The sequence below is a fragment of the Bacillus sp. FSL M8-0350 genome (assembly GCF_038593345.1).
GTDB lineage: Bacteria > Bacillota > Bacilli > Bacillales > Bacillaceae > Bacillus > Bacillus safensis.
On record NZ_CP151985.1, the window covers coordinates 3,276,005 to 3,506,690 of the forward strand.

At 41.3% G+C, this 230,686-nt stretch carries 221 protein-coding genes, 1 pseudogene and 1 other annotated feature (2 of these 223 cut by a window edge); of the genes and pseudogenes, 66 read left to right on the top strand and 156 right to left on the bottom strand.

Annotation, left to right across the window (positions count from 1 at the left end; translation table 11 throughout):
* The 3 genes from uvrA to NSS80_RS17170 all read right to left on the bottom strand — a co-directional run.
* On the bottom strand, positions 1-1,166 hold the 5' end (the start) of the coding sequence (gene uvrA, locus NSS80_RS17160) for an excinuclease ABC subunit UvrA (protein ID WP_025093988.1). The gene continues 1,711 nt to the left of window position 1, outside the view; only the first 1,166 of its 2,877 coding nucleotides appear in the window; its start codon is at positions 1,164-1,166; its stop codon lies off the left edge, out of view.
* Positions 1,167-1,173: 7 nt separating this feature from the next.
* On the bottom strand, positions 1,174-3,159 hold the full coding sequence (uvrB, locus tag NSS80_RS17165; RefSeq protein ID WP_024423583.1) for an excinuclease ABC subunit UvrB: 1,986 nt from the start codon (positions 3,157-3,159) through the stop codon (positions 1,174-1,176).
* Between the two features lie 293 nt (positions 3,160-3,452).
* On the bottom strand, positions 3,453-3,698 hold the full coding sequence (locus NSS80_RS17170) for a CsbA family protein (RefSeq protein ID WP_034281059.1): 246 nt from the start codon (positions 3,696-3,698) through the stop codon (positions 3,453-3,455).
* Positions 3,699-3,979: 281 nt separating this feature from the next.
* Between NSS80_RS17170 and NSS80_RS17175 the strand changes: the two genes are divergently transcribed.
* The 8 genes from NSS80_RS17175 (at position 3,980) to NSS80_RS17210 (ending at position 15,247) form a co-directional block, all read left to right on the top strand.
* The gene (locus NSS80_RS17175; protein WP_041115589.1) at positions 3,980-6,511 is read left to right on the top strand and encodes a PEP/pyruvate-binding domain-containing protein; all 2,532 of its coding nucleotides are present in this window, start codon (positions 3,980-3,982) and stop codon (positions 6,509-6,511) included.
* Positions 6,512-6,601: 90 nt separating this feature from the next.
* The gene (locus tag NSS80_RS17180; protein WP_034281062.1) at positions 6,602-7,174 is read left to right on the top strand and encodes a TetR/AcrR family transcriptional regulator; all 573 of its coding nucleotides are present in this window, start codon (positions 6,602-6,604) and stop codon (positions 7,172-7,174) included.
* A 40-nt stretch (positions 7,175-7,214) separates the two neighbouring features.
* Complete coding sequence (locus tag NSS80_RS17185) at positions 7,215-8,549, top strand: MFS transporter (RefSeq protein WP_041115588.1); 1,335 nt, start codon at positions 7,215-7,217, stop codon at positions 8,547-8,549.
* Between the two features lie 273 nt (positions 8,550-8,822).
* Entirely contained in the window at positions 8,823-9,806 is a 984-nt protein-coding gene (locus NSS80_RS17190; RefSeq protein ID WP_041115587.1) for a surface antigen, read from the top strand.
* Positions 9,803-10,489 carry a response regulator transcription factor gene (locus NSS80_RS17195; RefSeq protein WP_024426235.1) on the top strand — a complete coding sequence of 229 codons (687 nt, stop codon included), beginning with the start codon at positions 9,803-9,805 and terminating at the stop codon, positions 10,487-10,489. Before NSS80_RS17190 ends, NSS80_RS17195 begins: the two co-directional genes overlap by 4 nt.
* Positions 10,486-11,901: a HAMP domain-containing sensor histidine kinase gene (locus NSS80_RS17200; protein WP_041115586.1), complete on the top strand. Its 1,416-nt coding sequence runs from the start codon at positions 10,486-10,488 to the stop codon at positions 11,899-11,901. The genes NSS80_RS17195 and NSS80_RS17200 overlap by 4 nt, the downstream gene beginning before the upstream one ends.
* 207 nt (positions 11,902-12,108) lie before the next feature.
* On the top strand, positions 12,109-14,223 hold the full coding sequence (locus NSS80_RS17205) for a glycosyltransferase family 39 protein (RefSeq protein ID WP_317221812.1): 2,115 nt from the start codon (positions 12,109-12,111) through the stop codon (positions 14,221-14,223).
* 31 nt (positions 14,224-14,254) lie between these two features.
* Entirely contained in the window at positions 14,255-15,247 is a 993-nt protein-coding gene (locus NSS80_RS17210; RefSeq protein WP_041115584.1) for a glycosyltransferase family 2 protein, read from the top strand.
* Between the two features lie 44 nt (positions 15,248-15,291).
* Here the strand turns inward: NSS80_RS17210 and NSS80_RS17215 are convergent, their stop codons facing one another.
* A complete protein-coding gene (locus NSS80_RS17215) occupies positions 15,292-16,641 on the bottom strand; it encodes an amino acid permease (protein ID WP_024426239.1) in 1,350 nt (449 codons plus the stop codon).
* Positions 16,642-16,716: 75 nt separating this feature from the next.
* Positions 16,717-16,942 (bottom strand) — a binding site (T-box leader).
* 89 nt (positions 16,943-17,031) lie between these two features.
* Entirely contained in the window at positions 17,032-17,706 is a 675-nt protein-coding gene (locus NSS80_RS17220) for an NAD(P)H-dependent oxidoreductase (protein WP_024423594.1), read from the bottom strand.
* A gap of 307 nt (positions 17,707-18,013) precedes the next feature.
* On the opposite strand from NSS80_RS17220, the gene NSS80_RS17225 reads away from it, so the two are divergent.
* Positions 18,014-18,298 (top strand): winged helix-turn-helix transcriptional regulator, encoded by a 285-nt coding sequence (locus tag NSS80_RS17225; RefSeq protein WP_342498355.1) that lies wholly within the window; start codon positions 18,014-18,016, stop codon positions 18,296-18,298.
* A 10-nt stretch (positions 18,299-18,308) separates the two neighbouring features.
* Here NSS80_RS17225 and NSS80_RS17230 read toward each other — a convergent pair whose 3' ends face one another.
* The 3 genes from NSS80_RS17230 to NSS80_RS17240 form a co-directional block, all read right to left on the bottom strand.
* A complete protein-coding gene (locus tag NSS80_RS17230; protein WP_024426241.1) occupies positions 18,309-19,496 on the bottom strand; it encodes a PDZ domain-containing protein in 1,188 nt (395 codons plus the stop codon).
* A gap of 68 nt (positions 19,497-19,564) precedes the next feature.
* Entirely contained in the window at positions 19,565-19,918 is a 354-nt protein-coding gene (locus NSS80_RS17235; protein ID WP_007500014.1) for a swarming motility protein SwrAA, read from the bottom strand.
* A gap of 344 nt (positions 19,919-20,262) precedes the next feature.
* Positions 20,263-21,711 (bottom strand): S41 family peptidase, encoded by a 1,449-nt coding sequence (locus NSS80_RS17240; protein WP_034623765.1) that lies wholly within the window; start codon positions 21,709-21,711, stop codon positions 20,263-20,265.
* A 153-nt stretch (positions 21,712-21,864) separates the two neighbouring features.
* Here NSS80_RS17240 and NSS80_RS17245 point away from each other — a divergent pair, with 153 nt between their 5' ends.
* Positions 21,865-22,605, top strand: a complete 741-nt coding sequence (locus tag NSS80_RS17245) for a sulfite exporter TauE/SafE family protein (protein ID WP_024423598.1) — start codon at positions 21,865-21,867, stop codon at positions 22,603-22,605.
* 49 nt (positions 22,606-22,654) lie between these two features.
* On the opposite strand, the gene NSS80_RS17250 is transcribed toward NSS80_RS17245, so the two are convergent.
* The 5 genes from NSS80_RS17250 to NSS80_RS17270 form a co-directional block, all read right to left on the bottom strand.
* Positions 22,655-23,917, bottom strand: a complete 1,263-nt coding sequence (locus tag NSS80_RS17250; protein WP_034623763.1) for a M23 family metallopeptidase — start codon at positions 23,915-23,917, stop codon at positions 22,655-22,657.
* A gap of 110 nt (positions 23,918-24,027) precedes the next feature.
* Positions 24,028-24,918, bottom strand: a complete 891-nt coding sequence (gene ftsX / locus NSS80_RS17255) for a permease-like cell division protein FtsX (protein WP_024423600.1) — start codon at positions 24,916-24,918, stop codon at positions 24,028-24,030.
* Entirely contained in the window at positions 24,911-25,597 is a 687-nt protein-coding gene (ftsE, locus tag NSS80_RS17260; protein WP_024423601.1) for a cell division ATP-binding protein FtsE, read from the bottom strand. Before ftsE ends, ftsX begins: the two co-directional genes overlap by 8 nt.
* Positions 25,598-25,989: 392 nt before the next feature.
* On the bottom strand, positions 25,990-26,319 hold the full coding sequence (gene cccB, locus NSS80_RS17265; protein ID WP_024423602.1) for a cytochrome c551: 330 nt from the start codon (positions 26,317-26,319) through the stop codon (positions 25,990-25,992).
* Positions 26,320-26,367: 48 nt separating this feature from the next.
* Positions 26,368-27,216, bottom strand: coding sequence for a YitT family protein (locus NSS80_RS17270; protein WP_317221811.1), 849 nt, complete (start codon positions 27,214-27,216; stop codon positions 26,368-26,370).
* A gap of 189 nt (positions 27,217-27,405) precedes the next feature.
* Between NSS80_RS17270 and NSS80_RS17275 the strand changes: the two genes are divergently transcribed.
* Complete coding sequence (locus tag NSS80_RS17275) at positions 27,406-28,140, top strand: alpha/beta family hydrolase (protein WP_206534285.1); 735 nt, start codon at positions 27,406-27,408, stop codon at positions 28,138-28,140.
* A gap of 17 nt (positions 28,141-28,157) precedes the next feature.
* Here NSS80_RS17275 and NSS80_RS17280 read toward each other — a convergent pair whose 3' ends face one another.
* The 24 genes from NSS80_RS17280 to NSS80_RS17395 form a co-directional block, all read right to left on the bottom strand.
* Positions 28,158-29,951, bottom strand: a complete 1,794-nt coding sequence (locus NSS80_RS17280) for a M3 family oligoendopeptidase (protein ID WP_317221810.1) — start codon at positions 29,949-29,951, stop codon at positions 28,158-28,160.
* Positions 29,952-30,075: 124 nt separating this feature from the next.
* A protein-coding gene (gene prfB / locus NSS80_RS17285) for a peptide chain release factor 2 (protein ID WP_098677688.1) occupies positions 30,076-31,177 on the bottom strand; the annotation gives its coding sequence in 2 pieces (ribosomal slippage) (positions 30,076-31,104 and positions 31,106-31,177; 1,101 coding nt in all).
* Positions 31,178-31,244: 67 nt separating this feature from the next.
* Complete coding sequence (gene secA / locus NSS80_RS17290; RefSeq protein ID WP_024423607.1) at positions 31,245-33,770, bottom strand: preprotein translocase subunit SecA; 2,526 nt, start codon at positions 33,768-33,770, stop codon at positions 31,245-31,247.
* Between the two features lie 198 nt (positions 33,771-33,968).
* On the bottom strand, positions 33,969-34,532 hold the full coding sequence (raiA, locus tag NSS80_RS17295) for a ribosome-associated translation inhibitor RaiA (RefSeq protein ID WP_024423608.1): 564 nt from the start codon (positions 34,530-34,532) through the stop codon (positions 33,969-33,971).
* 188 nt (positions 34,533-34,720) lie between these two features.
* On the bottom strand, positions 34,721-36,406 hold the full coding sequence (locus tag NSS80_RS17300) for a methyl-accepting chemotaxis protein (protein ID WP_041115577.1): 1,686 nt from the start codon (positions 36,404-36,406) through the stop codon (positions 34,721-34,723).
* Positions 36,407-36,439: 33 nt separating this feature from the next.
* Positions 36,440-36,820, bottom strand: a complete 381-nt coding sequence (locus NSS80_RS17305; protein WP_041115576.1) for a hypothetical protein — start codon at positions 36,818-36,820, stop codon at positions 36,440-36,442.
* Between the two features lie 13 nt (positions 36,821-36,833).
* On the bottom strand, positions 36,834-37,175 hold the full coding sequence (fliT, locus tag NSS80_RS17310; RefSeq protein WP_041115575.1) for a flagella biosynthesis regulatory protein FliT: 342 nt from the start codon (positions 37,173-37,175) through the stop codon (positions 36,834-36,836).
* The gene (gene fliS, locus NSS80_RS17315) at positions 37,172-37,576 is read right to left on the bottom strand and encodes a flagellar export chaperone FliS (RefSeq protein ID WP_041115574.1); all 405 of its coding nucleotides are present in this window, start codon (positions 37,574-37,576) and stop codon (positions 37,172-37,174) included. Before fliS ends, fliT begins: the two co-directional genes overlap by 4 nt.
* A 17-nt stretch (positions 37,577-37,593) precedes the next feature.
* Positions 37,594-39,123: a flagellar hook-associated protein 2 gene (locus tag NSS80_RS17320; RefSeq protein WP_034281091.1), complete on the bottom strand. Its 1,530-nt coding sequence runs from the start codon at positions 39,121-39,123 to the stop codon at positions 37,594-37,596.
* Positions 39,124-39,143: 20 nt separating this feature from the next.
* Positions 39,144-39,485 carry a flagellar protein FlaG gene (flaG, locus tag NSS80_RS17325; RefSeq protein ID WP_034281093.1) on the bottom strand — a complete coding sequence of 114 codons (342 nt, stop codon included), beginning with the start codon at positions 39,483-39,485 and terminating at the stop codon, positions 39,144-39,146.
* Positions 39,486-39,646: 161 nt separating this feature from the next.
* Entirely contained in the window at positions 39,647-39,871 is a 225-nt protein-coding gene (gene csrA, locus NSS80_RS17330; protein WP_008360181.1) for a carbon storage regulator CsrA, read from the bottom strand.
* Positions 39,865-40,299, bottom strand: a complete 435-nt coding sequence (gene fliW, locus NSS80_RS17335) for a flagellar assembly protein FliW (RefSeq protein ID WP_024423615.1) — start codon at positions 40,297-40,299, stop codon at positions 39,865-39,867. The genes csrA and fliW overlap by 7 nt, the downstream gene beginning before the upstream one ends.
* Before the next feature lie 28 nt (positions 40,300-40,327).
* Positions 40,328-40,906 (bottom strand): DUF6470 family protein, encoded by a 579-nt coding sequence (locus NSS80_RS17340; RefSeq protein ID WP_317221809.1) that lies wholly within the window; start codon positions 40,904-40,906, stop codon positions 40,328-40,330.
* Positions 40,907-40,952: 46 nt separating this feature from the next.
* Positions 40,953-41,861: a flagellar hook-associated protein FlgL gene (gene flgL, locus NSS80_RS17345; protein ID WP_034281095.1), complete on the bottom strand. Its 909-nt coding sequence runs from the start codon at positions 41,859-41,861 to the stop codon at positions 40,953-40,955.
* Positions 41,862-41,870: 9 nt separating this feature from the next.
* Entirely contained in the window at positions 41,871-43,391 is a 1,521-nt protein-coding gene (flgK, locus tag NSS80_RS17350; RefSeq protein WP_024423618.1) for a flagellar hook-associated protein FlgK, read from the bottom strand.
* A 15-nt stretch (positions 43,392-43,406) separates the two neighbouring features.
* Positions 43,407-43,889 (bottom strand): flagellar protein FlgN, encoded by a 483-nt coding sequence (locus tag NSS80_RS17355; protein WP_024423619.1) that lies wholly within the window; start codon positions 43,887-43,889, stop codon positions 43,407-43,409.
* Positions 43,890-43,907: 18 nt separating this feature from the next.
* Positions 43,908-44,171, bottom strand: coding sequence for a flagellar biosynthesis anti-sigma factor FlgM (flgM, locus tag NSS80_RS17360; protein WP_024423620.1), 264 nt, complete (start codon positions 44,169-44,171; stop codon positions 43,908-43,910).
* 79 nt (positions 44,172-44,250) lie between these two features.
* Entirely contained in the window at positions 44,251-44,670 is a 420-nt protein-coding gene (locus NSS80_RS17365; protein WP_034281098.1) for a TIGR03826 family flagellar region protein, read from the bottom strand.
* Between the two features lie 56 nt (positions 44,671-44,726).
* A complete protein-coding gene (locus tag NSS80_RS17370) occupies positions 44,727-45,383 on the bottom strand; it encodes a ComF family protein (RefSeq protein WP_260983460.1) in 657 nt (218 codons plus the stop codon).
* 26 nt (positions 45,384-45,409) lie between these two features.
* Positions 45,410-45,703: a competence protein ComFB gene (locus NSS80_RS17375; protein WP_041088040.1), complete on the bottom strand. Its 294-nt coding sequence runs from the start codon at positions 45,701-45,703 to the stop codon at positions 45,410-45,412.
* A 49-nt stretch (positions 45,704-45,752) separates the two neighbouring features.
* Complete coding sequence (locus tag NSS80_RS17380) at positions 45,753-47,150, bottom strand: DEAD/DEAH box helicase (protein ID WP_342498356.1); 1,398 nt, start codon at positions 47,148-47,150, stop codon at positions 45,753-45,755.
* A gap of 120 nt (positions 47,151-47,270) precedes the next feature.
* Complete coding sequence (locus NSS80_RS17385) at positions 47,271-48,113, bottom strand: DegV family protein (protein ID WP_024423625.1); 843 nt, start codon at positions 48,111-48,113, stop codon at positions 47,271-47,273.
* Positions 48,114-48,328: 215 nt separating this feature from the next.
* Positions 48,329-49,018: a two-component system response regulator DegU gene (gene degU, locus NSS80_RS17390; RefSeq protein ID WP_008348273.1), complete on the bottom strand. Its 690-nt coding sequence runs from the start codon at positions 49,016-49,018 to the stop codon at positions 48,329-48,331.
* Between the two features lie 64 nt (positions 49,019-49,082).
* Entirely contained in the window at positions 49,083-50,258 is a 1,176-nt protein-coding gene (locus tag NSS80_RS17395) for a sensor histidine kinase (protein WP_003213166.1), read from the bottom strand.
* 220 nt (positions 50,259-50,478) lie between these two features.
* On the opposite strand from NSS80_RS17395, the gene NSS80_RS17400 reads away from it, so the two are divergent.
* Together NSS80_RS17400 and NSS80_RS17405 are read left to right on the top strand one after the other, a co-directional pair.
* Positions 50,479-51,147 (top strand): YigZ family protein, encoded by a 669-nt coding sequence (locus NSS80_RS17400; protein ID WP_012011434.1) that lies wholly within the window; start codon positions 50,479-50,481, stop codon positions 51,145-51,147.
* Positions 51,132-52,223, top strand: a complete 1,092-nt coding sequence (locus NSS80_RS17405; RefSeq protein ID WP_034281103.1) for an LCP family protein — start codon at positions 51,132-51,134, stop codon at positions 52,221-52,223. Before NSS80_RS17400 ends, NSS80_RS17405 begins: the two co-directional genes overlap by 16 nt.
* A gap of 35 nt (positions 52,224-52,258) precedes the next feature.
* Here NSS80_RS17405 and NSS80_RS17410 read toward each other — a convergent pair whose 3' ends face one another.
* The 15 genes from NSS80_RS17410 to NSS80_RS17480 form a co-directional block, all read right to left on the bottom strand.
* A complete protein-coding gene (locus NSS80_RS17410; protein WP_024423627.1) occupies positions 52,259-53,326 on the bottom strand; it encodes an MraY family glycosyltransferase in 1,068 nt (355 codons plus the stop codon).
* Between the two features lie 134 nt (positions 53,327-53,460).
* Entirely contained in the window at positions 53,461-54,657 is a 1,197-nt protein-coding gene (locus NSS80_RS17415) for a glycosyltransferase (protein ID WP_025093964.1), read from the bottom strand.
* A 19-nt stretch (positions 54,658-54,676) separates the two neighbouring features.
* Positions 54,677-55,432 (bottom strand): glycosyltransferase family 2 protein, encoded by a 756-nt coding sequence (locus NSS80_RS17420; RefSeq protein WP_034281105.1) that lies wholly within the window; start codon positions 55,430-55,432, stop codon positions 54,677-54,679.
* A 24-nt stretch (positions 55,433-55,456) separates the two neighbouring features.
* The gene (locus NSS80_RS17425) at positions 55,457-56,134 is read right to left on the bottom strand and encodes a hypothetical protein (RefSeq protein ID WP_317221806.1); all 678 of its coding nucleotides are present in this window, start codon (positions 56,132-56,134) and stop codon (positions 55,457-55,459) included.
* Between the two features lie 61 nt (positions 56,135-56,195).
* Positions 56,196-57,656, bottom strand: coding sequence for an O-antigen ligase family protein (locus NSS80_RS17430; protein WP_317221805.1), 1,461 nt, complete (start codon positions 57,654-57,656; stop codon positions 56,196-56,198).
* 39 nt (positions 57,657-57,695) lie between these two features.
* The gene (locus tag NSS80_RS17435; RefSeq protein WP_111926818.1) at positions 57,696-58,625 is read right to left on the bottom strand and encodes an NAD-dependent epimerase/dehydratase family protein; all 930 of its coding nucleotides are present in this window, start codon (positions 58,623-58,625) and stop codon (positions 57,696-57,698) included.
* 14 nt (positions 58,626-58,639) lie between these two features.
* Positions 58,640-59,977, bottom strand: coding sequence for a UDP-glucose/GDP-mannose dehydrogenase family protein (locus NSS80_RS17440; RefSeq protein ID WP_034281112.1), 1,338 nt, complete (start codon positions 59,975-59,977; stop codon positions 58,640-58,642).
* Positions 59,978-60,031: 54 nt separating this feature from the next.
* Positions 60,032-61,237: a glycosyltransferase gene (locus NSS80_RS17445; RefSeq protein ID WP_317221804.1), complete on the bottom strand. Its 1,206-nt coding sequence runs from the start codon at positions 61,235-61,237 to the stop codon at positions 60,032-60,034.
* The gene (locus NSS80_RS17450; protein WP_317221803.1) at positions 61,234-62,685 is read right to left on the bottom strand and encodes an MOP flippase family protein; all 1,452 of its coding nucleotides are present in this window, start codon (positions 62,683-62,685) and stop codon (positions 61,234-61,236) included. Before NSS80_RS17450 ends, NSS80_RS17445 begins: the two co-directional genes overlap by 4 nt.
* 18 nt (positions 62,686-62,703) lie before the next feature.
* Positions 62,704-63,363, bottom strand: a complete 660-nt coding sequence (locus tag NSS80_RS17455) for an exopolysaccharide biosynthesis polyprenyl glycosylphosphotransferase (protein WP_034281119.1) — start codon at positions 63,361-63,363, stop codon at positions 62,704-62,706.
* 199 nt (positions 63,364-63,562) lie between these two features.
* Entirely contained in the window at positions 63,563-64,156 is a 594-nt protein-coding gene (locus NSS80_RS17460; RefSeq protein WP_235362363.1) for a hypothetical protein, read from the bottom strand.
* Positions 64,157-64,284: 128 nt separating this feature from the next.
* Positions 64,285-65,781, bottom strand: coding sequence for a cell wall-binding repeat-containing protein (locus NSS80_RS17465; RefSeq protein ID WP_041115565.1), 1,497 nt, complete (start codon positions 65,779-65,781; stop codon positions 64,285-64,287).
* A 127-nt stretch (positions 65,782-65,908) separates the two neighbouring features.
* A complete protein-coding gene (locus NSS80_RS17470; RefSeq protein ID WP_034281124.1) occupies positions 65,909-67,399 on the bottom strand; it encodes an N-acetylmuramoyl-L-alanine amidase in 1,491 nt (496 codons plus the stop codon).
* A 23-nt stretch (positions 67,400-67,422) separates the two neighbouring features.
* Complete coding sequence (locus tag NSS80_RS17475) at positions 67,423-69,531, bottom strand: SpoIID/LytB domain-containing protein (protein WP_046313062.1); 2,109 nt, start codon at positions 69,529-69,531, stop codon at positions 67,423-67,425.
* 24 nt (positions 69,532-69,555) lie between these two features.
* A complete protein-coding gene (locus tag NSS80_RS17480; RefSeq protein WP_024423640.1) occupies positions 69,556-69,879 on the bottom strand; it encodes a hypothetical protein in 324 nt (107 codons plus the stop codon).
* A 182-nt stretch (positions 69,880-70,061) separates the two neighbouring features.
* Between NSS80_RS17480 and NSS80_RS17485 the strand changes: the two genes are divergently transcribed.
* Entirely contained in the window at positions 70,062-70,982 is a 921-nt protein-coding gene (locus NSS80_RS17485) for a LytR family transcriptional regulator (RefSeq protein WP_046313060.1), read from the top strand.
* A 33-nt stretch (positions 70,983-71,015) separates the two neighbouring features.
* Here NSS80_RS17485 and wecB read toward each other — a convergent pair whose 3' ends face one another.
* Positions 71,016-72,155: a UDP-N-acetylglucosamine 2-epimerase (non-hydrolyzing) gene (wecB, locus tag NSS80_RS17490; protein ID WP_039181859.1), complete on the bottom strand. Its 1,140-nt coding sequence runs from the start codon at positions 72,153-72,155 to the stop codon at positions 71,016-71,018.
* 269 nt (positions 72,156-72,424) lie between these two features.
* On the opposite strand from wecB, the gene galU reads away from it, so the two are divergent.
* Complete coding sequence (galU, locus tag NSS80_RS17495; RefSeq protein ID WP_008343198.1) at positions 72,425-73,306, top strand: UTP--glucose-1-phosphate uridylyltransferase GalU; 882 nt, start codon at positions 72,425-72,427, stop codon at positions 73,304-73,306.
* 27 nt (positions 73,307-73,333) lie between these two features.
* Here galU and tagH read toward each other — a convergent pair whose 3' ends face one another.
* The 6 genes from tagH to tagD form a co-directional block, all read right to left on the bottom strand.
* On the bottom strand, positions 73,334-74,935 hold the full coding sequence (gene tagH, locus NSS80_RS17500) for a teichoic acids export ABC transporter ATP-binding subunit TagH (RefSeq protein ID WP_046313058.1): 1,602 nt from the start codon (positions 74,933-74,935) through the stop codon (positions 73,334-73,336).
* A gap of 19 nt (positions 74,936-74,954) precedes the next feature.
* On the bottom strand, positions 74,955-75,782 hold the full coding sequence (locus NSS80_RS17505; RefSeq protein ID WP_046313057.1) for an ABC transporter permease: 828 nt from the start codon (positions 75,780-75,782) through the stop codon (positions 74,955-74,957).
* Between the two features lie 171 nt (positions 75,783-75,953).
* Positions 75,954-78,320 carry a CDP-glycerol glycerophosphotransferase family protein gene (locus tag NSS80_RS17510; RefSeq protein WP_046313055.1) on the bottom strand — a complete coding sequence of 789 codons (2,367 nt, stop codon included), beginning with the start codon at positions 78,318-78,320 and terminating at the stop codon, positions 75,954-75,956.
* Positions 78,321-78,503: 183 nt separating this feature from the next.
* Positions 78,504-80,774, bottom strand: coding sequence for a CDP-glycerol glycerophosphotransferase family protein (locus NSS80_RS17515; protein ID WP_046313053.1), 2,271 nt, complete (start codon positions 80,772-80,774; stop codon positions 78,504-78,506).
* 48 nt (positions 80,775-80,822) lie between these two features.
* Positions 80,823-82,289, bottom strand: coding sequence for an alpha-glucosyltransferase N-terminal domain-containing protein (locus NSS80_RS17520; protein ID WP_046313051.1), 1,467 nt, complete (start codon positions 82,287-82,289; stop codon positions 80,823-80,825).
* Between the two features lie 97 nt (positions 82,290-82,386).
* Positions 82,387-82,776, bottom strand: a complete 390-nt coding sequence (tagD, locus tag NSS80_RS17525; RefSeq protein ID WP_008343212.1) for a glycerol-3-phosphate cytidylyltransferase — start codon at positions 82,774-82,776, stop codon at positions 82,387-82,389.
* A 359-nt stretch (positions 82,777-83,135) separates the two neighbouring features.
* Between tagD and NSS80_RS17530 the strand changes: the two genes are divergently transcribed.
* On the top strand, positions 83,136-83,906 hold the full coding sequence (locus tag NSS80_RS17530) for a WecB/TagA/CpsF family glycosyltransferase (RefSeq protein ID WP_046313049.1): 771 nt from the start codon (positions 83,136-83,138) through the stop codon (positions 83,904-83,906).
* An 11-nt stretch (positions 83,907-83,917) separates the two neighbouring features.
* On the top strand, positions 83,918-85,108 hold the full coding sequence (locus NSS80_RS17535; RefSeq protein WP_080943485.1) for a CDP-glycerol glycerophosphotransferase family protein: 1,191 nt from the start codon (positions 83,918-83,920) through the stop codon (positions 85,106-85,108).
* Between the two features lie 17 nt (positions 85,109-85,125).
* On the opposite strand, the gene NSS80_RS17540 is transcribed toward NSS80_RS17535, so the two are convergent.
* The 12 genes from NSS80_RS17540 to NSS80_RS17595 form a co-directional block, all read right to left on the bottom strand.
* Positions 85,126-87,756, bottom strand: coding sequence for an N-acetylglucosaminidase (locus tag NSS80_RS17540; RefSeq protein WP_046313047.1), 2,631 nt, complete (start codon positions 87,754-87,756; stop codon positions 85,126-85,128).
* 124 nt (positions 87,757-87,880) lie between these two features.
* Entirely contained in the window at positions 87,881-88,831 is a 951-nt protein-coding gene (gene manA / locus NSS80_RS17545; RefSeq protein ID WP_024426280.1) for a mannose-6-phosphate isomerase, class I, read from the bottom strand.
* 147 nt (positions 88,832-88,978) lie between these two features.
* Entirely contained in the window at positions 88,979-89,800 is an 822-nt protein-coding gene (locus NSS80_RS17550) for a carbohydrate ABC transporter permease (protein ID WP_046313044.1), read from the bottom strand.
* The gene (locus NSS80_RS17555; protein ID WP_046313043.1) at positions 89,797-90,768 is read right to left on the bottom strand and encodes a sugar ABC transporter permease; all 972 of its coding nucleotides are present in this window, start codon (positions 90,766-90,768) and stop codon (positions 89,797-89,799) included. Before NSS80_RS17555 ends, NSS80_RS17550 begins: the two co-directional genes overlap by 4 nt.
* 56 nt (positions 90,769-90,824) lie before the next feature.
* A complete protein-coding gene (locus NSS80_RS17560) occupies positions 90,825-92,090 on the bottom strand; it encodes an ABC transporter substrate-binding protein (protein ID WP_342498357.1) in 1,266 nt (421 codons plus the stop codon).
* Between the two features lie 103 nt (positions 92,091-92,193).
* A complete protein-coding gene (locus tag NSS80_RS17565; RefSeq protein WP_041115557.1) occupies positions 92,194-93,612 on the bottom strand; it encodes a response regulator in 1,419 nt (472 codons plus the stop codon).
* Positions 93,606-95,048 carry a sensor histidine kinase gene (locus NSS80_RS17570; protein ID WP_111926838.1) on the bottom strand — a complete coding sequence of 481 codons (1,443 nt, stop codon included), beginning with the start codon at positions 95,046-95,048 and terminating at the stop codon, positions 93,606-93,608. The genes NSS80_RS17565 and NSS80_RS17570 overlap by 7 nt, the downstream gene beginning before the upstream one ends.
* On the bottom strand, positions 95,045-96,046 hold the full coding sequence (locus NSS80_RS17575; protein ID WP_111926840.1) for a sugar-binding protein: 1,002 nt from the start codon (positions 96,044-96,046) through the stop codon (positions 95,045-95,047). The genes NSS80_RS17570 and NSS80_RS17575 overlap by 4 nt, the downstream gene beginning before the upstream one ends.
* A 69-nt stretch (positions 96,047-96,115) precedes the next feature.
* Entirely contained in the window at positions 96,116-96,571 is a 456-nt protein-coding gene (locus NSS80_RS17580) for a GNAT family N-acetyltransferase (protein ID WP_024423655.1), read from the bottom strand.
* Positions 96,572-96,692: 121 nt separating this feature from the next.
* Positions 96,693-97,292 (bottom strand): bifunctional 4-hydroxy-2-oxoglutarate aldolase/2-dehydro-3-deoxy-phosphogluconate aldolase, encoded by a 600-nt coding sequence (locus NSS80_RS17585; protein WP_034624593.1) that lies wholly within the window; start codon positions 97,290-97,292, stop codon positions 96,693-96,695.
* Complete coding sequence (locus NSS80_RS17590) at positions 97,264-98,280, bottom strand: sugar kinase (protein WP_342498358.1); 1,017 nt, start codon at positions 98,278-98,280, stop codon at positions 97,264-97,266. The genes NSS80_RS17585 and NSS80_RS17590 overlap by 29 nt, the downstream gene beginning before the upstream one ends.
* Before the next feature lie 86 nt (positions 98,281-98,366).
* Complete coding sequence (locus tag NSS80_RS17595) at positions 98,367-99,377, bottom strand: LacI family DNA-binding transcriptional regulator (RefSeq protein WP_046313034.1); 1,011 nt, start codon at positions 99,375-99,377, stop codon at positions 98,367-98,369.
* 259 nt (positions 99,378-99,636) lie between these two features.
* Here NSS80_RS17595 and kduI point away from each other — a divergent pair, with 259 nt between their 5' ends.
* From kduI to NSS80_RS17620, 5 genes are all read left to right on the top strand, one after another.
* Complete coding sequence (gene kduI, locus NSS80_RS17600; protein WP_046313033.1) at positions 99,637-100,464, top strand: 5-dehydro-4-deoxy-D-glucuronate isomerase; 828 nt, start codon at positions 99,637-99,639, stop codon at positions 100,462-100,464.
* An 8-nt stretch (positions 100,465-100,472) separates the two neighbouring features.
* On the top strand, positions 100,473-101,243 hold the full coding sequence (gene kduD / locus NSS80_RS17605) for a 2-dehydro-3-deoxy-D-gluconate 5-dehydrogenase KduD (protein ID WP_046313029.1): 771 nt from the start codon (positions 100,473-100,475) through the stop codon (positions 101,241-101,243).
* A 103-nt stretch (positions 101,244-101,346) separates the two neighbouring features.
* Positions 101,347-102,813 carry a spore germination protein gene (locus tag NSS80_RS17610; protein ID WP_034281156.1) on the top strand — a complete coding sequence of 489 codons (1,467 nt, stop codon included), beginning with the start codon at positions 101,347-101,349 and terminating at the stop codon, positions 102,811-102,813.
* Positions 102,814-102,816: 3 nt separating this feature from the next.
* Positions 102,817-103,917 (top strand): GerAB/ArcD/ProY family transporter, encoded by a 1,101-nt coding sequence (locus tag NSS80_RS17615; RefSeq protein ID WP_326135251.1) that lies wholly within the window; start codon positions 102,817-102,819, stop codon positions 103,915-103,917.
* A complete protein-coding gene (locus NSS80_RS17620; protein ID WP_326135250.1) occupies positions 103,914-105,059 on the top strand; it encodes a Ger(x)C family spore germination protein in 1,146 nt (381 codons plus the stop codon). Before NSS80_RS17615 ends, NSS80_RS17620 begins: the two co-directional genes overlap by 4 nt.
* A gap of 13 nt (positions 105,060-105,072) precedes the next feature.
* On the opposite strand, the gene NSS80_RS17625 is transcribed toward NSS80_RS17620, so the two are convergent.
* Both NSS80_RS17625 and NSS80_RS17630 read right to left on the bottom strand, forming a co-directional pair.
* Positions 105,073-106,470 carry a bifunctional glycosyltransferase family 2 protein/class I SAM-dependent methyltransferase gene (locus NSS80_RS17625; RefSeq protein ID WP_342498359.1) on the bottom strand — a complete coding sequence of 466 codons (1,398 nt, stop codon included), beginning with the start codon at positions 106,468-106,470 and terminating at the stop codon, positions 105,073-105,075.
* A 136-nt stretch (positions 106,471-106,606) separates the two neighbouring features.
* The gene (locus tag NSS80_RS17630) at positions 106,607-107,971 is read right to left on the bottom strand and encodes a sugar porter family MFS transporter (RefSeq protein ID WP_117603441.1); all 1,365 of its coding nucleotides are present in this window, start codon (positions 107,969-107,971) and stop codon (positions 106,607-106,609) included.
* Between the two features lie 257 nt (positions 107,972-108,228).
* On the opposite strand from NSS80_RS17630, the gene NSS80_RS17635 reads away from it, so the two are divergent.
* A complete protein-coding gene (locus NSS80_RS17635) occupies positions 108,229-109,194 on the top strand; it encodes an LCP family protein (protein WP_025093927.1) in 966 nt (321 codons plus the stop codon).
* A 163-nt stretch (positions 109,195-109,357) separates the two neighbouring features.
* Positions 109,358-110,239, top strand: coding sequence for a Cof-type HAD-IIB family hydrolase (locus tag NSS80_RS17640; RefSeq protein WP_024426298.1), 882 nt, complete (start codon positions 109,358-109,360; stop codon positions 110,237-110,239).
* 56 nt (positions 110,240-110,295) lie between these two features.
* Here NSS80_RS17640 and NSS80_RS17645 read toward each other — a convergent pair whose 3' ends face one another.
* The 5 genes from NSS80_RS17645 to pgsB all read right to left on the bottom strand — a co-directional run bounded on the left by NSS80_RS17645 (position 110,296) and on the right by pgsB (position 114,626).
* Complete coding sequence (locus NSS80_RS17645) at positions 110,296-111,519, bottom strand: C40 family peptidase (RefSeq protein ID WP_025093925.1); 1,224 nt, start codon at positions 111,517-111,519, stop codon at positions 110,296-110,298.
* A 108-nt stretch (positions 111,520-111,627) separates the two neighbouring features.
* Positions 111,628-111,798, bottom strand: coding sequence for a hypothetical protein (locus NSS80_RS17650; protein ID WP_087976066.1), 171 nt, complete (start codon positions 111,796-111,798; stop codon positions 111,628-111,630).
* The gene (locus NSS80_RS17655; RefSeq protein ID WP_024426300.1) at positions 111,795-112,961 is read right to left on the bottom strand and encodes a CapA family protein; all 1,167 of its coding nucleotides are present in this window, start codon (positions 112,959-112,961) and stop codon (positions 111,795-111,797) included. The genes NSS80_RS17650 and NSS80_RS17655 overlap by 4 nt, the downstream gene beginning before the upstream one ends.
* Before the next feature lie 18 nt (positions 112,962-112,979).
* Positions 112,980-113,429 (bottom strand): poly-gamma-glutamate biosynthesis protein PgsC, encoded by a 450-nt coding sequence (gene pgsC / locus NSS80_RS17660; RefSeq protein ID WP_024426301.1) that lies wholly within the window; start codon positions 113,427-113,429, stop codon positions 112,980-112,982.
* A 15-nt stretch (positions 113,430-113,444) separates the two neighbouring features.
* Positions 113,445-114,626: a poly-gamma-glutamate synthase PgsB gene (pgsB, locus tag NSS80_RS17665; protein WP_024423670.1), complete on the bottom strand. Its 1,182-nt coding sequence runs from the start codon at positions 114,624-114,626 to the stop codon at positions 113,445-113,447.
* Positions 114,627-115,373: 747 nt separating this feature from the next.
* Here pgsB and NSS80_RS17670 point away from each other — a divergent pair.
* The 9 genes from NSS80_RS17670 (at position 115,374) to rbsB (ending at position 124,826) form a co-directional block, all read left to right on the top strand.
* Positions 115,374-116,855, top strand: coding sequence for a spore germination protein (locus NSS80_RS17670; RefSeq protein WP_024426302.1), 1,482 nt, complete (start codon positions 115,374-115,376; stop codon positions 116,853-116,855).
* Complete coding sequence (locus tag NSS80_RS17675) at positions 116,845-117,942, top strand: endospore germination permease (RefSeq protein WP_342498360.1); 1,098 nt, start codon at positions 116,845-116,847, stop codon at positions 117,940-117,942. The genes NSS80_RS17670 and NSS80_RS17675 overlap by 11 nt, the downstream gene beginning before the upstream one ends.
* The gene (locus NSS80_RS17680; RefSeq protein ID WP_041115542.1) at positions 117,932-119,074 is read left to right on the top strand and encodes a Ger(x)C family spore germination protein; all 1,143 of its coding nucleotides are present in this window, start codon (positions 117,932-117,934) and stop codon (positions 119,072-119,074) included. The genes NSS80_RS17675 and NSS80_RS17680 overlap by 11 nt, the downstream gene beginning before the upstream one ends.
* Positions 119,075-119,192: 118 nt before the next feature.
* The gene (locus NSS80_RS17685) at positions 119,193-120,179 is read left to right on the top strand and encodes a LacI family DNA-binding transcriptional regulator (RefSeq protein ID WP_342498361.1); all 987 of its coding nucleotides are present in this window, start codon (positions 119,193-119,195) and stop codon (positions 120,177-120,179) included.
* On the top strand, positions 120,176-121,054 hold the full coding sequence (gene rbsK / locus NSS80_RS17690) for a ribokinase (protein ID WP_342498362.1): 879 nt from the start codon (positions 120,176-120,178) through the stop codon (positions 121,052-121,054). Before NSS80_RS17685 ends, rbsK begins: the two co-directional genes overlap by 4 nt.
* The gene (gene rbsD, locus NSS80_RS17695) at positions 121,051-121,443 is read left to right on the top strand and encodes a D-ribose pyranase (protein WP_025093920.1); all 393 of its coding nucleotides are present in this window, start codon (positions 121,051-121,053) and stop codon (positions 121,441-121,443) included. Before rbsK ends, rbsD begins: the two co-directional genes overlap by 4 nt.
* Positions 121,444-121,458: 15 nt before the next feature.
* A complete protein-coding gene (locus NSS80_RS17700) occupies positions 121,459-122,940 on the top strand; it encodes a sugar ABC transporter ATP-binding protein (RefSeq protein WP_342498363.1) in 1,482 nt (493 codons plus the stop codon).
* Between the two features lies 1 nt (position 122,941).
* Positions 122,942-123,895, top strand: a complete 954-nt coding sequence (gene rbsC, locus NSS80_RS17705; protein ID WP_024423678.1) for a ribose ABC transporter permease RbsC — start codon at positions 122,942-122,944, stop codon at positions 123,893-123,895.
* A gap of 13 nt (positions 123,896-123,908) precedes the next feature.
* Positions 123,909-124,826, top strand: coding sequence for a ribose ABC transporter substrate-binding protein RbsB (rbsB, locus tag NSS80_RS17710; protein WP_070326102.1), 918 nt, complete (start codon positions 123,909-123,911; stop codon positions 124,824-124,826).
* Positions 124,827-124,864: 38 nt separating this feature from the next.
* Here rbsB and NSS80_RS17715 read toward each other — a convergent pair whose 3' ends face one another.
* Both NSS80_RS17715 and alsR read right to left on the bottom strand, forming a co-directional pair.
* Positions 124,865-125,482 (bottom strand): flavin reductase family protein, encoded by a 618-nt coding sequence (locus NSS80_RS17715; protein WP_342498364.1) that lies wholly within the window; start codon positions 125,480-125,482, stop codon positions 124,865-124,867.
* A 59-nt stretch (positions 125,483-125,541) separates the two neighbouring features.
* A complete protein-coding gene (gene alsR, locus NSS80_RS17720; protein WP_342498365.1) occupies positions 125,542-126,429 on the bottom strand; it encodes an acetoin biosynthesis transcriptional regulator AlsR in 888 nt (295 codons plus the stop codon).
* Between the two features lie 150 nt (positions 126,430-126,579).
* On the opposite strand from alsR, the gene alsS reads away from it, so the two are divergent.
* The 5 genes from alsS (at position 126,580) to NSS80_RS17745 (ending at position 130,849) form a co-directional block, all read left to right on the top strand.
* Positions 126,580-128,280: an acetolactate synthase AlsS gene (gene alsS / locus NSS80_RS17725; protein ID WP_024426310.1), complete on the top strand. Its 1,701-nt coding sequence runs from the start codon at positions 126,580-126,582 to the stop codon at positions 128,278-128,280.
* 35 nt (positions 128,281-128,315) lie between these two features.
* Complete coding sequence (budA, locus tag NSS80_RS17730; RefSeq protein WP_041115536.1) at positions 128,316-129,086, top strand: acetolactate decarboxylase; 771 nt, start codon at positions 128,316-128,318, stop codon at positions 129,084-129,086.
* 152 nt (positions 129,087-129,238) lie between these two features.
* Positions 129,239-129,715, top strand: coding sequence for an Lrp/AsnC family transcriptional regulator (locus tag NSS80_RS17735; RefSeq protein ID WP_024423684.1), 477 nt, complete (start codon positions 129,239-129,241; stop codon positions 129,713-129,715).
* A gap of 16 nt (positions 129,716-129,731) precedes the next feature.
* On the top strand, positions 129,732-130,313 hold the full coding sequence (locus tag NSS80_RS17740) for a chromate transporter (protein WP_034624477.1): 582 nt from the start codon (positions 129,732-129,734) through the stop codon (positions 130,311-130,313).
* Complete coding sequence (locus tag NSS80_RS17745; protein ID WP_034624488.1) at positions 130,313-130,849, top strand: chromate transporter; 537 nt, start codon at positions 130,313-130,315, stop codon at positions 130,847-130,849. Before NSS80_RS17740 ends, NSS80_RS17745 begins: the two co-directional genes overlap by 1 nt.
* Before the next feature lie 33 nt (positions 130,850-130,882).
* Here the strand turns inward: NSS80_RS17745 and NSS80_RS17750 are convergent, their stop codons facing one another.
* Together NSS80_RS17750 and NSS80_RS17755 are read right to left on the bottom strand one after the other, a co-directional pair.
* Positions 130,883-132,202 (bottom strand): UDP-glucose/GDP-mannose dehydrogenase family protein, encoded by a 1,320-nt coding sequence (locus NSS80_RS17750; protein WP_034624474.1) that lies wholly within the window; start codon positions 132,200-132,202, stop codon positions 130,883-130,885.
* A 116-nt stretch (positions 132,203-132,318) separates the two neighbouring features.
* A complete protein-coding gene (locus NSS80_RS17755; protein ID WP_003214884.1) occupies positions 132,319-132,462 on the bottom strand; it encodes a hypothetical protein in 144 nt (47 codons plus the stop codon).
* A 186-nt stretch (positions 132,463-132,648) separates the two neighbouring features.
* Here NSS80_RS17755 and NSS80_RS17760 point away from each other — a divergent pair, with 186 nt between their 5' ends.
* Both NSS80_RS17760 and NSS80_RS17765 read left to right on the top strand, forming a co-directional pair.
* Positions 132,649-134,256 carry an SWIM zinc finger family protein gene (locus NSS80_RS17760; RefSeq protein WP_041115535.1) on the top strand — a complete coding sequence of 536 codons (1,608 nt, stop codon included), beginning with the start codon at positions 132,649-132,651 and terminating at the stop codon, positions 134,254-134,256.
* Positions 134,243-137,020 carry a DEAD/DEAH box helicase gene (locus NSS80_RS17765; RefSeq protein WP_342498366.1) on the top strand — a complete coding sequence of 926 codons (2,778 nt, stop codon included), beginning with the start codon at positions 134,243-134,245 and terminating at the stop codon, positions 137,018-137,020. The genes NSS80_RS17760 and NSS80_RS17765 overlap by 14 nt, the downstream gene beginning before the upstream one ends.
* 68 nt (positions 137,021-137,088) lie before the next feature.
* On the opposite strand, the gene NSS80_RS17770 is transcribed toward NSS80_RS17765, so the two are convergent.
* The 3 genes from NSS80_RS17770 to NSS80_RS17780 all read right to left on the bottom strand — a co-directional run bounded on the left by NSS80_RS17770 (position 137,089) and on the right by NSS80_RS17780 (position 139,654).
* Entirely contained in the window at positions 137,089-137,877 is a 789-nt protein-coding gene (locus NSS80_RS17770; RefSeq protein WP_029706346.1) for an STAS domain-containing protein, read from the bottom strand.
* A 153-nt stretch (positions 137,878-138,030) separates the two neighbouring features.
* A complete protein-coding gene (locus NSS80_RS17775) occupies positions 138,031-138,891 on the bottom strand; it encodes a Cof-type HAD-IIB family hydrolase (protein WP_024426316.1) in 861 nt (286 codons plus the stop codon).
* A 406-nt stretch (positions 138,892-139,297) separates the two neighbouring features.
* Positions 139,298-139,654 carry a hypothetical protein gene (locus tag NSS80_RS17780; RefSeq protein ID WP_041115533.1) on the bottom strand — a complete coding sequence of 119 codons (357 nt, stop codon included), beginning with the start codon at positions 139,652-139,654 and terminating at the stop codon, positions 139,298-139,300.
* Between the two features lie 117 nt (positions 139,655-139,771).
* On the opposite strand from NSS80_RS17780, the gene NSS80_RS17785 reads away from it, so the two are divergent.
* A complete protein-coding gene (locus tag NSS80_RS17785; protein WP_024423692.1) occupies positions 139,772-140,182 on the top strand; it encodes a YwpF-like family protein in 411 nt (136 codons plus the stop codon).
* A 27-nt stretch (positions 140,183-140,209) separates the two neighbouring features.
* Here NSS80_RS17785 and mscL read toward each other — a convergent pair whose 3' ends face one another.
* Together mscL and fabZ are read right to left on the bottom strand one after the other, a co-directional pair.
* Positions 140,210-140,605, bottom strand: a complete 396-nt coding sequence (mscL, locus tag NSS80_RS17790; RefSeq protein WP_041115532.1) for a large conductance mechanosensitive channel protein MscL — start codon at positions 140,603-140,605, stop codon at positions 140,210-140,212.
* 127 nt (positions 140,606-140,732) lie between these two features.
* Entirely contained in the window at positions 140,733-141,167 is a 435-nt protein-coding gene (gene fabZ / locus NSS80_RS17795) for a 3-hydroxyacyl-ACP dehydratase FabZ (RefSeq protein WP_012011512.1), read from the bottom strand.
* Between the two features lie 219 nt (positions 141,168-141,386).
* Between fabZ and NSS80_RS17800 the strand changes: the two genes are divergently transcribed.
* Positions 141,387-142,442, top strand: a complete 1,056-nt coding sequence (locus NSS80_RS17800) for a tetratricopeptide repeat protein (protein WP_024423694.1) — start codon at positions 141,387-141,389, stop codon at positions 142,440-142,442.
* Positions 142,443-142,456: 14 nt separating this feature from the next.
* Here NSS80_RS17800 and NSS80_RS17805 read toward each other — a convergent pair whose 3' ends face one another.
* The 4 genes from NSS80_RS17805 to spoIIID all read right to left on the bottom strand — a co-directional run bounded on the left by NSS80_RS17805 (position 142,457) and on the right by spoIIID (position 145,734).
* On the bottom strand, positions 142,457-143,275 hold the full coding sequence (locus tag NSS80_RS17805; RefSeq protein WP_024426319.1) for a flagellar hook-basal body protein: 819 nt from the start codon (positions 143,273-143,275) through the stop codon (positions 142,457-142,459).
* A 30-nt stretch (positions 143,276-143,305) separates the two neighbouring features.
* The gene (locus tag NSS80_RS17810; RefSeq protein WP_024426320.1) at positions 143,306-144,145 is read right to left on the bottom strand and encodes a flagellar hook-basal body protein; all 840 of its coding nucleotides are present in this window, start codon (positions 144,143-144,145) and stop codon (positions 143,306-143,308) included.
* A gap of 124 nt (positions 144,146-144,269) precedes the next feature.
* Positions 144,270-145,271 carry a cell shape-determining protein Mbl gene (gene mbl, locus NSS80_RS17815; protein ID WP_007497573.1) on the bottom strand — a complete coding sequence of 334 codons (1,002 nt, stop codon included), beginning with the start codon at positions 145,269-145,271 and terminating at the stop codon, positions 144,270-144,272.
* Between the two features lie 184 nt (positions 145,272-145,455).
* Positions 145,456-145,734 carry a sporulation transcriptional regulator SpoIIID gene (spoIIID, locus tag NSS80_RS17820; protein ID WP_008343327.1) on the bottom strand — a complete coding sequence of 93 codons (279 nt, stop codon included), beginning with the start codon at positions 145,732-145,734 and terminating at the stop codon, positions 145,456-145,458.
* Positions 145,735-146,081: 347 nt separating this feature from the next.
* Between spoIIID and NSS80_RS17825 the strand changes: the two genes are divergently transcribed.
* The 3 genes from NSS80_RS17825 (at position 146,082) to NSS80_RS17835 (ending at position 148,412) form a co-directional block, all read left to right on the top strand.
* Positions 146,082-146,495: a MarR family transcriptional regulator gene (locus NSS80_RS17825; RefSeq protein ID WP_024423697.1), complete on the top strand. Its 414-nt coding sequence runs from the start codon at positions 146,082-146,084 to the stop codon at positions 146,493-146,495.
* 15 nt (positions 146,496-146,510) lie between these two features.
* The gene (locus NSS80_RS17830) at positions 146,511-147,698 is read left to right on the top strand and encodes an MFS transporter (RefSeq protein ID WP_041115530.1); all 1,188 of its coding nucleotides are present in this window, start codon (positions 146,511-146,513) and stop codon (positions 147,696-147,698) included.
* A gap of 114 nt (positions 147,699-147,812) precedes the next feature.
* The gene (locus NSS80_RS17835) at positions 147,813-148,412 is read left to right on the top strand and encodes an undecaprenyl-diphosphatase (protein ID WP_041115529.1); all 600 of its coding nucleotides are present in this window, start codon (positions 147,813-147,815) and stop codon (positions 148,410-148,412) included.
* A 38-nt stretch (positions 148,413-148,450) separates the two neighbouring features.
* Here the strand turns inward: NSS80_RS17835 and NSS80_RS17840 are convergent, their stop codons facing one another.
* A complete protein-coding gene (locus NSS80_RS17840; RefSeq protein WP_046313000.1) occupies positions 148,451-149,839 on the bottom strand; it encodes an MFS transporter in 1,389 nt (462 codons plus the stop codon).
* Between the two features lie 157 nt (positions 149,840-149,996).
* Between NSS80_RS17840 and NSS80_RS17845 the strand changes: the two genes are divergently transcribed.
* From NSS80_RS17845 to NSS80_RS17865, 5 genes are all read left to right on the top strand, one after another.
* Entirely contained in the window at positions 149,997-150,884 is an 888-nt protein-coding gene (locus NSS80_RS17845; RefSeq protein WP_046312998.1) for a transporter substrate-binding domain-containing protein, read from the top strand.
* A 42-nt stretch (positions 150,885-150,926) separates the two neighbouring features.
* Positions 150,927-151,604, top strand: a complete 678-nt coding sequence (locus NSS80_RS17850) for an amino acid ABC transporter permease (protein ID WP_080943481.1) — start codon at positions 150,927-150,929, stop codon at positions 151,602-151,604.
* A gap of 10 nt (positions 151,605-151,614) precedes the next feature.
* Positions 151,615-152,355, top strand: a complete 741-nt coding sequence (locus NSS80_RS17855) for an amino acid ABC transporter ATP-binding protein (protein WP_046312994.1) — start codon at positions 151,615-151,617, stop codon at positions 152,353-152,355.
* 191 nt (positions 152,356-152,546) lie between these two features.
* Positions 152,547-153,755: an ammonium transporter gene (locus tag NSS80_RS17860; RefSeq protein ID WP_342498367.1), complete on the top strand. Its 1,209-nt coding sequence runs from the start codon at positions 152,547-152,549 to the stop codon at positions 153,753-153,755.
* Positions 153,756-153,773: 18 nt separating this feature from the next.
* Entirely contained in the window at positions 153,774-154,121 is a 348-nt protein-coding gene (locus tag NSS80_RS17865) for a P-II family nitrogen regulator (RefSeq protein ID WP_024423704.1), read from the top strand.
* An 84-nt stretch (positions 154,122-154,205) separates the two neighbouring features.
* On the opposite strand, the gene NSS80_RS17870 is transcribed toward NSS80_RS17865, so the two are convergent.
* Positions 154,206-155,102: a peptidoglycan DD-metalloendopeptidase family protein gene (locus NSS80_RS17870; RefSeq protein WP_034281210.1), complete on the bottom strand. Its 897-nt coding sequence runs from the start codon at positions 155,100-155,102 to the stop codon at positions 154,206-154,208.
* Positions 155,103-155,218: 116 nt separating this feature from the next.
* Here NSS80_RS17870 and NSS80_RS17875 point away from each other — a divergent pair, with 116 nt between their 5' ends.
* From NSS80_RS17875 to rpsN, 5 genes are all read left to right on the top strand, one after another.
* Positions 155,219-155,728 (top strand): GNAT family N-acetyltransferase, encoded by a 510-nt coding sequence (locus NSS80_RS17875; RefSeq protein WP_029706351.1) that lies wholly within the window; start codon positions 155,219-155,221, stop codon positions 155,726-155,728.
* Positions 155,729-155,893: 165 nt separating this feature from the next.
* A complete protein-coding gene (locus NSS80_RS17880) occupies positions 155,894-156,316 on the top strand; it encodes a DUF5362 family protein (protein WP_070326111.1) in 423 nt (140 codons plus the stop codon).
* A 144-nt stretch (positions 156,317-156,460) separates the two neighbouring features.
* Positions 156,461-156,610, top strand: a complete 150-nt coding sequence (gene rpmG / locus NSS80_RS17885; RefSeq protein WP_024423713.1) for a 50S ribosomal protein L33 — start codon at positions 156,461-156,463, stop codon at positions 156,608-156,610.
* Positions 156,611-156,692: 82 nt separating this feature from the next.
* Positions 156,693-157,889 carry a GTP-binding protein gene (locus NSS80_RS17890; protein ID WP_342498368.1) on the top strand — a complete coding sequence of 399 codons (1,197 nt, stop codon included), beginning with the start codon at positions 156,693-156,695 and terminating at the stop codon, positions 157,887-157,889.
* A 16-nt stretch (positions 157,890-157,905) separates the two neighbouring features.
* Positions 157,906-158,175 carry a 30S ribosomal protein S14 gene (rpsN, locus tag NSS80_RS17895; RefSeq protein WP_025093900.1) on the top strand — a complete coding sequence of 90 codons (270 nt, stop codon included), beginning with the start codon at positions 157,906-157,908 and terminating at the stop codon, positions 158,173-158,175.
* Between the two features lie 254 nt (positions 158,176-158,429).
* On the opposite strand, the gene moaA is transcribed toward rpsN, so the two are convergent.
* Complete coding sequence (gene moaA, locus NSS80_RS17900; protein ID WP_046312984.1) at positions 158,430-159,437, bottom strand: GTP 3',8-cyclase MoaA; 1,008 nt, start codon at positions 159,435-159,437, stop codon at positions 158,430-158,432.
* Positions 159,438-159,447: 10 nt separating this feature from the next.
* Entirely contained in the window at positions 159,448-160,236 is a 789-nt protein-coding gene (fdhD, locus tag NSS80_RS17905; RefSeq protein ID WP_034281213.1) for a formate dehydrogenase accessory sulfurtransferase FdhD, read from the bottom strand.
* Positions 160,237-160,370: 134 nt separating this feature from the next.
* Between fdhD and NSS80_RS17910 the strand changes: the two genes are divergently transcribed.
* Entirely contained in the window at positions 160,371-161,636 is a 1,266-nt protein-coding gene (locus tag NSS80_RS17910) for an OFA family MFS transporter (protein ID WP_317221789.1), read from the top strand.
* An 82-nt stretch (positions 161,637-161,718) separates the two neighbouring features.
* On the top strand, positions 161,719-164,067 hold the full coding sequence (locus NSS80_RS17915) for an FdhF/YdeP family oxidoreductase (RefSeq protein WP_317221788.1): 2,349 nt from the start codon (positions 161,719-161,721) through the stop codon (positions 164,065-164,067).
* Positions 164,068-164,118: 51 nt separating this feature from the next.
* On the opposite strand, the gene NSS80_RS17920 is transcribed toward NSS80_RS17915, so the two are convergent.
* From NSS80_RS17920 to NSS80_RS17945, 6 genes are all read right to left on the bottom strand, one after another.
* Positions 164,119-164,796 (bottom strand): VWA domain-containing protein, encoded by a 678-nt coding sequence (locus tag NSS80_RS17920; RefSeq protein ID WP_034281216.1) that lies wholly within the window; start codon positions 164,794-164,796, stop codon positions 164,119-164,121.
* A gap of 83 nt (positions 164,797-164,879) precedes the next feature.
* Positions 164,880-165,578 carry a VWA domain-containing protein gene (locus NSS80_RS17925; protein WP_046312978.1) on the bottom strand — a complete coding sequence of 233 codons (699 nt, stop codon included), beginning with the start codon at positions 165,576-165,578 and terminating at the stop codon, positions 164,880-164,882.
* 322 nt (positions 165,579-165,900) lie between these two features.
* Entirely contained in the window at positions 165,901-166,926 is a 1,026-nt protein-coding gene (gene spoIID / locus NSS80_RS17930) for a stage II sporulation protein D (protein ID WP_317221787.1), read from the bottom strand.
* Between the two features lie 257 nt (positions 166,927-167,183).
* Positions 167,184-168,491, bottom strand: coding sequence for a UDP-N-acetylglucosamine 1-carboxyvinyltransferase (murA, locus tag NSS80_RS17935; RefSeq protein WP_024423722.1), 1,308 nt, complete (start codon positions 168,489-168,491; stop codon positions 167,184-167,186).
* A gap of 32 nt (positions 168,492-168,523) precedes the next feature.
* The gene (locus tag NSS80_RS17940; RefSeq protein WP_317221786.1) at positions 168,524-169,258 is read right to left on the bottom strand and encodes a YwmB family TATA-box binding protein; all 735 of its coding nucleotides are present in this window, start codon (positions 169,256-169,258) and stop codon (positions 168,524-168,526) included.
* Positions 169,259-169,387: 129 nt separating this feature from the next.
* Positions 169,388-169,618, bottom strand: coding sequence for a DUF1146 family protein (locus NSS80_RS17945; RefSeq protein ID WP_024423724.1), 231 nt, complete (start codon positions 169,616-169,618; stop codon positions 169,388-169,390).
* 170 nt (positions 169,619-169,788) lie between these two features.
* Between NSS80_RS17945 and NSS80_RS17950 the strand changes: the two genes are divergently transcribed.
* The gene (locus tag NSS80_RS17950; protein ID WP_024426339.1) at positions 169,789-170,265 is read left to right on the top strand and encodes a hypothetical protein; all 477 of its coding nucleotides are present in this window, start codon (positions 169,789-169,791) and stop codon (positions 170,263-170,265) included.
* Positions 170,266-170,307: 42 nt separating this feature from the next.
* Here the strand turns inward: NSS80_RS17950 and NSS80_RS17955 are convergent, their stop codons facing one another.
* From NSS80_RS17955 to prfA, 21 genes are all read right to left on the bottom strand, one after another.
* On the bottom strand, positions 170,308-170,703 hold the full coding sequence (locus tag NSS80_RS17955) for a F0F1 ATP synthase subunit epsilon (protein WP_003214592.1): 396 nt from the start codon (positions 170,701-170,703) through the stop codon (positions 170,308-170,310).
* 24 nt (positions 170,704-170,727) lie between these two features.
* Entirely contained in the window at positions 170,728-172,149 is a 1,422-nt protein-coding gene (gene atpD, locus NSS80_RS17960; protein ID WP_024423726.1) for a F0F1 ATP synthase subunit beta, read from the bottom strand.
* Positions 172,150-172,173: 24 nt separating this feature from the next.
* A complete protein-coding gene (locus NSS80_RS17965) occupies positions 172,174-173,040 on the bottom strand; it encodes a F0F1 ATP synthase subunit gamma (RefSeq protein ID WP_024423727.1) in 867 nt (288 codons plus the stop codon).
* An 88-nt stretch (positions 173,041-173,128) separates the two neighbouring features.
* Complete coding sequence (gene atpA / locus NSS80_RS17970; protein ID WP_034281219.1) at positions 173,129-174,637, bottom strand: F0F1 ATP synthase subunit alpha; 1,509 nt, start codon at positions 174,635-174,637, stop codon at positions 173,129-173,131.
* 16 nt (positions 174,638-174,653) lie between these two features.
* Positions 174,654-175,199, bottom strand: coding sequence for a F0F1 ATP synthase subunit delta (locus tag NSS80_RS17975; protein WP_024426340.1), 546 nt, complete (start codon positions 175,197-175,199; stop codon positions 174,654-174,656).
* Complete coding sequence (gene atpF / locus NSS80_RS17980) at positions 175,196-175,717, bottom strand: F0F1 ATP synthase subunit B (protein ID WP_034281220.1); 522 nt, start codon at positions 175,715-175,717, stop codon at positions 175,196-175,198. Before atpF ends, NSS80_RS17975 begins: the two co-directional genes overlap by 4 nt.
* A 120-nt stretch (positions 175,718-175,837) precedes the next feature.
* Complete coding sequence (gene atpE, locus NSS80_RS17985; protein WP_003214968.1) at positions 175,838-176,050, bottom strand: F0F1 ATP synthase subunit C; 213 nt, start codon at positions 176,048-176,050, stop codon at positions 175,838-175,840.
* Between the two features lie 48 nt (positions 176,051-176,098).
* On the bottom strand, positions 176,099-176,833 hold the full coding sequence (gene atpB / locus NSS80_RS17990; RefSeq protein WP_024423730.1) for a F0F1 ATP synthase subunit A: 735 nt from the start codon (positions 176,831-176,833) through the stop codon (positions 176,099-176,101).
* Positions 176,834-176,840: 7 nt separating this feature from the next.
* A complete protein-coding gene (locus NSS80_RS17995) occupies positions 176,841-177,224 on the bottom strand; it encodes an ATP synthase subunit I (RefSeq protein WP_024423731.1) in 384 nt (127 codons plus the stop codon).
* A gap of 497 nt (positions 177,225-177,721) precedes the next feature.
* Entirely contained in the window at positions 177,722-178,351 is a 630-nt protein-coding gene (gene upp, locus NSS80_RS18000) for a uracil phosphoribosyltransferase (protein ID WP_003214553.1), read from the bottom strand.
* 146 nt (positions 178,352-178,497) lie between these two features.
* Entirely contained in the window at positions 178,498-179,745 is a 1,248-nt protein-coding gene (gene glyA / locus NSS80_RS18005; RefSeq protein ID WP_034281450.1) for a serine hydroxymethyltransferase, read from the bottom strand.
* A gap of 177 nt (positions 179,746-179,922) precedes the next feature.
* On the bottom strand, positions 179,923-180,462 hold the full coding sequence (locus NSS80_RS18010; protein WP_041115516.1) for a TIGR01440 family protein: 540 nt from the start codon (positions 180,460-180,462) through the stop codon (positions 179,923-179,925).
* Positions 180,463-180,474: 12 nt separating this feature from the next.
* Positions 180,475-180,924, bottom strand: a complete 450-nt coding sequence (rpiB, locus tag NSS80_RS18015) for a ribose 5-phosphate isomerase B (protein ID WP_003214714.1) — start codon at positions 180,922-180,924, stop codon at positions 180,475-180,477.
* A 133-nt stretch (positions 180,925-181,057) separates the two neighbouring features.
* Complete coding sequence (locus NSS80_RS18020; RefSeq protein WP_041115515.1) at positions 181,058-181,516, bottom strand: low molecular weight protein arginine phosphatase; 459 nt, start codon at positions 181,514-181,516, stop codon at positions 181,058-181,060.
* A 63-nt stretch (positions 181,517-181,579) separates the two neighbouring features.
* Positions 181,580-182,134 carry a manganese efflux pump MntP family protein gene (locus NSS80_RS18025; protein WP_041115514.1) on the bottom strand — a complete coding sequence of 185 codons (555 nt, stop codon included), beginning with the start codon at positions 182,132-182,134 and terminating at the stop codon, positions 181,580-181,582.
* A gap of 60 nt (positions 182,135-182,194) precedes the next feature.
* Positions 182,195-183,247 (bottom strand): L-threonylcarbamoyladenylate synthase, encoded by a 1,053-nt coding sequence (locus NSS80_RS18030; protein ID WP_080769779.1) that lies wholly within the window; start codon positions 183,245-183,247, stop codon positions 182,195-182,197.
* 161 nt (positions 183,248-183,408) lie between these two features.
* Positions 183,409-183,852 carry a general stress acyl- n-acyltransferase gene (locus NSS80_RS18035; protein ID WP_252049873.1) on the bottom strand — a complete coding sequence of 148 codons (444 nt, stop codon included), beginning with the start codon at positions 183,850-183,852 and terminating at the stop codon, positions 183,409-183,411.
* 63 nt (positions 183,853-183,915) lie between these two features.
* Positions 183,916-184,569, bottom strand: a complete 654-nt coding sequence (gene spoIIR / locus NSS80_RS18040; RefSeq protein ID WP_227001750.1) for a stage II sporulation protein R — start codon at positions 184,567-184,569, stop codon at positions 183,916-183,918.
* A gap of 123 nt (positions 184,570-184,692) precedes the next feature.
* A complete protein-coding gene (locus NSS80_RS18045; RefSeq protein WP_034281451.1) occupies positions 184,693-185,172 on the bottom strand; it encodes a hypothetical protein in 480 nt (159 codons plus the stop codon).
* A 141-nt stretch (positions 185,173-185,313) separates the two neighbouring features.
* The gene (gene prmC / locus NSS80_RS18050) at positions 185,314-186,198 is read right to left on the bottom strand and encodes a peptide chain release factor N(5)-glutamine methyltransferase (RefSeq protein ID WP_041115511.1); all 885 of its coding nucleotides are present in this window, start codon (positions 186,196-186,198) and stop codon (positions 185,314-185,316) included.
* Complete coding sequence (gene prfA, locus NSS80_RS18055) at positions 186,188-187,255, bottom strand: peptide chain release factor 1 (protein WP_024423741.1); 1,068 nt, start codon at positions 187,253-187,255, stop codon at positions 186,188-186,190. The genes prmC and prfA overlap by 11 nt, the downstream gene beginning before the upstream one ends.
* Positions 187,256-187,465: 210 nt before the next feature.
* On the opposite strand from prfA, the gene racA reads away from it, so the two are divergent.
* The gene (racA, locus tag NSS80_RS18060) at positions 187,466-188,014 is read left to right on the top strand and encodes a chromosome-anchoring protein RacA (protein WP_024426348.1); all 549 of its coding nucleotides are present in this window, start codon (positions 187,466-187,468) and stop codon (positions 188,012-188,014) included.
* A gap of 35 nt (positions 188,015-188,049) precedes the next feature.
* On the opposite strand, the gene NSS80_RS18065 is transcribed toward racA, so the two are convergent.
* From NSS80_RS18065 to NSS80_RS18110, 10 genes are all read right to left on the bottom strand, one after another.
* The gene (locus NSS80_RS18065) at positions 188,050-189,006 is read right to left on the bottom strand and encodes an AEC family transporter (RefSeq protein WP_342498369.1); all 957 of its coding nucleotides are present in this window, start codon (positions 189,004-189,006) and stop codon (positions 188,050-188,052) included.
* A 90-nt stretch (positions 189,007-189,096) separates the two neighbouring features.
* Complete coding sequence (gene malS / locus NSS80_RS18070) at positions 189,097-190,797, bottom strand: oxaloacetate-decarboxylating malate dehydrogenase (RefSeq protein WP_024426349.1); 1,701 nt, start codon at positions 190,795-190,797, stop codon at positions 189,097-189,099.
* A 279-nt stretch (positions 190,798-191,076) separates the two neighbouring features.
* The gene (locus NSS80_RS18075; RefSeq protein WP_024426350.1) at positions 191,077-191,679 is read right to left on the bottom strand and encodes a thymidine kinase; all 603 of its coding nucleotides are present in this window, start codon (positions 191,677-191,679) and stop codon (positions 191,077-191,079) included.
* Positions 191,680-191,766: 87 nt separating this feature from the next.
* Complete coding sequence (rpmE, locus tag NSS80_RS18080; protein ID WP_003215407.1) at positions 191,767-191,967, bottom strand: 50S ribosomal protein L31; 201 nt, start codon at positions 191,965-191,967, stop codon at positions 191,767-191,769.
* Between the two features lie 132 nt (positions 191,968-192,099).
* The gene (gene rho / locus NSS80_RS18085) at positions 192,100-193,383 is read right to left on the bottom strand and encodes a transcription termination factor Rho (protein WP_008354975.1); all 1,284 of its coding nucleotides are present in this window, start codon (positions 193,381-193,383) and stop codon (positions 192,100-192,102) included.
* 365 nt (positions 193,384-193,748) lie between these two features.
* Positions 193,749-194,714: a class II fructose-bisphosphatase gene (glpX, locus tag NSS80_RS18090; protein WP_012011567.1), complete on the bottom strand. Its 966-nt coding sequence runs from the start codon at positions 194,712-194,714 to the stop codon at positions 193,749-193,751.
* A gap of 32 nt (positions 194,715-194,746) precedes the next feature.
* Positions 194,747-196,036: a UDP-N-acetylglucosamine 1-carboxyvinyltransferase gene (locus NSS80_RS18095; RefSeq protein WP_024423746.1), complete on the bottom strand. Its 1,290-nt coding sequence runs from the start codon at positions 196,034-196,036 to the stop codon at positions 194,747-194,749.
* A gap of 247 nt (positions 196,037-196,283) precedes the next feature.
* Positions 196,284-196,922, bottom strand: a complete 639-nt coding sequence (gene fsa, locus NSS80_RS18100) for a fructose-6-phosphate aldolase (protein WP_024426351.1) — start codon at positions 196,920-196,922, stop codon at positions 196,284-196,286.
* Between the two features lie 111 nt (positions 196,923-197,033).
* Entirely contained in the window at positions 197,034-197,891 is an 858-nt protein-coding gene (locus NSS80_RS18105) for a class II fructose-bisphosphate aldolase (protein WP_024423748.1), read from the bottom strand.
* A gap of 178 nt (positions 197,892-198,069) precedes the next feature.
* Positions 198,070-198,444, bottom strand: a complete 375-nt coding sequence (locus tag NSS80_RS18110) for a response regulator (RefSeq protein WP_003214681.1) — start codon at positions 198,442-198,444, stop codon at positions 198,070-198,072.
* A gap of 180 nt (positions 198,445-198,624) precedes the next feature.
* Here NSS80_RS18110 and NSS80_RS18115 point away from each other — a divergent pair, with 180 nt between their 5' ends.
* Positions 198,625-199,155: a DUF2529 domain-containing protein gene (locus NSS80_RS18115; protein WP_342498370.1), complete on the top strand. Its 531-nt coding sequence runs from the start codon at positions 198,625-198,627 to the stop codon at positions 199,153-199,155.
* 40 nt (positions 199,156-199,195) lie between these two features.
* On the opposite strand, the gene pyrG is transcribed toward NSS80_RS18115, so the two are convergent.
* The 8 genes from pyrG to NSS80_RS18155 all read right to left on the bottom strand — a co-directional run bounded on the left by pyrG (position 199,196) and on the right by NSS80_RS18155 (position 208,694).
* A complete protein-coding gene (gene pyrG / locus NSS80_RS18120; RefSeq protein WP_034281230.1) occupies positions 199,196-200,803 on the bottom strand; it encodes a CTP synthase (glutamine hydrolyzing) in 1,608 nt (535 codons plus the stop codon).
* A 239-nt stretch (positions 200,804-201,042) separates the two neighbouring features.
* Complete coding sequence (gene rpoE / locus NSS80_RS18125; protein ID WP_034281231.1) at positions 201,043-201,582, bottom strand: DNA-directed RNA polymerase subunit delta; 540 nt, start codon at positions 201,580-201,582, stop codon at positions 201,043-201,045.
* Positions 201,583-201,798: 216 nt separating this feature from the next.
* Positions 201,799-201,996 (bottom strand): hypothetical protein, encoded by a 198-nt coding sequence (locus NSS80_RS18130; protein WP_034281233.1) that lies wholly within the window; start codon positions 201,994-201,996, stop codon positions 201,799-201,801.
* A 143-nt stretch (positions 201,997-202,139) separates the two neighbouring features.
* Positions 202,140-203,282 carry an acyl-CoA dehydrogenase gene (locus tag NSS80_RS18135; RefSeq protein WP_342498371.1) on the bottom strand — a complete coding sequence of 381 codons (1,143 nt, stop codon included), beginning with the start codon at positions 203,280-203,282 and terminating at the stop codon, positions 202,140-202,142.
* Between the two features lie 16 nt (positions 203,283-203,298).
* Positions 203,299-204,411, bottom strand: coding sequence for an acyl-CoA dehydrogenase family protein (locus NSS80_RS18140; protein ID WP_111926866.1), 1,113 nt, complete (start codon positions 204,409-204,411; stop codon positions 203,299-203,301).
* Positions 204,412-204,422: 11 nt separating this feature from the next.
* Positions 204,423-205,286: a 3-hydroxybutyryl-CoA dehydrogenase gene (locus NSS80_RS18145; protein WP_111926868.1), complete on the bottom strand. Its 864-nt coding sequence runs from the start codon at positions 205,284-205,286 to the stop codon at positions 204,423-204,425.
* Positions 205,286-206,479, bottom strand: a complete 1,194-nt coding sequence (locus tag NSS80_RS18150; protein ID WP_317221783.1) for an acetyl-CoA C-acetyltransferase — start codon at positions 206,477-206,479, stop codon at positions 205,286-205,288. The genes NSS80_RS18145 and NSS80_RS18150 overlap by 1 nt, the downstream gene beginning before the upstream one ends.
* A gap of 103 nt (positions 206,480-206,582) precedes the next feature.
* Positions 206,583-208,694 (bottom strand): heterodisulfide reductase-related iron-sulfur binding cluster, encoded by a 2,112-nt coding sequence (locus NSS80_RS18155; RefSeq protein ID WP_024426357.1) that lies wholly within the window; start codon positions 208,692-208,694, stop codon positions 206,583-206,585.
* Positions 208,695-208,837: 143 nt separating this feature from the next.
* Here NSS80_RS18155 and cls (NSS80_RS18160) point away from each other — a divergent pair, with 143 nt between their 5' ends.
* From cls (NSS80_RS18160) to NSS80_RS18170, 3 genes are all read left to right on the top strand, one after another.
* A complete protein-coding gene (cls, locus tag NSS80_RS18160) occupies positions 208,838-210,034 on the top strand; it encodes a cardiolipin synthase (protein WP_317221782.1) in 1,197 nt (398 codons plus the stop codon).
* A gap of 12 nt (positions 210,035-210,046) precedes the next feature.
* Positions 210,047-211,009 (top strand): UV DNA damage repair endonuclease UvsE, encoded by a 963-nt coding sequence (gene uvsE, locus NSS80_RS18165; RefSeq protein WP_041115505.1) that lies wholly within the window; start codon positions 210,047-210,049, stop codon positions 211,007-211,009.
* Between the two features lie 73 nt (positions 211,010-211,082).
* Positions 211,083-211,337 (top strand): general stress protein, encoded by a 255-nt coding sequence (locus NSS80_RS18170; protein WP_073207741.1) that lies wholly within the window; start codon positions 211,083-211,085, stop codon positions 211,335-211,337.
* A gap of 230 nt (positions 211,338-211,567) precedes the next feature.
* On the opposite strand, the gene NSS80_RS18175 is transcribed toward NSS80_RS18170, so the two are convergent.
* From NSS80_RS18175 to cls (NSS80_RS18185), 3 genes are all read right to left on the bottom strand, one after another.
* Entirely contained in the window at positions 211,568-212,566 is a 999-nt protein-coding gene (locus NSS80_RS18175; protein ID WP_211043635.1) for a S66 peptidase family protein, read from the bottom strand.
* 72 nt (positions 212,567-212,638) lie between these two features.
* Complete coding sequence (locus tag NSS80_RS18180) at positions 212,639-214,354, bottom strand: ABC transporter ATP-binding protein (RefSeq protein ID WP_041088614.1); 1,716 nt, start codon at positions 214,352-214,354, stop codon at positions 212,639-212,641.
* A gap of 105 nt (positions 214,355-214,459) precedes the next feature.
* Positions 214,460-215,962, bottom strand: a complete 1,503-nt coding sequence (cls, locus tag NSS80_RS18185) for a cardiolipin synthase (RefSeq protein WP_024423762.1) — start codon at positions 215,960-215,962, stop codon at positions 214,460-214,462.
* Positions 215,963-216,114: 152 nt separating this feature from the next.
* On the opposite strand from cls (NSS80_RS18185), the pseudogene NSS80_RS18190 reads away from it, so the two are divergent.
* Positions 216,115-216,246: pseudogene (locus NSS80_RS18190) on the top strand (LD-carboxypeptidase); the annotation flags it as partial.
* A gap of 471 nt (positions 216,247-216,717) precedes the next feature.
* Here NSS80_RS18190 and NSS80_RS18195 read toward each other — a convergent pair.
* The 10 genes from NSS80_RS18195 to speE form a co-directional block, all read right to left on the bottom strand.
* A complete protein-coding gene (locus NSS80_RS18195; RefSeq protein WP_342498372.1) occupies positions 216,718-217,884 on the bottom strand; it encodes a hypothetical protein in 1,167 nt (388 codons plus the stop codon).
* A gap of 32 nt (positions 217,885-217,916) precedes the next feature.
* A complete protein-coding gene (locus tag NSS80_RS18200) occupies positions 217,917-218,663 on the bottom strand; it encodes an AAA family ATPase (protein ID WP_342498373.1) in 747 nt (248 codons plus the stop codon).
* The gene (locus NSS80_RS18205; protein ID WP_052470320.1) at positions 218,660-219,145 is read right to left on the bottom strand and encodes an ABC-three component system middle component 2; all 486 of its coding nucleotides are present in this window, start codon (positions 219,143-219,145) and stop codon (positions 218,660-218,662) included. Before NSS80_RS18205 ends, NSS80_RS18200 begins: the two co-directional genes overlap by 4 nt.
* Positions 219,138-220,229, bottom strand: a complete 1,092-nt coding sequence (locus tag NSS80_RS18210; RefSeq protein WP_052470319.1) for a hypothetical protein — start codon at positions 220,227-220,229, stop codon at positions 219,138-219,140. Before NSS80_RS18210 ends, NSS80_RS18205 begins: the two co-directional genes overlap by 8 nt.
* Before the next feature lie 13 nt (positions 220,230-220,242).
* The gene (gene avs1a / locus NSS80_RS18215) at positions 220,243-221,472 is read right to left on the bottom strand and encodes an AVAST type 1 anti-phage system MBL fold metallo-hydrolase Avs1a (protein WP_041115502.1); all 1,230 of its coding nucleotides are present in this window, start codon (positions 221,470-221,472) and stop codon (positions 220,243-220,245) included.
* Positions 221,473-221,925: 453 nt separating this feature from the next.
* Positions 221,926-223,599, bottom strand: coding sequence for an arginine--tRNA ligase (argS, locus tag NSS80_RS18220; protein ID WP_041115501.1), 1,674 nt, complete (start codon positions 223,597-223,599; stop codon positions 221,926-221,928).
* A complete protein-coding gene (locus tag NSS80_RS18225; protein ID WP_003215400.1) occupies positions 223,596-224,018 on the bottom strand; it encodes a DUF1934 family protein in 423 nt (140 codons plus the stop codon). The genes argS and NSS80_RS18225 overlap by 4 nt, the downstream gene beginning before the upstream one ends.
* Positions 224,019-224,213: 195 nt before the next feature.
* Entirely contained in the window at positions 224,214-224,489 is a 276-nt protein-coding gene (locus NSS80_RS18230) for a hypothetical protein (RefSeq protein WP_342498374.1), read from the bottom strand.
* A gap of 79 nt (positions 224,490-224,568) precedes the next feature.
* Positions 224,569-225,441: an agmatinase gene (gene speB / locus NSS80_RS18235; RefSeq protein ID WP_211043638.1), complete on the bottom strand. Its 873-nt coding sequence runs from the start codon at positions 225,439-225,441 to the stop codon at positions 224,569-224,571.
* Between the two features lie 69 nt (positions 225,442-225,510).
* Positions 225,511-226,341 carry a spermidine synthase gene (gene speE / locus NSS80_RS18240; RefSeq protein WP_025093862.1) on the bottom strand — a complete coding sequence of 277 codons (831 nt, stop codon included), beginning with the start codon at positions 226,339-226,341 and terminating at the stop codon, positions 225,511-225,513.
* 224 nt (positions 226,342-226,565) lie between these two features.
* On the opposite strand from speE, the gene NSS80_RS18245 reads away from it, so the two are divergent.
* On the top strand, positions 226,566-228,635 hold the full coding sequence (locus tag NSS80_RS18245; RefSeq protein WP_046312913.1) for a transglycosylase domain-containing protein: 2,070 nt from the start codon (positions 226,566-226,568) through the stop codon (positions 228,633-228,635).
* Between the two features lie 124 nt (positions 228,636-228,759).
* Here NSS80_RS18245 and NSS80_RS18250 read toward each other — a convergent pair whose 3' ends face one another.
* Both NSS80_RS18250 and NSS80_RS18255 read right to left on the bottom strand, forming a co-directional pair.
* Complete coding sequence (locus NSS80_RS18250) at positions 228,760-229,278, bottom strand: YwhD family protein (RefSeq protein WP_024423769.1); 519 nt, start codon at positions 229,276-229,278, stop codon at positions 228,760-228,762.
* 12 nt (positions 229,279-229,290) lie between these two features.
* The gene (locus tag NSS80_RS18255; RefSeq protein WP_024423770.1) at positions 229,291-229,947 is read right to left on the bottom strand and encodes a site-2 protease family protein; all 657 of its coding nucleotides are present in this window, start codon (positions 229,945-229,947) and stop codon (positions 229,291-229,293) included.
* 113 nt (positions 229,948-230,060) lie between these two features.
* On the opposite strand from NSS80_RS18255, the gene NSS80_RS18260 reads away from it, so the two are divergent.
* A complete protein-coding gene (locus NSS80_RS18260) occupies positions 230,061-230,246 on the top strand; it encodes a 2-hydroxymuconate tautomerase (RefSeq protein WP_003214939.1) in 186 nt (61 codons plus the stop codon).
* 50 nt (positions 230,247-230,296) lie between these two features.
* Here NSS80_RS18260 and NSS80_RS18265 read toward each other — a convergent pair whose 3' ends face one another.
* Positions 230,297-230,686 carry the end of a zinc-dependent metalloprotease gene (locus NSS80_RS18265; protein ID WP_025093861.1) on the bottom strand. It continues 423 nt past the right edge of the window, so only the last 390 of its 813 coding nucleotides appear in the window; the start codon falls outside the window, past its right edge; its stop codon occupies positions 230,297-230,299.

Genomic DNA, 230,686 nt, shown 5'->3' on the forward strand with positions numbered 1-230,686 from the left:
CTGGTTTCCTTATAACGCCGTTCAATATTACGAAGAACGCCTTCAAACTCAATTTCATTTTCACGTACCTGACCAAAATCATTTTCATATTTAAAATAAATCCGTTCAGATCCGCTTCCATATAAAATTTTATCAAATAAATGCGATGGGATATCTTTCACTGGAATGTCCATGTCGATGCCATAATGTGTACAAACAGCCTCAAGAAGCTGCGGATAGTATTGCGAGCTTTGCGGCTCCCATGGTGCAATGGCATGCTGCCGTAAAGTCAGATCCTTATTAGGAATGACAAGCTCAGGGTCGACTTCCAGTTTTGAACCGAGCCCATCACAGCTCGGGCAGGCACCAAAAGGACTATTAAATGAAAACATTCTCGGCTCAAGCTCACCAATAGAGAACCCGCAATGCGGACAAGCATGATGTTCGCTGAATAACAGCTCTTCTTGTCCAATCACATCAATCATCACTCGGCCTTCGCCCAGCCGCAGAGCCGTTTCAAGGGAGTCAGACAGCCGAGCAGCAACGCCTTCCTTCACGACAATTCGATCAATGACTACTTCAATGGAATGCTTTTTGTTCTTTTCAAGCTCGATATCTTCTGAAAGGTCTTCCATCTCTCCATCGACTCTCACTCGTACATAGCCCTGCTTCCGAATTTGATCAAGCACTTTCACATGTGTTCCTTTGCGGCCGGATACAACTGGCGCAAGCACTTGTAATTTCGTTCTTTCAGGATACTCTAAAATACGATCTGTCATCTGCTCAATCGTTTGTGACGTAATTTCAATCCCATGTATAGGACAAATAGGTTTTCCGACTCGAGCATACAAAAGACGCAAGTAATCATAAATTTCAGTAACAGTACCAACTGTTGATCTAGGGTTTCGGCTCGTCGTTTTCTGGTCAATACTAATCGCCGGAGAAAGACCTTCAATGGCATCTACATCCGGTTTATCCATCTGCCCAAGAAATTGGCGTGCATACGCTGAAAGAGATTCAACGTACCTGCGCTGACCTTCTGCATAAATCGTATCAAAGGCAAGCGACGATTTTCCTGAACCAGATAATCCCGTAATGACCACTAGCTGGTCACGCGGGATATTGACATCAATATTTTTAAGGTTGTGGGCTCTAGCACCTTTCACCTCTATTCGTTCCATAGCCATCAGGCAATCATCCTTCCGCTTTTAGCTCTAGCAGTAGATCTCTTAATTCTGCTGCTTTTTCAAAATCAAGCGCTTTTGCTGCATCTTTCATTTCCATCTCGACTTTTTCGATCACTTTTTCTCGTTCTTTTTTGCTCATTTTCGAAAGTTTTGGTGCTGCTTTTGTTTCATATTCTTCTGAATCCTCATGTATCTTTGTCGCCTTAATGACATCTCGAATTTTCTTATGGATCGTTTGCGGTGTAATCCCGAATTTCTCGTTATATGCTTCTTGCTGTTCTCGTCTTCGCTTCGTTTCTTGAATCGCAATGTCCATCGATTTCGTCATATTGTCTGCATACATAATGACCCGGCCTTCAGCATTTCTCGCTGCACGGCCAATCGTCTGGATGAGGGATCTTTCAGAGCGTAAAAAGCCTTCTTTATCCGCATCTAAAATGGCCACGAGCGACACTTCTGGAATATCCAGTCCTTCACGAAGAAGGTTGATTCCAACAAGCACATCATATTTACCGAGACGCAGATCACGGATAATCTCAATCCGCTCAAGGGTCTTAATCTCTGAATGCAGGTAATTCACCTTGATTCCGATTTCTTTTAAGTAATCTGTGAGATCCTCAGACATTTTCTTCGTCAGTGTTGTCACGAGCACACGCTCATTTTTCTCAACTCGTGCATGAATTTCTCCAATTAAGTCATCAATTTGTCCTTCAATCGGACGAACTTCAATAATTGGATCAAGTAATCCTGTTGGACGGATAATTTGTTCCACAACCTCTGGTGTTTTCTCAAGCTCGTATGGACCAGGCGTTGCTGATACATGCACAATATGATTGATATGCTTTTCAAACTCATCAAAGGTGAGCGGTCTGTTATCAAGTGCTGATGGCAGGCGGAATCCGTGATCAACCAACACTTGCTTTCTAGCTTGGTCCCCGTTGTACATGGCGCGGATTTGCGGAATCGTCACATGCGACTCATCGACAACAATCATAAAATCATCTGGGAAATAATCAAGCAGTGTGTAAGGTGTTGAACCAGGAGGACGCAAGGTCAGATGTCTTGAATAGTTCTCAATTCCTGAACAAAAGCCCATCTCTCTCATCATCTCAAGGTCATATCTTGTCCGCTGCTCAAGGCGCTGCGCTTCAAGCAATTTTCCATTTTCACGAAGCTTTTCAAGCTGTTCTTCTAGCTCTTGTTCAATATTGATAATTGCTTTTTCCATTTTTTCTTCTCTTGTGACGAAGTGAGATGCTGGGAAAATCGCCACATGATCACGATCACCAAGTATTTCTCCAGTCAGCGCATCCACTTCACGAATACGTTCAATTTCATCACCGAAAAACTCCACTCTGATACAATGCTCATCTCGTGAAGCAGGAAAAATCTCAACGACGTCTCCTCGGACTCGGAAGGTTCCGCGCTGAAAATCTATATCATTACGAGAATACTGAATATCCACCAGCTTACGAAGAAGCTGATTGCGTTCAATCTCCATTTCAGTACGCAAAGACAGCACAAGCTCTCTGTATTCCTCTGGCGAACCTAAGCCATAAATACAGGACACACTGGCAATGATGATGACATCTCTTCTCTCAAATAACGAGGACGTAGCCGAGTGTCTCAGCTTATCAATCTCATCATTGATGCTGGCATCCTTCTCAATAAATGTATCGGTCTGAGGCACATATGCCTCTGGCTGATAATAATCATAGTAACTCACAAAATATTCAACAGCGTTATTAGGGAAAAATTCCTTGAATTCGCTGTATAACTGACCGGCAAGTGTCTTATTATGCGCAATGACAAGTGTCGGTTTGTTCACTTCTTTGATCAGGTTGGAGACAGTAAAGGTCTTTCCCGTACCTGTAGCACCTAACAGCGTTTGATGCTGTTTCCCCTGATGGATCCCCTCAACAAGCTTTTCAATCGCCTTTGGCTGATCTCCTTGGGGCTGATAGTTAGAAACTAATTCAAAGCGGTCACTCACATCAAAGCCTCCGTTTCGTTTACGAAATCTATCTAATGAATATATTATCATAAAAGAACACAAAAATACGAACTAAAGTTCGGCTCTTACTTGATTTTTATTTCCAATACAGTCATACCCTCTCTCCCATGGCAAATAACCCTCTTAAGAAAACCTTCCTTTCAGTATGGAACATTTTGGAGTGAGATATTCGATGAGCAGAAAAAGAAAGCTGCGCTTACTAGAAATCGTAAGCACAGCTCTTGTTTAAAACATGTCATTTTTCAGCCATCATGCTCTTGATGGCGATGACATCATTGATTTTTTTCAGCTTTCTCTCTTTTTTCGATTTCTTTCTTAGCCATAAACAAAGCCCCAGCTACTAAAGAAATAATATCTAATCCCACAATAAAGTAGGTTTCTGTATATCCCTTCATGTACGAAGCAAATAAAAGCGCTGCTGTTAACGCAATGCCCACGTAATGATTGTAAGTAACCTTTGAAAATAAAATAACGAGCAGGAAAGGAAAAACTAGTGCAAATATGGCTTTTGTAATCACAAAAACCCTCCCTCTTCATGGTCTACTTCCTTGATTATAGTAAAGATTGGCATATTGAACAATTCACAGTTTTCAATTTCGCCTTTTTTCTTCATGTTCGGAGACTTTTGTTGTAGAAGAAGAAGTAAATTAGTGAGATTGTCCCCTTTGTAAAGATAGGTCTTTCCGTCTTTGACAATAACATCCAATCAATTCTATGATTAAAATGATAGTGCGCACTATCATTTTGGAAAATAGAGAGACATACAAACCATTGGCTATTTGGATAAGGGGGCATTCCCATGTATTCAGTTTTATTTCATGCGGCTGAAGAATCCGCATCACTCGCAGGGGCAAAAGGCCTGAATTTAATCAAATTAAACAATCACGGCCTGCCAGTCCCAGATGGATTTATTATCAAAACCAACAGCTTTGCAAGCTTTCTTTCATATCACAATCTGCAGCCAGCAGAACAAAACCTTTCTCAAAAAATCAAAGAAGCATCGTTTCCTTTACAAATGGAAGCAGAGCTGCTTTCGTCCTTTCAATCCTTGCGGAAGACTTACCCCTCAGTTGCAGTCAGATCCTCTTCTGTTGCTGAAGATCTCGAAGGCGCCTCATTTGCAGGACAGTACGAGACCTATTTAAATATCAAAACAAATGAAGAGTTTTTACAGGCAGTCAAAGAATGCTGGTCTTCTTATTTTGCAGCGAGGGTCACAGAATATAAGGAAGAGATGAATGAAAACGAGGAAGAGATGCCGCTCATGGCCGTTGTCGTTCAAGGATTGATCCATTCTGACGTCTCCGGTGTCATCTTTAGTGAGAATCCCGTATCGGGGAAAACAAATGAAATGATGCTGACCGCAAGCTACGGATTGGGAGAAGCAATTGTCTCCGGTCTTGTGACACCAGACACGTTTATTGTAGATAAAGAGAACTTTTCGATTGAAAAAACACTTGGGGCGAAAGAGCTGCAAATTGTTCCTTTCCAAGAGGGTGTCATCGAGGAGTCGGTATCGGAGGAAATGGCTGGCCAGTTTTGCCTGAACGATGATCAATTGAAAGAAATCACACAAATCACGAAACAAGTAGAAGAACTTTACGGACATGGAGTCGATATCGAATTCGGAATTGCAGGTGGGTCGTTTTATTTACTTCAAGCAAGGCCGATTACTACAGCTCTTCCAAAAGCAGTAAATGAAACAGCAGGTGCTTCTTTTCAAATGAAACCAGAAGAGCTTCAGGATTTCTGGATTTCAATGGATGATCATATGCCTGGTCCAACGAGCCCTCTTTTCTCAAGTCTGATCATACCAGCCTTAAAAAGCGGGATGAAGAAAAATGGAGAAAAGTATCAAGTACCTGATATGAACATCAAAGATATTAAGCTTTACAGAGGCCACCTATACTCAGCACCGGATCTGCCACAAGCGGAAGAGGGAGCTGCACCCGTTTTTAATGAAAGTATATTTGAGTTATTTCCACATTTAAGTGAACGGATGTATGAGATTCTAGAGAAAAATTTCTTTCCATTTTACGAAAAACTCGATCGCCAAATGAATGAACCTATGACCATTGAAAAAGCCATCATTGGCTTTGAAGAATTAAAGGATTTTTATATCCAAGCATATGATGATCATTTTGATATCGTCATACCACAAGTCATTCTATCAGCCATCATTGAAGACATGCTTGTCACGTATACTGGTGACCAAACCCAAGTCGTCTTGCTTCATGAAATGATGATAGGTGTGATGAACAAATCTCTTGAAACAGACAAGGTGCTATCTGATATCGCAAAGGATGTCCTTCAAGATCCAGAACTTCACCAAGCATTTATTCATCATGAAAAGAACTCGGAGCTGTTACATGCGCTCAATCACTCGGAAAAAGGAAGGCATTTCATTTCGAAATTGGAGGGTTTTCTCCAAGTTTACGGCTGGCGATCTATTAAAAGTCATGACCTTACAGATGAGACTTGGGCAGAAAACCCAGAGTTTATATTAGATATCATCAGAAATAATATCCATTGCCATTGTGATTTTGATGAAGAATTTGCAAAAGCAGTTATCAAAAGACAAGAGACGTATAAACATTTTATCAATCAAGTGAAGGATGAATCGTTTAAAACAAAATTTGAGACGCTGTATCAGTTTGCCCTTCAAGCAGCGAATATCCGAGATGACCACCACTTCTACATTGATGCCATGTTAGATGCAAAGGCCCGGGTATATCTATTAAAAATTGGTGAACTTCTTGTACAAAAAGGAGCCATTCCTCATCAAGAAGATCTTTGGTATCTCTACGATGAAGAGGTACAAAAAGCGCTCACAACGTCTATCTCATTTAATTCGGTTATCCAGCAAAGAAAGATAGAAATGAAGGAAAATGAAGACATTCAACCACCGGCTTACATTGGCACACCAACTGAAGCTGAACTGCAGCAGGTAGAAAGAATGCTTGGTTCATTAAGAGAAAATGAAAACAACACACACGATGTGATCCATGGAATTGGCGCATCCAGCGGTATTGTTTCTGGAAGAGTAAAAGTCATTACATGTGCTGACGAATTCTCACAATTTCAAAAGGATGATATTTTAGTTTGTAAAACGACCACACCTTTATGGACGAGCTTATTTAGAGATGCAAAAGCAGTCATCACCGATGCTGGAGGCATTTTATCTCATTCAGCTATTATCGCAAGAGAGTATATGATGCCAGCTGTCTTAGGTACTAGAATAGCAACTGAAACACTTCAATCCGGTGACCTTGTGACAGTAGATGGCAGCAATGGACGCATTCAGATTTTAAAGCAGCATTCGCGTGTATAAACTTATCATTTTGGATGATATTGGCGGTCATAGGTTTTATCGGTATACTTACTTTGTTGCAAACACATTCATAACCTGAGGTGAGTATGCTTGTTAAAATCTACAAATCAACGAATCATTCGCGCAACAATGGATTTATTAACTGAAAAGGGCTATCAAAAAACAACAACCAAAGAAATAGCGACAAAAGCGAATGTGAGTGAAGCAACTATTTTTCGCAACTTTAAAAACAAACGCGGCGTCATTGCTGCCATTATGAAAATGAAATCAACACCGACAAAAATCCTAGAAGCAGAATTCAAAGGCGATTTATACACCGATTTGAAGTTTCTCGGTACCTATTTCCTTGAAGATTTGACTTCCAAAAAAGAATTTATTTATATCAGCATGCGAGAACCGGCTATGTTTAAGGATTTAACCAGTCATGAAAAGATTTACCCTCAAGAACTGAGAGAAATGCTCATACAATATTTCAAAAAGATGGGTGCCGAGCATCATGTATTAAAAGGAAATGAAGACATTTATGCAGACATCTTCATTAGTACGTATTTCGGATTTTTCATTCAGCAGCTAGAGCAAGATTTTCAACTCGTTCTCACACAAAAAGAAGATTTTATTGAAATATGCACACACATTTTCATGAGAGGAATTTCTCCCGCTTAAAGGGTGGAATTCTTCTTTTTTACAAAAGGTGGTATACACATTGAGGTTAAAAAAAGAGAGTTTCGTCATCTTTTCTTTGTTGCTTGGAGCTATACTAGTTCCCGTCAATTCAACGATGATCGCTGTCGCTCTATCATCCATATCAACTTATTATGATCAATCTCTTGCAAACATCACTTGGGTTGTCACAATTTATCTTATTGTCATGGCAGTCACTCAACCTATCGCTGGTAAGTTGGGAGATATATACGGACACAGGCGAATGTATTTAATTGGGGTCATGCTCTTTTTAATTGGCTCAATTGGATGTGCTTTAGCTCCTAATCTAGCTTTTCTCATCACTTTTCGTTCCATTCAAGCAGCTGGCGGTGCTATTTTAACACCGAATAGCATTGCATTGATTCGTGCAACAGTATCCCCCGAAAAACTGTCTAAAACAATGGGGTATTTTGGATTTGGAGCCGGTATTGGTGCCGCACTTGGACCTTTTATTGGTTCGATTCTTATTCAGAGTTTTGATTGGCACTCTATATTCTTTGTCAATATCCCATTCTTGTTCCTTACACTTGTTACCGGCGTATTACTCATTCCGAAAACAAAGCATACACGCTTACAAGCAAATGTAGACATCACTGGTTCAATATACTTAACCATCGGGATTGCCACACTCATTCTATGCACTAAAAGCCAATTGCTAAATGAATACTTGATCTATGGAATTCTAGCGTTGATCGTCATTCCTTTATTCTTTAAACATGTACGAAAAGTAAAGAATCCGATCATCGATTTGTCGCTTTTTAAAAACAGTTCATTTACAAATGCAAACCTGTCGATCATGCTGAGTAATTTTGTGATGTATGCCATTCTTCTAATCATGCCGCTGTTTATGGAACAACAACTTGCACTTTCTCATACACAAAGCGGTATTATTCTATCAGTATTTTCTCTTTGCATGTCTATTAGCGGCTTGTTAGGGGCAAGACTCCATCCGAAAAAAGGCGCGAAAAAAATGATTGGCTTTTCATTTCTCTGTCTCACTTTATCAGGCATCATGTTAATCACACTCAGTCAGTTCCCTACCTTACCACTGCTTATCGTGACACTTGTCGCAGGTGGAATTTCATCAGGTATTGGGATGACCAGTATGCAGATGGCTTCTTTAACGTCTGTTGATCAAAGCTTATCTGGTTCAGCATCTGGCATTTTCTCTACCTTTCGATATTTTGGCAGTATCATTTCGTCTACATTGATTGGGATCATGAGTGGTTTTCAATCTTTATTTATTGTATTAATGGGTGCAGGCATTCTTGGTTTCTTTTTATCTCAACGTGTAAGAACCAAATCCACCTCCCCATCATCCGAACATTCCGCCTAATGACTCCCTTGCTCTATGTTTCTTTAGAGCGGGGAGTTTTCGTCATTTGTATCACTGTAAACTATAGCGAGTGCATCCATCAAATCCTGAAAATCATCTTTTAAGAAAGAAAAAATGGCATATGATCCAGACAAAAAAGGAACTTCAGGTACAAATGGTCTCCCTCACTTACCTAAAAGCTTTTTTTCATTCTTTCAGCATAGATAACTTCAATTTTTTTTCACAATTTTTGTGGTATGATTTTGAAAATAGAGAACGCAAAGGAGCGGAAGAATGGTACGTGTGAAATATGTTTTGATCTGTTTATCAGCTCTACTTTTATTCGTTACAGGCTGTGGAAAAGAACAGCAATTTACGCCGCCAGGCAGCTCTCAATCCATCGCTGTCATCTCTCAATTAAAAAAAGCCTCCTTTTCAATAGTTGATATACAAAAAAATAAAATGCTCTCTTCTGTGGATTTAAAACACCCACTCACTGATCTTATTCAAATCAATAAAGACGTCATCATCGCTACTAGTAAAGAGGGAGAATCCCTTATCGAAATTAATCTAAAACACGGGACAGCAACAGATTATATGAATGTGGATAAAGGACTGACTTCCCTTACATATGATGCAGCTTCTCATACATTAATCGCTGCCAACTCACAGAAAAATGTCGTTTATTTTATTGATACGGAGCGCAAAAAAATAAAATCAACTGTAAAAACTGGAAAATTACCTTCTTCTATGACTCTTTCTTCGTCAGGTATTTTATTTGTTTTAAATGCAGAAAGTCATACTGTCTCCGTCATAGATATTGAAAAGGAAAAAAATATACGTACGTTTTCTGTACTTGAACGGCCTTCTGGGATTCATTTTGATGGACAGTCCATTTGGATCGGCGGTCATGGTAAACAAGGCACCTTAAATAAGAGTATTTTTGCTTATGACCCTAAAACAGGCAAGAAACAGCGAGAAATAAAGCTAGGCGTTATGCCTGTTGCATTTTTTCCAGAGAAAAATTCTTCTACTTTATATGTACTATGTCATGGAGATCATACGCTATACAAAGTAGATACCAAAACAAATAAACAGCTTGCTTCTGTTGAAACTGGTCAAAATCCGAATTATATCACTGCTGATACGACATCAATTTATGTGAGTAACTTGGATGACAACTCAGTATCCATCATCGATAAACACTCACTTATCATGAAAAATCAACTGAATGTCCCATCAGGACCTTATGCTATCGTGTTGGAGGAAAAGAAATGAAGGAACAAATGCGTATTTTAATCGTAGATGATGAGCTTGATATGCTTGAGTTAATCGGGTCTTTTTTAAAGAGACATGGCTTTCACATTATCACTGCGAATAATGGAAAAGATGCCCTGCATCAGCTTGAAAAGGAAGCTGTTGATCTTGTTGTATTAGATATCATGATGCCTGACATGGATGGATTTGAAGTCTGTCAGCGTATTCGACAAACATCTCAAATACCGATTTTATTTTTAACAGCGAGGAGTTATGAAGAGGACCGAATTAGAGGACTTGAAATTGGAGCGGATGACTACATCATGAAGCCTTTCAGTCTGCGTGAGCTTGCAGCAAGAATCGAAACCACTCTGAGACGAATTAGAGGTCTTTCGCTAAAGCGCAGCCGAATACAGATTGGTGACATGGAGATTGATCAAGATGGAAGACAAGTTTACCTCCATCAACAGCCCGTTAATTTAACAAGAAGAGAATTTGATTTACTCATGTTTCTTTTGCTCAACCAAGGACAAGTGTTTTCACGAGAACACCTTTATCAAAAATTGTGGGAATCACATTCAACGAGCGGCTCTTTAAGAACTGTCGATACACATATCAAAACGCTGCGACTGAAATTAAAGGAAGCAGAACGATATATTAAAACCGTTTGGGGTGTCGGCTATAAGTTTGAGGAAGAAGAATGAAGCCATTATCGATTAAAAAGAAAGTACTCTTCTTAATCCTTGCAGTGATCGGAATCGTTGCAGCCTCAGCGCTTGCCCTTACCTTTTACTTATACCAGCACTTATATATTGATAAACAGATCGATTCCTTAAGTTTGCAAGGTAAGAAGCTGGCAGAAATCTATCACACACACGGGAAAGACAAGTATTTTACCGACAGAATGAAATGGGCAAATGACTCAAGTCAGGCGAACGTTATTTTTACAGATGATCCAATGGAGCTTTCAAGTGGTCTTCCTTTTGATACGGACACAAATGATAATCTCATTACGTTCAAGGAACGCCAAAAGCTCCTTCAAGGTGAAACCGTCGTGTTAATTCGAGAACACCCAAAGTTTCACCAAGATATTCTTGGCATCGCCATCCCTGTTTTCTCAAGCAATGATGATCTATCGGGAACTATTTTCCTCTCCATGCCCTTATCAGATGTATATGAACCCTTTGTCCAAATTAGATTGACGCTTGGCATATCCATCTTAATGATTCTGCTCCTGATATTCGTGATCGGGTATAAGAGCTCCAATAAAGTAGTGCAGACAATTAATAAAATGAAAGAAATTGCAATGGAAATGGAATCTGGTGATTTCTCAAAACGAATGGCCGTAACCAAAAAAGGAGATGAGTTAAACCAGCTCAGCCGCTCCTTTAATAAACTGTCTTCAACCCTCGAAAAAGTTGAACAGCACCGCAGGGAATTTCTTGCGAATGTCTCTCACGAACTTAGAACGCCTTTAAGTTATATGAAAGGCTATGCAGAAGGAATTGAAGAAGGGATCATTGATCAAAAAAAGGGAATGCAAATCATCCAAGATGAGGCCACACGTTTAAGCCGGCTTGTGCACGACCTTTTAGATCTTGCACAGTTAGAAGGTGACTCTTATCCACTTACGATGGAGCCAATCGTCTTTGCACAGCTCATCCACGATGTTCTTGATCAAATGGCATTCATCGCTGACAAAAAAAGCATTACTTTCAAACGAACGCTTGAAGAGGATTGTATTGTTTATGGTGATAGCGACCGTCTCCAACAAGTAATACGTAATTTACTCGATAATGCCATTCATTACACGCCATCTGGAAAATCAATATCGATTGAATTACAAGTTCACCAAGGTGTTGCTGAATTGAAAGTGACTGACGAAGGCAGCGGTATTCCAAAAGAAGATCTCCCACATGTTTCCGAGCGATTTTATCGTGTAAATAAAGCACGAACAAGAAAGGATGGCGGTTCTGGCCTTGGACTAGCCATTGTCTATCAAATCATTAAAAAACATCATGGAACATTCGACATTCAATCTGAACCTGGCTTTGGTACGACAGCCATCATTCAACTTCCCAATGCTCCATTCAATGAGAGCTCACCTACTCTATAGCTACTCACATATTTTAAAATATCATTTGGAATTACTACTTTATCAATAAATTCAGTATCCATAGGATTTTCTACAACTTGAACAGCTCTTTTCATCAAGAGCTGTTTTTATTTCTAAAAGATAAAAAAATGGTCTTTTTTTATTAACATTTTATTCATATTTGCTTGTTACACTTTTTTCAAGTGAAGAAAAAGGAGTGACATGCTTTTGATCAGACGTTTTCAGAAATTTGATATTTATTTATTTTTCATATTGATCTTATCTGCCATCTTAAACATTTATAACATTTGGGAAGATGATACGGTGAATGCGTATTATACTGCGGCTGTCACTAGTATGATGCAAAGCTGGCATCATTTCTTCTTTGCTTCATTTGATCCAGCAGGGTATGTCACGGTGGATAAACCCCCGCTCACCTTCTGGCTGCAAACGATCAGTGCCAAAATTTTTGGTCTGCATGGATGGAGCGTCATCTTGCCTCAAGCTTTAGCAGGCATTGGATCTGTTTATCTAATCTATCGTCTTGTCAAACCAACTTTTGGTCAAGCAGCGGCAAGATTAGCGGCACTTATCATGGCGTGTACACCTATTGCGGTGGCTGTATCCCGCACAAATAATATTGACAGCTTACTTGTCTTTATACTTTTACTAGCAACAGGAATGATGTTCAAGGCTGTAAAACAGCAAAAGGTGCTTTGGGCGATTGCTTCATTTGCAATGATTGGCGTCGGCTTTAATACAAAAATGCTGCAAGCCTATATGATCGTACCAGCACTCATTCTTTTTTACATCATTGCCTACCGAACGACATGGAAGAAAAAGTTGTTATCACTAATGATTTCAATGATTGTTCTTTTAGGTGTATCTGCTTCTTGGTCTATAGCGGTTGATCTCACTTCCAAAGACAATCGTCCTTATATGGGATCTAGTCAATCGAACTCAGCACTAGAATTAGCCTTTGGTTACAACGGTCTTCAGCGGCTGACTGGTCAACAGTCTGGCGGAGGAGGCGGCACAAATCAGGGTAAGGGACAGCCGCCTTCACAGCAGGGTGATCTGCAAAATGACAATGATTCATCCACCATGCCTCAGCCGCCATCTCATGGAAATCAAAACAACTCAGACAATTCAAACCAATCATCCAGTCAGGAACAGCCTTCAATGCAAGGACCACCAAGCAGTGCAAACGGCACAACACCACCTGATATGCCATTTGGCGGTAATGGTGATGGACCGCCAAATGGCATGGGCGGAAAAATGGGAAATGGCTCCGGCATGTTTGGTACAGGAACCAAGGGACCGTTACGTCTGTTCCAATCTGAACTGTCCGATCAAATCAGCTGGCTGCTTCCATTTGCAATCTTCGGTGCGATTGGTATCTTCTTCTCGACTGCCTTTGAAAGAAGACGTCTCAATACAAAACAAAAAGAAACACTATTTTGGTTAGCATGGCTTATTCCTGTTGCTGCATTTTTCAGTGTAGCAGGATTTTTCCATCATTATTATTTGATCATGCTGGCACCGCCAATTGCTGTATTAGCAGGAGCCGGATGGGTTTCTATGACACAATTGTTCCAAACAGGAACTGGGTTTAAAAAATGGCTGCTTCCAATTGCGATATTCGTCACAACAGCATTTGAAATCTTTATCCTATCAACTTTTACAAGCACGATCGGTCTTGGACTAAGCATTGCAGTCGGTATCATTGGTGTTGGAACAATCCTTTCTCTGCTTTTGATAAAAGGAAAAGAAAAACTAAAACAATTCGTGTCTCTCATCGCCATCCTTGGCATGCTGATTGCACCACTTTACTGGGCAAGCACACCTCTTCTTTATGGGGGAAACAGTATGCTTCCAGAGGCTGGTCCTCAGCTTGCAACTTCAAGTGGCAGCATGAGTTCACAAGTCAATGAAAAGTTGATCAGCTATCTTGAGAAAAACAATACGGGAGAAGAATTCCTATTCGGAACAACAGATGCAACCACTGCTTCACCTTACATTATTAAAACAGGAAAAGCTGTTATGGCATTAGGTGGATTTAGTGGATCTGATAACATTCTCACGCTTAGTGAATTCAAACGGCTCGTCAAAGACGGCAAAATCAAGTACTTCTATCTTTCTGGTATGAGAGGCGGCAGCTCTGACATTCTCACTTGGATTCAAAAAAATGGCAAAGAAGTATCTGTTTCTAAATGGCAGAACAGCTCTACATCCAAAACGAACCAGCAAACAGACAGCCAACAATCAGAACAAAATGATCGGTCAAATGGAAGAATGAGCGGAATGGAGAGCGGCATTCTTTATGAACTATCCATTGATTAATTCATCTATTAAAAGGGAGGAAGGATGACTGATGGAAAAGAACATACGATATTCTATTGTAGTCCCAGTCTATAATGAAGAACTTGTGATCCATGAATCCTATCAGCGACTGAAAACAGTCATGGATTCGACGGGAGAAGCATACGAGCTTCTCTTCGTCAATGACGGTAGTATGGATCGAACAGCTGAACTAATTAAAGGGTATTCCCAAAACGATCCGAATGTAAGACTCATTGATTTCTCACGTAACTTCGGACACCAAATTGCCATTACAGCTGGGATGGATTATGCAAAGGGAGAAGCGGTCATCGTGATAGATGCAGACCTGCAAGATCCGCCTGAATTGATATTAGAGATGATCGCAAAATGGAAAGAAGGCTATGAAGTCGTATACGCCGTGCGCACCAAACGAAAAGGCGAAACTTTTTTCAAAAAGCAAACCGCTTCCCTTTTCTATCGCGTTTTACGTCAAATCACCGAAGTAGATATCCCAATCGACACCGGTGACTTCAGGTTAATGGATCGTAGAGTGTGCCATGAAATGAGAAAAATACGAGAAAAAAATCCATTTGTTCGCGGCCTAGTCAGCTGGGTAGGTTTCAAACAAATTGCAGTAGAGTACGTTCGAGATGAACGTCTAGCAGGAGAAACAAAATACCCACTCAAAAAGATGCTCAAGCTCTCGATGGATGGAATCACTTCCTTTTCCTATAAACCTTTGAAGCTAGCGAGTATAGCAGGAATTGCCCTTTCCGCTATCGGATTCATTTCAATGTTTCTTGTACTTTACTTAAAGCTTTTTACAAACAGCACCATTACAGGATGGAGTTCATTAATTGTCATACAGCTGTTCTTTAGCGGCATCATCCTCTTTATGCTGGGAATGATTGGGGAATACATCGGCCGAATCTACGACGAGGCAAAAGATCGACCACTTTACATCGTAAGAGAGAGTTACGGGCTTCAGTCAAAGCCACATCCTGTTCAACCCCCTGTTCATTTCAAGCAATACAAACAGCATTAAAAAAGCGTGTGAGACCTCTTTAAAGGTCCCGCACGCTTTTTGTATTAAGCGGCTGTTTCAAACCGCTTTCTGTTGATGAAGAAAGAAAGAGTAATCATCAGATAAATGCCCATTGTGACCATCGTTTGGACAATTGGAGTTGTTGACACAACGCCGATGAAAATGGCCATGATCGCAATCACAGAAAACCATGTTGTGAAAGGATACAGCTTCACGCGATATCCTCCTGGTTCTGCTACACTTCGAGATTTTAAATGACCGACAGCAATAATAAACCAGATGAATAAGACCGTATAGCTTAAAGATCCCATTAAATAATTAAAGGTTTGACTTCCTACAAATAGAGAAATCAATACAGCGGCATACAATGTAGATGTACACACTAGGATCGCTCTGACAGGCACCTGCTGTTTTGATAGCTTTGAGAAGCCCTTCCATACACGCCCATCCATCGCTTGCGTATAAAGTACCCTTGAGGATGCGTACAGCCCAGAGTTCATAGAAGACAAGATCGCTAGTAAAATGATACCGTTCATGATGTCACTTGCATATGGCACGCCTATCGTTGCAAACACGGTGACGAATGGACTCACTTGCTCATTGTTTACTTGATTCCAAGGAATCAAGCTGACGATGATGAAGAACGGCAGTACATAGAAGCCGATGATTCGTACAAATGTACTTTGAATGGCCTTTGGGATGACTTTTTCAGGGTTTTTTGTTTCTGCTAATGTGACCCCGATCATTTCAGTCCCGCCATATGAATACACCACAACAAGCATGGCCGCAATTAAGCCGCCTGTTCCATTCGGGAAAAATCCTCCGTGGTCGGTTAAGTTGGATAATCCCGGTGCTGCATGCTGACCAAATGAGACAAACAACATGGTTAACCCAATGATAATAAATAAAAGAATGACAGCAATTTTAATAGAAGCTAACCAGTACTCTGTCTCAGCAAACATTTTAACAGAACAAACATTGATCAATGTCACAACAAGTGAAATGATTAACACAAGTATCCAAATCGGCACTTGTGGGAACCAGTACTGAATAAAGATCGCAGATACGATTGCTTCTGCTGCAATGTTCAGCACCCACATTTTCCAGTATATCCAGTCTAAGAAATAAGCCGGATATTTGCCTAACACCGGTTCAATTAAATCACGGAATGTTCTTGCGCCAGGGCGTGCAACCGTCATTTCGGCAAGTCCTTGCATAATAAATAATAAAATAAGACCACCAATCATATATGCCAAAATGACAGCAGGACCTGCGATATCAATTGCAGAGCTGCTTCCTTTAAACAGACCAGCACCAATTGCTCCGCCAAGTGCGAGCATCATAATATGCCTTGACGTCATTGTTCGTTTTAACTGCACATGTTCCTTTTCCATTTTCTATAGCTCCTTTAAATTTGAATCTTCAGACAAATATAGGATAAAAGCATATAAAAAGGCCAGTCATCTCCTTGAAGAGACGACTGACCTTGCAACCGCGTTACCACTCTAATTGATTCAGCCATAGCTAAATCCAACTTAAAACCCGTTAACGGAGGTCACACGTAAAGACTTACTATTCATTCAGTCTTACCGCTCTTTGAGCGAGTTCAATGATTCGTTTTACTGCGTTGCACCAACCCGCAGCTCTCTTAAAAAAACGGATGTTCATCTACTATTCTCAAGTCAAAGCGTTTATAGTCAATTTGTATATTCATCAAAGATTTTATTTTTTAAATATACTGACTAACCACGCAATTGTCAACATCCTTTTTCAGACATTCTCTTTTAACGAATCCAAACAGCGACTTCATCCATCGGACGGCGCGTTTTGCCGCGCTTCGGCTCAGTCACACGATAACCAAAGGCTGCCATGACAGAAATATCATACTGACCATCCTCAAGCAGCCCTTCTTCATCTAGAATGCGATGAATCTCATCGTAGCTGAATCCTTCAACTGGGCATGAATCAATGCCAATTTGTGCAGCGGCTGTCATCATGTTTCCAAGGGCAATATACGTTTGTTTTGAAGCCCAATCAAAGAGCGTGCGTTCATTTTCTAACAAATGAAGATCATTCTCTTGGAATTCTTGGTAGCGTCCCTTCACCATCTCGAACGTTTCGTCTGACATTCCTTTGATTTGCTTGTTGATATATTCTGCATATGCTGAATCATAACGGGCGTCTGTTCTTGCCAAGATGATCACAAAATGGCTGGCAGTAGGAAGCTGCTTTTGCGCTCCCCATGTATACTCTTTTAATTTTTCTCTAAATGCTTCATTTTGAACAACGAGGAACTTCCAAGGCTCAAACCCTACAGAGCTTGGGGAAAGTCTTCCTGTTTCTAAAATAAATGCAAAATCATCCTCTGGTATTTTTTTCGTTGGATCAAACTCTTTTGTCGCATGGCGGAACTCATACGCCTCAATGATTTCTTTTTTTAATTGCTCTTTGTCTCGCATTGTCTTCATCCTTTCTATTAACCAATTAGGGTGTGTGTTTCATCAATCCAATTTCTTTCCATTCCCATATAGAAATTGTTATGATAAAAAAACAACAGCCCGAATGTGTGATGTGATATCTCTATGGTATAAGAAAAGCTTCGAGTGATTCAAGTACGCACATTTTTGTTCGTTAGTTACCATCTTGTTCGTGTATCACCAAATTTATCTTAGAAAGGCGTGTTAAGATGAGTGCACCATCCAACCCAGTCAGTATTGTCAATCATGGCTGTCCCGTTTCAGTGACGACAAGTGTCATCGGAGGGAAATGGAAAGGAGTGATCCTTTATCATTTGACTTGCGGACCAAAACGCTACATGAATTGCGCCGGCTGCTGCCAAGAATTTCTCAGCGTGTCCTCACACTGCAATTGCGTGAGCTTGAACAAGACGGCGTTGTCCATAGAGAAGTCTATGAGGAGGTCCCCCCTCGTGTCGAATATTCCCTCACTTCTCTCGGAAATACATTAAAGCCTATCATCTTCGCCATGCGTGATTGGGGCGAATCCTACGGGAAAGAAGCGCGCCCAAAAGAAAAAAGCTGCCATCTCTAGCAGCTTTTTTTTAAGATGAAATTGCCGTTGGTTCTTGCTGTGGATCATCCTTCACAAACAGGATGCCAAGCTGATGATGCTCCCCTTCGTAAGAAGCACGTTTCTCAAATCTTGTCTGACCATTTAAGCCAATAATCTCGAGCTTTGTTAGAGCACGATTGGTTTGAAGGGCTTCATAAAATTCCGAAACGGTTTTGACTTCAATTCCATTCACTTTTGTGATGACTTCTCCGATCTCAAGCTTTAAATCAGCCGCTGGTGTATTCGGAATAATCCCCAGCACCATCAGCCCTTGATTACGCTTAGAGAAGTAGAACGGGGCAGCATTGTCATTGACCCTCTGCTTCCATGAGAGAAAGGCTCTTCCTATCACCGCAATCAATACAGCTCCCCAAGCAATCGGTTCAAACCAAATACTTGCAGCACCTAATAAGGCGACAGCGAGTCCTAGCATAAGAATACGCCGCGCTGTAATTTGAATACTAACAATTGGCAGTGAGCCTTGAATTCTCTGACCGAATCCGATGATATATGGAATCAAAATAAATGAAAAGCTTTGATCATGCACTTGAAGCACCGGCCACCATGGCAGAGAAGAAGTGAATTCACCTGCCGGCATCAGCAAAACAAGCGGTAAAAGCCACAGACGGTTTGCCCGCTGCTGACCAATTAAAAGTCCTCTCGCACTCATCACCATAGCAGGCGATGTACGTAAATGCGCCGTTCGATAGGCTAGAATCCCCTCGGTCATTAATAGAAGTCCTAACAGAATGACAACGGCTGATGCATTCATCATTGAGAGCTGCGGCAGCCAAGAATGACTCACTTGGAAATGCATCAGTCCAAGTGCCGCAATAAAACTGAAACCGAGTGTGTATGCAGACGAAAGCGCACTCGCCTTAAAGAATAAAGAGAAAACGATGGTCATCGCTGCAATCAGCACGATGAATCCAGGGGGGAGGGCAATCCCTAAGCCTACTGAAATAACGGATAGGCAAATCCCTAGAATCCATCCCTTTGAATATGTAAATTTAAGTTCATCGTATACATCTTCTATTCTTGTTTGAAACGCTTTTCTCTCCCGCTTTACGCGGATGTAGCCATGCAATAGGCTGATTAATATCATGAAATAAAAAAGAGGATGGATTAAAAACAGACCGACCGCTTTTAATCCGGCTCCCATCCACTCCGAGCTCATTATCGTTCACCGCCCAAGTCAAGCATTTTCTCTTATTCTATCAAATAAATCGATGCTTGACATCAGGTTTATTTCTCCTGATTCATCCAAAGTGTGACATTCGACAGTGAAAAATCTTTTAAGTAGTGATTGACATCTACATCTAGTATGCCGCCGAGCAGCTGCATCGACCTCTTGATGTCGGTTAAGTTTATACCAAGTCTCTTATGATTATCCATTAAATAATTGAAGTATATCTCAGCACAGTCTTCATCGATTTCGTCGACTGATTCTACCGTTGTGTAATTGACCAAGTACCTGCTTAACAGCATGAGCAGACTTAATGCCTTTGTAGCGGAAAACGTCACATCTTTCGTACGACTCTTAAGTTCCTCTACCAACTCGTAATATTTTTTCTCTCTCACAATACTTGCCCTTTTCAATTGTGTACCCCCATTTACTAGTTCTTTTAAGAAAAGCGCAAACCTCGGTACAGCTTAATGCTCAAGCTGAATATCCGCAAAAAATAAAATATTTAAAATGAGTGCTACTTTTTATTGTAAGAATTATTTATGTAACATACAACTTTCAAAAGTTTCATTTTCATGACATGTTTAAATCAACAGAAAGTCTCTTATATACATATGTTATCGGGTAAAATTGAAGGAATGTTATGTTTTTTGTAAAATAAATGAATATATTTCTCGATATAATTTATTTTTAATCATAAATTATTACATGTTCATGACACTTATGAACCAAAAAAAAGAGGCTATTATTCGCCTCTTTATTTTTTAAGATATAGTGCTTTTAGTGCAGTCTGTAATTGAAGGTCATTTTTTTCGTAAGATTTCACTTCATCCACCATTTTGTTCATCATTTCTGCTGTTTTTAAATCAATGACACCTGATTTATCGAGATTGTATGTGCTTTGGAAGGCAAGTACGGCCTTTTTCGTTTCTTCATCAAAGTATCCATCTACTCTGCCAGGGTCAAATGACAATCCCTTTAACAGCGTCTGCGCTTGTCTCACTTCTTCATTGTTCATATCAAGCTGAAGCGGTTCTTTCAACTGAAGCGGACCTGCGGTAAAGTAATCCGGTTGATGAATCGCAATTGTCGGTACGACGCCTTTTTTGTGAATCCAATTGCCTTTTGGCGTGAGCCATTTATACAGCGTTAATTTAATATTACTTCCATCTCCCATCGGAACCGCCTGCTGCACAGTTCCTTTTCCAAAGGAAACATCACCGACAACTTCATACTTTCCAGCTTCTTTCATGGCTCCAGCAAGTATTTCCGAAGCGGAAGCACTGCCTTTATCAATTAAGACGTTGACTGGGTAAGGCTTTTGTTCTTTCAGTTTTGAAAAATATCGTTTCCGGTCGCCATTCCGTTCTGCGATTTGAATATAGGGCTGATCCTTCGTAATAAAATGTTTCAAAATATCTTCCACACTTTGCAGATAGCCGCCAGGGTTTCCTCTCACATCCAGTACAAGACCTTCTATGCCCTTTTTCTCGAGCTGTTTCAGACTTGATGTGAAATCCTTCGCCGTATCTTCAGAGAAGCTGGAGATCGCAATATAGCCTGTTTTATGACCATTGACCTCTTTTACAGAGGAAGTCACTGTTTCAAGCGGGATTTCTTCTCGTTTGATATGGAACGTCAGCTCTTTTTCAATCCCGTTTCGTTTGATTGTTAAGGCGACAGACGTTCCTTTTTTTCCTCTTATTTTCAGTACAGCATCGTTTAAGCTTTTTTCTTTCATCGGCTCACCGTCAATGCTGATGACCTCATCTTTTGGCTTTAGACCTGCTTTTGCCGCAGGGGATTTTTTAAAGGCGGAGACGATAATGATCTTTCCTTCATCCATCCCCACTTCTGCCCCAATTCCCTCAAAGGAAGAATCAAGCGAATCAGAAAATTGCTTTGCGGTCTGCTTGTCCATGTATACTGAATACGGATCGTTTAACGTCGAAAGCATTCCTTGGATCGCGCCTTCAAGCAGCTTTTGCCGATCCACTTCCTCTACATATTCATTTGAAATAAGGTCATAGGCTTTCTCGATCTTTTCCATCCCATTCTCTTTCGCCTTATCACTTGATTGAGCTTGTCCAGCCATTGCAGCGGCTGCTTGCGTTGACTCCGCATGAGTTCCCTCTTTATGCGTCATCACACCTGCACTTATTAAGAGAACGACACTTGCCATAATAGATGCGATTTGTTTTTTCATATTTGGCCTCCTTCTTCAACTCTTCCTGATGACCTGAGTTATTATATGCCAGAAGAAGGGATTTCATGTAAAGACATTCTCCCGTGAAGGCTTGACGAATCATTTTATTAGGTGTAATTTTTATTTTGTTATGATTGAGAAGGAGTCTTCGCTATGTATATTATCTTGACGATGCTTTTATTAGGAATTTTATTAGGTTTTGTAGGAGCAGGCGGGGCGGGATTTGTCATCGCATTGCTTACATTAATTTTTGATATCCCTATCCATACTGCACTCGGGACGTCATTAGCCGCTATGGCATTTACGACACTATCAGGTGCATACAGCCACTACCGGGAAGGGAACATTCAGCTGAAATCTGGTTTGATTGTCGGGGCTCTGGCTTGTATTGCTTCCTTTGCTGGGGCTAAGGTTGCTCCTTTTATTCCAGAAGAGAGTCTGCACTATTTAACAGCCGGGATGCTCTTTTTATCCGCTGTTTTTATGATGATCAAACTATTTGTTCTTAATGAAGAGGCTGAACAGCAGCCGCTTTCTTCACGTCAGCTGATGACAAGAGGCATTATTTTAGGTCTTGTGTCAGGGATGCTGTCAGGCATGTTTGGTATCGGGTCTGCACCATTCATTCAAGTAGGGCTTTTGATTTTACTGAAGCTGTCGATTCGGCAAGCCGTTGGCACGACCATGCTTGTCATTATTCCGATTTCCATCGGCGGTGGAATTGGATATATTTCAGAGGGTTATGTTGATTTTATCTTGCTGATTCAAATATTAATTGGAACCGTATTAGGCGCATTTATCGGCGCGAAATTTACACGCCTTGCACCGAAGCTCTTATTGAAATCAGCTGTTCTGTTAACACCTATTATTGCCGGATTACTGCTGCTGTTTTAATTCTATCTAGACCAAAAAAGCCGATAACATGATGTTATCGGCTTTTTGATTAGCGGATATATTGCGCTGGATTGACTGCATTTGATTTTGCGCCATTCCATAATCCTTTATGAATTTCAAAGTGAAGATGCTGACCATGCGATTGGCCGGTATTTCCCATATAGCCAAGGAATTGTCCTTGTTCGACTCTCTGTCCTGTTGACACACTTCTTGTAGACAGATGGGCATATACAGTTTGATACGTCTGTCCATTGATATTGTGCGTAATGAACACAACATTTCCATAGCTCGATGAGTAGCTTGAGTTTGTGACGGTTCCAGATGCTGCTGCATAGACAGGAACTGTGCCCTTTGCTGCAATATCTAATCCGAAGTGGTTTCCGCCAGAACGTCCGCCAAAACCAGATGAGAAACGCCCTGCAGCTGGTTTAATAAAGCCTGAGCTGCTTGCTGGTGTATCAGATACTTGATCTGAGCCGCCGCTGTGAGGTGCAGGTGCATTTTTTTCAGCTGCTTGTTTGGCTTTCTCCGCTTCTTCCTTTTGTCGGTGTGCTTCCTCAGATTTCACTGCCGCTTTTTGATTCGCAAGGATTTCTTGTTCATTCTCAAGCTTGCCTAGTTCATCATGTGCATGATTTTTTTTATCTGTCACATCACCTAAAATGTGTTCTTTTTCTTTGTGCTTCTTAGATAAATCTTTTTTCAGTGCTTCTAGCTCTTTCAGAGATGTTTCAAGTCCGCTTAGCTGATTATTTAGCTCTGCTTCTTTTTGCTCCACCAGCTTTAAATCATTTTCATGTTCTGTAATCATGTCTTTGTCTGCTTCGACAATCGTTGTGACAGCCCCAACACGACCGACAAAATCACTAAAGCTGCGAGCACCTAGCAGCACATCTAAATAGTTGATCGTACCGCCGCTTTTTTGCATTGAACGAATTCGGTCTTTGAAAATGGCTTTTCTTTTTTCAATTCGCTCATTGATGACTTGAATGTCTTTTTTTAGCTTCTTGATCTCTTGCTTCGTTTTTTTAACTTCTTTCTCTTTTTCAGCGACTTTTTCAGTTGCAGTACTTACCTTTTGGTCAATTTGTTCAATTTCTTTCTTGAGCTTTGATTCTTTCTTTTCAAGCTTTGCCAGCTCTGACTTCTTCTTCTTCAAGCTTGATTCAGTCTTCGATGTTTTCTCTTCGATTTGTTGACGTTTTTGATCTAGGTCTTCGTATGCGAATGCACGATTCTCGTTCCCTGGAATGTATAGCCACGTTGTTCCAATAAACGCTGCCATTCCAGCCATCATCAGCTTTCTTTTCAAAACGATATTCCCCTCCCATGACAACTTGTCGACATGAAGAGCCGACCGGATGATCAGATCAACCGGTCACATCTTCTATAGAATCCTCGAATGCTGCCATCAAAATATATTTATACTTTTAAGAATTTACGGATAGACGTTAAGCTTCCCCATACACCAATGATTGCACCGATCACTAGCAGGATCAGTGATACTTGATAGACAAACGGGTTGTATGGAAGCATTGAAATAAATGAGCCTTGTACTCTCGGTGCGACCCAGCCTACTGCATATTGATACGTGCCAAGCAATAGGGCAATTGGTATAATGGAACCAAATACACCAAGCAATAATCCTTCAATGAAGAATGGCCAGCGGATAAACCAGTTCGTTGCACCTACCAGCTTCATAATCTCAATTTCTTTACGTCTAGCAAAAATCGTAATTTTGATCGTATTGGAGATTAAGAACATAGCTGTAAATAACAGCCCGATAATGAGCACAATACCGACATTACGCGCTACTCCAACTACATTAAAGAGTCGGCTGACCTCTTCTTTTCCATAGGTTACTTTATATGTACCCTTTAGTTTTTCTAATTTCTTCGCTACTTTTGGTGTATCGTGGGGATCTGTTGTTTTCACAATAAACGCATCGTTTAATGGATTTTCTTGATCAACAAGCCCCATGGATTGTCCATTTTCTCCAAAGCTTTTAATCAGTGCTTTCAGTTCGTCATCCTTAGATGAGTACTTCACATCACTGATTTCAGGAATCTTTTCAATTTCTGCTTTTAATTCATCCTGCTGCTTTTGATTCGCCGTTAATTCGATTAATACTTTTACTTCTACTTCTTTTTCAGCGTTCGATGCCATGTTATTCAAGTTGAGCATAATCACAAGGAAAACCCCAACTAAAATCAATGTGACAGTAACCGCACTAATTGATGCAAATGTCATCCACGTGTTTCTTCCAAGTGAACGGAAGCTCTCACGTAAATGCCGCGAGAGAGTTTTAATCATAAATTCCGTACTCCCCTCTTGCTTCGTCACGTACAATCATTCCATCTTCGATTGCAATGACGCGTTTCTTCATGGTGTTTACAATTTCTTTGTTGTGTGTCGCCATAACCACTGTTGTCCCGCGGTTATTAATCTCTTCGAGCGTCTTCATGATTTCCCAAGAAGTGTCTGGATCAAGGTTTCCTGTCGGCTCATCTGCAATGACGACCTCAGGGCTATTGACAATCGAGCGGGCAATAGACACACGCTGCTGTTCACCGCCGGACAGCTGGTCAGGAAATTGACGCGCTCTGTGCTTTAGCTGAACCAGATCGAGAACATCAAGCACTTTTTTCTTAATGATATGAGGCTGTTCACCAATCACTTCAAGAGCAAATGCTACGTTCTCAAACACAGTAAGAGTTGGAAGCAGCTTGAAATCTTGGAATACTACGCCAATTTCTCTTCTTACGTAAGGAATTTCTTTTTCCTTCATTGATCCTAAATCTTTGTTATTAATTAAGATTTGCCCTTTGGTTGGCTTCTCTTCACGATACATCATTTTGATGAAAGTGGATTTACCAGCACCACTGGGACCAACAACATACACAAACTCTCCTGGATGGATAGAGACATTGATTCCATTGATCGCCTTTACGCCATTAGGATAGATCTTGTAGACTTCCTTCATTTGAATCATGTAATCACCTAATCTTTTCTTATTCGCTGACTAACAGCTTATCATGATGTTTTGACACTTCTCGTCAAAAAACGTTATGTATGGTCACGCACATACCCTTCGATACTTACTAACAATTTATGTCCTTTTCATCCAAAAAGATGAAAAAATTGAATCGTCTAAATTTCAACAACTCCAATTATACGTCATGAATCGACGCAATGGTATTACATTTATATTTCAAAACTTATAAATAAAAGGTAAATAGAACAATCAAAACCGAAAAACGTGCCTTTATACCCTTATTTTTTAAATAAAATTTAATATAATGCGTTTTCATACTATCTAAAAGTCTTTTTCTACATATAAAAAAACAAAAAAACCTTGTCGATTAGACAAAGGTTTCAAAGGTTTTATTTTTTCTCTGCAAGCCATTTTGCTACTTCTTTTGCTTGCTTCTCATCTACCATACCGCTTGGCATAGAGCCTTTACCGTTTTGCGCAATATCTGCGATTTGGCTTTCATTATATTTCTTCCCTACTTCTTTCAGGCTTGGTCCGCCTCCGCCAGATAGGTCTTTCCCATGACAGCCAATACAGTTTTGCTGATAGATCTCCTCACCACTGCTCACAGATGAAGCACTTTTGCTGCCTTCTTTGTCACTGCTGCTTGAATTTCCTCCACAAGCCGCGAGAACAAGAAGCATCGCTGCAAATAGCATCGTTAATCCGCTTTTTTTCATCTATTTCCCTCCCTTACAATCATTTGGTCAACGCTATTATATCCTTGTTTAAGCCCTTTTAAAACCCTCACCAAGCACCTCTTTTGCATCCATCACGATGACAAATGCTGATGCATCGATTGCTTTCACCACTTGTTTCAACTTTGTGAATTGTGACTGCCCAACGACACACATCAAAATCGGGCGGTCATGATCGGTATATCCTCCGACTGCTGAGATCTTTGTCACACCGCGGTCAATTTGATCAAAAACCGCCTGTCTGACCTCATCTTCATGCCCTGTAATGATCATTGCCATTTTTGAATGACTGAAGCCAGCCTGTACCACATCGATCGTTTTACTAGAAATAAACACACCAATGACCGCGTACAGCCCCTCTTCAATTCCAAAGACCGTCATCGCAGCCAGAACAATCAAGCCATCCATCATCGCTAAACAGGTGCCTAGCGTGAGTCCTGTGTACTTATTGATGATTTTAGCAGCGAGTGCCGTTCCACCCGTTGATCCATTCCCAAGGAACACGAGCCCTATTCCGATCCCAATGACCACACCGCCAAAAATAGCCGCCAGCAGTGCTTCGTGTGTGACAGGTGCAATATGTCTTGTGACAAACACCATGAAAGGTAAAAAAATCGAGCCAACGAGTGTTTTCACTCCAAATGTACCGCCTAATAAATAACAGCCAGCGATAAACAATGGAATATTGAGCCCCCATTGCACATAAGCCGCTTCAAAGCCGAATGACTGCATGATGGTACTAATGCCGCTCACACCGCCTGCTGCAATCTGATTCGGCAATAATAACGTATTAAATCCAATCGCCACGATGGCTGATCCGATTAAAATGAACAAATAATTTTTCACTTCGATCCAAAATTGTGAATGTCTCTGCTTCATGTCTTTCTTCCTCCGTTACTTCTGAATGCACACCTATTTTAAGCCCTCTTAAAACGATTGTAAATAACAGCCAAATGCAGTGCTAATGGATTAATACTTTATCACACAGACGGATCAGCGCACTTGCCGGTTGGCATAGGAGTAAATGATGGTATATTTAATATGTACATGAGAAAGAAGGGGCATGCGATGAAGAAAATACTGAAGATAACAGGTATGACATTACTTGCACTGATCATCTTAGCTTTTGGTGCTTTCTATACATGGAGCCGCTTTACATATGGACCATCAGAAGCATTAAAAAAACAGGTCAACATTGAGCAAGTGGAACATAAAAACAATGTTTATACATTTGAAGCACCAAAAAGTGATACTGGCATCATTCTCTATCCTGGGGCAAAGGTGGAACCACTTGCGTATGCCTATATCGGGGATACGCTGATGAAAAAAGGCTACTCTGTCTTTATCCCTGACATGCCATTTTCCTTTGCGATTTTCAATCCAAACAAAGCGCAGGACATCATCAAAGATCACCAAACGATCAAACACTGGTATATTGGCGGACATTCACTTGGCGGGGCAGCTGCCGCTATGTTTGCAGAAAAAAATCAGAGCAAGCTCGATGGACTCTTTTTCCTAGCATCTTATCCAGCATCAGATGACCTGAAACAATCTTCATTGAAAGTCCTTTCTATTTCAGGTGAAAAGGATGGGCTGGCTACACAAGAGAAAATCAAGAAATCGAAAGCAAATCTGCCGTCTCAAACTGTTTATCATGAAATAAAAGGCGGGAATCATGCGCAGTTTGGCATGTATGGCAAACAAAAAGGGGATCAGCCAGCGGACATTCCAGCCCTGTCGCAGCAAAATGATCTCATCCAGACAATGCTTGACTGGCTGAAGCCAGCAAAAAAGCTCCCATAATAGGAGCTTTTCATTTTTTATTTTTTTGTCACCTCTAAAAATTCTTCAGCATCTGCTACAGCCAAACGAATGGCTTCTTCCCAATATGCTTTTTGGGTAAGGTCAACGCCTAGATGCTTTTTGGCTAAATCTTCTACTGTCATTGAAGCAGTATCCTTTAATAATGCAATGTATTTCTCTTCAAACGATGTACCAGCCTGCAATGCTTTTGCGTAAATTCCTAACGAGAACATGTATCCAAAGGTGTATGGAAAATTATAAAATGGAACATTCGTGATATGGAAATGCAGCTTAGAAGCCCAGAAATGCGGATGGTATTCATCTAATGAGTCACCGAACGCTTCCTTCTGCGCTTCGACCATCAATTCATTCAATCTGTCAGCCGGCACTTCTCCTTGTTTACGCTCTTCATAAAAGCGCTGTTCAAATAAGAAACGAGATTGAATGTTCATGAAGAAAGCTACACTGCGCTGCAGCTTATCCTCTAACAGGCTGAGCCGCTCCTCTTCATTTGCGGCTTCTTTTAATGAGGCATCAGCTACAATCATTTCTGCGAATGTCGACGCTGTTTCAGCTACATTCATTGCGTATTTGCGATTCAGTATGCGAACATCCTGCATCACTTCCTGATGAAACGAATGACCAAGCTCATGCGCTAGTGTCGCCACATTGGATGGACTTCCTGAGAAAGTCATAAAAATACGTGATTCTCCGCTGTCAGGGAAATTTGTACAAAAGCCGCCTACCCGTTTGTTTGGACGGTCCTCAGCTTCTACCCAGCGTTCATTAAAGGCTTTTTCTGTAAAAGCAGCGAGCTCTTCTCCAAATCCTGCGAAATGTTTCACAATAAAAGCAGCTGCTTCTTGATAAGGATAGATTTTGGTCTCACTGCCGATAGGAGCCCCAACATCGAACCAGCTCAGCTTATCCACTCCAAGCATGTCAGCTTTTCGGTGTAAATAATCAATGAATGGCTGCTTATGTTCATCAATCACAGACCACATCGCATCAAGGGTTTCTTGTTTCATCCGGCAAATATCAAGCGGTTCTTTTAAAATGTGATCCCAGCCTCTTGCTTCATACACTTGCAAACGAAAACCAGCAAGGTGATTGAGCGTACTAGCAAATAAATGTTCATCCTGCTTCCATGCATGCTCTAGGTTGTGATAAACGGCCTTTCTGACTTCACGATCTGAATCATCCATAGCATTTTCTGCTTGGCCTACAGAGATCATCTGCGTTTCTCCATGCTGTTCAAACGGAATGGTAATTTTATTCACTAAGCTGGAATAAAGCTCATCCCACGCATGGTACCCATCTACAGCCAGCTTTTGAATCAGCGTTTCTTGTTCAACAGGTAATTGATCCTTCACACGGTCTCTTCGCTCATTTAATATGTAGCGGACATCTGAAAAGGCTGCTGAATTCATCAATTCCTCCCACTTGTTTGCAGGGATAGCAGCTAGCGCTTGATCAAACAGTGCAAGGATGGTTCCTAAATCAGCTTCTAGGTTGGCAATCGTACCTCGAAGGCTGCCTGCCTTCATATCCTTCGTATTTTGAGCTTGTAGACAGGATACAAATGAACCTGCTTGAGACAATTTTTTATATGTAGTTTCATATGCGTCAAGGACAGACGTTAATTGGCTTTCAATGTGTGTATCTTCTTTTGAAAAGGCATCCACCTTTTGTCGTAATTCATCTAGTAGCTGCTGAATGTTTTGCAGGTATGTCTTAAATTCTGGTGAAGAACTGCCTCCTTTAAAAAAGGCATCTAAATCCCACGTTTCTTGCAATGGTGTTAATCCCAAAATATTTCCCCCTTTATTTGCTAATTTCATCATACAAAGGATATAGAATCAGTATGTCGTATGTATACCTTTATATTCATTATATTTTCTCACAATTAAAAAAACCCGGCAAGAAGCCGAGTTTTTATGATAATTTCGAACGTAAGTACGCATCGATAAATGAATCTAAATCTCCATCCATCACCGCTTGAACATTTCCCATCTCCGTATTGGTTCGATGGTCTTTCACAAGAGAATAAGGGTGGAATACATAAGAGCGGATTTGGCTTCCCCAGCCAATTTCTTTCTGCTCTCCTCTGATTTCATCCAATTCTGCCTGCTGTTCTTCGATCCGTTTTTGATAAAGTTTCGATTTCAGCATTTTCATCGCACGTTCTCTGTTTTTAATTTGTGATCTTTCTGTTTGGCATGTCACGACGACATTCGTTGGAATATGTGTGATACGAACGGCAGAGTCCGTCGTATTCACGTGCTGGCCACCTGCTCCGCTTGCACGATACGTATCTACCTTGATATCCTCTGTCCGAATATCAATATCAATTTCTTCATTGAATTCCGGCATGACATCACAGGAAACGAAGGATGTATGTCTGCGGCCAGAAGAATCAAAAGGAGAAATACGAACCAAACGATGGACACCTTTTTCAGCTTTTAAGTAACCGTACGCGTTATGCCCTTTGATGAGCAAAGTCACAGACTTAATTCCTGCCTCATCACCTGGAAGGTAATCAAGCGTTTCGACCTTAAAGCCTCTGCGCTCTGCCCAGCGAGTGTACATTCGCAGAAGCATAGAACCCCAGTCCTGTGATTCAGTACCGCCTGCACCTGGGTGAAGCTCCAGAATGGCATTGTTTTTATCATAAGGTTCGCTTAAGAGAAGCTGCAGCTCAAATTCGTTAAACTGCTTCGTTAAGTTCTTCAGCTCTTTTTCAAGCTCTGCATGAAGCTCCTCGTCATAATCTTCCTTTAATAAGTCATGCGTCATTTGCAGCTCTTCATGCGATTCACTGAGCTCATGGTAGGAATTCACAGAATCCTTCAGTGCATTGGCTTCATTAATAACGCCTTGAGCCTTTTGCTGATCATTCCAAAAATCAGCCTCTGACATCGTCGCTTCAAGCTCTGCGATTTTGGCCTCTTTTGTTTCTAAGTCAAAGAGACCCCCTAAAATCAGCTAGCCTGCTAGCCATATTTTCAAGCTCTTGTCTAATTTCTACTAATTCCATATCCTTCACCTCATAGATGTATGGGGGCTGACATGAATAGAAAGAGGTTTTCACCTCTTTCCATTACTTATTCTGTCTTCCCATGACAATTTTTATATTTCTTGCCGCTTCCGCAGTGACATGGGGAGTTTCGTCCAATGTCTACGACTTTACGTACCGGCTTCTTCTTCACTGTCTTCTCCTCATCGCCCTCTTGCGGCTGATGAGCCGTTGTTTGACCTTGAACCACTTCTTCACGTTCTAGGTTGTTTTGGATTTCTGATTTCAAGACATACTTGGCCACGTCATCTTCAATTGAAGCAACCATATGCTCAAACATCGCAAATCCTTCCATTTGGTATTCACGAAGCGGATTCGTTTGTGCGTACGCACGTAAATGAATCCCTTGGCGCAGCTGATCCATTGCATCGATATGGTCCATCCACTTCGAATCCACCGCTCGAAGAACGATGACTTTTTCAAATTCACGCATTTGTTCTTCGCCAAATGTTTCTTCTTTTGCATCGTATTTTTCTTTAATACGATCCATGATGAAGCTTGTGATTTCATCTGCTTCTTTACCGAAGATATCTTTGACCGTAATGGCACCTTCGTCTAAATAGTTCGTGTTAATTAATTCAACAAGACCATCTAGTTTCCATTCTTCAGGCAGCTCTTCTTTTGGCGTATAAGATCCCACAGCACGCTCAATTGAAGATTGGATCATATTGATGACAATTGATTTTAAGTTGTCAGAATCGATGACTTCAAAACGCTGTTTGTAGATTACTTCACGCTGTTGACGAAGCACATCGTCGTATTGCAGAAGCTGCTTACGGGAATCAAAGTTGTTCCCCTCTACACGTTTTTGAGATGATTCAACGGCTTTAGACACCATTTTACTTTGGATTGGTGTAGAGTCATCCATGCCAAAGCGGTCAAGCATCGCCATCGTCCGCTCTGCACCAAATCGGCGCATCAATTCATCTTCCATGGAGAGATAGAATTGGGTAATCCCTGGGTCTCCTTGACGTCCAGAACGTCCGCGAAGCTGGTTATCAATACGACGGGATTCATGACGCTCTGTCCCGATAACAGCCAGACCTCCAAGTTCTTTTACACCTTCTCCAAGCTTGATGTCTGTACCACGTCCTGCCATGTTTGTTGCAATGGTCACAGCACCTTTTTGACCAGCCTCTTCAATAATTTGTGCTTCACGCTCATGGTTTTTTGCGTTTAACACTTGATGAGGAATGCCTTTATTTTTAAGCAGCTTAGAAATAAGCTCAGATGTCTCAACTGCTACTGTTCCGACAAGAACTGGCTGCCCTGTCATATAGCGCTGCGCAACATCCTCAGCCACTGCTTTAAATTTACCATCCATTGTGCGGTAAATTAAATCAGGTCTGTCATCACGAACCACTGGTTGGTTGGTCGGGATTGACACAACCTGCATGTTGTATATGTTACGGAATTCTTCTTCTTCCGTTTTTGCTGTACCAGTCATACCAGATAATTTTTCATACATACGGAAGTAGTTCTGGAACGTAATTGTTGCTAGTGTCATGCTTTCGTTCTGCACTTCAAGACCTTCTTTTGCCTCGATGGCTTGATGCAGACCTTCACTATAACGGCGTCCTTTCATTAAACGTCCTGTGAAGGAGTCAACGATGACTACTTGGCCTTCTTCTACCACATAATCCACGTCTTTTTGCATCGCAACATGTGCCTTCAGCGCCTGAGCGATGTGATGGTTCAGCGCGACATGTTTGACATCAAACAGGTTCTCAATGCCGAATGCTTTTTCCGCCTTCGTCATTCCGCTTTCAGTCAGCTGCACACTTTTTGTTTTAATATCATACGTGAAATCATCTTCGATTTTTAATGTGCGGACAAATGCATTGGCTTGTACATAAAGCTTTGTTGATTTCGCAGCTTGTCCTGAAATAATAAGAGGTGTTCTCGCTTCATCAATTAAAATGGAGTCAACCTCATCGATCACGGCATAATGAAGCGGTCTCTGAACCATTTGCTCTTTGTAAAGCACCATGTTATCTCGTAAATAGTCAAAGCCGAGTTCATTGTTTGTTGAATACGTGATATCAGCGGCGTACGCTTCTCTTTTTTCATCTTTGTCTAAGCTGTTTAAGTTTAAGCCGACTGTTAAACCAAGAAACTCAAAAATTTTGCCCATTTCCTGCGCATCACGGCTTGCCAAGTATTCGTTGACTGTCACGATGTGGACGCCTTTTCCAGAAAGAGCATTTAAATAAACAGGCATTGTTGATGTCAATGTTTTACCTTCACCTGTTTTCATTTCAGCGATGTTACCTTCGTGAAGCGCGATGCCCCCCATGAGCTGCACCTTAAACGGGAACATTCCTGTTACGCGGCGGGATGCTTCGCGAACCGTTGCAAATGCTTCAACCAGCAGGTCATCCACGGATTGTCCTTTTTCAAGTTTTTCTTTAAATTCAATCGTTTTATTTCGTAAAGCCTCGTCAGATAATTTTTCAAAATCTTGAGCGAGAGCTTCGATTTCATTTGCCTTTTTTTCATATCGGCTGATCGTACGTTTCGTAGGATCAAACACTTTGTTTAAGATTCCAAGCATATAATAACGCTCCTCTATTTCATGCAATTTTTCGGCATGTCCAAAAGTTTGACAGGTCCATATTTACCTGCATTTATCATACCATACCTTCTTTCATTTCCAAAGAATTTGCCATAATTTCGCACAAAAAACCCGCCCCTAATGAAGGGAACGGGTTTACTTTATTTAGGTTGTTTTTAAATCAGCATCAACTGATATTTAAGCGTTTGGCTCAATGAGTCCATATTTACCGTCATTTCGGCGATAAACCACATTGGTCAAATTTGTCTCAGCATTTGTGAAAACGAAGAAACTATGACCTAACATGTTCATTTGGAGAATGGCCTCTTCACTATCCATCGGCTTTAAGTTGAAACGTTTTTGTCTGACGATTTCTGTTTCATCAATCTCTTCGTCATCTTGAACTGCTACTTCAGCCGTACCATTTCCTCCAGCAAATAAGTGCTTTTTGGCACCTTGCTCGCGGAATTTACGGTTTACTTTTGTTTTGTGCTTTCTAATTTGACGTTCTAATTTACTGGCTGCTAGGTCTACTGCATTGTACATATCCTCATTATGCACCTCAGCTCGAAGTGCTAGATCAGTCATTGGAATGGTAACCTCAACTTTAGATTCTTGATCGTTGTAAAACTTCAAGTTCACGTTGACTGAAGCATCTACATCTGTCTCAAAATAACGCTCCAGCTTTCCAATTTTTTTCTCGACATGATCTCTTAGTGCAGGTGTTACGTCGATGTTTTCTCCTCTGACATTGTAATTCATGTAAAGAACGCCTCCTTTAAAATTAAGGATATGTAAACCTATTTCTACTTTTCCCTCCTTTTCTCCTGCTCAAACGTAAAAAAAATGTGAATATTTATTGAAATTTGTCGAATTTTGCGGTGCTTCAACTGTTGCTTGATAGGTGATGAATATATATTCGGCTGATTCTTGAAAAAGACCAGCGCACATTAAATGGTAAAAGATGAAATCGATGTTTTCAGCGATTGAGATAAGGATTTTAAATCCTCCGCAGCGGCTTTCATCTCTTCATTGGCCGCCAATGATTCTTCAACAGCAGCTGACATGTACTCTGTTTCTTCTGAGTTTCGTTTCGCACCTTCTTCAATGACACCAACTGTTTGAGAAATTTCCTCTGTACTAGCAGAAATTTGTTCTGCAGTGGCTGACAGCTCTTCTGCTTTCATTGAAATATCACGAATAGATTCCAAGATTTCATGGAAGCTCTGTTCAGATAATTGTGATACCTTTACACCCTCTGCTACATCCCGCTCGACCTTCGTCATCGATTGTGATGACTTTTCTGTATCTTTGTTCACGTTTTCGAGTAATTGACTAATTTGATCTGTCAGCTGACTAGATTCTTCTGCCAGTTTTCTCACTTCATCTGCTACAACTGCAAAGCCTCTTCCATGCTCTCCTGCCCTTGCTGCTTCTATAGCTGCGTTTAAAGCAAGCAAATTCGTCTGGTCAGCAATGGCATGGATATGACCTAACAGATCTTGAATGCCTGTAAACTGCGCTTGCACATGGGTCATTGTAGAATGGTGTTCATTCACAGACTCTTTTATAGAACTCATTTGTTTCACAAACTGTTGAATAAGGGCCGCGCCCTCTTCAGCCTTTTCAGTCACTGAAATTGAGTGACCCGAAACATCGGATGTGTGTACAGCTGCATTTTGCATGCCAGTCGACACTTCCTGAATGGCGGATGCTACTTTTCCGACCGCATCTGATTGTTCACGTGAAGCTTCACTGACCTGTTCAATCGAGCTGGATGTCTGCTCACTAGCAGATATCGTTTGACTGATGGTTTCCTCAAATTGAGCAGCAGAATCAGCAAGCTGTCTTGATCCGCTTTGCACCTGCAAAATAAGCTGACGCAAATGAGCCGTCATTTGATTAAAGGCTGTGCCGAGTTGACCAATCTCATTTTTAGAGGTCACTTCAATCTCTTCAAGGGTAAGATCACCATCTGCCATCCTTTTTGCGGCATTGGTGACAGAAACAATTGGTTTTGTCATGCGATGAACAAATCTGATCCCAATCACCAAAAGGCCAACAATAATCGCTGCACTGACCAAAATGAGTGTAAGCAATAATTGATTACTATCTTGATTGAGCTGATTGATTTTTTGATCACGTTGTTTTAGCTGATTTTGAGCGAATTCTTTTGTAAAGGTATGTATTTCTTGTTCGATAGGTTGTAATTCTTGACTGAGGCGGGTGTTGAATTCTTTTTGATTTTGCATATTTAATGAATTAAATAATCGATTTGTTGAGGTGTAGTAGAGATAATTTTTTTCTGAGATTTGATCTAATAGATTTTTTGCTTGTTTGACCGTACTCATTTTAGAAGCTTCTGCTGTTTTCTTATTAATATCTTCATATGCTTGCTCAATTTTCTGCAAATTTTCAGCATCTTGCACGACGACATATGTTTTAATCTGTGCTTCCTGCTTTTGCAGAAGAGTTTCTAATTCCAGCGATGTCTGATAAAGCTTCACTTCCTTGCTTAATAGCGCTTTATAGGATTGATCTGTTTTGTAATAGAGAAAGCTTGAGAATCCTAACATACTGACAAACAATACACATATGACAATAAGCCCAAATAAAAATTGATTTTTTAGTCTCATAATTTCCTCCGAATGGTCTGAATTGGACAAAAATTAATGAATGACATACGGCCTCATACAGGCATGTATTTCATCCATCCACTTTCTATATTCAGGTATAAAGTATGTTTTCAGGAATGATTGGAAGTGATTTGAAGGGAATGTATAGAAAGCTAGTACATCAAAACTTAAAAATATTTGATCAAACGAACGAATCGTTTTGGCAAAGTGTTCATTTTCAATAATTGAAAGCAGAAGAGGATGTGTTGTGTCTAAATGAAAGAAGGCATGGATCAGATCATTAAAGATCCGATCCCCTTCTGTTTTGTCAAAATCCTTCTCAATTTCATCTAAATAGTTTAGACTCTCTTCTATCGTGTATAGAAGTTCATAATATGTGGTTAATAAAATATAGTCATTTGAACGATACGCCACAGGTCTCACCTATTTATTTCCGTTTATCGTAGTATACGCCGTCACTTGTTATGGGCTGGTATGGATTTTGATAATTCAGCTGTTTTGTTTTCTTTTTTTGTATGGCTTGAATATCTGCCTTTATTCCATTTTGGATAACCGTTAATTGCTTCGCCATCTGTTGATCTGTTTGGATGATTTCGCGGATTTTCTCTTTTTCTTGATCCGTCAATTCATGCTGTATATCTCTCATTAATTCGTCTCTCTCAATTAAAAAGGCATCAAAGTCTTCAACAAGTGTCTCACTTTGCGGATTTTCCGCTATTTCGGCTGCCATTTTTAATGTTTGATCATGCAGCTGGTCCACAATACTCATAGAGAGCCCCCGATAGAGTGGTGACGGCCTTTTCGATCGGTTTGAATGACTTCCTTCCACGCATCACGAAAATCAGTTACGTACTCTTCTACTTCATTCAATATCTCTTCGTCATTTTGAAGATTGGCTTCTATCAGTCTGCGATAAATGTAATCATACATACTTGCCATACTCTTTGATACGTCATAGGAACGATTTAAGGTGACATTTAATTCTTGAATGATGTTTTGAGCCTTTTTCAGGTTCACATTTCTCGTTTCTGCATCCTCTTTTTGAATGGCATGCTTCGCTATTCTGATGAACTTTAAGCAGCCTTCATAAAGCATAAGCGTCAACTCGGCAGGTGTTGCGGTCTCAATAGAATTTTTCTGATAGGCGGCATAAGGGTTCTGTATTGCCATATGTTATAAACCTCCAATTATTGTCCAAGCAGTTGAGAAAGGTAGCCAGATTGGTTGTTTAGCTTTTGAATTGCACTATCCATGGCGTTAAACTTTTTGTAGTAACGGGCTTCAACCATTTTTAAACGATCTTGGAATGTACTCATTCGTTTTGTCAAAGAATCAAGGTCCTTACCAAGTCCGTATTCCTTTGATTCCATTGTTATGCTGCCAGCCTTTTTTTGAATGCTCTTCGAAAAGTCTGATAAGGAATTTTTGATACGATAGATGATTCCTTGTTCTTGATATTGCTGCTGCGCTTTGTCTTTATCCTTTGAATCCACATTTAAACTACCCGAGATGAACATTTGTCTGACCTTCTCCGGGTCTTCTTCAATGGCTTTTTTTAATTTCTCTACTCCATCACTATCCTTAATAAATTCAAGCTTCCCACCATCTTTATAGCTGGATGATGTCGAAATACCGATTTGTGTGAGTTGGATTTTATTCGCATCACTTGTCGTAATATTAGCATACAAATCACTTCTTATTTTAGAGGCACCAGATCGTAAAATGGAATCACTTCTCAGCAAGCCAGACTTCGCGGTCGTTTCCCATAGCTCTATTTCTTTTTCAGACATCGCTTTTTTCTCTTCAGCCGTTAATGGATGATAGTCTCTGTTTTTCTTTTCATTGACTTTTCCATTAATCTGCTCAACGAGTTCATTATATTTATCAACAAATTGTTTAATTTTATCATATATTGCATCCACATCTGTTGAAACGTTTAAGCTGACGGGCTTATCTGTGGTTGCTTTAAGCTCGTACGTAATATCAGCCTGCGTGAATGTATTGTTGTTATTTTCCATTTTCAGACCATTAATCTCGTATTGCGCCTTCTGTCCTTGAGTGGTCGCAACTAATTTGTTATCTCCATCTACTTGGAAGCCTAATTGCGTTAAAAATGAAGCCGAATTGCCATCAGCTGCTTTAATACTGACGCCTTCACCCGTTGTTCGAGAAGTAAGAGCGATGGTATCCACGTAGTTAGTGCCATCAGAGATTTGGCCTTTGTAAGCCGTCACACCTAATTGCGCGCTGTTCAGCTTTTTCACGATGTCATCAATTGTATCGGTATCAGAAGTATTGATTGTCACCGTTTTTGGTTTTGTCGAATCTGGTGTCGTCACTTCAAACGTAAACGTTCCGTTTGTTGGTGTAAATCCAGATGTACCAGAGGATTTGAAGACGGAAGCTGTCGCTAGCTGAGTGACATGAATAGAGCCAGAGGTCGCATTTGTTGATCCAGTTGCTGTGACAGCAGATTCATTAGAGCTTGTCACCTTTTTGGCGCCATATGTACTTGGACGCGTTAAGTTTAAACTGTTAATCAAATCATCTAATTCTTTAATTTTCGAGTTAACCTCGCGATAGCTGTCTCTTTGCCATTCAAGCGTTTGTTTCTGACGCGTCATTGTATCAAGTGGTGCTTGCTCCGTTTTCATCAGCTTTGATACGATTTCATCAATATCGAACACATTTGAAAATCCAGTAATACGATTGACCATTATTTATGTTCTCCCTTCATTTACATTCTTTTATCTACAAATAAACCGACAATTTCTGTCATTGCTGCATAGAAATCAAGCCATTCCTTGGAAGGAATTTCTCTAATGACTTCATCTGTTTGGTTATCTACGACTTTGACATAATATTCGTTGAGTTTTTCATGTAATTCAAATTGAAGATGAAATTGAGTAGGTTCAATCAGCTTGTTTGCCCCTTGAAGCGTTTTTTCAATTTCTTCTTTTGAAACAGCCCTGCCATTTGCTTGTGAGTCAGAGTTTACATTGTCATTCTGGTTATTAGAAACACGGGTTTGAAATGCATCGATAATTGGCTCTAGCGATGTCAACTTACCAACAGACATAGTTATTCAGCTCCTGTGCTTTAATCTATCTTTTATATCGGCTTTGAATTTGCAAATTAAATATAGATGGACCGATTTGTTAAAGTTTCCTATAGATCATGAACATCTGTATCGAAACGCTTTCACACGGAGAAGGACAGCTGAATGCGATAAAAAAATCCTCACTTTTTTTGTGAGGATAATTGAGAGAGGAGATCTAAGGATAAACTCGCAGCACGATTGTTCTCTTCTTGAATTGACAGGTACACTTCTTTCCTGTGAATATCGATGTGCTTAGGAGCCTCAATCCCGACTTTCACTTGATCGCCTTCGATTGAAATAATCTTGACTTCAATATCATCGCCTATTTGAATCGACTGGTTTAATTTACGAGACAGCACTAACATGAGGATGCCACCTCTAACAAATGTTTTGTATGATAGGCTGAATCATGCAAAATCACCTGCTTGGCTTTCATGTTTTTCCGGTTCACAATAATAGGCGCTCTTAAATTGGCTGTTGTTTTTTCAATAGATGATTCCATTGTTAAAATAACCATTACTTCCACATCATTAGCATCTTCTACTTCCAGAATGTCTACAACCGTTTCGTCTAAATCAAATTCGTATTGATTGAAGAATAAAAACGGGCTGCTGACGATAAAACCTAATGCCGAGTTATTTAATGATTGAAGAACTAAAAATGGAGACTCTTCTGATAAAGGCAAAATGACAAACTGTTTTTGATCCAGAAATCCTGGTATCCCGTTAGAGAAGTGAATGATTTGCTCCTCTTTGATTGTCACTTCACCATGGTATTTTGTTTGAATGATCATAATTCACGACCTTTTTCATTTTTCTTAATTATACCTTATCACCATTTTGGCCCGTTTCGTCAACTTCTATTTTTAATTCTGGGTATTGTAACATATCAATATTGACCTTACCTGGCTGGTAGTTAACGATTGGTTTATGAGGTGTGGCCTCTATGATAGCTTTTTGCGGCTCCACATCAATTTGAAGCTCAGAAGGCTGATAGTGAATTTTCACACTAAAGAATGAAGGTATCACACCAATGGTGAATTGTTTTGCTGGGGGACTGCCATTGATTTTGGCAAACTCAGCAATCGCATTCCCACCATTCTCGATCTTGATGAGTTCACTTCCTTCTTCCGCTCTTCGACCCATTCCTTCTCCAACAACACGCTTCCCCTCAGCTGCCCATTCCTCAGAACGTCTAAAAATTGACTTGATGTCCATATCGGCAAACGCCTCGGTTTGATCAATGGTTAATTTCGATGGTGTCCTTTTGATATTCATGACAGCTCGTGGTTGCTGAATCTCAAGATCAGCTTGTGGCTGCTCTACTTCTTGCCGGGAAGGAGTTGTCGACATTTGAAGTTTTGCATAGGTTTGCTGCATTAACAATCTAGGGATTTGCATATGTTCACCTCCATGATGCAAAAAAGCACCCATCGGATGCTTTTTATTATCTTAAGAAATCTACAAGGGATGGCTGAATGACTTTCGCTGTTGTCGCTAAAGCAGCTCTATTCACCGTCTCTTGTTGAAGAAGATCAAGAATTGCCTTTTCACTTTCAACATCTTCATTATCTGATTTAGCATTTTTCAGTACTTGAAATTGTGAAGTCAAACGACTTCCTACTAAGTCAACACGATTCGAACGCGCTCCTAGGTCAGATCGCTCAGCACTCATTACTTCTTTAAACTGATCGATACTTCCTAATGCATCATCAGAATTCGCAAACGTTCCATTTTTCAATGAGTTTTCTAAATCAGTCAGCATTTCAATGACATTTTGACCGTTAGCCTGTCCGCCAAACGCTGAGATTGGATTTGAGTTTACATTTAAAGTGATACCATCAGAAATATTCGCTTGAACAGCATTCGCATCTGTATAATTTTCGAAGTTAAATGTATACGTTCCGTCTGCATTCTCAACAACTGGTTTAACATTTGTATTTGTCCCATTAAATACGAACTTACCTAGCATTTGAGTGTTCATTGCATCAATGATTTGATTCTTCATCTGGCCAATTTCCACTCCGATAGCTGCTAAATCTTCGGGCTGCTTTGTTCCATTTGCCGCATCAAGCACTTTATCTCGTATATTTGACATAATATCAATGATTTCAGTGACACTTGTTTCAGATGTATCAATCCAGTTTTGTGCTTCATTTAAGTTATTTTTATATTGTTCATTTCGGAACAAGGCAGTACTATATTGAAGGCTTTTTACTGCTGCAACAGGATCATCAGACGTTTTTGTAAAACGTTTGCCTGTTTGTGCCTGCTCATTAATTTTAGAAAGTTTTTCATAACTTTTACTAATATTTCGAAGTGAGTTTTGAGAAATCATACCTTGTGTGACTCGCATCCGTTATCCCTACCTTCCTACGACACCCATGCCGTTTATGACCTTATCCAATACTTCATCTTGTAATGTCATAATTCTCGCAGCCGCATTATATGCATGCTGAAATTGGATCATATTCGTCATTTCTTCATCAATGGAGACAGCGCTAGTCGACATTCTACGTTCATTGGCTGAATTGACAAGAGCAGCTGAACTGCTTTCAAGCGTCATGTTCTTTTTCCCTTGTACCCCCATCTCAGCAATCACATTTTGGTAATAATCCTGAATTGTCGTTGTATTTCCGCCGATTGGTAACTTTAAGTCTTGTATATTAGCTAATTTCGTAGCATTCGAACCGTCACCTTGTGTTTGATTGAGAGATGCAGCAATATTATCTGTTGATGCTAAAATGACATCGCTCACTTTAATACGAGCTGCCAAACCTTTATTCAACTCATTGTTATTTTCGATATCAAAAAAGTCTTGTCCACTTGCACCATTTAACGTGTACCCCTGCTTATGTACATCGTTAAATGTATCCATGAATACTTTTGCTACTTCATCCAGCTCTGCAAGCATATCTGGATACATGCCTTTTTCAGCACCGTTTGACATGTAGCCATAAGCTTCAACAAGTGCTTTTACTTTACCGTTCACTTGTAATTGATCCGCTGCAATTGTTGTTGTTCCGAATTGAAGTGAGTTAACAAGTCCCGTTGTATTATCGTAAGAGATTTGCAGTTCAGACTTTTCGTTCGTAATACCATTCAAAATGTTTCCAGCAGATTGTCCATTTGCACCGATAATGTCGATGTTGACAGTTCCTTCAGCAATTTTGAGTGCATTACCGCCAGGTGGATTGTAGCTGACCTTAATATCAACAAGTGAGGATAATTGATCGACCAAAGTATCACGTGTATCATAAAGATCATTTGGAAGATATCCATTTGGCTCAACTGCTGCAATCTGTTTGTTCACTTCATCTATTTGAGATAAAAGAGTGTTTACATCTTTGGCTGTTGAATCGAGTTCCGTTTTTAAATTCTTTTGTATCGTTGTTAAAGAAGAATTGAGCAGACGGAATTGGTCAACTAAAGCCTGTGCACTTGTTTTAACAACTGTACGTGCAGAAGCCGTATCAGCATTTTTTGATTCCGATAAGACCTGTAATGATTTCCATAGATTATCAAAAGCTCTGTTCAAGCCCTCATCCGTCAAATCATTCATAACCCCTTCCATCTGTGAAAGGGCATCTGACTTCGTTGAGTAGTAAGATAAGTTATTATTATGATCTCTGTATTGTAGATCTAAAAAGCTGTCTCGAATTCTTTCAACGGTTCCAACTTGTACACCTGTCCCCATTTGGCCATACGTTTTGCCGTCATAAACAGAAATGACTGGATAAGGATTTTCTGCTTTAAAGGTCACTCTTTGTCTTGAGTAGCCCTCCGTATTTGCATTGGAGACGTTGTTTGATGTGACATAAAGCCCTGCACGCTGGGCTGTGATGCCTCTTTTTGCCGTTTCTAGTCCCATGAATGTAGAACCCATTGGTATCCTCCTTGTTTACGCCTTTGAATCAAACAAAGCCCTTTGCTGTTTAGGCTTTGAACTCTCAAGACCATTTTGTCCGTAATTCATATTTTCTTTATTAGGGTTAACGAGATCGAATGTCAGTGAAATAAATTGAAGTGACTGCTGAATAAGCTGCTTGTTCAGTTCATTTACATCTTTTAGTTCCACCATGATGTCATTTAGTTTCTCATATAATGAAATGAGCTCTTCTTGATCTGTACCTTCAGCCTTTTCGATACATGCAGTGATGGTTGGTGATTGATCACTTTGTAAAAATTGAACGGTCGCTTCAATTCGTTTTTCTTCTAATTGAGAAATGGCCTGAATATACTTTTGCTCTAAATTCAGGACCTCTGAAAGAGCATCAATCTCATTGCTTTTCAGCATTTCTGTTTTATCCTTAGACAACTTTAAAAGCTGTTCATGCAATCCATAGAGACGATGCAGTTCTTCAATAATTATTTTAACTGACATTCACGCTGCTCCCTTTTGTTATTGTTGTTTATAAAAATTCAGCATTTTATCTGCAATGCCTTTTGTATCTACTTGATATGTTCCGGCTTCAATGCTTTTTTTAATTTGGTCAATTTTATCTTGACGTTCTCTCATAATATTCGGCACCTTTTGCATTTCGATTGCCTTTTTAGAAATTTCGACTTTATCAGTTGATTTAGCTTGATTCGATTGCAACGTTTGTTTCTCATATGTTTTCTTGTAAGGATTTACTGGTTGTGTTCCATATCGATTAATTTTCACGGGATTCCTCTCGCTTTCCGTTACAGTCTGTCTTGATTCTATCCATTTTATCGACCAAACTGCAACTTAGTTTAGGGAATCAGTCGTTTTTAGGATTAATGGCATAATAGGTGTCTTTTTTCCTAGATTCAATCTCCCTTTTACGCTCCTCTTCTTGGTTCATTTGGCTGATTTGCGAATGAATATCCTGTTCACATTGGCTGCATAGCTTGTTTTTCCTGATCGCTTTGCCACATCTTTCACAAGGATAATTAATATTTGGAAATTGACTAATTTGCAGTCTTTTCAAACGAATAAATTTCAAGATTAATTCTTCATCAACGTCTGTTGCTTCTACTATTTCAGCGATCGTTGATTGTCTATTACTTTGTTTTCTCAAGAATTTATATACGATATCAAAAGAACGTTCTTCTTCTTCAAAGCATTTGTTACAAACCGTTTGGATGGTGGTTTTTAAAAATAGCTGATTACATTGTGGACAGTTTGCCAATTGATTCATAACCAAAACCCCTTACGTTATTTTCTTTTCTTATTATCGGTTAATTATCATGATTTTTAACTACGTATCAACGTAAAAGAAGAAACACTTTTAGCACCTGCGTCTTTCAAAATTCTTGCCGCATCATAGATGGTTGCTCCCGTTGTATAGATATCATCAACTAATATAATATCCCTTTGAACAATCGCATCTGTTTGCTTTATTTGAAACAATCCTTTTTGATCTAGGCGTTCATTTTTCTTTTTTTTAGACTGCTTACTTTGATGTATTTTCACGAGTGGCTGCAATATTGGCTTATCTAGCAAAGAAGCGATTATCACGGACTGATTAAATCCTCTTTCTTTTAGTCTTTCATGACTTAAAGGGATCGGTATCAGCAATGGGTCTTTTATGCAGAAGGAATGTTTAAATGCTGCTTGTACATCTTTTTTAAACAGCTCAGCTAAAGCCGTATCACCCCGAAATTTAAAGCGGGCAAGGACATCTTTCATCAAATCATTGTAAGTATAAACTGACCTATTTTTTACAAGGACTTTAGTAGAATCAGAGCGTTCATTCCAACTATTACAGTCCTGGCATAATTGGTCATTTGACTGCGCCCTTCCGCATGTTGGACAAATAGGACGATCAATCTTTACTAAGTGATTCTTACATGCTACACAAAGACGATCATCATTTAATAGTAGGAATGATTTCCATGTAAAAGCAGGCACAAAATGTCCCTCGCAAATTTGACAAATCAATTGGTTTCCTTGTTCAGCAGCAGACGATTTTCACACCTTGGAAATGCGGAAACCTTGGAAGCTGCTTCTGTCAGAATGACCAGCATCGCAGTATTCTTCTGTTTATCCACCATCTCAGATTTACTGTAAGATATTTTATCGATATCTGTTATATATTGTGGTTTCACTTGATTCAGTGAAATCGCTAATACATCTTCCATACACTTTTCACAATGACAAATCATGTTTAATTGGTTGAGATATTGATAGAGAATTTCCTTGAGTAGTATTTCTTTTGCATTGAGTAGCATATTTTGTCTCTCCTGCCATTTGTGTATTGTGAATATAATGTACCATGATTTATTTGAAGCCACACTGTTTTTCAGAAAACTCTTTTGCAGCCGTATCATTCATTTTTACGATATGCTTCTTTGCTTGTTTCATACTTCTCGTTAAACCAAAATGAAAAAAGAAAACATCTCCTGTACAATAATCGGGATGTCTGCCCACTCTGCCAGAAATCTGAACAAGTGCACTCTCTGTAAAAATAGTAGATTCCGAACCTAGTACCCCTACTTGAACATTTGGTATGGTTACGCCTCTTTCTAAAATAGTGGTTGTAACTAGTACATCGTATGCGTTATCTCTAAAGTGCTGAACCTTTTGTTTCCTATCTGGATCATCGGCAGATACTCCCTCTACGTTTAAAGAGTGTTCTCGAAGAATCTTCGTTGCCTTCTTCATGACAGCAATTGAAGGAACGAAAAGTAATACTCTTCTCTTATTTGCAATATGTCTCTGCATCCAATTCATCACTTTAGAAGGAAGCTGCTTCTTTTTTAATTTCTTTTTCCAATGTCCGATCCATTGAAAGGTCGGGACGGGTAATGGTTGCTGGTGAAAACGCAGAGGGATTTTTATCGCTTCCAGTTTTCCTCGAGAAACATCTCTCGTCATTTTTTTAGATGGTGTCGCACTTAAATATATCCTAACCCCTCCGTTCTTTCTCATCGCCTTTAGAACAGCAAATTGGAGACGTTCATCCATTGAATAAGGGAAGGCATCGACTTCATCTACAATAAGCAAATCAAATGCATTTTTGTATCTCATCAGCTGATGGGTTGTGGCGATCACAAGCGGTGCTATTTGAAACCTTTGCGAACTGCCTCCATAAAGTACGGCTATTGTTATCCCTTGAAATGCTTTTCTAAGCCGTGGTTCAAGTTCAAGCACAACATCTGTTCTAGGTGTCGCAATACAGACACTCATTCCTTGATTTAACGCATATTCAATTCCATGAAAAAGCACTTCCGTTTTCCCTGCCCCGCAAACCGCCCAGACGAGTAGATCAAATTTGTTTTTAATAGCTTCGATCATTCTTTCTGATGCTCTTTTTTGTCCTTTAGACAGCTCTCCCTGCCATGTTAATTCGGCTCGATATGCTTCTACCATTTGTGGACCCGTCCATTCATAAAGAAATCCACATTCAGTTGCTTTTCCCATCATGATGCATGATCTACAGTACACACAATCCTTTTGACACTCTTCACATGGAGAGTGGGCAAAGTAGCGCTTATGTGAAACACCACACCGGCAGCATGTAAAACCATCTGCTTTCCTCTCAATGGCAGGTGTTCGATTGACTAAGCCTTTCTCCTCCAGCCAATCTAAATTTGACTGTGAGCACCTTGTTTCAACAGTGAGCAGATGGCGTGAATGCAGCTGCCGCTTTAGTTCCATTGCTTTGTCCATGTTCAACTTCACCAAACACCTTTCAATTGATGTTTGCCTATTATGCGCAAAGACATGACCTTTCGTCCAACAGTTAAAATCAAAAAACAAAACCTCTTTTCCATACGAAAAGAGGTTTTTTAGGAATTATCTAATCACCCAGCCAAGGGCTAAAGAGCCTTCACCTAGATGGGTGCCGATTACGGCACCAAAGTAGCTTTTATAAAATTCAACATGAGGATATTTTTCTGATAAGTGCGCAATTAATTCTTCTGCTTCTTCTTCTCTATTACCATGTATCAGTGTTGCTCTCATCGGAACACCACGTGATGCATCTTCATCAAATAATTCAAAAATACGTGAAATGGCTTTTTTACGTGTGCGAATCTTCTCAAAAGGAACAATTAGCTTGTTGTCAAAATGCAAAATAGGCTTTACCTTTAAGAGGCTTCCAATAAAAGCCTGAGCACCATTTAATCTGCCGCCTCTTTGCAAATGAGTTAAATCGTCTACCATAAAATACGCCCGCTGACTTTCTTTCAGGTAATTTAGATGTGCTAACACTTCTTCTAAAGAAGCACCTTCTTGGATTTTTTCAGCAGCTTCTAACACATAAAAACCTTGTGCCATACAGCTTGTTTCTGTATCAAACGGGTAAATATCAATCCCGTCAACTAGATCATTCGCTGAGACCGCACTATTATACGTTCCACTAATTCCACTTGAAAGGTGGATACTAATCACGGCGTCGTATGTTTCACTTAGTTTTTCATATAAGGCTATTAATTCACCGAAAGCAGGCTGAGAGGTTGTTGGAAGATCTTTGTGTTTTTTGATTTCTTCATAATATGTCTTCCAGTCCATTTCTATTTCTTCACGGTATGATTCACTGCCGAAGATGACGTTAAGGGGGATCATATGAATATTATGTTTATCACGCAGCTCTTGTGGTAGATAAGCAGTACTGTCTGTTACAACGGCTATTTTCATTCTTAAATACCTTCCTTATTCGTTAAGTTACTCTTTTTTATTTTAAAAGAATGATCATTTTTTCATTAGATTTATAATAGTAATCAAAAAAGCCTGCCTAATCAATAGGCAAGCCCTCTATATCCGAAAAAGAATCCTTACCCTGTCTATCATTTCCCTTCACCTAAAATGTGAGAGAATAAAAACAGGCGAAAAAGGAGTACTTGTCCGGAACACTATCTCATTTCTACCCAGCCGTTTTTAATAGCTACAACAACAGCTTGTGTACGGTCGTTTACATTCATTTTTTGCAAAATGTTACTCACGTGGTTTTTAACTGTTTTCTCACTAATAAAGAGCGATTCACCGATTCCTCTGTTGCTCTTTCCGTCAGCTAACATTTGAAGAACTTCACATTCACGTCTAGTTAAGATATGAAGTGGTCTGCGAATTTCAGGATATACCTCATGCTGTGGATGTGCTGAAACGCCGCTAGTCGCTAGGCGTCGGAATTCATTTACTAAGTTATGAGTGACTTTCGGGTGTAAATAAGAGCCTCCGTCAGCTACAACTTTCACTGCTTCGATGAGTGTGTCTGCATCCATTTCTTTTAACAGGTAGCCTCTCGCCCCTGTTTTCAATGCATGTGTTACATAGTTTTCATCGTCATGAATAGATAGAATAATGACTTTTGATTCGGGATAAAGCTCAACAAGCTGCTTTGTAGCCTCAACACCATTTACATTCGGCATATTAATGTCCATAATGACAACATCCGGATGATAGTGTTCCACGATACGTGCAGCTTCGTCACCGTCGTCTCCTTCTGCAACTACTTCAAAAGTAGGTTCAAAATCTAAAATCCGTTTGACACCTTCACGGAATAATTGGTGGTCATCAATAATTACAATATTTACTTTAGTCACAAGCTACGCCTCCCCATGTTTATTGTTCTACACCTGAACTTTATGGTCAATATGTCTTTTGACTCTATTTTACAATTTTATTTTGCAATGTTAATGGCACGCGAATCATGATGAATGTCCCTAGACCTATTTTTGAGTCTATGGTCATTTTACCTTCCAGTAAGTCTACGCGTTCTTTCATGCCAAGTAAACCGAAGGATTTGTTTTTGTTTGTTTTTACATCTTTCATATCAAAGCCTTTTCCATCGTCTTTAATAATTAAGGTCACAAAGTCTTTCGTTACTTCTACTTTGACAGAGATTTCTTCAGCTTCAGAATGCTTTAATGAATTTGTGACAGCTTCTTGGGCTAGTCTAAACAGTGCTACTTCAAATTGAGAAGCAATTCTTTCGCTTTCTGTATCACCTAGGCATTGGAACGTAATTTTGGTTTTCCCATCATATTCTTCAATTGTGTTTAAGTATTTTCTCAGTGTCGGAATCAGACCCAAATCATCTAAAGCCATTGGTCTTAAATCATAAATGATTCTTCTCACTTCGTACAGTGCATTTCGAACATTCTGTCTGAGACTTCTAATTTCTTTAAAACCTTCTTCTGTACCGCGGTCTCTAAAAATCCGTTCAATTAATTCGGAACGCATCATCACGTTTGCCAGCATTTGAGCAGGGCCGTCATGAATTTCCCGAGACACTCTTTTGCGTTCTTCTTCTTGGGCTTCAATAATTCTGAGACCAAAATCTTGTTTTGCCTGAGCATCTTCAAGTAAAACGCCGACCTGGCGTAAATCCTGGTTGAGATAGTTGAGAACCACTGTAATCTGACTCACAAGCGTTTCAGAGCGTTCAATGACGTCTTGTAAACTTAATAACCGTCTTTCCAGATCGTCTCTTCTTTCTCTCAGTTGCTTCTCGCGCTGCTGAATCATGGTGAGTTCCACTTGCAAGTTATGTGCTTTTTCGTAGGCCTCACGTATTTCTTCTTCGCTGAATTTGTTGAAGTTTCTGCTGACCTCAGATAAGCGGTTTCTAGCATGTCTTGTATGGACTTCCAGCTTATCCCCAAAATCAATTACTTCGTTTACTTGCTGTTTGATTTGCTTCAGCTCTTCTACTAGGCTTTCATATTGTTGACGGGACTGTTCGCCTATTCTAAATACTTCGTCCTTGCTGCCATCAACTGTACTTAGCATTTTCATGATGATTGAATCCAATAATTTCGGATCCATTTTGGGTGTTGTCATGGCTTTTCCCTCCCGTAACAGTGATGTCATCTTTTTTTATTATAAATGTCATTGATCTGCATTTTATGTCGAATTATAATGAAAGAATGCGTATAATCATGAAGTTTTTATGACGACCCTTTTTCCGCTCCTATCATCATAACAAAATACGCTGTAAAATTCTAAAACCAATGCAAATTTTCACTAGTCTTACAATTTGCTTGTCAGGAGGGTATGTCTTTTGCTGAATCGCTATCTTACAGTAAAAAGTCGTGGCGAGCATGAGATCGTCATTGAAAAATCACGTTTTATTTGTCATATACAGCGTGCTGTCTCAGAAGAAGAAGCACAAGCATTTATACAATCCATTAAAAAACAACATTGGAATGCCACACATAATTGTTCAGCCTATCTCATTGGTGAACATGACCTGATTCAAAAGGCGAATGATGATGGTGAACCAAGCGGTACAGCAGGTGTGCCAATGCTTGAAGTGCTAAAAAAACGGAAGCTGAAAGATACAGTCGTTGTGGTCACTCGTTATTTCGGCGGTATCAAGCTTGGTGCCGGTGGATTGATTCGTGCCTACGGAAAATCTGTATCAGAAGCTATCAACCATGTTGGAATGGTAGAGCGCTGTTTAATGCGTACAATGCACACAACAATAGATTATACATGGCTTGGAAAGGTAGAGAATGAGCTTAGAGCCTCATCTTTTCAGCTAAAAGAAATCCATTATGCAGAAGATGTTATTTTTGAGACATATGTCGAAGAAACACAAACAGAGCAGTTCATTGAGTGGATGACTGAGCTGACAAATGGAAAGAGTGTTACAAAAGAAGGCGAACTTATTTATTTAGAAAAGGACATTGGTCCGATAAAGGAGACAGATGAATGGCACAACGAGTAAAAGTGCGTGTACGAAAGAAAAAGAGTAAGAAGAAGAGAATTATCAAACGTATTCTGGTCTTATTTTTGCTTCTTATCATCTGCATGGGCGGATTTGCAGTATATAAAATCGTCAATACTCTTCAAGCTGCTGACAAAACATATGATGAACTAAACCGTGGTGAGAAATCGAATCTTCGTGATGCTGTCATTGATATTAAGAAAAAACCTTTCTCTGTACTATTTGTCGGAATTGAGGATTATGCCACAAAGGGTGATCATGGCCGTTCAGATTCACTCATTGTTGCAACGATTAACCCCCAAGACAAAACGATGAAAATGGTTAGTATCCCTCGTGACACACGCGTACAGCTTGCAAGTGATACAACAGGAAGTAAAGAAAAGATCAATGCAGCATTTGCTAAAGGTGGTAAAGACGAAACGATCGAAACTGTCGAACAATTCTTGCATATTCCGATTGATAAGTATGCAACCGTTGATTTTGACGGATTCAAGGATGTCATTGATGAAGTCGGCGGAATTGATATCGATGTTCCATTTGACTTCAATGAAAAAAGTGATGTTAAAAAATCGAAAAAGATTTACTTCAAAAAAGGCAATATGCATTTAAACGGGGAAGAAGCACTTGCTTACGCACGGATGAGAAAACAAGATCCACGCGGTGATTTCGGACGTAACGATCGTCAGAAACAAATTTTACGTGCAATGATTGATCAAATGGCGAAGCCAAATAACATTGCGAACGTCGATAACATTGCGAAAGAAGTCAGTGATCACATTACGACCAATTTCCGTATCACAGAAGGTCTTGCGCTTCAGCAAATCTACAGCGGATTTAAAGGAGATGACACAGAAACTCTTTCTATTAAGGGATCAGACCTTTATTTAGGGCCAAATCGCACGTATTACTTTGAGCCAGATCCGACCAATTTAGCTAACGTACAAAATGAATTACGCACGCATTTAAAGCTGCCTGCTGAATCTTCAACTGAAACAGATTCACAAACCAATCCGTCCTCTGGTGAAACGGGGACAAGTGATACACCTAACTCTTCGACCAGCACACCCGGACAATAATAAAAACAGCCCAGTTCCTAGGAACGGGCTGTTTTTTACTGTCTTTTGACCATTCGTTTATAAAATTTCGTAAATGGTTTAAACTCTTCATTCACCAAGCCTGTGACTTCCGCAATCACTTGCATGAACATGACCAGTAAAAAGATAATAATCAGTGATAACCATATGGTGGCGCTCGTCAGCAAAATGGCACTTAAGCTAAAGACTAAGCCAATCATATAAATCACGATGACAGCCATGCGATGGGACAAGCCAAAGGCCATCAGTCTATGATGAATATGAGATTTGTCAGGTGCTGAAATCGGCTGTTTGTTTAATATTCGTCTAATGATGGCAAAAGTGGTATCGAAAATAGGGACACCTAAGATGATCACTGGGACAACAACACTAAACAAAGTGACACTTTTGTACAGACCTAATAGTGACAGTACCGAAATCATATAGCCTAAAAAAAGCGAACCGGTGTCACCCATAAAAATCTTCGCTGGATGAAAGTTGTAAAAGAGAAAGCCAATGGTACTGCCAATGACAACAAGTGATAATGAAAGAATCAAAATTTTATCAGCTGAAAATGCCATCACGGCAATGGTTGATAAACCGATGACAGAAATACCGGCAGCCAGTCCATCAAGGCCGTCAATTAAATTAATGGCATTTGTGATTCCGACAATCCATAACACGGTTAGGGGATATGCCATCCAGCCTAACTCAATTCGATCTGTTAAGAAAGGAACAGAGAAAAAGTCCATTTTTAAGCCTGTGCTTACAATCAGACAAGCAACAAGAACTTGTACGAGAAATTTAAATCTTGCACTTAAATTATATTTATCATCAAATATACCTAGAATGACGATAAGTACGGCACCAACTGAAATTGCTGTAATTTTATTATGTAGAAACAGCCCGCCTGCTAATGCTCCAGCCGCTACCCCAATAAAAATTGCCAAACCGCCCATTCGAGGCATTACTTTATCATGAACTTTTCGTTTATTCGGCTGGTCCACTGCACCAATCTTAATTGCAAACTTTTTGACGATTGGTGTCACAATTAAAACTGTAGCCAGAGAGACAAAAAACGCTAATAAGGCGCGTTCGTAATCCATAGGTCAGTCTCCTTCTAAATTGAAATCTGTATTTTGTATATTGGCCGCTCTTTCCATTATACAATTGAATAGAGGATGATCACAAGCTCCCCCTGTGAAGAAGAAACAAATAAAAACGCACAATCCCTGATGAATTATGCGTTTTCTTTAATATTCGTTAGTTCCACCATGTTTGTGAACAGCGCGTGCCAATCTTTTTTCTTCGCACGGCTTTGTCTTAGATGTCTATAGGTCATGTCGTCTTTTTTGCTGATCACTTTTTGGCAGGCTTCTACGAAGAGCGCAGGATCCTCGCCTTCTAAATATTCATACACATCATTCTCTTTTAGCCTTTCCGTTGACGGAAGATTTAAACCAACAACCGGTATTCCTGCGGCTAAAAATTCATATAGCTTGAGCGGAAACACAGCTTGATTGTAAGGAGATTGTTTGTATGGCATCATGCCTACATCAATCAGCTTCATATACGCAGGCACTTCTTCTGGTGCAACAGCACCTGTCCAAATCACATTCGGCAGTTTAAGTGCATGCTGAAAAGATGGATCACCATTTGTTCCATCCGGACCGACAAATAAAAATGTCCAATCAGGCTGCATGCGGGCAGCTTCTGCTATCATGTCAAAATCGAGCTTCGGCTTGATGCCTCCAATAAAACCAAGAACAGTTCCTTCTCTACCTTGCAGCACATCCTCCTTACATGGAAGATTGCTTTTAGCAAACACATCGTACTCGACGCCATTTTCAACTGTAAAGACATCTTTCGGTTCACCCATGAGACGCTTTTTGATTTGATCGTGTAAGTATTGAGAAGAACATGTAATGCTGTGTGCGTATTTGATGATTCGATTTTCTGCTTTCACAATGACACGCTGTCTCATATAAGAAAGCAAATTATTTTTGCCGCTTATCGGCTCTCCCCACAGGTCACTGCAATCATAGACAATATGTTTCCATTCAAATAAAGAAGATAAGAGCGGAAAACCCGGAAACGTATACCATAAGCAAACAGCGATTCCCTTCTTTTCTTCCTGCCGCAAATGCTCAAGAAGAGGGGACAATTTATGAATATAGAACATGTCTTGATATCGGCCAAAGCGGAAAAATTTGCTCTTGAGCACATCAGGAATGGTCAATTGCTTCATTCGATCGGTTATGGGCTGAAAGGGAGCTGTATGACCAGATGCAGATGGGCATACCCAGATGACCTCTTTCGTTTCTGGATCAGATGCTAGAAATTCCGCCAGTCGATGCCGTCTGTACCTCAGGCCGTCCTGTCCCCATTCTCCCGTCGCTACGATAACATGTATGATCGAGTCTGCTTTCACCTTTATCACCTTTTTTCCCTTCTGTTTATAAGCGCTTCTTCACAGCATTTGTCGCATAGTGCATAAAACACCAAGATGCTTTGACAAAATGAAGCTGCTCAATTTCTCTGTAGACGAACCACGTTTTTTTCGCTGCTTTCCACTTGTTACTAGAGATCGAGTTTCCAACGATGCGGTATTCACTGAGCGGTTCACTCATTCCATAGGCTGTAAATCCTCTTTTTAATATGGACAGCCATGTAGCTAAATCCTGTCTTGTGCGGATGTTCGGCATTTCTACATGTCCTATCTTCTGTACATCAAGCATCACCGTTAAACAGCCGATAATGGTATTTTTCAAAGCTTCATCATAAGTTAATCTTGCTGGTGCAGTGACGGTTTTTTCTAACGGTTCTCCATTTTCTGCAATGATGTCATATGCCGTGAATGTAAAGGCATAATCGTTTGTCAGCATGAAGTCTACCTGCTTTTCGAGTTTCGTCTCTTTCCACTTATCATCACTGTCTAAAAAAGCGATAAAGCGGCCTTTTGCCTGTTTGATGGCTGCGTTTCTGGCGATGGCAGCTCCCCCATTTTGCTCTAAATAAATGACGTTGATTCTGTCGTCTGCTTCACTTAAGTCCCCAAGCAGCTTCCTTGTTCCATCTGTTGAACAATCATCTGCGATGATTAGTTCCCAATTAGAATAGGTTTGGGCAAGGACGGAATGAACTGTATCCGTTAAATAACGTTCCGCATTATAGGCCGGTGTAATGATTGATACTAACGGTTGATTGTTCACCTAAGACTCATCTCCAGTTCATCATTAAGATTCTTTGAACACTTCGGGTAAGACCACAAACATGAGCGAGATGCTAAAGCCAATGACAAGTCCAAGCAGTGCCCGCTTTTTCGCTGACATGCCTTTATTGCCTTCATCAAGAACTTGGGCAGGATCAACAATCTTCGCCTGCTTCATTCCAAGCTTTGTAGACTCCAATTCATATAAAAATCGTTCTTTATCTACTTTGGAATCGTTGCTGACAGATTCGTCTTCTAGAGCAGATAATCTACTTTCAATCACCTGCTGCCTTTTTGTAAATAATGCTTTGTCTTGCTTCAGAAATGTATCCGACACCTGCTTCACGACAGCTAAAGCATGATCCTTATCAGCATCTGTGAAAGACAGCTGTAATTGTGTATCTGATTGATTGGTGAGGATGAGGCGGCTTTTCACATCCTGCCTTTCTTCTTCTTTAACATCACTGAGTGCTTCATTCAAAAATGCATCGCTTTTTAATAGAGATGTCACTTCTGCGATATTGTTATACACTCCGTCATCATATTTACCAAGTGTGAGGGTAACGGCAGCTGTGTAACTAGACTGCTGCGCTGTTCCTTTGGCAAAAAAGAATCCAAAAGCGCCTAATACGACAGGCAGCAGCACGAGCCATACGATATACTTTTTGATTCGATTCCCTATTCTAGATATGAAACCAGACATGTTCATTCTCCCAACATTGACGTATTTGCTTTTTCATTAGTGTAGCCATACCAGCGCAGCATCACACACGGTTTACCAAGAGCTGTTTGTTTTTCAACATATTCACCGCTGCGATTACGAGTCCTAAAAAGACCCAGTGGAAATATAAATTCGAGACCGAACTAGGACTGATACTTGAAACGAGAAAGCTCAGCATGGCAGCAAACAAACCTTCAATGATCATTTTTGCTGATCTTGTGTCCGCCCATTGGTATTGTTTATACAGCGTGAACATGAGATAAGCGTAGACGGAGATATAGCCCAGCATGACCGCAAATCCAAAGTTCGTCATCACTTCCAGCAGCCAATTGTGCACTTCAACGACTTGATCTGTATCAAAGATCGAAAAATGGGCTAAGTAGTAAGACACATTCCCCGCTCCGACACCAAACCCGTATGAATCCGTAAAGAAATGCCATGCATTTTTGATCAAATTCGCTCTCGCAATGTTGGATGGGAGTGGTTCACTAAAAGAATGCGCGACCTGAGAAGCGAGAAACAAGTCATAAAAGACTGAATAAATCTTGGCTGAAAAAACAGCGATACAGATGACACCAAGTCCGCCTGCTGCGATGAGTGACCACTTTTTGAGAAAGCGCGGCATGAGCAGCCACACATAGATGGCCGCTCCTGCAAATATGCCAAGCAGGCTCGCGCGGGATTCTGTTAACAAAATGAGATACAGTGCTGCGATGGCGCCAAATAATCCAAATGCTTTGATATAACCATTTTTCATTTGCCACATACACGCTAAATACAAGAAAAAGCTAATCGATAAAAACGTCGCAAAGTCATTTTGATTAAAAAAGACAGCTGTAGGATAGTGCTGTTTATACGCCGGCCCAAGATACAGTGAAGTATTCGGTAAATGGTTCAAAGTAAAGTGATTATAAAACCCTATCCCCATGACAAATACAGTCATGACGAGCCAAATGCTATAAAAGGTGACCACTTGATCCATTCGCTGAATGTACATGACCACAAGAAAGACAAATCCCATCCCCATAGCAAGCAGGGACATATATTTGAGACCGTCTGTCACCGAGTGAGCCCACAGCAGTGAGATAAGCCCGTAAAGAAACCATGCAGCGAAAAAACCAAGAATGCCTTTTACACGAATCTGCTGCCACTGCGATATGTACGTTCCCTTATCTCTCATCCGCCATATAAATAAAGCAAAGGCGGCAATGAGCATGATACGGTAGAGAAAAAGACTAAAGAACCCGGCACTAATTGAAAAGAAAGCGTTGTTGAGAAAGGTCAATGCAATTAAAAGATATATGGCTGACATGAACACTTGCTCACCGTTCATGTATAGCTTCATCAACACGAGAAAAGCTGTCAGAACCAAAAGCAGGACCGGAATGGCGACGATCTTTTTTAACCCGGCGGGCTGCGCAGACGCCATTTGTACAAGTCCTAGCCCTGCTGCAAATAATATACAACCGATCATGATTTGCCATGCTGTTTGTTTCACACTCATACCCATTTTCCTCCTAAGCAACCCATCCGATTTGAGGGATTAAGCCTTGACTTCCTGTTTATAGTAGGAAATGGTACGAGCCAAACCTTCCTGTAAACTCACAACAGGCTCCCATGCTAAGACTTGTTTCGTTTCCTCATTTGCCAATGTACTATGCACGATATCTCCTGCACGCTGCGGCTTGTAAATCGGTTCAAGCTGTGATCTCGTTACCCGTTTCATCGTTTGAAACAGTTCATTTACAGTGATGGAATCACCACACGAGATATTTAAACAAACGTTTGATTGGGCTGTTAAAGCCGCAACATTCGCTGCCGCTAGATCACCCACATAGATGAAGTCTCTTGTTTGTTCCCCATCTCCAAAGATAAAAGGGGCCTCATCCTTTGCAAACTTATCAGAGAAAATAGAGACAACACCGCCTTCTCCAAGTGCGTCTTGGCGCGGACCATATACATTGCTGTATCTGAGAATACAATAGTCCACATCATAGAGTGATTTTGCCATTTCTAAATAGCGCTCTACTGTCAGTTTTGCTAAGCCATATGGTGAACCAGGCTTCAGCCGGTGAGCGGTGTCCACTGGCAGATACACCGGGTCTCCATAGACAGCTGCTGATGAGGCAAAGATCACTTTCTCCACTCCCGCTTCAGCCGCGGCTTTTATGACGTGCAGAGATCCTTTTATATTAACTTCTTCGTCATATACGAAATCCTGAACGGAAACGGCTACACTTACTTGTGCTGCAAGGTGAATGATATAATCCGGTGCGATTTGTTTGATCAAATCAATCGTCGCTGGCTTTGTAACATCTGCCTCCATGCATTGCACGGAAAGATGGGCAATATTTTCTCGAGATCCAGTTGAAAAGTTATCAAGAACGATGGGCTCATAGCCTTTTTCTAGTAAAGCCTCAACCGTATGTGATCCAATAAATCCGCTTCCCCCAGTAACCAATACTTTCTTCATCCAAGCTCCCCCTGTTATTGTGCCTTCGATACCAATTCTGCTTCCCATACACTCGGGCGGCCGATAGACTGGTAAATAAATCCTCTCTCTTTCATTTCTGCTGGATCAAACAAATTCCTTCCATCAATTACAATCGGTGAACGAAGCAGCTGCTTGATCTGGTCTTTATCCATCTTCTGTACGTCATCCCATTCTGTTAGGATGAGACAGGCATCCGTATCTTTTACTGTTTCATACAGATCATTGCTGAAGATCGCCTGCGGGCCAAGCTCACGTTCAGCTTCTACATAAGCAATCGGATCATAGGCTTTCACAAAAGCCCCCAGCTCTCTCAGCATTGGGATAATATCTAGTGCAGGCGCTGAACGCATATCATTCGTATTCGGTTTAAAGGCGAGGCCTAAGACAGAAATGGTTTTTCCTTTAATATCACCGAACACACTCATCAATTTGCTGACAAGGTGGGCTCTTTGGTTGTTGTTCGTTTCAATGACAGATTCGATCAGCTTAAAACGATACCCGGATGTTTCGGCAATTTTGAGTAGAGCCATCGTGTCTTTCGGGAAACAAGAACCCCCAAATCCAATGCCTGCTTTTAAAAATTTATGCCCGATGCGGCTGTCTAATCCAACTCCTTCACTGACTTTTTCAACGTCAGCGCCTACCCTTTCGCAAATATTTGCAATGTCATTAATAAATGAGATTTTTGTGGCAAGCATGGCATTTGCAGCATACTTAATCATTTCAGCACTTTCTAAGTTGGTCTCTACAACCTCTGTTTGAAACGGATCATGCAGTCTTTTGATGATGGTAGAGGCATGAGTGCTGGTCGAACCAATGACCGCCCGCTCCATATTCATCGTGTCTTGAATCGCTGAGCCTTCTCGGAGAAACTCTGGATTGGATACGACGTCAAAAGGATATTTGCTGCGCGATGCCTTTTCCACAATGGCTTGAACGAGACGGCCTGTTCCAACGGGAACTGTGCTTTTATTGACGATGATTTTATAGCCATTCATGTGTTCACCGATCGTTTGAGCGACAGCCTTCACATACGTTAAATCTGCTTCCCCCTGTGGTGTCATCGGTGTCCCTACGGCAATATAGATAATCTCTGATTCCCTAATAGCTGCAGGAATATTCGTTGTAAAAAACAGTCTTCCTTCTTCTGTATTCTTTTCAATCAATTCCTTTAAACCTGGTTCATAAATGGGAACGACACCACTTTTTAAGCTGTTGATTTTTGATTCATCAATGTCACAGCAGATGACACGATTTCCGATATCAGCAAAACAAGTACCCGATACTAACCCGACATAACCTGTTCCAATCACAGCAATTTTCTTCAACATTTTTCATCCTCTCAGTAAAAGCATATTGTCCGTTCCAAGCTGTTTATCTATCTATCATTCTTTGCACATTTCATCTTGTTTAAACGATGGATGTTGATTGAGCACCTTCTCATATTGCTGGATGAGATGCTTCGCATTATGTTCTGATGAATATTCTGTATGAACTATTTCATGAAGAACGTTCTTCACTTCTTCATTCCAGCTGTTTTCATAAAGGCAGGCGTGAATCGCCTCTTTCAGCTGACGCGTCGAACGCGGTTCAACGAGCAGGTGTTGATAGGTTGAAAATAAGGATGGGAGACCACCAACCCTTGTTGCAATGACAGGTACCTTTAAAGCGAGCGCTTCTAGAACGACGGTTGGCATTCCTTCACTGTAGGAAGGGAGTGCAAACAGATCAGCTGCCATTAAGTAGTCTCTCACCTGCTCATTCGGCACCTGGCCTGGGAGTATAATAGATGCTCCCGCCCGTTCTGTGAGCTCCATTGCAAGGGGGCCTTTTCCAACAAAGACTGCTTTCACTCCATCCATGCTGCTGACAGCATCAGCTAATTCAAGCAAGCCCTTCTCTTTCACTAAACGCCCGACGAAAACAACGAGCTTATCTTGAAGCGGTAAACCTAAGTGCTTTCTGATGCCTTCTTGACCTTCTTCCGTTCTGGAAAATGATCGGAGCGGAATACCAAGCGGAAGACATTTTGCTTCTACCTTCGTCATCTCATTTGTCTTTTTAGCCAGCTCCTCACTCACTGTCAGAACAGCAGATGCCTGCCTCACCGCCGTTTCAAAGGCTGCCTTCGCCCCTTTGCTATAGCTCGGATATACGTTCACATCACTGCCGTGCAAGGTCAGAAGATAAGGGATTTTCGTTTCTTTCTGAATAACAGCCGCCGCTCCGCCAGACGGCATGGCAAAGTGCGCATGGATAAAATCTGGTGACAGCTGATGACGCTGCATTGCTCTGAGAACGGAAGCCGCTATTCGTTTACTCGGCTGCGCCCATTTCAGCTGTCCTGGGAGCGCTGGATAAGGCGGTCTGTAAACCGTCACTCCGCTTCTCACTTCCTGTTCAGGCAGATCCCTTTTCTGCCGATAGGATGCCTTCAGCATCCGTAAAACCGGCGGATTCACTGGATTTGGGCAAATGACAGTCACTTCTATTCCTTGTTTGAGCAGCTCCTGCACTTGCGTTTCATGAAACACGCCCTCACTCGGATGTTTTTCACTAGGATATACACTTGTCAGCCATAGCACCTTCATGACGAACGACCTCTTCTCAATAATTTGCCTGCAGCCTGCGGATACATTTTGATGAGCAGCAAGCCATACAATGCAGCACTGACACAAACAGTCAGTAGTAATTGAAGTGAAATATCTGCTGTCGTCAGCTTCATCCCTTGATGTAAAGCTACCGCACAGACAGCCATGAGCAGCGTCATGACAGCAGGTTTTCCAAGTGATTTTAAATACACCTTCATATCAAGCTGAATGACATATGCCATGAGCCATCTGCCGACAATAAAGTTGAGCAGGCTGACACCTGAGTAGATCCAAGCTACTGTGAGCAGACTGCCTGTAGTGACACCTGCATATAATGCGCAGCCATACACGATAAGCATCCCCGTATCCCAATAAAAGGCTAAGTCCGCTCTCCCTTTTGCAAGAAGTATTGAACCGTTTGGATTCATCAGCACACGCAGCAGGCCGACAATGCACAATATATTTAGAACCGGAACCGCTACTAGCCATTTCTCTCCAAACACGACTTCAATAAAGCTGTCTGATACGGCAGCAAGGCCGATTAATAATGGAAAACTAACCAATGCGAGCATATTCGTCATACTTAGGAAGCCCTCTCGCAGCATGGAGTGATCCCGCTGACTTTTTGCGAAAACTGGGAAAGCCACTCTCGTCACAATCGGATTTATCTTCAGCACGGGTATTGTCACAATTTGATACGCCAAGCTGTAAATACCTAACGCTTCCGCTCCAAGAAACCGGCCGATTAAAATCATGTCGATGTTTGATCCTGCTCGGTTGACCAGTCTGGATGCGATCTGGAATGCACCGAATGAGAAAAATTCCTTCACCTCTCCTAATGCAAAAACAGGTGCTGGACGCCACTTCTTCCAATAAGCCGCTGCATACATGAGACCTTTTCCTGATTGCAGCAGCACTTGAGAAATGACATAGGCGATAATCGGATTCATGAAGAAGGCGAAAACGAGTAAAACGAGCAGCGATATGATGGTTGCAATGGTTTCAATGGTGCTTAATGTTTTAAAGGCTAAGTCTTTTTGCATCATATACTGGTACTGCTGGCCAATCGGTGCAATTAGAAACATGATCGATAATAGCTTGAGCAGACCTTCTAGCTCTGGCCGGTTATAAAAAGCGGCTATCATTGGGCTTAGCAGAATGAGCAGACAAAACAAGATAATCCCTGTGAGCAGGTTAATCCAATATAATGTAGATAATTGACGTTCTGTCGTTTGTTCCTTTTGAATGATTGCTGCCCCAATTCCTAGATCTAGTAAAATCTGCGTAAATATTGTGACAGTTGTGATCATGCCAACAAGTCCAAACTCCTTGAGTGTCATCACGTTCCCTAAAAAGGCGAACTGTGCGATTTGGATAATGGTGATGATCAATGCGGACAAGCTTGTCCATTTTGCCCCGCCTAGCATGCGTTTTTTCATACTTGCCATTTCTCTTCCCTACTTTACTTATCTGGCTCCGTCACCAGTCATGATGACTTTTAACGTTTTTACCATAATCTTCGTGTCGAGAGAAAATGTCAAGTTTTGAATATACTGTAAGTCATGTGTTAATTTTTCACTTGGACTCATTTCATATCCGCCATTTACTTGAGCAAGACCTGTCAGCCCCGGCTTTACCGCCAACCTTTTTGTGAAGCCTGGAATCGTCCGATTAAATTCTGCGGTAAACATCGGTCTTTCTGGACGAGGGCCTACGATACTCATTTCTCCTTTTAACACGTTGATAAATTGCGGAAGTTCATCAATTCTTGTTTTACGGATGAATGCCCCCACTTTGGTAATTCGAGGGTCATTTTTTTGAGCCCATTTCGCTCCTCCGCTTTCTGCGTCAGTTCTCATCGATCTGAGCTTCCATAATTTAAAGTAAACACCGTCTTTCCCAACCCTTTCCTGCATATAAAAGGCTGGCCCTGGTGTTTCCAGCTTAATCAAAAGAGCAAACAGCAAAATGATTGGCGTACTCAACATCAATCCGATGAACGAGAACATTAAATCTATGAAACGTTTTGCAAATAAATAACGAACCATATGTTCTGTTAAGGCAAAAGAGTGATTTCGTCTCACTTCATATTCTCTGTAAAGATTCATCGCTTTCTCTGCACTCACTGACCTGCACCTCACCATTCAAAGTAGTTGTTGTGTAAAGAGATGTTCTATGAAAGTCAGTTTAGCAGAGCAACATTAAGCAAATGTAAATGCGCTGTTAAGTCTTGTAAAACTGTGTTAAGAATGTGCACTTATATCAAATTATGCCCTTTTGAACGTAAAAAAGACCCGCAATTCTGCGGGTCTCCGGGTCTTTTCTTTATTTTGCTTTTACAGTTTCGATCGTTTTCAATCGAAGTGTTCCGTTTGCATCTTTTGTATAGGTTACTTTCACTTTTGATTCTTCTTTTAAGCTGTTCACTTGTTTAGAAAATGTATTTCCGAATTGAATAGCTACTTCTTTTCCATCAATGTTGACAGCAATTGTATGTCCATCAGCCAAACCGACATATGTGCCTTCTTTGGTGATTTCATTTTTCTTACTAGTCGTTGATTCTTTCTTTGTTTTAGAGTCACCTTTTGAGTCAGCTTTTGATTGGTCTTTAGCAGGTTCTCCTTTTGTAATTTCTTTGCTTGAGCTGTCTTTTGCCTCTTCATCAGATTGACTTGCCGGCTCTTCTTTTTGAGCAGCTGTTTCTTTACTTTGATCATCTGCTTTTTCATTTGATGATTGATCTTCTGATTTTTCGTCCGCAGCCTTATCTTTGTTTTGATCGGCTGCTTCAGTTGTTTCTTTTTTGCTGTCATCCTTTTTGTTATCGCTTGATTGATTTGTTGTGCCGCACGCTGTGAGCAATACTCCTAGAAGCAATACTAGAAACGGCATTGTGATTAATTTTTTCAAGATCGTCACCTCTTCATGATTTGTCGGTTTGCTGTCGTTTGAAGATTTATGTGTAAACCATTCACCTTCTATGTTTCAATTATAACAAACATAACCAAAAATGAAATGTATTTTTAACTTGACACATCATTCATGATTCATTTTACGTCAAAGTAGTTGGACACACCCGTTGCAATTCCAGAAGCCAACCGATCCTTTGCAGCAGTAGATTTTAAAATACTCGCATCGATTGGACTTGTTACAAAGCCGGTTTCTAGCAAAACACTCGGCATTCTAGAATATTTGATGACGTAGAACCCTGCTGTTTTCACTCCGCGATCTTTTGTTCCAAGGGCACTGACCATTCGGGGCTGCACCTGTTGTGCCAGCTTGACACTATGAGCAGCCGCATTTGTTGTATCATAATACGTCTCTGTTCCATTCGCACCGCTGTTATCATTTGCGTTGGCGTGGATACTGATGAATATATCAGCACTTGCCTGGGCTCCTTTACTGACACGTGTCTGCAAGGAGTCAAATGTATCAGAAGTTCTCGACATGACAATAAGGGCACCCGCCTGGTGAAGCCTTGACCGCAGCTTTAATGCTACTTCTAAATTGATGTTCTTTTCAAGCAGCCCATTCCCTACCGCTCCAGCATCTTGCGCACCATGACCTGGATCAATAAAAATTGTTTCGCCTAACACCGCATTTTTCAACTGTGTGATGACATTTGATTGAATGGTTGATGTTCCGCCTACCACAGAAAATGCTGACATCTGTTTGGCCCCAATGACTTTTCTGATAGCATCCGGCACCGTTTGAGCATCTGTGAGAAGAAGGGTTTGTCCCTGTTTCGCTGCTATACTTGCCGCAGCGGCTGCATCTGCATAGGCATACCCATGACTCATAAATATTTGGCTTGTCTTCATTGGATACGTTTTAGCAATTTGGGCAGCCACCTCATACCGATTGGCTCCGCTTATTCTGACTGGTGAGGGAAGCTTTTGAAAAGCAGTTTTATTGACACTTGCTTCTCCGCCGATCACAATAGTCCGCTTGACTGCTTTGTTTTTTAATAGATTGGCTGTTTCCTCGCGCAGTCCTTTCGCATCTGTTAATAAAATGGGATAGCCTTGTTTGGCAGCGTACGGAGCAATCGCGACAGCATCAGCATAAGCAGAACCATTCACGACGACAGCCGCACTAGCACTCTTCATGTGCTTAGCCACATTTGCCGCCAATTCATAGCGGTTCTTTCCTTGAATACGGGAAACGGATAGATTCATCGCTTTTAGCTGCTTCACGATGTTTTCAGAAATACTTGCAGTCCCGCCAAGAATCGTTACACGCTTCGTCTTCAGCTGCTGCAACCCTGTCTTTACAGCACCTGAAAGACTGCCAGCATTCGTTAACAGGACTGGGGCCCCTTGCTGGTAAGCATAAGGCACAGCACTCAGGGCATCTGCATAAGCATCACCGCCCACAAGAACAACGGCAGGCGCTTCCTGCCAGCCCCTTTTCGCGGTATTTACCGCTACCTCATACCGATTGCTTCCTTCTATCCTCGATACAGTGTGCTGAGCAAAAACGGATGGTGTATATAAACATAGTGAAATAGCAATCAGTAACATACATTTGATATCAAAACGCATGAAGTCAACCTCCTTGGTTTGAACCCTTCACCCAGGATGCTTCATGGACTTTGGAAAAAAGGCTGCCGAGGACGTTCTCGAGCAGCCTAAGAGGAGTATCTGAGGCACCCCTCAGGTTTGTGTTTTCTTATCTAAAATAACCTGACACACCGCTTGAAATGCCTGACGCTAATCGATCTTTATACGTAGCAGATTTCAAGATGTTTGAATCAACTGGACTGGAAACAAAACCAGTTTCTAAAAGAACGCTCGGCATCTTAGAATATTTAATGACGTAGAAGCCAGCTGTTTTCACACCACGGTCTCTTGTACCTAGTGCGCTGACCATTTTAGGCTGGATGTTTTGCGCCAGCTTCAGGCTGTTTGCAGCCGCATAGGTTTTGTCATAATACGTTTCTGTTCCATTTGCACTGCTGTTATCATTTGAGTTCGCATGGACACTGATAAAGATATCTGCATTTGCTGACGCACCTTTGCTCACTCGTGTTTGAAGACTATCAAATGTGTCTGATGTTCTTGACATGGTCACAAGTGCACCAGCGTTGTTTAATTTCGTATTTAAACGCTTTGCTACATCTAAATTCAAATTCTTTTCATATAATCCGTATCCTACAGCTCCTGAATCATGCGCACCATGACCTGGATCAATGAATACTTTTTTCCCAACAGCCGGATTTTTCAGCTGGTTCACAACAGTTGGTGTCACTGTATTTGTACTGCCTACGACAGTAAATTTGGTGATTTTCTTACTGCTCACTGTTGCTCTCGTTACTTTTGGCAGCGTCTTTTCATTCGTTAGAAGCAATGCTTTGTTTTGCTTCGCTGCAATGCCTGCAGCAGAAGATGAAGTGGCGTAACCAAATCCTCTTCCTACATAGGTATTATTGACACTCATATTGTACTTTTTCACAATATTTGCCGCGACATCATAACGAGTCGAGCCTTTGATCCGCGTTGGTGATTTCAATTGGTTATAAGCTGCTTTTGTGACGTAATTCTCTCCGCCGACTACAATGGTTTGTTTCACATTGCTTGCTTTTGCAACAGAAGCGATTTCAGAACGAAGTCCCTTTTTATCTGTGTATAGAATTGGGAATCCTTTTTGAGCTGCTACAGGTGCAATCGCAATCCCATGTGCATAGAAAGAACCCTCAACGACAACGACGCCTGCTGGCTTTTTCATTTTTTTCGCGATATTGGCAGATAGCTCATATCGGTTTTTTCCTGAAATACGCTGTGTGGAGATGCCCATTTTCTTCACTTGGTTGACCACGTTGTTTGACACACTTGATGTGCTGCCTAAAACGATTACCGTCTTTGTTTTTAATGAAGTTAAGGCTTTTTTTGTATCACCCGAAAGACTTTTACTGTTTGTGTAAAGAACTGGTCCATTTTTTTGGTATGCAAGTGGAATTCCTGCTGTTGCATCTGCATACGCAGTTTTCCCTACTAAAACGACTGTACTTGCAGTTCCCCATCCTTTTTTCGCTACGTTTGCCGCTACAGCATATCTGCTCCCGCCATCAATTCTTGAGACTGAATTGTCTGCCAATGCTGTTGGAACGATAACGAAAATGGCGATGAGGCTGAGGATGGCTGTTTTCATCAATGAGCGCATCTTCTATGTCCTCCTTTTACCTTTTAATAGTTTGTTAGTTTTGTACCTGGATAGTAGAACGAGAGTATGGAAGAATACGAGTTTCCAGATTCAGCTCTCGCTTTGGCTCCGTATTGGCTCATACCAATGCCGTGGCCATATCCTTTTCCTGAAATCGTGAAGTCATTTGTGTTGTTTTTGACTGACGCAAACGTGCTTTTCACCTTTGTTGCGCCCATGACTGATCGAAACTCGGTCATCTTCATACTTGCCGTTGTGCTTTTGTTTACCGAATATGTGCCTGTTTTGTTTTTCAGATGGTATGTCAGTTTGATCGATACCGTCTTCGCACGCTGGCCTTTTGTTTTCCCTGAGAACGTCAGGCTTGAGATCGATGCGATTTTCATATCAGATGCAGCAGTTTCTTTGTTTTTGAGCAGCCATGATTTCAGGCCGGCAAGGTCAGCTGCATTTATCTCTTTTGCTTTAGACCACTCAGATGCTGCTGTGCTGGCAGTCAATGTCGTGCCCAGCTGTTTCTTAGAGAGTTTCAGTGTCCATGGATTGACTGGATCTTTTGGATCCTTTTTGGCCACTAAGTATGGCAGTGCATTTCCCCATACTTCTTCACTCGCCTCTGTATAACCACCATTGCTAGAGTAATAGGTTGCTGAAATAAGCTGATTGTTGTATTTCAGAACCTTTCCTTTTGTGGCATCGACAGCTTTTGTCGAATTTGTGTACCAGTTATATCCTCCATATACTTGGAAGGCTGTTGTATCAGGGACGACTTTTCCAATACTTTTCACCGAATACGTTCTAGCGGCAACTGCCTGTGCTTTTAACGCTTCAACATTCCAGCTTGCAGGCATTTCATTTGGCACTACACCTTTTAAATAGTCTTCAAATGGAATATTTTCGAGAGTCGGCCTGATATACCCTGATTCAATTGCAAAGTTTACGCTGCCTAAATACGGCTTTCCTGCAATTTGAAGGACATTTTTTGTTGAATATTTCTCAGGAACAACTCTTACTGTGTTATACGTCTTTATGCCTTTTAATGAAATTTTTCCGTTAGAAATATTCAATTGGTAGTTTTGATTTTTTTTCAGATAGACTTGTTTGGCTAATGAATTTTTCAAGCTATCTTTAATTGCACTTGTGCTGCCAGCAAGATGATAAGCATATGTACCTTTTTCCTTCAGCAGTGCTTTTAAAGACGCTGTGACAGAATCGGGTTTCACATACACAACCGTACTGTTAGATTTTGCAGCCAATTGCGACAGCGGCATCGCATAAATATAGCTAGAGGCTTTTGCCAAATAAACTTTATCTGCATTAATATTTAATTTCTTTATAATATTCACAGATAATTCATAGCGATTGGCCCCGCTGATTCTTGTCACCTGTGAGGTTTTTTTGATTTGATTTTCAACTTTTTGTCCAGTACTTTTCGTACTGCCGATGATGATCACTTTACTTGGCATTCTATAAGACGGAATGGAATCTTTTTTTGTTAACAGGATAGGGTATCCCTTTCTCGATGCGTAGGATGCAATGGCAATCCCATTCATAAATGAGTTCCCGCCGACAACGACAGCTTGCTTATAGTTACCCATTTCTTTTGCGATTTTTTGGGAGATTTCAAACTTATCTTTTCCACTAATACGTCTGACTTTGCCATACTTTTTAATAGACTTCTCAGCAGCTGTTGAAATGCTTTTCGTATTTCCGACAATCAGAATGTTATCCGGCTTCATTTTCTTCAGCTGGTTTTCTGTTGTTTTCGTCAGCTTTTCAATATTCGTATACAAAATAGGTGCGCCCAGTTTGTATGCTAACGGTGATACAGAAATCGCATGATCAAACGCATCTCTGCTCACAATGACAACAGTTGATGGATTTTTCCATCCTGCAGATGCAATACTGTTGGCTACTTCGTATCTATTTTTGCCATCATATCTTTTCGTCACAGCAACATTCGATCCTGATAGCTTGTATTCCCCAGTTGTTGAAATATCCATGCTTGTTTTGTTTCCGACATAATTAGACAATTTCACTGAAATTGCCGAGCTTGCCATGGCAGACTGAAAGGGTGCAACTAGTAGAGTCAGTATCATGAGAACGATTAGTGTAACGCCTGTTTTCTTCAATTTTGTTCATCCCGCCCATCTTTTTTACTTCTGTTTTTCAATCTTCTGGATTTCCTTTTGACCACTGTCATTAATAAAGTAAGAGATTTCTACTGTGTCTCCTGGCTTAAATTCATTTAACACATCTTTAAAATTATCCGTAAATTCATAGCTTAGGGTCGTATTCACTTTTTTCACTTCGACTGTATGTGCATCAGCCATTCCAATAAATTCAGCTTTCTCTTCCAGTACCTGAGGAGTTGAACTGCTTGTCTTGTTTTCTCCTGAGGACTGCTCGGCCGTTCCACATGCTGTGAGCACGATACCTAGTAGCAGTATTAAGAACGGTAAAACGACGATTTTCTTCATTTTTTTCACCTCATGTCTTTGTATCGTCTTATAAGTTATTATTTTAAGGTAAATTTAAGGTTTTTTGAAACCTTTTTTTTGTTACAACGTCTATATCTAGGTTCAGAGTAAAAAAATAACTTGTTTATCAAGATTCGTAAACCTATAATCATGGAAGAATCATAGAAAAGGTGAGGGACATTATGAGAGCTGAAAGAAAAAGAAAGAAGAAAAAGGTTCTTTGGATTGTTTTATCGATTATTGGCTTATTCGTATTAGCAACTGGCGGATACGCATATCATCTTTGGAACACAGCAGCATCGACCGTCGCAGGCATTCAAGAAAATTTAAAGAAGTCAGATAAGCGTGACAAAGATGTCGATTTAAGTAAGAAAGACCCGATTTCTATTTTAGTCATGGGTGTCGATGAACGAAAAAATGACCGAGGCCGTGCAGATACATTAATATACATGACAGTAAATCCGAAAACAAAAACGACCGAGATGGTGAGCATCCCGCGTGATACGTATACGAAGATTGTCGGAAAAGGCACAATGGATAAAATCAACCACTCCTATGCATTTGGCGGTACACAAATGGCAGCAGATACTGTAGAGGAACTGCTTGATGTACCTGTTGATTACTTCGTTAAAGTCAATATGGAAAGCTTCAAGGATATTGTTGATACACTTGGCGGTATTACAGTAAATAGCACGTTTGCATTTAGCTATGACGGCCATTCATTTGGTACAGGAGAAATTAACCTGAATGGCGATCAAGCCCTTGCCTACACAAGAATGAGAAAGCAAGATCCAAAGGGTGACTTCGGACGTCAGCAAAGACAGCGCCAGGTCATTGAAGGAATCATTGCAAAAGGTGCCAACATTTCATCTATTACGAAATTCGGCGATATGTTCAAAGTCGTGGAAAATAATATGAAGACAAACATGTCATTTGACGATATGTGGATGATGATGAATGATTATCGTGATGCAAGACAGCATGTGGAGCAGCACGAGCTGAAAGGATCAGGCACACGTATCAATAACATTTATTACTACCAGCTTGATGACAGCAGTCTTGCGAATGTGAAGAAGGAATTGAAGGAAAGTTTGGAGCAGTAAAAAAGAAGACTACAGAAATGTAGTCTTCTTTTTTTATGATTGAAATGGAACTGGTTTTTCTTCACTTAATCCAAAACGATGGAGAAGCTCTTCGACAATTCGTTTTGACGCTTGTCCATCACCATATGGATTAGACGCCTTCGACATGTTGTCGTACTCTTTCTGATCGACTAACAGCTGTTTTGCCATGTTGTAAATGGTCTCTTCATCTGTACCCGCGAGCTTAAGCGTGCCAGCTTTCACACCTTCAGGGCGTTCTGTTGTATCGCGCAGAACTAATACTGGCTTCCCTAGAGAAGGCGCCTCCTCTTGGACACCCCCAGAATCCGTTAATATAAAGTGTGAGGCAGCAGCGAAGTTATGGAAATCAACGACTTCAAGCGGCTCAATTAAGTGCACACGATCAAGATCACTGAATTCTGTTTGAGCCGCATCACGAACAGCAGGGTTTAAATGTACAGGATATACAACCTGAACATCTTCAAACTCTTCTACAATACGTCTAATCGCTCTAAACATGTTTTTCATCGGCTGGCCGAGATTTTCTCTGCGATGAGCCGTTAACAAAATCATTTTATCTGTGCCTATTTTCTCTAAAATAGGGTGTTGATACTGCTCTGTAACCGTTGTTTGCAACGCATCAATCGCAGTATTCCCCGTCACACAAATCGTCTCTTCTTTTTTATTTTCAATTAAAAGATTCTGCTTTGCCTCATTTGTAGGAGCAAAATGAATATCGGCAATCGTACCTGTCATTTGTCGGTTCAATTCCTCAGGGAACGGCGAGTATTTATTGTGTGTTCTTAAACCCGCTTCAACGTGACCGACTGAAATTTGGTGGTAGAATGCGGCCAAGCTTCCTGCAAAGGTTGTTGTTGTGTCTCCATGAACAAGGACAATATCAGGTTTTTCCTCTTGAAATAGTTGATCTAGTTTCAAGAGTGCATTTGATGTGATTTCAGATAATGTCTGGCGCTGCTTCATAATGTTTAAATCATGATCTGGCGTAATAGAAAAAGCCTCAAGGACTTGATCAAGCATTTCTCTATGCTGAGCTGTTACAGTAACAATCGAATTTATCTGTGGATGTTTATTCAGTTCAAGGACAAGTGGTGCCATTTTGATTGCTTCAGGTCTAGTACCGAAAATAGTCATTACATTTAGTTTTTTCACTTGTTTATGCCTCTTTCCTAGTATAGTACTTTCAATTATACACAATTGGGAGGATAAAATTAATGATATAAAAAAAGAAATTTACATTGAATTAACGTTAAATTTCTCTTACCTTTACATTTAACATATAAAATATGAATTATCTAAAAGTCATTTTAGTGAAATCATTTGTCTTTCCTATGATTTGTAAGTTACACTTTAAACAGACGACCAAGAACAAACATTGAAATATGAAATCGGTTATCTATGTAAGGAAGGTGCAAAGTTCATTGAAAAAAGTACGTAAAGCCATTATACCAGCTGCAGGTCTTGGGACACGTTTCCTCCCTGCAACAAAAGCGATGCCTAAAGAAATGCTCCCAATCGTTGATAAACCAACCATTCAATATATTATTGAAGAAGCTGTTGAATCAGGAATTGAAGACATTATTATCGTCACCGGAAAAGGAAAAAGAGCCATTGAGGATCATTTTGATTTTGCACCAGAGTTAGAGCGCAACCTTGAGGAAAAAGGAAAGAGCGAGCTTTTAGAAAAAGTGAGAAAATCCTCTAACATTGCTGACATTCATTACATACGTCAAAAAGAGCCGAAAGGACTTGGACACGCCGTTTGGTGCGCACGTAACTTTATTGGCGATGAGCCTTTTGCTGTTTTATTAGGTGATGACATTGTGCAAGCCGAAACGCCTGGGCTTCGCCAGCTGATGGATGAATACGAAAAAACCCTTTCATCTGTCATCGGTGTTCAGCAAGTAGCAGACAGCGATACGCATCGCTACGGGATCATTGATCCTCTTACACAAGAAGGACGCCGCTACCAAGTCAAAAACTTTGTTGAAAAGCCGCCGCAAGGAACAGCACCATCGAACCTAGCCATCTTAGGGCGCTACATTTTCACGCCAGAGATCTTTATGTACCTCGATCAGCAAGAGATTGGTGCAGGCGGAGAAATTCAACTGACAGATGCCATTCAAAAGCTGAATGACATCCAGCGCGTCTTCGCCTATGATTTCGAAGGAAAACGATACGATGTCGGCGAGAAGCAAGGCTTCATTGAAACGACGCTTGAGTTTGCTCTTCAGGATGAAGAATTGAAAAAGAAACTCATTCCATTTATGAAACAGCTTCTCGAAAAAGAAGAAGTGAATTAAAAAAAGCTGCCGGCATCGGCAGCTTTTTTATTTAATGACTGAAATAGTCAGTGTATGCTGTTCATTATCAATGACAAACAGGTTGTTTTCGCCCTTCACTGCGAATTTTGTTCGTTTCTCATTCATCCAGACATTTTGTTCAGTCAGCCCAAGTGTGGAAGGAGAGATTGGCATAATGCCGCGAAACACAATCGTGTTTGCATGACCATTTTGAATGACATAGTCGGTTTTCTCTGTGGTCAATCGCTCAATCGTATCTCCTTGGTCATTTTTCACTGAACTCAGCGTTTGCATTCTCTGTTTCAGCACAGATTCTTCTTTTCCAAGGAAAGACAGTAAATACTCATACGAACCTGCCGATGCAGGCGATACATAGGAATTAAACTGTCCTGGCCTAATAGATAATGACTTTAATTCCTCTGCATTTTGAAGCGCAGCAGGTTTAACAAAATACGTTTCTGACGCTGTTTTAATTTGAACGGTTTGTTTATTTTCAGCCACAGCCTGTACTTCTAGTCCAAATGGCAAAGTGACATCGGCCTTTTTTTTCATGGCTTGGTCTTTGTAAACCGTAAGTGGATCTGCCGTGACTATCAGCTGTTGATCCACCTTTTTCATATCAGGTGCTCCTTTGGTCTGCGGGTTCTTCGACTGAGGCGCTTCTGTCTTATCTGATGGGATTGCGCCAAATGTCGCCAATGTACGAAGCGGGCGATCTGAAAACATCGATAAGGCTAGCAATAGCGTTAAGACCGCTAAAACTGTCACTTGAAATGCGGGGCCAAACAATGAACGCCGTTTGCCGTTCTCTTGATAACGAGACACCTTTTCTGTCTTCTGTACGCCTTTGCGGCCTTCTTTATGTTTCAATTGATATTCTTTTTTCTCTTTCTTGGAAAGCTTGTTAAACCAGTCAACAAACTCCTTATATTCCTTCACGACCTTTTTCGTATCATCAAACATACGAAGCTCACCATAATGCATCCAAGCCACCCGATCACAGATTTTTTGGATTTGGCTAATGGAGTGACTGACAAAAAAGATCGTCTTTCCTTGTTCCTTGAATTCTGTAATGCGGTCCACACATTTTTGATAGAAGGTTTGGTCTCCAACAGACAGTGCTTCATCAATAATCAGGATATCTGGATCGATATGCGCTGAAATGGCAAAGCCAAGGCGTGATTTCATTCCGCTTGAATAGCTCTTAACCGGCTGGTCAATAAAGTCACCAATATCCGCAAACTCTACGATTTTTTCATAAAGCTCGTCTATCTCTTTATTCGTCAGCCCCATCATTAAGCACTTTAAACGAATGTTGTCTTTTCCGCTTAATTGGTTGTTCAGCCCTGCTGCAATGGCAATTAACGAAGGCTGGCCGTCCATATCAATTTCACCACTTGTCGGTGGAATGATTTTCGCTAGAAGGTTCGACATTGTCGATTTTCCAGACCCGTTAATCCCTACAAAACCAATTGTCTCGCCTTCATAGACATCAAAGGACACATCACGGACAGCAAAAAAACCTTTTTCATTTTTATTAGGAAAAAACAGCCCTTTAATCTTATCTGACTGCTTTTTATATAGGACGTATTGCTTGGATACGTTTCGAAACGAAACCTTTAGTTTCATCGTATAATCTCCTTACTTTTTAAAGAAAATCGACAAATTTATCCCTAAATTTCATATGAAGCAATGAACCGACTGTTAAAAGAAGAAGCGTGATCAGCCAAAAATAAAGTGTATATTTGACATCATGGAAGAACCATTCTCCCTTTAACAAACTATTTCTAAAACCATCAATAATGTAGAAAAGAGGGTTCAGTCTTAAAATATCTCCAATCCACGCCTTATCTCCAGTAAGTTTCTCTGAAATATTCCAAAAAATCGGCAGCAAAAAGAAAAGTAATCGTGTCACGGATTGTAAAAGAAATTGATAGTCTCTCACGAGTACACTAATCGTGGAATTAAACAAACTAAACGAAAACATAAACGCGATCATACAAATAAGATAGTATATATATTGCAGCCAATGCGCGTCAGGGTAGATGCCATAGGAAATCAGCACAATCAGATAGACACCCATCATAACAAAGTAGCTGAACAAGTTGGACATAATCACCACAGACGGCAGCGCACTAATCGGAAAATTCATTTTCGATACCATATTAATGCGTTTAAACACACTGTTTGATCCATCAAGAATGGTCGGACTAATGAAGAACCAAGGGATTAATCCAGCAAGCATCCAGATGATAAATGGAACCTCCACGCCGCCAATGACAATTGGCTGTCCTCCGCGAATACCCATACCAAAAACAAACCAGTAAGCCAGCATTTGAATCAATGGATTTAAAAACTGCCATAAAACACCTAAATAATTCATCTGATATTTTGATTTTGTTTCATAAACAGCAAGTCGCATAATCAGCGGAAATGAGCTGATTTGCTCCTTTAGTATCGTCAACATTGCGTTCATTCTAATCTTCCTTAGATATAAGTTTTTGGGATTACTTTTTTAAAAAGCACCGCTCATAATTGTAACAGATAACGATACACATTTCATCTTATAACAAAAGTCATGCACGTCAAACTAGAAGACAAAAAACCCCTGAATCCTTTCAATCATAGATTCAGGGGGCATAAGACATTAGATAATTTGATGCTCTTTTAAGAAATCTGTAATTCTTTTCGTATTTTGATTATCGTTAAAGCTGTTAATTTTCAAGTATTTTTCTTTATATTCATCTTCCACGACATACTCATTCTCAATCGCATGTTTGACAATACGAATAAGCTCTTGAGTATTATATGCAATCGGTCCTGGTGCATTTTCTTCGTTTACAGGAGGAATCGCTTTATACTGTCTAATCAAGTAATCTTTTTCTTCCCAATAAAAAATAGGGTATGCTCCTCTATATTGTGCATCATAAATAGCAGAAGAGTAATCAGTGATAAACACCTTTGATACTTTTAACGCTTCTGATGGATTATCAGAAATAATATGTTTATACTGAGGCAGGTTTTGATAAACGTACTGAGAAAATTTGTTATGCGGTACAATTAACAGACGATCAAGAAGACCTGCTTCTTCAAAGCTTTTAATGATTTTAATCAGAACTCTATAGTAAGATGTTTCTTCAATTCTATTTGTATATATTAGCCCCTCTTCCCAATAGCGGTAAGTTGGCATAAAGGCGATCTTATCTGCACCGTCTACTAATTTGGCATGATCAAAAGTTGCGAGGCCTGTCAAAATCAAATCCTCACGGTCATATTTCATTTTGTAGAATTCACCAGCCTCTAGTTCAGAACTGATGACTGATTTATAAATATTATATTGGTTCTTGTCTTTATGGAATCCAAAGGCCATTGGATTATCAACTGGTTTCGCAAACATTATTCCATGCTGCAAAAAGACAAGTGGTACGCTCATAATTCTCTCTCTAAGATGATCAATATATAATCTATCGTTCAGAACATGGTTAGATAACTCACTTGAAATAAAATAGCTGGCATTGAAGATACTTAAATAATGTCTCAGACTATATTTCGGAATGATTCCCTTTCCATACTTAGCTTTAAGTGCCGGATAAGCACTTGATTTCTTATTAAGAATAAAGTAATTTCTTGAGTCTGTTTGACAATTCTCTTGTACATAGTCATACACTCTAATAGCGGATTCATCTGCTTTATCACTCTTTTTCTCAAAAAACAAATTCACACGATAATTCTTGTCTTTATAGAATGATGATAAGATACTCGCTATTTTTATTTTTACTTTACTAAATAAAGAATATTCCTGTGAATAAGGAATAATGGTAGATGTCACATTTCCAAATAGATTTGTTCTTAGTACTTGAAGCTTGTCCCCATTCTTTTTCGTGATATATGTTTTCACCTTTTTATCTCTTTTTTTCAGCCTTAAACTATGGATAATTCGGTTATCATTTCCAACGAATAAGTTATTATGGATTCTGCTGTCTAAGTCAAGATCATTTAACGAAATTTTAAAGAAACCATATCTTTTTAAGAATTTGATCTTTCTAAATGGCCTTATAAATTTCGCCACCTGATGATCAGAATTTCTAATGTACAGATATTCATACTTTTGGTCTGAATTATACGCGTAATGTGTCAGTCTTCCATAAACATAAAAGCTATTAAACAAACTAAAAATACGTAGTCTTGATGTATGTTTTGTAACAAGATAAGGGTTTCCTCTTACTAAGTAAACACCATTCGTTCTTACATATATGTAATACCTTTGTTTATTAATCACCAAAATATTGAGGATGTTATCTTCTTTGAATTGCTCTAATGTATCTTTACCAAAAACTTTGAGCGGCTGATATCTAGGAACAAGTCTAAAGTTGACGATTTTCTTTTGCTCAGTCACCTTATTTAAAATTTTGATTTGATTACGATTATTCACAGTCACTTCAATATCTTTATGTTCCTGCATCACATCAAACAAAATTTTCCTTACATTTAGTTCTTTATTTTGGCAATCATACGTAACAACAAAGTTGAAGGGAATATATTGGATAAAGGAGATGTCTACAAATCTTCTTTCTGCCCCGTGAATCTTCAAATCCATTTTATAATTCCGATTGATCTCATCAACGTTCAGAAGCCCTGAGAATAATAATAGTTCCTCTTCGCCTCTATATAAGCCATAGCGGTCTAACCCTAATTGTTTGACATATATATCTTCAAATTGATTGTTAATGTCAATAGGATGTATTTGATTTGGTTGAAGAATGTCAGAACTTTCTTTGACAATATACAAGTTCTGATCCTTAGAATAAAGATAGATCATTTCATTAGAATGATCTATTGAAGATTCAAAAATCATCTGATCCTTTACATCAATTTCACAAATCCTCTTTGATTCGTTTACAATTAGCTCTTTAAATTCAAAAGTACATAACTTCTCTATGTCATCAATATATAACACTAGCTTTTGTTCATCTAAATTAAGAATTTCAATAAAATTATGATAAAGTTTGTACATTGAAGCACCTCTATATTATTTTCAGCATTTTTACAGTACCGGATAATCTTATCTAAATTTAGCATGTTTACTGTTAAATTTCTATGTTTTTTTATTTTTACCATTACATTTAAATATGTGTACAATGGAATAAAAAAAACAAAAAAGTACCGTTCTACTAAGCGAAGAACGGTACTTTTTAAACTATTTTTCAGAAAACACTACTTCCACGACACGCTTCGAAGATTCTCCAGTCTCTAAGTAACAGAATTTCTCATAAAACGGTGCAAATGATTCTGGTAGTGTAAAGTCTGGCTGTTCTGTTTCTCTCACCCAGTCAATGACACTTGCTGTTTCTTTCACAAGTGGTCCAGGTGCTTCTTGTTCAAAGTCGAAGTAGAAGCCTCTGAGCTTGTCACGATATGTTTCAATGTCTGGCACATAGAACAGCATCGGACGTTTGAGGTTTGCATAATCAAAGAACACAGATGAGTAATCTGTGATGAGCAGATCTGAAATCATATAAAGGTCTCTAATGTCTTCGTAATGAGAGAAGTCATAGGCAAAGCCTTCATACGGCCCTAAATCAAAGTTTTCAGCAACTAGATAGTGCATACGCAGAATGATGATATATTCATCTCCGATTGCAGCTCTGAGTTCATGCAGATCAAGGTCTAAATCAAATTTGTACTGCCCTTTTTTATAAAATTGATCGTCTCTCCATGTCGGTGCATATAAGATCAATTTTTTATCGAGCGGCAGGTTCATTTTTTGTTTCAGTGCTCTCATCGTTTCTTCATTGTTTTGATTGTGAAGAAAGTCATTTCTCGGATATCCTGACTCAATCATGGTCTTTTGGAATTGGAACGCACGTGTAAAGATTTCAGTCGAGTAGGCATTTGGAGAAATGAGATAATCCCAATTCGATGCTTCTTTTGTGAAATTCTTTTTGTATTTCTTCGTGTTTGTTCCAGGCATATGCACCTCGTCCATGTCCATTGCCAGCCGTTTTAACGGCGTACCATGCCAAGTCTGCAAGTATGTTGTGTGATCTGGCTTTGGAACCCATAGCGGCAAACGGCTGTTTACGACCCAATACTCGGCTCTTGCCATCGCAAAGATCCATTTCAATGACAGACGATTGATATAGTAGATGCCTTTTTCCTTAAACGGTGCTTCATGACCCTTTTTAACGCTCCAGATCAGCGTATATTCAGGATGATGTTCTTTCATATACTCATAAATCCCACGCGGGTTACAACTAAATTGTTTTCCATTAAAGCTTTCAAAAACAACCGTTTTCTTTTTCACAGACAGCTTACTCGCCAGTTTAAAGGTCGTTTTAAACGTTCTTGTCACAAGGCGGTTACGGACTTTTTTGATTTTACTGATCTTCTTTTTGAATTTCTTCCACTTGCTTTTGACGTAATACTTGGCACGTGTTTTCATTGTGTAATCATTAATACGGATGCCAAGCGTTTGTCTTTTTTTCTTTCGGTACACTTCATATCGAATCGGTACATCGTTTCGTTTATGAATTTGAACAAGTCCTTTGAGTTTGTTCGAGCGGTCTCCAAGCACTAAAGAAGTGGTTGTTAATGTTTCCTCTGCTCCGTTTACATCGCAGATAAATTCAAGATAGAAGCGATATACAAAGCGTTTGTTTAATGAATAGGTCAATTCCTCCAAAGGGACTTCTGCTAAAAATTGATAAAGCTGTGGTACATGTTGATCATCACGGTATTCGATCACTTCGTCTTTTATATGGGTGATATTGACCGGAAAACGATGTTCAATTGGTTCTTCACCATTTTTCTTCAATAGAAGCTTTGCTTCTTTGATCTCATACGGATGTTCTGCACTTAGTATACCTGCATACCCGGATAAAGATAACATACACCCTTTGTTGAGCTCGATATGATTGAATTTCACAACCTTTAGCTCACGCTTGATTTTCAAAGAAGCATTCCCTTTGTCTGTACGGTATGGAATGATACACAGCATGGCGTCTTTATTTTCTAAAAAAGTCAGCTCAGGCTTTTCTATTTCCATTTTTAAGCGGCGTTTATAGTTTGACGTTTTCTCTTCAAATTCAATATCTGTATTGATATCCGCTTCTTTTACTTCTTCTTCCTCTTCTTCGGAATCAGAATCATAAGCTGAGTCCTCAAGCTCGTCCTCATCCTCTTCTTTGTTTGTGCTCAAATAGTCCGTGACATACAAGTTATATGTCTGGCCTTGCTCTAACGCAAGCGGCAGCGATGCTTCATTCAATACCAATTTGAATAGATTCTCTTCTTGATGAACAAGCGGAAGGAAAAGTTCTTGTTTCGAAACTCTCTCCCTCATAAACAAATAAAATTCTCTATCTGTTAATGGCATGTCATCGTTGATGCGAATCAGCATTTCTAGTTTCTCATGGTGATTTTTTAACCCTTCAACGACACTCTTCTTATGAATTCCCTCTTCAATCATTAATCGTTAATCTCCTCTGTTCAGAAATCTTACCGTTGTGTTATATCACTATTTTACTTTCCATGAATAGTTTCCTTGTTTCGTTTGATATGACCATCCATCGATCGATGATGGTTTATTCGTAAGCAGCTCACCTTCTATTTCTAGACGCTGCAAAACCTCTTGAAGTTCTTCTGTTTTAAAACGAATGTAAAAATCCACAAATTTCGTTTGGTTGATTTCAATGTTTTTCTTTGTTTGAAAATGGCCGATTGGGAAGCTGACTTGATGGTTCTCATCGATTGTTTGAGAGATGATTTCAGCTCCATTCACTCGATCATATCCTGCGAAATCAATTTGCACATGATCCGCATGACTCATTTCATCTTTTAACTCAAGTTGAAGGTGAAGAACATGATGCTCAGAGCTTAGATCACGCAAGACCCATTTCATGCTGTCAACGATCCCTCTCAGTTCATCTTTATGCTCACGATTTTCGAGCATATGATGAATCGCCGTATTCCAAACAGTCTCTTCGTCAGAAGGAACAAGATAAAAATAGGCTTGTTCTCCCAATAATTTTTCGACATCTTCTTTATGTTTAGTATCCCCAAAAAAGACAGCATCCACTTGCTGCTTTCTTATTTGTTTAAATAATTCTCCATATTGAGAATTGACTTGATGCAGATCTTTTTCATAATGTGCGTGATGCACAAATGCAGCGTAATAGGTTGTTTCAGGCTGATCGATTTTAAACAGGTGGCGGTCTTGATCACGGTCCTCTGTGATCATCAGTTTCAAACGGTCATTTTGTGATTGAATGCTGGATAGCCATAATTGTTTAATATCCGTCTTCTTTGTAAATGTTTGAATTCCTGTTTTTTTATACCAATTAATATGCCGAACTGGATTCTTTTTTGCATCACCAGGATAAATGATCTCCATATAGATGCTGCCGTCGTCATTGATTAATTCCTCTAAGTATAGAGCACCTGAATGTGGAACAAAGCTTTGTACTCTGCACAAAATGCCCTGCCAATTGTATTCTTCCCTCTTCACTAATTGCTGCTCTTCATTATATTGATCAATATAACAAATGGGAGAAGAAGGCAATTCATATCTCGTCACTTGAATCGTGGATGCACCTTCTGGAAAAGTAGCTTCATTGATCTGATGTGATGATTCACCGGCAATAAATTCTGAGTAACGTCTTTTACTTCCGCTTTCCGGTAAGATATAGTGTTCAAATACATTCAAGATGTCCACTTGGTTAGGAAATGTCTCCTCCAAGCTGTGAATACGTTCTTTCACATTTGCATCGTAATTTAAAGTTAAAACTGCAGTACGTTTATGCTGATCAGCCAAAGGCTTAATTCTTGCCTTTAAAGATTTCGTTAAGCTCTCATCCTGTTTTGGCACATCACCCATAATAAAGTAATAATCCATATCAGGCACGTCCATTGATGCCATTGTTTCATGTTGTTCAGATTGATCCAATGTGTCTTCAACTTTTTTCTTCATCCAATTTTGAAACAAAGGAAGCTCTCCTTAAAAATAATGATGACTTGCTCATTGTATTTTACATGAAAAAGTACTTCTCACCAAAAGATAAGAAGTACTTTTTTTCGATCTATTAAAGTCCCGCAATTTCTTCCTTAATTTGTGTTGTCGAGATGCCTTCTGTTCTCTTCAAGTATACGACTTCGCAATGTTCTTTTAAGAAATCGAATTTACCTTCCCAGTCATCTCCCATGACAAACACATCGATATCGTGCTCTTGCACGTCACGGACTTTTTGATCCCAGCTGTTTTCTGGAATGACTTCGTCTACATAACGAATGGTTTCAAGAATCAGCTTTCTATGCTCGTAGCTGTGATAAGCTTTTTTAGATTTTTGTAAGTTAAACTCGTCTGTAGAGATGGCCACCACTAAGTAATCTCCGAGCTGCTTTGCACGTTCTAGCAGCTTAATGTGCCCCCAGTGTAATAAATCAAATGTACCGTAAGTAATAACTTTCTTCATTGCAAACATAAACTCCTTTCTTCAATCCTTATTCGACTGCATTCGTGCAGTAATTTATCCGTAATTCTGTGATATTCGATTCGCTCTTCGGAACCTCATTATATCACAGCGCCCACCAAACGTTAAGCGGATGTAAAGACAAACTATTTCCAATTTATTGGGCGCAGGAGGAAAAGTCCGAGGAATCAATGTTTCACAAAGGATCGTCGAGATGAAATGATGAAAATGTCATGAAATTTAAAGGTTTGTAAAGTTATTGTTAATATTTCATGGAGCATCTGTGATAAAATGATGAATAGGCGAAGAATGAATTTACAATGAACGTTCATAGATAACAAGTTAAAAAGGAGGTCTAAACAATGCAAACAGAAGTGGTCTCTAACCTTTCTTATGTAAACGGCGACTTAGATGAATTTATCAGCTATATGAACCAGCATCATATTTCTCAGAGAAGAGGCGCCATGATTGCGACTGTCAATCCAGAGATAGGCTATGCCGTCATGAAGGATCATGCGTACCATCAAGTCGTCTCATCTGCGGATTATGTACTGCCGGATGGCGTAGGCGTCGTATTGATGTCCCGCCTGACCCAAAGTCCGCTTAAGTCAAGAATTGCCGGCTTTGATGTCTTCATGTCTATGCTTGACCTAGCAAACAAGCAGTCTAAAAGAATCTTTTTATATGGTGCAAAAAAAGAAGTGCTTGAGGCTGTGAAACAGCGAATTGATACGGAATATCCAAATGTGGTCCTCGCTGGAAGCTGTGACGGCTATCAAGCCGATAAACGTTTCGTAGCGAAGCAAATCGCGCGCTCGAAACCTGATATGGTGTTCGTTGCATTAGGTTATCCAAATCAAGAGAACTTTATTTACGAATACCGCCATTTATTCCCGCAGGCTGTTTGCATCGGTTTAGGCGGAAGCTTTGATGTATTTAGCGGAACGGTGAAGCGTGCACCACGCTGGATGATTAAGACAAATACAGAATGGCTGTACAGATTGATTGTGAATCCATGGAGATGGAAACGAATGCTCAATATTCCTAAGTACGCTTTTGCCGTATTGAAAGAAAGCAAAGGAAAAAAACGTTACTATCCTGAGCAGGTAAAGGATCAGACGAAGCAGCTGTGAGAGACTGATAAATGATGAATATACGCTCAATGATGATTTCATGTTACGCAGCTTTTATTTCTTTCATTGGATGGCTGATGAGCGGCGTGAAACCTCGTGAAAACCAGGTGACGCTGCTTGTTTCATTCCAAGAGAATGCGGCTGCTCTCATTCATACTTATCAACAACAGGCGAACATGACAATGAAGCTCACTATCCTCTATACGAAGCATGCTTCTGCGATAGAAAAGGACGGGCCTCATCTGTCATTTCGCTATTTTCATGAAAAAAATCCTCTCCATCTCATTCAATGTATATATACGATGTTTAAAAGCAAGGTTGTCGTGACGGATAATTACTTTCTCATGACGAGTGTGCTAAGAAAACGGCCTTCTACAACTTGTATTCAAGTTTGGCATGCCAATGGGGCTTTGAAAAAGTTCGGGCTTGAAGATGCTTCAAATTCTGACCGGAGTCCACGTGATATCAAACGCTTCAAACGCGTTTATGCGTCTTTCGATTACATCGTGACAGGCTCAGATCACATGCGTGAGATTTTCAAGACCTCGTTTGGGGTCAAAGATGAACGCTTTTTACCAACTGGTGTACCAATGACGGATGTGTACTATGAACAGCACCAGCCTTCCTTGAAGCTGAATGATGTTCCAAAAGGGAAAAAGATCCTACTCTATGCACCGACCTATCGAGACTTTGCAATGGACGGTCTTGTGCTGCCTTTTTCAAAAGAGCAGCTGCAAACTGAGCTGAATGGCGATTACATTCTGCTCATCAAGCTTCATCCTGCGGTCAAACATTTAGCGAAAGCAGAAACAGACGGTGAATGGATATTTGATGTGTCCGATCAGCCGCTCTATCCATTGCTTTGTGCTTGTGATGTCTTGGTGACAGATTATTCGTCCATTGTGTTTGAGTATGCACTGCTCGAAAAGCCTGTCTTGTTCTTCACTTATGACTTAGACACTTATCGGGAGAAACGCGGCTTAGTCGACCGGTATGAAGACATCATTCCTGGTAAGGCTTGCGTCACTCAAGACATGCTCTTGCAGGAGCTTTTGCACCTAAACGCATTAAACAATAAAGAACGAATCAAAACCTTTGCTGAGGAATGGAACCAATATTCAAAGGGACAATCAAGTCAGCAGCTCCTCTCATTTATTGAACAGCAGCTGCTCCTACACAAAAAACGTCCGGCTTCTCATTAGGAAGCACGGACGTTTTTTTATTTGTTATACACCGGGATATCGTAATACAGCGTATAGTCATCAAGCAGGTTATACAAACTATACATGCGAGTGACTTGCTTAGAAGCCCAGCCAATATCTGTTGCATATTGATGAGTCGCTGCAGCCGACCAGCGCATTTTATAAATTGTATCTTGCTTGTATGTGGCATTATTGATATAGCTGTTGCCAATGAATTTTGCTCCGCCAATAATGGCAGCCTCTGGCGTGAACCATTGCTGTTCATACGCATACTTTGCACCAAGATAATTCGGATTGCTGTCATATGCGCCAATGCCATACATGTTATAAACTTTCTTTCCATTATACATTGTGCCATTCGCTAAAATGGAACTTCCGTTACCCGTTTCAAGCAACGCATGAGAAATAAGATAAATTTCGTTGATATGATACGTTTTTGCTGCTGTAATAAAGGCCTGTCCTTTACCCGCAAGAATCCCTTTTCCTGCTAAAATCTTTGAATTGACCTCTGCTGGATTGAGATTCGCAGCTTCAGAGAGTTTCAGAAATTGAAAATAAGATTGCGTGCCTTCTGCAATATTAGCTGGATCTACATATTTTTGCACCTCTGCTGCACTTGCATTTCTCCAGCCGAGGTTGATCCTGATCCAGTTCCCTTCTTTCCCAAGCTGTTTCACTTTTGCTCCTTTATTGAGCTGTGCCACAATGTTGCTTGCAGAGCTCGAATCAGGTGTAGAACGGACATTTAAGCCATCCGTATTCACTGTCGATGTTGCTTGGTCTACATATGCTGCATAGACATAGGCCGCACCATCTGTCTGTGGCGACACCTTCATTTGTTTGTTGACCATCTCATTGACAGTAAGGTTGTAGTTCGTTTGCATAACCATTGGGCCATTTTTAATTTTTACGGCTGTGGCGGTCCAGCCATATTGGCTTTTCACAAAAGCAATGGCTTCATTTACAGTTGGTAATCCTGTAAATTGCTGCGTAATGTTGATTTTGTAAGCTGGTTTCGTTGTGGTTGTATACGCAGCGGTTTCATTCCGTTTTTTGAAAAATGCCATACCTTGATCACGCAGTGCAGCGGTTGAGATGGCACCTGTTTTGATCTGATATTGAGCATAATCGGCTGCGCCTGTTTTTTGAGCAGCGGCCTTCATTTTTTGTTTCGTCAAATAGCTGAGTGCTTGATTCAGTTTTGTCTGATTCACTGTCGGCTCTGTCGTGATACGGTATTGATTGACCGCTTCTGTCAGCGTTTTTGTACTGCTGGCAACGCCATTTTTCTTGATAATCTCTTGAGCCTGCTTCACTTTACTTTGTTCATATACAGGTGTTGTCTTGAGACTATACGTTTTGCTGACAGCCTGTCCCTTACTTGTGGTTATGCTGCTTGTCAGCTGCTGCGTTTTTAAGTAGGCGGCCCCTTTATTCACTTTCGCTTGGTCCACTGCTTGATTGACGACGAGTCGATACGTGCTGTCTGATACCTTGCCAGTTTTTTTCGTTGTCGCAGATACTTTTTTCTTTTGGAAGAAAGCCGCTGCTTTTTTGACTTGGTCATCTCCTAAAAGGTTTCCCGTCACGACTTGATATGGCTGTGTAGAAGAAATCTTTTTGGACGTGTAGCGCCATTTCTTTTTCTTGAAAAAGGCTACCGTTTTGGCGTAAGCTGTATCGTTCAGTTGATTGAGCTTCACGATATAATTTTTTGTTTTTCCCACGCGCTGCACAGTACCTGCAGCACCGGTTTGTTTCTTAATCTGAGCTGCAGCTGAAGCTGCTTGTTTGTTGTCTTTAAAATAGCCTGATTCCAAGCTGTAGACATTTTTTAAAGCACCTGTCTTTTGAATCTTCCCGCTGATCTTTGCTTCCTTTTGCAGTTGAGTAAGAAGCGTCTGTGCTTTCGACTGGTTCGCTTGTGCAGCGGATGTGACGATGTAATACGGCTTACCTGCTGTCACCGTTTGAAGCACTGCTGTTAAGCCGGATGCCTTTTGAAAGCCTTGCAGAATGGTATTCGCCTTACTTTGTCCAACAATACCGCTTGAAATCAGCTGATACACAGTGCCAGCTTTCGTTTCGGTTTGGTATGTACTGGTGACGCCTGCCTGCTTTTGCAGCTCGGTTTGAATATTTTTCACTTTCGTTTCAGAATCAATGGCTCCTGATATGACCTGATAAGAAGGTTTGCTTTGATTGATGACTTCATAGGAGCTATTGAGCCCTGATGTTTTCGTTAGTTCGAGTGAAAGCTTTTTCGCCTGACTTTCATCATTAACTGGATCAGATACGACCTTTTGTAAAGGAAGGCGGTCACCTACTGGAGACACCGTACCGCTCATGCCTACTTCTTTTTTTAATGCAGCTGCACTTGCATTCGCTGCTGCTTGCGAATCATATCCTGAAGCAGTGAGCTGATAGGTCGACGTATTTCCTGAGGTTTGATAAGTGGCTGTCCACTTTTTGTCTTTCTTCAGTGTTTCCACTGCTTTTTTCACTTCTGCTTCTGTTGTAAATACTTTTGAGGTGTTCATCGTATAAATGGATTGATCGACATAGGAGGCTGCTTGCGCTTCTTTACCCGTGTGTAATGTCATACCAAAGGCAGCTGCGAGTAACATAATCTTGATGGTTTTTTTCACGTTCCCTGTCCCTCTCTTAACTTTGCATAATAGTCTACTAATCTCTTTATCGACAAAAACAAGTACTCTTTCAAGTCATTTATGCAATAGAAAAATAGAGGACCCCCTCGAAGTCCTCTTTTCCTTATATATGCGACACAATCAGTTCACAAGATCCTTCAATTGAGAAGCTTCCTGTTTCAGCCGGCAGAATAAAATGAGCGCCCTTTGGCAGTGGATATGTGTGTCCGTCATGCTCTAAAGACCCTTCTCCATGAATCACACTGCATAGCAAAAACGGATAATCCTGCGAAAGCTCTACTTTTTGATCAATTTCCCATTTATACACAGAGAAATATTCTGCTTCGACAAATGTACGAATGGTCACTCCCCGGCGTGTTTCAACTGATTCATCTGCATACCCGTCTACATGAGGAACCGTTGTGACATCAATCGCTTGCGCAAAATGAAGTTCACGTTCATTGCCATCCTGATCTTTTCGTTCATAATCATATACGCGATAAGTTGTATCTGAGCTTTGCTGCGTTTCAAGGACAAGCGTTCCTTCGCAAAGCGCATGAATGGTACCGCTTGGCACATAATAAAAATCACCAGGCTTAATCTTCACCCGCCGCAAAAGACCTTCCCAATCTCCACTATTCATCATGGTGACAAGCTCAGTTCTTGTTCTTGCATTGTGCCCATAGATCATTTCTGCTCCTTCTTTGCAGTCAATGATATACCAGCACTCTGTTTTTCCAAGCTCGCCATTTTCATGTCTTTCCGCATAATCATCATCTGGATGTACTTGCACGGACAAGTCTTGGTTTGCATCTAAAATTTTGGTTAACAGCGGGAAGCGGTCGCCTTCTATCCCCCCGAACAATTCTCTATGATTGTCCCAGAGTTCGATCAGCGTTTTCCCTTTATATGGACCGTCTTGCACGACACTTGGCCCGTTTGGATGAGCAGAAATTGCCCAGCATTCTCCCGTTTGATCAGAAGGAATATCATAGCCAAATTGATCCCTTAAGGCTGTACCTCCCCATATTCTCTCCTTCAATTCAGGCAGTAAAAAAATTGGTGACTGCTTCATTCAGGATGACTCCTCCCTTTGCTACCCTTTGATAATCCTTACCTAGCTTGATGAAAACTAGTAAGTCTCAACTTTTATTATGACGCTATCTAAAGAGAAGTCAATCCTTTCAGTACACCCAATGAAAACGATAACACAAAAAATATTTTACCCTTTGACAGAGCCTGCGAGAAGCCCTTTGATAAAGTATTTTCCAAGAAGTATATAGACGAGCAGGGTCGGCAGCGCAGCCAATATCGCCCCTGCCATTTGGACGTTCCATTGCACAATTTGACTGCCTGATAGATTTTGCAAGGCAACCATCACCGGCTGATGCTCCGCAGTGGTCATCGTGACTGCAAATAAGAATTCATTCCACACATTTGTGAACTGCCAAATGGCCACCACAACAAATCCTGTGATCGAAAGCGGCAGAATCATATGTCTGAAAATCCCGATAAACCCTGCGCCATCCATTTTCGCCGATTCAATCATTTCATCTGGGATGCTCACATAGAAATTTCGGAACATGAGTGTTGTGATCGGAAGCCCATATACGACATGGACAAGCACAAGCCCTGGAATTGAATTATACAATCCGACTTCACGCAAAAATTGAATGAGCGGGATCAGAATACTTTGATATGGAATAAACATCCCAAACAGCATCAGCGTAAAGACGACTTCTGATCCTTTGAAACGCCATTTTGATAATACATAGCCATTCATTGCACCTAATACAGCTGACAATAAAGTAGCAGGAATGACAAGATAAAGAGAATTCATTAAATTGGGCGCCAGCTTTTCAAACGCGATTTGATAGCTTGAAAAATCAAAAGTAGATGGCAGCGACCACATTCGCTCAAGGGTGACTTCACCTAATGGCTTCAAGCTTGTGACGAGCATGACATAAACAGGCATCAGAAAAAAGAGACTGCACAAAATCAATAAAGCATAAAGAACTGGACGGACAAACCATCTGGCTGTCATGATGAAGCCCCCTTCCGGCTCGACAGGAGATATGGCACGATAAAGACCGCAACAGAGATCAGCATGACAACCGCAATGGCGGCACCGCCTGCATAATGGTTTCCTCTAAAGGTCATTTCAAACATATACACGCCCGGAACATCCGTGACAAAGTTCGCACCCGGCCCTGTCATCGAGTAAATCAAATCGAAGATCTTTAAAGAAATGTGAGCCATGATGATGACAACACTTGCAGTAATCGGTTTTAAAAGAGGGAAAATGATTTTCCAGTAAATCTGCCACTCCGTTGCACCATCCATTCTAGCAGCCTCTCTTACTTCCTCTGGAATTCCTCGCAGACCCGCCAAATACATCGCCAGAGAGAAGCCTGTCATTTGCCAAACAGCTGCAATCACAACAGCAATCATGGCCGCAGGTACACCAAACTCAATTTTCCCCCAGACAAATCCGGCCAATATATTCGTATCCGTATACCACTTAGGCTGGATACCAAGCGTTTTCAAAAATAAATTTACCCCAGTTGACGGGTTTAAAATCCATTGCCAGACGACTCCTGTGACAACGAAGGAAAGGGCCATCGGAAAGAAGAATAAATTCCGAAAAAGAGATTCCCCCTTGATCTTCTGATCTAGTAAAATCGCAAGTGCAAGACCAGAGATAATGACAGCCCCAATAAAAAATAAAGTGAAAAAGACCGTGTTTCGAAGATCTGATTGAAAGCGGAAATCTTGAAACAGCATGACATAGTTGCGAAGACCTGCGAAAGAGAAATCAGGAACAAGCGTGGTCCAGTTTGATAATGACACATATCCTGTCCAGCCGATAAAACCGTAAACAAAGATGAATAATAAAACTGCTGACGGGGCTAAAAAGAGCAGCGCCAGCAGCTGGTCTCCATTCCATTTTTTCCGCATACGTTTAACTTTGGGCACAGGTGTTTTTGTCATCGGCGATGTGTCTATGCTCATGAAACTACACTCCTTTTTAAAAAAGAGGCGGTGCCTAGCCGCCGCCTCCTTCGTCTTTATTTCATTGCATCTTTTAAAGATGAAACAAACTGACTGCTGTCTTTTTGTGTCACGAAGATATTGACGGCTTGATTCGCTTTTGTCACAAACCCTTCTTCAGCAGCTGAGCCATGAGCAAGAGACGGCGCCAGTTTTGACTCTTTAAATGCCTTCATCGCCGATTTTCCGTATTCATCATATTTTGATACATCTGCATCCACACGTGCTGGAATCGATCCTTTTAACGGATTAAACGCATCCTGTCCTTCCACAGATCCTAAAACGGATAAGAATTTCTTCACGTTTTCTGGCTGTTTCACACCCTTTGGCAGTCCAAATGTATCGGTGATCACCATAAAGCTTCCTTCCGTTCCAGGAGTCGCCGCGTATCCAAAGTCTTGATTCACCTTCAAATCAAGATCATTCACAAAGTACCCCTTCGCCCAGTCGCCCATGACATTCATTGCCGCTTCTCCTTTTGCCACGAGCTGTGAGGCATCCTGCCAGTTACGTGAACTGTGATCGTCATTGACGTATTCGAGCATACGTCCAAAGATGTCTGCCGCTTCCTTCACTTTTGCGTCATCCATTTTCATCTCGCCAGCCCAAAGTTTTTGATAATCATCTGCACCTAATACACCCAGCAAAACACTTTCAAACAAATGAGTCGCTGCCCAAGGCTCCTTATCTCCAAGTGCAAGTGGTGTGATTCCTTTTTTCTTTAATGCATCTGCTGTTTTGAAAAATTCATCAAATGTCGTTGGCGGCTCTAAGCCTGCATCATCAAATACTTTCTTGTTATACCAAAGCACATTGCCCCTGTGAATGTTCACTGGCACGGAATAGATTTTCCCATCTTTGCTGACAAGATCAATCAGTGATTTTGGAAATTTGTCTTTCCAGCCTTCTTTTTCATATAAATCATCCAGCGGCTCCATTTTGCCTGCCGCGACCCAGCTCTCATTCAGCTCCGCCCCGCCATGCACTTGAAACGTAGCAGGCGGATCATTTCCCTGCATCCGGCTAGTCAGGACAGCCTTTGCATTTGTACCAGCACCACCTGCGACGGCTGCATTTTCAATTGGAATGTCTTTATTCTCCTCTTCAAACAATTGAATGAGTGCCTTCAGCCCGTCTTCCTCACCTGCTCCTGTCCACCAAGAGAAAATTTCGAGCTTTTCCGCTCCGCCTTCTTTTTTTGCCTCTGAATTCGTCGATGAGCTGCAGGCAGTGACGATAAGCATACAGAGTGCCAGCAGTGTAAAGCCTAATTTGAACTTCATAATTGATCCCCCTATCCCCATTTTGTAAGCGTTATCAAAATAAGTATAATGGCAGATCCTTGCTTTTTTTCAGGCAAACTTCTTCACTTTTTTATGAAATTCTTCATTTTTTTACGGCCTGTTTTCGATATTCCTTCGGTGAACAGCCGACCATCTTCTTAAACACACGGCTGACGTAATTAGGATCTGTATATCCTGCCTGAAAGGTAATTTCTTTTAAGCTAAGCGTACTGTCTTTGAGGAGCTTTTTGATTTTATCCAGCCGGCAGGCTGTCACATACTCTTTAAATGTCAGACCCGTCTCGTCTTTAAATCGTTTTGTGAAATAGGTTGGACTTAAATCAACATAAGCGGCCGTTTGCTCAAGTGTGATTTGTTCACAATAATGCGTTTTGATGTAACGTTTTGCCCGCTCGATGTCATTGATGGTCTGTGTTCTCGCTTCATACACGTCAAATAGGTGTTCACAGCACTGGCGGCATTCAGCTGCGGTGCTGATTGTCAATATCGATAGATCTGTACGGAGGCGTGATTTGAAGAGAATCAGCAGTTCTTTTACCTGCGAAATCGCCGCCCCCTCTAATTCAAAGGCATCAAATAAAGCCAGCGCATCCTCTCTTCTCCCTTCCTCGAGCGCCTGCATCATGCTGTCTGCAAGCTCCGGCAGATGAATCAATGGGCGGGGCTTCACTTCTGTTTGGTAAAAGCCATAACGAACAACGCCGCCACTCTTTTTTCGCTGATAATAGGAAAGCTTCGCCTCTGCTGCACTTTTCTGAAGATGAAGCGGGTTTGAGACTGGATGCCCTATGCCAACGACAGGTGAAGGCTGACCGTTTGTCATGGCAGCTCGAATGGCTTGCAGCACCTCTGCCTTTAGCTGACCTGGTCCCTGCTGACTATAAATGAGACATGTAAACAGTTCTCCCCCCATCTGAATCGGCACCGTATGAAATCGTGCAGATTTCTGTAAATCGATCAACAGCTGATCTCCTTCTGTCCGCTGCACAGCAATGATAAGACCTGCTTCATATTCGGAAAATAATTGTTGAAACTCCATTTCGGTATAAGATTGACCGTTCATGACATGCGCTTCAAGCCACTTTGACTGCTGATCGGCCGCTGCCTCCTGCCGTAGAGACGCCTCCTGCTGAATCTCTGCTGCTACAAATCGAATGGCTGCGATGGTTTCATCCTTGTCAGCTGGTTTGACGAGGTATTGTTTCACCCCTTCCTGCATCGCTTGCTTGGCGTAATCGAATGTATCGTAGGCTGTCAGCATAATGAATTTTGTATGAGGACTGCTTGCTTTGATCTGTTTGATCGCTGTCAGTCCATCCATGCCAGGCATCTGAATATCCATGAGCACAAGATGAATGGGCTCAGACTGCACGAATTCAACCGCCTTCTTTCCATTTTCCGCTTCTCCTGCTATATGACACTCTGGAAGCCATTCGGTTAAGAACTTCCGCATCGCTAGCCGTTCTATTTTTTCATCATCGACAATCAGCACGTTCAGCATGCCGGTCCCTCCTTTATCGGAATAGCCAATTGTATGGTGGTGCCTTCGTTTGGCTTTGAATCAATTTGAAGGGCATCTTGCACCCCGTAAAACAAGTGCAGTCTTGACATTACATTTCGAAGACCGATTCCTGTCGAGTGGCCTTTACTCAGTATGTTCGGATCTTCCTCTTCTTTTTCTGACAGCAATCTTCTTTTCTCCTGTTCATTGATGCCCATCCCATTGTCCTGAATCTGAATCATCACATAGCCGCCTTCTTGATAGATCGAGAGCTCAACAAGTCCCTCTTCCTCCTTTGGTTCAACGCCATGAATGAAGGCATTTTCGACAAGCGGCTGTAAGGTAAGACTTGGGATATGCACAGATAAACATGATTCATCGATGGACGTTTTGCACGTAATACGATCGGCAAATCTCGTTTCTTGTATATGAAAATATTCTTTCACCACTTTCACTTCTTGTTCCAATGTAACGGATGTACTAAGAGCAGACAGCGAATACCGCATCAGCGTGGAAACGGATTGAATCAACCTCGATGTGGCTTCTGCTGATTCTAAGTAAGCCATCCGTGAAACGATGTTTAATGTGTTAAATAAAAAATGCGGGTTCATTTGGTTTTGCAGCGTTTTTAGCTTCATGTCTTTGATTTTTTGATCTAATGCTGCCTTTTGTTTGATCTCTTCAATCATCATTTTCATCTCTTGCCGCATTCGCTGAAAGGCTTCATTTAAAACAGAGATTTCATCCTTTGTGGTAACATGCAAATTCGCTCCATCAAAATTTCCTTCTGATACTTCTTTTACACTTCGGGACAGATGAACGATGGGTCTTGAGATCCCGCCAGCAATCATATACGCCATCCATAAGGCGACCCCGATTGATAACGTAAACAGGCATAAGGTAAAGAGACCATAGGTTTGATGCCTTTTTTGAAGAGATTGATAGAGTATCTGATACTCAGATAATTCATCATCAAGCAGGGTCATCGTCTGCTCTTGTATATAGGAGGAGACGGTTCTCACTTCCTTCACACTTGCAGCATATTCTTCGATTTTCCCTGCTTTCACATGTGTCATGGTCGCATCACTTTCATTGATGAGCGTCCGCATCATATATTGATATTTTTCAATAGAAGGAATTGCCGCATGAAGACCGGCATCCTTTCGCAGCGCTTGATCGTATGATTTCATTTTCTGTTTTGACGTAAGATATTCTTTGGCAAACTTCTGATCCTTTTCAATGGCATAGGCATTGACCTTTTCATACATCGTTTTCGCCTCTGTTGATATATCATTGAGCAGGAGAAAAGAACGGAAGCTCCGGCTATATTCTGATGTGATTTTTGAACTGCTCCAGTAGACAAAAAAAGCGGCTACGTTGCCAAGAAGCACAAGGATTAAAAATGCTAATAACAGCTTACTTCGAATCTTTCTCATGGCTGCATCCCCTGCTTTCTGTCTGTTTGCTGAAGAGGCAGATCCCCGCGCCGGATCACACTCGTTCCCGTGTACTGGAGCGGTTCTTCTTTTTCACCTTTCTGCAAACGAACAAGCGATTCAACCGCTTGATAGCCCATTTCATAAGGATGCTGCACGACGACGGCATCAATTGTCCCATCATCAAGCGCCTGAATCGTATCAGGCAATGTGTCAAATGCAAGCACATAAAAATCAGTGGATGATCGATACTGTGCAATTGCTTGGATGATGCCTGCACCATCTAATGCACTTGTGCCATAAAATGAAGTGAGCTTTGCATGATCGTTTAATAGTTTATAAGCGGCACCTGAGGCACCTGACTTCGTAATGGCTGATTCTTCTATTCCAGCAATATGAATGCGTTTTTCAGCAGAGACGGCATCTCGAAAGCCTTTGACACGCAGCTTTTGATGAATGGCATCCAGCCTGCCTGTGACAATTCCTACATACTGTTCACCTTTTGTATCTGCGATGAGTGCCTGTCCTGCGATAAAGCCTGAATAGTAATTGTCCGTCCCTACATACACTTGACGCTTGCTCCCCTCTGCATCTGTATCGACGGTGACAACATCAATGCCTTTTTCCCTCGCCTTCTGAAAAAGCGGTTTGTATTTCTTCGCATCAAGTCCCTGCGTCATAATGCCATCAACATGCCCAGCGATCGCCATATCAATGGTTTTCAGATGATCGTCTACATCCGCCTGTTTTGGGCCCAAATATTCTAGATACACGTGATGAACGTCTGCCGCATCCGCAGCTCCCTTTTGTACAAGCTGCCAATATTCGTTATCAAGTTCCTCCGGTACAAGGACAAAATGGTATTGATACGTTGACTCCGCTTTTTCGGAAACGCTTTCAATTTTAAATAAATCTTGACCTAATAACGTTAAGAAGATGACAGATACCACACAAAATGTGAAAAATGCGCCCATTCCAATCCACTTAGATAATCTCACCGTGTCCTCCTCCTTCCCACTATTTCCGCATAAAAAAAAGAGCTGCTTATAAGCATACTCTCTCAACCTCTATAATTCCTTTGTCATAAATAAACTGTTTGGATCTTCTTGATATGTACCAAAAGGCGGACAATACTGAAATCCAGCGCTCTCATATAGTTTTCTTGCTGGTTCAAAGAAAGCCATTGCCCCTGTCTCTAAGCTGACACGTGTATACCCGCGCCGTTTTGCCTCTTGGAGAAGATGATTCAGCATATACCTCGCTACACCTTTTCGCATATGGAGGGCTGCGGTTCTCATCGATTTGATTTCCCCATGTTCACTTGACAGTTCCTTTAACGCTCCGCAGCCAAGAAGCTCCTCTCCATCTCGCACACTCCACACGGTGACATCCTGTTTTTTTAAATCAGTTAATGGAAGGGCATGAATGCTTTCTGGCGGCGAATGCTCCTTCATCTCTTCTATATGTGCGGTGATCAGCTGGTCAATTCGTCCATCTGTAAGTTCATCTTGTAGAATGTACATTTTCAATCACTCCTTCACGAACATTGTACGTGAAGAGTTGAATGTTTACCTTCTGTTATGTCAGATAAACGAACAAACAACCGGCATCAACGAGCCAGTTGTTTGTTCGTTTGACAAGTATTTATGAAGAAAGAACTGCTTGTAATTCCTCTGCTGTACTGCTTTCAAGCTGACTTCCGACACCGACAGCCACCGCACCTGCTTTGAGCCACTTTGGAACATCAGCTGGATGAATGCCGCCCGTAGGGATAAATTCAATCTCTGGAAATGGACCTTGCAGGTTTTTCATATAGGATAAACCGAAGGAGCCGCTTGGAAAAAGCTTGAGCAAGCAGTAGCCATCTGCTTTCGCCTGCATGATTTCACTTGGGGTGAGGACACCTGGTACATAGAGTGTGTCGTAAAATGAGAGATGTTCACCAATCATAGGAAGATATCCTGGGCTAACGATAAACTGTGAGCCTGCCTCAATGGCTGATTGTGCCTGCTCCAGCGTCGTAATTGTTCCCGCTCCTACAATGAGGTCCTGCTCCTGCTGGAAGGATGCGATGATGCGTTCAGCATTTGGCGTAGTATACGTTACTTCAATGGCACGAACCCCTTTTTTCTTTAAACGCTCAATCATTTCAATGCCTTCTGCTTCACTACCTGCTCTTACCACTGCAATTAATTTACAAGACGCTAGCTGCTTTTTAACGCTCAAACTTGCTGACTTTTCCATATCTCTCATCCCCTTTCATGTACTCCCGCCTTTGATATCGCTTGGCTTCTTTCATAAAAGCCTGAAGCTCCTTCCGGGTAGGCAGTCCGTCCTTATCGCCAGGTGACATCACTGCAAGTGCACCGACCGCATTGCCTCTTGTCACAGATTTTTCATCTGATAAGCCGTCAAGCAAGCCGCTGATGACCCCCACTGCAAATCCATCACCAGCTCCAACTGTGTCTACGACATCCTGCACATAAAATCCATTCACAATCCCCTGACCGGCTGCACTTTTATAAAAGGCACCTTCTGCCCCTAGCTTAATGACCACTAGCTTGACACCTTTTTGCAAATAAACATCTGCAATCTCTTCTGGCTCGTGACAACCCGTGAGCCTTTGCCCTTCTGCAAGCCCTGGAAAAAACCAATCCACTTGCGAAGCGATATGATTCACCGTATGAATCATATCTTCCTCCTCTTCCCATAGCTGAAGCCGTAGGTTTGGATCAAATGAAATGGTTTTGCCCGCTTCCTTCATTTCTTGAAGAGCACGAAAAGAAAACGTTCTCATTTCACTGGATAGGGCAGGCGGAATACCAGTCATATGAAGGTGGCCTGCCTGTTTGAAATAAGCGGCGGGAAAGTCGCTTGGACTCATTGTGCTCGCAGCAGATCCTTTCCGATAATACGTGACGTCAGGGTCTCCTTCCTTCACTTTTGATTTAAGTAAGATTCCCGTTTGAGATCCATCATTTGAACGGAGCACTGCACTTGTATCGACCCCTTCTTTTTGAAGCTCTTCTAAAATGAATGTGCCAAGTGAATCTGCTCCGACTTTGCTCATCCATCCCACATGAAAGCCCAGCCTCGCCAAGCCGACAGCCACGTTACTCTCTGCACCAGCAAGCGCCTTTTGAAATGTATGCACTTGATGAAGCTCTCCAACTTCTTTTGCATAAAACATCGCCATTGATTCCCCAAATGTGACCGCATCCAACGCTTTCACTCATTTCTCCCCTTTCTTGGTACCGGTTTCAAATCAGTTGAAAAAGAGAGAGCATGCACGTATGTATACTCTTCTCTGCCTCTCATTTATAAAGATTTCCTCATAATGATTTCTCCATCAAGCTGAATCGTTTGGGGCGCACTTTCATCCCCTTCTAGCCGCGTCTTGATTTTTTGCATGGCTGCTTTCCCCATTTCATGAGATGGCTGGGCAACCGTTGTGATTCCAGGTCCAATCAGCTTATACCATTCTGTATCATCAAACCCTGCAATGCCTATCTCTTTAGGAATCTTCACCCCAAGCTCTACAAGTTCACTAATCAGCTTCAGCATGAGTAATCCATTACCGGCTAAAATCGCTTTTTTCTGTTCGTTTGATTGTAAAAAACGGACAATCTCTTCGCGCATTTGTTCCTTTTGCTTTAAATCAATCTCTGCAATGATCGGCTTCTTCTGTTTACTCAAAGCTGTCTGTTCATATGCTTCCTTTCGTTCTTCACGAGGGCTGATTCCATCGACAGGCTCAGTAAAGAAAGCGATATGATCATAGCCTTTCTCATACATTTGTTGAAGCAGCCGGATGGTGATATCACGGTTATTCGTGGTCACTGTGTCGACTTTCAGTTCAGGCAGCTTCCGGTCCACAAGAACAATCGGCACACCATTTTTCTGAAAATCCTCCAGAATGTCATTGTTCTGTCCTGTCGTATTGATGATGAGCCCTTCAATATAATGTGCATTCAGCTTTAGGAGCATTTCCCGTTCTTTTTCTGGACGATTATCTGTGTTGCACACCATAATGCTGTATCCATATTCATCACAAATCTCTTCGACCCCGCGAAGTGTTGCCACAGAGAATGGATTCGTAATGTCGGCTACAATAAACCCAATGACCTTGCTTTTTCTGACTTTCAATCCTTGAGCAAGCTGACTCGGACGATAATGGAGTTCCTCAATGGCTTTCTTGATTTTTTTTACCTTTTCTGAAGAAATTTCATTTGTTCTGCCATTGATATATCTGGATACAGTTGATTTTGAGACCCCTGCATAAGCTGCAACTTCATTAATGGTGACTTTCGTTTGCTTTTTCTCTTTCATTCAAAAAAACTCCCACAATTGATCTTCTCATTTGGTTCGAAACCGATTTCAAATAAACTTAAAAAAAGCATATCATAATTGAATGCATTTCAGAAGATTTTTTTGCATGATGATGGCAAAAATTTGTCTAACCAGAGAAAAAGAAAGCGATTTCAAATTAACGGTTGACGGCGCTCTCTTTTTCCTCTAGAATTTTCCTTGAAACCGATACCAAATAAATATCAATATTTGTTTCAGATGGAAAGGGAGGCTTATCCAAATGGAAAATCGTTATGCTGTACATCCTGAGCAGGTCAAACGTTTTACAACAGAGGAACTTCGTCGTCATTTTCATATTCCTACGCTGTTTGTCAGTGGTGAATTAAAGCTCTATTACTCGCATGAGGACCGCGTGGTGATTGGCGGAGCCATGCCGGCAGCAGAGCCGATCACACTAGATGCCGGAGACTTTTTACGGACGGAGTATTTTCTTGAAAGACGAGAAATCGGGATTGTAAATGTCGGCGGACAAGGAACGGTCACTGTTGATGGTGAGGCCTTTGTGCTGGAGCATAAAGATTTCTTATATATTGGTCTTGGTCACGAAGATGTACAGTTCGCTAGTTCATCAGGCGAGCAGGCCAAGTTCTATTTAGTATCAGCCACGGCTCACAGGGCGTATCCTACGCAAAAAGCAGCCATCGCTGAATTAACACCAAACCACTTAGGGGAAGCAGCTGCTTCCAACGTTCGAAACCTGTATCAAGTCATCCATGCAGACGGCATCCAAAGCTGTCAGCTCATGATGGGCATCACTCAGCTTGAAACCAATAACACATGGAACACGATGCCCGCTCACATTCATGATCGCCGGATGGAAGTGTACTTATATCTTGATATCGAAGAGGATGCACGGGTCTTTCATTTTATGGGGGAGCCATCTGAAACAAGACATCTTGTTGTGGGAAATGAGGAAGCAGTCATTTCACCTGCCTGGTCCATTCATTCAGGCTCAGGTACAGCGAATTACTCATTTATTTGGGCAATGGCGGGAGAAAACTATACATTCAAAGATATGGACTTTGTTCCAATGGATCAGCTGAGGTAACGAAAGTGATGACAACTTCATATGCAGCGTCCCTCTTTTCCCTTGAAGGAAAAACAGCCCTTGTGACAGGCCCTGGAACCGGTATTGGGCAAGGCATTGCCGTGGCGCTTGCCAAATCAGGAGCAGATATCATCGGCACATATCACCATACACCGCTTGAAGAAACAAAGGCACTTGTCGAACAGGCAGGCCGATCATTTCATGCGGTTCAGGTTGACTTTTCTAACCCTCAGTCTGCAAAACAGGCTGTCGACGCCATATTAAAGAAGCATACGATTGATATTTTAATCAATAATGCTGGAACAATCAAAAGAGAGCAGGCGGCTCACTATTCAGAGGAAGATTGGCATACGGTCATGGATGTGAATATCAACAGTCTCTTTTTCCTCACACAAAAGATTGGACAGCAGATGCTGAAAAATGGGCAAGGGAAAATCGTCAATATCGCCTCCCTTCTATCGTTTCAAGGCGGCGTCTTTGTCCCTGCTTATACAGCAAGTAAGCATGCTGTCGCAGGGCTGACGAAAGCTTTTGCCAACGAATGGGCGAGCCAGCATATTCAAGTGAATGCGATTGCGCCTGGGTATATTGCGACCAATAACACACAAGCCATTCGTGACGACGAAAATCGAAATGAAGAGATTCTGAAACGAATTCCAGCCGGGCGCTGGGGAAAACCTGAGGATCTAGCCGGTGCGGCTGTTTTCCTTAGCTCACCAGCTTCTGATTATATGAACGGCCACATTTTAGCTGTTGATGGCGGCTGGCTTGCAAGATAAATATACGAGAGAATTCCTATTAGGGGATTCTCTTTTTTCTATTTGCATAATTCTCCACCTTCCGAGTCACTCTATAAAAAACATGTGATGAGGGTGAGGTATTATGAAAAGTCGTATTGAACAAGATATAGCGTCCGTCATTAAGCGTGTCAAAAGCTTTGCCGGAAGAAGTGATGATATCGTGTTCCACTCTTTTTCATTTGGTCCTTCCACTATTTCTGCATGTCTCGTGTACGTTGAAGGACTCACAGAATTTGAGATGCTTTCTAAGCAAATCATTTCACCTATGCAAAAGGAACTCGACATCACCGAGGTTGGTTCTGCTACACTTTCCTCCCTTTCAAAAACGTTCTTTGGCATTCAAAGTGATGTGCTGGATGATATGAACCTTGCCATCGAGCAGTTATATAGCGGCAGGGCTATTTTATTTGTAGATGGAGCGGCTCAAGCGCTTGCGCTCCATACGAATCTTTTTCAATTTAGAGAAGTAGAAGAGCCGCAATCTGAAGTTCTTGTAAGAGGACCGCGGATCGGATTTATTGAGAATCTTGAAAAAAACACGGCTTTACTCCGTGAGCGGGCAAACGATCCTCACCTTGTGATTCAAAAGGTGAGTATAGGTACTCGAAATAAAAAATCCGCTGCTCTTGTGTATGTTCGTGATATTGCTGATCCTAAACTAGTAGAAGATGTGCTATCACGCATGACCGAAATCAAGATGGATGATATCCCTGAAACCGGCTATATTGAACAGCTGATTGAGGACAGTCACATCTCCATTTTTCCACAGATTCAAAACACAGAACGTCCTGACCGGGTGATAGCATCTGTGCTTGAAGGAAAAGTCTCCATTTTGCTCGATGGGACTCCTTTTGCCCTTATTTTACCTATGACACTTACAGCTTTAATGCAATCTCCGGAAGATTATTATCAGAGGTGGACAAGCGCGACTCTTTTGCGTTTACTTCGTTATATTGCCGTGCTCCTCACGATTTTTTTACCCGGGCTTTACATTGCACTTGTCTCTTATCATCCCGGTTTATTACCGACAAGAATGGCACTCACCATCGCAGGCAGCAGGCAGAATGTTCCCTTCCCTCCTGTTGTCGAAGCCATTCTCATGTCTTTTACGATAGAGCTGCTGCGTGAAGCTGGACTACGGCTTCCAAGAGCCATCGGACAGACAATTGGGCTCATTGGCGGCGTAATTATTGGTCAAGCAGCTGTCCAAGCCAATATCGTCAGTGCCTTAATGGTGATTATTGTGTCACTGACTGCATTGGCTGACTTCACGGCACCGTCATATGACTTTAGTTTTCCACTGCGTATTTTGCGGTTTATGGCGATATTTAGTTCAGCATTGTTTGGATTATACGGCTTAATCATGTGTTATTTATTTGTGCTTTGTCACTTGATGCAATTAAAGACCTTTGGTTTTGACTATTTCACACCAGTGTTGTCTTCACCGTTTTCAGATCTAAAGGATACGTACGTTCGTTTACCAATCGGGCTATTTAAATCCAGACCAAAAACAGCAAAAATAAAAAATCTCAAAAGACAAGGAGATTAAACGATGTACAGACCTGAAAGGCTATCATTGTTACAAGTCACCATCCTCTGCAGCTCTACAATGATAGGCGCTGGAATTTTAACCATTCCACGCAGTTCTGCCAATTCAGGATACCCTGATGGCTGGATCATTGTATTAATACAGGGAGTCATCTTTGCTTTCGTTGCTTTTTTGTTGGGGTGGATTGCCGAAAAGAATGCACCAGACACCATTTTTGAGTCAAATACAAAAGGAGCAGGGGCATTCTTCGGGACGATCTTTAATTTAATGCTGGTCGCCTATTTACTAGGCATTGTCGGCTTTGAGGCACGTGTTCTCGGCGAAGTGGTCCAGTTTTTCCTCCTGCAATCGACTCCCATGGCAGTGATTGTAATGATTTTTCTACTTGTGGCGATCTATCATTTGAAAAGCGGTATCTTTCCAGTTGTCAAAATGGTGACCTATATTTATCCAATCACCATGGTCATTTACATAGCGCTCATGCTGTTTTGTTTGAAAATATTTGATTTTGATTATTTGCGTCCTGTGATGGCGCATGGTTTTAAAGATTTTAGTAAACTGTTCTCTCAAACCTTTATTCAATTTACAGGCTTTGAAGTGATTTTGTTTGTCGTGCCACTCATTTATAAAGACAAATGGTCGAAGGCAAAATGGGCAGCTGCCATCGGCGTTGGCATTACGTCTCTCGTGTACTCCCTCACACTTTTTATTGTGATTGGCTCCATGACCGTGGGTGAAACGAAATCTCTCACCTGGCCGACGGTGTCCCTCATTCAAGCGCTTGAAATTGAAGGGGTGTTTATCGAACGATTTGATATTTTCTTACTGACGATCTGGACGTGTCAGCAGTTCATTTGTATGCTGGGATTTTTCCAGTTTGCGATTAAAGGCTGTTTCACCGTTTTTAAAACAACCAATTTAACGAGACTGTTATGGCTGCTATTTTTGATTACATCAGCCCTCTCACTTTTCCCTAAAAATATTAATGAAGTCTTTTACTATTCTACTTTACTCGGCTACGCATTGTTCGCGGTTTTAGCCATTCCTTTTATTACAGCTGCCCTGCTGATGATACGCAAAAAATGGGGAGGTCGTTCTGCATGAGAGGAAGACGTGTACTTTTATTCTTTTTATCCTGCTTTCTTTTCCTTCTATCAGCAGGCTGCTGGGACTTAAAGGATATTGAAAAACTATCGTTTGTACGCGGTGTTGGCATTGATGAACAAGATGAGAATGGAGTTAAGCTGACCTATCAAAACCTTGTACCGAAAACAGGCGGAACACAAGAAGCCGATTCTCCCGGCTATGTGAATGTCGTCTCGAAGGGAAAAAATGTGCTGGAGGCTGTCAGTAATGTCGCCTTGAAGGACCCGCCGATCTATAGTGATCACCTGAAAATCTTCTTGTTCGGCAAAACCCAGGCGGAGCATCACGATATTCAAGGAACACTCAATCATTTTATTCGAGATGATGAGGTTCGGCGCAGCAGCTATCTCCTCGTGTCACGAGGTGATGCGTCAAAAGTCATCAATCAAAAATTGAAATCACAGCAAAAGGTTCCGGTTGAACATATCTTCGAAACATCCAAAAACCGAAGCTTTAACGGGAAGATCGCACTGCCAACACGTATTGGCCGGGCATCTGATTATTTTCAGATGGGCATTAGCTTCCTTGTACAAAGTGTAGATGCGGTAGACGGTGAACTTATTTATGATGGGGCAGGTATCATTCACGGAAAAACAAGAAAGCTGATCGGTTTCATCTCTGCACAGGATGTACAATATTTAAACTGGGTGATGGACCGTATCTCAGGCGGCGTTGTACCTGCCACCTATAAAGGCTTTCCGATTACGTATGAAATTAAGAAAGCCAAAACCAAGATTGAACCCTACCTGAAAGACGGAAAGGTTTCATTTAACGTTAGTGTACAAACAAATGGAAAATTGTCAGAGGATCAATATCCCCCGGAAAACTCATACGATGAACAGTACATTAAACGATTTGAGAAGATTTTTTCTCATAAAATTAAAGAGCGCATACAAAAAACGGTCAGTCATATGCAACATGAAGTAGGTGTTGATCCTATTTTTTTTAGCCGGCAGTTTCGTATTAAGTATCCTGAATATTGGGATCAGCATCGAGATGAATGGGACAAACTATTTCAAGAAGCAGACATAACGTATGACATCAAAGTGAGCATCTTGAACTTTGGTGCAGAAGGTGCAACGAAAAGCTTCAAATGGTAATACAAAAAGGCGGTTATCCCAAAAGAGAGCCGCCTTTTTTACGTACGACAATGAGAAGCTGATACAAAGACACTTGATCAGACAACGCTTTTGTTTGAAAGCCAAGTGATGCTCCTATCCTCGCCACCTCGTCAAAAAACAATTGGACGTTTTGATCAATCTGTACATTGATCCGCTGCTCGATCACGCGTTCAAATAATTGGTCTGGGAAAAGCGCACGCATGGTGTTTGGTGTGAAAAACCGTATATGGGTTCGGTCTAAGATTCCTACATCTTGATAAGTAAAATCACCTGTCATTAAAGGAAGAAGCACCTCTGCATGCATCATGTTAGGCAGGCAGCAAATGATGACGCCGCCTGGCTTTAAAGAGGCGTGCGCTTGCTCAATGATGTGCCAAGGATCTGACACATGCTCTAAAACATCCGAAAAAATGACCGCATCAAAAAAGGCCTCTTTTTCTGACCATGGGTATTCATCTGCATTTGCCTCGATGACTTCTTCATAATACGCCTTTGCGACCGCTGCTTTTAATGTATCTGCCTCTACCCCGTACATGTGTACAGACTGCCGATTCATCAGTTCAAGCCCAGTTGCGCCAGCTCCGCACCCAACATCCAGCACGTGTGCAGCGTCCTCAGGGAGTAATTCCGCAAAATACGGATGAGGAGTGATCAAATTTAGATCTATGCCCCACTTATCTAAAAATCGAAGTCTATTCTCAGTAAACAGTGTAGAGATGTTCGTATCTTGATTGGCATTGAAGGTAGCATGACCATGATGATGCACAAAGGAATCATGCACAATTTGCAGCTGATATCCTTTTAATAATGACCGCAAACATAGATCGTCATCCTCAAATGATCCATATACAAACCGCTCATCAAATAATCCCACATCCTCGATCAGCTTTCTTTTCACGAGCAAGCAAAACCCTACAAGCCGGTGCACATAAGTTCTCTGACCTTTTCTCTTAGACGTATACTCCTTAGCAAAGGCTGGGAGCTCCTTCACATCTGTATACGATGGCTGGACCATCTGAGGGCCGCTTACATAATTAGAGACGGGCCCCACCATCCCAATCTGTTCTGAAGCCAATAGCGCCTCTTTTAATGGAGGAAGCCAATTTTCCGTCACGATCGTGTCATTATTTAAAAAGAGAATGCTGTCTCCTGAAGCTTTTTTTGCCCCTTGATTACATCCCTTTGCAAAACCTTCATTCTCTTCATTATCAATGAAAATCACATCATCCAGCTCTCTTACATATTCCTTCGTGCCATCAGTTGACGCATTATCGACGACGATGAGTTCATATTGGCCGCTGTTCGTATGCTGTTTAATGCTCTCGATACATGTTTTCGTCAAATGCAGTTCATTGTACGTCAGCATGACAATGCTTGTTTTCCCTTTCATCTCATTTCCACCTTTCACCCGCCTGTTCCATATGTATGTGATAGGCAGCACGTTCAGAAGATGAGGGAATGTCCTTTCTTGATTAAACGTTTGTTTAACATAGAAAAACCAGCTGCACACGGCAGCTGGCCATCGTTCATACCGTTTTTCCTTCGCCACTTGTGACGGCACGATTTCTCTTTTTTAAATCTTCTTCAATTTCTTCAAGACTTTTCCCCTTCGTTTCGGTCACCAAGTATTTTACAAATAAGAAGGCGACTACGCCAATGACCGCATAAATGAGGAAGAGATTACTGATGCCAATCGCGCTTAATAAAGCTGGGAATGTCAGCGAGATGATTAAATTTCCTGTATGAAGAAGGAAGGTCGAGACACCTGTACCGATTCCCCTGACATGTACTGGGAACAGCTCTGGAAGCATCACCCAAACGACAGGACCCCAGCTGACAGCAAAGATGACGATAAAGAGACCCAAACAAATAACGGTTGTCCATCCTGCTGCTGTTGATCCTTCAAAAAATCGGTTGACCACTGACAGGACAATTAAACTAAGGACCATTCCTGCATTCCCAAATAGGAGCAGCGCTTTACGCCCTACACGGTCAATGATTTTAATGGCAACAAACGTCATGATGACATTCACTGCACCAATTCCGACAGTTCCTAAAATCGCTGCTGAATTCCCAAAGCCAACACTTGTGAATGTTTTTGGTGCATAGTAAATGATCGTATTTGTACCGATAAACTGCTGCAGAAAGGCAAGGCCGACACCAGCAATCAATGCTGGGCGTACCCATGGCTCAAATAATTCCTTAAAACCGCCTTTCTCTTCACTTTCCGCCTTTTGAATATCTGAAATTTCTTCTGCCACTTCTTGCTTACTTTTTCTGAGTTTAGATAATATCTCCTTCGCACGGTCAGCCTGTCCGTGGACAAACAGCCAGCGGGGACTTTCCGGCATAAACAAAATCCCGAATAATAAAAGAACAGAAGGAACAACCGCAATTCCAAGCATCAAGCGCCATGCCTCTGCATCCGCTAAAGCGTAGTTCACAATATAGGCAAGAAGAATACCAAATGTGATCATGAGCTGGTTTAAAGAGGACAGTGCCCCTCGTGATTCCTTTGGCGCAAGTTCAGATAAATATAATGGAACAATCGTTGTCGAGCACCCGACAGCGAGCCCTAGTACAATTCGGAATAAGATCATCACTTCCGTATTCGGGGCGAGAGCTGTACCAAATCCACCGATAATAAACAAAATAGCTGCGGCGATGATGGCTTTTTTCCGCCCAAATTGGTCTGTCAGCTTTCCAGAAAGAGAGGAACCAAGCATCGCCCCGATTAAAATCGAGCTGACGACAAGCCCCTCTGTAAACGCATTTAAACCTAAATCTTCTTTCATAAATAAGATGGCGCCAGAGATGACACCTGTATCATAGCCATATAAGGCACCGCCAAGGGCGCCGAAGAAATAAAGCCATCCATTCCGATTTTTCATATACATAACCCCACTTTTGTCTCTGTACTCTATGAAAAGTCATTTTCCTCACTTCCTGTCATTTCAAACATTTCGATGTTTTATGACAAATATATTTCATTTGTGTATCTTTGAAACTTTTTACGAGAAGGAAACGTCAATTAAGCGTTAGTGAAAAAAATGTCGCACTATATCCCGTTTTAAGGTATATTTGTTTTAGTTTGTAAGCAGAAAGAAGGACATCTTTACTATAAAATCATAGCGAGGGTTTAAAATATATGGATCAATCACGAAGTAAACGCAAAGGAAAAAAGCGTTTAAAACCATGGGTGAAAGTCACTCTTTTTATCATTAGTATTCTTTTACTGACAACGGCTTCAGTCACAGGCTATGCCTACTATAAAATAACCAATGCTGCTAAAAAGGCTCAAGTATCTCTTGATCGCGGCGCACAATCTGTGAAACGAATTGAAGCATTCGATCCAGGAAAAGACAGTTTTTCTGTCTTGCTGCTTGGAATTGACAGCAGACCGGGCGAAACAGTGAAACAAGCACGAAGTGACGCAATGGTTTTGGCAACCATTAACCGCACAAATAAAACCGTTAAATTATTAAGCATTCCTAGGGACTCATACGTTAATATTCCAGGCCACGGTTTTGATAAAATTACTCACGCACACGCATTTGGCGGTGCAGATTTAACAGTGAGCACAGTTGAAGATTTACTAGATATTCCGGTCGATTTTGTCATTCAAAGTAATTTCGTAGCGTTTAAAGAAATCGTCAACGAATTAAACGGTGTTCCTATTAACATCAAGGATGAGTATCTTGTGAAACAGATTAAAAAGGATACAAAAGGCAAGGTTGTGCTTCAAACTGGAACTCATACACTAGATGGTGATCAAGCGCTCGCATATGTGAGAACAAGAAAAGCAGATAGTGATTTAATGCGTGGACAGCGTCAAATGGAAGTGTTAAAAGCCATTTTTGATAAATCAAAATCATTAACATCTATTCCGTCATACGACAATATCATTGATACTCTCGGCGATAATGTGTCTACCACCCTTTCAATGAAGGAGTTAGTCGGTCTTTTCCCGCTTCTGACATCATTGAAATCGGTTGATACCATTCAGCTTAAAGGATCTGATTACCAGCCAAACGGCGTTTATTATTTCCAATTGGATCAAAACCAGCTGAACGAAGTGAAAACTGAATTGAAGAAGCAGCTTGAATTATCATAAATAAAAGCGTCCCTAAGGGGCGCTTTTTCTTATTTCCTTGATCATTCACTCATTTTTGTTTAGCCTTGATAAAGAGGAATCAACCTTCCTTTTTTATGAGAATGAAGAAAATCGTACATACTTTGAAGAGGCTATTGCATGAATGAAGGAGGATTTGACAGCGATGAAAAAAATGATTGCGATTGATTTAGACGGTACACTCTTAAATACAAAAAGTGAAATATCCGCTCAAAACCGTGAGGCATTGATTCGTGCAAAGGAAGCTGGATATATTGTGACCATCTGTACAGGGCGGGCAACTTTTGATGTAAAGGAGCTGCTTGGTGATTTGGACATCCCCATTATTGCGGCAAACGGCGGGACTGTCCATACAGAAGGATACGAGCTCTTCAGCCGTATCACATTGGACCAAGAAGCGGGCAAGCGGGCTGCAAAGGCATTAGTGGAACGAAACATTTACTTTGAAGTCTATACAGATGATGCTCTCCTCTCTCCTTTTGATGGAAAAGAGAAGCTGAAAGCAGAATTTGATCTGATCAAAAGCGCAAACCCAAATGAGGATCTCGCTGATCTATGGGAAGGAGCCATGACGCAATTTAAACAATTTGGCATCAAACCAGTAGATGATATCCGTGAGATTTTTGAGTCGAACGAACCGACCTATAAATTACTCTGCTTCTCTTTTGATATGAACAAACTGAACGAAGCACGAAATCTTCTGGCAGAGATGCCCGAGCTTTCATTGACCTCGTCTGGAAAGCATATTATTGAGGTGCTGCCAAAAGAGTCTGGAAAAGGACATGCCCTGAAAAAGCTCGCAGCCCATTATGGTGTAGACCGCTCACATATTTATGCAATTGGTGACAGCCCAAACGACCTTTCTATGTTTGAAGAAGCAGGCCACCGCATTGCAATGGGGAATGCTGTTGATGTCATTAAAGAAAAGAGCACCTTCATCACAAAAGGAAATCATGAAGACGGTGTCGCTTATTTTATTGATCTTCTTTTACAAAATCAATTCCATGAAAAAAAGACGCTTGTCTGATCAGCGCCTATAGAGAAGTTCAGAAGTCCGATACAAGTATTGATCGGGCTTTTTCTTTATTTTTTGATTCTAACAGCCGTTTCATATTTGTCCTTCCAGTACGTACTTGTTTTCATATTGGTTAAGACAACACCGTTTGAGACAGTCACATGAATGACTTGATTGGATCCTGCATATATCGCCGGCATCAATGATGTTCCGCTGAAGAAGACAAGATCTCCCGGCTGAAGTTCAGAACGTTTCACAGGTGTACCTGCTTTGACTTGACCTGATGCATAGCGGGGCAGCTCAATGCCAAGCACTTCTTGATACACGTACTGCGTGAACCCTGCTGTATCAAATCCTTCCTTTGGGTTCGTACCGCCTTTGACATAAGGGACTTCACCAATATACGTAGCGGCTTTTGATACGATAGGGTCCTCTTTCGCAAGCTCCAGATCTGTTAACCGTTTTGCACCTGTCCATTTCTCGCGCCAATACGATTCAGACAAATAAGAAATTGTCACACTTTCAGAACGGCTCGCATGAATAAAGCGGTCGCCTCCAATATACATACCTACATGAGAAATTCCGGGCTTATATGTGTTGCTAAAAAAGACAAAATCCCCAGGGCGGATATCGTCTAATGCCACTTTTTCTCCAACGATCCACTGCTGTTCAGCACTTCGAGGTAAATAGATTCCAAGTGATTTTTCAAATAAATACTGTAAAAATCCTGAGCAGTCGAATCCAGTCTTTGGATCTGCTCCTCCAAATTCATAAGGAATTCCTAAATAGGTCAGCGCATCTTTCACAAGAGGATCATCAGAAATTTCTTGTGTGCCGGGCAGGCGTTTGACCGCATAAAATCGGTCTGTCCAATATTTGCTTTTGCTGACATCTGTTTTCACCACACCTTGACTAAGCGTGATGTGGATGACCTGATTGTTCCCCGCGTACAACGCCACATGTGTTGGGATATCCTTTGTTTCTTCAAGGCTTCGGAAATACACAAGGTCACCGGGCTGCGCTTTATCCCATGATACCTTTTTTCCAATCTGATATTGGTCGATGACCTTCCGCGGCAAATCAAATGTTTCGGATGTCTTGTACACATATTGAATAAACCCAGATGCATCAAAGCCCGTTTTTGGATCGGTTCCTCCTTTATGATAAGGTGTTCCAATCAGCTTTTCCGCTTGCTCCAAAAGAGATGGTGTTTGAGCAGATACCGCTGATTGAGACATGAACATCAGCCCTACAAGCGCACACCCTCCTATCAATATTCCTTTCCATTTCATGATCTTTTCCCTCCAATCTTCTATAGTTTCGGCATGACACCTTTCATTTTACACCCTTTTTCGACAAAAAAAGAGCACGCGATGTGCGTGCCCTTTATCCTTTTTAGGTTATTTACCTGCTTCCGCTTTTGACTGCTTTTGCTGTTCAATTTTCTGCATTTCAACCGAAATCTTTTGTTTTTCGTGATCTGTCAGACTGTCACTAAATTTAAAAGCAGACATAAAGACAAAGACTAAAATTAACGCAACAAACGGCCAGCTTGCTTTTAGGAATTTCATTTCTTCTCTTTCCCTCCGTTTTCTTTTAAGTTTTTAACTTTATCAGCGTGATCTACTTCAAAGAAAATGTGTCCGTCTTTTTCTTTCCAATCCGCATTCGTTCCATTGGTCAGCATACGGATAATGGCTTTTGATTCTAGAGATCCTGCTTTTACTGGAGCAGGTGTTGCTTCTTTGATGTACATTGGGACAACTTCAAATGTCGCTTTTCCATCTTCATTCAGATGATACTGAACAAGTGCAGAATCACGTGTTCTTGACCAGCCTTGGTCAAAAATAAAGTTGCCTAGGCTATAGAAAATCGCTGTTCCGTTATAGACTTCCATTGGTTCAAGGACGTGCGGATGAGCACCGATAATGATATCAGCTCCGGCCTTAGACATCGCTCTTGCCAATTCTCTTTGTCTGTCGTTTACTTCATTGTTGTACTCCTGTCCCCAGTGAGCATGAACAACGACGAGATCTGCCTTTTCAGCAGCCTGCGAAATCATCGGAATAAAGATAGATGGATCGGCTGGCAGAATACCCGCCTGGCGATTCGTTGCTTTGAAATCTTTCCCATACACATCTGTAAAACCAAGTGTAGCAATTTTGACACCATTTACTTCTTTGTACGAAATGTTCTGCTTCGCATCTTGGAGGTTACGACCTGCACCTGTATAATCCATGCCATTTTGTTCAAAGGCATTGATCGTGTTGTTCAGCCCTTTTTCACCATAGTCTGCCGCATGGTTATTCGCAAAGTTTAAGACAGAGAAATTTAAATCCTTCAACGCTTGGACAGAATCTTCATCTGTTTTTAAATGAATATTCTTTTGGGCTGCCTGTTCCTTATCTGATGCAACAGGATGCTCAAAGTTACCTGTCACATAATCTGACACATCAAAATATGGCTTGGCATAACGAAAGAGATGCTCTTTTCCATAGCGTTCTGTTACTTTCTCTACGTTTCTTCCAAACATAATGTCACCGACAAACGAAGCGGTCAGGATGTTTTCTGGATTTTTTTGTACAGTTGGCACTTGTGCTTTCCCGATAAACGTAAATAGAAATGTACAAGCAATGACGATCGGTAAAGCAATGAGTACGTGTTTATTCGTCTTTTTCTTTTGATTCTTTGTGATTTTCAGCAGCTTTTCCTGAAAGCTCAATTTTTTATTCATCATTGGACACACCTTATCTTAAAATAGATAGTAAACATACATGATGGCAAATGTTGCACCACTTAGAAGTAACGTGCTTCCAAGGGTAATCGTAAGTCCTTGCTTTTGAATTGTATTTGCAATCAATCCAGGGACGATGATTCCAATTCCGCGGAATTCTGCTATTTCAAATGGGACCACTGGATAGAAGAAATCAAATATCAGCTTTAAGGCAATCCCTGTAATCAGCATCGCAGCAAACTTTCTGCGTCCGTATAAAATCATGAATTTTGATAAGCCAAAGCGAACGATCACATACGTAAGCAAGCTGACAGATAAGACGATTAAAATGAAGACTGGCTGGTTAAATACGAGCGCCAGATAACCCGGGACAACAAGTCCAGCCGGTACGATTCCTGTTTTTTCTGCAAAGATTAAACTAAGTAGAACACCTAAAATTAACGAGATATAAAGATCTGATCCGAACATTTTCTATATTTCCTCCTAGCTGACAAGCTGCTTAATTTTGTATTCTTGAATTTTTTCGATTAACGGTTCAGCGGCACCATGGATATTGCCGACTCCATAAACCACTCGATTATGAAGCTTTTTCTCAAGCATATTCATAATTTCTTCTGTAGATTGATATTCAAGGTTGTGTAAGTGGTCAGCCGGAATTTTCCCTTCCTCATATGCCTTCACAATTGGATCAGTTGTTTCACCAATTAAGACAAGGTCACTTGCTTCAATATATGGAAGTACATCCTCCGCAAACTGGATCGTTCTATCTACCCGATCCGCACGGCAGTTCATAATAATAATCGGTTCATCTGTTGGATATCCAATTTCTTTCACACGCTTCCAAATGTTCAATGTAGATGCTGCGTCATTTGCCGCAAATCCATTTACAAAGTGTCCAGGTGTTTTCGCGTCCATTAATGGGAGAATTCTCATCGCTCCTGGATCAGGCGGCGCATTTAACATTCCTCTGAATGCCGTATCTTCATCAATCCCTAATGCTTGGGCAACACCAAGTGCAAGTGAAGCATTATCTGGGAAAACCATGTACTCAAATTTCCGCAAAAACTCATCGGAAATCTTGGAATTATCCGCAACAATGACTTCTGTGTTGCGTTTTTTCGCAATCTCTTTAAAGAAATCTGTATATTCACTATCCGTAATAACCAAGTGTCCATTGTAAGGAATTGTCGCTGTAAAGGCTTCTGCTATTTCATCAAGTGTCGGCCCCATAACGTCCATATGGTCTTCAAGAACGTTTACGATCACGCCAATATTTGCTTGAAGCAGCTCTTCCTGAAAGATAATTTGGTAATCTGGATTTACCGCCATACATTCACTGACGATGGCATTTGCTCCTCTTTCAACTGTTTCTCTCATAACTTCTTTCTGCTCTCCGATATTCGGTCCTTGCGGTTTCCTTTTAATCGGTTTCTCCTCTGGCGTATCCCAATAAATCATTCTTGCATCCGTTCCCGTTGTTTTACCGACAGTTTTATAACCTGCCTCCATTAAGATACCGGTTGTCAATCTTGTGACGGTAGACTTTCCGCGAATACCATTAATATTGACGCGCACCGGCAGGGCATCGATATTTTTCTGATGACGCTTCTTTTCAATAAAGCCAATCCCTAACATGATGACACAGGCTATAACGATTAACCACATCGCTATCTACATCTCCTTTTTTTATGAGTGTGATATGTAAATTCAATCAACAGTATATCTGTTCAGCATAAAATCACAATCGGTATTATGTAACATAATCTTTCACTTCCTCGTATGCCAAATTCCTCTAATCAGAAGGCTTTTTTGCCTACCCATCCTTTAAATGAAAAGGCCAAAAGGCGGACAAAAATCAATCTGAATTTCTGCTGAATTCATAAGAAAGCGTTACCATCAATGATCCGAAAATCTTTTGTCCTTTTCTCCCTAAATTTTTTGACAATTATTAAGATGTATTTTGAATCAATGTTTTAAAGCCCGCTCTTCTCAATAACATCAGTCATATCAGCGCTTTAAATAAATAGTGCGTGTTTTGGAATGTTTTATATTTTTGAACGAACAGGTTAGAAAGTCATCCTCATTGGTCAGATTGCTATGTGTTGGCCTATGACAAAGGTCACCTCTAAAAAAATCAAGTCATCTGCTTATTTTTAGGTCACGAAAAATTGGGATAAGATGTAAAAATTTTGATCATTTCGGTGTACCTTCTCTTTACGAGATTCGCACCTTATGACCTAAACAATGAAACATTATTCATTTGTTTTTATCAAGATTCATCATTTCTTAACATTTTTAATGTGAATTTAGTTGAAAGTTGTCAGCTTATGTCATGCTTTCCCCAAAGGAGACGAATAAAATCCGCTTCTCCGCTTACACTATGGGTAAAAAATCTGTGAGAGGAGGCTAAAGATGCCAAACACCAATGAGCAGACACGCCTGCATTTTTTATCAGGCAGCTTCGAGGAAAAAATCCGTATCCTAAAAAAAACATTTCAGCAAAGCGGCGATTTTGAATATCGAGAGTTAATGGTGAATGAAACAAAATCTGTGCTGTTCTTTATTAAAACAAGAATTGATGAAGGCAAATTAAATGATTTCATTATCGGTAACTTATTAGGCTCTCCTGGAAAGCAGAATTATATAAAGTCTCTTAGCACACTTGAAACAGGCGACTTGACGCTGATCACAGACAGTATTATTGCGGGAAGTATTGCCTTTCTTGATGAAAACTCCTCGCAAATCAAGCTGTTTGCTGTCGGACAGCCGCCGCTGCGCTCTATTACTGAACCGTCTTCTGAAAGTATTATCGCGGGTGCACATGATGGTTTTGTTGAAAGTCTTGATACCAATATCTACTTACTGCGTTCGCATTTAAATGATCGGAAGCTTGCCATTCAATATCATAAGGTCGGTACAAAATCGGAAACAAAGCTTGCAACGGTTTATATATCTGATATTGCCAATCAAGAAAAGGTCGAAGAAGTCAACAGACGGATTTCTTCTATTAAAGTAGACACACTGATAAGTCCTGGCTCTATCGTTGAGGCAATTGAGGAAGATTCATATTCTATTTTCCCGCAGCTGATTGATACAGAACGTCCGGACAAGGTAAGATCTGCCATTCTTGAAGGCAGAATAGTCGTACTCATGGATGGCAGTCCAATGGCCATTATTCTGCCTATCACGTTCTTTAGTTTTTTTCAGTCGCCAGATGATTATAACAGCCGCTGGATTCCTGCTACGTTTATTCGTATTCTTCGTTATCTTGCCTGCATCATCGCAGTCATATTGCCATCTTTTTATATTGCTGTTATTGCGTTTCATTATGAGGTTGTCCCAGATGAACTAGCTATTACGATGAAGAACTCTATTATTGGCATTCCCTTTCCTCCATTGATTGAGGCTATGCTGATGGAGATCACAATTGAACTTATACGTGAGGCTGGGGTGCGTCTGCCTAAACCTATCGGGCAGACCATTGGCATCGTAGGAGGTTTGGTTATTGGGGATGCGGTTGTACAAGCAGGACTTATTTCGAATGTCCAAGTGATTGTAGTCGCTGTGACGGCTGTCGCTTCATTTGTACTTCCGTCGTTTGAAATGACGTCCACCATCAGGATGCTTCGTTTCCCGCTCATGTTTATGGCATCGATGTTTGGATTTATTGGCATTTCATTTGGGCTCGCCATTATTCTCATGAATTTATGCCGCCTAGAATCACTAGGGGTGCCATATTTATCACCTGTTGCTCCATTTAACTGGCAGGACTTAAAAGATACTGTGGTTCGACTCCCAATGTGGATGTACAAAAACCGCCCTGTTTATTTAAATCCGCAAAAGAACAAACAAATTGAACAACTGAGAGGGTGGAAAAAGAAAAATGAAAAATAAAATATCTCCACCTCAAGCTGTTTTTTTTATCATCCAATCTCAAATTGGTGTTGGTATTTTAGCGCTCCCCCATTTGCTAATGAAAGACATGGGACACGATGGCTGGATGGCAATAATTGTCGCGTGTTTTTTTATCCAAATCATCAATACCATTTTTCTTTATATCATCTACAAGTATCCAGAAACGTCATTTTTCCAAGCGCTGATTGAGGTCTTTGGAAAATGGATTGGACGCGCCTTGGTCGTGCTCTATACGGTATACTTTGCCTCGGTCTGCATCGTAGTCCTTTCTATATTCACAAGGATTCTTGGCATATGGGTGCTCCCGCTCACACCAAACTGGATGATTATCCTATTACTGATGATATGCATTATCTATATCGCAAAGGAGCAAATTACAGCCATTGTGAGGTTTAACTTTATTTTGACTCCCGTTATACTCTTGCTGTCTCTTTTGATGTTCTATGCATTGAAAGGAACCAATATTGATTACCTTCTGCCTTTTTTCCAAACCGATATTTCTCAATTTCAGCTTGGATTGAAGGACGTGGTGCTGTCAATGAATGGATTTGAGATGATTTTGATCATCTCTCCACTGATGAAGGGCACCATTAAGGCACGATATAAAGTGATGACCATTTCAAATATATGCACGACGCTTTATTACCTATTTATTACATTGATTTGTTTTATGTTTTTCAGCCCAGCTGAGCTTGATGTGATTCCAAATCCTGTTTTGTATCTATTAAAAACCATTACATTCGGTGTCATTGAGCGGACGGATTTAATTTTTCTAAGCTTTTGGGTGTTTGTCATTCTAGCCGAACTGGGTAATTATCTGTACTTTTGTGCAAATGGTGTTTCCACTATGCTGAAGAAAAAAAATCACAAAAAATATGTCTACTATTACGCCATTTTGATCTATGCTGCCAGCTGTTTTCTGTCAACTGATAACTTTAGAATCCAGCGCTTTAATGACTTTACCACCGTTGCACAATATTCATTTATTTACACACTTCCGATCATGATGGCCATTATCATCTTGATCAAACACCGCAAAAAGAAGGTGAAATCACATGCATCATAGATACATTTTGATACTGCTTATGTGTGTTTCCCTCATTTTCATGCCCGGCTGCTGGGATCAAAACCTATTAAAAGACATCTCTCTTGTTTTAACTTCAGCCGTTGATCAAGGAGAAGATGACAATGCGAAATATTCAATTACCTATCGAAAGGTGCAGCAATCTCAAAGTATGCAGCAAGGGAATACTGGCAGTTATTTAACTACTGTTCTCACAACCGAGGCGCCTACTTTAAGAAAAGCACGAAGCAACTTTAGCCGGAGTGTAGACCAAAAAATTGATTTGTCGAAAATGCGGGTGCTGCTAATCGGTGATGAATTTGCCCAAAACCGGCTGCTCCCTTACTTAGATATGTTTTATCGCGATCCCAAAAGCCCTTTGCTCGCAAACTTGGCGGTGGTGCAAGGCGGGAGCTGTGTGGAATTGATCAATCAGCTGCTCAAAGAAAAACTCATTGTAAACGACTATTTAAACAACCTGATCACTTCTGCATCACACTCCTCTCAAGTTTCACCTAAAAACATTCAAAATGTAAGGTCCAAAATGCTGCAAACCGGGGAAGACTTCACACTGCCGTTACTCTACTACGATAAGTCAAAAAAGTTAACGAGTGTGAGAGGGGTTGCCTTATTTCATAATGAGAAAAAGAAAGGTGAACTGTATGCCCAGGATGCCATTCTGCTCACCATTATGGATGGTAAAATGGGCAGTTTTGCAAACTTCACGAAAAAAGTAAGAAGTGATATGAAATTAAAGGAGAACAATTACATCACCATTCAAGTAACGGATTCAAAGAGAGACATTAAAATCGTCAATCCTGATCATCGAAACGTAACCTTCTCTCTTGACTATGAATTCACCACCTCTGTTCTTGAATATCCGAAAGACAATTTAGATACAGACAAGAAAATTAAAATGTTAAATAAAAGGCTGTCAGCTATTTTGACTAAAGACGCCGAAAGAGTCATTGCGGCCCTGCAAGAAGCAAATTCTGACGTCCTAAGCCTTGGCAGAAAATATAGGGTAAAACACTATGATGAATATATGAAAATGAACTGGGTCACCGATTATCCGAAGGTGAAAATCATTCCAAAAGTGAAAGTGAACATTACACAAACAGGTATTATTAGTTAAGAAAAGGAAGAAGCCTTCTTTCTTTTCTTTTTTTTATTTTTTTTAGATTGTCATTTCGATGCTTTCGTGATAATCTATGTGTGTAAACGGTTACACATTCATGAAGGGAGGCTCTCCATTGGCTACAATTAAAGATGTCGCAAAAGCTGCACAAGTGTCTGTTGCCACTGTTTCACGCGTGCTCAATGATACTGGATATGTTCATTCAGATACGAAAACTCGCGTGACGCAAGCGATGCAGGAGTTGAACTACTTTCCCAATGAAGTGGCTAGATCCCTTTTCAAAAGAGAATCACGCTTAATCGGCTTAATCTTGCCTGATATCACAAACCCCTTCTTTCCTCAGCTTGCTAGAGGCGTTGAGGATGAGATTCATGCGCACGGTTTTCGGTTATTATTCGGAAACAGTGATGAAGATCGAGAGAAAGAAATGGCATACTTGCAAACCTTTAAACAAAATCAAGTGGTCGGTGTCATCGCGGTCACAAATGAACCTGAATCAGATATATACAATGATGATGATCTGCCTGTTGTGTTTTTAGATCGAACGGTTCCACATGCACCTTCTGTTTTTGCAGATGCTGCAGCTGGCGGGAAAATGGCGGCAATGGAATTAATCAGACGCGGCAGCCGGCAGATCACACTGTTAAAAGGACCTGCCCATCTGCAAACAGCGCGGCAGCGATTCAAAGGGGCACTCGATGTTCTCACGGAAACAGGTGTCGACTTTCATGTGATGTCTAATGCTTCCTTTTCCTTTCAAGAAGCTCGAAAAAGTGCCAAGGCCCTTTTCCAGCTGTACCCTGAAACAGATGGGATCATTGCCAGCAATGATATCGTCGCAACAGCGGTCATCCATGAAGCGCTTCGAATCGGAAAAGCGATTCCAAGAGACGTTCAAATCATTGGATTTGATGATATTCCGCAAAGTGAGCTGCTCTTTCCTTCCTTGTCGACCATAAGGCAGCCGGCCTATGAGATGGGAAAAGAAGCAGCACAGCTGTTAATCAAAGCGATTCAGAAACAACCGATAGATCAACCAGTTATTCAAATGCCCGTCTCTTTTATTGAACGAGAGACCACAAGAAAGGTGGATTCACAATGAGTCATATTGTTGTAGTAGGAAGCTGTTCAATGGATTTAGTCGTCACATCAGATAAACGGCCAAATGCCGGTGAAACGGTTTTAGGCGAATCGTTTAAAACGGTCCCAGGCGGGAAAGGTGCCAATCAGGCAGTCGCAAGCGCCAGACTCGGTGCAGATGTATATATGGTCGGCCGAGTTGGTGATGACGCTTATGGCCATGATATTCTCAGCAATTTACAAGCACAAGGTGTCCGTACCTCATATATGAAACCGGTTACCGAAATGGAGAGCGGCACAGCTCATATCATTTTAGCAGAAGGTGATAACAGCATTGTAGTGGTCAAAGGGGCAAATGACGAGGTCACTCCTGACTATGTAAGTGATGCTCTTTCTACAATTGATGATATTGGGATGGTTCTCATCCAGCAGGAAATACCTGAAGAAACGGTCGAAGCGGTCTGCGCCATTTGCAGTGAAAAAGAAGTCCCTGTCATATTAAACCCTGCACCAGCCCGTAAAGTATCGAAGCAGGTTTTAGATCAGGCTGCTTACATTACACCGAATGAACATGAAGCTGTTCTGATGTTTGATGGTCTGCCAATTGAAGATGCCTTGCGTCAATACCCTAACAAATTATTAATCACAGAAGGAAAAAATGGGGTTCGATATTTTGATGGAACGAAAGACGTGTTGGTTCCAGGCGTTCCTGTCGAAGCAGTCGATACAACAGGGGCTGGCGATACCTTTAACGGAGCCTTGGCTGTCGCTCTAACAGAAGGCAAATCCCTCTATGACGCACTTGCCTTTGCCAACCTTGCAGCATCAATGTCCGTCACAAAGTTTGGCGCACAAGGCGGCATGCCAACAAGAGAAGAATTGGAGAAAAAGAAATGAAAAAAAACGGCATCCTAAACAGCCATATCGCCAAGGTGCTTGCTGACCTTGGCCACACAGATACAATCGTCATCGCAGACTGTGGTCTCCCTATCCCAGAAGGTCCAGTCAAAATCGACCTGGCATTATCAATCGGCACACCATCCTTTCAGGAGGTCACCTCCCTCCTTCTTCAGGAAATGGCCGTTGAAAACATCACTGTAGCTAGTGAAATCAAAGAAGCCAATGAACGAGATCATTTATTTCTTAAGAAAGCGCTCTCAAAACCGTTACATGAAGTAGACCACGAGACGTTCAAAGACATGACCAAACAGGCAAAAGCAGTCATTCGAACGGGTGAAGCCACCCCATACGCAAACTGCATTCTTCATGCCGGTGTCATCTTTTAAAAGGAGGATCCAGATATGAACATAGAGATGCATAACATCCATAAGGCTTTTGGAAAAAACACCGTTCTCTCCGGGGTCTCCTTTGACCTCGCCACAGGTGAAGTCCACGCACTCATGGGTGAAAATGGTGCGGGAAAATCAACTTTAATGAATCTGCTTACAGGTCTTTATTCTTTAGATCAAGGAACGATACAAATCGACGGAAAAGAAACCGCTTTCAAAAATCCGAAGGAAGCGGAGCAGCACGGCATCGCCTTCATTCATCAGGAGCTCAACATATGGCCGGATATGACCGTCTTGGAGAACCTATTCATCGGGAAAGAAATCTATACGAAACTCGGACTGCTAGATACTAAGAAAATGAAGACCCTCGCCCAAACGCAGCTGGACCGTTTGTCTGTGAATCTCTCACTTGAACAAGAGGCAGGCAGCTGTTCTGTTGGACAAAAACAGATGATTGAGATTGCAAAAGCATTAATGACCGATGCAAAGGTCATCATCATGGATGAGCCGACAGCAGCTCTTACGGAACGGGAAATCGAGAAGCTCTTCCAGGTCATTGAATCTCTCAAAAAAGAAGGCGTTTCCATAGTCTATATTTCTCACCGTATGGAGGAAATCTTTGCAATCTGTGACCGGATTACGATCATGCGTGATGGGAAAACGGTCGATACGAAAGCCATACCTGAAACGAATTTCCATGAAGTCGTCAAAAAAATGGTCGGCCGTGAATTGATAGATCGATATCCTGAGCGAACGCCTTCTACAGGAGACATTGTCCTTGAGGTGAAACAAGCAACGAGAAAAGGACAATTTCAAGATATCAGCTTCTCAGTTAAAGCTGGAGAAATCGTTGGTGTTGCAGGCTTAATGGGTGCTGGCCGGACCGAAATGATGCGGTCGCTGTTTGGTCTTGATCCTCTTGATCAAGGAGAAATATGGGTTCATGGAAAAAAGGCTGTTATTAAAAAACCAAGTGATGCCGTCAAGCTCGGCATCGGCTTTATCACAGAGGATCGCAAGGATGAAGGATTGATGCTTGATGCATCTATCCGGGAAAACATCGGTCTGCCAAACTTAAAAAGCTTCTCTCCAAAGGGACTGATTGATAAGAAAACAGAACAGGATTTTGTCGACCTTCTCATCAAACGACTGACGATTAAAACGGCTTCCTCTGACATCTCTGCCCGAAGCCTGTCTGGTGGAAATCAGCAAAAAGTCGTCATCGCCAAATGGATCGGCATACAGCCGAAGGTCTTGATTTTAGATGAACCGACACGAGGAGTCGACGTCGGAGCGAAACGAGAAATCTATCAGTTAATGAATGAGCTGACCGATCGAGGTGTTGCCATTTTAATGGTCTCCTCTGAGCTCCCAGAGATACTCGGGATGAGCGACCGGGTGCTCGTCATTCATGAAGGAACCATCAGCGGAGAATTAGACAAAGCAGAAGCAACGCAGGAACGAATTATGACACTAGCTACAGGAGGGAAGTAACATGAAACCACTTACTTCAAATGGACGATTTGATCACATCATGCAAAAGCTTGGGCCATTCTTAGGACTCATCATCCTTGTTGCCATTGTTTCTATTTTAAACCCGGCCTTTTTAGAGCCATTAAACATCTTAAACTTACTGAGACAAATCTCCATTAATGCCCTCATTGCCTTTGGCATGACGTTTGTTATTTTAACTGGAGGTATTGATTTATCAGTCGGTGCTATTCTTGCACTGTCCAGTGCCCTGACTGCCGGCTTTATCGTTTCTGGCATGGATCCGATTTTAGCCATTATCGTCGGCTGTATCATCGGTGCCGTTCTTGGGATGATCAACGGTCTTTTAATCACAAAAGGCAAGATGGCTCCATTTATCGCAACGCTTGCCACGATGACAATTTTCAGAGGTTTGACACTCGTTTATACAGACGGAAACCCGATTACTGGGCTTGGCTCTAACTATGCATTTCAGTTATTCGGCCGCGGATATTTCTTAGGCATTCCTGTTCCAGCGATCACGATGCTTCTCACCTTTATCGTACTTTGGGTACTGCTTCATAAAACACCTTTCGGCAGAAGAACATATGCCATCGGCGGGAATGAAAAGGCGGCTCTCATCTCAGGAATCAAAGTACCACGCGTGAAAATTATGATCTATTCATTAGCAGGCTTCATGTCTGCCTTAGCAGGTGCGATCTTAACATCTCGCCTAAATTCAGCGCAGCCAACAGCTGGTACGTCCTATGAGCTTGATGCCATTGCTGCCGTCGTACTTGGCGGGACAAGCCTGTCCGGCGGAAGAGGACGAATTGTCGGCACACTCATCGGGGTGCTCATTATCGGTGTCCTGAACAATGGTATGAACTTACTTGGTGTTTCATCATTCTATCAATCTGTTGTGAAAGGGATTGTCATCTTGATTGCAGTCCTGCTAGACAGAAAGAAATCTGCTTAAGGAGGCAGCTGCTATGAAAAAATATCTTATTCTCATCCTGACTCTCTCTTTGTTTCTGCTTTCTGCCTGCTCGCTTGAACCGCCGGAGTGGGCCAAGTCATCTAAGGATGGCAAGAAAAAAGACATCAAAATCGGTCTGTCGATCTCGACATTAAATAACCCATTCTTCGTTTCTCTGAAAAACGGTGTGACAAAAGAAGCAAAAAAGCTTGGCATTGAAGTCGTGATTGCAGATGCACAAAATGATTCAGCTAAACAAACAAGTGATGTAGAAGATTTAATTCAGCAAGGCGTCGACGCATTGCTCATCAACCCAGCGGATTCATCTGCCATATCAACCGCTGTCGAATCAGCAAACGCTTCAGATATACCTGTCATCACATTAGACCGCTCAGCCGAAAGTGGAAAGGTAGAAGCACTTGTCGCCTCAGATAACGTCAAAGGCGGTGAAATGGCAGCTAACTTTATCATCGACAAGGTTGGCAAAGGAGCAAAAGTCGCTGAATTAGAAGGCGTACCAGGCGCTTCCGCTACACGTGAGCGTGGAAAAGGATTCCATCAAATAGCGGATAAAGATCTAAAAGTGACAGCAAAACAAGCTGCTGACTTCGACCGGACAAAAGGACTGAATGTCATGGAAAACCTTCTTCAAGGGAACCCTGACATCAAAGCTGTTTTTGCCCACAATGATGAAATGGCTCTCGGCGCACTAGAAGCGATTCAAAGCTCTGGGAAAGACATTCTTGTCGTTGGCTTTGACGGCAACGAAGATGCACTCAGCTCGATCAAAGCAGGAAAGCTCTCTGCAACGGTTGCGCAGCAGCCAGAGCTGATCGGTCAACTGGCAGTCGGTGCTGCAAACGACGTATTAAAAGGGAAAAAAGTACAAAAGAACATCGCAGCTCCACTCAAACTAGAACAGAAGAAATAAACAGAAAACCCCCGATATCCCTCGGGGGTATTTTTCTATTACTGTGGTCTTTTCAGCACAAATGACATGCCTAAATGGGCATAATCATTACCTGCTAGGCGAGCGACTGGTTTCAGTTCATTAGTAGAAACATAGCCTTTTTCTGCATCATAAACAGCCTCATCTAAATGTGCACATACAACCCGGCCAATGATATGATCAACTGTGATCTCCCCTTCATCATTTTGAAAGGTCAGATGTTTTTCCAGCTGACATTCAAAACGAATGCGTGCTTCCTTGATCCCCGGCACCGAAATGACATGACTCTCTACTTGGTGAAGTCCGGTGCGATCCAGCTCACTCTCTTCCCTAGGCAGAGTAGCAGCTGTTTCATTAATATCTTCTATCATGTCTTCATCACTCACATGAACGACAAACTCTTTCTTATCGATGATATGCTGCGCAGTATCTTTCATCTGACCATCACGTCGTCCGATAGAAACCGCAATGAGCGGCGGGTGTCCGCTGATGACATTAAAGAAACTAAATGGTGCGGCATTGACGACATTTTCTTTAGATAGACTTGTAATAAATGCAATCGGTCTTGGAACGATAGATCCAGATAATAATTTATATGCCTCTTTTCGTGACAGCTGATCCAGTAGCAATGTAATCAATTCAGGTACGCCTCCTTTTAATGTAACGACATCATACCATAACCCTTTCTCTCTACCTCTTATTCCAGCTCGGTGCGATGCAGGATATGGTGGACCAGATGAAATAAAGCAGGATTATGATTTTCCCGTCTATAGGAAATCGTCCATTCCGCCAGAAGCTGTTCATCCTCAATGGAGCGATATACAACATCCAGATTAAATAAACGCCGGGCTGATTGTGGAATCACTGCAATACCGATCCCTGCTGTGACGAGGCCAATGATCATTTGATATTCCGCCGCTTCCTGCACGATATTTGGAGAAAACCCGTACTTTTCACATAGCAGGACAAAGTGCTGATAAAGAGACGGCCATGATTCCTGTGATAAAGAAATAATCGGTTCATGCCGGATATCTTCAATCGCGACCGTCTCTTTATTAGCCAAACGATGATTTTTTGGAATCGCAAAAATACATTCACTTTGCTTCATCAAACGACTCACTAATTCTTCATGCGGCGGTGTAGGATGTAAAAAACCGATATCAATCTCACCATTTAAAAGTGCCTCTAGCTGCTGCGGAACAGAAAGCTGCTGCAATTCAATACTGACAGAGGGATACAGCTCCCTGAATTCACGTACAACGGGCGGCAGAATATCATACGTCGCCGTTCCAACAAAACCTATGATGATTTTCCCCAGCTCTCCTCTTGCTGTATGACGGGCATGATCAACGGCTTTATCAAGATGCTGCAGCACTCCCCGAACCTCATGTAAAAAGACCTTTCCAGCTGCTGTTAGCTCCACCACCCGCTTCGACCGGTGAAATAAAGGAAAACCCAATTCTTCCTCAAACTGCTTAATTTGCTGACTAAGTGGAGGCTGTGTCATATTCAACCGCGCGGCTGCTCTGCCAAAATGCAGCTCCTCCGCTACTGTGACAAAATACTGCAAATGTCTCAGTTCCATCCTTTCACTCCTCACACACTTATTCGTGAAACATATCAAAACCACGTTAAACATATATTGGAAAATTTATTTTATGAAATGTATAGTAAATCATATCATGAAAATATATTTTCATAAAAAATTTTACTTGCCGAAAGGAGTGCGGGGTAAATGAAATCTCAAGCACAACCCCTAACAAGACGAGGAGCAGAGTTGATTGTCGATACGCTGATTGCTCAAGGTGTGACCCATGTTTTTGCGATTCCAGGTGCAAAAATTGACGCTGTATTTGATGTATTAAAAGACAGAGGTCCAGAGCTTGTCCTATGCAGACACGAACAAAATGCAGCCTTTATGGCAGCTGCTGTCGGACGATTAACTGGCAAACCAGGTGTTTGTCTCGTCACATCAGGTCCTGGTGCATCTAATTTAGCAACAGGTCTATTAACAGCCAATACAGAAGGTGATCCTGTTGTCGCAATCGCCGGAAACGTCATTCGTGCAGATCGTCTGAAACGAACACATCAATCACTCGACAATGCGGCATTATTCAAACCAGTCACAAAATATAGCGTTGAAGTACAAGACGTTCATAATATACCAGAAGCATTAACGAATGCTTTTCGCGCGGCACAAAAAGGGCAGGCTGGAGCAGCATTTATCAGCTTTCCACAAGATGTCGTGACAGAACACACCACACAAACACCAGTGTCTGCTCACCCTTCTCCAGAATTAGGTCCTGCACCAGATGCTCTCATCAGTTCGGCTATCGCCAAAATTCAAAATGCACACTTACCTATTGCGATTGTGGGAATGAAAGCTAGTCGTCCAGCTGCTGCAAATGCCACAAGAGCATTATTAAAAACACTTGGTATCCCATTTGTTGAAACGTACCAAGGAGCCGGCGTTCTCTCAAGAGAGCTCGAGTCTCAATATGTAGGCAGAATCGGCTTATTCCGTAATCAGCCGGGTGATCTTCTCATTGAACATGCAGATGTCCTTTTGACCATTGGCTTTGATCCAATTGAATATGATCCGAAGCATTGGAATCTTCAGCCGCAGCAGCGTCAGATCATCCATGTTGATGACATGCAGGCAGATATTGACCATTTTTATGAGCCAGCGCTTGAGCTTGTAGGCAATATTTCTGAAACCGTCAAACATCTAGCGCATGACAGTGTTCCCCTTTCTCTAAGCAAAGAGAACATAGAATTCGTCACTGAATTACAGGAACTATTAAGCGACATCGAAAAGACACCAGAAAGAGAAAGTCATCGATCTCACCCTCTGGATGTCATTCATACATTGAGACGTCTGATTCCTGATGACACGAAGGTCACGTGTGATATCGGATCTCACGCGATTTGGATGTCCCGTCACTTCCGCGTCTATGAACCGAACTCATTCCTGGTGAGTAACGGCATGCAAACATTAGGCGTCGCATTACCATGGGCAATTGCGGCTTCTATCATGAATCCAGATGAAAAGATTATCTCGGTCTCAGGTGATGGCGGTTTTCTCTTCTCCGCAATGGAGCTAGAAACAGCAGTCCGGAAGAAAACAAACCTCGTTCACCTTGTTTGGAACGACAGCACATACGACATGGTCGCGTTCCAGCAGGAAATGAAATATGACCGTACATCCTGCGTTGAATTCGGGCAGATCGATTTAGTGAAATATGCGGAAAGCTTTGGAGCGACTGGACTAAGGGTCAACTCACCTGAGGAGCTTTCAACCGTCCTTCAAAAGGGTATAAACATAGAAGGACCCGTGATTATTGATATTCCGATTGACTATCAAGACAACCCTGACCTCGCCAGTCAAAAATGGCCAGAAGTCTTTCGCAAAAAACATGCAATGAACGTCAGATAAGACTTCGATACATTACATTAAAGGAGTGAGCGGTTATGGGTATGATGCACCCAATGAATCAACAGAATGACACAAGACAGCATGACAAACAGCAAGAGGTCTATCAAGTATCGACAATGACCTCCCTGCTGGAAGCCGTATATGATGGAGATTTCTCCCTCGCACATATTCCTGAACACGGTGATTTTGGCATCGGTACATTCAATCAATTAGATGGAGAACTGATCGGCTTTGACGGCGCATTCTACCGGCTGCGCTCGGACGGAACAGCGACACCGGTCACCAATCAAGATTATTCACCATTCTGCTCTCTAGCATTCTTTGAAACAGATATCGTTCATCGAATTGATGCACCTATGACGTCTAAAGAACTTGAAGAAGAAATCGACCGCATTTTACCAAGTAAAAATATCTTTTATGCGGTCCGCATTGATGGATCATTCAAAAAGGTTCAAACACGTACGGTTGAAAAACAGGAAAAACCTTACGTTCCAATGGTAGAAGCAGTCAAGTCTCAGCCTATTTTCGACTTCGAGGATATTCAAGGCACGATCGCAGGCTTCCGTACACCGCAGTATGCACATGGCATTGCGGTGAGTGGATATCATTTTCATTTTATTGATGAAGATCGAAGTGTTGGCGGACACGTATTTGATTACACCGTTGATCAAGTCACCATCCGCATTTCTCAAAAACGCCATATGAATTTACACCTGCCAAATACGCAGGAATTCTTCCAAGCAGACATTGATCGTGCTGATCTTGCACAGCAAATTGCCAGTGCAGAAAGCAGCCCGGATCAATAAATGAAGACACCCCGATGATTCCGGGGTGTTTTTTTATGCATAAAGATAATTTCTTGCATACAATGTTTTCGTTTCGATAGCAAATGATAAATTATCCATTCTATTCGTAATAAAATATGATAGAATATCAACAGAAGAAAGGTGGTTATACGGTGTCAAAAGACTATAGCATTCCAAACCTAACATTAGACGAAAGAGATAAACAAATTTTATCCCTATTACACGAGGACGGGCGCATGTCTTATACAGATCTCGGCAAACAGGTCGGTCTGTCACGTGTTGCCGTACAAGCCCGCATTCAGCAGCTCGTTGAAGCAGGGGTCATTGAACGATTCACCGCTGTAATTAACCCCGCGAAGGTCGGCATTCATGTCTCTGTCTTCTTTAATGTAGAGGTAGAGCCGAAATTTTTAGAAGCGGTAGCCCTTCAGCTTGAAAAGGAAACGGCTGTCACAAGCCTTTACCACATGACAGGACCAAGCAAGCTGCATATGCATGGCATTTTTCAACATGAACAGGAAATGGAGACTTTCCTGACAAAAAAGCTATACCCGCTAGAAGGCGTTGTCAGTGTGGACTGCCAAATGCTCATTAAACGATACAAAAGCCGCATGGGCATGAAATTGTAGACAGGAGTTGAACCACTTGCAATCATATATCGAACTCATTATCGCTATGGTGCGAACCGGTATTCTCGGTTTTGGCGGAGGCCCTTCCGTCATACCGCTTATTCGCCATGAAGCGGTGGTGAAATACCAATGGATCAACGATGACGAATTCGGAGAAACACTCGCCATCGCCAATGCCTTACCAGGCCCAATCGCAACGAAAATGTCAGCATACCTCGGCTATCGATTAAAGGGCGTATCTGGCGCAATTGTCGCCACAGCTGCTCATATTTTACCAACATGTCTCGCCATGGTAGCCCTTGTCACACTTGTCAGCGTCTTAAGCTCCTCACAAATCATTCAAAATATGATTGGCGCTGTGACCCCTGTCATTGCCGTGCTGCTCGGTATCATGGCATATGAGTTTGGACAAAAAACGCTGAAAGGCTTCGGTATGATCTTCGGGATCGCTCTATTCCTTCTTGCTTTTATTGGGCTGCAAGTGCTGTCCATTCATCCAGGAATTATTGTCATGATCTTTTTACTTTATGGCGCCTTTCATTTTAAACTGAAAAATCGCTGGAATCGGCCAAATAAAGAGAAAGGAGTGTCTTCATGATGCTGATTCTCTTTTTATTCTGGGCTTTCTTTTTATCCAATCTATTAGGATATGGCGGTGGCCCTGCATCCATCCCACTCAATTATGAAGAAATCGTCAATCATTTTCATTGGATGACGAACGAAGGATTCTCCAATATGCTGGCTTTAGCCAATGCACTGCCGGGGCCAATCGCTACGAAGATTGCAGCATATGTCGGCTATGACGTCATGGGCTGGCCAGGCTTTATCGTGGCACTGCTTGCAACTGTCCTGCCGTCCGCTGTTGGGCTGATTTTATTGCTCAAGCTCATTAACCGCTTTCGTCAATCTCCCGTCGTAAAAGGCATGACCTTATCCGTTCAGCCTGTCATTGCGATGATGATGCTTTTATTAACATGGGAAATCGGCGGAGATGCTGTGAAAGCCATCGGCTGGACGCAATCGCTCGCCATTGCTGCGATCTCCTTTTTCTTGATGACCAAATTCAAGCTGCACCCTGCTTTTCTGATTGTGGCTGCATTTTTATATGGCGGATTCATTCTGCCGCATTCATAAAAACCGATAACATTCACTGTTATCGGTTTTCTTTTACATATAAATTGGAGAAACTGATCTGCGCCCAATCGAATGATACTCGACCCCCGCTTGTTCTGCCGCTTCAAGTGTATGACAGTTTCGTCCATCGAAAATAAGCGGCCGCTTCATCCATTTCTTATAGGAAGCGAGTGGAAACGACTGAATATCCGCCCACTCTGTTAATAGACAGACCGCATCGGCATCCTTGATCGCTTCCTCAATCGTTTGAGCAAATAAGACTTGATCCGGCAGCTCGCGAGCTGCATGCCGGGCAGCAACAGGATCATATGCCACAAGCTCCGCACCTAATTGATGGAGCTCATGAGCGATCGGAATAGATGGCGCCTCCCTCATATCATCTGTATTCGGTTTAAAGGACAGACCAAGAAGCGCAATTCGCTTCCCTTCAAGAGCTGCCCCCAGCCGCTCCTGAATATTGCGGATAAAACCTGCCCGCTGCTCATTATTTACTTTGATGACAGCCTTTAACAACTCAAAATCATGGGACACATGCCCTGCAATTTGGACAAGTGCATTTGTATCCTTTGGAAAACAAGAGCCTCCGTAGCCAATGCCCGCTCTGAGAAAGGAAGAACCGATCCGCTGATCAAGTCCCATTCCCTGCGCCACCCATTCAACATCAGCCCCTGTTTTTTCACAAATGGAGGCAATCTCATTCATAAAGCTGATTTTTGTCGCAAGAAATGCATTTGATGCATACTTGATCATTTCAGCACTTTTACGGTCTGTTTTCACCAACGGAAGGTGGAAATCAGCATACATGTCCTCTAACTTGTCTAATACGGCTTTTGTTTCAGCTCCAATCACTAGCCGATCCGCCCTCAATGTATCTGAAATGGCAGAGCCTTCCCGTAAAAATTCTGGGTTAGATGCAATCGCTAGTGGCTCCTTCCGTCCTAATTCTTGATGGATCAACTGATCGATTTGATCCCCCGTTCCGACAGGAACCGTACTTTTCACCACAAGAATCGCCCCTGACTTTGCTTTTAAACCCATCTCTTTCGCAGCCTGAAACACATACTGTAAATCAGCTTGGCCATCTGCCTGCTGCGGGGTGCCGACCGCAATCATTAACACATCTGCCCGCGGGTAGGCTTCCGCTCCATTTATGCGAAAATGAATTCGTCCCTGCTCAAGGTTGCGCTTCAATAGCTCTTTTAACCCTGGCTCATACATTGGGGGATTTCCTTGTTTCAGCTGCATGACCTTTCGGCGGTCAATATCAATACACGCCACATCATGACCTGCCTCCGCTAAACACACACCTGTCACAAGCCCCACATACCCACAGCCTGCAATCGCAATATTCATGACACCATCAGCTCCCCATACTCCTTATGCTTGTAATGACATCGTATGCCGGGAGCGTTCATTCCATTCTTAAAAGCATACAAAAACCCCCTGCCATCACTAGCAGGGGGTCACTTTTATGAAACAAGACCATTTCGAATATGAGCAATCAGATTTTCAAGCATTTCTTTTGTTGTGACATCATTTGAATTTTCACCAATATCATGAGCGTACATCAAAATCTTTAAAAACTCTTCTTGATTTAAACCCTTATTATCCATGTCTGTATCCTTTCGATTCCACTAATTTCATTATTATATGCTGTAAGGTTGGTTTATGCAATACTCTATTACATCATTCGACAGCTTTTGAAATTTATGACCATTTTCATGAAAAACTTTTTTATAAATCCCCATTGAGCTATAATAAAAGAATTGGAATCTTTTACTTGGTTAGGAGCGGATCAAATGCTTCAGCACAACATCAACGAAGAAGAAATCAAACAAACAGCCGAACAGATCAAAGAACTTCTTCCTGCAACAGATGAAAACAAACAACTCATCAAAAAAGCATTGATTACTTATAGACAGGACAGCGTATATCGGCTCAAGCAAGAGTCTGATACCGAATGGTCAGCTTATGTACATGATGTCGTGGCAGCAAGAGTCCACCTTCATGTGCTATTTCCTGTGAGAAGCAGCTGCTCATGTCCAGCAGATGGACTTTGTAAACACATTCTCGCTGTCTTCTTTTCGCTATACGCTCAAGTAGAGAGTGTGACCGGGTTTACAGAACATTGGTCAGAAAAGGATGAATTACAGCGCAGCAAAGAACTGATTCGCCAGCACTTCCAAGTGAAGCGCCCAGACGAACAATCACTCCAAAGCTGGCTGACTTTTTTCCAAGAGGAATTTAACCTCTGGCTGAAACGGACACCGAAGCACCAGCAAACACCGCAGCATTTATATTACGGCTATTTATCGATCCTAAAAAAACACGCACCTGCTTCACCTGAATTCAAGAGCTTGTATGCAATTCATACGTCGATCGATGTATGGCTGAGGCTCCATGAACTCGTCGACCTCGGCCGGCTTGATGCCGAAAAAGACTTTTATTCCATGAATCCCTATGTAGAACAGCTCATGAACACCATTTTCGATTCAGTGGATCATTTGAAGACATACGCCCTTTCCTTTTCCCTCGATCCGTTTCTTGAAAACACACCAACTGCCGTTCGCACACTTCTTCAAATCAATGGACCTTTCCAGCATGAACGAGTAGCGGTCTTTATGGAGATTTGGGGCACCATATTAAATAGAGGGAAATGGGTCAAAAAAGAAACAGAATTACTAAAGAACGCCCAGAAGAAAGAACAAACGGTTGAACGTACCATCGGGCTGATGCACATGGATTATTTACTGAAAGAAGACGAAAGCCTCTTTCAGCAATTACAGCTGCTCAATGCGGATATGCTGCCAAATGTGCTCAATTGGCTGAAGGATCTCACAAACCGAAAGGACTGGAAGCGGCTCAAGCTCTGGTATCATGAAATCACCTATATATTAGAGGAATATTGCCAGCTCGACCTTTCCTACAGAGAATTGCGGGGAGCCGTCAGTGACTTCTTCTTTTATTTAGATGCATACTTTAAGCAAACGAAGGATCATCATTTATATGAACGTTATCTCCAAATCTGTATGCCCTATGCGTTTACAGAATACAGTCAGCTTTTGTATGCACAGCAGCGTTATGCGGAATGGATTGAGATTCACAGCCTTGTTGGTTTCTCCATTAGTGAACTGGAGAAGGATTTGATCAAACAGATTGCAAAAGAGGAGCCGGAAGCCCTCATTCCATCGTACCACCGTGAAATCTCACTGCTTCTCGATCAAAAGAATCGAAGTGCTTATCGAGAGTCTGTGAAAATGCTGAAGAAACTGCGCACGCTTTATCATAAAACGAAAAAAACCGTGATCTGGGAAAGGTATGTAAAGCAGCTGCAAGATTCAACAAAACGGCTGCGTGCGTTCCAAGAGGAAATGAAGAAAGGAAAATTGATTGATGACACGCCATAAACAAATTGTCATTCATGCAGAACAAACTGAAGATTTCTCTTTCACCATTTCAGCGCAAGCAGAGGACGGACACCCTGTTCCGCTTAATGAAATGAAGAGGCAGCTTTTCCAATGGCACAAATCTTCTTTCTACGGAACATTTTTAGAAGATGTCAGCTTTATTGGCACTCCTGCCTTTCTGTTAAGCCCTTGGATGACCGTTGAATTGCTAGGAAAAAATTCATTTAATACGTTTAGTCATGTGACATTAACGGATGAAACGGAACCACTGATGAAGACTGCCTCCACCATTTACGAATTCATCGAGGACGAAGATTTCGTTCCCGATTATGAGGCGTGGACAAAAGGCGAGCTTCGGTTTAAAGATAAAGAAGGCCTATTAGATGGTTATACGGCTGATTGGTTCTCCTTTGCTGTACAGGATTACATTCAGTATGATGATGCCTTGCAGCACAAATGGGAACTCATGAACGCACAATCGCCTGCGCTCTCAACCTTCCAAGGACATTTTCTAGATGAGCAGGATTTCTTGGAGACGATTGGCTGGATAGATGATGAGACGCCGTTCACTGTCGGCTTGCGCTTAAATGAACCGGATTTTGACGGAGATGATTGGAAAATCGAATTGTTTTTGCGGGACAAGAAAAACAGTGACCTTCACTTTTTTGAAGGCATTCGTTCATTGAAAAGATCTTGGCATCCGTATCAAGATAAAATTTCAAGAGAGCTGGAACGATTCAGTCAAATCGTCCCTTGGCTTTCTTTCACATCTGGCACCACACTTATGTCAGAAGAAGAAGCATGGCTCTTCCTATCTGAAGCAAGTGAAACACTTGTCAATATGGGCATTGAGATTCTGCTCCCATCGTGGTGGCAAATTGTTAAAGACAGCACGATGATGTTAAAAGCAAGGGTTTCTTCTACACCGCGAGGCGAATCGCATGTCGGAATGGACGCATTAATGGACTTTAATTGGCGCTTTGCTACAAACGGCATTGAACTGACAGAAGATGAGTTTAACGAACTTGTCCAAAGCAAACGACGCCTTGTCAACATTCGAGGACAATGGATCAAAATAGACCCGAGCTTCATTCAGCAAATGAAAAAGTGGATGGAGCGTGCCGAAAATGAAGGACTTCACATGTCTGATATTTTGTCACGCGAACTGGCAGATCAAGAAGCTTCCTCTGAATCGATTCCAGAACTACTAGACAGTTCAGCATTTGCCCATATTCAATTTGAACTTTCATCGCAATTAAGAGGGCTTGTCCACCAATTAAATGATTCGCACGAGCTGCCTTCTTACGAAATGAGTGAGTCCTTCAAAGGCAAACTGCGTCCGTATCAGCAGCATGGCGTAAATTGGCTTTTATTTTTAAGATCTCATGGATTTGGGGCTTGTTTAGCAGATGATATGGGTCTTGGAAAAACGATTCAAATGATCGCGTATTTCACGTATTTGAAGGAGCAGGAGCAAAATGCCGCTCCCTCTCTCATCATTGCGCCGACCTCTGTTTTAGGAAACTGGCAGCGAGAGCTCGAAACATTCGCACCACATTTGAAGGTTGCCCTGCATTATGGCCCATCGCGTCCACAGGGAGAGGACTTCACAAAAACATATGAGTCAACAGATATTGTTTTGACGTCTTATGGACTCTCACATTCTGATCGTGATGAATTAACGGCAGCAAAGTGGAATACCATTTGCTTAGACGAAGCCCAAAACATCAAGAACGCCCATACGAAACAATCGAGAGCGATTAGACAGCTCAAAGGACAGCATCACATTGCCCTCAGCGGGACACCAATGGAAAACCGTTTGACAGAGCTTTGGTCCATATTCGACTTCGTCAACAAAGGATATCTCGGCAGCCTGACCAGCTTCCATAAAAAGTTCGTCCTTCCGATTGAAAAAGACCGTGAAGAAAAAAGAATTGAACAGCTCCAGCAGCTGATCAAACCATTTTTATTAAGACGAACAAAACAAGATGAAGAGGTTGCCCTGAACCTGCCTGAGAAACTCGAAGAAAAAGAATTCATTCCGCTCTCCGCTGAGCAGGCGTCTTTATATGAACAGCTCGTGAAGGATACATTTGAACACATGGCATCATTAACAGGGATGCAGCGAAAAGCCATTATTTTAAGTATGCTTGGCAGACTCAAACAGATTTGTGATCACCCTGCGCTCTATTTAAAAGAGAGCGGAACAGATGTGAAACTGCTGAAACGTTCGTTAAAAATGGATAAACTCGCAGAGCTGTTAACAGTGATACATGAGCAAGGAGAAAGCTGTCTCATCTTTACGCAATATATTGAAATGGGCAACATGATCAAGCAGCTGGCAGAAAAGATGTTTGGAGAACCAGTCCAATTTTTAAATGGCAGTCTCTCAAAACAAGAGCGGGACAAAATGGTGGACCGCTTCCAGAAGAAAGAATTCAACATCTTAATTCTCTCTTTAAAGGCAGGAGGAACAGGACTCAATCTAACCGCCGCAAACCATGTCATTCACTACGATAGATGGTGGAATCCTGCTGTAGAAAACCAAGCAACAGACCGAGCTTATCGGATTGGACAAAAACGATTTGTTCACGTCCATAAGATGATCACAACGGGCACAATCGAGGAAAAAATCGATCAAATGCTCGAAACAAAACAAACATTAAATGATCAAATTATCCAAAGCGAAAGCTGGATTACAGAGCTATCGACAAACGAACTAGAAGACTTATTTACCTTAAGTGCCGCCGCTCAATCATCTTAATCACAGCAAAAAGAGGACTTTTCATTAATCTTGAGAAAAGTCCTCTTTTTCATTTCATATAACGTACGCTAAATGTTCAGTTTTTTCAATGCAGATTTCACATTCATATACGTATTTAATTCACGGAAGTCCTCTCTCATTTCTCCCATTTTCATTGCAAGATTCGGTTTAATTCCTGTCACAATGAGTTCAGTACCTGTCATTAAAATCAAATCGTTCAGCTTAAAGATCGCATCTGCCACAAATGAATCCACTTCTAATAATCCGGACAGATCGACAATAAAATAATCATCCTTGGATTGAGAGATATAGGTGGAGACCGTTGAAATGATCTTATCAAATCTAGGCGCTGTTAACGTACCAATGATCGGTAACACAGAGATACCATCTTTCACCGGAACGATTGGGACAGAAATATTCAGCACTTCATCAATTGATTGCTCAAGAAGCTCCTGCTGTTCCTTCTCTTTCGTGACATCCTTTTGCAGACCAACGAAATAAAGACGTTTTCCTTCCTTTTCGTCAATCCAAAGAGGAGCGACACTTAACTCGTTCCAAAACATTTGTCCAGATTTTTTATAATTTTTCAGCTGAACCGTGACAGCCTCTTTGTTCTCAATGGCTGTTCTAATTTGCTTGAGAGCGATTTGTTCAGTTTCATCTCCCTGAAGGAAACGACAATTCCTCCCCAATACTTCGGTTTCTTGATAGCCTGTCATATCTAAAAAGCCCTTGTTCACATATATTAAAGGATTATCAGGTAAAGACGGGTCCGTCACCGTCAGGCCAACCTGAGTATAGTCCAAGGCTTCCTTGATTAAATGCAGATTTTCGGACTTATAAGATTCCAGCGCCATTCGTTTACTCTCCTTATTTTCCTTACAAGCGGGTTATATTCATAATTAAATTATATGATGTTCCACATCATGTGTAAATAGAAGTGGTTCTGAATTCCTCTTTTGTAGAATGCGCTTCATCCTATGTGATTTATACCACGACATCTGATTCATCTATTTCAAAAGGTGCCGGATCATATGCGCGACTCCGTGTTCATCATTTGATAACGTCACGTGATCAGCGATTTCTTTTATATCCTGTCTCGCATTCCCCATTGCAACCCCAACACCAGCAGCTCGAAGCATTGATTCATCATTTAAACTGTCTCCTACAGCCGCTGCCCTACTTAAAGGAATACCTAGTCTTTCTGCCAGCCTTGTTAATGCCTGCCCTTTAGACGCGTCCTTTGAACCAATTTCAAAGTTATGATCAGCCGAACTGACCAATGTTAAATCTGAATCATCACCAAACATATCCCATCCGGCTTTCAATCTATCTTGAAAAAAAGAAAAACCTAAGATATTGTAAAATGAAAGCTTTCGATCCTCACGAAACAATTCTTTATATGTATCAATATAAGAAAAACCCGACTGGCTGTATTGAACTTCTGCCGCTTGTTTTAAAACATTTTGATCCGTTTCTGGATTTGCACTTTTTAAACGGTCCATTTCAATCGCAAGAAGCTCTCTGCCGCGATTTGGTGTGAAAATGGCTTCGTTTGTAAAGACTTCATAATAATAATCACGTTCTTCAAGCCATGACAATATGTGTTTAGCCTTTTCTTCTTGTAAAGCAGCTGAATGGTAGACTTGTCCAGTTGGATCATGAATCACAGCTCCATTGGCACTAATCACCCATGTATTCATACCAAGCTGGTCAAAAATAGACCTCACATCAAAATACGCTCTCCCTGTTGACACGACAACCTCAATTCCATTCGCAGCTGCTTCCTTTAATGCCTGCTCGTTTTCCTGACTCACTTTGTGTTCACTGTTCAATAAAGTTCCATCTAAATCCGTTGCGATTAATTGAATGTTTGTCATCGTTCTCTCCTTTTTGTCTTTATTTTCAACCGACATACCGTTAACAAAATCCATCATCATTATGAAATGAGTATCCACTATTTGCAAGAGCTGATCGGTTAAACAGTGAATAAAAGGGTATCCGGCCACGCAAATATGACCGGATACACACATAGGGGATTCACAAGGGGACACATGACCTATACAAAGAAGCATTGGTTCTATATTACGCAGTGTTCATATGAACAAGGCAGCATCTATCAGCTTTAGCTAGAGGGGGGCTGTCAGATGATAGACGTTACCTTTTAATTCGGGACTTGCCTCCTTTCCTTTCAGCTACCCCTAGTCTACGGAGAAAGGCCGTATGTGACAAAACAGGAAAATAGCAAAATAGGCCTTTAAATTCTCTATATCCTCATTAATTTCTGTTTTTTACCGCTTGCGTATAAAACATCATCTTGTTTTGTTTGATGAAATACTTATTTTTCATAAATTGATAAAAAATATCTGAATGAATCCAATTACTAGAAGGCATGTGAATATAATCAGATCCGTCCCACGCAAACCAATAAAAACAAAGCCGACCATCATGAATCGACAGCTGAAACTCAAAACAGTCCATTTGATCCTTGGTGACATATTGAAACGTGAGTGACACTCCTTCTTCCATATACACATCACAAAATGAAAGAATGTCTCCCCACGAATAAACACGTATATCACTCTTTGCCTTGTCGTCGCCAATATGAATGTTTCTCAATTGATAGGACTCCATAAAACATCTCCTTTCACTCATGTGCAGCTAGTTCTAAGCAGGCAGCGGTTTCATTTATACAGATGTTGTATGCTATAATAATACTTACGAATAATGAACGCTTGTGAGGTGATAAATATGAAAACCTTTAGGCTGATTGATTTAAAAATTGAACTTGATCCACAGCAAGATAAAATGTCCAGCATTCCCCTTCGTGACGGTTTAATCATTAATAAAGAAGACGGTGAAAATCACTGGATGATTGAGGCACTCATTCCAAAGAAACATAGACAGGTATTTGAGGTACTCTTTCAGCAGCACACAGAAGTGAAGATTCTTGTAACGATCACTAAAGAAAACAACCGCCCTGTTCATCTATCTGTCCAAGTCAAAAACATCGTTGCCTTAGAAGAAAACATTTCTGTATTACTCGATGGTAAAATGATTACAAATCGTTACAGAACAGAAACTGAAGAAGTATTAAAAGACCTCGTCAAAGAGGGGCTGTCAGGAGAAAAACTACTGGATGCTTTTAAACAAAACACATAAAAAAGAGCGGGATCAGCCGCTCTTTTTCTATTGCAAATCTTTAGACTGGCTTTGATTTTTCAATAAATCTCTAATTTCAGTTAGCAGAACTTCCGTTTGATCCGGCGTTTCCACAACCTCTTCTTCCTCAACCTTTTTCCGTTTTAACTTATTCAAATAACGAATAAAGATAAAAATGGAAAACGAGATAATTAAGAAATCAACCACTGTTTGAATAAAGTTCCCATATAAAATTTGAGCAGCTCCGATTTTAATGGATAAACCGCTAAAATCATGCCCTCCAATAATAATACCGACAAGCGGCATGATTAAATCATTCACAAGAGAAGTGACAATTTTGCCAAATGCTCCCCCAATGATGACACCTACAGCCAAGTCAATGACATTGCCCTTGACGGCAAACTCTCTAAATTCTTTCAGCATCCTTTATCACCTTCATCTTTTTTTGTCTAATATGACGTTTTTTTGTCAAAATTGCAAGTCCTTATCCGTTCTAACTGAACGTTTCTAAATAAAAAAGCGATTCATGCTTAATGAACCGCCAGGAAAATCATGATACTTTAGGACCGATAGAAAATGTCAGTTCTGCTTCACATGCAACTTCGCCATCTACTGTCGCTACTGCTTTTCCTTTTGCAACCGGCCCGCGGAGGCGCGTCACTTCAACCTCTAAACGGAGCTGGTCTCCAGGCTTGACCTGTCTTTTGAAGCGGCATCCGTCAATCCCTGCAAACAAACCAATCTTTCCTTTGTTTTCTTCCTTGCCTAACATAATCACACCAAAAACCTGTGCGAGTGCTTCTACTATAAGCACACCAGGCATGACTGGGTAACCAGGGAAATGGCCATTAAAAAATTCTTCATTCACTGTGACATTTTTAATTCCAACCGCTCTTTTTTCTCCCTCAACCTCTAAAATACGGTCGACCAATAAGAATGGATAACGGTGTGGAATAATGTCTTGAATTTGCTGAGCATCAAGCATATCTTGATCTCTCCTTCTTTTCTATATCGCTGATCTTCATTTGATTCCTATAGAAGTATATTATGAATGCTGGCATTTTTCAATATTCGCCTTATGCATATGGTAAAAAATAGAATCTACCATTACCAATTGTCATCAAATATAATCCACACTACACTCATTGTTTTTTCACAAATATGGTAATATATATTACAACATTGATTGAATAAGAGGGTAAAAATGAATTTTATGAGCGATAAATCCATAAAAAAACTTCTCCATTCCTGGTATACAATGCTAAAGCATCGACATTTTTCGAAGGCTGAAGAAATCAAAAAAACACTGCTAAAATATAAACGCAAATTATCAAAAAAACAGGAACTCTATTTCCATTATCAGCTGATGCTTTTCCGTCATCAGCTCTGGATGAATCAGACAGAGGACTTAGAAAAACTCAAACATGAACTGCTGCCCCACAAAGATGATATGAACGAAGAACTGCAATATTATTTTTATTTCTTTCTCGGATTATATGAATCTTTAAAAAGTGATCAAAATGATGCGATTCATTATCTCGAAAAGGCAGAGGAACGACTGCCATTACTTGACGATGAGCTGGAGGAAGCAGAGTTCCATTTCCGTACAAGCGGTGTTTATTATAACAACCGTTACTCGTTGTTATCGATTCGTCATGTTCAAAAAGCCATGGATATTTTTGCAAAGCACGGAGATATCCATAGCATCTATCGGTGTAAAATTGTGCTCGCTCTTAACTATAGCGACCAAAAAAAATATAAGGAAGCAGAAGATATTTTCATTGAAATTATTGATTATGTGAAAAAGATTGATGATCAAGAGCTGCTCGGTATCGTTTATTATGATGCTGGCTTTATTCAGTCAAGACAAAACCGTCATAAGGAAGCGCTAGAATACTTCAAAAAAGCGCTTCGTCTTCCTGCATACCGAAAGTCAGCACACTCCTATGTATCGTGCCTATACGAAACTGTGCGTTCCTGTTTTAAAGAAAATTTAACCGATGAAGGGATGAAATATATTCAAAAAGGACTGAAAGAAGCCGTTGCTTCCCAGTTTGATATATTAAGAATGAAGTTTCAAATCTTATCTCTTCTCTACAGCCAAACGCCAAAGGCAGATGAGCAGATCGCCACGCTCGTCACATGTCTTGAACGAAAAGAAGCCTGGATTGACCTTGAGGATCTGCTTGCTGATGTCTCAGATTTTTATAAAAAAAAGGGCGACTTTGAGCGAGCCGCCTTTTTTATCATGAGAGGCTGATACCAGCCTGCTGATTATCGAATTGTATTAATTAATCCCAGCATTTGATCGCCCATCGTGATCGTTCTTGAGTTCATCTGATAGGAACGCTGTGTTGTCATGAGGTCTGTTAATTCTTTCGACATGTCCACATTTGACGTTTCCAGTGCACCTTGCTGGAGCTGAATCGCCTCTCGGTTTGCTCCATTTAGTGCTGTTAATGCACCTTGATAGGTTCCGTCGACTGAGAACAAATTATCTCCTTCAGAGGCAAGTGCTGAAGAATTATTGACTTGTACAACGCCTAGATTCACTTGCTGATTCGGTTGATTATCTCTTGAAATCGCCGTAAGCCGTCCATTTTTATCGATTGAAATATCACGGAAATTCGCATTTAAGACGATTGCATTTCCGTTTTCATCAAGAATCGGATAGCCTTCGCTCGTGACAAGCTGCACTTGGTTACGGTTATTGCCCGGCTGTAAGTAAAGTGAACCATCTCTTGTATAACGGATATTACCGCCGGCGTTGACCTGTAAATACTGCGACGGCGCTCCGAATGCAACATCAAGATCACGTCCTGTTTCTTTAATCGAGCCTTGCAGCGAGTTAATGGACGCATTGACCATTGTCCCCGTACCAAGCCTTAACCCAGCAGGTGTCAGACGACTGTTTGCCACCTGCTCATTTTTTTCATCTACCTGATTAAACTGCTGTCTGATCAGCTCTGAGAAACGGGTGTTTTTCGCACGGTATCCTGTTGTTTCACTGTTCGCGATGTTGTTGCTGATGATGTCAAGCTGCTTTTGCACTTCATTCATCGATACAGCTGCATTTATCATCGTTCTAAGCATAATTTTCCTCCTTTCTTTTTCATTTCTTGATTAGTACACTCTGCCAATTTCATTCACTGCTTTTTCTAAGCTTTTATCATACGCCTGAACCACTTTTTGGTTTGTTTCAAATGCTCGGTAAGCCGTTGTCATATCTGTATATGATTTCGTCACATCCACGTTCGACAGCTCCGATACGCCTTGGCTTAACGTATAGGACATTTGACCGTTATTGACTGCACTTGGCAGGGGCTGGTTATCAGCTGTACGGTATAAATCATTTCCTTCACGCGCTAGGTTTCTTGTATCCATCGCAACACGTACATCGATTTGACCAAGATTTTGGCCATTTTCAGACACAGTACCATCTGCATTCACTTTGAAGTTCTCACTCTGAACCGTAATCGGCTGACCCGTCACGGAAAGAAGAGCGCGTCCATTAATCGTCAGCTGCTTTTGTGCGTTCAATGTAATGGAGCTGCTTTTCGTATAACGAACGCCTTCTGGTGTGTTGACCGCATAAAATAGCGCTGATTTCTGATTGGTCTCCGGATTGATCGGCACATTATTTTCAACTAGTGCTACATCTGTTGTTTGATCTGTTGTTTTTAAAGTTCCCTGTGTAAATTGAGGGATTAATTCCTGCATATATGTCCCAGTATTGATTCCACCAATCGGCGATTGCAGTGGAACACTAAAACCTTTGCCTGAGGATGTTTGGAAACGTCCTGATTCCATTCGGCTCAGCAGCATTTCTGGAAATGCACGCATTGCCCCTTCATCCGCTTTATAGCCTGGGGTATTCGCATTTGCGATATTATTTGAAAGCATTTCTGTCCGCCGCTCTTGAGCGATCATGGCAGATGTTGCGGTGTATAGTCCTTTTAACACGTGCTCACCTCATTCAAATTCTTTCACATGACCTAAACACAATCTTCTATGAAATATATCGGCTGATTAGCAGGGTTCTTTAATAAAAATCCCCCATTCTTTCTAAAAAGAATGAGGGAAATCATTAGCTGAGTTTACGCTTTGGCAGCTTGTCCATATTATCAAGCATCACGCCAGTACCAACTGCTACACAGTCCATTGGATTTTCAGCAACGAAAACTGGTACTTTCAGCTCTTCTGCAAGCAATTGATCAAGCCCGTTTAGAAGAGCTCCGCCACCTGTAATGATGACGCCGCGATCGATAATATCAGCTGATAATTCAGGCGGTGTTCTCTCAAGAACTTGCTTCGCAGCCTGAACAATCGCAGATACAGATTCACGCAATGCTTCTTCTACTTCTTTGCTTGTGACGGTAATCGTTCTTGGTAATCCTGTCACCATGTCTCGTCCACGAATCGAAATCTCTTCGTGACGTGCGTCTGGGAATACCGTTGCAACTTGGATCTTAATATCCTCAGCCGTGCGCTCACCGATCAACAGCTTGTACTCTTTTTTAATGTAGTTTAGAATTTCCAGATCAAATTTGTCTCCAGCCATTTTAATAGAAGAGGCGGTTACAATGTCACCCATTGAGATGACAGCGATATCTGTCGTTCCGCCTCCAATATCTACGACCATGTTTCCACTTGGCTGAAAAATATCCATACCAGCACCAATCGCTGCTACTTTTGGCTCTTCTTCAAGAAATACATGCTTACCACCGCTTTTTTCAGCAGCTTCCTTGATCGCCTTCTGCTCAACAGATGTAATATTTGTCGGGCAGCAGATGAGCATACGCGGCTTAGAGAACAGCCCTTTCACATTTAATTTGTTAATAAAATGCTTGAGCATCGCTTCAGTTACTTCAAAATCAGCGATTACGCCGTCTTTTAATGGACGAATCGCAACAATATTCCCAGGCGTACGTCCAACCATACGTCTAGCCTCTTCTCCAACAGCCAAAACTTTTCCGCTGTTTTTGTCAAGAGCTACCACAGATGGTTCATTTAACACAATTCCTTTTCCTTTGACATGAATCAGTACATTGGCAGTACCAAGATCAATTCCAATATCCCTAGCAAACATCTATATATATCCTCCTTGAAAATCTGTTTCCATAGCAAATACCACATTCTGCCCTAATTATATATTCTATCATAATTTGCAGAAAAAAAGATATTTCTTTACAAAAGTCTTTACAAAATTTGTGGTTAGAAACTACCGATATGAGGAAGATATATATATCATGTTTATGAACAAAGAACTAAGCTTACTGTTTCACAGGTTCGCCTTCTAAAATTTCTTCTTTTTTATACTTTAACTTGGTGGCTTCTCCTCCTCGCAAGTGGCGGATTGATTTATGATAATCCAGTATCTCCTTTACTTCATTAGCCAGATCTGGATTAATTTCTGGCAGTCTTTCTGTTAGATCCTTGTGTACAGTACTTTTAGAGACTCCAAATTCTTTCGCAATAACACGAACGGTTTTCTTTGTCTCCACGATATACTTTCCTATCTTGATTGTTCGCTCTTTGATGTAATCGTGCACACCACTCGACCTCCCTAAAATGGATGTGAGAAGTGTGAAATGAGATCCGTATGAAGATTATCCATTTTCAGCGGCGCTTGTTCGTCGTAATTTCTCATCCATTAGGTAGTAAATGCCAAACACGATCCCTCACCTCAAACACTCTCTTTGTCAGGTTTGTAACAGTGTATTAGCATTGAATAGGGAATATGCTAAAAATGAAGATGGGACAAGGGATTTATCAGAAAAGGCAAAACAAAAAATCATTTCGGGGCGCGAAAATTTTCACTTTACAAGAAAGAGTTCAGCACGTAAAATAGAAAAGGTGAATTTATTTACCTAGATAAATATTTAAAAAAGGTGAGCATATGGATACGTTAAATAGAGAGTGTTTACATCAAATACATCAAGGCGCACGGCTGCTGTCTAAAAAGGCGAACGAAGCGCTTGCTGCTTATGACTTGTACATGTCCCAGTGGACTGTGCTTTTTTGTTTGGATACATTCGGCCCGAAAACCCAAAAAGACATCTGGACATATTTGAACGTCGAAGCACCGACCATCACCAGAACCGTCACCCGTTTAGAAGCAAACGGCTGGGTGAAACGTGTACAAGGAAAAGACAAACGTGAGAATCTGATCGTGATGACAGATGATGCAAAAGCCCGATTTGAAGAAATCAAACGCACGATGGAACAATTTGAAGAAGAATGTCTTTCAGATTTTACCTACGAAGAAAAACAACTCCTCCATACACTTTTACACAAATTATCAACTGAATAGGAAGTGACATACATCATGAACGAACGCATATGGACAAAAGACTTTATCATGATTGTCCTGGTGAATTTATTTACGTTCACCTCTTTTTATGCCCTTTTGACATTACTGCCCATTTACACAATGGATGAACTAAATGGAACAGAATCACAGGGCGGTCTCCTTGTGACGGTCTTCTTATTATCTGCTATTGTGACAAGACCGTTTTCTGGCGCCATTATTGAGAAATTTGGCAAAAAACGGATGGCGATTTTCTCTTCTACGGCCTTTGCCTTACTCACTTATTTATACATCCCGATTGATCAATTCCAAACGCTTCTTATGCTGCGTTTCGTACAAGGGATCTTTTTTAGTATTTTGACGACAGTCGCCAGTGCCATTGCGGCTGATATGATCCCGAAACATAAACGCGGGGAAGGACTCGGATACTTTGTGATGTCTATGAACCTCGCTGTTGTCATCGGTCCGTTTATCGCACTGAATCAAGTAGGAAAAATAGGATTTCATTCATTATTTCTTCTCTTTTCCATTATCGTGACCATCGGAGCCGCTTTTACGATGCTGATTAGACAGCCAGAGCCTGAAAACGGTGGAAGCATTGTCTTCCGATTCACGTTTTCTCACCTGTTTGAAAAAGGCGCATTAAAAACAGCGGCCGTCGGCATTATTATTTCCTTCTGTTATTCGCCGATTATTTCATTTATTTCAGTTTATGCCAATTCACTTCATTTAATGGGTGCAAGTAGTTATTTCTTTATTGTATTTGCGGCCGCAATGCTTGGATCACGTCCATTTACAGGCAGACTTTTTGACCGGGTTGGAGCTCACGTTGTGATCTATCCTTCGATTGCCCTTTTTGCCATTGGTTTATGGATGCTGACAGCGACACATTCAGCTACAATGCTTCTTCTATCAGGCGCTGTGATTGGACTTGGCTACGGTTCGCTCGTGCCATGTTTACAAACACTTGCGATTCAGCACTCACCAGCTCATCGTACGGGATATGCGACGGCTACTTTCTTCACCCTGTATGATACAGGTATTGCTGCCGGCTCATTTGTCTTTGGACTCCTTGTCAGTTTCACAGACTTTTCAAATGTGTACCTCATTGCGGGTATTGTGGTCTTACTGAGTATGGGCGTTTTTTATTGGAGCGAACGAAAACCTCAGGAAGCAAAAGCACAAAAGGTCTCCCTTTCAGAGTAAAAGGGTACTATTTTAAACTTCGCCGGAAACATGCTAAAATATAGGATATTCCAAATAGAGCATACAGGCTTTGTTGAAAAATAGTTAGCATTAAGCGAAAGTATAGGTGATGTTTTGAATTACGAATTGTTTAAAGTCATACACGGGATGGCTCACCATTCTGAGTTTTTAGATCAGGCCATGATCTTTATTACGAAAAAGGCCATTCTTGTGTACGCCCTTGTCTTATTGATTTGCTGGTTTTTAGGGAATCACAAATTTAAGAAGCATGTCTTCTTTTCCGGTGTAACAGGCATTGCAGCACTTATCGTCAACTTTGCCATTACATTGTTTCATTATGAAGAGCGGCCGTTTGTGGCGCATAAAGTCGACACACTCATCCCGCACTCAGCAGATGCTTCCTTCCCAAGTGACCATACAACAGGTGCATTGGCTCTTTCATTAGCCATTCGATCCCGTAATAAAAGGCTTGGCAACATCTTGCTCGTCTTTGGATTACTTACAGGATTCTCCCGCATCTGGGTCGGTCATCATTATCCATTTGATGTTTTAGGCAGCTTGGTCGTATCGATTGTGGTTGTCTTTATCATGAATAAATTATGGAAGTTCTTTGACTCTCCTATTGATCGTATCGTGACATTTTACGAGACAATTGTAGGGAAAATTTTCAGAAGGAAGACAAAGGATCAGGGCTCAGACCTGTCCAACTCTTAAGCGGACTTGCGATAACGTGATGAAGATTCTCCTTCCACTTATCGCGCCGCTTTTTTTATTGGCTTTCCCCCTCTAACCACACTCGAAAAATAAAGACTGACACCAATGCCAATAAGAGAAATGATGATCAATGTCCAGCCTAATTGCGCAAAGTGAGCACCAGCAATTTCATCCCCAAACAGCATACCAAGCACAGCAGACGACAGAATAGAACCAAGGTAGCGGCATGTTTGAAAAAGTCCAGAGGACGTGCCAATCATGTGCTGAGGACTTGCCTTGAGCATCGCAGCTTGGAGCGCAACACTCCCAATCCCATAACTGAGCCCAAGCAGAGCTAGAACCAATCCTTTCCCCCATAATGGCGCAGGAATAAAAAAGAAAGTCATGGCAGACGCTCCAGCCAGCATCAATACAGCACTCGCTAAAACTGGATGGCGTTCATCCCCGCGATCCACCCACTTTCCAGTCAGCGGTGACACAATAATACTCACCCCTGACATACACAGCATAAAAAGACCCGTCATCTCCACACGCCAGCCTAACTCATCCTGAAAATAACTCGGCAAACCAAAAAAGAGACAATAGAAAAAGATATTTAAAATGATAAATTGCACATACACAAGTGACAGCCGCTGCTTCTCCCTGAACATCCGTATTTGAATAAACGGTTCATCCACCTGATACTCCCACCAGATAAAAGCGCCTGCACTCAGGAGACAAAGAATACCTTGAACATATTGAATGCCATCACCCAGTGATAATAAAAATGAAAGCAGGAGAACAATGCAGACGGTAAAAAGAAGCATCCCTGGCAAATCGAGTGTTCGCACAGTTTCGCCTATGCGGAGCTTTTTCTTCTTCTGCTCCTTCGGAAACAAAAATAGGCCGAGAAAGAAACTGATCAAAATAAAAGGCAGATTCACTAAAAAGACAGCCGGCCAGCCGCCAATGGTCATCAAAAATCCGCCAAGCGTCGGCCCAAGCGCCGTCATCGCTGAAGCAAAAATGGATAATACCGCTAACGCCGAAGCCTGTCTTTCTTGAATATGATCCCGAATGAGTCCGACCCCAGAAGGATAAATGGCACTGCTTCCCATCGCCTGTAACAAACGGATCACAATCAGCACCGCAAACGTTGGGGCAAACGGCGCGCAAATGGCTGAGACTGCGACAAGAACCAGACCGAATAAAAATAAGGTTCTCCGGCTCATGACATGATCCCCAATCCGGCCGCTCACCGGCTGCGTCACTGCACTGGCTAAATAAAAAGAAGAAATAAGCCAAGATACGGTCGTAAACGACAAACCGAATTCATGCTGAATTTGATGCAAGGCCAAAGAAATCATTGATGAATTCAGTGGATTCAACATCGTTCCAAAGGCAATAGCGGTTAAAAAAACTTTTCGGTTGTCTCTCCACTTGTTCATACACTCACCTCCTTTTTGCAATCCTTTCGTTATTATGAGATTCATTTCCCTTTTTTACCCTAATCAATTCAAGTTCTCTCTTAGAAAAGCAAGACATACATTCTAAAAAGGACGATTGTTGGAATAACACATATAAAATTGAGAATATGAGGAACAAATGGTAAGATGCTACACATATTTAAAAGCCTACTTTCTCCTGATATGGAGAACGGCTGAAAAGGAGGAGAAGCTTATTATTAAAAAAAGACGGTTTTGGGTCCCAGCCCTTTTCTCGGTTGCAGTATTACTTCTGTCTTCGTGCGGTTCAAATGAAACAAATGGGAACGGAGATAAACGTAATTCTACAGCGAAAGGGTCGCCAATTTTGGAGGATGGAAAATTTATTTTTGCAGCATCAGGTGAATTTCATCCGTTTAGTTACATGGATGGAAATCAGATGTCCGGCTTTGATATCGACGTAGGCAATGCGATTAGTGACAAACTAGGTCTCGAACCTATACAGAAAAAATATAAATTCGCAGGCATCGTCGAAGGCGTGAAAGCAGGTAAATTTGATGCGGCAGTTGCAAGTCATACCATCAATGAGGAACGAAAAAAACACGTCCTTTTTTCTAAACCCTATTACTATTCTGGTCCGCAAATTTTCACAAGACCCGGATCAGACATTCAACATGCGGATGACTTAAAAGACAAAGAAATTGCTGTATCCAAAGGGTCGTCCTACGCTGATATTGCCAAGGAACATAGCGGGCAAGAACCAAAGTATTATGATAGTGATGTCGTCGCCTTAGAAGCACTGGCCAACGGAAAACACGATGCAGTCGTGACAGATTTCGCCACAGGCGCAGAAGCGATGAAGAAAAAATTGAAAATCACAGCGCAGGAAAGACTCGGACAAAGTGAGCAGGCAATTGCTGTTTCAAAAGAAAATGAACAGCTCATAAAAGAGATCAACGATGCGATTGACGCACTAAAAAAAGACGGAACATTAAAACAAATTAGCAAAAAGTACTTTGATGAAGACATCACGGTCAAACAAGATTAAAACCACGATTGTGCGCCCCTTTTATAGGCGCACTTTCTTCAAATGGAGATGATTGTTTTGCCTACCCTATCACACTTTTTTCAGACACTCATTGATTCAAGAAGTATTTTCTTAGAAGGAATGCTGATCACCTTACAGCTGACGGTGATCAGCATCTTCATCGGTATGTTCATCGGGCTTTTTTTTGCTTTATTGAAAATATCCCGCATAGCCGTTTTCGGTTATATCGCCAATGCTTATATCTTTCTTGTACGCGGAACACCACTTATTGTTCAGATTTTCATCCTATATTTCGGCCTCACAGAATTGAATATACCCGACTTCTGGGCTGCTTCCATTGCGCTCGCCTTTCATAATGGCGCCTATATAGCCGAAATATTCAGAGGCGCCATCCAATCCATCGATCAGGGGCAAAAAGAGGCAGGACGCTCTCTTGGTATGGGTCGTTTTTTAACAATGAGGCGTATCATTCTCCCTCAAGCGATGCGGCGTGCTCTTCCCCCTCTTGGCAACCAGTTCATTATCGGCTTAAAAGATTCATCACTCGCCGCCTTTATCAGTGTCAATGAACTATTTAACGTCGCCACCACGCAAGGCTCCAACAGCTTTGACAATATGACGTATTTACTTGTTGTAGCCGTCTATTACTTAGTTCTTGTCCTGCTGTTAACATTCGCTGTCCAAACCTTTGAGAAGAAACTATCAGCCAGTGACCAATAGGAGGAGAAGCATGACAGAATCAAAGGAAATCATTCGTGTTGAAAAACTCAATAAATACTTTGGAGAGCTTCATGTTTTAAAAGATATCGATCTCACCGTATATGAAAATGATGTGGTCGTCTTAATTGGTGCAAGCGGTTCTGGAAAAAGCACCTTGCTCCGCTGTATGAACTTTTTAGAAATAAAAAATGATGGAGATATTATCATTGATGGCAGCCCTGTTCATCCAAAGCGAGATCAATTAAACGAAATGAGACAAAAAATAGGAATGGTGTTTCAGCATTTTAATCTTTTCCCGCACAAAACTGTGCTTGAAAATATCATCGAAGCGCCTGTTATGGTGAAAAAAACAAAGAAAGCGCAAGCCATCGCTGAAGCCAGCACCTTGCTAGAAAAAGTCGGACTTGCGGATAAAGCCAACGTATATCCTTCTAAACTATCAGGCGGCCAAAAACAGCGTGTAGCCATAGCCAGATCTCTCGCCATGAAGCCTGATGTCATGTTATTTGACGAACCTACGTCTGCCCTTGACCCAGAACTTGTAGGCGAGGTGCTGCAAACGATGAAAAGCCTCGCAAAAGAAGGCATGACCATGGTCATTGTCACACACGAAATGGGCTTTGCGAAAGAAGTTGCCGATCGTGTCGTCTACATGCACGAAGGCCGCATCGTCGAAGAAGGCGTCCCTTCGGACTTGTTTGATTCTCCTAGGGAGGAACGTACAAAACTGTTTCTCAGCTCCATTTTATAGGTCAAACGCCCTTCATTTTTAGTGCTTAACTTACGTTTTTGCTCATTTTTTACGAACTTTTCATCCATTTATATTGAACTTAACCAAAAACCATGTCAGATAAACTTACACGTATATGTTATATATGACTTTTCTCTCTATAATGAAGAATTAAGAAAACAATAATTCTGAATGATTCGGGGGAATGCAGCATGCAAATGGGTGATACAGTATTTATGTTCTTCTGCGCACTACTCGTGTGGTTAATGACACCGGGTTTAGCTTTATTCTACGGAGGACTCGTGAGAAGTAAAAACGTGTTAAGCACAACCATGCACAGCTTAACGTCACTAGCGATCGTTTCAATCGTATGGATCGTATTCGGTTATTCCTTAGCTTTTGCACCAGGCAATGCATGGATTGGAGGATTAGACTGGGTGGGCCTGAAAGGCGTAGGCTTTGAGCCTGGTTCCTATAGTGAGACCATTCCACATTCATTGTTCATGATGTTTCAAATGACCTTTGCCGTCTTAACAACAGCCATCATCTCAGGGGCCTTTGCTGAACGGATTCGCTACTCAGCAGTCGTTGTATTTACACTCCTTTGGGTCACATTTGTATACGCTCCAGTCGCACACTGGGTATGGGGCGGCGGTTGGATTGGCGAGATGGGTGCGCTTGACTTCGCAGGCGGAAACGTGGTTCACATCTCATCCGGTGTTGCAGGTCTTGTCGTGGCAATTGTGCTCGGGAAGCGTAAAGAAGCAGCAAGCTCTTCTCCGCATAACTTGATCTACACCCTTCTTGGCGGAGCTGTCATCTGGTTTGGCTGGTTTGGTTTTAACGTGGGTAGTGCTCTTACATTAGACAGCGTGGCCATGTTTGCCTTTATTAACACCAATATAGCTGCTGCTGCAGGAATCATCGGCTGGCTGTTAGTAGAGTGGATGATCAACAAAAAACCGACCATGCTCGGCGCGATCTCTGGAGCCATCGCAGGTCTTGTCGCCATTACACCTGCCGCAGGCTTTGTTACACCGTTTGCTTCTATTATAATAGGAATCATTGGCGGGATCGTCTGTTTCTGGGGAGTCTTTTCACTCAAAGCCAAATTTGGCTATGATGACGCACTAGATGCATTCGGCCTTCACGGAATTGGCGGTACTTGGGGAGGAATTGCAACAGGACTTTTCGCCACAACTTCTGTCAATGACGGTGGAGCCAATGGCTTATTTTACGGAGATCCCAGCTTACTTTGGAAGCAAGTGGTCGCGATTGTTGCCACGTACGCTTTTGTTGCCGTTGTGACATACGTAATCATCAAAGTGGTCAATGTCTTCTTCAAAATTCGTGCAACCGAAGAAGAAGAATCAGTGGGTCTTGATTTAACCATGCACGGTGAAAAAGCTTATCAAGATTAAAGAAAAAGGGGTGTCTCTATGAGCAAAATGTATAAAGTGGAGATTGTCACACGTCCAGCTAATTTTGAAACATTAAAGGTGGAGCTTGGAAAGATTGGTGTCACCTCGATTACCTTTTCAAATGTACACGGCTGCGGCTTACAAAAGGGACATACAGAGCTATACCGCGGCGTCAAAAAGGAAAGCAACGTGTACGAACGATTAAAGATCGAAATCGTCCTAAGCAAAGTACCTGTCGAACAGGTCGTTGAAACAGCTCAAAAGGTACTTCGTACAGGCGAACCAGGGGATGGGAAAATTTTTATATATGAGGTAGCGAATACAATCAACATCCGGACAGGTGAAGAAGGACCTGCCGCCCTATAGTGTATCCTCCGCCGAGTGGCGGAGGATCTTTTTAAGCAGAAAAAACCTCTGCATATTCATATACACAGAGGACCTTGTAAGACATTAAGATTGTTTTGTTTCTTCTGACTGACTGCTGTCTTTAGAGGAATCAGAAGACTTTTCTTGATCAGAGGATTTCCCCTTCTCATCAGACTTTTCTTCAGATTTTTCTCCAGCTGGCTCTTTGGCTTTATCTTCAGCAGCAGGTTCTTTCGTTTTTTCCTCAGTCTTTGGCTGAGCAGGTTCTTTTGCTTGTTCCGTCACTTCTTGCGCTGCTTTTTCAATTGTAGAAACAGGCTTGTCAATGAAGCTAAGCGGATTAAGCGCTAAACCTTCCATACGAATTTCAAAATGCACATGGTTGCCGCTTTCAGCACCATATAGATTTTTACCAGAAGCACCAATGACATCATTCTGCTTGACTTCATCGCCTTCTTTGACACTCACTTGTGACAACGATTGATAAACAGTCGATAGTCCATCTTCATGTTCAATTTCAACAACGTGACCAAGAACTGGATCTTTTTTCGCTTGAACCACTGTTCCACTAAGAGCAGCTGTGACATCAAACACTTTGCCATCTTTATCTGCAAGATCAATACCTTTGCTCAAGGTATAGGTGTTATTATAGTTTACAAGTGCTGCTTCTTTTTCTTTTTGGTCAGCATCTGCTTCATAGAACTTTTTCACGACAGAAACATTATCAGAATTCTGGACCGGCATTGCGACATTTTCAATTGGCTTTCCAACTTCAACGGCATCATCGCGCTGTTCTTGCCCTGTTTGATTTCCATCAGATAGTTGGTCTTTCACATCTTTTGATACAGCTTGATACCAAAGAACGGCTGTTAACACGACCGCTGCGCTGACCAAGTAAATAGCAGGGAATACCCAGCGCTTACGGAAAAATTGCTGAACTTTTGTGATTTTGGAAGTACGTTTCTTTTCTTCCTCTCTCATTTTTCATCACCTCAGCAACATTCTGAACACTTTTCAAAAAATATATACACACGAAATCATTTTTCTTTTTATTTTGCGCAATCGCATCAATAATATGTATGATAAATGAAAAAAAGATGGGAGACTTAATTGTGAAAACTTTCAACCGTATAGCAACAGAAGATGACCTCAAAGCGATCGTTGATATCTACAATTCAACCATTGCTTCAAGAGAAGTGACCGCTGATACAGAACCAGTTTCTGTTGAGGACCGCCGGCAATGGTTTTTGAATCATTCCGAGAAAAGACCTCTCTATGTGAAAACAGACGAGGATGGAAATATCTACGGCTGGCTCAGCTTTGAAACCTTTTACGGAAGACCTGCATACAACGGGACCGTTGAAATGAGTATCTATTTAAACCAAGACTATCGAGGAAAAGGCTTAGGATCACTTTTCTTACAAGAAGCCATTGATTTAGCACCCTCATTAGGCATTAGAACGTTACTTGCCTTTATTTTCGGGCACAACGAAGCCAGCATTCGACTATTTAAAAAGCACGGCTTTGAGACATGGGGACACCTGCCACGCATCGCAGAAATGGATGGCAGCAGATACGATTTAGATATCCTAGGAAAAGAATTATAAAACGAGCGTCTCCCTGAAAAAGAGACGCTTTTTTATGACGCAAGTAACAGCTGTAAAAAAAGTGAAGTGAAGAGAGAAACAATTGAATCAATCAACATTCACTCTTCCTAAAGCACTACTTACTCAAGTATGATAAAGAGTGAATACATAAAGGAGTGAACACCATTGCAACAAACTGAGAAAATCATTCAATCTCTTCATTCAATCGTAAAGTGGGGAAAGGTTGGTAGTATCTTTCTCTATATTTCAGGCGGTCTGGCTATTCTTATTGGTTTTTGGCTTGTTCTTCCTGCAGCCCTTGGCGTCTTCCTCATTATGATGGGGATCCATGTACAAAAATCTGTAAAAGCAGCTGAACACTTGATTCAGGCTCCAGATGCTTCTTACGAAGAATTATTAGAACAGTACGCTAAGATGATGAAAATGCAAACACTGTTTGCCATTTCAAGTATTGCCGCAGTTATTCTTTCATTCATTGCTATCGTTTTGATACTTATACTAGGCGGGTTAGCCTTCCTTCAAGAAATTCCTTATGATGTCCAGCAGTATGAAGGTGATTACGAACAAGAACTCGGTGACTTTTATTAATGGAGAGGGGTATCAATAGTCATTCGATACCCCTTTTGTTTTTATCATTTGACTTGGATCATTCTCCTCTGCTTGACATTCAGTCTTGATCATTTTAAAATACAAATCGTAACTATTACGAATTAAAGGAGGATCCTATTACTTATGCGCGTGAATATTACGTTGGCCTGTACTGAAACAGGTGACAGAAACTACATCACAACAAAAAATAAAAGAACGAATCCTGACCGATTGGAGTTAAAAAAATATTCTCCTCGATTAAAGAAATATACCCTTCATAGAGAAACAAAATAAATTTTTTATATTATAAATCGTAATGATTACTTTTTAAGTGAGGCGGAAAACAAAATGATCGTTTTCAAAAGGACAAAAACAAATGAATAAGCGTGTACCTGTTACAGTATTAAGCGGCTTTTTAGGAGCAGGAAAAACAACGATATTAAATCATGTTCTTCAAAATCGCAAAGGATTAAAAGTGGCTGTAATCGTCAATGACATGAGCGAAATTAATATTGATGCAGAACTAGTCAAACAAGGCGGCGAGCTTTCTCGATCAGATGAGAAACTCATTGAATTATCTAACGGCTGTATTTGCTGCACTTTGAGAGAAGATTTGTTAATCGAAGTAGAACGCCTTTGTAAGGCGGGTAATATCGATTATATTGTCATTGAATCAACCGGTATTAGTGAACCAATTCCCGTCGCTCAAACGTTTTCTTATATTGATGAAGAAATGGGCATAGATTTGACCCGCTTTTGCCGTCTAGATACGATGGTCACAGTAGTAGATGCAAATCGTTTCTGGACTGATTTCCAGTCAGGAGAGAGTTTATTAGATCGTAAAGAAGCGGTTTCCGATGACGACGAGCGAGAAATTTCCAATTTACTCATTGATCAAATTGAATTTTGTGACGTGCTTATTATCAATAAATGTGATCTAGTATCTCCCTCTGAATTAGATCGACTTGAGCATGTGCTGAACAAACTACAACCAGAAGCATCTATCATCAGAACCTCAAAAGGTATAGTACAGCCAGATGACATTTTGAATACTGGTTTATTCGACTTTGAAAAATCAAGTGCTTCTGCTGGGTGGATCAAAGAAATCAACGCAGGACATGTTCAGCATACACCGGAAACAGAGGAATACCAAATTTCATCTTTTGTTTACGAAAGAAGACTCCCTTTTCATACTGGCAGACTGAATGCTTGGTTAGATCAAATGCCTGAGCAGATCGTTCGTGCGAAAGGTTTTACTTGGCTTGCCACACATCATGATTTAACCATTTTAATTTCACAAGCTGGGAAATCTGTTGCGATTGAACCAATTGCATACTGGATTGCTGCTTTGCCTGAACAAGAAAAAGCACGGATATTAAATCAGGAACCAGAGCTTCTAGATGAGTGGGACGCAGAGTTTGGTGATCGCCATACAAAACTTGTGTTTATCGGTGTAGATTTACCTAAAGCAGAAATCATTCGTACTCTTGATCAATGCTTGCTTACACCTGAGGAATTTGATCAAGATTGGACTACATTTGAGGACCCCTTTCAATGGAAAATACAAAATTAGGCCAGGAGGGTTTTAATTGGCAAAGAAATCTAAGATTGCTAAAGAAAAAAAACGACAGCAGCTTGTATTGAAATATGCAGAATTAAGAAAAGAGTTAAAAGAAAAAGGTGACTATGAAGCTTTACGAAAATTACCTAGAGACTCTTCCCCTACCCGCTTAAAAAACCGCTGTGAATTAACGGGCCGTCCCAGAGGTTATTTACGAAAATTCAAAATGTCTAGGATTGCTTTTCGTGAGCTTGCCTATAAGGGTCATATCCCTGGAGTGAAAAAGTCGAGCTGGTAAAGAATGATTTGATCTTATCACAGCACTCGTAAAAGTAAAGCCGCACACAATGAGAGAAAATCTATTTTCCAATCTTATCTCAATCTTTTTGAAGTGCAAAATAGCAATTTAAAAACCAGCAGAGAATCTGCTGGTTTTTTATAGTGACTGAGTTCATAAGATAAAAAGACCTGTTTTCAAGAAAGGATTTTCAACAACGATTATGACATTTTCTCTTCTTTTCAAAAATACAAGATCATGATACTTTATTGTCATTACCCACCGATGTATGACATCTCAACCTTTTTCTGATCTTTTTTCTGCTCTCTCTCGGCCGAATATTGGTCATGTCTGTTCGACCATAATTCCTTTAACCTGTTCGTTAATTCTTCATTATTTTTTGTCGTACGAATCATCTGTTTCAGATCAAAACCCGATGAAGCAAACAGACATGTAAACAATTCCCCCCGTGCAGACAGCCTTGCTCTGTTACATGTGCCACAAAAAGCATCTGAAACGGAAGAAATAATACCTATCTCTCCTGAACCATCTTTGTAAAAAAATCGTTTGGCTACTTCACCTGTATATTGAGGAGGTTCTGGTTTGATAGGATATGTTGAATCAATTAATTCAATTATTTCTTTCTTTGTCATGACATGTTCTAGATTCCATTTATTCGTATTACCGACATCCATAAATTCAATAAATCTGAGAACGTGTCCTTCTTTTTTGAAGTAAGCTGCCATTGGTAAGACATCCTGATCATTCACACCTTTTTGAACAACCATATTAATCTTGATAGCAAGTCCAGCCTTTTTTGCAGCCTCAATACCATCAAACACTTTTTGGATAGAAATATGCCTTCCGTTCATTTGCTTAAAACGGTCGGGATTTAATGAATCTAAACTAATGGTGACTCTATTGAGACCAGCTCTCTTCAACTGATCAGCATATAAAGGTAAAAGTGTTCCGTTGGTTGTCATCGCAATGTCTTCAATCCCTGGAATGTTTGTGAGCTTTTCTATTAAGACAGGCAGATCCTTCCGCATTAACGGTTCTCCGCCCGTGATGCGTATTTTTACCACACCTAGGTTCTTTACAAAAAGGGTAGCAAGTCGTTCAATTTCTTCGAAACTAAGCAGTTCTTCTTTTTTCAAGAAAGGATAATCCGGCCCAAAAATTTCAGCAGGCATACAGTACGTACATCTAAAGTTACAGCGATCAGTTACTGATATTCTTAAATCGCGCAATGGTCGATGTCTTTTATCTAAAATACTGACCATACTTTGCCTCCTATTCTGTAATACGATGAGGATGCGTGTAAATGTTAAAGGATTTTCCTCTGACGAATCCAACTGTCGTAATATTTAATTCTTCTGCCATTTTAAGCGCCAGCTCAGTAGGTGCTGATTTTGAAATGACGATAGACACTCCTAGTTTTGCTGCCTTCAATAGAACTTCTGACGATATCCGGCCGCTAAAAACAAGGATTTTATCTCTAAGTGGAATTCGCTGAAGTAAACAGTATCCATAAATTTTATCTAAAGCATTATGTCTTCCTATATCAGTTCTAGTGATGAATAGCTTCTCTGTGTCACACAGTCCAGCATTATGCACTCCGCCAGTATGTTGAAATAATTGGCTTTCTTCTTGCAAACACTTCATGAGATGCATACAAGTTTCAGCAGAAATACTGATTCGATCAATGGCTGTTTTTGCCGTCTTCACATCTTGAAGGAAATAAAAGTGTCTTCCTTTCCCGCAGCATGAACCAATCACTCGTTTTGTAAAATCTGATGAATCAAATCCACTTGAGTGAACTAAATCAACATAGGCAAAACCCATACTTTCATCTATTGTAAACCTTTTAATCTCTTTTTCAAATCGAATGACCCCTTCTGAAGCCAAAAAGCCGATAACCAATTCTTTCAAGTGCTCTGGTGAACAAACAAGGGTCACAAATTCTTCTCCATTTACCATCACAGTTAAAGGATATTCTTCTACAATTTCATCAGTTTTGCAGGTAAACTGGCCTTCATTGTATTGGTGTATGACTCGTTTCTTTTTAACAGAAGGATTCATTGTATGATCTTCCTTTCAATGCAAATTTAGTTATATGATCCAATCAAATTGTGATATTATTTTAAAAAGTCATAAAAATGTAACATATTTCTATCTTATCAAACTTCTTGACTGCTTTATATGGGGGGAACAAAATGAACAAATCGAAAAATCGCTGGCTCATCGCAGCAAGTGCTGTAGGAATTCATTTATCTATTGGGTCTGTTTATGCTTGGAGTGTTTTTACGAATCCTTTACATGAAGCCTTTCAGTGGTCATTAACAGAAATAAGTCTCACCTTCAGTATTGCTATTTTATTTTTAGGTTTATCTGCTGCTTTTATGGGACATTTTGTTGAAAGGTATGGTCCAAGGGCATCGGGGCTCTTCTCAGCTATTTTCTTCGGCATCGGAATGACTGGATCAGGATTCGCTGTCCACATGTCATCACTGCCTCTCCTCTATTTATTTTATGGTGTACTCGCTGGAATAGGGTTAGGGGTAGGCTATATTGCACCTGTATCAACTCTAGTCAAATGGTTTCCGGATCGAAGAGGTCTTGCAACCGGCTTAGCCATTATGGGGTTTGGGTTTGCTTCTCTTATTTGCAGCCCAATTATTCAATATCTCATTGAAAAAGTGAATATCGCAAATACTTTTTATATTCTTGGAATCTCCTATTTTATCATCATGGTGATCTCATCTTTTTATTTATCACCACCAACACCTGATGACGTCAAACAATTTGATGTATTCAAAACAAAGAAAAGAAAAATCCCTCAAGATTTATCACAGCTTACAGCAAATGAAGCGATCAAAACAAGACGTTTCTATTATTTGTGGCTTATGCTTTTTATTAATATCACATGCGGAATCGCTATTATTTCAGTAGCGTCACCTCTTGCTCAAGAAAGTGTTGGGTTCACTGCAGGTGCTGCAGCTACTCTTGTGGGCATTTTAGGTGCTTTTAATGGTTTAGGACGCATTGGCTGGGCATCGTTTTCAGATTATATAGGAAGACCGAATACGTATACGATTTTTTTCAGTATCCAGCTCATTGCTTTTCCTTTACTCCCCTATTTAAAAGAACCGTTCATCTTTTCAATCGTCATGGCGATCATTTATACGTGCTATGGAGGAGGATTTGCTTCAATTCCAGCCTATATTGGGGATTTGTTTGGTACAAAGCAGCTTGGTGCCATACATGGTTATATTTTGACTGCTTGGGCCGCTGCGGGATTAGCAGGACCACTATTTTCATCCTTCATCCGAGATATAACAGGTAATTACACACAAAGCCTTATGGTGTTCTCTGGCTTATTTTTCATTGCTTTTATCATATCACTTCTGATTCGAAAGGATATTCAGCAGCTAAGAGAAAAAAACCTATCTGCTGCTTCCTCTGTCTCAGCCCGATCTTAATTTGAATTTGACAGAATCACAATCTAAAGGTAATTTTTAGATATGAAAACGCTTTACAAAGTATTAGGAGGGTGATGATCTCATGGGGAAAACAAAACATAAGGGGCCTGTTAAACTAAATAAAAAACCCTCACCAAAGCTATGGGCGTCTTTTGTACCAATGGGGCTTGGCAAAGTGAAACCGAAACACATTCGAGATACGATGAAAGTGGCATGGGAGAACAAAGATAACCTTCCCTACGCGTACCGTATTTTAACGCAGGGTGTTTGTGACGGCTGTGCCCTTGGCGTCTCAGGACTGTATGATCAAACGCTCGCAGGACCTCATATATGCACCACAAGACTAAATGTGCTTCGTCTTAACACAATGCCAGCTATTGATCCAAAATGGTTTGTAGATATTCATCAGCTAAAGCAAATGGATAGCACCTCTCTTCGCAAGCTTGGGCGGATTCCTTATCCATTGATCCGAAAAAAAGGTGACAATGCCTTTACACGTATTTCTTGGGATGATGCACTAGATCAAATCGCAGCTAAAATCCAATCAATTGATAAACGGCAGCTTGCTTTCTATTTAACCGCCAGAGGAATTACAAATGAAGTTTATTATACGGCTGCAAAGGCTGCTCGATTTATAGGGACGAATCATATTGATAATGCTTCTCGCATTTGCCATTCACCAAGTAAAACCGCTCTTAAACGGTCCCTTGGCATCGGTGCTTCCAGCTGTAATTACAGTGATTGGATTGGAACGGATGTATTAATCTTTTGGGGATCTGTCGCAGCAAACAATCAGCCTGTTTCCACTAAATATATGTACGCTGCTAAAAAGAAGGGAACAAAAATTATCGTCATCAATCCGTATAAAGAGCCTGCTATGGAAAAGTATTGGGTTCCTTCTATTCCAGAGAGTGCTTTATTCGGTACAAAAATTGCAGATGATTTTTACCAAGTCAATATAGGCGGAGATATTGCGTTTATGAACGGCGTCATCAAGCATTGGTTTGACATGGAGCAGCATGCTCCCCATTCGGCTCTTGATCACGAATTTATTCAAAAACATACAACAGGCATACAGGATTTAAAGCAGCATGTCGCACAATTGAAGTGGGAAGACCTAGAAGCATCATCAGGTTTATCAAAAGGAAGAATGAAGGAATTTGCAACACTGCTTGCCAATGCTAATTCAGGCGTTTTTATTTGGAGTATGGGTCTTACTCAGCACCGCTTTGCAACTGATAATATATCACAGGTTGCCAACCTTGCCATGCTGCGCGGATTTATCGGCAGAAAACATTGTGGTGTCATGCCAATTCGGGGGCATAGCGGCGTCCAAGGTTCTGGTGAAATGGGTGCTGATCCATTCGTTTTGCCGGGTAGTGATTTTGATGACGAGAATATTGAAAGAATCGAACGTATATGGGGGTTTGACATTCCTAAATGGCATGGTGACACCATTGGGCAATCCTTTGAGAAGATGGCTCTCCCAAAAGACCATCCACAAAAACTCAAAATGCTGTTTACGAGTGGCGGAAACTTTTTAGAAACGATGCCAAATCCGGAAGCGATCGAAAAAGCATTATCTGAACTTGAACTCCGTGTTCACCAAGATATCATTTTGAATACCTCTACGCTGGTAGACGCTGAAGAGGCGGTGATTGTGCTGCCTGCTATGACAAGGTATGAACAACCAGGCGGCGGCACATCAACCAGTACGGAACGCATGGTATATTTCAGTCCAGAAATTGAAGGACCTCGTATTGAGGAAGCCAGAGCGGAATGGGACATTTATGTTGATCTTGCGAAAAGAGTCCGGCCAGAAGATGCCGAGCTGATACATTTTGAAACAGCTGAAGACATTCGTCGTGAGATTGCGGTCGCCAACCGAAATTATGATGGCATCCAGCATTTACGTCACAAGGGAGACGTTTTTCAATGGGGAGGCGCATGGCTTTGTGAAGATGGCGTGTGTCCAACACCAGACGGCAAGGGACATCTTCTTCCTGCCCAGCTGCCTCAATATCGAAAAACCGAAGGACATTTCAATATCACGACAAGAAGAGGAAAGCAATTCAACTCCATGATCTACAGTGAAAAGGATGCCTTTAATGGTGGAAAACGTCATTCTATCCTAATGAATGAAGAAGATGCAAAAGAGCTTTACGTCCAAGAAGGTGATCCAGTTGTTCTCTTTAATCAATATGGATCCTATCAAGGAGTGGCTCAATTCGGAGAGTTGAGACGCGGCAATATCGCAGTTTATTGGCCGGAAGGGAACGTTTTAATTCCTAAAGGTGTGTATGAGAGCTACTCACAGATTCCCGAGTATAATACGGCTGCCATATTAGAAAAAGCCGAAACCTTCCATGCAAGAAAGGATCAGCATTATGTGGAGAAACGAATTGATGAATTAGAAACGACTTTGAATTAATCGTCAACTTAAAAACAGCTGGGGTTGTTTTCCCCAGCTGCCATTCACTCTCTACCGACCAAAAGCGCTCGCTTCCTGTTGAAGAATATGGTTCAATTCTTCGGCATTTGCAGCCGGTTGATATTGTCCTCCACCCGCTTTTGCAACAGATTTAAGACTTTTTGCTTCCTTTTCATTCACATCGAAGCCAATGATATTGACGATTGTATCTATTCCGTCTTCATGTAATTCCTTTGCTGCTTGTGAAGGGCTTCCACCACAAGTTTCTTCACCATCACTGACAACATAGACAATATTTTTCCCTTCAGCTTGGTGATCTTCAAAATCTTGTTTCGTATCCGTTAATGCTTTTGCAAGTGGTGTCCAGCCAGTTGGCTTATACACATTCAGTGCTTGCTGAAAGGTTGATGGCTCATATGATCCAAATCCGTAAACAGCTTCAGAACTTGAACAAGAAACAGCTTTCCCTGCATTTTTATTGGTTCCTTCATGACCAAACACACGAAGCAGAACTTGTGTATCTTCTGATAAAATGCTTGCAAAGCTTTGAATAGACCGTTTGGCGATTTCAATTTTCTTTTCACCTTCAACTGATTGTGCCATGCTCCCGCTTAAATCGAGTAATATCACCACATGCGCAGGCGGCTCCTGTTTTGTTACAGCATGAGCTGGTGAAGAAAGAAGCAGGACAAGACTAGCCAAAATGGTTAATACGATGTTTTTTTTCATCAATAAAAACCTCCCTTTTTTACTTTTGTACAGAAAAAGAGAAACGAAAGCATGAATCAATCGTTTCCCTTTTGTTCAGCAAGTTATTCGTGTAGTTTTAATGATTCTGCTGAAAAGATAGAACCCATTTCTTTACCAGTGCTTGCTTGGTAGTAATGGCCTTTACCAGCTTTGGCTACTTGCTTCAATTGACCTTCATAGCCATCGTTAAAGTCTAATCCGATCACATTTACAACAGTTGATCCTTTTGAGTTATGCAATTCTTTTGCTACTTTTACTGGATCTCCGCCACAAGTTTCCTCACCATCAGTGATTAAGTACACAATATGCTTTGTTCCTGCAGTAAGCTGCTCATCCGCTTGCTTTGCATTTTCAAGTGCACGTGCAATCGGTGTCCAGCCAGTTGGCCCAAGTCCGTTTAAAGAGTTTTCGAAGCTGTCCTTTTCATAAGGCTGTACGCCGTAAACGCCTCTAATGACTTCACATGATTGAGCTTTACCTGAATTTTTGTTGTTTCCTTCAGAACCAAACAAGCTCATACGAATTTTAGCGTCTTTTGGAAGTGACTGAGCAAATTTAAATACCTCTTGTTTAGCGAGATCAAATTTGCGCTCTCCCTCTACTTTTCTTGCCATGCTTCCGCTTGCATCAAGTAAGATTGTCACTCTTACATCTTTATTATGTTTTTTGACTGTAGATGCTTCTGCAAATACTGGTGAAGAGATTGACATAGATAATGTCAATACAGCTAAGGTTACGAGTGAGATTACTTTTTTCAACATAATTTTCCTTCCTCCTTATGTATTTGATTGAAACATCTTAATCGTAAATTATTCTGTCTTGGAATGGTATAGGACTCGGTCCCTTTTTCTCTTTCATCAAAATCACTAAAATTCTGTCAGATGTCTAGATATTTTCACCTAACACACCCATTATTCTCTCGTTTTCTCTGTCTTTCGAGGGACTTTGTATCAGCCATCAGTTCTTGTCAGGACATAAATGTTTAAGATTTCCTGGTCTGCGTCTTAAGTCGCGATTTGACACATTCTGTTCAAATCTCTTTGAACACACAAAAAAATGCCTCATTTCTGAGGCACCTTTGCTTTATTTTTTAGCCATATACGTGTTGAGAAAACGATCGGCTGATTCGATTTGAATTCCTTTATAATAATGCTTCACGATGGCATCTACTTTTTTGCCTGCCTGCGCCATATAATGCGCACCATATTGACTCATGCCTACACCATGACCATATCCTTTTGTTGTAATGACAATCTGCTGGCCCTGGCGTTCCCATGTGAAGTCCGCTGAATGAAGGCCTAGTGATTCTCGAATGTCTCGGCCTGACATTGTTTTACCGTTGATCACGGCTTTCGCTACCTGATTTCCTGGTGTCCGTTCTACAATCTGTCCGACCTGAGCCTGCTGAGTGAGCGTCACACCTAATTTTTGCTGAAATTCACTGACCGAGATGGTTTTCTTATTTTGAAATTTTGGCGATTTTTCGTCCCATTTACTTGAGACACTTTTCAAATAAGGGATTTCGTTTTTCCAATAGGCTTCGGCATTTTCCGTTTTTCCGTTACTTGTTGAAAAGAATGAAGCATCAATTGGTTTCTCGTCATAAGTCAGCACTTTTCCTTGTGTGCTGGCGACAGCTTCCGTGACCTTTTTTAATTTCCAATTGTACGCTTTCCCCCAAATTTTCTTGAGTTCCTGTTTGTTTTTGTAAACTTGGAACATTTGGGTATCATCTACAAGAGAGCCCTTAGGTGATTTGACAGTCTTATCACTGATCATTTGTCTGACGATATACGTTCTTGCTGCGAGCGCCTGTGCCTTGAGTGCTTCCATTTCAAAATCAGCTGGCATTTCAGATGCGACGACACCGATCACATACTCTTCTAAGGGGATGTTTTCTACCTGCTGATGAGCTGAGCGATAGACGGGGATAGCGACGGGTGATTGCTTCAATTTGACTGAACCCTTGACTTCTTTTTTAACTGATGGTTCTGCTGCTACGTGCTGGCTGGTCTCCGGCTTTCCTTGGAACGTCGGCAACACAAGTAATGTTGGAATCATTAAAATGATGATGCATATTCCTGCGATTGTCCATATCATTGGTTTCATATTTGGCTGCCCCCATTTGTCATTGAATCTCTTTTATCTTATGGGCAGGGACAAGCTAATATGACAGCTTCTTTCATTTAGTGGACAAGTCTTTTATGAAGATATGAGGCTGTTCTTCGATGGATTTTACTGTTCGTCTGTATGAATAAAATTTAAGATGGTTGGATACACTAATGATAAGCTTCGTGAAATGAGGCATTCTATGATTCTAAAAAAAAATCAGCATGCCCCAATGGACACACTGATTTCTTTCATGATTAAGCGTTCAGATCTGATACAACTTGTTCTTGTGTCACATCTGCTGATTCATCGTTTACTCTTTCAATATCTGCACCGATTGCTGCAAGCTTTTGGTGGAAGTTCACATAACCACGGTCAATATGCTTCAACTCAGTGACACGTGTATGACCTTCTGCCACTAATCCAGCAAGTACAAGTGCTGCTCCTGCTCTTAAATCAGTCGCTGCCACTTCAGCACCTTGAAGTTGAACCGGCCCATTGATAATGACAGAGCGACCCTCAATTTTAATATCGCCATTCATGCGGCGGAATTCTTCAGCATGCATAAAGCGGTTTTCAAACACCGTTTCTGTGATCATGCTTGTTCCGTTCGCACGAAGCAATAGCGCCATCATCTGAGATTGCATATCCGTTGGGAACCCAGGATGCGGCATTGTTTTTAGATCGATTGGCTTGAGCTCAGATGGTCCAATGACTCTTAAACCTTCTTCTTCTTCAATGATCTGAATACCCATTTCTTCCATTTTTGCCACAAGTGATGTCATGTGCTCTGGCACTGCGCCTTTTACAAGAACATTTCCTTCTGTAATGGCTGCTGCCACCATGAAAGTACCTGCTTCAATTCTGTCAGGGATGATGTTGTGTTTTGCACCGTGAAGTGTTTCCACACCTTCGATTTTGATTGTACCAGTACCAGCACCGCGAACCTTACCGCCCATGGCATTGATGTAGTTTGCTAAATCAACAATTTCAGGTTCTTTTGCTACGTTTTCTAAAATCGTTGTTCCTTCAGCTAATGCTGCTGCCATGATGATGTTTTCAGTTGCCCCTACACTTGGGAAATCCAAATAGATTTTTGCACCTTTTAAACGGCCTTTTACTTCAGCCTCGATGAAACCATTACCTACTTGAATTTTAGCTCCCATTGCTTCAAAGCCTTTTAAATGCTGATCAATTGGTCTTGAACCAATCGCACAGCCTCCAGGTAATGCAACTCTTGCATGACCTGTTCTTGCTAAAAGTGGTCCCATGACAAGCACGGATGCTCGCATTTTACGGACATACTCAAACGGAGCCTCAGTTTCTAGTGCATGAGATGCATCAACTGATACTTCGTTATTTTCAAAATGTACTTCTGCTCCTAAATGACGTAACACTTCATTGATTGTATATACATCGGAGAGCGTAGGTACATCACAAATTACGCTTTTTTCTGTACTTGCTAACAAAGATGCAGCGATAACTGGTAAAACGGCATTTTTTGCGCCTTCTACTTTAACTGTGCCGTTTAACTTTTGACCGCCGCGGACGATGATTTTTTCCAAGGTCTTCCCCTCCGCGTCCCAAATTCTCTATATTAATATTCAGTCGTTACGATTGGTGTGCCAACCGTAATCGTATGATTTTCGTTCATTTCCGAACTTCTGATGGCAATTTGAACATTCATTTTATCATTTGAAGTCATAATGAACTGTTCCCACTTATCTGTGTAAGCGGAAAGCGACACAAAATTAGACTCAACGAGATACTCAACTGGTTTTGCTTGAAATTCATTTGCTAACATTTCAGCTTTTTTTTGCAAAACAACATCCATCATACCATTTACATGACCATCGAGACAAGTAAAAATTACAATTTTCTCTTGTAATATGCTTTTTGCATGACGTACGAACTGATCATATGTATGCTCCCAGGTATTCAGTGGGCGAGCACCTTTTTGCTCATATAATAAATACGACTTTTGATTGGATTTTGTGTCGGTCTTCACGAGTAAAATTTTCGATTCTGTATCATTTTTTTCATCTTTGTAAATTCCTGTGACTTTGGTGACATGTTGTTCTTTTTTTTCGGTCCACTCATACTGTCGTAGTTCGCCTTTCAAACGTTTCACTTTTTTTGAAAATTGTTCGGATGAAATATCTACATTTGTCTTGGCATGAAGGGTCCATCCATCGACTTCAATTTGCTGGTTTTTTAGACCTTCTGCTATTTGAGCGAGCGGGGAAGATTCTTCCGCACGAACACCTTGAATCATCAGAACAAAAAAAAGAATAAACGCAAATAATGGCCAACCTTTCAAATACTTTCTCACTTGTCATTCCCCCTTGCTACAAGTGTTGCCGCAAGGAGGTCAATGCATACGTGGAAAAGTCAACAAAAGGCGAGCCTTTTGACCCTTCTTTTTACGTTCCCGCAGAAGGCCGTGACCAAACCTTTTATGTTAGAACATATAAGGAATTTGTCTTGAGAAATTTAAGTAATCAAGGAAGAAATTGCTGACTGCAGATGCGATAGCAATGGTAATGAGCATCATCAGCAGCCTTGCTTGAACGATTTTCCCTTTTTTAATGAGTGGATCAATATTTACAGCAAGCAGTGCCCACCATGTAACCGCGATAAAAAATAGGTGGATCACAATGCCCACGATTGCTTGTTGTCCTACGTCTTCCATACAGTTGAATCCTCCTTTTATTTATTTCTGTAAAGGAAAACTCCCTTTCATTATATCCTCGAAAATCGGAAAGATGAATCATTTGGAAAAAAGAGCTACATTTAGTGTGAATCCCCTCTTATCCTGATGCCAAGGAGATGATATACTGCGTGTGGAAGGAGCTGAACACATTGAAAGATTCTTTTCCTGACTTTGTTGATTTGTACGGAGAATTGGTTCCCTCATTTGATCATGAATGGGAGGCCATTGCTTTCTACTTTGATTATAGACAGACACAGCTAGAAGAATTAGCACAATTGTGTCATTTTCATAACATTTCTTTGGATTACTCTGAGGAAAGCTTGTATCAGTTAGAATCACTATACTTTGATGCATTGACCAAGCAGCTGTTCGCTGAGTGGAAAATGCCGATAGATGCATTAGAAGCGATGATGAGTGTGTATATAGGAGAGGTTGTCATCCGTCATCATTCAGATGCTGACTGGGTGGTGCGGCCTTATATGGATTCTCCGCACAAATATACGCTTGGCTTACGCAGAAATAATAAAACATGGCATTGCAGTACGCAATTTTGCGAGCACTTATATCTAGAAAAGCAAGCATCTCATCCTTATGTGTCGATGTATCAATCTCTCATGTCATCCTAAAAAAAATCCTTCTTATCACAGTGATAAGAAGGATTTTCTGTTTTATTTCCCTGCTACATTTAAACGGTTTAACGCCCGTTTTAATGCGAGTTCCGCCCGGCGTACATCACTTTCATTCGGGTGGTTCAAATGCTCTTCAGCACGCTGCTTCGCTGATTTAGCACGATCGACATCAACTTTATCTGATGTTTCAGCGGCCTGAGCAAGAATCGTTACTTGTTCAGGGCGGACTTCAACAAATCCGCCACTTACTGCAACCAATTCAGTTGATCCACTATGTTTTAAGCGAACTGCACCGATTTTTAGCGGAGCAACCATTGGAACGTGGCCAGCTAAAATACCAAGCTCACCGCTTTCTGCTCTTACACTGACCATTTCCACATCCGCTTGATACACTGGGCCGTCGGGAGTAACGATATTGACTTGAACGGTCTTCATGCTTTTACCCTCCTAAGGACCAGATTAGGCCTCTACACCCATCTCTTTGGCTTTTTCAATCACTTCTTCAATGCGTCCAACTAAGCGGAATGCATCTTCTGGAAGGTGATCGTATTTACCAGACAAGATTTCCTTGAAGCCTTTAACAGTTTCTTTCAATGGCACATAAGAACCCTTTTGGCCAGTGAACTGCTCTGCTACGTGGAAGTTTTGAGATAGGAAGAATTGAATACGACGCGCTCTGTGTACCACAAGCTTATCGTCCTCAGATAATTCATCCATACCTAAAATGGCAATAATATCTTGAAGCTCTTTATAACGCTGCAATGTTTGCTGCACTTCACGCGCAATCGCATAATGCTCTTCACCAACGATCTCAGGTGCAAGTGCACGAGATGTTGAAGCAAGAGGATCAACCGCTGGGTAAATACCCATTTCAGTCAGCTTACGCTCAAGGTTTGTCGTTGCATCAAGGTGAGCGAACGTCGTTGCAGGAGCTGGATCTGTATAGTCATCTGCAGGTACATAGATCGCTTGAATCGATGTAACCGATCCTACGTTTGTAGACGTGATACGCTCTTGCAGCTGACCCATCTCTGTTGCTAGTGTCGGCTGATAACCTACCGCTGAAGGCATACGTCCAAGAAGGGCTGATACTTCAGAACCTGCTTGTGTAAAGCGATAGATATTATCGATGAAGAACAATACGTCTTGACCTTGTTCATCACGGAAATGCTCTGCCATTGTCAAACCAGTTAGGGCAACACGCATACGTGCACCTGGCGGCTCGTTCATTTGACCGAAGACCATGGCTGTTTTTTCGATAACGCCAGAATCTTTCATTTCGTAGTAAAGGTCGTTTCCTTCACGTGTACGCTCTCCAACACCAGCGAATACAGAAATACCGCCGTGTTCTTGTGCGATGTTGTTGATCAATTCTTGAATCAGAACGGTTTTACCTACACCAGCTCCACCGAATAGACCGATCTTTCCACCTTTGATGTAAGGAGCAAGCAGGTCAACAACTTTGATACCTGTTTCAAGAATTTCAACTTCTGTAGAAAGTTGATCAAAAGAAGGCGCTTGTCTGTGGATTGGATCTCTTTGAGCTTCCACACCAAGTGGCTCATCTAAGTCAATGTTATCTCCCAGTACGTTGAATACACGTCCAAGTGTTACGTTACCAACTGGTACTGAAATTGGTTTTCCAAGGTCTACAGCTTCCATACCGCGCTTCACACCGTCTGTTGATGCCATTGCGATGGTTCTCACTGTATCGTCACCTAAATGTAGTGCTACTTCTAAAGTTAAGTCGATATCAACTTCACTTTCGCTTTCCGCTTTATGCGAAACTTTGATCGCATTATAAATCTCAGGCAAGTGACCGTCTTCAAAACGAACGTCTACGACTGGTCCCATGATCTGACTGATGCGTCCTGTTTTCATTGCATTCCCTCCTGACAATTATTTCTATTCTAAGGCAGCTGCTCCGCCGACAATTTCTGTAATCTCTTGTGTAATCGCTGCTTGACGAGCACGGTTGTAAGAGAGTGTCAGGCTGTCGATCAATTCTTTTGCGTTGTCTGTTGCACTCTTCATTGCTGTCATTCTTGCAGCATGTTCACTTGCTTTGCTGTCAAGAAGCGCACCGAAAATCAAACTCTCTGCATATTGAGGAAGGAGAACTTCAAGAATTTCTTCTTCAGAAGGCTCAAACTCATAAGATGCGGAACGTTTATTTGGTGTCGCTGCGGCCGAAAGGTCCGTTAGCGGCAATAATTTCTTCTCTGTTACTTCTTGTGAAATCGCACTGACAAAGTGGTTGTAGAACATATAAAGTTCGTCAAACGCTTCATCAGAGAACATTTGAACTGTACTGCTTGCTAATTCTTTAATATCAGCAAACGCTACTTCGTCTCCAAGCCCTGTTACTTCAGAAATAACTGGAATACCACGCTTTTTGAAGAAGTCGCGTCCGATTTTACCAATGACAATCACCGCATATTCATCAGCGGATTGATGACGAGATTGAATGGTTTGGTAAGCGGCACGCAAAATCGAGCTGTTAAAAGGTCCTGCAAGCCCTCGATCAGATGTAATGACGAGATACCCTGTTTTCTTGACAGGTCTTGAAAGAAGCATTGGGTGCTTAGCACTTGTTCCAGTTGCGATTGCAGCAACCACTTCCTGGATTTTCTCCATGTAAGGAACAAAAGACTTCGCATTGTTTTCAGCACGATTCAGTTTCGCAGCTGATACCATTTGCATCGCTTTTGTGATCTGACTCGATTTTTTCGTTGACGTGATCCTTGACTTTATATCGCGTAATGAGGCCAAAGATTTCACCACCTTTTTTCAGGAATCCGTGTTCATTTACGTGAAAAGAGAGAAAAAGAGAATCTTTTTCTCTCGGAAAGATTACTAATTAGTTGCTTGGTGCAAACGTACGTTTAAAGCCTTCGATTGCTGTCTTCCACTCTTCATCAGCAGGCATATTTCCTGTTTGAGAGATTGTGTCAAACAAGCCTTTATGGTTTTCTTCAATATACAAGAATAACTCAGCTTCAAAACGTTTAACATCAGCAATGGCAACATCGTCTAAGTATCCTCTTGTTAGTGCGTAAAGAATCGCTACTTGTTTTTCAACTTTAAGCGGTTTGTTCAAGTCTTGTTTTAAGACTTCAACTGTTCTTGCACCACGGTTTAATTTCGCTTGAGTGGCTTGGTCTAGATCAGATCCAAATTGAGCGAATGCTTCAAGCTCACGATAAGAAGCAAGATCCAGACGAAGTGTACCTGCTACCTTTTTCATCGCTTTGATTTGTGCAGAACCACCTACACGGGATACAGACAATCCTGCGTTTACTGCTGGACGTACGCCTGAGAAGAAGAGGTCAGATTGTAAGAAGATCTGTCCATCTGTGATTGAAATAACGTTTGTTGGGATATATGCAGAGATATCGCCAGCCTGCGTTTCTACGAAAGGCAATGCTGTGATAGAACCGCCACCCTTTGCGTCACTAAGCTTCGCTGCACGTTCTAATAAACGAGAGTGAAGATAGAAAACATCACCAGGGAATGCCTCACGACCTGGAGGACGACGAAGCAATAATGAAAGCTCACGGTAAGCTGCCGCTTGTTTAGAAAGGTCATCATAGACAACAAGTACGTGCTTGCCGTTATACATGAATTCCTCACCCATCGTTACACCTGCATAAGGAGCAAGGTAAAGAAGTGGAGCTGGCTGTGATGCAGAAGCTGTGACAACGATTGTGTAGTCAAGCGCACCATGCTTACGAAGTGTTTCAACAACACCACGAACCGTTGATTCTTTTTGTCCGATCGCTACATAAATACAGATCATGTCTTGATCTTTTTGGTTTAGAATCGTATCGATTGCAACAGATGTTTTACCTGTTTGACGGTCACCAATGATCAATTCACGCTGTCCGCGGCCGATTGGAATCAAGGCATCAATTGCTTTAATTCCTGTTTGAAGCGGCTCATGTACAGATTTACGATCCATAACGCCCGGTGCTTCACTTTCGATTGGACGTGTTTTGCTTGTTAAGATTGGACCTAGTCCATCAACAGGCTGACCAAGCGGGTTCACAATACGTCCGATTAACTCTTCACCTACTGGAACCTCCATGATACGACCTGTACGTTTTACGTCGTCACCTTCGCGGATATCTTTGTAAGGTCCTAAAATAACGATACCTACGTTAGACTCCTCAAGGTTTTGAGCCATACCCATTACACCGTTAGAGAACTCAACCAGCTCTCCTGCCATAATGTTGTCAAGGCCATGTACACGCGCGATACCGTCCCCTACTTGAATGACTGTACCGACATCTTTTACTTCAATTTCTGATTGATAGTTTTGGATTTGCTGCTTTATCAGCGCGCTAATCTCTTCAGCTTTGATACTCACTAAGGTTTCACCCCTTCTAACGATTTTCGCCTGCAAGCTGACGTTCAATGCGGGAAAGCTTTCCGCTGACACTGCCGTCATAAATGCGGTTTCCGATACGGATTTTCACTCCGCCTATTAGATCCTTGTCAATCACATTTTCAACACGCAGTGATGTGACTCCGGCTTTTTTGGCAAATACTTCAGATAAAGATTGAATTTCAGCACCGCTCAGCGGTTTCACTGAATACACGACCGCATCGTCTATTTGTTTCGTGCGGTTTGCAAGTTTCACAAACTCCGACGTCATTTCAGAGAAAATATTCGTGCGTCCGCGGTCAATCAGTAAATACATTGTGTGCAATACATAAGTAGAAACACCTTTGAAAGCTTCTGCAATCAACTGTTTCTTTTTGTCTGCAGTAATCTTTGGATGAACAAGGAAGTCATTGAGTTCTTGATCAGCCTTTAGAACTTTTTTGATCTCATTCAGCTCTTTTTCAGTTTCGTCTACTGCCGAAGAAGCAAGAACGATGTCAAAAAGAGCAGAAGCGTAACGCTTAGAGACAATAGTTACGCTCATCGGCTTTCGCCTGCCTCTTTAAGGTACTCTTGAATCAATTTCTCTTGTGCCTGCTCATCAAGTTCTTTTTCAATCACTTTAGATGCAATCAGCACAGATAGTGATGCAACCTGCTCACGCAGTGCAGCCACAGCTTGTTCTTTTTCTTTCACGATTTCAGTTCTAGCAGACTCTTTCAAGCGCTCTGATTCTTGACGTGCTGCTTGAATGATCTCTTCTTTTTGTTTCTCACCAATCTTTTTCGCATTTTCGATGAGTGTATGTGATTCTTCGCGTGCTTCTTTCAATAAGACACGTTGTTCTTCAAGAAGCTTTTCAGCTTGAACGTGCTTTTCTTCAGCACTTGAGATTTCATTTCCTATATAATCTTCACGCTGCTTCATAATACCTAATAAAGGTTTAAGCGCAAATTTCTTTAAAAGTGCAAGCAAGATGAGCATAGCGATAAGCTGGAATAACATATCACCGGCGTTGAAGCTTAAGCCCCCTGCTCCTAAAACCACTGGTAACTGAGACATTTAGTACGGCAACTCCCTTCTTTAAATAATATGTTAAGAAACAAAACATAAAGGAATGGCGAAGTTTCGAACTAATCTGATCTTCGCCATTAAAATTCATATTAGAACGCTTCTCACATATTAACCAAAGAATGCCAAGAATGCGATAACGACAGCGATAATTGGAAGTGCCTCAACTAAAGCGACCCCGATGAACATAAGTGTTCTTAGTTCTCTACCAGCTTCTGGCTGACGAGCGATTCCTTCAACTGTTTTAGATACGATTAGACCGTTACCAATACCTGCTCCTAGTGCTCCTAAACCGATTGCAATTGCTGCTGCTATTAAATTCATTAAAAAGCTCCTCCTTTAAAATAACGTCCTTTTTGGACTCTCAATTTTTTAGTGTTCGTCGCTGACTTTATGGGAAATGTACACCATTGTCAGCATGGTGAAGATAAATGCCTGGATTGTTCCGACAAACAAACTGAATGCCTGCCATACAATCATCGGCACGATGGCACCTAATGTACCAACGATACCAAGCGCAATGTTTTGCGTGTAGAAATTGGTCGCAAGTCCTGCAAGTAACCCAAGAAGAATCTCTCCAGCGAAAATATTTCCGTAAAGACGCAAACCAAGTGTTAGCGTGTTTGCAAATTCTTCAATGATTTTCAGCGGCACTAAATATGGGATTGGCTTGAAGAAGTCTTTCGTATATTCCTTGACTCCTTTTGCCTTGACACCGTAGAAGTGTGTAAGTCCCATGACCATAATTGCTAGTGTCATTGTGATTGCAGGATCAGCAGTTGGTGATTTCCACCACAAGTTGTGATCGACCGTAATCGAGAACGGCAGTCCAAGCATGTTTGAAACAAATATGTACATGAGTAATGTAACGCCAAGCGCTAGAAATGGGGCTCCTGTTTTCATGTCCATCGAACTACCTATGATATTTCGAACAAAATCAACGATCCATTCCATGAAGTTCTGCGCCTTAGTCGGACGAATAGACAGAACACGAGTAGTCAGCACCGCTATGAGAAGAACGATGATACTAGCAATCGTAATCATGAGAACATTGGATAAGTTGAACGTTAACCCTAAAAATTCTGTAGTTTTTGAACTGTGACCCAAAGAGTATTCACCTCTCTTCCATAGTAGAACGTTTAAGTTGAATGAAGGAATCTATCATAATGACAGGATATATTGTCATTAATCCTATAACAACACCTGCCAGATGAACTTCATTAGGGTAACGCCAAGCAATCGCTACTGCGAGAATCGCGTTGGCCCACCTGGCTGTACTTCCCATTGAACGAATGGATTTTCCTTTTTTAACCGCTCGATCAAAAGCGTGCATTCTCCGTATAAGTAGGAATAAATTAAAGAAAGCAAAAATTGTGCCGATAATGAAACCAAGAAACAGTGGTTTAAAACCAGGCATGGCATAGCCAAACACAAAAATTGCCAATAGATAGAACATGTATTTACTCTGTCTGCGGAAAATCGCGTTTGGATCGTTCATTCATCTGACTCCCGATGAAAAGTATTGTAAAAAAGGTGATAAATGGTGATGAAAACTGCGTAGAAGACGCTTATGATAAGCCGTCCTATTCGAAAAAAATCAATCACCCATCGGTCTAATTGCACAATCAGACTTGAAATCTTTAGATCTATGGGATGCTGCTTCATTCGTTGATACAAACCCTGATTATTAAAGGGTTCACAATGAGGATTAGTAGAGTGCTATAGGCTATGAAAACCTTACCATAATACCCTCGTTTAGCATACAATAGCGTCTATGATGTGTCAATCGGTTGAAAGTTAAAAAACTTTTCTATAGTGATAGAGCACACAAAATGTTCACAATTTCATCAAACTTTAGGAGAGATGTGACAATCATTGAAAAAAACAGCCAATGTTCAGTATACATTGATTTTTCTAAGAACGGTATCAACCGTTTGTCATATATTTCAAAAAGCCCACATGCACGTTTGCATGTGGGCTTTTATTAAGACTTTCTTACTTCGTTCCGTACATACGGTCACCAGCATCACCAAGACCTGGGATGATGTAACCTTTTTCGTTTAGTTTCTCATCTAATGCTGCAATGTAGATATCAACATCTGGATGATGCTTTTGCATTTCCTCTACACCTTCAGGGGCAGCAATCAGACACATAAAGCGAATGTTTTTCGCACCGCGTTTTTTCAAGCTGTTTAACGCTTCGACTGCAGAGCCGCCAGTTGCAAGCATTGGGTCTACTACGATAAATTCACGTTCTTCCACATCAGATGGAAGCTTCACATAATATTCAACAGGCTTTAATGTTTTCGGATCACGGTATAAACCAACATGTCCCACTTTAGCAGCTGGAATGAGTTTCAAAATCCCGTCTACCATTCCAAGACCTGCTCTTAAAATTGGCACAACACCGAGTTTCTTCCCTGAGATCACGTTTGATTTCGCTACTTGTACAGGTGTTTCTACATCTACCTCTTCAAGCGGTAAATCTCTTGTGATTTCAAATGCCATTAATGTTGCGACTTCATCCACTAGCTCTCTAAATTCTTTAGTTCCTGTATGAACGTCACGAATATATGTAAGTTTGTGCTGAATAAGCGGGTGATCAAATACATAAACCTTTGCCATTGCTTGCTACAACTCCTTTTCTGTCATCTTCCGGTGAACTTTGCACACTTCCTACAATTCTACATAAAAAGACATCATCTTTCAATATGATTCGCAAATCCTACAAAAAAAACCCACATGCCAAATATAGGCAAATGGGTCTGTTTTTAATAATCTAATTCGTTATATAGAGGGAAACGGGCCGTAAGATCAGATACACGCTTTTTCGCCTCTTCTAATTTCGCTTCATCTTCATGATGCTTTAGCGCAAGTGCAATAATGGAACCGACTTCTTTCATCGCTTCTTGATCAAAACCGCGGCTTGTTACTGCTGCTGTACCTACACGTACACCACTTGTGACAAATGGTTTCTCTGGATCATAAGGAATTGCATTTTTGTTCACTGTAATACCGATTTCATCAAGAACGTTTTCTGCAATTTTTCCTGTGATGCCAAGAGAACGCAAGTCGATGAGAACAAGATGGTTATCTGTTCCGCCAGATACAAGCTGAATATCTTCAGATAAAAGAGTTTCAGCTAGTTGTTTTGCATTATCAATGACGTTTTGTGCATATGTTTTGAAATCTCCGTTCAATACTTCACCGAAAGAAACAGCTTTTGCAGAGATGACATGCATCAGTGGTCCACCTTGAATACCAGGGAAAATCGATTTGTCGATCTTTTTACCAAACTCTTCACGGCATAGAATCATTCCGCCGCGAGGTCCGCGTAATGTTTTGTGAGTTGTCGTTGTCACAAAATCTGCGTAAGGAACTGGATTTGGATGAAGACCTGCTGCAACAAGACCAGCAATGTGAGCCATGTCGACCATAAAGTAAGCACCGACTTCATCAGCAATCTCACGGAACTTTTTGAAATCAATTTGGCGTGGGTATGCACTTGCACCCGCAACGATGAGTTTCGGCTTATGTTCACGTGCTTTTTCAAGTACATCTTGATAGTCGATATGCTGAGTTTCTTTATCTACACCATATTCTACAAAGTTGTACTGTACACCACTAAAGTTTACAGGGCTTCCATGTGTTAAATGCCCGCCATGTGATAAGTTCATGCCAAGTACTGTATCGCCATGCTCAAGAATTGTAAAGTATACGGCCATGTTCGCTTGAGCACCTGAGTGAGGCTGTACGTTCACATACTCAGCGCCAAAAATTTCTTTTGCGCGGTCACGTGCGATATCTTCCACAACGTCTACATGTTCACAGCCGCCATAGTAGCGTTTACCAGGATAGCCCTCAGCGTATTTGTTTGTTAATACAGAGCCCTGTGCTTCCATGACTGCTTCGCTTACGAAGTTTTCTGATGCAATTAATTCGATTTTGTCCTGCTGGCGTTTCCGCTCTAGTTGAATTGCTTTGAATACTTGTGCGTCTTGCTCAGGTAAATGTTTCATCAGCGAAATCCTCTCCAATCTATTTCCATTCGATGTTTTCACCATCTCATTGTACACGGTTTTTGAGTAAAATGTAAAAGTTTTTTTTGGAAAATCGACTTCTTTTTTATGAAAACCCGAATATTCAAGTGGTAAAGCGTCTTCATCATTCAACATTATATTAGAAATATATCGAAGCTATGATCTTGTATAAACGGCTCGTTCTCCGCCAATCAGCTTCGGACGCGTTTTCGCAAAAGTCACATGTGCATGTCCTAATCGATGACGACTGAGGCGGACAGGTACAGCGACTCTCTTTAAGTGCATCCCAATTAACGTATCGCCGATATCAATTCCAGCATGTGCCTCAATGCATTCGACCAATACAGGATGTTCCATTTGCTGATACGCATGAGCCGCCATCGAACCACCCGCTTTACGGACAGGTACTGCAGCTACGATCTCCAGGTTAAAACGGAAAGCCACTTCTTCTTCAACAACAAGGGCACGATTTAGATGTTCACAGCATTGAAAGGCGAGCTCGATGCCGGTCTCTCGTCTTAACTGATCCAATTCTTGATAGATAGAGGCAGCAATTTGCTCACTTCCAGCAGTACCAATATGCTCACCAGCCACTTCTGACGTACTGCAGCCAATGACTAAGATTTGCCCGGCATGCAATTCAACTGTTTGATGAAACTCTTTTAACATTTCAAGCCAATCTTGACCAATGTTCATGTTAAGCGCTCCTTATAGGTGCTTTTCTTCGTAATCAGCAATTTTGCCAATCCGCACAGCATGGCGTCCTGCTGTAAACTCTGTCGTCAGCCAAATGTGCGCAATCTCACGTGCTAATCCTGGTCCAATCACTCGCTCTCCCATTGCAAGAACGTTCGTATCATTATGTTCTCTCGTTGCTTTCGCACTAAATGTATCATGAGCCAATGCACAGCGAATTCCTTTTACTTTATTTGCTGAGATGCTCATGCCGATGCCTGTCCCACAAATTAAAATGCCGCGGTCGACTTCTCCGTTTGCCACCATATTGGCTACAGGGAAAGCATAATCTGGGTAGTCTACAGAACCTGATCCGCATTCACAACCCATATCAATGTATTCAATCTTCAATTCATCCATCAGTTGTTTGATTTCTTCACGAATATTCGTTCCGCCGTGATCGGATGCAATGGCTACTTTCATCTGGCAATTCCTCCTAAGGGTGAGTTGATCTGTTATGTCTTACATTCATTCTTTATTTACAGTTATATTTTAACCTCTGCCTAGTGATTTGCAAACAATAGCAGAAAAACCGTTGAGGCAACGGTTTTACAAGTTATCTATTATGATGATCTTTTTTCAGCTTCTCAGCGAGCTGATACAGCAAGGCTTCTAGTTCATCTCGAGTTTCCTGATAAACAGAAAGACTTCCTCCAAACGGATCGGATACATCGCCTTCTGTTCCTGTCGCAAATTCCTTTAAAGTGAAGACCTTGCCTTTTGCATGCGCATATTGCTCTGCAATCAACTGTTTATGCTGCATCGTCATCGTGAAGACGTAATGAGCTTCGCGCAGAAGATCCTCTGTCAATTTTGATGATGAGTGATTCAGTGGAATGCTTTTCTCAAATAATGCTTCGATCGCTTGAGGAGAAGCCTTCCCTACATCGGAGGCAAAAATGCCCGCTGATTTTACAGTGACCTCTAAACCTTTTTCATCTGCAATGGAAGCAAAAAGGGCTTGAGCCATTGGACTTCTGCATGTATTTCCCGTACAAACAAATAAGATTTTCATCTTTCGCCCTCCTTTTCTTCTATTATATAGCATTTCATTCTACATGTTATGTAAGGAGACTGGCTAGAGCGGAAATAATAATTTGATACCAAAGGCTAGTAAAATGATTCCGCCAAGCGCGCCGCTATATGAACCAACCCATGACCGAACCTGTTTACCGAGTAATAATCCGAACCATGTGAGGAGCATACTAAAAAAACCAAACAATAATATAGTCATCCACACCTGGGAACCGTAAATCCCGAGGCTTAAACCAACGGAGAAGCTGTCTAGGCTTACACTTGTCGCAAAAAGAACAAGACCAGCCCCAACTGGTGCAATAAAGGGCTTATCCTCTTTGCGGATAGAAGCAACAATCATTTGCAGTCCCAGCACCAAAAGCAGCGCCCCGCCAATATAGGTGGCAAGAAGTCCAAGCCATCCAGATAAGAGCTGACCTGTCAGCATGCCAAAAAGCGGCATAAACATATGAAATATCCCAATAACAAGTCCAATATAAATGATCTGGCGGATCCTCAGCTGAATCATTCCCATACCAAGTCCAACCGAAAAAGCATCCATCCCAAGTGCAAAAGCCATGATGCTGAGTGTCAGCAATTCGCCAGCTAGTTCGTTCATGTAAATCCCCCTTGGACACACATTCTTCTTTAACCTATGTTTGTCCAAGAAAGGTTAGAACTATTGGAACGAAGGGAGTGTACGCCCTCCTGCGGCTTTTTGCAGACGGTTCATAATGGCAGAACCAACTCCCTGCTCTGAAAAGGCTTCTGAAATAATCAAGTCTACATCTGTTTCATCAAATTGTCTCAGTACACGATAAAGGTTTGCGGCAACCGTTTCAGGTTTTTCTCTCCATCCACAGCTGTACACAACATCTGCCGCAAACAGCGATTTCTTTTCTTCTGTTGTCAGCACTCCGACTTTTAGCCCTTCAGCTTTGTATTTCTGTATGTGACGCTGCATGTCTTTATCACTTCCATGAAAGATATACATCTTGGCTTCAGGTGCATAATGTGTGTATTTCATTCCCGGCGATACAGGCGCTTCGTCCTTTTTTGTCAGCCCTGGGTCCACACTCACCGTCCCCACGACCTCTTCTAATGCTTCTTTTGTAATTCCGCCTGGTCTTAAAATCACTGGGGTCTCACCGACACAGGATACAACCGTTGACTCAACGCCAATTCCAGTTGAACCGCCATCCACAATCCCAGCGATTCTTCCTTCGAGATCACTCGCTACATGATCAGCTTGTGTTGGTGAAGGTTTTCCCGAACGATTGGCACTTGGTGCAGCAATTGGCAGACCAGCTGCTCGGATGAGCTCAAGCGCAATGGGATGATCAGGCATTCTCACACCTACTGTGGATAAACCTGCTGTAACCTGCTTTGATAAAGTGCCCGGCTTACACGGAAGAACAATGGTTAAGGCGCCCGGCCAAAAGGCATCCATCAGCGCCTTCGCTTTTTCGCTTTCTATTTGTGCAAATTCGTGAAGCTGCTGAACCTCCGCAATGTGAACAATCAACGGATTATCACTCGGACGCCCTTTCGCTTCATAAATTTTCATAACGGCTTCTGTCTCTTTCGCATTTGCCCCGAGTCCGTAAACGGTCTCTGTCGGGAAAGCAACCACTTCATTTTGCTGCAGCAGATCGGCCGCCTGTTTAATTTGTGGATAGTATGTGGATAAATCCTTTTCTAAATCCACAGACCACCTTTTTGTATTTAACATCATACAAACTCCTTTTAAAAAAGATAAAACTGTTGATATATCTCAATTATCCTTTTGAAAGTATAAAAGATGATGATCAATAAAACAAGCGTTGTCCACAATTTGTGGATAACGCTTGTTTAGTAGTGGATAAGTATGTGTATAAGTCCATCATTTTGTGATTAACTGCCTTTTTTTTGCAGGACCACAGCCTGTTCTTTCCCCAATGTCTCTTTTGCATGTGCTGAGCTCCATATGCTTTCTGGAATTTCCTCTAAAGGCGTAAAGCCCATTAATGCCAAAAAATCATGGGAAGAGGAATGGTTTGCGACGACATAAAAAGTATCCACACCCATTTTTTCACCGAGCGTTTGAACACTTTGGAACAAAGAGACAATGTGTCCCTGACCGAGCTTATCTGATATGACAAGAGACCGCAGCAATCCCTCTTGTTCATTGAGCTGTTCAAGACCTAAGCAGCCTGCCAGCTGACCATCCGCATCTTCCATCACTACAAATGCCGTTCGCTCCGCAAGCGTTACTCCGCCTTTTGCTTGTCCCTTTTCAAGAAAAGCATTGATCGCCGGGACATCTTGTTCTGCGGCTATTCTTAATTGATAATACATGCTTTCACCTCTTTTTGTTCTCTTACTTCAACTCTATGAGGCAAAAACCGATTTATACCTTTTTTAAGAGAAAAGACTAGAGACCCATTCAAACAAAAAGAACTTCACTTCACCTGTCTCTTCTTCCTCTTCTTTCACCACTTCATTAACAGACTCTTTCGTTTGCTGCGCTGTCACTTGTTTATCATCATCCCCTTCTGGTGAGGCGATGGCTTCTCCGTTTGAAAAATCGATAAAGCAGAGCGGCGGAAATAACACACACCACCAGTTGGCTCCGTCTCCTTCTCCAAGCGTAATTAAAATGGCTTCATATTTCCCAGCAGGGTAGACGAAATTTCCATAGAGCTTTGTTGGAAATGAAGCTTTTTGAAAACTGACCGATACGGATTGATCTATGTGCTGTTCCTTCAATTTCGCTTTGGTGATACGATTGATTTCTGGCAGCTTTGATCGAATGACACGTCTTGCTTCTTCAATGGATGTGAGGTCTTTGACCCACTCTGTCATACTCGCATTGACCTCGTCACGAATACTTCTTTTCACATCCTGATCCGCTGAACGATCACTATTTGCTAAAATGCGTAATCGAATCGCTTCATCTGGTATGACAACAGGCTGATTTGCAGAAGCAGCCGCTGTCTCCTCTCTGCCAAGATTTGCAAAAGCACCGCATAATAATAGAAACATATAAAGACAAATCATCGTTTTACTTTTCAACATTGTGTGTTCCCCCCACTTTTTCTCTTCGCTACAAACATTGTGTCCAGGAAACCCATCTCATAAACAGTCAACATGATTTTTTTAATAGATTATGAGTCAAAAACAAAAAAGCCGTTCTCATTAAGAACGACTTTTGAGTGAGGATTGGTAGTCAGAAGGGTATAGTCTCCCATCCCAATCTCGGCTGATTTTTAAACCAGATTCTGTTTTGATGACAGTCATGGCTCCTTTTTTCTCGATTTCTTTTTTGACTTTTCCTTTTTGATCGATAAATTGGATCACCATTTCATAGTTAAATTCAATTCTGTCATCGCTTTCATCTGAAGGCGTAAACGTAATTTTCTTCAGCTTGATTTGACAATCTTGATCCTTTGCCGCTTCTAATATGCTCGGGAACATGCTGTCTTGTGTATATTCTTGATATTCATGTTCGGTTAAATAAACCTTCAGCTTCTCTTTCATGTCAGATAGGTCATCCGTTCGATTCACTGTGTATTGTGCTTTTTTATAGCTTTCTCCAAATGCTGCTGCCTCTTTTTTAAAGCTCGGTTTACCACAAGCACTCACAATCAATAGTACACTGACGATGACCAACACCATCGCATACCTTTTGTTCACACCATTCGCTCCTTCAAAACAAATTTATGTAAAAAATCATGATCAGAATGTTCATTCTTCTATATATACGTTTCTCTTTTACCATAAGTTTCATCTTTACATAATAAAATAGTCCGGCTTTCTTCAGCCGGACTTTCCGTTTTGAATGTGTGCGCAAACAGCTCGATCTTTTCCGTTAATATCTTTGACGATACAGACATCCGCTTTAGGAAATGCCTGCTCAAGAAGCACTGTGACATCTTGACCTTGCGTATGTCCAATTTCAAAGACAACAACTGCCTGATCACTCAGCACGCTGGGAAGATCATGAACGAGACGCTGATAAAACCACAAGCCATCACGTCCGTCCGTCAGCGCATTCACCGGCTCATGCTTCGTCACAACCTCAGACAGACTATCCATTTCTTCCGCCGCAATATAAGGTGGATTGGAAATAAATACATCTACTTTAATGCCTTGAGCTATAACCGGTTCAAGCAAATCCCCATGTAAAAAATGAACGTCTGCACCGAGCGCTTGTTGATTCCGTTTTGCTACCGCAAGCGCTTCTTGTGAGATATCAGTCGCTGTGACAGATAGTGATTTTTTTTCAAGAGCCAGCGTAATTGCAATGGCTCCGCTTCCTGTGCCAACGTCAACTGCTTTGAGCCGCTGATCGGGCGGGAAAACGTCACCTACCAAATTGAGCGCCGCCAGAACAACTTCTTCCGTTTCAGGACGAGGAATAAGAACATGCTTGTTCACCTCGAAAGGACGTCCGTAAAAGAATTCAACACCCGTTAAATGCTGAACAGGAACACCCGCCTTATGCTGTGTCACAAATTTGCTGAACAGTTGATCTTGCTCCTCAGGCAGCGCATCATGAAATCGTGCAAGAAGCTCACTTCTGCTCCAGCCGAGCACATGCATCAACAGGAGTTCTGCTGCATTTTGGTCTCTGCCAGCTTCCGTTAACAAAGAAGAAGCCCATTTAAGGGCTTCGAAGATTGTTCGCTCTTTATTTTGCATCTTGAAGCTTTCTTGCTTGGTCTTCCATAATTAGTGCATCAATGACCTCGTCAAGTTTTCCTTCTAAAATTTGATCAAGCTTTTGAATCGTCAATCCGATGCGGTGGTCTGTTACACGGTTTTGCGGGAAGTTGTACGTACGGATACGCTCTGAACGATCCCCTGTTCCAACCGCAGATTTACGTGTTTGATCATATTCAGCCTGTGCTTCACGCTGGAATTTATCATAAATTCTCGCACGAAGTACTTTCATGGCTTTTTCTTTGTTTTTAATTTGTGATTTCTCATCCTGACAGGACACAACAACACCTGTTGGAAGGTGAGTTAATCGAACAGCAGACATGGTCGTATTGACACTTTGTCCGCCAGGTCCGCTTGATGCAAATGTATCCACACGGATATCTTTTTCATGGATATCAATTTCAACTTCCTCAGCTTCAGGTAATACAGCGACTGTCGCAGTAGATGTATGGATCCGTCCGCCTGATTCTGTTTCTGGAACACGCTGCACGCGGTGTGCACCATTTTCAAACTTTAGTTTGGAGTACGCGCCTTTCCCGCTGATCATAAAGATAATTTCTTTATAACCGCCTGTGCCAGTGACACTTGCTTCCATGACTTCCGTTTTCCAGCCTTGCATTTCAGCATAACGGCTGTACATACGGTAAAGATTTCCTGCAAAAAGAGCAGCCTCTTCTCCGCCTGCTGCACCACGAACCTCCACAATAACGTTCTTATCGTCATTCGGATCTTTCGGGATCAGCAAGATTTTCAGCTCGTCTTCTAAACGTTCCGTTTCTTCTGTGAGCTCTGAAATTTCTTCTTTGACCATGTCGCGCATCTCGGCATCCAGCTTCTCTTCGAGCATTGCTTTCGCATCATTCAGCTGGTCGTATGCCGCACGATATTGTCTATATACCTCAACAGTTTCTTGAATATCGGATTGTTCTTTCGAATATTCACGAAGCTTCTTAGGGTCGTTCACCACTTCAGGGTCACTTAAATATTCATTTAGCTTTTCATAGCGTTCTTCAATTGATTTTAAACGGTCTAACATGGTCTTCACCTCTGTTTTGTGCGTAACAGTCTAATTATAGTATAGCGGGGTATGACAGTCAAAAAAATTTCCAAAACAATTGAATTCCTGCAATTTTTCGCTAGAAAACACGATCTTTGGCGATTGGTTACTTGTTTTGTCTAACGTGAAGGAACAGGAACTCTTAAAAGAGAATGGTACTTGTAATTGAAAAAAGGGAGGGCATTTGGTTTGAATACTAATGAGGTTGCAAAGGAAATTGGTGTTTCTTCAAAGACGATTCAGCGTTGGGTCAAACAGCTCAACATCCCTGTCGCCCGAAATGAACTTGGACATTATGAGTTTCATGAAGATATTGTACAGCTGCTCAAAGAGGTCAAACACCAAATGAGTGAAGGTGTGATCCTCCAAGATATTCAACTGCCAATCCATAAGGAAACCGTTCGTCAATCAGCACCTGCTGCCGAAGCTGATGTCTCTATACAGCGGATTGAAGCATTAGAAAAACAAGTGAAAGCGCTCATTCAGCAGCAATTACACGTCACTGATGTAGAAGACCGCCTGCAAGAGCTTGAACGGAAATTGGCTAAAAAGGCAGATGAAGGTGTATCGTATCAGCTGCTTCAGCACCGCAGAGAAATTGAAGACTTATCCACAAAATTTGACCGCCTCGCCGCAGCCTTGAAACAACCGTCACAAGTAGAAGAAAAAAAGGAAATCGCACACCCCGACATCAAAAAAAAGCGTGTACTCTTCCCTCTGTTTCATTCATTTCGCTAAGAAAGGCTGCCTCGTTTGGCAGCCTTTCTACTATATTATACGGTAAGTGCAATAATGATCGGTAATGTGATGAGTGACATGATGGCACTGATCACAAATGCGGATGCAGTTTCCGCCTCTTGTTTTTCAAATCGTGTTGCGATCATTGCTGCAACAGCTGAACCTGGGAAGGCAACAAGCAATACAGCTTTTGTAATTTCATCAGTCGAAAGACCCATAAGAACGGCAATAAAATACATAAGTAATGGTTGTACAGCTACTTTTAGCAATGCAATACTGAAGGCTGGCAAGCTTAATTTAATTTTGCGGATACCAACAGTGACACCGACTGCGAATAATGCCACACCTGATGTGACGCTGCCAATTTCCTCTAACATTTCATGTCCGATTGCAGGAAGTTTAAATCCTAAAAGAACAAGAATGATACTGGCTAACGGTGCAAGTGCAAGCGGCTCTGATAAACCGTGCAAAATTGCTTTTGTCGTCATTTTTAGGAAGCTTTCGCCGTCTTTTGTTTTTCCTTTTGTTTTTTCACCGACAGTTGAGACAATAATTGCAATTGGATCAAGCATTGCATTTACAACTATTCCGGTAATCGCAATCGGAATTGCAACCTCTTGAGCTCCAAATAAACTGCCCAAGACCGGAATCCCCATAAATGCAAAGGTCGGTTGTGCTGAGTTTAACGAGAAAACAGAAGAATCTGTTAAGTCATATTTAAAAGCAAATTTCGTAACTAAAAGGATAATGATATAAAAACCAACGATTCCGAAAATCAATGCAACGAAAAATGGAATTTGACTATAGAATTTATCTTTTGGTGTTGACAGAATACTGGCGATAAAGTGCGCTGGTAAAGCATACTTTGTTACAAGTGTACTTACACCTTTTGCAGATTTAGCGTCATAGCTGCCGAAGTGTCCTGCGAACCAACCCAGCGCGATAACGAAAAAAATCGGTGCTAGGAGGATCAAAATATTTAAAAAGTCCATCTTACTCTTCCTCCTTAAATCCTTTACATGTTTCTTATTTATTGCGGCATTGCTTAGATTACCCGAAGCAATGCCGCGTTACACATTTTATTATGCTCTTACAATTTTTTTATATTCAGGAATCCACATTGCGTCTTTCACAGCTTGTTCGATGTTGTCAGGCGTTTTTCTAGCGACTCCATCTTTGATTGCTGCTTTTGCTACTTCAACAGCCACATGAATTGACACTTCTTGCAATTTATCAATACTTGGAAGAAGACCAGCACCTGGTTTCTCATGATCAACCATTTCAGCAATTGCATTCGCAGAAGCAACGAACATGCCTTTTGTGATGATTTTTGATTCTGTTACGATTGAACCAAGTCCAAGTCCAGGGAAAACGAACGCATTGTTTGATTGTCCGATTTCATGTTCAATTCCGTTATACTCAACGTTTTCGAATGGGCTTCCTGTTGCAACAAGCGCACGGCCGTCAGTCCATTTGAATAGATCCTCTGGCACAGCTTCAGCAAGCGGTGTTGGGTTAGACATTGGCATGATCACTGGACGCTCTGTATGAGCTGCCATTTCTTTAATGATTTCTTCAGTGAATGCGCCACCTTGACCTGATGTACCAATAAGGATGGTCGGCTTCACCCTGCGAACAGTTTCAGCAAATGAGATTTGTCCTTTTTCATCGCGTGCCCAGCCTTCTACTTCATCAGAAGTACGCAGGTATGGTTTTTGGAAATCAAGCACTTCATCTTCAAATTGATCTGTGAGCAATCCTCTGTAGTCTAATGTCCAGAATGCATTGTTTGCTTCTTCTTCAGTTAGACCTTCAAGAACCATTGTGTCACGCATTTGATCTGCGATTCCGATTCCAGCTGATCCAGCTCCGAAGATGACAACACGGTGATCTTTTAATTGAGTACCAGTTTTCTTGACAGCTGCAAGAACACCCGCTAAAGTAATGGCACCAGTACCTTGAATATCATCGTTGAATGTTAAGATGTTATCGTTGTATTTTTTCATGATGTTACGCGCATTTTTGTTTCCAAGGTCTTCCCAGTGAAGCAATGCTTTCGGGAAGAATTTAAGTGCTGCCTTCACATAAGCATCAATGAATTCTTCGTATTTTTCACCTTGTACACGTTTGTGATGGTTCCCAATGTATAATGGATCATTCAATAATTTTTCATTGTTTGTTCCAACATCTAATACAACTGGAATCACGCGGCTAGGATCAATACCTGCTGCAGCCGTGTAAACAGCTAATTTACCGATTGCGATGTTGATACCACCAACACCCCAGTCACCAATTCCAAGAATACTCTCAGAGTCAGTTGCAACGATGAGGTCAATATCTCCAGCAGTTGCGTGCAAGTTTTCAAATGCTTTCTCGATTCCGTCAATGTCGTCGATTGAAAGATAGACACCATGAGGTCTTCTGTATTCATGGCTGTATTCTTGAATCGCTTCACCAACAGTTGGTGTGTACACAACTGGAAGCATTTCACGAAGCTTTTCTGTTAGAAGCTTGTAGAACAATACTTCGTTACGGTTTTGCAAATCACTTAAGTATACGTTTTGACGAAGACGATCCGGCTGAGCTAGAAACTGCTTGTACGCTCTTTCCGCTTGCTGTTCTAAAGTTAGAACCGTTGGAGGAAGTAAGCCTTCTAGTCCAAGCTCTTGTCTTTCTTCTTCAGAGAAAGCAACGCCTTTGTTCAACGTTGGAATCGATAATACATCTTTACCTGTCAAAGTGGTTTCGAGGTACCCTTCTTTTGTTTTCTTCACGTTGTTCATCAAAAACTACCCTCTTTCTAAAATATAAATAAAGTGAACTATTAATCCAAAGAACGATTAAGGAGAAAAATCCTTAATCAAAAAAATTATGACAAGAAATCGAACTTTTCGTTTAAATGCTTTACACTACAGTTAGTCATTTTATGCCTGCTTATGACAAAACGCAAGCGTTGAAAATTAGATAATTTAATCGTAGTGTTATTTAATTTATTTAAGTAAAAATGATGGGTGTTCAGCCAAAATCTCGAAAAACGAAACACAGCGGCATTTGCTATTTTTTTATTTGTCAAGTGTTGTACCAACATCAAGTCTTGGTACTTCATGGTGATGTCTGCATCGTGCTTCGTATGATTCCTGCGCTCCTACTAAAATAATAGGATCATCATAGGATGCGGGTTTACCGTCGATCAAGCGTTGTGTTCTACTCGCTGGGGAGCCGCATACCGAACAAACTGCTTGAAGTTTTGTTACAAGCTCTGCACATGCCATTAAATGCGGAACAACACCAAATGGCTCTCCTCTGAAGTCTTGATCCAGGCCTGCAACAATGACTCGATAGCCTTGGTCAGCCAATTGAGTGACAATGTCAATGATTGTCTCATCAAAAAATTGCACCTCATCAATGCCAATGACATCGGTTCTTTCTGATATGTGCGTTATTATGTCTTTTGGTGAGGCTACTGCAATCCCATCTAATGATGAACCGTTATGTGACACAACTGAGCTTGTACTATATCGGTTATCAATCGATGGTTTGAATATTTTTACTTCTTGTTTGGCAAAGGTGGCCCTTTTGGCTCTCCGAATCAATTCTTCCGACTTTCCAGAAAACATACTGCCGCAGATGACTTCAAGCCAACCGCTTTGTTTCATCACATACATAAGGTCTTCTCCCCCGTTTTAAAGTTCCATCAATCCACGTAAAAAAACAGGCAAGAACGGATTCCTGCCTGTTTATTGTATCTATTATTACTTAAGACCGTATTTTTTGTTAAAGCGGTCAACACGTCCATCAGCAGAAGCGAATTTTTGACGGCCTGTATAGAAAGGATGGCACTCAGAGCAAATCTCGATGCGTACCTCTTCTTTTACTGATCCAGTTTCAAACTCATTTCCACAAGCGCATTTGACTGTAGCTTTTTTGTAGTTAGGATGAATTCCTGTTTTCATCTACTGTCATCTCCTTCCGCCCTGAATCCAATTCGGAAACAGAGTTAATATCTCAGAAATAAATTCTGAAACGCACATGATAAAATTATAACAGTGTGAGTCTATGATTGCAAATGTATTTTTTCAGGGAAGCTATCTTCTTGATGCAGACATATTGGCTTGTTTCCATTCTTGCGTTAAAATATCGAAAAATTCTTGGTTTGTCTTTGTTTTTCTCATTTTGCGCATGAACTTCTCAGCGAAGTCAGGTGTATCTGACATCGATTTTCTCATCGCCCATAAACGATCAAGATGCTCTTTTGGCACAAGCAGTTCTTCTTTTCTCGTACCAGAACGGCGAATGTCGATCGCAGGGAAAATTCTTCTTTCGGCCAAAGAACGGTCCAAATGAAGCTCCATGTTCCCAGTTCCTTTAAACTCTTCATAAATCACGTCATCCATACGTGATCCTGTATCAACAAGAGCAGTGGCTAAAATCGTCAAGCTTCCGCCTTCTTCAATGTTACGCGCAGCACCAAAGAAGCGTTTTGGACGATGGAAAGCCGCAGGATCAATACCGCCTGAAAGCGTTCGGCCGCTTGGCGGAATCACAAGGTTGTATGCACGAGCAAGCCTTGTGATGCTGTCCATTAAGATGATGACATCTTTCTTATGTTCAACAAGACGCATCGCACGCTCTAAAACAAGCTCTGCTACTTTAATGTGGTTTTCCGGTACTTCGTCAAAGGTTGAACTAACAACATCCCCTGCAACAGAACGTTCGATATCTGTTACTTCTTCTGGGCGTTCGTCAATCAAAAGGACAATCAGCTCTGCCTCTGGGTGATTTTCAGAAATGCTGTTGGCAATTTCTTTAAGCAAAATGGTTTTCCCAGCCTTAGGCGGTGCAACGATTAAACCACGCTGTCCAAATCCAACTGGCGCCATCATGTCCATAATTCTAGTAGACAGGTGATTAGGCTGTGTTTCAAGAATCATTTGACGGTCAGGAAATAGCGGTGTGAGTGCAGGAAAGTGAACACGTTCCTTTGCTGATTCTGGGTCGTCCCCATTTACCGCTTCTACATGAAGGAGGCCATAGTAGCGTTCATTCTCTTTTGGAGGTCGTACCTTTCCAGACACTTTATCTCCATTTCGTAAATCAAAGCGTCTGATTTGTGAAGCTGAAATATAAATGTCTTCAGAACTTGGGGAGTAGTTAATCGGTCTTAAGAAACCAAATCCCTCAGACTGAATAATTTCAAGAACCCCTTCCATAAATAAGAGATCCTCTTGCTCAGCGTTCGCCTTTAAGATGGCAAAAATTAATTCTTTTTTTGTTAGTTTGCTGTAATAAGAGATTTTGTATCGTTTTGCTAACTCATACAGCTCTTTTAATTTCATATTTTCCAAAGATGAAATCGATACATCTTTCAATATGGACACCACACTTTTCTAGTCAATGTATTTCTTTACAAATGCATGACCATTGTATTTGATTAGCTTTTAATTCCGTTGTTGTTGGAATGACCTCGCTCTGATGGTAACGCTCCCACTCGTTTTATCGTGAAAGATAGGAACAATGTGAAATAGAGCTTTGTCAACATAGAGAAGGATAATGAGTATATCGTCATGATGCGGCAGTATTTAAACTTGTTGAAGCTTAAAAGAAGTAAATTCGCAGAAAATTTCGCAGCACTCTTTAGTTTTACCTCATTTGCAGAGAATATTCAACTTTTAAAAGAAAATGATATACATTTGACACCTATATGAAAAGCGGGTAATGAATACCCGCTTTCAGATTACGGACGAATGACAAGATTCGGTTTTTTCTTTAAGCTGTGTCTGCCGTCTACGAAACGAACCGTACCTGATTTCGCACGCATGACAACACTATGTGTTGTTCCAACAGAGCCTTTGAATTGAACACCTTTAAGTAATTCTCCGTCCGTTACACCTGTCGCTGCAAAAATGGCGTCATCTCCTTTTACGAGATCTTCCATTCTGAGGACTTTCCCAACATCCAGCCCCATTTTCTCACAGCGTCTTAGTTCTTCTTCACTTTGAGGAAGAAGCTTACCATGAATTTCACCACCAAGTGCCTTTAATGCAACAGCAGAAAGGACACCCTCAGGCGCTCCGCCTGAACCAAATAGAATATCAACACCTGTGTGATCAAATGCTGTATTAATGGCTCCTGCAACGTCACCATCGTCGATCAGTTTAATTCTTGCTCCTGCTTCTCTCAGTTCAGCAATAATTTTCTCATGTCGATCTCTGTTTAAAATCGTTGCAACCACATCTTCAATATCTTTGTTTTTTGCTTTTGCAACAGCGCGAAGATTATCAATGACAGGCGCTTCAATATCGATGCAGCCTACCGCTTCTGGACCTACTGCGATCTTATCCATGTACATATCAGGTGCATTCAGCAGGTTGCCATGATCTGCAACAGCAATGACAGCTAAGGCATTCCAGCCGCCGCTTGCCACAATGTTTGTTCCTTCTAATGGATCAACAGCGACATCCACGCGAGGTCCATATCCGTTCCCAAGCTTTTCCCCAATATAAAGCATTGGTGCTTCGTCCATTTCTCCTTCGCCAATGACCACTGTTCCCTTCATCGGAATGGTGTCAAATACATCACGCATTGCACTTGTTGCAGCATCATCCGCTTCGTCTTTTAATCCTCTTCCCATCCAACGGGCAGATTTTAATGCAGCTGCTTCTGTCACCCGTACTAGTTCCATCGATAAACTTCTTTCCATTTTTGTCCAAATCTCCTCTCACAGTCAAAGCCTTATGAATTTTGAAGTTCTTCTATTTCTTGGTCATTCAGCTTTTCACGCCAGATGGTTGCACCCAAGCCTTCAAGCTTCTTCTCAAGCAAACTATATCCTCTGTCTATATGTTCAAGCCCTGTGATTTCGGTCACACCGTCTGCCATTAACCCTGCGACAACAAGACAAGCGCCTGCACGCAGATCACTTGCTTTGACCTTTGCTCCTTGGAGCTGCGTTTGTCCGGTAATAATAGCAGATCTTCCTTCGACCTTCATGTTTGCACCCATTCGACGCAATTCGTCAATGTGCTTAAAGCGTGCTGAGTAGATCGTATCTGTGACCACACTCGTGCCTTTCGCTTTTGTTAACAGTGCCGTCATCGGCTGCTGAAGGTCAGTTGGAAAGCCCGGATACACAAGGGTTTTGATATCGACAGGCTTGAGCCCTTCGTTTCTGCCAACGATCAGCATCTGATCGTTGCTCGTTTCAATGGTGAACCCCATTTCTCTAAGTTTCGCCGTAATTGATTCTAAATGAGTTGGGATCACATTATCAAGTACAACTTCATCCCCCATCGCTGCACCAGCTATTAAAAATGTTCCTGCTTCGATGCGGTCAGGGATGATTGAATGCTTACAGCCATGAAGAGATTCTACACCTTCGATTCGAATGACATCGGTACCCGCACCTTTGATTTTAGCTCCCATGCTTGCAAGCAGTGTCGCTACATCAATAATTTCGGGTTCCTTTGCAGCATTTTCAATCACGGTTTTTCCTTCAGCCAGTACGGCTGCCAGCATGATGTTGATCGTCGCACCTACACTGACAACATCAAGATAAATCCGGGCTCCGACTAATTTTTCAGCACGCAAATAAATTGCACCCTGCTCGTTTGTCACCTCGGCTCCAAGTGCTTCAAAGCCTTTGATATGCTGATCGATCGGCCTAGGTCCTAAGTGGCATCCTCCTGGCAGTCCGATGACAGCCTGCTTAAATCTGCCCAGCATGGCGCCCATTAAATAATAGGATGCACGCAGTTTCTTCACTTTTCCATTAGGAAGCGGCATACTAATCATGGAAACAGGATTAACAACCATTTCACCTTTTTCAAAAGTGACCTTTCCGCCAATTTCTTCTAACAGATCCCGTAATGTGTCGATATCTGATATATGCGGAAGGCCTTCAATGGTTACTGGAGAATCAGCGAGAATCGTGGCAGGAATCAGTGCTACAGCACTATTTTTCGCACCACTAATATGTACGGTCCCGCGCAAGGGATCACCGCCGGCAATGTTTAACTTTTCCATATTTGTCTCCCTTCTTAAAGAAGATCACTGTTGGAGTTATACTGTTTGTGGATGTCGCGCTTTAAAAGGTCTTGTCCAAAATTTAGCCAATATCAAGAGAAAGAATACAGGTTAAACGAAATTTGTCGGAAGAAAAATAATCGAAGCTTTGCGAGGCTGTGATGTTCTCTTCTTTGCACAAAACATTTCTTAGCGTTTATAAGGAAAACTATGGCAAACGAGAGACGATCCCGCCTGCCACAATCATTTATTTATTCCAGTCTGCTAAAAATTGCTCAATGCCTGCATCCGTTAATGGATGTTTCGTCAGCTGCTTGATGACTTTCAGCGGCATTGTGCCGATATGAGCACCTCTAAGCGCAGCTTCTGTCACATGCTGCGGATGACGAATAGATGCAGCAATGATTTGTGTATCTAATCCATGAACATCAAAAATAGTTTTCACTTCACTGATGAGATCAAGACCATTTTGGCCAATGTCATCTAAGCGGCCAAGGAATGGAGAGACATACGTCGCACCAGCTCTAGCTGCAAGAAGTGCCTGATTTGCACTAAAAATCAATGTGACGTTTGTTTTAATTCCAAGGTCTGTTAATGCTTTGACAGCTTTAAGGCCATCTGTAGTCATTGGAATTTTGACCGTAATATTTGGTGCGATGGCAGCAAGCTCTTTTCCTTCTTCAATCATTTCCTCTGCTTTTAGGGAAATCACTTCTGCACTGACAGAACCTGATACCACGTCAGTGATTTCGCGAAGGCGGTCGTGGAATGATACGTCCTTTTCTTTCGCTACTAAACTAGGGTTTGTTGTGACGCCTGCTAAAATGCCAAGCTCGTGCGCCTCTTTGATGTCCTCAATATTCGCTGTATCTACGAAAAATAACATAACTGTGCCACTCTCCTATCAATAAATTGTCTGAAATGTAAATTTGATTGCGCTTTCTCAAGATATGGAGAAAACCGCCTGTGACTCAGGCGGCTTTCGGTTCTCATCAAATTATGCTTGGTTAGAAGAACCAAATTCGCGCATTTTGCCGATAACAGTCGCTTTAATTGCGTCACGAGCTGGTCCAAGATATTTACGTGGATCATACTCTTCTGTTTTTGCAGCAAGTGTTTCGCGTACTGCTTTCGCAGAAGCAATTTGGTTTTCAGTGTTTACATTGATTTTTGCTGTACCAAGTGAAATTGCACGCTTGATGTCAGCAGTTGGGATACCTGTTCCGCCGTGAAGAACAAGTGGAAGACCAGTTGTTTTACCGATTTCTTCCATTTCAGCGAAACCAAGGTTTGGTTCACCTTTGTACGGACCATGTACTGAACCTAATGCAGGTGCAAGGCAGTCAATACCAGTGCGTTCTACAAGCTCTTGGCACTCTTTTGGATCAGCATAAATAACGCCTTCAGCGATGACGTCATCTTCTTGCCCACCAACAGTTCCAAGTTCAGCTTCTACAGACACACCATGGAAATGTGCAAGTTCAACGACTTTCGCAGTTGTTTCCACATTCTCATCGAATGGGTGGTGAGAAGCATCGATCATGACAGAAGTAAATCCTGCATGAATCGCTTTTGCACAAGATTCAAAGCTTGAACCGTGATCTAAATGAATCGCAACAGGAACTGTTACATTATATTCTTCGATTAACGCTTTAACCATTGCGACAACTGTTTTGAAGCCGCCCATGTAGCGTCCTGCTCCTTCAGATACTCCTAAGATAACAGGAGATTTCTCTTCTTCAGCAGCTTGTAAAATCGCTTGCGTGAATTCTAAGTTATTTAAGTTAAACTGTCCAACAGCGTAACCTTTTTCCTTTGCGTCTTTCAACATTTCTGTCATTGAAACTAAAGGCATGATGAAAAATCCTCCCTATGTAGCTAATTTGCTTGCTAAAAAAAGCTCTCCACCCTAGCATGACCAGAATTTCTCGCCATATGTAAACTTTCAAAGTCAGATCGCTTTCTTCTTCCTTTCTAGGATACCAATTATTCGACAAATCGGCAACAGAATGACTCGATTCAATCATTTCCATCTAGCCATTTGTTTCAAGCGGCAGGTATTCTTTGACAGCATCTCGGATTTCATCAATATCAAAAGGTTTAGCGAAGTGCGTCAATGCACCGAGTTCTTTGGATTCTTGGATCATATCTAATTCGCCATAGGCTGTCATAATAATGACACGGATGTCTTCATCAATTAATTTCATCCGTTTTAAAATTTCGATACCATCCATTCCGGGGATTTTCATATCAAGCAGGACAAGGTTCGGTCTATGGTTTTTCACAATATCTAATGCCTGTAGTCCATTGGCAGCTTGGAAGGTTTGATAGCCTTCTTTATGAAACACTTCATTCAATAATATTCTAATACCGTACTGATCATCGACAATTAAAATTTTCTCATTCATCTGTTACACCCCATTGCTTTCATTTTTCGCCATAAAAAGAGCTGTTGTTAAATAATTCTGTTTGATTTTCACATTTCCTTTAATTATAATAGTTTACTTTACGACATTTTCTGAGCATTTTTCCTAATATTCTCTTTATATTCTATTATAAAATGATCTGACCGAAGGAGGAAATGAGTCTTGTTAAAAATTTTTACGACCCAGTTATCAGGTATTTTTTCACGTATTGGAGAAAAACAGACTGAAGCGATTGAGGACGGTGCACGCCTTCTTGCACAGGCTGTTGTCAGTGGACATGCCGTTTATTTTCACGGAAAGAATGAACTGGCTGCTGTCGCCCTAGAGGCATCTGAAAGCAAGGAGCCGTTTCCCGGTGCGAAGGTGCTGCCGCTCGATCAAAAGGAGCGCAGCTTACTTCATCCAAGTGACAGGGTACTGCTATTTTATTCAGACCCAGAAGATCAAGAAATTCAATCTCTTGCAAATGAACTGCACGAACAAGGTACGCCCGTTGTTGGTGTAGGGCCGGCACAAAAGGAGCCGTCTACGATTGAAGAGCATTGTGATGTCCACATTGATTTCCAGCTCAAGAAACCGCTTGTGCCCGCTGAAGATGGGACAAGGTTTGGTTATCCTGCTTTAATGACCTGCTTATACGTCTACCACGCTCTATCGTTTACTGTGAAGGAAATCGTCGAGGAATATGAATAAAAAAACTGCCGAGAAGTGATATTCCCGGCAGTTTTTTGTTTTATTTTGATTCAGATGCTTGAAGTGAAGCACCAACGAAATCTCTAAATAATGGCTGTGGTCTTGTCGGTCTTGAAACGAATTCTGGGTGGAACTGAGAAGCAAGGAACCAAGGGTGATCCTTCAGCTCGATAATTTCAACAAGACGTCCATCTGGGCTTGTACCAGAGAAGACAAAGCCTGCTGCTTCCATTTGCTGTCTGTATTCGTTATTAAACTCGTAGCGATGGCGGTGGCGTTCGTAGACCACTTCGTCATTGTATGCAGCAAATGCTTTTGAGTCTTCATTTAATTTACAAGGGTATAGACCGAGACGAAGTGTTCCGCCTAGATCATCTACATCCTTCTGTTCTGGAAGAAGGTCAATGATTGGGAATGCTGTTTCAGGATCAATTTCCGCTGAATGAGCTCCCTCAAGGCCTAATACGTTTCTCGCGTATTCGATAGATGCCACTTGCATTCCTAAGCAGATTCCGAAGAATGGCACTTTGTTTTCACGGGCATATTGTGTAGCAATGATTTTCCCTTCTACTCCGCGGTCTCCGAAGCCTCCAGGAACAATAATGCCGTCCACATCTTGTACGAAATCAGCGATATTCTCTGCTGTCACTTCTTCTGCATTGATCCATTTAATTTGAACATCTGCATCAAACGCATAACCAGCATGACGAAGTGATTCAACGACAGAAATATAAGCATCTTGCAGCTCAACATACTTCCCTACAAGACCAATTGTGACTTGTTTCGAAAGGTTTTGCACTTTATCAACAAGCGCTGTCCACTCCGTCATGTCCGCATCTTGGCAGTCAAGTTTCATATGTTCACATACTAGCTTGTCCAGCCCTTGTTTTTGTAAATCAAGCGGAATGGAGTATAGCGTGTCTGCATCCTGACATTCGATAACAGCTTTTGTATCAATATCACAAAATAGCGCAATTTTGTCCTTCATATCTTGTGCCAATGGCATTTCCGTTCTGACAACAATGACATTTGGCTGAATACCAAGACTGCGAAGTTCTTTCACACTATGCTGTGTTGGTTTTGTTTTCAATTCACCTGCTGCACGGATGTAAGGAACAAGGGTACAATGAATGTACATTACGTTTTCACGGCCGATGTCACTCTTCATTTGACGAATGGCTTCAAGGAATGGAAGGGATTCGATATCTCCTACTGTTCCGCCGATTTCTGTAATGACCACATCTGCACCCGTTTCTTTTCCGGCACGGTACACACGGTCTTTGATTTCATTTGTAATGTGGGGAATGACCTGTACTGTTCCACCTAAGTAGTCACCGCGGCGCTCTTTCTTCAGAACAGTAGAGTAGATTTTACCAGTTGTGACGTTGCTGTACTTATTTAAGTTAATATCAATGAAACGCTCGTAGTGACCTAAGTCAAGGTCTGTTTCAGCACCATCATCTGTGACAAAAACTTCACCGTGCTGGTATGGACTCATTGTCCCTGGGTCTACGTTGATGTATGGATCGAATTTTTGAATGGTGACATCCATCCCTCTATTTTTCAGAAGGCGGCCTAACGATGCAGCCGTGATTCCTTTTCCAAGTGAGGAAACAACTCCTCCTGTTACAAAAATATACTTTGTCATTTCGTATGCTCCTCTCTTTTTTACCCTTGCATGTCTAGACATGCACAGCTTCATCCTTTTTAGAGTGTATCCCTAAATCTCTTGAAAAATAAGAAAGCTCCCTTTCAAATAAATGAAAGGGAGCGTAAATGAACGTATCTTTACGTACTCTTTTTTAGAGAGCCCAAAATACATACTACATAGTTCGCTCTCGAAAGTCAAGACGGTTTTGTCCTGTTTTGAAGACCGGTTTGAGAGGGTTATTTGTCTTCCTCATCATCGTCTAAATCGTCTTCATCAATCTCCGTTAAGCCGTCATCATCTTCATCGTCATCTTCGTCGAAGTCTTCAAGATCTTCTTCAATTTCTTCATCATCGTCTAGGTCGAGATCATCGTCGTCTTCAACAAGGTCAAGGTCTTCTTCAAGCTCGTCGATTTCTTCTTCCTCTTCGATCTCATCGAAGTCGTCTTCAACGACAGCTGCTTTTGATTTTTTCTTTTTCGCTTTTGTTTTCACAGCTGGCTGAACTTCTTCTTCGATTTGATCAACTGGATACCAGCTGCGAAGTCCCCATCTCTGATCACCTAACGAAATAAAGCGGCCATCTATATTTAAGTCTGTATAAAATTGAGCAAGTCGATCATCAAGATCGGATTTTTGTATTCCTTGCAAACGGATAATTTCATCTATTAACTCGGAAAACGTAATTGGTGTTTTGCTGTCTCTGAAAATTTCATAAGCAAGTTCAACTAAAGACATTTGTTTGAGCTGTTCCTGTGAGTATTCTTTCAAACTCAAGGTCAGACACTCCCTTTCTATTACATGTATGTATCCATTTATCAGTGAAATAATAAGTATTTATACCTTATTCTTACGACAAACCATACCTCTCATTATAAACAAATTAGGGGAGTTTATGCCACCTTTATTGATGTTAATTTTTGATTTTTCTCACGGGGAGCACCTAGAGTGGGTACAGCATGCTTTTTGTCGTTCAGTTTTTTCTCGTCTGTTTTAAAATGGGATGTTCTGAATGAGTGAGACAACGACAGGAATCGTGAATAACATTCCAGCAGACATGAGTACGATTAGTTTTCTCCGGCTGTTTTCTTTTTCTTCCTGCTTTTTTGGAGATTTCGAAAGCTCCGCGGACACCATGATCCAAATCACCATCGTGACGATTGCCAAAATGCCCATAAATGTTGAGTTCATCATCATAACCTCCATATTGATATTTTCCCTAATTTTAACATAACATGATGATATGGATGAACATTAACAATACGCTTACGTTTGAAAACTGCATGACGAACGAAAACAGACCGCCTCACGTTCAGGCGGTCTATGCTTGTTTTCTACATATCTAGCAGTTTCCTTGAGATGACCAGGCGCTGGATTTCCTGAGTTCCTTCATAAATTTGAGTGATTTTCGCATCACGCATGTATCGTTCGACTGGGTAATCCTTTGTGTAGCCGTACCCGCCGAAGATTTGAACCGCCTCTGTCGTCACCTTCATCGCTGTATCACCAGCAAAGAGCTTGGACATGGCTGATTCCTTCCCATACGGAAGGCCTTTCGTTTCGAGCCATGCCGCCTGGTAAGTAAGCAGCCTTGATGCTTCAATCGCTGTGGCCATATCAGCCAGTTTAAAGGCGATCCCTTGCTGCTGAATGATTGGTTTGCCAAATTGTTTACGCTCCTTGGCATAATCAACCGCCGCATCAAGAGCACCTTGCGCAATCCCAACCGCCTGTGCAGCAATGCCGTTTCTGCCGCCATCGAGTGTCATCATGGCTATTTTGAACCCTTCTCCTTCTAGACCGAGCCGGTTCCTTTCATGAATTCGGCAGTCTTCAAATCGAATTTCAGTTGTTGGCGATGAACGTATGCCCAGTTTGCTTTCCTTTTTGCCAACAGAAAAACCAGGTGTCTCTTTTTCTACAATAAAAGCAGTTGTATTTCGAGACGAAGCTTCTTGGTCTGTGACGGCAAACACAATATAATAATCTGCAATGCCTCCATTTGTAATAAAAATTTTCGCCCCGTTCAGGACGTATTCACTGCCTGCCTTTACGGCCGTTGTCTTCATTCCGCCGGCATCTGAACCAGAACCGCTCTCGGTGAGCGCGTATGCTCCTATCTTCTGCCCTTTTGCAAGCGGCTTTAAGTATTTCTCTTTTTGTTCCTTTGTTCCGAATGTATAGATTGGCCATGAAGCAAGAGATGTATGAGCGGACAGGATGACGCCTGTAGAGGCGCACACTCTTGAAAGCTCCTCAACTGCTATGACGTAGGCTAAATAGTCACTGCCAATTCCGCCCACGTCTTCCGGCCAAGGAATACCCGTTAAACCGAGCTCCGCCATTTTGCGGAAAATAGATGGATCATATGTCTCTGTTTCGTCTCGTTCTGCTGCTGTTGGCTCCACTTCATTTTTCGCAAAGTCTCTCACCATTTTTTGAATCATTTCATGTTCATCACTTAATTGGAACTTCATCGTGAGCCACCTCGTTTCATATTAGCTGTTTACAGATGACCAGCCTTTGAATTTCACTTGTTCCTTCATAGATTTCACAAATTTTCGCATCACGAAAGTAACGTTCTGCTTGATAGCGATTCGTATAACCATCCATGCCTAGCAAATGGATCGCTTCTGTACTGATCTCCACCGCCGTTTTTGACGCAAATAGCTTTGCCATTGATGCTTCCTTTGTGACCGGTCGATTTGCCTCTTTGAAAGAAGCCGCTTGATAGACGAGCAGTTTTGCCGCCTCAAGCTTCGCCGCCAAATCGCCCAGCCGAATGGTTGTTTCAAGACCTGCTGGATGCTGCTTTAAATAGACCACTGCCTCGGTTAATGCGGCTTCTGCAATGCCAAGGCTTTGAGCCGCAATTCCGATTCTCCCTGCATTTAAGCTGGACATGGCAATTTGAAAGCCCTCTCCTTCTGCACCGAGCAGCTGATCTTTTGGAATCCGCACGCCATCAAAATGAAGCGTGACTGTTTTTGAACCGTGCAGTCCCATCTTTTTCTCATCTTTTCCAATCGTAAATCCCGGCGTATCTTTCTCGACAATGAACGCCGATATATTTTTTCTCGCAGAAGCCGGATCGGTCACCGCAAAGACAAGATACAGTTCTGCTTCTCCGCCGCTTGTGATAAAGATTTTCGTCCCATTTAATACATAATCGCCGCCCATCCGCTCTGCTCTTAACTGAATACTGGAGGCATCTGATCCAGCCTTTGGTTCAGTCAGACAAAAGGCGCCCAGCTTCTTCCCGGATGCAAGCGGCGGCACATAAGTTTCTTTTTGTTCCTTCGTTCCAAAAGTCAAAATAGGCATCGTCACAACAGATGTATGAACGGACACAATGACACCGATGGTCGCACTCACTTTCGACAATTCATGGATTGCGATGATATACGTTGTAAAATCTGCTCCTAAGCCTTGATACGAAGCTGGTATTGGAATCCCTAGATAGCCTTGCCGCCCCATTTCACTTAAAAGGGTGTTTGGAAACCGGCCTTGTTCCATGGCTTCTACTTCAGGGAATATACGCTGGCGTGCAAATTCTGCTGTCTGTTCTCTCCAGAGACGCTGTTGATCCGTAAGCAAAACATCCATCTTGACTCCCCCTATGAGTGGTCGTGGTATGTGTAAAAACCTCTCTTTGTCTTTTTGCCCAGCCAGCCTGCATTCACGTATTTTTTCAAAAGAGGACAAGGTCGATATTTGCTGTCTCCAAGTCCCTCGTGAAGGGTATTCATAATAAATAAACATGTATCCAGTCCGATGAAATCAGCTAGACGAAGCGGCCCCATTGGATGATTCATCCCAAGTGTCATCACGCCATCAATGCTTTCTGCATCTGCTACGCCTTCATACAGGGTGTAAATGGCTTCATTGATCATTGGCATCAATATGCGGTTTGATACAAACCCTGGGAAGTCTTCCACTTCAATTGGGGTTTTGTTTAATGTCTTCGCTGTTTCATAAACAACTTGATATGTGTCATCACTCGTTTGCAGCGCTCGAATGACTTCAACCAGTTTCATGACAGGAACCGGATTCATAAAATGCATGCCAATCACTTTCTCCGGTCTGCTCGTCACAGCTGCTAATTCTGTGATCGACAAGGAAGACGTGTTTGACGCAAATATGGCCTCCGCCTCTGCAAATTGATCAAGTGTTTCAAAGATTTGTTTTTTCACACTCATTTGTTCTGATGCGGCTTCTATGACTAAATGAGCCTGCTGTACGTCTTTTAAATCTGTGGAAACGGCAAGCCGCTGCGTAATATCTCGGACTGCCTGATGTGCCAGCTTTCCTTTTTCTGCCCTCTTCGTCAGTTGTTTGGTCATGGAGGAGATCGCTCGATGAATCTGCTTTTCTGATACATCATGGAGCAGGACTGTATAGCCTGACTGAGCAAACACTTGGGCAATGCCTGATCCCATTTGACCAGCCCCAACGACCATAACGGTCTCTTCTATACTCATCAATAAACGCCTCCCTTTTCATCTACCTTTATCATGATGGCGTCTCCTTGACCGCCTCCGCTGCAAATCGCCGCAATGCCAATGCCTCCGCCTCTTTGTCTTAATGCATGAATCAATGTCAATATCACGCGTGTTCCGCTTGCCCCAATCGGATGACCGAGCGCGACAGCCCCTCCGTTGATATTCATTTTCCGCCGGTCGATCCCAGTTATTTTTTCACATGCCAGAGCCACAGCTGAAAAGGCCTCATTGATTTCAAACAAATCAATATCCTCTAGGCGCTTTCCTGTTTTCTTTAAAAGCTTCTCGATGGCAAAGGCTGGTGTTTTCGGAAAATCCTTTGCCTCTACAGCAACCTGAGCATGACCGAGAACGACTGCCATTGGCTTTACGTCATGCCGTGCAGCATACGTGTCTTTCATTAAAAGAAGCGCACTTGCGCCATCATTGACACCTGGTGCATTTCCAGCGGTGATGGTGCCCTTCTGATCAAAAACAGGCATGAGCTTTGACAGCCGTTCATATGACGTATCACGCCGCGGAGATTCATCTTCTGTAATCAGCCGTTCTCCCGTTTTTGTTTTGACGGTGACGGGGGCGATTTCATGTTGAAAAAAGCCGTTTTTTTGCGCTTCGATGGCCCGTTCATGACTTCTGTGTGCCCACAGATCCTGCTCTTCGCGCGTGATGCCGAGCTCCTTTGCAGCCATACTTCCATACTCACCCATATGAACGCCTGTAAACGAACAGGTCAATCCATCTAAAATCATCGCATCTTGTACTGCACCATCACCCATTTTGTAGCCCCATCGCGCTTTTTTTAGCAGATAAGGAGCGTGAGACATGGATTCCATACCGCCCGCTGCGATGACCTCAGCATCTCCGGCTCGAATGATTTGATCTGCTGCGGTCACACTGCGCATGCCTGAAGCACAGACTTTATTGATGGTTTGTGTTGGAACAGACCAAGGAAGATCAGCATATCTTGCTGCTTGCCTTGAAGGAATCTGCCCTTGCCCTCCTTGTAAAACACTTCCCATGATGACTTCATCTATTTCATGAGAACCCGAAACTCTTTCCAGTGCAGCCTTGATCGCTATACCGCCTAGTTCTGCGGCAGTCAAACCACTGAGAGCACCGCCTAGTTTTCCAAATGGTGTTCTTGCTCCAGATACAATGACCGTCGTACTCATGTATGTCCCTCCCTAATTGTTACCGCTTACATATCATCTAGGCAGCTGATGTAACAGCGCCATGGATAAGCCGATGAACATTCTATTCATCGGCCTGTCATCTTTACGACACCTGTTTTCCAGGCTCGCCAAACACTGATTTTTCAAGAAGTTCGGCGACATCAAATGTGCCTACCTGCTCCTCTACTTCCTTCGCCTTCGTCCCATCTCCCAGCATCGTTAAGCAATAAGGACACCCTGAGCTGATGATGGACGGCTGGACCTGTAACGCCTGCTCCGTTCGTGCAGTGTTAATCCGGGTACCCGTCTCTTCTTCCATCCACATTAAGCCCCCACCTGCTCCGCAGCACATACCAGTTTCACGGTTGCGTTCCATTTCTTTCAGCGTCACACCTGGAATGGCTTTTAAAATGTCTCTTGGCGGGTCGTACACTTCGTTATATCTGCCTAAGTAGCATGAGTCGTGGAAAGTAATCACTTCGTTCACTTCATGTACAGGCGTTATTTTCCCTTCTTTCACTAACTCTGCCAGTAATTCTGTATGATGGTACACTTCTGCCTCAAGTCCAAAGTCTGGATATTCATTTTTAAATAAGTTGTAGGCGTGTGGATCAATCGTGACGATCTTTGTGACGCCGTTTTTCTGGAATTCTTCAATGTTTTTTGCAGCAAGCTCTTGGAATAAAAATTCGTTTCCGAGTCTTCTTGGTGTATCGCCTGAGTTTTTCTCTTTATTGCCTAGGATCGCAAAGGATACCCCCGCTTCATTGAGGAGTTTTGCAAAGGCAAGTGCAATCTTTTGGCTTCGATTGTCATATGCCCCCATTGAACCAACCCAGAATAAATAATCAAAGGTTTGCTCTGCTTTTTTCAGCTCTTTCACTGTCGGCACATGCACATCTTCTCTCAGTTCACGCCAATTTTCTCTTTCTTTCCGGTTCAATCCCCACGGGTTCCCTTGGCGCTCAATGCTTGTCATGGCACGCTGTGCATCCGCATCCATTTTCCCTTCGGTCAGCACAAGATATCTGCGCATATCAATAATCTTATCAACGTGTTCATTCATGACAGGGCATTGGTCTTCACAGTTTCGGCATGTCGTACATGCCCAGATCTCTTCTTCTGTAATGACCTCTCCAATAAGAGAAGGATGATATATAGAGCTGGCAGCCGACTCTTCCGCACCTGCTCCTCTCGCCTGCAGTGCCAGCTGGTTTCCTGTTGTCTGCTTGAAGGCAAGCTGCGGGACCCAAGGTGTTTTCGAGGTAATGGCGGCCCCTTTATTGGTTAAATGATCTCTTAACCTTAAAATCAAATCCATTGGAGACAGCATCTTCCCTGTCCCTGTTGCCGGGCACATATTCGTGCAGCGCCCGCATTCCACACAGGCGTAAAGATCGATCAGCTGAGACTGACGAAAGTCTTCAATTTTTCCCACACCGAAGGTCTCTTGTGTCTCATCTTCAAAATCGATTTTTTGCAGCTTGCCTGGTGGGTCTAATCTGCTGACAAATACGTTCACAGGCCCTGCAATCAGATGGGCGTGCTTTGACTGAGGAACATATACTAAGAATGTCAGCAAAATAAGAAGATGCACCCACCATGCGGCATAAAAAACAATCGCAGCCGCAAGAGGTGAAATTCCGCCCAGCAAGAAGGCAATACCAGAAGCAATTGGCTCAGTTGGTGATAGAGAGTGTCCATGCCAGATGATGTTCATGCCGTTCCCAAGTAAGACTGTGAGCATTAAGCCGCCAATAAATAAAAGCACTAGTCCCGATTTGAAGCCTCGTTTTAAACGGACAAGCTTTTCCACGTATCTTCTATGGAAAGCCCATACAACGGCCACTAAAATGAGAAGTGTGACCACCTCTTGGAAAAACGTAAAGACGCCGTACACCGGACCTAAAGGAAGCCCGCTGTCTGGAATAAGCCCCTTCAGAATAAAATCAAGGGCTCCGAACTGTACGAGGATAAATCCGTAGAAAAACAGCACATGAATGATGCCGCTCTTCTTGTCCTTTAACAGCTTCTTTTGCCCAAATACGTTGACCCAAACACGCTCTAAGCGTTTCTTCATGTCTTGTTGAAACTCTTCTTTTTTACCAAGACGAATATAAGCCGCTCGTGTTCGAATGAGATAAACAAACAAATACACAGCGTAAGCGGTCACCGCCGCAAATGCGATCAAGTTGATGATTAAAAGGCTATTCATCTTGCTCCCCCTTTCATTCCCCAAAACCCTCTTTGTTCCGTTTCCATGTTGTACCTCTATCATAAATAATGAATGAGTATTCAGTCAATATTTTTTACACGTTTGGGTACACTATTGAAATATGCAAAAAAGGAGGAAGTTTCATGATCGCATTGATCATCCTACTCGTACTCATTGCCATCGTTTTGCTCGTGATGTTAGACCTTTATATGGGAAGGAAATATTTTTCTACTCACGCATTTGAACGGTCTTTTGACCAAACAAGCGGCGATGCTGCCTTTTATCATGATGGCGAACCATTTTTCGATCAGCTGATTACCGATATACAGCAGGCCTCTTCTTCTATTCATATGATGTTCTTTATTGTAAAGAACGACAAGATTGGTCAAAGGGTCTTACAAGCATTGAAAGCCAAAGCGGAGCAAGGCGTTTCCGTCTTTTTGCTGACCGACCGATTAGGCTCCTATCCGTTTGATCAAAAGGCGATTGACATGCTAGAAAGAAGCGGCATTCAATTTTACTTTTTAAATAAGCCTCGTTTTCCTTTTTTGATTTACCGTCTAAACATGAGAAATCACCGTAAAATTACGGTGATTGATGGGAAAATTGGCTATATTGGCGGATTTAATATAGGCGATGAATATGTTGGAAAGAAAGGCCGGTTTGGCATTTGGAAGGATTATCATTTGCGGATGACTGGACAGGTTGTCGCAGATCTCCAGCATGTATTTCTGAATGATTTGTACCGGTCGTCTGGCATTCATCAGCTGCAATATGAGGTTTTCCCTGCATTGGAACCGGGAACATTACAATGCACAACACGCGCGACTGCTGGCTTTTCTTTAGAAGCTTTATTTCTCCAAGATATTGAGCAGGCGAGGAAACAGATCATCATCTGTACGCCTTATTTTATTCCATCTTCCCCTCTTCTGAAGGCGCTGCTTGATGCACGAAAGCGGGGCGTCACAGTTGAAATCATCATTCCAATGAAAGCGGATCATCCACTTGTCAAAGAGGCTGGCTTTCATTATTTGAAGGACCTCATTGCCTCTGGATGTCTTGTTTATCGTTTTTATAAAGGTTTTTATCATTCGAAAGCCATATTGATTGATCACAGCCGCTGTATGATCAGTACCGCGAATTTTGATAAACGAAGCTTGTTTTTAAACGAAGAAGTAGATGTAGCCATTGATGATCCCGACTTTACTGCACACGTAGAGGAAATAATTCGGGAGCATATGGAAGTATCTGAGATCCTGACAGAAGAAACATTGTCAAAGCGCCCTCTTTTCACACGGCCGCTTGAGTGGGTTGCCGCCATGTTCTCGTATTTTTTATAAAGGAGATGACCTATGCGTTATCGATTTGGTTATGTATCCAATGCCGTCACCTTGTGGGAAGCTTCTCCTGCCAAGTCGCTGACTTTTGCAAGATACAGCAAGCTCGCTAAGGAAGAAAGAAAAGAGGCTTTATTGCGAACAACAAAAGCCAATCTCGTGAATACATTAAGAACGCTTTATTTCGCCATTGCTCATGATATCCCGCTTTACCGTTTTTCAAGCTCGATCGTCCCGCTCGCGACCCATCCAGAGGTGCGCTGGGACTTTATGACACCTTTTCACAAAGAATTTCTTGAGATCGGCAAGCTGGTAAAACGGCACGGCTTACGGGTCAGCTTTCACCCCAATCAATTCACCTTGTTTACCAGCCCAAAACCTTCGATTACAGAAAATGCCGTCATCGATATGACGTACCATTATCAAATGCTTGAGGCGATGAAGCTCGATAAGGAAGGCTACATGAACATTCATGTAGGCGGGGCGTACGGCGATAAAGAATCGGCTCTTCAACGCTTTGATGAAAATATCAAACAGCTTCCAGCTCATATCAAGGCGAGAATGACACTTGAGAACGATGACAAAACATATACGTCGCTGGAAACGCTTGGTGTATGTGAAAAGCATGACATTCCGTTTGTTTTTGATTACCATCATCATGTGGCAAATAAAGATGATGATGCCGCACTCGATGACATCCTGCCAAGAATGTTCGACACTTGGACAAACACTGGCATTCCGCCCAAAATCCATTTGTCTTCACCTAAATCAGAAAAAGCCATACGCAGTCATGCAGATGGAGTAGATATGAACTTTGTCTTACCGCTTTTTCAAGCATTAAAACCGTATGGTCGTGATGTAGATTTTATGATTGAAGCAAAATTAAAGGATCAGGCTCTGCTTCGTCTAGTCGAAGAGCTGTCTGCGATAAGGGGCAATCGGCGGACGGGCGGGGGAACCATTGAGTGGAAAACATAGAGAAAGGTTTACCTTTGTGCAAATGGGGGTAACAAAGCTATTGTGAGAAAGTAATTAACAGGAGGATATGAAGATGTCTCAAATCTATTCAATCCGAATCGCTGCGAAAGCGTTGAATTTACATAAGCTTATTTCTCTTTATGAAAAGTGCCAGCAGGCTCAGCATCGTTTATATGTGTATTCTAAAAAGACAATGTGCAGCATTAAGAACATCGTAGAGCTTGAAACCTTCAGGCTCACTCATTTAGAATCTGATTACTTAATTGTCGTAGAGGGGAAAAAAGCGCAAGATCTCCTTCAGCCGTTTGAAAAAGAGACGGTTTCATAAAGAAGAGCAGCCGCGGGCTGCTCTTTCAGATTGGTTGACAAAGGGCTAAAATGATGTTGATTTTAGCCCTTTGTCTTCTTTTCAGCGTGATTGAAAACCTTTGCAGCCCTAGGAAGGACGAGTACCGGCGCAGAGCGAATTTGACATTCGTGAGCACCGGCACGCAGGCGTGACAACGAATGCGAGGGTTTGTCTACATGCTGGGAGAGCAGCCGCGGGCTGCTCTTTTGCTATATCCACTCTTTTGTTAACCAAACTTGTTTGGAGGATGCATCCATTTTCACTTGTGCCCCGATTGGCATCGTAAGCATTGGGTGCGTATGAGCACAGTCAAAATCAGCGATGAGTGGTCTTTTTGTCTCTCCGAGTACCTCAAGTAAAATCTCATAAGGCTCTTTGCCCGTCCCTTCATCATCAAACAGCTCATGTTTTCCTAAAAGAATCCCAGAAACCCGTTCAAACACGCCATTTACTTTCAATAAAGAGAAGTTCTTTTCAACAACCGACGCGGTTTTCATACAATCTTCAATGAGAAGGATGTCTCCGTTTTGGATGGCTGGCATGAACTCACTTCCCCATATGCCGTACATCGCATTCAAGTTCCCGCCGATCAATCTGCCTTCTGCTTGTCCCTCTATGACGCACAGCCAATCATTTGGACGCTGCTTTTTATCACCCGTCTTTTCTTCCCAATTGATTCGTTCATCTGTCCAAAAAGGCGGTTTTTCAATCTGATAAGGAATGGTTTGATGGGACATCAGGATGTCCTCAAACGACTGATATGTATAAGTGACAAACGGTTCAAACTCGCCAAAAGAAGGAACAAGCGCCGGTCCGTAGAAAACAGGCAGTCCCGTTTTTTCGTAGGCCGCTAAAAGAATCGCTGTCGCATCTGAATAACCAATCATGATTTTCGGATGTTGTTTCAGCAGGTCAAAATCAAGATAAGGCAGCAAACTATTTGAATTCGTCCCGCCAATCATTGACATGATGCACGCCAAGTCCTCTCTAGCCATCAGCTCATTCAGCTCATCTGCTCGTTCTTGAATTGTACCTGAACGGTAGTAATCCTCTTTCCCTGTTAATGATCCTGGAACCACAATGAATCCTTTTTGCTCAAGCCACTTCTTCGCCCGCTCATACCTAAGAGGCGAGGTCGCTGATGCAGGACTAGAAGGTGAAAATATACCGATCTTATCGCCCTTTTGTAATCGCCGAAGCCCCTTCATTCCATCAGATCCTTCCTACAAACGTTTTTTCTATCCTAACAAAAAAAGCCCTTTATCAAAAGGGCTTTCTCTTTAATGACCAAACTGCGCTTCATGCAGTCTGCTGTACACGCCTCCCATTTGAATAAGGTCTTGGTGACGGCCTTGTTCTTGGATGCCTTCCTCTGTCACGACGATGATACGATCGGCGTGTTTAATTGTTGCCAGGCGGTGGGCAATGACGAGTGTTGTCCTTCCGACAGCCAGTTCGCTCAGTGCATCCTGTATAGCTTTTTCCGTTTCTGTATCAAGTGCTGATGTGGCTTCATCTAAAATAAGAATCGAAGGATTTTTTAGGAACATCCGCGCAATCGACAGACGCTGCTTTTGACCTCCCGACAGTTTGACGCCGCGCTCGCCTATGACTGTATTTAATCCTTCTGGGAAACGCTGGACGAGTTCCTCTAAATGCGCACGACGTACAGCCTCCCAAATCTCTGCATCGCTGGCTTCTAAGTTGCCGTACGCAATGTTTTCTCGAATGGTGCCTGAGAATAAAAAGACATCCTGCTGCACAATGCCGATCTGCTGTCTTAAAGAAGACAGGGTCATCGATTTTGTACTTACACCATCAATTGTAATCTCCCCTTCATCCACATCATAAAAACGTGGCAGCAAACTGCAAATCGTCGATTTCCCGGCTCCTGAAGGCCCGACAAACGCAACAGTTTCTCCTTGTTTGATCTTCAAATCGATGTCCTTTAACACATGGCTGTGCTCATCGTAGCCGAATGTCACGTTTCGATATTCAATTTCACCTTTCAGTCCGAATACATCACGAGCTCCCTCTGTATCCTTTACATCTGGCTCTGTTTCAAGTAAGTCGACATAGCTTTTAAAGCCCGCAATTCCTTTTGGATACATTTCAATCACTGTGTTGATTTTATCAATCGGTCTGAATAAGACATTTGTAATGAGAACAAATGCGATAAATCCACCTGCCGTTAATTGCCCCTGCAGAACAAACCATGTCCCTGCCAGAAGGACAAACAGTGTCACAAGACGTGTAAGAATGTAACTGATTGAGCCGTTCACCGACATGATTTTATATGAAAGAAGCTTCGCTTTCCGAAAGCGGTTGTTGTTTTCAGCAAAACGCTTTTTCTCGAAATGTTCGTTAGCAAAAGCTTGAACAAGACGAATGCCGCCAATATTGTTTTCAACCCTTGCATGAAAGTCTCCAATGTCATTGTTCAGCTGTGTAATCGCCTGTGTCATCTTCTTATTAAAATGAAGGGCAAGCCAAATGATGACAGGCATGATCAAGAAGGTTAAGATAGCAAGCTGCCAGTTAATCATCAGCATGACAGCAAAGGCGCCAAGAATCGTCATAATTGCAATAAACAAATCCTCAGGTCCGTGATGAGCCACCTCACCAATGTACATGAGGTCATTTGTCATTCGAGACATAAGCTTACCCGTTTTGTTGTTATCAAAGAACTTAAATGAGAGACGCTGAAAATGATCAAACAGCTTCTTCCTCATATCTGTTTCAATATTGATGCCAAGCATGTGCCCCCAGTACGACACAATAAACTGCATAACCGAGCTGAGTGCATAAATGATAAACAGAGCAAGTGCGGTCCAGGCAATGACCGTCCAATTCCCTGTTGGTAATAATGTATCAATGAAGTAGTTCACGATCAGCGGGAAACCAAGTTCCATTAATCCAACTGCGACAGCGCAAAAGAAATCTAAAAAGAACAGACCGCGATAGGGCCTGTAATAGGCGAAAAAGCGTTTTAGCATATGTAAAAAAACCTCATTTCCTCTATAATTGATAATCATTTTCAATTATAGAGGAATCCTCTTCAAAATACTAGATCAGGAAATGATTTCATTGACTGGAAATCCTCATAATACGCCAGAAAACAACCGGGCAAATGATTCCTTCAACCGCTCTTTTAAGCCTCTTTTATAAAAATGTACAGGACCCATTTGCTCACATTCCTTCATATCTTCCTCATAGTGGGCCATCAATTGCTCAATTGGCTTTTTCGCAGCTGTAAAGACATTGACCTCAAAATTGAGCTGAAAACTTCTCATATCAACATTGGCGGTGCCGACGGAGGCGAGTTCTCCATCAGCAATCATCACCTTTTGATGCATAAACCCTTTTTGATAGTGATACACCTTGATGCCCTCTTTTAGAAGCTCAGAAAAATAGGATCTTGTGGCATATTGCGTGAGAAATCCGTCATTGATCTCCGGTACCATCACCCTCACATCCACCCCTCTTGTGGCAGCGATTTTGAGCGCAGTGCGAATCGATTCGTTTGGTACAAAGTAAGGTGTGGCAATCCAGACAAATTGTTTCGCATTAGAAATGAGAGCATCATATAAATCACTCATACTTTCTTTCATATCAGGTCCAGTTGGTACAACCTGAATGACATCATCGCCTGTCACAGAATGCGGCGTATGATACTTCGGATCATCAATTAATACTTCATCTGATACGTATTCCCAGTCGAGCATAAAAACGGAATGAAGGGTCTGAACAGCCTCACCCTTTAACATGGCATGCGTATCACGCCAAAAGCCAATCTTTTCATCCCGTCCTACGTATTCCTTGCCGACATTTAACCCCCCGACAAACCCTGTCTCTCCATCAATAATGACGATTTTCCGGTGATTTCGGAAATTGAATTTTTGATTAAAGAATCCATATTTTAAAGGTAGAAAAGGAGCGACCTTGACCCCTGCCTGCTTCAAGCGTTTAATATCTTTTCGCGAGAAGCGGATGCTGCCAGCCGCATCATATATGAAACGGACCTCTACCCCTTCTTTCACTTTTTCAATCAAAATCTCCATCATCCGGTGGCCGAGGAAATCGGATTTGAACATGTAATATTCAATATGAATGAACGATTTTGCCTTTTTTAACTCTTCAAAAATTCTGGGGAACGTCTCCTCCCCATTCTTTAAAATCTCCATATCACTATTTGTGTTCACATGCATACCTGTTGCTTTTTCTGTGTAATGAAAAAAAGCACGCTGATTATCGGTTAAACGTGACTCATTCGGCTTACTCTCAAGCTCAGAGATTCTGCGTAATTTCTCGCGGTTATACATTCTCTTTGATTTGAATAAATGACCCTTTACATAGAGCTGCCCTGAGAACAGATAGAACATATAGCCAATGATCGGGAAAAAAATGAGCACATATATCCATAACAATGTGTGCTGTGATGTACGGTTCTCCAGCATGAGTGAGATGATACTAAATAAAATAATGGCGATATAAATCGCTGCGTACAGCTGAACGCTCCACGCCGGCACAGTCCACCAATACACCACATATGCCCCGAATATCATAAAATATAAAAATAAAAATTCCAGTCTTCTCTTTTTCACATTCTCCGCCCTCATTCTGTCTTTTTCTCTTCCATACCCTTTGCACAGCTTGTATGAAACGCACGACCCAATCCTTTCTCCTAGCCTTTACAGACTTTCGCTATTTGATCCGATATAATAAAGAAATATGTGATGGAAAGGAAGATCTGTTTATGCATACCCCCTCACCTCTTAAAAAAGGGAGTCATATACGTGTCATTGCCCCAAGCCGAAGTGCCAGCATTTTATCAAAAGAAGGAATTGCTCAAGCGAAAAAACGTTTAGAGTCTTTAGGTTTCACTGTCTATTTGAATTTTGAGTAAAGTTCCAACACCACCTTTATATTATCTGAATGAAAAGAATATTATTTTTATTTAAATGTGTATTATTCGTCTACTTTTTAAAATCAGAAAAAAAAACTCCTAAAAGTATAATATTTAATCGTTTACTTTATTATCTAATCTTCAAGTTGTATCTCTTGTACCAATTAAAAGGCGGACCTTTGCTTCTTTACGAGTATCAAATTGCCCAATTTCTTTACACTTAAAATTCAAGATGCCTCTCACCTCAGCCGATATGATATGCCAAACGCTTTGACTTCTGTTTTTTGTCCTTATCCATTATTCCATCGAGAGAATCGAAATTGTATATCAAAAACTAAAAAGCATAAAAAATAAGCTTTGTCGTCCGAAAGCTTATTTTTAAAGTTTAGTTAAAATAAATAAAAATTGACTTCTACCTTAGGAACAAGTTCAAACCGCTTAACAAAAATATTACTAATTTGATAAGTTTTCAATATCATCAATTAAACCATAGGGAAGTTTTTTATTTCCTTTCCCATCAAATCTTATTATAATATCATTTGTATCTACAAAATCAGGATAACCATTATTAATAACAATCAACTGTAAATCATCAATAACTTCAACTTCAGTCCCTTCACTTTTTTCTTTATTATCGTCATGTGTTACCGAGATGAAATAATTAATGATTGCATTAAAAATTTCCTCATCTTTAAACTGATCATCATCATCGTCGTCGTTTGCTCCAAGATTTTTACGTGGTGAATCAATAATTAATAAGCCTGGGTGATTTTTATTATTTTTATCAAGTAGAGCAATTGAAAGAAAATAAGCCATAGTGGTCATTGTTATTGCGCCACCGCTTCCCAATTCATCATATTTAATTCCTCGAACGTAAGGCAAGTAATTAGATTCCTTAATATAGGAGTCGCTTAATTTTGGGAAAGTAAACTCTTTTAAAATGCCAGCAAATAATGCAGATAACTTTTCTATAACATCAGCTTTTGTAATTGTATCTTTCTGTAGGTTGGTAATTTTTTCATTTAATTTATCATAATTTTTCTCCTCCTCTACAATTTTCTCATTAATTTTAGAAAATTGGATATTTATCGAAAAATTATGTTCTAATCGCTCCATATTATTATTAATATTTCCAATATCGTAATTTAGCTGTTCAATTTGTTCTATAAATGGACTAATATAGGTATTTCTTAGACGATCAAGTTCATGCTGTTTAAGCTGCAACTGCTTTTTATATTCCTCTTTACTTTCTTGTTTATTAATTAATGAACCTTCTTGCGATTCAATAAAACTAGTTAAGCTATTGAATTTTCTTCTAATTCTACTGATTTCACTCTTAAAAATCTTAGTTTCTTCTTGCGATAATTCCTTTAGCTCACTACCACATAAATCACAACCTTCTTTTTCCTCAATTTCGTTAAGACAAGAAGGGCAAATTTCAAATTTATAATTATTTAAAACTAAGGAACCTTCTAATATAAATTCTATTTTTTGAATCTCACTTGAATATTGATTTCTAAGTAATATCAATTTTTCTAAATATCTTCTCTTGTCTTGGATATCCTTATCTACCTTAATGATTTGCTCTTTTAATCTTGCAATATTATTCTCTATATCCATAGTTAGGGCATCATCATATTTTCCAGAGGATTTTATTTCAATAAGTTTATTTTTTTCTCACTAAGTAGTCCTTTAAGCCGCTTTCTTTCTTCTTGATAGTCTTTACCATCTAATATTTTCATCTCTTTTAAAAATTCCAACACGCCTTCTCTTTTTTTTACTAGATTATTTATATATTGCCTTTTTTCTTTAAGTTTTTGCTTAAGATCTCCTAATAATTTATCGTAAATATTAAAAATAATTTCAAATGTTGGTTTTCTTTTAATACTTGAACTCCAGTCCTTTTCCTGCAATAAATTTTCAGAGTCTATAGTTGACTGTTTAACATAACAATATTTAAATAAATCTCGGAAACTAAAAGTTTGATTTGCAACTGTGATATTAGAAAGGCCCATTTTATCTAATAAGAAGGCGGAAAGAGAATTTTCATTTACTGGAGATTCGATGGTTAATAACTCAAAATCTTTACTGAAATCTCCAATCTCTTGTTTCCATTTATACAATTTAATTGGTCTATTAAAATCAAATAACGGTCTAACTATTTTATATTTACTTTCTCCAATAAAAAAATCCAGTTCTACTTCCTTACAACTTTTCCTCATTTCAATATACATATTATGTTTTTGACTTCCAAATGCATAGTTAATCATTTCAGCAATTGAGGATTTCCCAGTTGACATAGGACCCGAAATGATGTTCAATCCATTTTTAAACTTGACCTCATAATTTTTTCTTATCCCAATAAGCGTTAATTTTTCCAAAAATATTTTTTTATTCATCGATTATCATCCCTATTTTTTAAAGATAATTCTATAATTTTATTTTCTATTTTAGAATCACTAAGTTTTGATATTTCTTTCTTAACAAATTCTGCAATACTACTTAATTCAAGAAAATACTCACTTTCTAGACTTTTCAATACTTCAGTACCTCTTTTATTGATTCGATAACAAAAATCACTTCCATTTATTATTTTATCAATTAGTCTTTTGCTTACTAAATATCTCAAAAATAAAGTATATTCATCTCTATTAGGTTGTAAATGGAAATAGGAATAGTATTCATTATAATCTCGTTGTCTTGTCATTTTAATCTCGTTTGGTAGCATAGTTTGAGGAAATTTCATATAAAAATCATAAAGCATAATCTTATTCAAATTCATTTTAAAAGATTTCTTTGATTCGAACTTGGATATTAAGATGAGTATCCTTGTTGTATTTAAAATCAAATCACTATTAACTAAATCCAACTCTTTAATCATCTTTTTCCCCTTTTTTTGATAGGTATTCTTTCAACCTAATTTTATAATTTTTTGTCCATCCAACCTTACATTCATCTGACAATTGGTGCAAAACCCCTTTTTTTGCTATCAATGATAAATCCGGATTACTTTTAAGGGTACTATCATTTAATTCTTCTACTCTTTCATAAACCTTGGTTAATAGTTCGTTACCATCCTTTTCATCTTTATATACTCTATGCTGAGTTTTCCAGACACTTTTTAAATTGTTCCTCAACATTAATAAGCTCTTGATCTCAGTTGAAATACCTCTACCTTCTATAGAGCTTTTTGCTATTTCAGCATTAAAAAATTCCTGCTGACAATCTTCATGATCATAAATCTTTGCTGACTCAAGCTTTACAATGAATATAGATTCAGAGAAATCCGTATTTTCATCTAGATCGTATATTTCATCCATACTAAGATCTATTATGGGTTCATCAATTGGAATTTCTGCTTCTAATAAAATATCTTTAATTCTTTCTACACTGATAGAACCTAACGATATTACTTTATCGTTAGCTACTGATTCAGTTAATACAACACCCACTAAATTCCCATTTACAAAGAGTGGTGCTCCTGAAAGTCCACTGAAATCTTCTAGATTCGCCTCATAGTTTAAATCGATATCCCACTCGTATATATTAGTCATATCACTGGTCACTTTTCTTAATACTGTATTCTTTACCCTATGTCCCATTTCCCATTTAACTACTGGGTATCCAAAAGTTTCATATATGGAATCCTTCTGCACTTGAGAATTACAGAACTTTAAATACACATTACTTTGAACAGGTTCTTCCAACTCCAAAATACTAATTGGTGCATGTGAAGTTTTGGAAAGCTTAATAGGAGATGCTTTTCTTTTTATGGGTTCCTTATTAATATTTAAGAACTCCAAGCAGATTTCTCCCTCTTCTAAATAATACTCATCAAGAGCATGTGTAGCTGTAATCGCTTTAGTTGGGGAAATAAGGAAAGCAGTGGCTTTATCCGTGATCTCTCCGCCACAAATTAATCTACCTATTGCTGTTTCATATTCAGATTCAACTTTATTAATCATTTGCTTAACCCCTCTATAAATCAATTACCTTTATTTGCTTGCCATCAGATAATTCCACAGAAAACCTATATTCCTTTCTTAACTCTTCATCTGATAGGAGATCATTCTTAATAGGATAGTTAAATATTAGATGCCTATGCGTCTCTTCCTTTTTTCTAGAAATTATCCTAGCAATAGTCTCAGAGTTGGGATGGTTATTCTTTTTGCCATTTGTAGAAAATAAGTAAATAGGAGAATCGATTAAACTAAGTAGTTCAACACTGGTGTTTCTGTGACTGCCGTGATGAGATACTTTAACAAAGTCAAAAAGCGGATCATAATTAAATTTATAAACTAACTCTTGGATTTCTTTATGTATTTTTCTAGGATGAGAATCCGCTAAGAATAAAAGTTTTTTTTCTTTATATTCAATAATAAAAGAAATTGAAGAACCATTAACCGACGAACCATCGTGGTTCATTTTTTTACTCAAAAGATAATCTAAACTTAATTTTTTATCCTTATGAGATACATTTTTATTTTCATTATTTTGTTGGGAATCTCTTTGGGATAGTAAATAAAATTCGTACGCATCATCAAATAATTTATCGTCTGTTAACTTAAAGTCGTACTTTTTTTTCCTCAACTCTTTAACCCAATACTTCTCTAACTTCCTCAGACTCTCTGAGTTAGGCGATAACATACGTATGTTGATGTCTGGTGTCAGCGAGATCAATCCCACGTTATTACAATTTATTGCTCGGCCACCATATAAACTATTCCAATTATATTCCCCATTGTATAGCAATGCAGCTAACGTAGATCCATCTTTCGCACTTACATCTTTATTTGGGTTATTTTTCTTTTTCTTTGAAACAATACCTCCTTGACTAATTATCCCCGCAAGAATCCTTTTTTCATCAGGAATAAGTTCCTCGCCTTTTTGTTTTATTGAATCAAGATGTCTGTAACTATTGTGCCAGACCTCAGTAATTGGGATAATTAAAGGATTCTTAGCTGTTCCATTTTCCTTAAAAAGCTCTATTATTCCTTCAATATGATCCGAATCCACATGTGTAACAACAACTAGGTCTAATTCCTCGCCATGTTCCGCCATTCTTAATAATCTAGGCTTTAAATAACCATGATATGTTTCCGCAAAACCACCATCTATTAAAATATTTGTTTTTATTTCGTTTCCTATGCTTATTAAAAAGCAGTCCCCTTCCAAAGCAGGATAGACTTCAATTCGAATGTCATACAAAAAATGCCACCTCCATTTCCAATAAATTTTACCATAAAATTAATTGAATTATAATAATCTATAAAAGGGATTTTAGAGCAATATCTTATAAATGCTTTGATTAATCGTAGAGTTAACAGACTAAAATAAGTTTTCAAAATTTTTACTTAAAAGACATGATATTTTTACTATGTGAACATTCAACAGAATATTTAAAGCTAATTAAGATGCTTTATAAGAATTCATCTTTTGATTTGAAAATGATTCTAAATTCCCTTCGTTAAGTAGATGTAAAAAGAAAAGAGAGGAGGCAAAAATATGTTCTCTGATGTACTTAGCCAATTATTCGATTCTATTTCTAACATAATTAATACGCTTGGATAATTTTCAAAACCCGCTGTCTCTTGAGGATAGCGGGGTTTTTATACGAAAAAGCCCCACTCATTCAATAGAGTGGGGATTTCTTTCATTTCATTACATCTTCTCCGGAGCCGATACACCAATTAGTTTTAATGCATTCGCAAGTGTGATTTGTGTTGCTTTCATCAGCGATAGACGTGCTGTTGTTTTTGTTTCGTTTTCTACGTCAATGACCTTCTCCGCATTGTAGAAGCTGTGAAGGGCTGATGCAAGGTCATAAATATAGTTCGTCACACGGTGCGGAATACGCTTTTCAGCTGCTTCTGCTACAACTTCTGGGAAGCTGCCAATGATTTTCAGAAGATCGTATTCTTTTTCCGATTGAATGTGAGAGAAATCGGCTTTTTCAAGGTTCGGTTCATAGCCTTTTTCTTCACCTTGACGCAGCATGCTGCAAATTCTCGCATGCGCATATTGTGCATAGTACACAGGGTTTTCGTTAGACGTAGAAATCGCTAAGTCTAGGTCAAAGTCCATATGTGTCGCCGCACTTCTCATCGCAAAGAAATAACGAGTCGCATCTAAGCCGACTTCTTCAATCAGATCACGCATTGTGACGGCTTTTCCTGTACGTTTACTCATCTTCATCTTTTCGCCGTTTTTGTAAAGATGCACAAGCTGAATGATTTCTACTTCAAGCTTGTCAGCTGGATATCCAAGTGCTTGGATCGCCGCTTTCATCCGAGGAATATAGCCGTGATGGTCCGCTCCCCAAATGTTAATGAGCTGGTCAAAGCCTCTGTCCAATTTGTCTTTATGATATGCGATGTCTGGAAGCAGGTAAGTGAAGCTGCCGTCTTTTTTAATCAGTACACGGTCCTTGTCATCGCCAAAATCAGTTGAACGGAGCCATGTTGCGCCGTCTTCTTCAAAGACATAGCCTTTTTCACGAAGTGTTTCCAGCGCTGGTTCGATTTTTCCGTTTTCATATAAAGAAGTTTCTGAATACCATACATCAAATGGTACACGGAAATTCTCAAGGTCTACACGTAATTTCTCTAATTCGTATTTCAAGCCGTATTCACGGAAGAACTTCATCCGCTCTTCTTCCGGCTCATGAACGAAACGGTCACCAAATTCATCCGCAAGCTTTTGTCCGATGCCTTTGATGTCTTCTCCTCTGTAGCCGTCTTCAGGCATTTCTTTTTCAAGACCGAGTGCCTCAAAATAACGTACTTCTACAGATAAAGCGAGATTATTGATTTGATTCCCTGCATCGTTGATATAGTATTCACGGCTCACATCGAACCCTGCTTTATCAAGGATATTGCAAAGGGAATCTCCTACAGCTGCACCGCGGGCATGTCCAAGGTGAAGGTCACCTGTTGGGTTGGCTGAGACGAATTCGACTTGCACCTTTTGACCGCCGCCTGTATTCGTTTCGCCATAAGCTTCTTTTGCCTCAAGAACAGCTGGAATCAGCTTTGTTAAATACTGATTGTTCATATAAAAGTTAATGAATCCTGGACCTGCGATATCCAGTTTTTCAATGGAAGCTTTCCCTTTATCAAACGCATTGACGATGTCCTCTGCGATTTGACGAGGTGCTTTTTTCGCAATGCGGGCAAGCTGCATCGCCATGTTGGTAGAGTAATCACCGTGAGTTTTATCTTTCGGCACTTCTAAAAGAACATCTGGCACCTGGCTTTCATCGGCAAGCCCTGCTTTGACGACTGCCGCTATGATTTCTTCTTTTAACGCATCTTTGACCTGTTCTGCGATATTCATGAACGTAAATCCTCCTTATACGAAATCGATAATGTATGTAAATGCTTTTGATCTTCTCCTGTCAGCATATCGTACGTAATGTGCAGCAGCCCCTTGTCCACATCGAGATCAATACCATGTGTGTGCACATCTAGCTGAAGTGTACCGAATGGCATCGTGTAATGTGTGACGGTCGTTTCTCCAATGAGAAAGCGCTGCTTCATTTGAATTGCCCCTGATCTCATCACAAAAATTTCTTTTTCACTCATTTTCACAACGGTTTTTACTTGACCCATTTCATGTTCTTCATGGTAAGTGAGATACGTTTTGTCATTCTTCTCTTGGTACGTTCCAGTCGTGCGGAATTCGATCGTTTCAGCCGGCTCCGTCTCTGGTTTCATCACTGACTTTACATGAATTGAAATTTGGTTTTGTGTCATTTTGCACTTCCTTTGCTAAGACCCGTTTAACTAAAATAGTATACCATAATCATGATCGCCTATCATACCATCATTTCTCTTCTTCATGGCGATTAAACTTCGTTTTTCATCTTCAGCCATCCCTTTAGAAAAAAAGAAAAATACAACTGACCACTACGACAAGTCCAGCCTTTACACCTAAGTCTTTTCTTTTCATTAAGTAAAAAAGAGCCTGTATGCCTGAACTTGCCAAAAATGCCTGAAAAAATCAAATGGTGCAATTTGATCCTTTTTAAAAACCACCTGCATGAATAACGCAATGGCCGTCAGATAGAAAAAGCCTCGATCGTGAAACAGCCCCAGCATCTCTTCCTTTGCTTCCTTCTTTGAAGCAAAAACAGGCGGATCAGCTGCGAGTTCTCGTTTCAATGTGAGAAAGCCTGCCCCTAACACACATAAAGCGAGGAACACCATCAATATTGACGAAAACATGAGCTCCCTCCTTTATTTTTTGACCAATGTAAAAAAAAGAGCTTGTCCACATGAGATGACAAGCTCCTCTATCAACTGATTATTTCACAAACCCAAGCAGCATTTCGCGTAAAAGCTTACTCGCTGTATTCGCTGTTTGGTCTGAATGATCATATACAGGTGCTACCTCGACAAGGTCAGCCCCGACGACTTGGACGTCAGATCCTGCAATTGCATGAATGGATGCAAGCAGCTCTTTTGATGTAATACCGCCAGCATCTACCGTTCCTGTACCAGGTGCATGAGCTGGATCAAGTACATCAATGTCGATCGTCACGTACACTGGACGCCCTTTTAGCTTTGGCAACACTTGCTTCAATGGCTCCAGCACTTCAAATTTAGAAATGTGCATACCCGCTTCTTTTGCCCATTCAAATTCTTCTTTCATCCCAGAACGGATGCCGAAAGAGAATACATTTTCAGGTCCAATTAGTCCTGCAGCTTTACGAATCGGTGTTGAATGTGAAAGCGGCTCACCCTCATATTCCTCACGAAGATCGGTATGTGCGTCCATATGGATGATGGCCAAATCAGGGTATTTCTTATACATCGCACGGAAAACCGGCCAAGACACAAGATGCTCGCCTCCCATTCCTAATGGAAACTTTCCTTTTTCCAAAATGCTGTCGACATACTCTTCAATTAAATCTAAGCTCTTTTGTGCATTCCCAAAAGGAAGTGGGATGTCACCCGCATCAAAGAATGGCACCTCATGCAGCTCACGATCTAAATAAGGGCTGTATTCCTCTAAACCGATCGATACTTCACGAATGCGGTTCGGACCGAAACGTGAACCTGGGCGGTAGCTGACTGTCCAATCCATCGGCATGCCGTATAAAATGACCTTTGCATCTTCCCATGTCGGATGACTTCCAATAAACACTTTTCCTGAATAAGCCTCGTCGAATCTCATGCAAGATTCCTCCTTTTACGCTTCAAAAAATGCGCAAACCGTCATTTGCGCATGTCCATTTCGCTTGATTTATTTAATTAAGTCGCTCACAAATTTCGGCAGAACGAATGCCGCTTTGTGCAATTCTTTTGTGTAATATTTCGTCTCAATATCAAAGAAACGGCTGTCTTCTACAGCAAGTGGATCATATTTTTTAGAACCGATGGTGAATGTCCAAAGACCGCTTGGATACGTTGGAATATTCGCTGTGTAAAGCTTCGTAATTGGGAAAATTTCTTTTACATCACGCTGTACATTTGTAATCAGCTCAGGTGTGAACCAAGGGTTGTCCGTTTGTGCAACGAAAATACCGTCTTCTTTGAGTGCTTTTGCGATTCCTGCGTAAAATCCTTTAGAGAATAGGTTCACAGCTGGTCCAACCGGCTCAGTAGAGTCAACCATGATGACATCATACTCGTTGTCAGCTTCAGCAATGTGCATAAAACCGTCTCCTACTTTCACATCTACACGAGGATCGTCTAGTTTCCCAGCGATAGAAGGAAGGAATTTCTTCGAGTATTCGATGACCTTTCCGTCAATATCAACAAGTGTCGCTTTTTTCACACTTGGGTGTTTGAGGATCTCACGAATGACACCGCCGTCTCCTCCACCTACAACAAGAACATTTTCCGGGTTTGGATGAGTGAAAAGAGGAACATGTGCCACCATTTCGTGGTATACAAACTCATCTTTCTCAGACGTCATCACCATGCCGTCTAAAAACAGCATATTGCCAAACTCTTCTGTTTCCACCATTTCTAAATGCTGAAAGTCTGTTTGTTCTGTGTGAAGGGTTTTGTTCACCTTCAATGTAATACCAAAATTCTTCGTTTGCTTCTCTGTATACCAAAGTTCGCTCATTGTTCATCTTCCTCTCATCCAATAATAAACAAACATCTATTGTTAGCGCCTTTTATCGGCTTTGACTATATCGATTGTCCAAGAAAAAAGTATAGTGGATTCATATCAAATTGTAAAGAACCGCATGAGTTCTCTTCATTTTTTAAAGCGCTCCTGCAATCGCTTGTTTAAAACGGTTTTCTTTGTTCCATACTGATAAAAAACCGTCAAAATGGGGGCTTTGCATGGACACAATCATGAGTAATAAAAAAATCCGCATGACCGTGAAAACGATTCGAGCCTGTTTTTTTATCGGCTTGCTCGCTTTTCTATTTGCAGGTACCGTCTTTTTGACGATTCTATTAATAGCTAAATGGCAAGGTGCCCCTTCTGTTCAAGTTCCCCAATCCACGACCATTTATGCAGCCGATGGCTCAAAGCTTGGAGAATCCAGCTTTGGAGAAAAGAGATATTGGGTGCCATTAAAGGAGATGTCTCCTCATATCAGACAGGCAGTTGTCGCTGTTGAAGATAAAACCTTTTATGAGCATCATGGCTTTGATGTGAAACGGATGGCAGGTGCTGCGGTGGCCGATATTCGTGCCATGGCTAAGGTGCAAGGTGCCAGCACGATCACCCAGCAATATGCACGAAACCTTTATTTAGATCATGATAAAACGTGGAAACGGAAGTGGAATGAAGCCTTTTACACGATTCGTTTAGAACAAAACTATACAAAAGATGAGATTTTAGAAGGATACTTGAACACCATTTATTATGGTCACGGAGCGTACGGTGTGGAAGCAGCGTCCCGTCTGTATTTCGGGAAAAAAGCAAAGAACTTAACCCTCGCTGAATCTGCCCTGCTTGCCGGTATCCCAAAGGGGCCTTCTCTCTATTCCCCTTATGTGAATGAGGAGAAAGCCGGCGCAAGAAAGAATATGATTTTGAGACAAATGCACGAGGATGGCATGATTACGAAAAAAGCAGCCGATGACGCTGCGAAAGAAAAGCTGTCCTATCGCCCTTTGCAAAAGAAGCAGCTGCAAGCAAAGCAAGCCCCGTATTTTTATGACGATGTGATTCGAGAGTTGAAACAAAGTTTGGGGTTAACTGAGGAACAGATTGAAACCTATGGGCTTCATATCCAAACGACTCTCAATCCAGAATTACAGAAAATCGCAGAAAAGACACTAAAAAACGAGATGAATTCCAAATCGGAAATCCAAATCGGCTTTGCCGCCATCCATCCTCAAACAGGGCATGTACTTGCCCTCATAGGCGGGAGAGATTATGAGAAAAGTCCATTCAATCGGGTGACACAAGCAAAAAGGCAGCCCGGTTCAACCATGAAACCCCTTCTCTATTACATTGCCCTGCAAAACGGGTTTACACCCGCAACCGTCATGCGCAGTGAGGAAACGGTGTTTGAACTGGATGATCAAGGCAGCGATGCCGCTTATTCACCAAGCAATTATCACGGCTATTACGCCAATGACGGCATTACAATGCTTCAAGCTTTAGCGCTGTCTGATAATATTTACGCTGTGAAAACACATCTATTTTTAGGAATGGAGCAGCTTGTACGTGCTGGCAAGACATTTGGAATCAAGGAGAAACTAGATCAAGTACCATCTCTTGCCCTGGGCACGTCTCCTGTGAAACCCATTGAAATGACCAATGCTTACGCCATGCTGGTCAATGGCGGAAAACGCGTCAAACCAACCTTTATTACGAAAGTAACCGACGCAAAAGGCAATGTGCTTTTTGAAGAGAAACAAAAACGAGAACAAATCCTAGATGAAAAAGCAGCATTTGTCACCACCGACATGATGTCAGGCATGTTCAATGATCAATTAAACGGCTATACAAGTGTCACTGGCCGCACCATTATAAAGGACCTTACACGAACATACGGAGGAAAGTCTGGGACTACAGGCGCCGACAGCTGGATGATCGGCTTCTCTCCCCAGCTCGTCACAGGTGTATGGACAGGCTATGATAAAGGCCGCACCATTGACTCAGTCGAAGAAACGGCCTATGCGAAAAAAATATGGGCTTCCTTTATGGAATCAGCTCTCTCAAAGCAGCCAGCCTCCTCCTTCATGCCGCCTGACGGTGTCAAAGGGGTATATATCAATCCAAAAACCGGCGATCTCGCAGGTCCAGGATGTGAATCAAAGGTATTCACCTATTTTATAGAAGGTACGGAGCCGACAGGTGTCTGCTATGGTGCTGAGGACAAGGCCTCTGAGCAGGAACCAGTTCAAGATCAAAAGCCAAAGAAATGGTGGGAAAAGTGGCTGAAACGTTAAAAAAGACATGAAAAACCCCGAGACCTGCATCTCGGGATTCTCCATGTCCTAGCTTTAACACCAGTTTACTCAAAAAACGGATCGAATTGGTAGACATCCGCCAATCTTCACAAAAATTTCACAATTATTCAGGGACAGCCAATCCTTCTTTTAATTCATCTGTCGAGGCGTCCCATAGCGCTTGATTATGACCCTTTAAGAAATCAGCCAGCACCTTTTTGGATACGTCATCCATATGACTAACGACGATTTTTCGCTTCATCGATTTATCCATTAAATTCACATGCTCTGGAAGTGACTTATACCCGCGGCGGATCGAACGGTCAACGGTCATTTCACAAGCCGTCACACCTGCATAATAAGGCCCTTCTTCTCTGCGGTCAATCGTCACCCATACGAGCCAATACGGTTTTCCGTTCGGCACTTCTTCTTTTGTTTTCAAAAATTTAATTCCTTTTTCGACGGCACTTCTTGCATGCATAGCACCAATATCAATGACAGCTTCCTTTTCTTCTACATCAATGATGACTGGCGAGATATTATCAAGACTGAGGGCACCTGCCCCAAAGCCTCCATGTCCGTCGGTTGCATCTGTTTTTTTAATGATGTTAAAACCAATTGGTTTCTTCTTTTTACCTTCCATTTATTAAACCTCCTAAAGCAGCGGCTTCAAAATAAGATTAAACCAGTGTATGATTTGATCCCGCATTCCGATCAATGGACCAAACACAAACTGTCCCAGCGGTGTGATCACGAATATAAGAAAAATAATGATCCCATATTGTTCAAATTGCGTCATTTTCGCCCGGATACGGGGGCTGACGACGTCCTCAATAATACGATACCCATCCAGCGGCGGAAGTGGTAATAAGTTAAATAGGAACAAGATGACGTTTAAGTTAATAAAGATTAAAAAGAAATTATCGACTCCCGGCTCAAAGCGCATGATCCACTCCCCGCCAAATTTCTGAAGAAGCACATACACAAAAAAGCCCAAAAACGCCAGCACCAAGTTACTTAATGGCCCAGCAATGGAGACACAAATCCCTGCTAAGCGCGGTTTTTTAAAATGGTAACGATTCACCGGTACAGGTCTCGCCCAGCCAAACCCGGCCACAAAGATCAAAATCGTCCCGAATACATCTAGATGCTTCAGTGGATTGAGCGTCAGTCTCCCTTGATTCTTAGCCGTCGGGTCTCCGAATCGGTACGCAACATATGCATGCGCCAGCTCGTGCATCGTAAATGCAACAACAAGCGTAATGGCAACATATGGAATAAGTTCTAATGGATAAACAAGAAATTGGTTCAAAGGCAAGAATCCCTCTTTCTTTCTATACAATGATTTACTTCATTCAGTATACTATAAGAAGTCCCTTAAACTAAAGGGAAGCGTAGCATTAAAGGAAAAAGGAGGTTTTCGCCATGCCGATTGTCACCGTTCAAATGCTTGAAGGAAGAACAGATGAGCAGAAAAGAGCTCTTGTGGAGAAAGTCACTGATGCCGTTGTTGAAACAACAGGCGCAGGGGCAGAAAAAGTCTCTGTTATTATTGAAGAAATGAAAAAGGAACACTATGCCGTAGCAGGAAAGCGAATGAGCGATCTGTAAGCATATAAAAAGGACAAACACTCAATGTGTTTGTCCTTTTGTCTGCATTCTTATCTGTACCACGCTTTATTACGGTTCACTTGATTTTTATGAGCCGCATCGAAGAAGTCGACTGTGTAAGAATAATCATAGTTCATTAAGCAGACAATGCCGCTTCCTTGAGGGTCGTGCGGTAAGCCAAAGTTATGGCCGTATTCATGCGTAGCCGCTTTTGCAGTGTTCGCTGTTCCTTGATCAAGGTTAACGGCGAATGCACTTCCGCTTGGTGCACTATTGTAGACATAAGCAATTCCGCCAGCATCAAAGTTTGGATTTGCTGTAAATCCAGTGACAAAGTCATATCCTCTGCCATCAAAGCTTCGCGCAAGGTTAGACAGAATTTGCTCTGCATTTGATCCCGAAGACGTCCAAGATCCTACTGCTTGTACGACAAAGTCCAC

Coding starts and splice junctions, on each gene's coding strand:
- NSS80_RS17425 (WP_317221806.1), bottom strand. CDS start 56,134: ATGTCTGGTTTCATATCTAGAATAGGGAATCGAATCAAAAAGTATATC.
- NSS80_RS17275 (WP_206534285.1), top strand. CDS start 27,406: ATGAAGAAAATACTGAAGATAACAGGTATGACATTACTTGCACTGATC.
- NSS80_RS17485 (WP_046313060.1), top strand. CDS start 70,062: ATGAGAGCTGAAAGAAAAAGAAAGAAGAAAAAGGTTCTTTGGATTGTT.
- NSS80_RS17200 (WP_041115586.1), top strand. CDS start 10,486: ATGAAGCCATTATCGATTAAAAAGAAAGTACTCTTCTTAATCCTTGCA.
- mscL (WP_041115532.1), bottom strand. CDS start 140,605: ATGCTGAAAGAATTTAGAGAGTTTGCCGTCAAGGGCAATGTCATTGAC.
- NSS80_RS17945 (WP_024423724.1), bottom strand. CDS start 169,618: ATGGAAGACGTAGGACAACAAGCAATCGTGGGCATTGTGATCCACCTA.
- kduI (WP_046313033.1), top strand. CDS start 99,637: ATGGAAAATCGTTATGCTGTACATCCTGAGCAGGTCAAACGTTTTACA.
- NSS80_RS17760 (WP_041115535.1), top strand. CDS start 132,649: ATGCTTCAGCACAACATCAACGAAGAAGAAATCAAACAAACAGCCGAA.
- NSS80_RS18075 (WP_024426350.1), bottom strand. CDS start 191,679: ATGTATGTGATGAAACAAAGCGGTTGGCTTGAAGTCATCTGCGGCAGT.
- ftsE (WP_024423601.1), bottom strand. CDS start 25,597: ATGATTCAAATGAAGGAAGTCTACAAGATCTATCCTAATGGCGTAAAG.
- NSS80_RS18175 (WP_211043635.1), bottom strand. CDS start 212,566: ATGAAGGGGCTTCGGCGATTACAAAAGGGCGATAAGATCGGTATATTT.
- NSS80_RS17625 (WP_342498359.1), bottom strand. CDS start 106,470: ATGAAAGGGAAAACAAGCATTGTCATGCTGACGTACAATGAACTGCAT.
- NSS80_RS17320 (WP_034281091.1), bottom strand. CDS start 39,123: ATGGTCAATCGTATTACTGGATTTTCAAATGTGTTCGATATTGATGAA.
- NSS80_RS17530 (WP_046313049.1), top strand. CDS start 83,136: ATGCAAACAGAAGTGGTCTCTAACCTTTCTTATGTAAACGGCGACTTA.
- NSS80_RS17225 (WP_342498355.1), top strand. CDS start 18,014: ATGGAAAGGAGTGATCCTTTATCATTTGACTTGCGGACCAAAACGCTA.
- NSS80_RS17825 (WP_024423697.1), top strand. CDS start 146,082: ATGGATACGTTAAATAGAGAGTGTTTACATCAAATACATCAAGGCGCA.
- NSS80_RS17670 (WP_024426302.1), top strand. CDS start 115,374: ATGCCAAACACCAATGAGCAGACACGCCTGCATTTTTTATCAGGCAGC.
- NSS80_RS18205 (WP_052470320.1), bottom strand. CDS start 219,145: ATGATTAAAGAGTTGGATTTAGTTAATAGTGATTTGATTTTAAATACA.
- NSS80_RS17610 (WP_034281156.1), top strand. CDS start 101,347: ATGAAAAGTCGTATTGAACAAGATATAGCGTCCGTCATTAAGCGTGTC.
- NSS80_RS18140 (WP_111926866.1), bottom strand. CDS start 204,411: ATGGATGTTTTGCTTACGGATCAACAGCGTCTCTGGAGAGAACAGACA.
- NSS80_RS17550 (WP_046313044.1), bottom strand. CDS start 89,800: ATGACAGCCAGATGGTTTGTCCGTCCAGTTCTTTATGCTTTATTGATT.
- flgK (WP_024423618.1), bottom strand. CDS start 43,391: ATGGGTTCTACATTCATGGGACTAGAAACGGCAAAAAGAGGCATCACA.
- NSS80_RS17850 (WP_080943481.1), top strand. CDS start 150,927: ATGGAGATGATTGTTTTGCCTACCCTATCACACTTTTTTCAGACACTC.
- NSS80_RS17680 (WP_041115542.1), top strand. CDS start 117,932: ATGCATCATAGATACATTTTGATACTGCTTATGTGTGTTTCCCTCATT.
- rbsK (WP_342498362.1), top strand. CDS start 120,176: ATGAGTCATATTGTTGTAGTAGGAAGCTGTTCAATGGATTTAGTCGTC.
- NSS80_RS17270 (WP_317221811.1), bottom strand. CDS start 27,216: ATGAAGCAGAGACATTCACAATTTTGGATCGAAGTGAAAAATTATTTG.
- NSS80_RS17440 (WP_034281112.1), bottom strand. CDS start 59,977: ATGTTGAAGAAAATTGCTGTGATTGGAACAGGTTATGTCGGGTTAGTA.
- upp (WP_003214553.1), bottom strand. CDS start 178,351: ATGGCAAAGGTTTATGTATTTGATCACCCGCTTATTCAGCACAAACTT.
- pgsC (WP_024426301.1), bottom strand. CDS start 113,429: ATGTTCGGATCAGATCTTTATATCTCGTTAATTTTAGGTGTTCTACTT.
- kduD (WP_046313029.1), top strand. CDS start 100,473: ATGACAACTTCATATGCAGCGTCCCTCTTTTCCCTTGAAGGAAAAACA.
- NSS80_RS18150 (WP_317221783.1), bottom strand. CDS start 206,479: ATGAGTACGACGGTCATTGTATCTGGAGCAAGAACACCATTTGGAAAA.
- NSS80_RS17870 (WP_034281210.1), bottom strand. CDS start 155,102: ATGAGAGAGGAAGAAAAGAAACGTACTTCCAAAATCACAAAAGTTCAG.
- NSS80_RS17365 (WP_034281098.1), bottom strand. CDS start 44,670: ATGAATCAATTGGCAAACTGTCCACAATGTAATCAGCTATTTTTAAAA.
- NSS80_RS18010 (WP_041115516.1), bottom strand. CDS start 180,462: ATGAACATTGGTCAAGATTGGCTTGAAATGTTAAAAGAGTTTCATCAA.
- NSS80_RS17385 (WP_024423625.1), bottom strand. CDS start 48,113: ATGAAAATAGCCGTTGTAACAGACAGTACTGCTTATCTACCACAAGAG.
- ftsX (WP_024423600.1), bottom strand. CDS start 24,918: ATGATTAAAACTCTCTCGCGGCATTTACGTGAGAGCTTCCGTTCACTT.
- NSS80_RS18170 (WP_073207741.1), top strand. CDS start 211,083: ATGTCTCAAATCTATTCAATCCGAATCGCTGCGAAAGCGTTGAATTTA.
- moaA (WP_046312984.1), bottom strand. CDS start 159,437: ATGGTCAGTATTTTAGATAAAAGACATCGACCATTGCGCGATTTAAGA.
- atpE (WP_003214968.1), bottom strand. CDS start 176,050: ATGAATTTAATAGCAGCAGCAATTGCAATCGGTTTAGGAGCACTAGGA.
- prmC (WP_041115511.1), bottom strand. CDS start 186,198: ATGCAAAATAAAGAGCGAACAATCTTCGAAGCCCTTAAATGGGCTTCT.
- NSS80_RS18145 (WP_111926868.1), bottom strand. CDS start 205,286: ATGAGTATAGAAGAGACCGTTATGGTCGTTGGGGCTGGTCAAATGGGA.
- NSS80_RS18020 (WP_041115515.1), bottom strand. CDS start 181,516: ATGAAAATCTTATTTGTTTGTACGGGAAATACATGCAGAAGTCCAATG.
- NSS80_RS17925 (WP_046312978.1), bottom strand. CDS start 165,578: ATGTTGAAAAAAGTAATCTCACTCGTAACCTTAGCTGTATTGACATTA.
- NSS80_RS17865 (WP_024423704.1), top strand. CDS start 153,774: ATGAGCAAAATGTATAAAGTGGAGATTGTCACACGTCCAGCTAATTTT.
- rbsB (WP_070326102.1), top strand. CDS start 123,909: ATGAAAAAATATCTTATTCTCATCCTGACTCTCTCTTTGTTTCTGCTT.
- uvsE (WP_041115505.1), top strand. CDS start 210,047: ATGCGTTATCGATTTGGTTATGTATCCAATGCCGTCACCTTGTGGGAA.
- NSS80_RS17535 (WP_080943485.1), top strand. CDS start 83,918: ATGATGAATATACGCTCAATGATGATTTCATGTTACGCAGCTTTTATT.
- NSS80_RS17655 (WP_024426300.1), bottom strand. CDS start 112,961: ATGAATAAAAAATTGAGCTTTCAGGAAAAGCTGCTGAAAATCACAAAG.
- pyrG (WP_034281230.1), bottom strand. CDS start 200,803: ATGACAAAGTATATTTTTGTAACAGGAGGAGTTGTTTCCTCACTTGGA.
- NSS80_RS18250 (WP_024423769.1), bottom strand. CDS start 229,278: ATGGAAGGTAAAAAGAAGAAACCAATTGGTTTTAACATCATTAAAAAA.
- NSS80_RS17910 (WP_317221789.1), top strand. CDS start 160,371: ATGAACAAATCGAAAAATCGCTGGCTCATCGCAGCAAGTGCTGTAGGA.
- fliW (WP_024423615.1), bottom strand. CDS start 40,299: ATGATCATTCAAACAAAATACCATGGTGAAGTGACAATCAAAGAGGAG.
- argS (WP_041115501.1), bottom strand. CDS start 223,599: ATGAATATCGCAGAACAGGTCAAAGATGCGTTAAAAGAAGAAATCATA.
- NSS80_RS17785 (WP_024423692.1), top strand. CDS start 139,772: ATGAAAACCTTTAGGCTGATTGATTTAAAAATTGAACTTGATCCACAG.
- rbsD (WP_025093920.1), top strand. CDS start 121,051: ATGAAAAAAAACGGCATCCTAAACAGCCATATCGCCAAGGTGCTTGCT.
- NSS80_RS17470 (WP_034281124.1), bottom strand. CDS start 67,399: ATGCGCTCATTGATGAAAACAGCCATCCTCAGCCTCATCGCCATTTTC.
- NSS80_RS17375 (WP_041088040.1), bottom strand. CDS start 45,703: ATGCTACTCAATGCAAAAGAAATACTACTCAAGGAAATTCTCTATCAA.
- speE (WP_025093862.1), bottom strand. CDS start 226,341: ATGAGCGAACTTTGGTATACAGAGAAGCAAACGAAGAATTTTGGTATT.
- alsS (WP_024426310.1), top strand. CDS start 126,580: ATGAAATCTCAAGCACAACCCCTAACAAGACGAGGAGCAGAGTTGATT.
- NSS80_RS18110 (WP_003214681.1), bottom strand. CDS start 198,444: ATGAATGAGAAAATTTTAATTGTCGATGATCAGTACGGTATTAGAATA.
- csrA (WP_008360181.1), bottom strand. CDS start 39,871: ATGTTAGTGCTGTCTCGTAAATTAAACCAGTCGATTCAAATAGGCGAT.
- NSS80_RS17635 (WP_025093927.1), top strand. CDS start 108,229: ATGGATCAATCACGAAGTAAACGCAAAGGAAAAAAGCGTTTAAAACCA.
- cccB (WP_024423602.1), bottom strand. CDS start 26,319: ATGAAAAAAAGCGGATTAACGATGCTATTTGCAGCGATGCTTCTTGTT.
- malS (WP_024426349.1), bottom strand. CDS start 190,797: ATGAACAACGTGAAGAAAACAAAAGAAGGGTACCTCGAAACCACTTTG.
- NSS80_RS17875 (WP_029706351.1), top strand. CDS start 155,219: ATGGGAGACTTAATTGTGAAAACTTTCAACCGTATAGCAACAGAAGAT.
- NSS80_RS17955 (WP_003214592.1), bottom strand. CDS start 170,703: ATGAAGACCGTTCAAGTCAATATCGTTACTCCCGACGGCCCAGTGTAT.
- NSS80_RS17405 (WP_034281103.1), top strand. CDS start 51,132: ATGGCACAACGAGTAAAAGTGCGTGTACGAAAGAAAAAGAGTAAGAAG.
- NSS80_RS18135 (WP_342498371.1), bottom strand. CDS start 203,282: ATGAAGTTCCAATTAAGTGATGAACATGAAATGATTCAAAAAATGGTG.
- atpF (WP_034281220.1), bottom strand. CDS start 175,717: ATGTCTCAGTTACCAGTGGTTTTAGGAGCAGGGGGCTTAAGCTTCAAC.
- mbl (WP_007497573.1), bottom strand. CDS start 145,271: ATGTTTGCTAGGGATATTGGAATTGATCTTGGTACTGCCAATGTACTG.
- NSS80_RS17230 (WP_024426241.1), bottom strand. CDS start 19,496: ATGAGCTCGGAGTGGATGGGAGCCGGATTAAAAGCGGTCGGTCTGTTT.
- NSS80_RS17765 (WP_342498366.1), top strand. CDS start 134,243: ATGACACGCCATAAACAAATTGTCATTCATGCAGAACAAACTGAAGAT.
- NSS80_RS17565 (WP_041115557.1), bottom strand. CDS start 93,612: ATGCTGAACGTGCTGATTGTCGATGATGAAAAAATAGAACGGCTAGCG.
- NSS80_RS17435 (WP_111926818.1), bottom strand. CDS start 58,625: ATGAAGAAAGTATTGGTTACTGGGGGAAGCGGATTTATTGGATCACAT.
- NSS80_RS17830 (WP_041115530.1), top strand. CDS start 146,511: ATGAACGAACGCATATGGACAAAAGACTTTATCATGATTGTCCTGGTG.
- NSS80_RS18030 (WP_080769779.1), bottom strand. CDS start 183,247: ATGTTAAATACAAAAAGGTGGTCTGTGGATTTAGAAAAGGATTTATCC.
- NSS80_RS17860 (WP_342498367.1), top strand. CDS start 152,547: ATGCAAATGGGTGATACAGTATTTATGTTCTTCTGCGCACTACTCGTG.
- NSS80_RS17430 (WP_317221805.1), bottom strand. CDS start 57,656: ATGAGTGTGAAACAAACAGCATGGCAAATCATGATCGGTTGTATATTA.
- NSS80_RS18130 (WP_034281233.1), bottom strand. CDS start 201,996: ATGAACTCAACATTTATGGGCATTTTGGCAATCGTCACGATGGTGATT.
- NSS80_RS17845 (WP_046312998.1), top strand. CDS start 149,997: ATGGTAAGATGCTACACATATTTAAAAGCCTACTTTCTCCTGATATGG.
- NSS80_RS17220 (WP_024423594.1), bottom strand. CDS start 17,706: ATGCGAGACAAAGAGCAATTAAAAAAAGAAATCATTGAGGCGTATGAG.
- NSS80_RS17890 (WP_342498368.1), top strand. CDS start 156,693: ATGAATAAGCGTGTACCTGTTACAGTATTAAGCGGCTTTTTAGGAGCA.
- NSS80_RS18210 (WP_052470319.1), bottom strand. CDS start 220,229: ATGATTAATAAAGTTGAATCTGAATATGAAACAGCAATAGGTAGATTA.
- NSS80_RS18200 (WP_342498373.1), bottom strand. CDS start 218,663: ATGAATAAAAAAATATTTTTGGAAAAATTAACGCTTATTGGGATAAGA.
- NSS80_RS17570 (WP_111926838.1), bottom strand. CDS start 95,048: ATGAGAAAGATTCGAAGTAAGCTGTTATTAGCATTTTTAATCCTTGTG.
- NSS80_RS18195 (WP_342498372.1), bottom strand. CDS start 217,884: ATGGATATAGAGAATAATATTGCAAGATTAAAAGAGCAAATCATTAAG.
- rpmE (WP_003215407.1), bottom strand. CDS start 191,967: ATGAAAACAGGAATTCATCCTAACTACAAAAAAGCTACAGTCAAATGC.
- NSS80_RS18025 (WP_041115514.1), bottom strand. CDS start 182,134: ATGAACGAACTAGCTGGCGAATTGCTGACACTCAGCATCATGGCTTTT.
- NSS80_RS18180 (WP_041088614.1), bottom strand. CDS start 214,354: ATGCTAAAACGCTTTTTCGCCTATTACAGGCCCTATCGCGGTCTGTTC.
- NSS80_RS17505 (WP_046313057.1), bottom strand. CDS start 75,782: ATGAACGCAATGTTGACGATACTAAAGGAGCAAATCAGCTCATTTCCG.
- NSS80_RS17445 (WP_317221804.1), bottom strand. CDS start 61,237: ATGAAGGTGCTATGGCTGACAAGTGTATATCCTAGTGAAAAACATCCG.
- flaG (WP_034281093.1), bottom strand. CDS start 39,485: ATGTCTGTTGGTAAGTTGACATCGCTAGAGCCAATTATCGATGCATTT.
- NSS80_RS17465 (WP_041115565.1), bottom strand. CDS start 65,781: ATGCGTTTTGATATCAAATGTATGTTACTGATTGCTATTTCACTATGT.
- NSS80_RS17480 (WP_024423640.1), bottom strand. CDS start 69,879: ATGAAGAAAATCGTCGTTTTACCGTTCTTAATACTGCTACTAGGTATC.
- alsR (WP_342498365.1), bottom strand. CDS start 126,429: ATGGAACTGAGACATTTGCAGTATTTTGTCACAGTAGCGGAGGAGCTG.
- fsa (WP_024426351.1), bottom strand. CDS start 196,922: ATGTTATTTTTCGTAGATACAGCGAATATTGAGGACATCAAAGAGGCG.
- NSS80_RS17240 (WP_034623765.1), bottom strand. CDS start 21,711: ATGAAAAAACAAATCGCATCTATTATGGCAAGTGTCGTTCTCTTAATA.
- glyA (WP_034281450.1), bottom strand. CDS start 179,745: ATGAAACATTTACCTGAGCAAGACGCACAAGTATTCAAAGCAATTCAA.
- atpD (WP_024423726.1), bottom strand. CDS start 172,149: ATGAAAACAGGACGCATCAGTCAGATCATGGGACCAGTCGTAGACGTT.
- NSS80_RS17920 (WP_034281216.1), bottom strand. CDS start 164,796: ATGAAAAAAAACATCGTATTAACCATTTTGGCTAGTCTTGTCCTGCTT.
- NSS80_RS17560 (WP_342498357.1), bottom strand. CDS start 92,090: ATGAAGTTCAAATTAGGCTTTACACTGCTGGCACTCTGTATGCTTATC.
- fdhD (WP_034281213.1), bottom strand. CDS start 160,236: ATGAATCCTTCTGTTAAAAAGAAACGAGTCATACACCAATACAATGAA.
- NSS80_RS17410 (WP_024423627.1), bottom strand. CDS start 53,326: ATGGATTACGAACGCGCCTTATTAGCGTTTTTTGTCTCTCTGGCTACA.
- NSS80_RS17630 (WP_117603441.1), bottom strand. CDS start 107,971: ATGAAAAATCGGAATGGATGGCTTTATTTCTTCGGCGCCCTTGGCGGT.
- NSS80_RS17580 (WP_024423655.1), bottom strand. CDS start 96,571: ATGTACATTCTACAAGATGAACTTACAGATGGACGAATTGACCAGCTG.
- tagH (WP_046313058.1), bottom strand. CDS start 74,935: ATGAAACTAAAGGTTTCGTTTCGAAACGTATCCAAGCAATACGTCCTA.
- NSS80_RS17355 (WP_024423619.1), bottom strand. CDS start 43,889: ATGTCAGTTAAAATAATTATTGAAGAACTGCATCGTCTCTATGGATTG.
- NSS80_RS17745 (WP_034624488.1), top strand. CDS start 130,313: ATGCTGATTCTCTTTTTATTCTGGGCTTTCTTTTTATCCAATCTATTA.
- NSS80_RS18045 (WP_034281451.1), bottom strand. CDS start 185,172: ATGGTGTTGGTCATCGTCAGTGTACTATTGATTGTGAGTGCTTGTGGT.
- NSS80_RS17450 (WP_317221803.1), bottom strand. CDS start 62,685: ATGGCAAGTATGAAAAAACGCATGCTAGGCGGGGCAAAATGGACAAGC.
- NSS80_RS18095 (WP_024423746.1), bottom strand. CDS start 196,036: ATGGAAAAGTTAAACATTGCCGGCGGTGATCCCTTGCGCGGGACCGTA.
- NSS80_RS18155 (WP_024426357.1), bottom strand. CDS start 208,694: ATGAATAGCCTTTTAATCATCAACTTGATCGCATTTGCGGCGGTGACC.
- NSS80_RS17700 (WP_342498363.1), top strand. CDS start 121,459: ATGAACATAGAGATGCATAACATCCATAAGGCTTTTGGAAAAAACACC.
- NSS80_RS17855 (WP_046312994.1), top strand. CDS start 151,615: ATGACAGAATCAAAGGAAATCATTCGTGTTGAAAAACTCAATAAATAC.
- NSS80_RS17750 (WP_034624474.1), bottom strand. CDS start 132,202: ATGAATATTGCGATTGCAGGCTGTGGGTATGTGGGGCTTGTGACAGGT.
- NSS80_RS17215 (WP_024426239.1), bottom strand. CDS start 16,641: ATGGAAAAGGAACATGTGCAGTTAAAACGAACAATGACGTCAAGGCAT.
- fliS (WP_041115574.1), bottom strand. CDS start 37,576: ATGGCAATACAGAACCCTTATGCCGCCTATCAGAAAAATTCTATTGAG.
- rbsC (WP_024423678.1), top strand. CDS start 122,942: ATGAAACCACTTACTTCAAATGGACGATTTGATCACATCATGCAAAAG.
- NSS80_RS17210 (WP_041115584.1), top strand. CDS start 14,255: ATGGAAAAGAACATACGATATTCTATTGTAGTCCCAGTCTATAATGAA.
- prfA (WP_024423741.1), bottom strand. CDS start 187,255: ATGTTAGACCGTTTAAAATCAATTGAAGAACGCTATGAAAAGCTAAAT.
- cls (WP_317221782.1), top strand. CDS start 208,838: ATGATCGCATTGATCATCCTACTCGTACTCATTGCCATCGTTTTGCTC.
- raiA (WP_024423608.1), bottom strand. CDS start 34,532: ATGAATTACAATGTCAGAGGAGAAAACATCGACGTAACACCTGCACTA.
- flgL (WP_034281095.1), bottom strand. CDS start 41,861: ATGCGAGTCACACAAGGTATGATTTCTCAAAACTCACTTCGAAATATT.
- pgsB (WP_024423670.1), bottom strand. CDS start 114,626: ATGTGGTTAATCGTTATAGCCTGTGTCATCATGTTAGGGATTGGCTTT.
- NSS80_RS17770 (WP_029706346.1), bottom strand. CDS start 137,877: ATGGCGCTGGAATCTTATAAGTCCGAAAATCTGCATTTAATCAAGGAA.
- NSS80_RS18105 (WP_024423748.1), bottom strand. CDS start 197,891: ATGCCTTTAGTTTCAATGACAGAAATGTTGAAAGACGCAAAGGAAAAA.
- spoIID (WP_317221787.1), bottom strand. CDS start 166,926: ATGAAACCAATGATATGGACAATCGCAGGAATATGCATCATCATTTTA.
- NSS80_RS17595 (WP_046313034.1), bottom strand. CDS start 99,377: ATGAAAGAGAAAAAGCAAACGAAAGTCACCATTAATGAAGTTGCAGCT.
- NSS80_RS18065 (WP_342498369.1), bottom strand. CDS start 189,006: ATGGACTTTTTAAATATTTTGATCCTCCTAGCACCGATTTTTTTCGTT.
- NSS80_RS17395 (WP_003213166.1), bottom strand. CDS start 50,258: ATGACAACACCCAAAATGGATCCGAAATTATTGGATTCAATCATCATG.
- NSS80_RS17995 (WP_024423731.1), bottom strand. CDS start 177,224: ATGAACGATCCAAACGCGATTTTCCGCAGACAGAGTAAATACATGTTC.
- rpmG (WP_024423713.1), top strand. CDS start 156,461: ATGCGCGTGAATATTACGTTGGCCTGTACTGAAACAGGTGACAGAAAC.
- NSS80_RS18035 (WP_252049873.1), bottom strand. CDS start 183,852: ATGTATTATCAATTAAGAATAGCCGCAGAACAAGATGTCCCGGCGATC.
- NSS80_RS17915 (WP_317221788.1), top strand. CDS start 161,719: ATGGGGAAAACAAAACATAAGGGGCCTGTTAAACTAAATAAAAAACCC.
- rpiB (WP_003214714.1), bottom strand. CDS start 180,924: ATGAAAGTAGCCATTGCATCCGATCACGGCGGAACGAATATTCGTGAA.
- NSS80_RS17340 (WP_317221809.1), bottom strand. CDS start 40,906: ATGCAAATCCCTAGATTGTTAATGCAGCAAACCTATGCAAAACTTCAA.
- NSS80_RS17300 (WP_041115577.1), bottom strand. CDS start 36,406: ATGAGACTAAAAAATCAATTTTTATTTGGGCTTATTGTCATATGTGTA.
- NSS80_RS17175 (WP_041115589.1), top strand. CDS start 3,980: ATGTATTCAGTTTTATTTCATGCGGCTGAAGAATCCGCATCACTCGCA.
- NSS80_RS17195 (WP_024426235.1), top strand. CDS start 9,803: ATGAAGGAACAAATGCGTATTTTAATCGTAGATGATGAGCTTGATATG.
- fabZ (WP_012011512.1), bottom strand. CDS start 141,167: ATGCTTGATGCTCAGCAAATTCAAGACATTATTCCACACCGTTATCCA.
- NSS80_RS18225 (WP_003215400.1), bottom strand. CDS start 224,018: ATGACACAAAACCAAATTTCAATTCATGTAAAGTCAGTGATGAAACCA.
- NSS80_RS18245 (WP_046312913.1), top strand. CDS start 226,566: ATGGACACAATCATGAGTAATAAAAAAATCCGCATGACCGTGAAAACG.
- NSS80_RS17640 (WP_024426298.1), top strand. CDS start 109,358: ATGAAAAAAATGATTGCGATTGATTTAGACGGTACACTCTTAAATACA.
- NSS80_RS17650 (WP_087976066.1), bottom strand. CDS start 111,798: ATGAAATTCCTAAAAGCAAGCTGGCCGTTTGTTGCGTTAATTTTAGTC.
- NSS80_RS17800 (WP_024423694.1), top strand. CDS start 141,387: ATGAATTTTATGAGCGATAAATCCATAAAAAAACTTCTCCATTCCTGG.
- NSS80_RS17620 (WP_326135250.1), top strand. CDS start 103,914: ATGAGAGGAAGACGTGTACTTTTATTCTTTTTATCCTGCTTTCTTTTC.
- NSS80_RS17645 (WP_025093925.1), bottom strand. CDS start 111,519: ATGAAATGGAAAGGAATATTGATAGGAGGGTGTGCGCTTGTAGGGCTG.
- NSS80_RS18230 (WP_342498374.1), bottom strand. CDS start 224,489: ATGTTTTCGTCAATATTGATGGTGTTCCTCGCTTTATGTGTGTTAGGG.
- fliT (WP_041115575.1), bottom strand. CDS start 37,175: ATGAGTATTGTGGACCAGCTGCATGATCAAACATTAAAAATGGCAGCC.
- NSS80_RS17555 (WP_046313043.1), bottom strand. CDS start 90,768: ATGAGCATAGACACATCGCCGATGACAAAAACACCTGTGCCCAAAGTT.
- budA (WP_041115536.1), top strand. CDS start 128,316: ATGGGTATGATGCACCCAATGAATCAACAGAATGACACAAGACAGCAT.
- NSS80_RS17675 (WP_342498360.1), top strand. CDS start 116,845: ATGAAAAATAAAATATCTCCACCTCAAGCTGTTTTTTTTATCATCCAA.
- NSS80_RS18260 (WP_003214939.1), top strand. CDS start 230,061: ATGCCGATTGTCACCGTTCAAATGCTTGAAGGAAGAACAGATGAGCAG.
- NSS80_RS17975 (WP_024426340.1), bottom strand. CDS start 175,199: ATGAGCGTAACTATTGTCTCTAAGCGTTACGCTTCTGCTCTTTTTGAC.
- NSS80_RS17515 (WP_046313053.1), bottom strand. CDS start 80,774: ATGATTGAAGAGGGAATTCATAAGAAGAGTGTCGTTGAAGGGTTAAAA.
- NSS80_RS17245 (WP_024423598.1), top strand. CDS start 21,865: ATGTATATTATCTTGACGATGCTTTTATTAGGAATTTTATTAGGTTTT.
- NSS80_RS17190 (WP_041115587.1), top strand. CDS start 8,823: ATGGTACGTGTGAAATATGTTTTGATCTGTTTATCAGCTCTACTTTTA.
- NSS80_RS17840 (WP_046313000.1), bottom strand. CDS start 149,839: ATGAACAAGTGGAGAGACAACCGAAAAGTTTTTTTAACCGCTATTGCC.
- NSS80_RS17510 (WP_046313055.1), bottom strand. CDS start 78,320: ATGTACAAACTTTATCATAATTTTATTGAAATTCTTAATTTAGATGAA.
- NSS80_RS17755 (WP_003214884.1), bottom strand. CDS start 132,462: ATGGATAATAAGGGTTTAAATCAAGAAGAGTTTTTAAAGATTTTGATG.
- glpX (WP_012011567.1), bottom strand. CDS start 194,714: ATGGAAAGAAGTTTATCGATGGAACTAGTACGGGTGACAGAAGCAGCT.
- NSS80_RS17805 (WP_024426319.1), bottom strand. CDS start 143,275: ATGCTTAGAACGATGATAAATGCAGCTGTATCGATGAATGAAGTGCAA.
- manA (WP_024426280.1), bottom strand. CDS start 88,831: ATGAAGCAGTCACCAATTTTTTTACTGCCTGAATTGAAGGAGAGAATA.
- secA (WP_024423607.1), bottom strand. CDS start 33,770: ATGCTTGGAATCTTAAACAAAGTGTTTGATCCTACGAAACGTACGATC.
- tagD (WP_008343212.1), bottom strand. CDS start 82,776: ATGAAGAAAGTTATTACTTACGGTACATTTGATTTATTACACTGGGGG.
- speB (WP_211043638.1), bottom strand. CDS start 225,441: ATGAGATTCGACGAGGCTTATTCAGGAAAAGTGTTTATTGGAAGTCAT.
- NSS80_RS17585 (WP_034624593.1), bottom strand. CDS start 97,292: ATGGAAAAGTCAGCAAGTTTGAGCGTTAAAAAGCAGCTAGCGTCTTGT.
- NSS80_RS17780 (WP_041115533.1), bottom strand. CDS start 139,654: ATGGAGTCCTATCAATTGAGAAACATTCATATTGGCGACGACAAGGCA.
- NSS80_RS17615 (WP_326135251.1), top strand. CDS start 102,817: ATGTACAGACCTGAAAGGCTATCATTGTTACAAGTCACCATCCTCTGC.